Origin of the sequence: Streptomyces sp. NBC_01476 (assembly GCF_036227265.1) — a bacterium.
Lineage (GTDB): Bacteria > Actinomycetota > Actinomycetes > Streptomycetales > Streptomycetaceae > Actinacidiphila.
In genome coordinates this window covers 3,444,106-3,674,791 of sequence record NZ_CP109446.1, presented here as the reverse complement: position 1 = coordinate 3,674,791, position 230,686 = coordinate 3,444,106, and the positions used below count along the sequence as shown (strand labels likewise).

Here is a 230,686-nt window from a genome sequence, read left to right as displayed (position 1 = left end):
CTGGTCGGCGTGGTTGCCGAAGCGCTCAAGGCGGGCGATGTCGGAGACGAAGCCCAGCCGGGCGAGGTCGTTGGCTGCTTGCTCCTTGAGCACGTACTTCTCCGGGGTGGGTCCGGCTGTTCCGGTCCACTGTGCCGTGAAGTACTTGAACTCGATGGCGGTGCGGGCCGAGGTATTCGGCGCCGGGTGCGTCCGGCATGTGCTGGCGTACTTCCAGCCTGGAGTGGATCTTGGGTGCCAGTTCCCACAGCGCTCGCGCGAAGCTGTGCTGGAGGTCCGCTTCGGAGTGGAAGACCGGTCGGTCCTTCTGGAGCCGGGCGATGACCTTGGCCAGCGGTACCTCTCCGGCGATGAGAGATCCGGACGTCGTCATGGCCCCCGGACCCTGTTCCGCTGGTGGGTCCTGCATGTGGCGTCCCCCGGATCGGCAAGGGTCCAGGGCCGCTGTCGCGCAGTTAGACACTCAGCCGGCGCCGACACCGAGAGCGGAAGACGCCTCCGACGCCCGCGACCTACTTGGTCGGCTTCGCCGACGTGCTGTAAAACACCCCCCGTGTTGCAGCACTCTCTGACCGGATATCACGGATAATTGTCCCAGTCCATTAAAAACATGCAATTCAGTGGCCTAATCGGACAGTCGGACGGTTGGTGTCCCCCCGTTCCGGTGGGCTACCGCCGTGTGGGCCATCTTCTGTGACGCTAGCTTCCTCGCAGAGTGCGCTGTCCCACAGCCATGTAGGGCGAGCGTTCTCGGTGCGGATGTCCCATTCCTGCCCAAAGGGTGCGGCACCGCGCTAACATAAGCTAGTAATTATTCGCTCACACGGTAGGTAGTCAATGCTCCTTGAAGATCAAATCGCTTCCCGCGCGAAAGAGATCCACACCGATGGGTATCCGATGTCTATCGGTGAAGTGCTTTCGCTCTACCGCGATGATGTCGATGCTAGAGGATATACGAGACATGATCATGGATCACGCCCGTGCTCAGAAATATCGACGCATTTAATTGTGTCAAGACTTGCGTAGTCTATTGTTGTCCGGTGTGGTATGGAAATGACCGCTGATGAGTCTGGCGGCGACGGTCACTCGGTTGGTGTGGGCTTCTGAATTTAGGCGACTCGCGAATCTTCTATCGACCAGACGTCGATATGCCGCATATGCCTTATGTGGAACCTCTTGACTGGTCAGAATGCCTCGCCCGAGATGGATCAGGAGGCGCTGTTGGGCGCCCATCATCATGCCGAGCCGCTTCAGTGGTGTCTGCTGTCGAAGTAATCCGGTTGGCCTCACGACCTGTGATTGAAGTGCGGATGGCCTGCGTGAACAGTCTGCCAGCGTCCATGGTTGTACGGCACCGAGGCGGTTGTAACGCAATTAGACAACCCAGAGGCGGCTTCGAGGGGACTGCGTCGCGGTTCGGGATTCATTCGCCGAGAACGCGAAGGTGAGCGGCGAAATCTTCGACCAGGCTCGCCAGCACTGCCTTGCCCTACTCAGCCGTGGCGTACGGGGGGAAGCCGATGACGCCTGCCTCGGTATATGCCTTCATGCCCTCGGTGAGGAGGAACGGACGCTCGCCGTCGTCGTGGTCGGCGGTCTCGTAGCCAGCGCGTACGAGGGACGGTTCGGCGTGTAGGAGGATGGATGTTTCGATCTCGCCCGCGTGCATGTCGCCGTGCGCATCGGATACGAGGTCGGCTCGGTCACGGGCACGTTGCCATTCCCGGCCCCGCGGGAAGAGCGACATGCGCGGCTCGGTGAGGTTGGTTTCCTGGACGATGTTGGACAGGACGTAGTTCCCGCCGTGGGCGTTGACGAGCACGAGCTTGCGGATGCCCGATGCTTTGAAGTTCCCCCGTTGATCTGGACAGCTTGATACTGGGACGGTTGGGTCCCGGAGGAAGCAGTCCAGGTTAAGTGGCAAGAGCAATATGAGCAAGCGGTACACGGCGGAGTTCAAGCGGGAGGCGGTGGCACTGTTCTGGTCGTCCGGCCGAAACGTCACCGAGGTCGCCCGTGAGCTCGGCGTGATTCCGGAGAGGCTTCGCGGCCCGGATCTTCAGACGCAGATCCGCCGACGTTGGGAAGTCTGTGCCTCGGTGTTCGAGTCGCTGGAACGGCTCGGCCGGGACTCGGCGCGGGCCCGACTCGGTGTGGCGCAGGACCGGTTGGCCGCGTAGGAACAGGTCGATCCTGGGTCTTCAGCTCCCGGGCCCTGGGCCTATTTCGTCGCTACGACGTACACGCTCGCCCACTCTCGCTTCGGGTTCGCGATCTCCGGGTCGAAGGACCACGGCTCCACCCCGGCGAACCCCGCCTCCGTGAAGAGCTGAACGAGCTTTTCGAAGTCGTAGGCCCAGTAGTGGGGGTTGTACGTCGGGTCGTCGTCCTGGTCGCGGAAGACGTAGTTGATCAGGTCGAGGAACGTGTTGATTTCCTCGCGGCAGTTCCGGTTCGCATACCAGCGCTCGATCATTTCGGCCGTCTGGTCCGGAGGAGCCGGGTACTGCTTGAGGACGTGGGCTGCGTCCGGGACGCCGGTGACGAGTTGGCCGCCCGGGGCCAGGACGCGGTGGGCTTCCCGGGCGTACTGCTTGGCCGAGCGCGGGTAGTCGATGTGTTCCAGGAAGTGCTCGGAGAAGAGGAATCGCACGGTGGAATCCCGTAGCGGGATGCCTTCCCGTACGTCCCACAGAAGGTCGGCCGGCGGTACGGCGTCGATATTGAAGAAGCCGTCGATGCGATGAGCGCCCCCGCCGATCTGCACCATGGCGGGGGTCTCTTCGATCCGGCCGTCGGGCCACGCCTTCTGACTGGCCTGGTGGTGGCGTGCCAGGTCGAGTTCCTTGGCGACGGCACGGAGGGTGCGGGCGAGGCCATGCGTGGTTGTCGGATCTTTGAGAAGCGTGGTGATCTGGTCACCGAAGTGGTCGAGTTCCGGGCGTGCGGGATCGCGGTGGTTGGTCATTGTGGTTTCTCGCGTTTCTTTGGGCGCGGATGAAGAGAAGTTGGCGGGCTACCGAGGCAATGCAGCGGAGGCGGAGATCGGGACCCGGACGGGTCCAGTGCCTATACCGCTGAAGCAGCGGTCGCCGGCTCCGCCCACTTGTTGTTGCGCATGAGCGTGTACTTGATGTCCACCAGGCGCGGGGCGATGGTCAGTGCCAGCTCTTCCGCGGGGTGCAGGCGGCCGGCCCCGTCCTGCTCGGCTCGCCACACCCGGTATTGCAGGTCGGGGTAGGCCGGGTTGATACCGACCTCGCCTTTGGGGAAGGTGCCGTTGAAGGGGACCACGATGTCCATGTGGTTCCAGTAGTTCCACGCCTGCAGGGCCTTGTGCTGGTCGTAGTAGAAGTAGAAGTCGGGGTAACGGCCGAATGTGCGCAGTTCCCGGTGGATCAGATGTCCCAGGAGCGGACCGAGCTGGCTGGCGAGGCTGTCGAACTCCCAGCGCGTGTGGTGCCACGCTCGCGGGATCTGGCCCGGGGTGAACAGGCGGGCGGCTACCAGGTAGCTGATTCGGTCGGTCAGGTAGGCGTGAGCGTGCGCTGGGTCGATGCTGCCGTCGATACGAGCGAGAAACGCGTCCAGGTCTCCCGGCGGTGGACGGAACTTCGCGAGGTCGAACTTGCCGGCCATGTGGGGGAAGGAGACGAACAGCATCTCCTTGTAGAGCCAGTTGTTGAACTCGCCGACCTCGGCGTACTGCTTGGTCTGCGGAGTAGCCGAGTGCAGCATCAGGTACTCGGCCAGTGCCTCGAAGTACACGTACCCGAGGATTGGCAGGCGAGGGGTGGTCTCGTCCAGCAGCCGCAGGAAAGATTCCGGCAGCACACGGGCGCCCTCGTAGGCGATGGCGGTGGCGAGTGCGAGGAAGGCCGTCGAGTTCTTGGTCCGGCTGACGACCGTCTCGCGCAACCGGTGCCGCTCTGCCTTGGAGAGCAGGTACTCAAGACGGCTGTAGATCTGCAGGTGGATCGAGCCCAGGCGCAGGTAGTCGACTCCGGCCAGACCCCGGTACGCCTGGGCCGGAAGCTGTACCTCGAAGATCAGCGGAGTGGGGATGCGGTTCGGCGCACCCATCTTCGTGACGAAAGCCGGCGCTTCCTTGTCGAGCACGTAAGCGCCGAGGTTGTGCATACGGAAGCCGCTGCCCGTGGCGACGAGTGGAGCACAGTAAATGCTTCCGACCAGGCATCCGCCCGACGGGTAGAGAACGCCGTGCTCGCTGATCTGCTCCAATGCGTGGGTGACGTGCAGCAGGTGCAGCGTCCGGTCGCCGCTGAGCGAGTCGAAGAGAGCGTTGCTGCGGAGGAGCCCCCCGTTGGGGGTGTCCTCGGTCAGACGCCTCTCCCACGCCCGAGTCTGCTCGGCGAGCGGGTCGCGGGGGTTGCAGGCCGGGCCGGGTATCAGCGCCGTATCGAAGAACACGTGGGCGTCGGCCCATTCCTCGTATGTGTCGAGGAAGTCCATCAGGAGAGCAGCTCCCTCTGTCTTAACGCTGTGAAGACGGCATCCGCGCTGTCCAGCCCCGCCAGGTGGGCTGTTTCGGACCGTACGACCAGATCGAAGGCGGTTGCGCGGAGGCAGTCGAAGGCGTGCGCGCGGACCTGGGCCGGGTCTGGCCACCAGCTCAATTTCGGCAGGCGGTAGCGGTCGAGTGCGTCGGCGGCTTTGAGTAGATCGCAAACGTTCTCGGTGCGGGCGTGGTCCGTTCGGTCGTCCGGGCTGAAGTCGGAGTACGGCACGTCGTGCAGTCGCACCGCGGTCGCCACGCGATCGATGCGTAGGGGCGTGGCGGTGAGGTGGAAGTGTCCCCAGACCTCGTCCGCGTTCTTCGTCAGCCACAGGGCGGCGCGGGCACCATGCCGGTGATCGTCTTTGTCGTGGAGCCGGCGGCAGTCGTGCAGAGCCGCGGCCAGGACGAGATCCGCGGTCTCGTCCTTGTCCAGTCCGGCGTCCTCGGCCAGCAGCGCCGCTAACGCTGCGGTACGCATCCCGTGCCGGACCCCGTGCAGGGAATCCGTTGTCTTGGCCTCGGCCCACCAGCCAGCAGGGATGGCAGATCCGTGGAGCAGCTGTTGGGACGTGGGCCGAAGTCGCAGAACCAAGTCGTCGGTGAAGTCGGGCCGGTTCGCATCGATCCAGGTCACAGTGGCATGGTCGATGTATTGGTGGTGCGGAAGCCGCTTGCATGCAGCCAGCTCGACCAGACTCTCGGTCGGCGGGGTCGTGCTCACCTGGCCCACCCCCTCGGTGGTCAACAGCGATGAGTCGGTCAGCGGGCGTTCGCCGGCTGTGCGGCGCCGGCCTTGCGGTCGCGTTCAGCTGCCTCGAATGCCTCGGTGAAGTCGGCGAGTTCCTGCTCGCTCATCAACGAGACGTCCAGTTCTTGTGCGACGGTGCGGATACGGGCTTCGGCTTCGTCCAGCGCGGTCTGTCCCGGGGCGTCGTCGAGCAGCACCTCGAACTCGGCATGGTGCCCCCACGCCTGGCTCCACTTCACTGCGATCTCGACGCCTCGGAAGCGGAAGTTGCGGCGCTGGTTGAACGCCTCGTGCATCTCCGACTCGAAGCCGAGGGCGTTGAAGATGCGTACCGCCGCCGCGACGTCCTCCCTCGCGATGGGGATCTCGGTCTCGGGGAAGGCGGAGCCCTGGCCGATCCTGCTGGTCTTGAGCGTGATTTTGGCCGAGCCGGCGGCAGTGTTGTCCGTGACTTTCAGCAGCTTGTCCGGCAGTACGTAGAAGTAGATGCGCTTGTCGTCGCACCCGAGGTCTTCGCCGTCTCGCTCCAGGCGCGAGATCAGCCGGTCGTGTGCGTGCTGGTCGAAGCGCGCTCGCATCTCGATCTCAGTGGCCAACGGTCTCTTTCCCTTCTTGGGCGTAGCTCTTCCAGCCGAGACAGGTGAGGCAGGGCCTCGATTGGCTCGGAAGGGGTTAAGGGGGTTATAGGTGATGTCTGGGGCGTGGCGGCGCGGCCGAGGAACTGCGTAGACCGCACCGCCGCTGTGCGTGCCCCGTGGGGAAGAGCAGGTGTCAGGCGACCTGACCGAATCGGCCGCGCACGACACCCTCATGCAGGTAGTTGGGGAGCAGGACCCCGCCTACTGACACGCGAGTGGTGGCAGCTTGTTCCTCTGTCTCGCCCGGGAATCCCTCCAGAATCCGGAGGCACTGTGCGACCCACTCCCGGGACTGCTCCCAGTCGCCGGCGTCCCGGTTGCGCGTCGCGAGCGCGAACGCTGTCTCGGCCGCTGCCCAGCGGTCCGTCGCCAGTTCCCGCTGAAAACTCGTCTCCAGCTCGCCGACGGAGGCGACGCGGGTCTGGTTGGTCATGGTGCCCTCTCTCGTACGGTGGTGCTTCAACGGTGATCAACGTCCCGAAGCCCCTTCGGTGACGATGCCCCCGCTCAGTAAGTGAAGATCTCGGCGAGCGTGCGGTAGTCCTGCAACTCGTCCTTGTCGAACCACAGGTCGACCTCCTGGGCCGCCTCGTCCCGGTTGCCGGAGGCGTGCACCAGGTTCGCCACCGCCTTGCCCGAGACGACGCTCGCGGCCTTGCTGTAGTGCGAGAAGTCGCCGCGTACCGTGCCGGCCGGGGCTTCGTTGGGGTAAGTGCTTCCGACGATCTTGCGGACGGTCGCCACCGCGTCGAAGCCCTCCAGCACCAGTGCGATGACTGGACCCTGCTGCATGAACGTGGCGGTGAAGTTGTAGACCTCGGAGCCGAGGCGCTCTTCCAGGTCGAAGTAGTGGCGACGGGTGAAGTCAGCGTCCATCTGCTTCATCTTGACGCCGACGATCTTCAGCGCCGCGTCCTCGAAGCGGGTGATGATCTTCCCGGCGAAGCCGCGGACTACCGCGTCGGGCTTGAGGAGCACGAGAGTGCGCTCCACCGTCTGTTCCTGATCCTGGGCCATCGGTTCCCTTTCAACTTTCAGGCAAGCAATATGACGAACACTCAGTGCGTCATTTGCCTGAGGTTACCGGCGCCGACCGGACACCCGGTGTGCAGTACCGTCCGCCCGGGGCCGTAGCCGACGCTGGGCCCAGACATTGGTTCCCCGCAGACGTCCGCCGCGGACGGCTTCCTTGTCGCGACTCGGGCGGTGGTGCAGTTATCTTGCCGAAGGCTCTGTCCCCATTCGAGGACCTTGGTAGGCCATCAAGAGGACTCCTATGGGACAAAGTTGGCTCCAGGGGGTTGGGCAGGCGACGACGGGGGAGTGCCTGACTACGAGTCAACAGCCTGGTTCCCTTGAGCGCCATGCACCGACAGTGCAATGACGGTGCAGCCGCTGTGCAGCAGCCCTGTTCGTCGTCTCCGAAGAAGGGGGAGGCACAACATTGGACGTCGTCGAGGTCTGGAGCGGCCACAACGCCTGCGTTCTTCAGGCGGCTCTGCGCATGACCAATGAAGCCTTCGCCAACCATCTGGGCATAGCCCTGCGCACGGTCGCCACCTGGCACGCGGACCCGGAAGTCCTTCCCCGCGCAGAGATGCAGCAACTGCTTGACGAGGCTTACGAAAGGGCGGGCCCAGGGGTCCGAGCGAGGTTCCTCCTCTTATCCCGGAGCGACGGCCTCCGGGCCCGGAGCACCGGACACGGTGCACGCGAGCCGGAGGTGCTTCGAGTCGCCATAGCTGTCGTCATACGGGAGAGCGATGTGCTGATGGTCTGCCGCCGAGACGGGGACTCCTCAGTCGCTGTTGTCGTTCCGGTCTTGAGGGATGTGCGTCGAACGGGAGTCCCGATTGGGTGGTCTCGGAGGCTTGGGCGCATAGAGGTGGGGCCTCCTGAACAGCTCGTTGGTGTCGAATCACCGAGCAACACCAGGAGGCCCCGGTGCCGCAGTGTTCCGTCTCGACGGCAGCACAGTCCAGTTGGGTCGCCCGGGAGTGTGACTGTCTGGCGCACCGGTTCGGAAACGCCGCCGACAACGGGACGCGGCAGCGGTGTTATCCGTCGGACATGACGGACGCGGAGTGGGCTGCTGTCCGGCCGCTGCTGCCGGTACCGGGCTGGATGCGGGGCCGGGGCGGGCAGCCGGAGGCTTATTGCCACCGGGCGATACTGGACGCGGTCCGCTATCTGGTCGACAACGGAATCAAGTGGCGGGCGATGCCGGCTGATTTCCCGCCGTGGGACCGTGTGTATGCGTTCTTCCGCCGCTGGCGCGACCGCGCCCTGGTCAAGGAGTTCCACGACCGGCTCCGCGCGCAGGTCCGCACCCGTGCGGGCCGGGACACCGAGCCGACAGCCGGGGTGATCGACTCGCAGTCCGTCAAGGCCGACGCCATGGTCGGATCGGACAGCCGCGGCTTCGACGGCGGCAAGCTCATCAACGGCCGGAAAAGGCACCTGGTGGTCGACACGCTCGGCCTGCTCCTGGGCGTGATGGTCACCGCCGCGGATGTCGGTGACCGCACCGCCGCTCGGGTCCTGCTCCAGCGGGTGGCCGAAGCGCACCACCGTCTGGCCCTGGTCTGGGCTGATGGCGGCTACACCGGCAGCCTCGTCAAGCACTGCCTGGCCGCACTCGCTCTCGTCCTGAAGATCGTCAAACGCAGCGACGACCGCAAGGGATTCGTGGTGCTGCCCAAACGGTGGATCGTCGAGCGCACCAACGCCTGGCTGATGCGCACCCGCCGCCTGGCCCGTGACTACGAACGCCGCACCACCAGCGCCGAGGCGATGGTCTACTGGTCGATGACCCTGCTCATGACGCGCCGCCTGGCCCGGCCACACCCGCAGCGAGCGTGAACCGGCCCGAACCGGGCTCGGTCAGCCAGCCACGTGCGACCAGGCGTTTCGCCTTCGACCGCAACCCCTCCACCCGCGCCGGCACCATGTCCATCCCGAACACCGCGGCCATCTCCTGGCAGGTCAGCGGCCCTTGATGGAGCCGGGACCGGTCCGCGAGGAGCTGCACGATGCGCTGATAGTCCACCGACAGCACCGACCAGCCACAGCCCTCACGCCACACCGGCACCTGCGATCTCGGCTTCACCGCATCCGACCGCACGGACGGCACGTGCTCGCCCAGCAGATCCGGGGTGGTCTTCGTGGCGATGGTGCCCGCGCTGTCCGGTGCCAGCACCGTATCGACGCGCCTGCGGGCGATCGTCCACTCCTGCCATTCCAGCTCGGCCGCGGCCAGCTGGGCCTGGATCCGGTCGGCCTCCTCCCGCAGCCCGTCAACACGACGGCGAGCAGCGAGCTCGTGCTCTTCCAGCAGTCCGACAACCGACGGCATCCCGGCCTCCCCAGCGAGTGACAACCCGACAGACCACCACTCCCACGAAATCACCGGCCCTACGCCTGACCAGCGAAAACGCCGCCCTCAAGTTCGGAACGACAACAGCGACTCAGGTATTACCTGGCAGTTTCCGGCCGGCGTGATCAAGCCGGGAGTGCGGCCGGAAACGGTGACGGTCCGCGAGACGCTCGCGGAGACCGGCGTCCACTGTGCCGTGAGGAAGAGCCTCGGTAGTCGTCTTCACCCAGTGACCGGGGTGCAGTGCGAATATTTCCTCTGTGACTACCTGGCCGGCGAGGCGCAGAACAGCGACATCATCGAGAACGTGGACGTCATGTGGGCTCGGCGGGACTCGGTGACCCGCTTCATCCCCATCGATGTGATCTTCCCACCGATCGTGACAGCCCTGAAGGAGCAGGCATGACAGACCAAATCGGCACAGAGCGCCCCGGTATCTCGGCCGCTGTCATCATCTACGAGGGTTGCGTCCTCATGGTTCGCCGACGAGTAAAGGAAGGCGAGCTCTCCTGGCAGTTCCCAGCAGGGGAGATCGAACCGGGCGAATCCCCCGAGGAGGCAGCTGTCCGTGAAACGCGTGAGGAGACCGGACTGAAGGTCACCGCGATCAAGTCCCTTGGCGAGCGAACCCACCCGAAGACGCACCGGCTCATGTGGTACACCGCCTGCGACGTAGTGGCCGGCGCCGCCTACGTCGCGGACACGGACGAACTTGCGGAGCTGGCCTGGTGTACACACGCCGAGATCTCCACGTACGTCCCGTACGGTCTCTTCGAGCCGGTCCAGGCATACCTTGACGACATCCTGGCAAGATAAATGAGCCTTGTGGGCTCGCCGCCATTGCTGGACGGTGATCTGGCGGCTGTCGCGTGGTGCGACGTGGTTGACCAGGAAAACGGAAACCGCCGAGCCCGCCCGCTTCGCAGCACAGTGACGTCCTTCCCACGGCTACGCTGCCTCGCATGATTCGCGCTGTGGTGTTCGACGTCGGTGAGTGCCTGGTAAACGAGACACGGGAGTACGGGACCTGGGCGGACTGGCTGGGCGTGCCCCGGCATACGTTCGCCGCGGTGTTCGGGGCGGTCATTGCCCAGGGGCGGGACTACCGCGAGACGTTCCAGGTCTTCCGGCCCGGCTTTGACCTGGCTGAGGAGCGAGAGCGGCGGGCAGCGGCTGGGAAGCCTGAGTGGTTCGGGGAGGACGATCTCTACCCGGATGTGAGGCCGACGCTGTCGGCGCTGCGGGAAGCAGGTCTGTGGGTCGGAATCGCCGGCAACCAGACCGTGCGGGCGGGCGGCCTGCTGCGCGAGCTCGACTTGCCGACCGACTTGATCGCGACCAGCGACGACTGGGGCGCGTCGAAGCCGGATATTTCCTTCTTCGAGCACGTCGTCGAGGCGGCCCCGGTCGGGGCAGGAGAGATCTTGTATGTCGGGGACCGGCTGGACAACGACATCCGCCCGGCGGTGCGGGCTGGACTGCTGACAGCCCTGATCCGGCGAGGGCCCTGGGGAACCATCCAGCGACACGATCCTGACGCGGGCGCGATCACGACGATGCGTATTGACTCGCTCACGGAGCTGCTGGAGCTGATCGCGAAATTCAACGCTGGAGAGCGCTGACCGTCGTGCCCCAGTCGTAGAGCCGGTCGTCGAGGTCGCGGACGCAGGGCTCGTGCTGCCATGCAGTGAGGGCGCGTCGAACCTCGCGGACGCGCTCCATTCCCGTGGCGTACCAGGTTATGGCGAGCTGCTCCAGGGCTTGGCTGGCGTAGGAGCATGCTTCCTGCGGGTTGCCGTCAGCTGCTGCCACCGAGGCCAGATCGCCGAGCAGAACGCTGCGCTGCTTGTCCGCCTCCTGCGGTAGGTCTTCCAGGGCCTGGACCAAAGTTGTGCGCGCCTGGGGGAAGTGGCCGGCCTTGAGCTGAGTGTTGCCCTTGAAGGCGGCGAGCCGAGCGGGACTGAACCAGTCCATCCACGCCGGTGTCGGGTATTCGGAACCAGCGGCCAGAGTGTCCTCGGCGTGTGTGATGAGGCGGAGGGCAGTTCGGGTATCGCCGCACAGCGTCTCGCATTCGGCCTCGACCGCGTCAAGCCAAGCCCAGAACGCTGCTGAGGCGGGCCCGCGGCGGGCGTACGTGCGTGCAGCGACCATGCGTTCGGCGGCTGCGTCACGGTCTCCGGTCCAGCCGGGGACGAAGGCGGTGTGGGCCAGGATCGCCGAGCCGAGCAGTGGATCGTCTGCTTCACCTGCCGCTTGGAGGGCACGCAGCAGAGTCTCCCCGGCTTTGTCGGGGTGGCGGAGGTCGAAAAACTCAATGCGGCCGGCAAGGAGGTAGGACTCCGCGAGCGCTGCGGCCAGGGTACGTCGACCAGGGTTTGCGATAGCGGGCAGGAGTGTGCAGCCGAGCCCGACATGCTCCAGGACCGCCGGGTGCAGAGCCGCGGGTGGGACCGACCAGTACAGGTGACGGTGGGAGCGGGTGATGGCTTCGAAATCCCTCCCCACGCTGGCGGGTTGTGTCACAGCGGCACCTTGGGCCGGAACTGCGGCCAGGCCGGTTCCTGCAATCAGTCGGCCGGGCAGGTTACGACGTGACGGCTCGGGCGGCTGATTTCCGGGTCCCCAAGGTGGAGTGAAACCGAGTTCTTCGGCGCCTTGGCCCAAGAGGTGGGTCAGAACCTGGCGTACATCCGGCTGAGGCCAAGGCGGCGTAGCAGATTCCCACCGCCGGATCTGACGAACGCCGACAGCAAGACCACGGATGCCCAACTGCGGTGCCGCCCTGGTGATGGCGTCCGCGAGCGCCTGCTGGGAGTTGTAACCGGCCGCGACACGAGCGGATTTGAGGCGGGTGTTTCCTGCGGGACGCGACATGTCTACCTCCGGGAACTGAGCTCTGCACTGAGCCTGCCATGCAATGTCCCCGCTGCGGCGCCCGACTACCCCTTGGTGTTGAAAGAAGCCCTCTGGGCGCCCGGTTGGCGACCCATCAAAGTCCTCGAATGGCTCCTCAGGTGCCGTCACGCTGACACTTCCATTTCCCGAGGAGACGGCGAGGAGCCGGAGCCAATGACCCTTGAGTCGCAGCGAGCACCCACCCTGCAGAGCGTCGAGGGCTACCAGTTGCAGGCCGCGGGCTACGAATGGGATGCCGTCTGCGTCCCCGTCGACATCGGTATGTGGGCTCTGGCGGTCCTGGGCGAACGCACCGGTGCTGTGATCGTGGACCCCCACGGATCGGTCCTGTACTGGTTCGTGGCCCGAGGTGTCGCATCGAACTGGGATGTCCCGAAGACGCGCGCCCTCAGCCTCAACCAGCACCTTGTTGTACCGCAGCGCGGCCGCGTGCGGGGGCCGGGGCCGCACTGGCGCAGGCGTCCCTCGAACACCCCCCTGATCACCGATGCGGCGGCCTTACGTACCGCACTTGGGGCCGCCATCGCAGCCCATTGCGTGGAGCACGGCGAAGCGACTGCCACGGCACCGGTGAACCGCTGATGTCCTCCGCGGACGACGTTTTCCGCCCCGCCTACCACCGGGTGTGTCCCTACTCCCGGGGCGCGCAGGGTCTGCGGCTGTCGGAGGCGAAGGGGAGGATGCCGCTGTACGTGCGAGTGGAGGGGGAGGCCGTGGGTGGCGGCATCGGGTGGATTTTGGAGCCGTATCTCATCGACTGTGTGACCTTCGTACGAGGCGTCGAACCGGCTGAGCTCGCGGCTCGGCTGGGAGCCCGCCCGGGCCAGGAGGCGCGTCGGGGGTCTGCGGAGGATGCGGCGGGCTTGCTCGCAGGTGGGGGCGCCGCGACGGTTGCCAGGGTGGGGCGGGTGGGGGAGTGGTCCTTCGCTGTTGAGTACGGCGATGCCGTCGGTTCCACCGGGTCCGGTCTGGGAGCTGTCTCGTCGGAAGGGGCTGATGCGGTCAACTTCCTTCTGACTCCATGGCATCCGCCGTCGATGTTTGCCTACTTCCGTGATGGTGTCCGCGTCTGTTCGTTCGGCCTTGGCGAAGAAGGACGCCGATGGGGTGAGCGCCCTGATCTGTTGGTCCCGGCGCTCACCGAGACGGGTGTCCTGCCCGTACGGCCGGAACTGCGCAAGGCCGACGCCGAGCGTTCCCGCCGCCTGAGTGTGCTGACGGTTGGGGACCATTTCGGCCTGCGGCTGCCCCGGGCGGACGTACTGGACGGGGAACTGCCGCTCTTCGTCGTACGCACTGCGTGATCACCAGGGCTGGGCCGACCTGATCCGACGTGCCCAGCCGCCCGTGACGGCGAGGATCCCTTGGTGCGCACGGCACGCCGACGGATGACCGATGAGTTTTGGTTGGACGGGGAGTCGGTACTTCGAGAATGGCACTTGACCGTCCGGAGGAGACATGTCCATCAGCAACAACGCCCTGCCCCCAATCGTCGACCCTTCCGCCTGGGAGAAGGAGCTGGCCGCTCTGCGCGTGCGGGAGAAGGCCGCCACCCGCGAGCTGGATGCCATCGCGGCGCAGCGCCGCCGGCTGCCGATGGTGGAGATGCCCGACTACGTGCTGGAGGGTGAGGAGGGTCCGGTACGGCTCGCGGAGATCTTCGGTGAGCACCCGCAGCTGATCGTCTACAGCCACATGTGGCACGAGGGCGCGGAGTGGCAGTGCGGGGGCTGCACCGGTTTCACCTCGCAGTTCACCCGGCTCGCGGGCCTGGAGAAGTTCGACGCCCGGTTCGTGATCGTCACCCAGGGGCCGATCGACGAAGCGCTCGCCTACAAGCGCAAGGTGGGCAACACGATGACCTGGTACTCCACCGCGGACAGCAACTTCGGCAGCGATGTCGGTGCCCCGCCCAACGGCGGCTTCGCGGTCAACGTTTTCCTGCGCAACGGCGACACGGTCTACCGCACCTGGCACACCGACGGCCGCGGCACCGAGCAGCTCAGCCACCTCTTCCCTCTGGTCGACGTCCTGCCCTACGGCCGCCAGGAGGAGTGGCAGGACTCCCCGGAGGGCTGGCCCCAGTCCCCGACCTACAGCCGCTGGGTGTCGTCGCAGGAGATCGCGGCGGCTTACGGCGAGGGCGCCAGCTGAGGCGCCCGGCTCGGACGAGGTAGTACGCGTTAGCTTCCGTCGCCGGAGAACGAGGTGCGGGCGAACCACTTACGCGCTTCGTCCGCGGGCAGTACGCGGGTTAGTTCGGCCGTGCCCGGGAGGTGCGGGAAGAAGCGGTCGGCGTTCCAACTGCGCTGGTACGTGGGGTTGTCGAGTACGAGCAGGCGGCGGGCCTCGACGGCGGGGATGTCATCGGGCAGGCCTTCGTTCCAGATTCGTTCGCCGTCCGGGGCGAGGAATTCGAAGGAACCGGTCGCGACGATCTCGGTGCGTCCCTGGGCCGGTTCGGGATCGGTTGCCAGGCGGACGCTCTCGGCCGAAGGAGCGGTGCCAGGTATGTGGCCGCCGCCGACGAGGACGTGGGCGAGCAGGGTGTGCAACTGGAAGTTGTCGCCAATGCCGCCGATGCGGACCTCGAAGCCGGTTCTGGTCGGCTTGTGGAGCACCACGAGGGGTTCGTCGTCCAGGACGGCCAGTGCGTAAGCCAGGCACTTGAGGTCGTGCCGCTCCAGGGCGGCAACTTCGCGGCAGGCGGGGAGGATCGCGGTCGCGTACCGATGGCGCATCTCCGCGCTGCGGCACAGCACCGCCAGCGCAGGCGGCTGCCACTCCTCGATCGAGCACCACGCCAGGGCCAACCGCGTGGCCTCGTGCGGGTCGCCGCCGAGGTGTGCCAGGAGGACGTCGTCGATGATCTTCTGGTCCGGCTCGGGCAGTTCGTCCCCGGCTCCGCCCACGGCGGTCCAGCGGCGGGCGAACTCCAGGGCGTCGCGCAGGTCCTGTCGGACGCCACCGAAGATCGGCTCCGCGCAGGCCACCGGATCGGCGCCGCGTTCGACGCAGAAGCCGGCTGCCATCGCCAGCATCGGGCGCGGACCAGCGGGCGGGAATTCGGGGATCAGTGCGGCCAATCGGGGCCCTGCCGGGACGCATTCGGCCTCCGCGGCCGACTGCACGGCGTTGATGGTGGCGCTGAAGGCGCGTCCGGTGCGGTCGCCGTCGCGGGCGGCAACGGCTTGTTCCAGCTCCGACACGACAGCGGCGAGGCCAGAAGCCGTCCGCTTCCTCTTGAAGATCACCGGCACACCTTAGGGCCGAGCGCTGCCTGGCGTCACCAGGCCAAGACCGTGCGCGTCTGCCGAGTGTCCAAGGTCGCCGTCATGACGAGGATCACATTACCGTGCCCGCTCGACGTCGAGGTGTTCTTCCCGGAACTGGCCGTGTACCGGAGTACGACGACTCGGCTCCATCCGCGGCGCGGCCATGCGGATGAGGTGATCACCACCATGACGTTCGCGTTGAGCTCCGACTTCCGTAGACCTGCCGTCGGCCGCCGTACTGCAGGATGCCTCGGCCCGTAGAAAAAGTGTCTCGGACGCCTGCCGTGCATGATCGCTTCGCTCGGCGTTCGTCACCGCCTTTGGGCAGTAGGCGGTGATCACTGTGCCTCACTGTGCCTCAAGGTGTCGACGGGTCTCGACGGCGCCGGAGGCCTCCGGGCTGCCGCCTGCCCAAACTGTGCTCGCGAGTTCAGGCGACGGATGGTCGACTTGGATCGGTCGGAACGATCGCGTGCTCGTCGAAGAGCTGTTCAAGGGCTTCGTGGCCGTGCTCACGGCGGTATGCCATCTCGGCCGCGGTGACCGGTAGAACCCAGAGAATGCGGGCATGGCCGTCCGGCAGCGGACAGCGTTCCAAGTCAGGGCCGTAGAGGTAGGGAAGGCTGATCAGCAGGTGGTCGCAGTGGGACCCGGGCAGCCACGGCTCCCCGATGGGCATGCTGTGCTCAAGATCGACGTGGTGTTCCGCGTGGTAGTACGCGGTCATGGCCAGGAGATCAGCGAAGCGTTCGTCGCGGACGGGCGCGGTGAGGACGAATTCGAGACCATCGCCGTCGGTCTCAGCAGCAGACCAGCAGCCGGCGGTGATGTAACCCCAGCTGCCGGCACGTGGTCCCGGGCTGACGGTGAGGATTCTCAGGTCTGGAACTGCTTCTCTTCGCCCCGGACCCAGGTCGACATCGTTGACCGTGATCGTGTGGCCGGTGAAGAAGCCGCGAGCGTGGGCCTCGACGCCTGCTATCGCCCGCTGGCTGCGCTCGCTCTCGAACATGGTGGAGAGCATCTCACTTGAGCCGGACGAGATCGATCGCGGGCAGTGGTGGCGGCGGGTGCCCCGGCGACTGGGGGCGGAGACTTCGGGGCGCAGCGTCTACGGCTGGCCGATGGGCTGGGATGTCCCGCCCTTTCCGAGACCGGAAGCGCTGGAGATCGTCGACTGCGGACAGCGGCCGAGGCTCGTCTGGTGTCGCCGCTCTCAGCAAACCGTGACTGCCCTGCCCGCCGCGTGATCGCCCCCGGCTCGCCCGGCGCTGAACGCGCTCCTCAGAACGGGCAGCGGACCCCGCGGAAATCGGCCCGAAAATCCGGCCCCCTGGAGAGACCGGCCAAGATCTTCTCCCAGAGGCCCCCACAACGCCGTGAGGGGCGGTCTTCCTGATCGGAAGACCGCCCCTCACCTGCAGTTTCACCAGTCGGGGTGGCGGGATTTGAACCCACGGCCTCTTCGTCCCGAACGAAGCGCGCTACCAAGCTGCGCCACACCCCGGTGCAACGAGCTTTACTTTAGCGGACCGGGGGCCGGAGGCGAAATCCGGTTTTGGGTGGGGGCGGGGGTGGGGTCAGGTGAGGGTGAGGAGGGTGGCCTCGGGGGGGCAGGCGAAGCGGATGGGGGTGAAGCGGTTGGCGCCGCAGCCGGCGGAAACGTGCAGGTAGGAGGTGGCGCCGGTGGCCGTGTGGGTGGACAGGCCCTTGACCCGGTCGGTGTCCAGGTCGCAGTTGGTGACCAGCGCGCCGTAGAAGGGGATGCACACCTGGCCGCCGTGGGTGTGGCCGGCCAGGATCAGGGGGTACCGGTCGGCCGTGAAGGCGTCCAGGACCCGCAGGTAGGGCGCGTGGACCAGGGCGAGGTTGAAGTCGGCGTCCGGGTCGGGGCCGCCCGCCACGGCCGCGTACCGGTCCCGCTTGATGTGCGGGTCGTCCAGCCCGGTGAGGCCCAGAACGGGCCCGTGGTCGAGCTTCAGGCGCCCGCGGGAGTTGCTGAGGCCGACCCAGCCGGCCGCGTCGAAGGCGTCCCGCAGGTCACCCCAGGGGTTCCGGATGACGCCGTGCGCGCTGTGGCTCTTCCCGTTGAGGCCGTGCTGGCCGCGGGCCTTCTCACCGAGGTAACGGACCGGGTTCCGGAAACGCGGGCCGTAGTAGTCGTTCGAGCCGAAGACGTACGTCCCCGGGAACTGCATCAACGGGCCCAGCGCGTCCAGCACTTCGGGGACGGCGGTGGGGTCGGAGAGGTTGTCCCCGGTGTTGACGACCAGGTCAGGGCGCAGGCCGGCCAGCGACTGGATCCACCGCCGTTTCTTGGTCTGTCCGGACACCATGTGGATGTCGGAGAGCTGCAGGATCCGGATCGGCCGCATCCCCGGGGGCAGCACCGGGACCTCCACCCTGCGCAGGCGGAAGGACCGCGCTTCGAAACCGGCCGCGTAAGCCACGCAGGCCGCGCCGGCTGCCGTCACACCCAGGGGGATTCCGTATCGCGCGCGCATGCGTCCATCGTGTCAGAGTCCGCGCGGGACGGACGCGGTAGGGCGCGTGCCGGTGGTAGCTACGGCTTGTCCGGTCGTACCTCCCGCTTATTGCGACGCGCCCGGGCTCGGGGAGTGCGAAAATTCACGGCATGACCACCACCAGCCTCAAGCAGCGACTCCAGGACGACCTCACCTCCGCGATCAGGAGCCGGGACGAGCTCCGCTCGGCGACCCTGCGCCTCACGCTCACCGCCATCACCAAGCAGGAGGTGGCCGGCACCACCGCCCGGCAGCTCTCCGACGACGAGGTGCTGAAGGTGATCGGCCAGGAGGCGAAGAAGCGGCGCGAGGCGGCGGAGGCCTTCGCCCAGGGCGGTCGTACGGAGTCGGCGGAGCGGGAGAAGGCCGAGGGCGAGGTCCTGGCGGAATATCTGCCGAAGCAGCTCACGGACGAGGAGCTGGCGCAGATCGTACGGGGTGCGATCGCGGAGAGCGGGGCGGAGGGGCCGCGGGCGATGGGCGCGGTGATGAAGGTCGTCGGCCCCAAGGTCGCCGGGCTCGCGGAGGGCGGCCGCGTCGCCGCCGAGGTCAAGCGCCAGCTCGCGGGCTGACCCGCCGGGGCAGGGGCGGGGAGCCGTACGTACGTGCCCCGGCCGCACCGCAAACCCGCCGGCTCGCGGGCTCACCCGGCTAGGCCGGGGCGGGAGCGGTACGTATGTGCCCCGGCACCCACCGCAAACCCGCCGGCTCGCGGGCCCACCCAGCGGAGCGGTACGTACGTGCCCCCGCCGCCCCCACCCCAAAACGTAAGGGGCACCCCGCCACGCAGGGTGCCCCTTACCCGGTCCTCGGCCCGCCCCAGCGGGCCCCCGCTACGGCCCGCTCGTCCCGCCGCCGCCCGACGGCAGCATCACCGGCGGGATGCTCGGGCCACCGCCCGGCGTCCCGCCGCCTCCCTGCGTCGTGCCGTTCGTCGTACCGCCGGAGGTGCCGCCGGTCACGCCGCCCGCGGTGCCGACACCGCCGATCGCGCCGGTCGTCGTGCCCATCGTGGTGGCGCCGCCCGGGCCGCCGGGGGTGTTCCCGCCGTGGTGGCCGTTCTTGCCGTCGTTCCCGCCGTTGTCCCCGTTGTTCTGGCCGTCGCCGGGGTTGTCCGGGTCGTCGGGCTTCTTGTTCTCCTGAGCCTTGTCCGGGATGTTCAGCTCCACGGTGGTGAACTGCTTCACCGGCTGGCCGTCCAGGGCGCCGGAGACCGCGTCCTTCCAGATCGGCGCCGGGCCGGTCGCGCCCTCCACCTTGTCGTAGTAGCGCGGGCCGATGGTCAGGTCCACCATCGACAGGCGCTGGCCGTTCTTGCCGGCGCCGTTCGGGTCGCCCATCCACACCGCGGCGGCCAGGTTCGGCGTGTAGCCGGCGAACCAGGCGTCCAGCCGGTCGTCGGTGGTACCGGTCTTACCGGCGGTCGGCCGGCCCGGCAGGTTGGCCGCGGTACCCGTACCGTCGTCGACCACGCCTTCGAGCATGGTGTTGAGGATGTCGGCGGTCTGCGTGGACATCGCCTGCGAGCAGATCGACTTCGGCACCGCCAGGTGCTTGCCCTGCGCGTTGGTGACCGAGTTGATCACGATCGGCGTGCAGTAGACCCCGCGGTTGGCGAAGGCGGCGTACGCCGCGGAGACCGTCAGCGGGGAGAGCTCGTTGGTGCCCAGCGTCAGCGAGGCGCCCTCGTGCATCGGCGTGCCGTCGGCGCGGGCCACGCCCAGCTTGGCGGCCATGTTCAGGATCGGGCAGAGCCCGGTGTCGTGCTCCAGCGCCACGAAGTAGGTGTTGATCGACTTCTTGAGCGCCTCGGGCATCCGGTACGGGCCGACCTCGGACTTCATCTCGTTCTGGGTGGTGTCCTTGCTGCGGAGGGTCTCGCCGCTGCAGGTGGTCACGTCCGGGTAGGTGATCTTGTTGGGCGCGGGGTACTGCTGGTCCGGCTTGAAGCCGCCCTCCAGCGCCGCCGCCGCGGTGATCGGCTTGAACGTCGAGCCGTTCGCGAAGCCGCCGCCACCACCCATGTTGGCGTTGACCGAGTAGTTGATCTGCGTCTCGTTCTTGCCGAAGCCGTACGGCTTGCTCTGGCCCATCGCGAGCACCTTGCCGGTGCCGGGCTGGACCATCGTCATCGCGGACGCGATCTTGTCCGTCTTGTAGACGTGCTTGCTGATCCCCTTCAGCAGCGACTGCTGCGACCTGGGGTCGAGCGTCGTCCTGATGGTCAGGCCGCCGGTGTTCCAGACCTTGGCGCGCGCTTCCTTCGTCTTCCCGAAGGCGGTGTTCTGCAGGAAGGTTTCGCGTACGTAGTCGCAGAAGAAGCCGGCGCCGTTGACGGCGGTGATGCAGCCGTTCTTCGGGGTGCTCACCTTGAGGCCGAGTGGCGCCTTCTGGGCGGCCGTGGCCTGCGCCGGGGTGATGTCCTTCAGCTCGGCCATCCGCGTGAGCACGGTGTTGCGGCGCTCAAGCGCTTCCTGCTCGTCGTTGATCGGGTCGTAGCGGCTCGGCGACTGGACCAGACCGGCCAGCAGTGCCGCCTGGTCGAGGGTGAGGTCCTTGGCGTGGGTGCTGAAGTAGCGCTCGGAGGCGGCTTCGATGCCGTACGCCTGCTCGCCGAAGAAGGTGATGTTGAGGTAGTTCTCCAGGATCTTCTTCTTGCCGAGTTCCTTCTCGACCTGGATCGCGTACTTCATTTCCTTGATCTTGCGGCCGACGGTCTGCTGGGTGGCCTGGGCGACCTTGTCCGCGTCGTCGCCCGCCTCCTCCACGAAGACGTTCTTCACGTACTGCTGGGTGAGCGTGGAGGCACCCTGGGTGTTGCCGTCGGAGGCGTTGTTGCTCATCGCGCGCAGGATGCCCTTGACGTCGAGCGCGCCGTGCTCGTAATACCGCGCGTCCTCGATGTCCACGATGGCCTGCAGGATGTTCGGGCTCATCTGGTCGATCGGGACGACCGTACGGTCACGGGAGTAGACGGTCGCGATCAGACCGCCCTTGGCGTCGAGGATCTTGGACGCCTGGCTCAGTGGCGGTTGCTCCAGCTCCCCGGGGAGGTCGTCGAACCCTGCGGCAGTGCCCTTGGCCGACAGGCCGAGGGCACCGGCGGCGGGCAGGGCGATCCCTGCCAGGACGACACCGGCGAGCACGCTGACACCGAGGAACTTGGCGGCTTGCTGGGCCGTGGACAGCCCCCCGCCCGAACGCTTGTGAGCCATAAGGGCAGCCTACGTTGCCATTCCCCGGACATGCGCCCAACTGTTCACCTAGTCTGTAACAGACAGGACGCGATCGTCGTGCGCGTCCCTGTCTCCCTGCGTCACTCTTGTGAGTGATGAGAACTGTCCGAATTTCGGCATATGCCGCGGGAATTGAGCCTTGCGGCGGATGAACTATCACCATTCATCCCGTTAAGTCCGATTTCGGCATCACTCACTCCGGTGGGTGATCTGCCGCGCACCCATAGTCCATTCGGGCCATGCAAGATTGGGCCTGAAAGGGCTGTTGCGCCGCGCCTACCTTCCGTAACGTCCCAACTGGCAGCGGTGAATATGCCGTTTGCCGCCGTGGGGGAGCCTCGATTCGGGAGAGGACGGCGCCAGCATGAGCAGCTGGGTAACCGACTGGAGCACGCAAGCCGCGTGCAGGACGACTGATCCGGACGAACTCTTCGTCCAGGGCGCGGCCCAGAACCGGGCCAAGGCGGTGTGCACCGGATGCCCGGTGCGGACCGAGTGCCTGGCTGACGCGCTCGACAACCGCGTCGAGTTCGGTGTGTGGGGCGGGATGACGGAGCGCGAGCGCAGAGCGCTGTTGCGCCGCCGTCCCATGGTGACCTCCTGGCGGAGGCTGCTGGAGACGGCACGCACGGAGTACGAGCGCAGCACGGGACTGCTGCCGCTCGACGACGAGGAGGACTACGCGGCGGCCGGCTGACCGGCCAGCCGTACGCCGATCACGCGCAGCCCGTCGAGGTCGTGCACATCGCCGGGCAGCGCGGTCACGTCCACCATCGGGACCTCCGGGTGTACGGACACGAAGCGGTCACGCGTGCGTCGTTCACGTGCGACCACCTGCATGCGCTCGGCGTGCAACCGCAGCAGTCCGGCGGCGAGCCGTTCGATACGGGCCTGCCGGTCTCCTTCCGTACGGTCCTGGTGATCCTGGGTGCCGTCGGCGGTACCTGAATCAGCCTTCCCGGGCGGTAGATCGACAATGCGGGCGTTGTCAAGATTTTCTGCCGGCCCCGCGTCGGCCCCGCCGGAACCGGCCGCGTGCTCCTCGGCGGCCTCGGCCGCCGCGTCCTCCAGGGCCTCGGCGGCGGCCACCGCGCGCTCGGCGGTGAGCTGGGCGGCGCCGCTGCCGTGCACCCGGTTCAGCACCAGGCCGGCCAGCGGCATGTCCTCGGCGGCCAGCCGCTCCACGAAGTAGGCGGCCTCCCGCAGGGCGTCCCGCTCCGGCGCCGCGACCACCAGGAAAGCCGTGCCCGGCGCCTGGAGCAGCCGGAACGTGGCGTCCGCCCGGGTGCGGAAACCGCCGAACATGGTGTCCATGGCCGCCACGAAGGTCTGTACGTCACGCAGCAGTCCGGCGCCCATCACCTTGCTGAGGGTGCCGGTCATCATCGACATGCCGATGTTGAGCACCTTCACCCCGGCCCGGCCGCCGACCTTCGCCGGCGCCATCAGCAGCTTGATGAACTTGCCGTCGAGGAAGGACCCCAGCCGCTTGGGCGCGTCCAGGAAGTCCAGCGCGCTGCGGCTCGGCGGGGTGTCGACGATGATCAGGTCCCAGGCGTCCTGGGCCCGCAACTGGCCCAGCTTCTCCATCGCCATGTACTCCTGGGTGCCGGCGAAGCCTGCCGAGAGCGACTGGTAGAAGGGGTTCTCCAGGATCGCCCTGGCCCGTTCGGGGTCGGAGTGCTGGACCACGACCTCGTCGAACGTCCGTTTCATGTCGAGCATCATCGCGTGCAGCGAGCCACCGGCGGAGCGATCGATTCCGGCCACCTCGCGCGGGGTGTTGTCCAGCTCGGTCAGGCCCATCGACTGGGCCAGCCGGCGGGCCGGGTCGATGGTGAGCACGACCGCGGTCCTGCCGCGCTCCGCGGCCCGTACGCCCAGGGCCGCGGCGGTGGTGGTCTTCCCGACGCCGCCGGAACCGCAGCACACGATGATGCGGGTCTTGGGGTCGTCGAGCAGCGGGTCGATCTCCAGCTCGGGGCTCTCCAGGCTCACTGCACGTCCTCGCCGTCGTCGCTGGGGTCTGTGGGGGTGCCGGCGGGGCGGGTGAAGACCGCCGCCTGCTTGCGCAGGCTCTCCGCGAGCCGGTAGAGGCCGCCGAGATCCATGCCCGCGCCGAGCAGTTCCAACTCCCGGACCGGCAGGCCGAGTCCGGCGATCTCGGCGCGCTGTTCACGCTCCAGGACGACGCGCTCGGCGTGCTCGTGTGCCTGGGCGAGCAGCGGGTCGACGAGGCGTTCCGCCACCCCGCCGCGGCGGGCACCGCCGAGCCCGGCCTGGGAGAGCGCCTTGGCGAGCGCGGCACGGCGCTTGGCGGCGCTGCCGTTGGCCTTGCCGCCGGCCGCGGGGGAGTCCAGCTCGGCCAGTTCCGCGTCGGCGAGCAGCACCGGGCGCACCATGTTGACGATCACCGCGCCCACCGGCAGGCCGGCCGCCCGCAGCTCGGCGACGCCGTCCATCGTCTCCTGGACCGGCATCTCCTCCAGCAGCGTCACCAGGTGGATCGCGGTCTGCGGGGACTTCAGCACCCGCATCACGGCCTGTGCCTGGTTGTGTATGGGGCCGACCCTGGCCAGGCCCGCCACCTCGTCGTTGACGTTGAGGAACCGGGTGATCCTGCCGGTGGGCGGGGCGTCGAGCACCACCGCGTCGTACACCGGCCAGCCGGCCTTGTCCTTGCGGCGCACCGCTTCGCACACCTTGCCGGTGAGCAGCACATCGCGCAGCCCGGGGGCGACGGTGGTGGCGAAGTCGATCGCGCCGAGCTTCTTCAGGGCGCGGCCGGCCCGGCCGAGCTTGTAGAACATGTCGAGGTAGTCCAGCATCGCCAGCTCGGCGTCGATCGCCAGCGCGTGCACCTCACCGCCGCCGGACGCCGAGGCGATCCGGCGCTCGGTGTACGGCAGCGCGTCGGTCTCGAAGAGCTGGGCGATTCCCTGGCGCTCCTCCACCTCGGCCAGCAGCACCCGGCGGCCCTCGGCCGCGAGGGCGAGGGCCAGGGCGGCGGCGACCGTGGTCTTACCCGTGCCGCCCTTGCCCGTCACGATGTGGAGCCTGACGGCAGAAGACTGTTGAGGGCTCACCCTTGCGAGCCTAACCACTCGGCGGCCCGGTCGAGCGGTGGGGCGGCCGTGCGGGGCGGTTGTCGACAGGTGCGGCGGCGGGGCGCACAGGGGCCGGCGGCGAGTTGTCCACAGGTGTCGGGGTGGCCTGCCGTTGGGCCGGCGGCGGGCTGCCGGCAGGTTGTCCACAGGGTGCGGACGGGGTGCGGACGGGGCCGGGCGGGGAGGCACTACAGTCGCGGGTATGGCGAAGAAGTGGGAATACGCGACCGTGCCGCTGCTGGTGCACGCGACGAAGCAGATCCTCGACACCTGGGGCGAGGACGGCTGGGAACTGGTGCAGGTCGTGCCGGGGCCGAACAACTCCGAGCAGTTGGTGGCGTACCTCAAGCGGGAGAAGGCATGAGCGGCAAGGTCGCGGCCCGGCTCGCCGAGCTGGGCCTGACGCTGCCGGAGGTGGTCCCGCCGCTGGCCGCCTACCAGCCGGCCGTCCGCTCCGGGTCGTACGTCTTCACCTCGGGCCAGCTGCCCATGGTGGCCGGCAAGCTCCCCGCCACCGGCAAGGTCGGCGCCGAGATCACGCCCGAGCAGGCCAAGGACCTCGCCCGGACCTGTGCGCTCAACGCGCTGGCGGCGGTCCGGTCGGTCGTCGGTGACCTGGACCGCATCGCCCGCGTCGTCAAGGTGGTCGGCTTCGTCGCCTCGGCCCCCGACTTCACCGGGCAGCCGGCGGTCGTCAACGGCGCGAGCGAACTCCTCGGCGAGGTCCTGGGCGACAAGGGCGTCCACGCCCGCAGCGCGGTGGGCGTCGCCGTTCTCCCGCTGGACGCGCCGGTGGAAGTCGAACTCCAGGTGGAGCTGACCGCGGACTAGCCGCCGCGGCGCTCCTGCCGGGCGGGCCGGCGCGGTGCGGTGGTGGTGGTCTTGCCGGTGGTTCGGGGGAGCGGGTGTTCCCCCGGACCCGCCGCGGCGAAGACGGGAAGGGCGGCAAGGCGGCGCGGGCGGCGCGTGCCAGGGAACGGCCCGCCGCCGCGGCAGCCCCAGGGCCCCTCGAACAAACCGGACCGGCCCCGTAGAGTCCGCCCCATGACCTCGATGAACGGTGGCTTCCCCGCATCGTGGCCGGAGCGGATCCGCGCGCTCGACCGGGGAGACATCACCCCGGTGCCGCCGCGCCGAGCGGCCACCGTGCTGCTGCTCCGGGACACCCCGGAGGGCGACGCCCCCGCCGTCCACATGCTCCGGCGCCGTACCTCGATGGCTTTCGCCGGCGGCGCGTACGCCTACCCCGGCGGCGGCGTGGACCCGCGCGACGAGCGCCCGGTGCGGTGGGCGGGCCCCTCCCTGGACGCGTGGGCCGCCACCTTGCGGGTCGCACCGGCCATCGCCCAGGCCGTGGTCTGCGCGGCCGTCCGCGAGACCTTCGAGGAATCCGGCGTCCTGCTGGCCGGCCCCCGCCAGGAGGGCGCCACCGTCGTCGCCGACACCACCGGCGACGACTGGGAGGCCGACCGCACCGCCCTGGTCCGGCACGAACTCTCCTTCGCCGACTTCCTGGCCCGCCGCGACCTCGTCCTGCGCTCCGACCTGCTCGCCCCCTGGGCCCGCTGGATCACCCCGGAGTTCGAGGAGCGCCGCTACGACACCTGGTTCTTCCTCGCCCTGCTGCCGCCCGGCCAGCGCACCCGGGACGTCTCCGGCGAAGCCGACCGCACCGCCTGGCTGCGCCCCGCGGAGGCCGTCGCCGGGTACGCGGCGGACGAGATGGTCATGCTGCCGCCGACCATCACCACCCTGCGGGCCCTGCTCCCGTACCGCACCGCCGCCGAGGCGCTGGCCGCGGCCCCTGCCCGCGATCTCACCCCGGTCCTGGCCAGGGCGGCTCTGGACGCGGACGGCACTGTCGTGTTGAGCTGGCCCGGCCACGACGAGTTCACGCAGGTCATCCCGGCCCGGCCGGACTCGTCCCGAGGGGAGGCCCGATGACCGCGCCGAGTCCCGCCCCGCCGCCGCCCGGTGCGCCACAGCCCACCGTCGGCGGCCGTGCCACCGCCCGCGCGTACTGCGTGCTGGCGCCGAACCCGTCGCCGATGACGCTGGACGGCACCAACACCTGGATCCTCGCGGAACCCGACTCGCCGCTGGCCGTCGTCATCGACCCCGGCCCGCTGGACGAGGCACACCTGGCGCGGGTGGTGGCCACCGCCGAGGAACTCGGCAAGCGGATCGCGCTCACCCTGCTCACCCACGGTCACCCCGACCACGCCGAGGGCGCCGCCCGCTTCGGCGCACTGACCGGCACCCCGGTGCACGCCCTGGACCCGGCGCTGCGGCTCGGCGACGAGGGCCTGGCCGCGGGGGACACCCTGACCACCGGCGGCCTGGAACTCCAGGTGATCACCACCCCCGGGCACACCGCCGACTCGCTCTCCTTCCACCTGCCGGCCGACGGCGCGGTACTGACCGGCGACACCGTGCTCGGCCGCGGCACCACCGTGGTCGCCCACCCCGACGGGCGGCTCGGCGACTACCTCGACTCGCTGCGGCGGCTCCAAGCACTCACCGTGGACGCCGGCGTCGACACCGTGCTGCCGGGCCACGGCCCGGTGCTCACCGACGCCCGCGGCGCGGTGGAGTTCTATCTCGCCCACCGCGCACACCGCCTCGCCCAGGTCGAGACGGCCGTCGAGTCGGGGCTGCGGAGCGCCGCCGATGTCGTCGCCCATGTCTACGCCGACGTGGACCGCTCGCTCTGGCCCGCCGCCGAGCTGTCGGTCCTCGCCCAACTCGACTACCTGCGTGAACACGGACTCATCGAAACGCCATGACTGCCACCTCTCCCGCATCTCCCACCCCGCCCCCTCCGCCCGCTGCTCCCGGCGCCGCTTTCGACCCCTGGTCCGCCTCCTTCGTGGCCGACCCCTATCCCGCCTACGCGCACCTGCGCGCGGCCGGCCGCGCGCACTGGTTCGCGCCGACCTCCCAGTGGCTCATCCCGCACCACGACGACGTGAGCGCCCTGCTGCGCGACCGCCGCCTGGGCCGTACGTATCTGCACCGCTTCAGCCACGAGGAGTTCGGCCGCGAGGCGCCGCCGGCCGGGCACGAGCCGTTCACCACGCTCAACGGCAACGGCCTGCTCGACCTGGAGGCGCCCGCCCACTCCCGTGTCCGGCGGCTGGTCGCCAAGGCGTTCACCCCGCGCACCGTCGAGGCCCTGGCCCCGACCGTCGAGCGGCTGGCCGCCGAGCTGGTGGCGTCGCTACGGGCCGACGGCGGCGGCGACCTGCTGGCGCGGGTCGCGGAACCGCTTCCGGTCGCGGTGATCGCCGAGATGCTCGGCATCCCGGCCGGCGACCGCCCGCTGCTGCGGCCCTGGTCGGCGGCGATCACCGGCATGTTCGAGCTGAACCCCACGCCGGAGGCGGCCGCCGCGGCGGTCCGGGCCAGCCAGGAGTTCTCCGGCTACCTGCGCGAACTGATCGCCGCCCGCCGCAGCGACCCCGGCGAGGACCTGATCAGCGCGCTGATCGCGGTGCAGGACGACGGCGACGTGCTCAGCGAGCAGGAGATGGTCTCCACCGTCGTGCTGCTGCTGAACGCCGGGCACGAGGCCACCGTCAACACCACCACCGTCGGCTGGCTGACGCTCTTCCACCACCCCGAGCAGCTCCGGGCCCTCGCCGCCGACCCGGGCCTGCTGCGGAACGCGGTGGAGGAGATGCTCCGCTACGACACCCCGCTGCAGATGTTCGAACGGTGGGTGCTGGACGACATCGAGGTGGGCGGCACGGTGATCCCGCGCGGCTCCGAGGTGGCGCTGCTCTTCGGCTCCGCCAACCGCGATCCGGCCCGCTTCGAGGACCCCGACCGCTTCGACATCGCCCGCCCCGCCGACGGCAACCGCCATGTCAGCTTCGGCGCCGGCATCCACTACTGCCTGGGCGCCCCGCTGGCCCGGCTGGAACTGGCCGCGTCCTTCGGCAGCTTCCTGCGGGACGCCCCCGGCGTGCGGCTGCTCGCCGAGCCCGCCTGGCGGCCCGGCTACGTCATCCGCGGGGTGGAGGAACTCCAGGTCACCTGGTGAGACCGGTCCCGCTCCGGCACAGCCGGCCTGACCCGCGGGGACCGCTGCGGCCTACCGCGGGACGGTCAGCCGCCAGGCCGACGGCTCGACCGTCCAGGTGCGGGTACGGACCGGGCCGGTGATCGCCGAGTCGGCGCGGTAGCGGAAATCGCGGCCGGAGACGGTGATCGTGCGGGCCCGGGTGCTGACGTCGGCCGGCGCGTCCTGGCTGCGGCGGACCGAGATCTCGGCGAGGCCGGTCGGGGCGCAGCGCACCGAGACCTCGTGCACCGGCTCGTCCAGGTCGGCCAGCAGCACGCCGTCCGCCTCGACCCGCAGCCGCTGGAGCCGCGGCGGCTGGTGGCCGTTGACCGGGATCGGCGAGGTCAGGGTCCGTACCAGCGAGCGGGCCGTCTTCTCCACCGGGGTCCACCAGTGGGCCGCGGTGTGCGACGGCGGCAGCCCGCAGGGGATGCTCAGCGCGCCCAGCACGATGCCGCCGCTGTCGTCCACCAGCAGGTCCAGATCGCGCTCGATGCCCTCAAGCACCGCTCGCGCGGCGGCCGGCACCTGGGACGGGATGCCGAGCGCCCGGGCCAGCGCGGAGCGCGGACCGATCGGCACCAGCGACACCGGCGCCTCCCGCAGCGTCCGGTCACGGTGCATCAGCCGGACCGTGCGCAGTAGCGCCGCGTCGTCGCCGAGCACCACAGGGTGCCGTCTGCCGCGGTGCGTGAGCGCCCGCTCCACTTCCGCGGCGGACTCCGGGAAGACGACTTTTACGGAGGCCGCGCCCGCGCACAGCACATCCTTGGCGATCCGTACGGATTCGCCGTCGGTTGCGCGTGCCGCGGGGTCGATGACCACGAGCAGGGGATGCCCGGCCGGGGCTTGAGCCGACACCTTGGTCCTTCCTCAGGTAAAATCTCGGTGCAAGAGCCCCTTGCGCCTTTGCGTCAGGGGCTTCGTCTATTCCGGGGCAGGTTCGACGGCTCTCTGCACGTTGGACATGCCCCGCCCGGAAGGGGTGTACGCCTGTGCCCGCACTTGTGCTGCTCGGTGCTCAGTGGGGTGACGAGGGCAAGGGGAAGGCCACCGACCTGCTCGGTGGCTCTGTGGACTACGTGGTGCGTTACCAGGGTGGCAACAACGCCGGCCACACGGTGGTCGTCGGCGACCAGAAGTACGCACTGCATCTCCTCCCCTCCGGAATCCTGTCACCGGGATGTGTTCCGGTCATCGGGAACGGTGTGGTGGTCGACCCGGCCGTCCTGCTCTCCGAGCTGAGCGGGCTGAACGAGCGCGGTGTCGACACCTCCAAGCTGCTGATCAGCGGTAACGCGCACCTGATCACGCCCTATCACCAGACCATCGACAAGGTGACGGAACGCTTCCTCGGCAAGCGCCGGATCGGCACCACCGGGCGGGGCATCGGGCCGGCCTACGCGGACAAGATCAACCGCGTCGGCGTGCGGGTCCAGGACCTCTTCGACGAGTCGATCCTCCAGCAGAAGGTCGACGCGGCGCTCCAGGACAAGAACCAGATCCTGGTGAAGATCTTCAACCGGCGGGCGATCTCCACCGAGCAGATCGTCGAGGAATACCTCGGGTACGCCGAGCAGATCAAGCCCTTCGTCGCCGACACCGCGCTCGTCCTCAACAACGCGCTGGAGGAGGGGAAGGTCGTGCTCATGGAGGGCGGTCAGGGCACGCTCCTCGACGTCGACCACGGCACCTATCCCTTCGTCACCTCGTCCAACCCGACCGCGGGCGGGGCCTGCACCGGCAGTGGTATCGGCCCCACCAAGATCACCCGGGTGATCGGCATCCTCAAGGCGTACACAACGCGTGTGGGCTCCGGACCGTTCCCCACCGAACTCCTCGACGAGGACGGGGAGAAGCTGCGCACCATCGGCCACGAGTTCGGTGTCACCACCGGGCGCAACCGGCGCTGCGGCTGGTTCGACGCGGTCATCGCCCGTTACGCCACCCGGGTGAACGGGCTGACCGACTTCTTCCTCACCAAGCTGGACATCCTCACCGGCTGGGAGCAGATCCCGGTCTGCGTCGCCTATGAGATCGACGGCCGCCGGGTGGACGAACTGCCGTACAGCCAGACCGACTTCCACCATGCCAAGCCCATCTACGAGATGCTGCCGGGATGGTCGGAGGACATCACCGAGGCGAAGAGCTTCGCCGACCTGCCGAAGAACGCCCAAGGCTACGTCAAGGCGTTGGAGGAGATGGCGGGGGCGCCGATCTCGGCGATCGGCGTCGGCCCGGGACGTACCGAGACGATCGAGATCAACTCGTTCCTCTGAGCGGCTGACCGGCTGACCCCGCTGACCCCGCTGACCCGCTGAGCTCCCGTGTGGGCCCCCGCACCTGCGGGGAAGCGTTTCGCCGAGCGCCTCAGGACGCTGGGCAACCGGGTAAGCCCCGCCTGCCATGGGTGGGCGGGGCTTACCGGGCTCAGGACTTCCGGTAGGTCAGCCCGGCGAGGTCCCCGCTCACGGTGGCCCGCCGCAGATGGGTCGGGTCGAGCAGGGTCAGCGTGGTCGCCTCGCCCGAAGTGCAGGACGTGGCCGGGCCGCTGACGAGTTCCGAGGCGCTGAGCCGCACCGGCGGGCCGGCCGACTCGACCCGCATCCGCCACGCGCACTGGTAGCCGTTCCCAACGGCCCGCAGCTCCACCGATCCGTCCCGGTGGATGTCCAGCTTCCTGGTGGCCTGGGCCCCCTTGTCGTCGGTGATCGTGGTGCGCCACGTCCCGACCATGCCGGCCGGCAGATCGCCGTTCGCCGCGTCCACCTGGATGCCGGTGGGCGCCGGCCGCGGCTCCGCGCTGTCGTCCCCGCCCTCGCGGACCGCGATGTACGCCGTCGCTCCGCCGGCGATCACCACGAGCAGCGCCAGCACCGCCACCAGCGTCCCGCGCCGCCATACCGCCGCCCCCGCCGGGCCGCTGTCGTCGTCGGTGTCGGCGCCGTCGTCGGCGTCGTCGGCGGCGCCGTGGGGGTCGACGTCCGGGCCCGGCATCGGGGACGGCGCGGGCACCGCCGGCAGCGATCCGGTCTCCGCCGCCTCCAGCTCCAGCAGCCGCACCACCTCGCGCCCCAGCTCGGCCACGATCGCCCCCGGCAGCCACGGCTCGTCGTCCGCCTCCGTGAGCCTTGCCGTTCCCGCGCCCGCTTGCCTGCCCGCTTTCCCGTCCGCGCCCAGCATCCCCTGCACCTCGTCGAGCGAGGGCCGCGCTTCCGGCGCCTTGGCCAGGCACGCCGTCACCAGCTCCCGCAGCCCCTCCGGCACGGCGTCGAGGTCCGGCGGCTCCTGCACGATGCGGAACATCTGCGCGTGCACCCCGCTGGCCGCCGCACCGAAGGGCTGCAGCCCGGTGGCCGCGTACGCCAGTACGGAACCGAGGCAGAAGATGTCGCACGCCGGGGTGACCCGGTCGCCGCGGACCTGCTCGGGCGACATGAAGGCGGGGGAGCCGACCATGGCGCCGGTGTGGGTGAGGGCGCCGTCCGCGACGGTCTCCAGGGCGCGGGCGATGCCGAAGTCGATGACCTTGGGACCATCTATGGTGATCATCACATTGGACGGCTTGAGGTCACGGTGGACCAGCCCCGCCGCGTGGATGTCGGCCAGCGCGTGGGCGAGCCCCGAGGCCAGCATCCGCACCGAGCGTTCCGGCAGCGGCCCGTACCCGTGCGCGACGATCTGCTGCAGCGACGACCCGGCCACGTAACCGGTGGCGACCCAGGGCACCTCGGCCTCGGTGTCGGCGTCCAGCACCGGCGCCGTCCAGGTCCCGCCGACCCGCCGGGCAGCCAGCACCTCGCGCCGGAAGCGCCCGCGGAACTCGTCCTGCTCGGCCAGCTCCGCGCGCACCAGCTTCACCGCGACGGTACGGCCGCGGGCGGAGCGGGCGAGGTAGACCCGGCCCATGCTGCCGCTGCCCAGCCGGCCGAGCAGACGGTACGCGCCGATCCACCGCGGGTCGTCCGCTCTCAGCTCGTCCATCGCGTGCTCCGCCCCCTGCCAGCGCCCGCTCCCGGGGCGAACTCGTACCGCGAAGAATAGGCGTATCGACGCCGGTGGTCAGGTGTGGCCGCTGCCGGATGCCCATAACCGCGTACAGCCGCGCATATACGTACGGCATTCGCCTATCGTGTGCGAGGGCCAGACGTATGTACGACACGCGTACGGACGCCGACCGGCCACGAGGAGACGGCATGCCGCACGTCGGCGGAGCGCAGGTGCGCCGCAGCAGCCTGCGCCAGCAGATCGCCGACGCGCTCCGGGACGAGGTGCTCACCGGCCGGATGCAGGCCGGCCGGCACTTCACCGTCAAGGAGATCGCGGAGACCTACGGCGTCTCGGCCACCCCGGTCCGTGAGGCCCTGGTGGACCTGGCGGCCCAGGGGCTGCTGGAGGTCGAGCAGCACCGCGGCTTCCAGGTGCGCCGCTTCACCGCGGGCGACTTCCGGTCGCTGATCGAGGCGCGCGTCTTCATCGTCGAGGCGGCCTTCCGCGACATGGCCGAGCACGGCATGGGTGATCTGCCCGCCGACGCCATAGCCTCCGTCCGGCGCCGCGCAGAAGCCGCCGCCCGTGCCGCCCGGGCCGGCGTACTGGACGTCCTGATCGGCTGCGACCTGCGGTTCTGGCGGGAGCTGACCGCGATCGGCGGAAACCCGCACATCAGCGAGTTCCTCGACCGGGTGCGGATCCAGACCTGGATCTACGCCGTCCCGCACCTGCGGGGACTGCGGGACCTGGCCGGGGTCTGCTGGTCCGGCCATGTGGAGTTGGTGGAGGCGGTCGCCGACCGCGACACCGAGGCGGCCCGCCGGCTGACCCTGGAGTACAACGCGCACCTGCGTGCCCTGATCGACAAGCTCGCTCCCGCACGCTCCTGACGCGACGACCGCGGGCGAATTACGCTGTACGCCCCCGACCGGATGGAGTGTTCGTGGCCTGCGACTTGTGGCTGGTCCCGCTCGTGGACGTGCTCTGCCACAGCCCGGAAAACCCGTTCTCCGAGGAACTGGCCCGTTACGACAAGGCGTTGAGCGACGCGGGGCAGCCGCCGGTCCCCGTCTACAGCTATATGCCCGGCCTGTCCGGTGACGTCGGCCCGGTCGCCTGCTTCGACTACGACGCGCTGCACTTCCTGCGCCGCGCCTATCTGCTCACCCTCCAGGGCCTCGAAGTCACCCCGGTCGACGCGCTGGGCAGCGACTACGAGCAACTGCTGGAGATGTTCGAGGCGACCGCCCAGCACTCGCACCTGGTGTGGCACTACGACCACGCGGGCGCGTACGTCCCGCTCGACTTCCCGCACCCGGTCGTCAACGACGAACTCCTGGAGAGCGGCGGCCCGCTCGGCTCCAGCCACGGACTCCTGCGCGAGCTGGAGTTCGTCGCCCCCTCGATCGGGATCGACCCGGCGAACCCGCCGGCGCCTCCGGCCCCGCCGGACCGCCACACCACCCTCGAAGAGCCCGCGCTGCTGCCGCCCTCAGCGCTCTCGGGCAGCCCGTTCGCCCGCGAACACCACGTCTGGCTCGGCCTCCACGCGGCCGCGACCCGGTCCCTGGGCCAGGGGTCGATGATCGTCTTCAGCTGAAGCGGACACGTCTTCCCGGGGTGCCGGTGGTGTGATGCGGCGATGTCGTACCCGTCGTGCGTTGCCGGTGCCCCTTCGGGCCGTGGCCCCGGTGGTGACCGGGCGGGTCATCTGCGGAGCGCTTCGGCCGGGGTGATCAGGGAAGCACGCCAGGCGGGGTAGAGACCGGCCAGCAGGCCGCTGGCCAGGCCGAGCGCCGGGGCGGCGGCGACGGTGAGAGGATCGACGACCGGGGTCCAGTCCCGTACAGCGGAGACGGCGACCACGGTCACCGTGCCGACCGAGGTGCCGGCCAGCCCGCCGACCAGCCCCAGGGCTGTCGATTCGGCGAGGAACTGGGCGGTGACGTGCCGGCCACGGGCCCCCAGCGCGCGGCGCAGACCGATCTCACCGGTGCGTTCCAGCACCGCGACGAGCGTGGTGTTGGCGATGCCCACCGCCCCGATGACCAGGCAGATCGCGGCCAGCAGAAGGAACAGCCGGCCGAGGTCACCGTCCACGGCCGCCCGCAGCGCCCGGGGGTCGGGGGGCGGGACGACGGCGAAGTACCGCGGATGTTCCGGGCGCAGCGCGACGGCCGCCTCCTGGGCGACCTGCGGGGCCGCGCCGAGTTCCGTGGCGATCAGCATCTGCGCCCGGGTGTCCGCCGGGGGACCCCACAGGTGCTCGGCGGTGGCCCGCGGCACCAGGACCGACATCAGCAGTTCCGGCTTGCGCACCACGTCGTCGACGATGCCGATCACGGTGAACGGCAGGCTGCCGACGAACACCGCCGGGTGCGTCCGCACAGTGGTGATGCCCAGGCGCTCGGCCGTGGTCCGGCCGAGCACGGCGACCTGCTGGCGGTAACGCTCATGGAAGGCGTCATAAGCCCGCCCCTGCGAGAACCGCGGCTCGGCGGCGGCCAGCAGGCCGGGGGAGGCGGCGATCACCTGGGTCTGTGCGTCGGTGCCGCCGCCCGCCCCGAGCGGCACCGAGCGCACCGGTTGATCCGCTCCGAGCCGGACACGCCAGAACACCCCGGCGGCGCGGACCCCGTTCAGCCGGTCCACCCTCGCGTCCGCGTCGGAGGTGAACGACAGGGCCACGTCGGCGGCGTCCTGGCCCCCGGTGTCCTCGACGGTGACCTCCGTCGCCTTGAGCCGGTCGAAGCGGGCACCGATCTGAGCGGCCGCCGTCCCCGTGAGCCCGAGGACGGCGATGAACGCGCCCACGCCGAGCACGGTGCCCAGGGCGGTGAGCGCCGACCGGGCCGGACGCTGGACGACCCCGGCCGTGGCCTCGGCCACGAGGTCACGCGGGGAGAGAACCGAACGCCCCATGGCGTCCTGGCCGTTGCGCCGGGCGGCGCGCCGCGCTCTCACCCGGTCACCTGGCCGGCAGCCCGCTCGCGCAGCACCCCGTCGTGGAGGGCGAGCGTGCGGCTGCCCTGCGCCGCCACATGGGCGTCGTGGGTGATGACGAGGAGAGTCATCCCGTCGGCGTGCAGGCCGCGCAGTACGCCGAGGACGGATGCGGCCGTGTCCGAGTCGAGATTGCCGGTCGGCTCGTCGCACAGCAGCAGGGACGGGCGGGACACCAGGGCACGGGCGATGGCGACGCGCTGCCGCTCGCCGCCGGACAACTGTGCGGGCGGGGAGCCGAGCCGGTGCGCCAGCCCCACCCGGCCCAGCACGGACGCTGCCCGGTCCCGGCGCTCGCGGCGGGGAAGGCGCTGATAGACCATGGCCAACTCGACGTTCTCCTGGGCGCTGCGGTGGGGCAGCAGATGGAAGGACTGGAAGACGAAGCCGATCCGCCTGCCGCGCAGCGCCGCACGCTGTGCGTCGCCCACCGCACCGGTGTCGATCCCGTCGAGGAGGTACCTGCCCTGCGTCGGGGCGTCGAGGAGGCCCAGGACGTTCAGCAGGGTCGACTTGCCGGAGCCGGAGGGGCCCACCACGGTGACGAACTCTCCCCGGTGGACGCGTAGATCGCACGGCCGCAGCGCGGCGACCGCGGGCGGCCCGGGGTAGGTGAGGCCCACCGCGTGGAAGGCGATCACGGGCTCGTCGGCCCGCGGGGTGCGGCTCGTGACAGGGGAGGGGGCCGGCCCGCCGATGCCCGTCATGACCGGCCCGGGGCCGTGGGTGCGTCGGTGCCCAGCACCACCTGATCGCCGGGTCGGAGCCCTCCCGCGCTCAGCGGAGTCACCTGGACGTAGCCGTCGCCGGTCATCCCGACGCGTACCGCCACCTGCCGCTCGCGGTTCCCGCTGCGTACGGTGACGGTCGTGCGTCCGTCCGCCCCGGCCGAGAGTGCGGCGGACGGTACGGCCGGCACCGCCTTGCCCGAGGAGGCGGCCACGATGGTCAGCCGGACGTCCTGGCCGACGAGGCCGGCGGGAAGCTGCCGGGAGGGAGTGACCCGGATCGCGTACGTTCCGTCGTCCGCGGCGGCGTCGCCGCCCGCCCCCGCCTTGCCAGGTGCGGTGGCGACCGAGGCGACCACGCCGGTCGTGTCGTACCCGGTGGTCTCGGAGGAGATCCGGACCTGCTGCCCGGGACGGACCAGGCCCTTCTCGTCCGGTGTCACGGTCCCGGCGACCGTGAGCGGCCCGGAGTCGACCGACATCAGGGTGTCCGTCGCCTCCGCTCCCACCTGCGCCGCCACGATGTCGACCCGCGCCGCGCCGGCAGGCAGGTAGACCACTTCGGACCAGGGGACCGACGGCCCCGGCTGTTCCGCTGACCCGGACCCCGACCCGGACCCGGACCCGGACCCGGCCGGCTCGGATCCCGCTGCCCCGGAGTCGGTCCGCGCCGAACCGGCCGGTGTGTAGCCGATGGCCGCGTAGAACCGTGCCACCGCCCGCCCGGTGCCTGCGCCGTACACCCCGGGAGCGTCGGACCCCGTTCCGTACCCCAGGGACGCCAGGGCCCGCTGCAACTGGGCGACATCGTTCCCGCGCAGACCCGGGGTCAGGTCCTCGTAGGACGGGATGTCTCCCCGCAGGACGAAGACCGGCCGTCCGGAGATCTCCACCAGCACCTGTCCGGGCCGCAGCGCCTGCCCGGGTCGCACCTTCACCGCGGTGACGATGCTCCGCCCCGCACCGCCGGCCTGGCCGCCGGTGATGTCGATGTGCCGCGAGGCGCTGACGGTCCCTCGGGTCAGCACGGACTGCGCGAGCACCTTCCGGGTCACCGGGGCGGTCAGTACGTCGGGGCTCGGCGGCGCTGTCTCGGCGGCGGCCTGCGCGGGGGACTTGATGAGCAGCCCGGCCCCCATGCCCGCTCCGGTGAACACCAGGCATCCGGCGACCAGGGCGAGCAGGGCGCGGCGCCGTCGTACCGGTGCGCCCTGGGCGGTGCGCGGGTGACCGTCCGCGGTGCCGGGCGGGCGCTCCTCGGTGTCCAGTGGCCGCGTCACCGCGAACCCGCCACGATCCGGGCCGCCTCGCGGATCGCCGCGTCCAGGTCGCGGTGCTCCTGGTCCAGTTGCCCGGCGTTGTCGTCGATCGCCTTGACCTGGAGGGCCGTCTCCGCGTCGAACCAGATCTTCGCCACGCCGGTTGCCCGGCGGCACCCGATGTCGGCGGTGGCCGTGGCCCGCTCCAGTTCCGTGACCTCCGCCGATGAGAACCGCGGGTCGTCGCTGGCGTCGAGGGGTGCCGCGTAGCTGTAGCCGTGGGACTTCATACAGGCGGACCAGGCCGCGAAGGCCTTGACGACGCGGGGGTCCTGCTGCGAGGTGGCGAAGGTGGTCCTGCTGATCGTCTGGGCGGTGCGCATCTCGACGGACCGGGCGTCGATCCGCCGGTCCGCCGCTCCCGCGCAGCCGCCCGCCGGCACGGCCCTGCCGCCGATCTCGTCGGTGACGCCCTCACCCGACAGGACCTGGGAAGCCGTGCTTCCGGGGTCCTCGAGAGCCGCGCCGGCGTGCATCGCCTCGTCGTAGGCGGCCTGTTCGGCTGCCTCGGGTTTGTAGCCGCGCTCCTTCGCCAGTGCCAGGTCGTGGATGCCGTACCGCCAGTCCACGAGGGTCTTGCCGCCTATTCTCGGCAGGTCGGGGGCGGGCGACCAGGTGAATCCGAAGCCCTTCATGCAGTCCGCGATGAGCTGCTTCTGCGCCTGGGAGATCTGCGCCTTCTCGGTGTCCGACGGCAGGTAGCCCTGGATGGGAAGCGTCCAGGTGGCCGGATCGCCGGCGTCGTACGGCAGGACCGGCTGCGGGACGAGCCCGGCCGGACCGGAGTGCGCGGGCGACGACCGGTCCGAGCAGCCGGCGGCGAGGGTGAGGGTCAAGGCCGCGCAGAGCGCTGCGACGGCTGGTTTCCATGACGAGGTGTCCACGTGTGTTCTTCTCTCCCAGAACCCGGCCCACCGGCCGTGACGACAGGCGGGGGCGGCCGCCGCGCCGGCGTCCCGCGCCGCGTCCCCGCGAGGGAACCCGGCGCGGGACATGTGGCGCGGACGCGGCTGGGCCGCCCCTTGCACCCGGGGATGCTCAGAGGGACTGCCAGGCGAACGAGGCGTTCTCGTTGTAGGTGCCGGCGAGCTGGCTCCACCCGCTGTTGGGTGCGATCCAGTCGGAGTCGCCCTTGTAGCCGGAGTTGTAGTAGACGACGGAGTAGTAGGTGGGGTGCTTGTTCTTGGCCGACGCGGCGTTGTTCTTGATGCCCTGCAGGTTGCCGGCGCCGCCGTGGCAGAAGAGAAGGGGCTGCAGGCCTCCCTGGGGGGCGCCGCCGATCCGCTCGTCGGCGAAGTCGTAGACGCTGTAGCCGATGTTGCGGTAGGCCCCGCCGTAGTTCGAGTTGTAGTAGATCGCAAACTTGAAGGTCGAGGCCGCCTGCGTCTTCTGGCAGGCCTCGGGGCTTTCCTGGTTCTCCAGCCCGGTGCCGGCGTGCGCGGGGCTGACGACGCCGAGACCGAACGCGCACGCGAGGGCGGTCACCATCAGGGACTTCTTCAGCTTCATGCTTTTCCGTTCCGCTGTCTTCGGAATGAATGGTTCCGCGTCAACACGGCAATGAAGCTTCGGACAACGGCTTCATGCGGAAGTACCGACCGGAGCCATTGGCATGTATACCCGTCGGCCGTCGGGACTGTCCACAGCGACTGATGTGACGTCAATCAATCGCCGGGTGCGGCAGATTATGGAGGGCGTAATTCCGGTTTCGGAATCCGCCGTTCTGTCGGGAAGGACCTCCGCGCTGTGCGCCTGAGGTGACCGTCGTACTGCCATCGGGACAATTTCCGTTTTCGCAACGGATATGGCGGTTCCATGGGATTGCTATATACGTATAAAAGGTGACGAACATGCCTCGCCATCAGGGGTGGAGGCTGGCCGAGAGGTGGCCGGGAACTGGAAAAACCTTGCCGGGTACTTTGCGTTCGGTATAGATTCATCCGGGCCGTGGGGAGTGCCTGCAGGGGGTGTGAAGGGCGGGCGGTGAGAGGCGGCGTCCCTCAATGTATGCGGACTCCAGCATTCCACTCCACGGATTATCCGGGCCGGTCCCCATTCGGGCCGGCCGGCATTGTCGTGTGCTCCATCGCGAGAAATGGATATTCATGGCTGATGAACTGGTCAGGCGCGCGCAGCGGTTCGTGAACTCCACCTACGGGACGCTGATCGGAATGACGGTGGAGGAGAACGGGCAGACCGGGTGGAACACGATGTACGCCCTCACCCGCGCCCTGCAGTACGAGCTGGGCATCTCGGCTCTTTCGAACAGTTTCGGCCCCACCACGCTCTCGGTTCTGACGACGAAGTACCCGGTGCTGAACGCCTCCACCGTGCCGTCCGCCAACTTCTGCCGCATCATCCAGTCCGCGATGTACTGCAAGGGCTACGACGGCGGTGAGATCGACGGCACGTACAACGACCGCGTCCAGTCCGCGATGACCGAGCTCAAGGCGGACATGGGCGTGGCGGGCACCTACCCCGGCGCCGACCTGACACCGAAGGTGTTCAAGGGTCTGCTGAACATGGACGCCTACGTCACCGTCAACTCCGGTTCGGAGGCGACCCGGAGCGTGCAGCAGTGGCTCAACGGCCGGTACGTCACGCGGCAGGACTTCTTCGTCATCCCCTGCGACGGCCACAACTCGCGGGACGTCGCGAAGTCGATGCTCTTCGCGATCCAGTACGAGCTGGGCATGGCCGATGGAGTGGCCAACGGCGTGTTCGGCCCCGGCACCCAGTCCGGGCTGCACTCGCACACGGTGTCCCCGGGATCGACGGGCACCTGGGTCTCGCTGTTCTCCGGCGCGATGCTGCTCAACCAGCGCCCGGTCGCCTTCTCCAGCACCTACGGCAGCGCACTGACCTCCGCGGTCAGCACCTTCCAGTCGTTCGTGGGCCTCCCCGCCACCGGGAACGGCGACTTCCAGACCTGGGCGTCGCTGCTGGTCTCCTACGGCGACCAGTCACGCCAGGGTGCGGCGTGCGACGGCGTCACGAAGATCACCGCGGCGCGCGCGGCGGCGCTGAAGGCGGCGGGCATCACCTATGTAGGCCGCTACCTGACCAACCCCAGCGCCACCTCGCTGCCGGAGAAGGCGATCCAGCCGGGGGAACTGCAGACCATCGCCGCCGAGGGCCTGCGCTGCTTCCCGATCTACCAGACCTACGGCCGGGACGCGTCCGGCTTCAACTACCCGGCGGGCAACGCGGCCGGCTTCGCCGCCGTCAACGCGGCGGTCGACCTCGGCTTCAAGAACGGCACCCGGATCTTCTTCTCCGTCGACTTCGACGCGCTCGACGACGACGTCACCAACAACGTCCTGCCCCACTTCAAGGGCATCGAGGACGCCATGGCGATCTCCGGGAACCCGTACCAGATAGGGGTGTACGGCGCGCGCAACGTCTGCACCCGGGTCTCCGAAGCAGGGCACGCCTCCGCGAGCTTCGTGTCCGACATGTCATCCGGCTTCTCCGGCAACTACGGTTACCCGCTCCCCACCAACTGGGCGTACGACCAGATCGTCACCCGTACCGTCGGCTCCGGCAGCGGGCAGATCGAGATCGACAACAACATCACCTCCGGCCGCGACCTCGGACAGAACTCGTTCAACCCCCCGCGGGCCGTGCTCCCCGATGTCCCCTTCGACGGCGGCTTCCTGAACGCGCTGCACGACGACATCGGCACGTACATGCGGTCGATCGGCTTCCCCGACGACGGCGGCAGCAAGATCTACTCGCACACCGAGTGCTTCGGGACGATCCTTGAAGCGGACGACGCCATCACCTTGCTGTCGAATCTGTTCAATATGCGCAAGGCCCTGATCCAGACTTCCGCCTACTGGGAGATGCGGCACTACGACCTCGTCGACCAGGCTGTGGACGCTGCCGTGGCGTACTACCACACCGGCATCGGCGGCGGCGTGACCCCCATCCGGGACTCGTCCACGGGCATCGCCCAGATCAGCGGCGAGGTCGGCATCCGTGCCTGGAACTACTGCTACGAGCACGGGTATTCGACCGGCACCACGCTCGACCCGGCCAGCGACGACGACATCTGGACGATGTGGCAGGCGCTGAACCAGGACAACGTGTTCGCGCTGAAGACCGTGTCGCAGATCCACCTGTGGGACGCCGGCGGCAAGCCCGGCGGCAACAACCCGCCTGGCGGCGAGACCGTGCTGCGGACCATGCGTCTCGACTACACCGAATCCGAGATCTTCGAAGTGCTGCGCCGCTACCAGGGGTTCGGGACGGAGGCAGAGGAGCACGCGACGAAGCGGATGGCTCTCTACCAGATCTTCGAGAAGTACAACGGCATCGTCCGCAATCTCTGAAGGGTCTCCATTCCCCCGCAACCCCAGTGCCACGTCGCCGGCCACGGCACGTCATCAGCCCAGAGACGGAGAATCGATGAACCGGTCCCCCATGTCACGCCGTAGTCTCCTCAGCCGGTCCGCTGTCATCACCGGCGCCGCCCTCGCCGCTTCACTCCCCATCCCGCGGGCGCTGGCCGCTCCCGGCCCGGCATCCCGGGTGCTCGTCAACCCGGCCTATCGGAAGGGGAGTTACCGGGTCCCGCCGCACCTGCGGGATGCGCTGCGCAGGGCCAAGACCCGCCAGAAGCGCGTCATGACGGGCCAGGTGTCCCGCAACGGCTGGCCGACGGAGCGGGCCGCGGACGCCGGCGGGTCCGTCTTCACCCGCCCGGTACCGGGCGTGCCGTTGGCCGGCGTCGCGGTACGGATGGGGGACACCGAGACCGTCCTCGTCCATGTCGTACGCCGCTTCCACTACGAGATCGACACGCTCCGCAGCGGCGACGTCGTCGGCTGGCGCTCGCCCTCGGCCGTCCGCGCGAGCCGTTCCGAGTCCAACCAGGCATCCGGCACAGCCGTCCGGATACGCCCGGACCATTACCCCCCCGGTGCCAAGGGCGGCTTTTACCCCCTGCAGGTGATGGTGATCAGGGACATCCTGGCCGAACTCGAAGGCGTCGTCCGCTGGGGCGGCGACGACCGCACGGTCGACGAGTCCCTCTTCTACCTGGACGTCCCGCCGGGCAGTCCGCTGCTGACCGGGGTGGCGCGGAAGATCTGGACCTGGGGCGACCACCCGGGCCAGGGCGCCGGCTCCCCTGTCGACGTGATGTCACCCTCCCGCCGCAGGGCGGCGGACGCGCTGGCAGCCCGCCGGCGCTGAACTGCTCCTACCTCGGGCCCTCCGGGGGCCTTTGGCGGGGCATGTTCGGGCGGGTGCCCGGGTGCGGCAGGCGCGGGGGCGCTCCCGGGTCCGTGCGGCTCGGCCACCACGCGGTGGACTGGGTGCGCAAGGGGCCGCCCGCCGCGCCGCCGCCGAAGTCCACCATCCAGTCGGCGGTCTCCATCCGGACCAGGTCCGCGATGTCGTCGCAGAAGCGCCGCAGGATCACCAGGCAGCGCTCCGCGGCCTCGGCGGCGGTGCCCTCGGTGGGGCCCAGGACCTCGCGGACACTCTCCGAGGCCCAGTCGAACCGCAGGTCCTCCAGGCGCCGCTGGACCGCCTGGGCGGTGGCGACGTCCCGCATCCAGCCCGCGGTCAGCCCCAGCACCCGGTCGAAGCAGACGCAGACACCCGCGCCCAGCAGCGCCGGGAAACCCCAGACCGCGACGGAGTCGGCCGCGCCGGTGAGCTGGACCAGCGGGAGCGCGGCGCCCGCCGCGGCCAGCACCGACGCGGCGATCCGCAGCGCCCGCGCGCCGCGCCGCTTGCGGACCCGGTCCGCCAGATACCAGTCGGTGGTCTGCAGCGCGCCCGTCTCCGCCCAGTGGTACAGCTCCTCCAGCCGCTCGGCCGGCTCACCCCAGTCACCCAGCGGGAACGGCAGCGCCCGCAGATCCTCGTGCTGGTGGTGCAGCGCCCGCCGCTGAGGCTCCTCCCGAGGTGCCTCCTCGGGAAACATGTCCGGCTGGCTCACTCCACACTCCTCGCACGACCTTCGTCGACTGCGCACCCGCCCGGTGCGAAGTTCCCTTCTTACCGCCGAACGGCTGAGCGCGGATGGCAGATCGAAGGATTACCGCCCGTATGGGCAGCGTGATCAGGTATAGACCGTAGCCGCGGTCGCTCAAAAGAGTGAGCGCGGCCCCGCCCGCCCGCACCGGAGCGCTCCACCCCGCGCCCACTACCCTGGTGCCCGTGAAGGTCCTTGTCATCGGCGGCGGCGCCCGCGAACACGCCCTGTGCCGCTCCCTGTCCCTCGACCCCGAGGTCACCTCGCTGCACTGCGCTCCCGGCAACGCCGGCATCGCGGACGTGGCCGAGCTGCATCCGGTCGACGTCCTGGACGGCGCGGCCGTCGCCGAGCTCGCCGTCTCCCTCGGCGCGGACTTCGTGATCGTGGGGCCCGAGGCGCCGCTGGTCGCGGGGGTCGCCGACGCGGTACGGGCCCGCGGCATCGACTGCTTCGGCCCGAGCCGGGAGGCCGCCGCGCTGGAGGGCTCCAAGGCCTTCGCGAAGGACGTGATGGCGACCGCGGGCGTGCCCACCGCCAGGTCGTACGTCTGCACCACCGCCGAGGAGGTCGACCGCGCGCTGGACGCCTTCGGGGCGCCCTATGTCGTCAAGGACGACGGGCTCGCGGCCGGCAAGGGCGTCGTCGTCACCGGTGATCTCGCCGCCGCCCGGGCGCACGCGCTGGCCTGCGACCGGGTCGTCATCGAGGAGTTCCTCGACGGGCCCGAGGTGTCGCTCTTCGCGGTGACCGACGGCGAGACGGTCGTACCGCTGCAGCCCGCGCAGGACTTCAAGCGGGCGCTGGACGGCGACGAGGGCCCCAACACCGGTGGAATGGGCGCCTATTCGCCGCTGCCGTGGGCGGATCCCGAGCTGGTCGCCGAGGTCGAGCGGACCGTGCTCCAGCCGACCGTGGACGAACTGCGGCGCCGCGGCACGCCCTTCGCCGGGCTGCTCTACGCGGGCCTGGCCATCACCTCCCGCGGGGTGCGGGTGATCGAGTTCAACGCGCGCTTCGGCGACCCGGAGACCCAGGTGGTGCTGGCCCGGCTGCGCACCCCGCTCGCCGGGCTGCTGCGGGCCGCCGCCACCGGGCAGCTCGCTCCTTTCCCGCCACTGCGCTGGAGCGACGGAGCGGCGGTGACCGTGGTCATCGCCTCGTACAACTACCCCGACACCCCCCGCACCGGTGACGCGATCACCGGCCTGGCCGATGTCGCCGAGAAGGACGAGCACGCCTACGTCCTGCACGCCGGCACCCGCCTGGAGCCGGACGGCCGGATCGTCTCGGCGGGCGGCCGGGTGCTGTCGGTCACCGCCACCGGCTCCGACCTGGCCAAGGCCCGCGACCGCGCCTACCGGGCGGTGGACCGGATCGCCCTGGACGGCGCCCACCACCGCACCGACATCGCGGCGAAGGCGGCGGACGAGGCGGCAGCGGCAGCGCGGTAGGCAGCGGGGACGAGGCACCGGCGGCACGGGTGCAGGCCGGCACCGGTGAAGGCAACCGTGAAGGCGCCGGTGAGGGCCGGCGCCGGGCCACGGCCGGTGCGCGTCCCCGGATGCGTCCCCCTACAACCCGGCCCAACGCCGCCGTTCTCTCCCCAAAGCCACTCCAAGGAGTGATGCCTAGCCCATATGGCTGACTCCTCGGCGGAGCCCAACTATGGTGCCCGGAAGGCGCACCGCGGGACATTGCGGCAATCAGCCGTACGGCATTGCGATGTCGGTGGGCGGTGCGACAGTGGGGAGAGGCCGTCGTGAGGGCGGCCCACCGCTAGCGCTGGGGGTGAGCCGCCGATGGCCGGAGAAGCAGGTGAGGGCGTTGCGCGAGCCCGCGCACTGGCGGTGCTGCGGGTCCGCTCGACCGCACTGTCCGCAGCGCTGCTGCCTGCCGCCGCCGCGGTGGTGCTGCACATGGGCCGCCTCACCGGCCGGCTCGGCCCCGGCTGGGACGCGGCCCGCTGGGCGGTGACGGGCGTGGCGCTGGCCGTGCTGGCGCTGTCCGCCGCGGTGGCGGCGGTGATCGTACGGGCCAGGCCCGCGGTGAGCCCCGCGGTCCCGGTCGCTGAGAAGTCCGCCCCCGATTTCTACCGGCTGGTCAGAGAGCTGGCGGAGCGCCTGGACGTGCCCGCCCCCGCGGCGATAGAGCTGACCCCGGACTGCGACAGCTGGCTGGAGGAGCGCCGTCCGGCCGCCAGGACCCGCGGTGCGGCCCGCCCCGCGCCGGTGCTGGTGGTGGGCTCGCCGTTCCTGTGGTGGATGCGGGTGGCCGAACTGCGGGCGCTGCTCGCCCCGGTGGTGGCCGGCACCGCGCCGGCCGCCGTCCCCGAGATATCCGCCGCCCGCCGCTTCGTCCGCGGGCTCGACGCGGCCGCCGGGGTGGCGGCCGACGGCGCCCGCGGCCCGGTGCCGCTGCGTCCGGTGTTCGCCGCTCTCGGCGGGGTGGTGCGGCTGCTGCTGCACGGCTGCCGGATACACGCCGCCGAGATGGAGCGCGGGGTCGCCGCATCCGCCTCCGAGCGCGCGCTGGCGGTCGACTACGGCATGCGGACCGTCGCCCAGGAGCAGGTCGGGCTCGCCTACGCGGGCTGGGACCGGCTGCTCACCCGGGTCGCGCTGCCCGCCTGGCGGATGGGCCGCTGGCCGTCGCGGCTGGACGCGGGCGTGGTCGCCGCGCTCACCGAGCTCTCCCGGCGGGACCGGCTCGCGGACGGCTTCGAGTCCCGGCTGGGCGAACGCCCCGCGTGCGATCTGCTGGAGGAGCCCGGCCTGATGGACGAGGCCGTCTCCCTGCTGGCGGCCCGGATCTTCCACGGTGCCCCGCCCAGGCCAGGACCCGGCTGGGCGCCGGTGAGCTGGGCCCGCTACCCGGACGAGGTCGTCGGCGGCATCTGGCGGACCGAGGCCGGCCGCCTGCTACGGCTGCTGGACGAGGTACGGCCGGCGCCGGTGCGCGGACGCGTGCTCGTCGGGCGGCGGACGGAGGAGGAGCCGGGCGCCACCGAGGGCGCGACCCTCGGGCGGGTCATCGACCGGCTGGCGGGCGGCGGCGGCGAGGAGCTGGCCGCACGGCTCAGCGCGGAGGCGGAAGCGGGGGTGAGGCCGGTGGCGGAGGAGGACTTCACGGTGTGCCCGCTGCTGCCGCCGCGCACCGGCCGCGAGCTGCTCACCGACCATGTCACCGCTCTTGTCTGCTGCGCCGCGATCGACTCGGCCGGCGCCGCGGCGGGCCTCGACTGGCTCGACGGCCCCACCCTCCTGGTGGCCGGCGCCCGCCGCACCGACCTCGCCTCCCCCGTCCTCCGCCTCGTCGAAAACGGCGACCCCGCCCCCCTCCGCGCCTGGCTCACCGCGATCGGCATCCGCCCCGACAAGGTAGTCCGCGTCGCCTGACAAGCCACGACCCGACCGTCACTGAGCCACCCACCGGACGGGGCAGGACCTCAAGGGGCGCGAGGAACTACGCGAGCAACCCACCACCGTCGGACGTATGGCGACGACCGGCCCCCGTCAGGGGCGCGAGGAACTGCGCGACAAGCCACGACGCCACCGCCACCCGCCCACCGGCCGAAAGGGGCACCCCCCACCCCCGCAACCCCCCGGAGGGCCATGGCTGAAAGGGCACCCCAAACCACCCCGCGCAGAAAAAAAGCGCCACGAACCGTAACCACCACACCGCTTTCTGTGATGTGCTGGTCGCAGGAATCCGCATTGTTGCACCGCGGTTCCAGGGGGCGGGGCGGGTGCGGAGGAAGAGGGCGGGGATAGGCGTGGGGCAGATTCGGCGTTGGGAGTCGGGCGCACTCGCACACGGCGTCTCGGACCCGTTCGGCCAGGGACCACTGCCCTGGCTGCGGGGCGAGTCGCAGTATCTGGACGACGAGGGCCAGGTCGTCCCGTGGTACGTCGACCTGGCCGTGAGCAGCGGAAAGGCCCCGCGCCGCCCCCACTTGCCGGGCCCGCGGACCGCCGACGACGTACGCCGCCAGATCAAAGGTTTCGCCACCGAGAGCTCCGTTTCCCCCGGCGGCGCCATCGACTTCCGGATCACCGTGGACCCCCCGCAGGAGTTCACCGTGGACGTCTACCGGATCGGTCACTACGGCGGTGACGGCGCCGCACAGGTCACCGCGAGCCCGCGTCTGTCCGGGATCGTGCAGCCCGCTCCGCTCACCGCGGGCAGGACGGTTTCCTGCCACCACTGGTGGCAGTCCTGGCGGCTCCAGGTCCCGCCGTACTGGAAGACCGGCGCCTATGTGGCCGTGCTGACCACCGCCGACGGCTACCGCAGCCACATCCCGTTCACCGTCAGGGACGCCGACGCTCACCAGGCCGACCTGCTCCTGCTGCTGCCGGACGTCACCTGGCAGGCGTACAACCTCTACCCCGAGGACGGCAGGACCGGCGCCAGCCTCTACCACGCCTGGGACGGCGAGGGCCGGCTGCTCGGCGAGCGGGAGGCGGCCACCACGGTCTCCTTCGACCGCCCCTACGCCGGCGCGGGACTGCCGCTGCACATCGGCCACGCCTACGACTTCGTCCGCTTCGCCGAGCGCTACGGCTACGACCTCGCGTACGCCGACGCCCGTGATCTGCACGCCGGCCGGGTGGACCCGACCCGGTACCGGGGCCTGGTCTTCCCCGGCCACGACGAGTACTGGTCGGTGCCGATGCGCCGCGCCGCCGAGCGGGCCAGGGAGGCCGGCACCTCGCTGGTCTTCCTCTCCGCCAACACCATGTACTGGCAGGTGGAGCTGGCGCCCTCGGCGGCCGGCGACCCGGACCGGCTGCTGACCTGCCGCAAGCGCCGCGGCGACAGCAGGGGCCGCAGCGCGCTCTGGCGGGACATGGGGGAGCCCGAGCAGTTGCTGCTCGGTGTGCAGTACGCCGGCCGGGTGCCGCAGCCCTCCCCGCTGGTGGTGCGGAACGCCGGGCACTGGCTGTGGGAGGCCACCGGCGCCGGCGAGGGCGACGAGATCGCCGGCCTGGTGGCGGGTGAGGCGGACCACTACTTCCCGCGCACCCCGCTGCCGGAGTCCACCGAGCGCATCCTGCTGGCCCATTCGCCGTACGAAACCGCCGACGGCCGCCGCTGCCACCAGGAGACCTCGCTGTACCGGGCGCCCAGCGGCGCGTACGTCTTCGCGGCCGGCACGTTCGCCTGGTCGCCCGCGCTGGACCGCCCCGGCCATGTCGATCCGCGGATCCAGCGTGCCACCGCCAATCTGCTGGACCGTATCTGCAAGCACGACTGACGCCCGCGGTGAGGGCTCGCGGGCCGGACCCGTGCGCGCCGCCGGGGGCGAGGTACGGGAGAATCGGTGGTCGAACCACCGAACGGGAGGACCCCCATGCCCGGATTCGTCCACAAACCCGAAGCCGTCCAGGTGCCGGGCCTCGTGCATCTGCACACCGGCAAGGTGCGCGAGCTCTACCAGAACACGGCCGGCGAGCTGGTGATGGTGGCCAGTGACCGTACCTCCGCGTTCGACTGGGTGCTGCCCACCGAGATCCCGGACAAGGGCCGGATCCTCACCCAGCTCTCGCTGTGGTGGTTCGACCTGCTGGCCGACCTGGTGCCGAACCACCTGATCTCCACCGAGGTCCCCGAGGGCGCCCCGGCGGACTGGGCCGGCCGCGTCATGGTGTGCCGCTCGCTGCGGATGATCCCGGTGGAGGCCGTGGCCCGCGGCTATCTGACCGGCTCGGGGCTGGCCGAGTACGCCGAGTCCCAGACGGTCTGCGGCGTCGCGCTGCCGCCGGGCCTGGTCGACGGCTCGGAGCTGCCGGGGCCGGTCTTCACCCCGGCCACCAAGGCCGCGGTCGGCGAGCACGACGAGAACGTGACGTACGAGGAGGTGGCCCGCGAGGTCGGCGTGGAGACCGCCGCCCAGCTGCGCCAGGCGACGCTCGCGGTCTACACCCGGGGCCGTGACATCGCCCGGCAGCGCGGGCTGATCCTGGCCGACACCAAGTTCGAGTTCGGCTACGACGACCAGGAGAACCTGGTCATCGCCGACGAGGTGCTGACCCCGGACTCGTCCCGCTACTGGCCGGCCGACCAGTGGGAGCCGGGCCACCCGCAGCCGTCCTTCGACAAGCAGTTCATCCGCGACTGGCTCACCTCGGACGCCTCCGGCTGGGACCGGTCGAGCGACGAGCCGCCGCCCCCGCTGCCCGAGGAGATCGTGGCGCAGTCCCGGGCCCGGTACGTGGAGGCGTACGAGCGGCTGACCGGCAATACCTGGAGCTGAGCCCGCCGTTCGGGTGATCCCGGACAGCGCGAAGGCCCCGGTCGGTTCGACCGGGGCCTTCGTCGTGCTGGAGCGGACGACGAGATTCGAACTCGCGACCCTCACCTTGGCAAGGTGATGCTCTACCAACTGAGCCACGTCCGCAGGGCGTGCGAACACTGTACCCGATCCGCCGGGCAGGGCAGAAACGGATTCACCGGGGATACGAGCGGGGCCGTACGGGTGACGGGGACGGACGGGAAGCGGCGTCCGGTGACCTGGTGACTCGGTGACTCGTACGACAAAGGCCCCGGTCGGTTCGACCGGGGCCTTTGTCCTGCTGGAGCGGACGACGAGATTCGAACTCGCGACCCTCACCTTGGCAAGGTGATGCTCTACCAACTGAGCCACGTCCGCAGGGCTCGACCACTCTACCCGGTCCACCGGAAACCGCTGGACCGGGGTTGAGCGATCAGAGCGGGCGACAGGAATTGCACACTGCGCCTCCCCCCTGGAAGGGGGGCGCTCTACTACTGAGCTACGCCCGCATGACCTCCGTTGACCTGGCCTTTCGGCCCTGCCCTCGGCGTGGTCCCCACACTAGCCCAAAGATGGGGGGCGCTGTCCAATCGACCGGCCGGTGTCCCGGCCGGTCCTTCGTTCGGTCAACGGGCGGATCAGCTCGCCTTGTTGAAGGCTTCGTAGACCTTCTTGGGGATGCGGCCGCGGGCCGGCACCTCGAAGCCGTTGGACTGGGCCCAGGCGCGCACGGTGGCGGGCGTCGGGGCGATGGGGGTGCGCTTGTAAGCGCGGCCGGAAAGGGTGCGCCGGCGGCCGGCCTCCACGTAGGGGGCGAGTTCCTTGCGCAACCGGTCCGCGTTCTTGGACGAGAGATCGATCTCGTACCACTGACCGTCGACACCGAATGCGATGGTTTCCGCGGCTTCGCCGCCGTCCAGGTCGTCGGCGAGGGTGACCAGTACGCGTTGCGCCATAGGGATCGGTCCTTTCTTGCGCCATCGGCCCGCGGGCGACGACGGCGGTGCGGGGCGCGGCGGGCACCGCGGGCCCTACCGCCGGGCCGCGGGCGAGCCGACCGGTCGGTCTCGACACGTTTCATTTTGTGCGATGTGGCACGTGCGCTGTACGAAAAGGGGCAGCGGAGATACCCGATGTCGGAGTTAATTCCCATCGCAGGGCCGCCGCAAGCCTTCTCGCACGGGGGACCCTATGTTTTCGGCCCCTGTTTTCCCATGCATTTCGTCAGCCGATACATAAACGTGATCCTGTGATCCTGGTGTGATGGCTGGGGCGGGTGGCCATATCTACCCGCGTAGATTTTCCTACCCGGTAGGCTGGGAGAACCTCACGCACCACACCACCGGGAGTGCCAGTGGCACGCGTCGTAGTCGACGTCATGCTCAAGCCGGAGATCCTCGACCCCCAGGGCCAGGCGGTGCAGCGCGCACTGCCGCGGCTGGGCTTCGACGGGATCTCCGACGTACGACAGGGAAAGCGCTTTGAACTGGAGGTCGACGGTCCGGTCGACGACACAGCGCTGGCCCGCATTCGGGAGATGGCGGAAACGTTTCTCGCCAACACCGTGATCGAGGACTTCACAGTAAAGGTGGAGTCGTGACTGCACGCATTGGTGTCGTCACATTCCCCGGGACCCTGGACGACCGCGACACCCAGCGGGCCGTGCGGGTGGCCGGCGCCGAAGCCGTACCGCTGTGGCACCGCGACAAGGACCTCAAGCAGGTCGACGCGGTGGTTCTGCCGGGCGGGTTCAGTTACGGCGACTATCTGCGGGCCGGGGCCATCTCCCGTTTCTCGCCGGTCATGGAAACGATCATCGCCCAGGCCAACGCCGGAATGCCTGTCCTTGGCATCTGCAACGGGTTCCAGGTGCTGACCGAGGCGCATCTGCTGCCGGGCGGCATGCTCCGCAACAACGAGCTGCACTTCGTCTGCCGGGACCAGAAACTGCGGGTGGAATCCAGCGGAACCGCCTGGACCGCCGACTTCGCGGCCGGGCAGGAGATCTCGATCCCGCTGAAGAACATCGATGGCCGCTACACCGCCGACGAGCGCACCCTGGACGAGCTGGAGGCCGAGGGCCGGATCGTCTTCCGCTACCTCACCGGCGGCCCGGCCGCCGACGGGTACGGCAACCCGAACGGCTCGCTGCGCGACATCGCCGGCATCAGCAACGCGGCCGGCAACGTCGTCGGCCTGATGCCGCACCCCGAGCACGCGGTCGAGCCGCTGATCGGCACCGGCCGCACCGACGGCCTGGGTTTCTTCACCTCGGTACTCAAGAAGCTGGTCAACGCGTGAGGAGCGACCGAGCGTGACCCTCGACGCCGGAACGGCCGAGGACGCGAGTGAGCGCCTTGGCCTGCGATATCTGAACCGCATCGCGCGAAGGAGCGACCGAGCGTGACCCTCGACGCCGGAACGGCCGAGGACGCGAGTGAGCGCCTTGGCCTGCGATATCTGAACCGCATCGCGCGAAGGAGCGACCGAGCGTGACCCTCGACACTGTCAAGAACGCCGAACAGACGCCCGAGGCGCCTCAGCCGTGGAAGGAGCTCGGCCTCAAGGAGGACGAGTACCTGCGGGTCCGGGAGATCCTGGGCCGCCGGCCGACCGGCGCCGAGCTGGCGATGTACTCCGTGATGTGGTCCGAGCACTGCTCGTACAAGTCGAGCAAGGTGCACCTCAAGCAGTTCGGCGAGAAGGCCCCGCAGAGCGACGCGATGCTCGTCGGCATCGGCGAGAACGCGGGCGTGGTCGACGTCGGCCAGGGCTACGCGGTCACCTTCAAGGTCGAGTCGCACAACCACCCCTCCTTCGTGGAGCCCTACCAGGGCGCGGCCACCGGCGTCGGCGGCATCGTCCGCGACATCATCGCGATGGGCGCCCGGCCGGTCGCGGTCGTGGACCCGCTGCGGATGGGCGCGGCCGACCACGCCGACACCAAGCGGGTGCTGCCCGGTGTGGTGGCCGGCATCGGCGGCTACGGCAACTGCCTCGGCCTGCCGAACATCGGCGGCGAGCTGGTCTTCGACGCCTGCTATCAGGGCAACCCGCTGGTCAACGCGGGCGCCATCGGGGTGATGCGGCACGAGGACATCCACCTCGCCAAGGCATCCGGCACCGGCAACAAGGTCATCCTCTACGGTGCGCGGACCGGCGGCGACGGCATCGGCGGCGCCTCGATCCTGGCCTCCGAGACCTTTGACGCGACCAAGCCGTCGAAGCGCCCCGCGGTCCAGGTCGGCGACCCGTTCCAGGAGAAGCTGCTCATTGAGTGCACCCTGGAGGCGTTCGCCGAGAAACTGGTCGTCGGCATCCAGGACCTCGGCGCCGCGGGCCTGTCCTGCGCGACGAGCGAACTGGCCTCCAACGGCTCCGGCGGCATGCGGGTCGCACTGGACGACGTACCGCTGCGCGACTCCACGCTCTCGCCCGAGGAGATCCTCATGAGCGAGTCGCAGGAGCGGATGTGCGCCGTCGTCGAGCCGGCGAAGGTCGAGCGGTTCCTGGAGATCTGTGAGAAGTGGGACGTCATCGCCACCGTCGTCGGTGAGGTCACCGACGGGGACCGGCTGGAGATCTTCTGGCACGGCGAGATGATCGTGGACGTCGACCCGCGGACCGTGGCACACGAGGGGCCGACCTACCAGCGCCCCTACGCCCGCCCGTCGTGGCAGGACGCGCTGCAGGCCGACGACGCGGGCAGGCTGGCCCGGCCGGCCGGCGCCGCCGAGCTGCGGGCGCAGGCGCTCGCGGTGCTGTCGTCGCCGAATCTGGCCTCGAAGGCGTGGGTCACCGACCAGTACGACCGCTTCGTGCAGGGCAACACCGTGCTGGCGCAGCCCGAGGACGCGGGCATGATCCGGGTCAACGAGGAGACCGGGCTCGGGGTGGCCATCGCCACCGACGGCAACGGCCGGTACACCAAGCTCGACCCGTACACCGGGGCACAGCTCGCGCTGGCCGAGGCGTACCGCAATGTCGCCGCCACCGGGGCGAAGCCGCTGGCGATCTCGGACTGCCTGAACTTCGGTTCGCCCGAGGACCCGGACGTCATGTGGCAGTTCGTGGAGGCGATCCGCGGGCTCGCCGACGGCTGCCTGGCGCTCGGCACCCCGGTCACCGGCGGCAATGTCTCGCTCTACAACCAGACCGGTGAGGCGGCGATCCACCCGACGCCCGTCGTCGCCGTGCTCGGTGTGATCGACGACGTCGCCCGCCGGACCCCGATGGCCTTCACGGACGAGGGCCAGCTGCTCTATCTGCTCGGTGACACCCGTGAGGAGTTCGGCGGCTCGGTCTGGTCCCAGATCGTGCACGACCACCTCGGCGGGCTGCCGCCGGCGGTGGACCTGGACCGGGAGAAGCTGCTCGGCGAGATCCTGATCTCCGCCTCCAGGGACGGCATGATCGACGCCGCCCACGACCTGTCGGACGGCGGCCTGCTCCAGGCGGTCGCCGAGTCCTGCCTGCGCGGCGGGCTCGGCGCGCGGCTGGTGGTGCCGGACGGTCTGGACGCCTTCACCTTCCTCTTCTCCGAGTCCGCGGGCCGGGCGATCGTCGCCGTCCCGCGCTCCGAGGAGCTCCGCTTCACCGACATGTGCGGTGCGCGGGGCCTGCCGGCCACCCGGATCGGTGTGATCGACGGTGACGCGGTGGAGGTCCAGGGCGAGTTCACGCTGCCGCTGGCGGAGGTGCGGGCCGCGCACGAGGAGACGATCCCGGCGCTGCTGGCCTGAGTCCCGCCCGTACGAACGGAAGGGCGTCCCCGGTGACCGTTCGGGGGCGCCCTTCCGACGGCTTTGTACCGCCGTAACCAGTGGCGGCGAGCCCCCCGTCCCCGCCGATGCGAGGGGTGTGGGCAAACCGCCGTCCCGCCGCGGCGGCCTGTGGCACGATCCGGTACAACTCCGCCTCGCGGGCGGCGTACTCGACACGGGTGGGGGCCGGATGAGGCTGCAGATCCGGGCGGTCGGTGCCGATGGCCAGGACGAGATCGCCGATTTCCACCGCTGGCTGCGGCAGGACGAGGACGGTCCCGAGGAGATGCGGTTAGTCTCCCGGACCTCGGGTGGGTCGATGGGAGCCGTCGCCGTCATCGACCTCGTGCTCACCCACGCGGTGGCCCTCACCAACCTCGGCATGCTGTACGCCAATTGGCGTCGCGCCCGGAACTCCTCCGGAGGTGCCAGGTTCACCTTCACCCGCCCCTCGGACGGGCTGTCCGTCGCGGTGGACGACGGCTCGGAGGAGTCCGTACGCCGGCTGATGGCCTTCCTGTCGGCCCCGGAGCCGGCCCCGGACGCCGCTCCCGGGCCCACCGCGGGCGCCGCGCCGGATCAACTCCCGCCGCCCGAAGAGCCGTAGCCGTGGAAACAGCCAGGGAACTCGCCGACCCGGCCCGCTCCTGTGCCGTCCTGATCGGTGTCTCGGCCTACACCGACCCCGGCCTCGACGACCTGCCGGCGGTCACCAACAACCTCGCCCGGCTGGGGGAGTTGCTGACCGACCCCTCGGTGTGGGGGCTCCCGGCCGGCCACTGCGTCCAGGTGCCCGAGCCGGCGTCCCCCACCGAGGTGCTGGACGCGATCCACGAGGCGGCCGGGCGGGCACAGGACACGCTGCTCGTCTACTACGCCGGGCACGGGCTGACCGACGGGGACGACCTGCTGCTGTCGCTGCCCGGTACGGATCTGCGCCGCCCCTACACCTCGGTGGACTTCACCTCGGTGCGGCGGGAGGTGCTCAGCGGCGCCCGGCAGGCGAACCGGGTGATGATCCTCGACTGCTGCTACAGCGGCCGGGCGATGACCGGCGGGATGAGCGGAACGCTGGAACTCGCCGAGCAGGCCAGGATCGCCGGGTCGTACCTGCTGACCGCGAGTGCGGCGACCCGGCAGGCACTGGCCCCGCCGGGGGAGCCGTACACCGCGTTCACCGGGGAGCTGATCCGGCTGCTGGAGGACGGCGTACCCGGCGGCGGCCCGCTCATCGAGGTGACCGGCATCTACGACCGGCTGCACTCCGAACTGCGCGCCAAGGGAAGGCCGTTGCCGCAGCAGCGGCTCAGCAACTCGGGCCGCACACTGGCCTTCGCACGGAACCGTCACCAGGCCCCGGCACGTCCCGTGACCGCACCCGGCGCTCCGCAGGTGCCAGGGGAGCTGCGGCCGATGCTCTGGGGCCGGCCGCGGGAGGTCGTGGCCCACGCCGAACGGCTGCGTGCCGCCGGCAGGTCCGACTCCGCCCGGGTACTCCTGACCGCGGTCGGCCGGCAGCGGCCCGCCCAGGAAGTCGCCGCCGTCATCGCCCGGTTGAGCGCGGAGGAGCACGGGGACGACGCCGTCCTCGTGCTCGCCTCGATGGTCACGCGGGGACCACGGACGATCGCCGCCTGCGTCGAGGCGCTGTACTCGCTGGACGGCACCGAGGCGATCACCGACGACCTGCTGGCGCACGTCGTCCGTGGCGATCCGCACGAAGTGGCCCACACCATCGCGGCGTTGCGGGCGATCGGCCACGACGACGAGGCGGTCCGGCTGATCGGTGCCGCGGAGGCCGCGGCGCGGGGGACCGAGGAGATCCTGGCCCTGGTCGGAGCGCTGCGGTCGGCCGGCCTCGACGAGGACGCCGACCTCGCCGTCCTGCGCGCCGCGGGGTCTGGGCCGGAGACCGTGCGGCTGGCGGACGCGCTGCTGGCGATGGGCTGGCGGGACAAGGCGCTCGACCTGTACGTACAGGCCGCGGACCACGTCGTACGGCGGCCTGCTGGTGAACTGGTCCGTGTGGTGCGGGCGTTCGAGGAGGCCGGGTCGGACGGCGCGGACCTGATCATGACCGCCGCGGTGCGGGAGGCGGTGGCACCGCGGGACCTGGCCGCGCTCTGCGGGGCGCTGTGGGCCGCGGGGATGGACGGGCGCGCGCTGACGGTGCTGCGGGTGGCCGCCGGGACGCTGTCCCCCGACGGGGTGACCGAACTGGCCGATCTCCTGCGGGAGACGGGCCGCGACAGCGCGGTGCCCGACCTGGTGCGGGCCGCCGCCCTCGCGGCCCCGGTCGGGACGACACCCCGGCTGATGGCGGCGCTGCGGGACATGGGCCGCCCGGTCGACGCGGGCCGGCTGGTCACCGACGCCGCCGGCCGGTCCACCACGGACGTCGCCCGGCTGGTGCGGTGGTTCGAGGAACACCGGTGGAACCGGGACGCGAAGGCACTGCTGGCCGCGGTCGCGCAGCGCTCGGTCGGCGCGCGGCTGGCGATCCTGGACTCCGTACCCGGCCACGGTGACGGCGAGGCGTTCTTCAGCGCGCTGCCGGCCCTCGACAGCGACGAGGACTTCGTCGCGGCCCTGCGGGAACTGCGCCTCGCCGACACCCCGAAGAGCCTGGCCGTCCTCCTCGCCCATCTGGTGCGGACCGACCGGACCCGGGCCGTCGGCCGGGTCGCCGTGCTCAGGGAGCACCTCCCCGCGGAAGGCGCCGTCCTGGCGGCCTTGCTGGCGGCCACCGGCAGGGAGGACGGGGAGGCCACGGCCACCGCACCGACGGCCACCGAGGTGCGCGGCCTGCTGAGCGCCGGGTCCGGGGACATCGGGTCGGCCGCGTACACCGCGGCCGCCCTGTGCGCGGCCGGCTGCCAGGCCCAGGTCGGGCGGGCGCTGCGGAGGATGGCCGGCCGGCTGACCTTCGCCGGCACGGTCGCGTGGCTGGCCGCCCTGCGCGGGCACGACCTGGACGACCCGGCGCGCGAACTGATCCATGGCATCCCTGACCAGTTCCCGGACTCCGTCGCCACCGTGATCACGATGATCCACGAAGCGGGCCTGGAGGAGTACGCCGCTTACGCGGTAGGCCACTTCACGTCTCTCGGCCCGGAGCGCAGGGCACGGCTGACCCGGCTGTCCGGGGCGCGGCAGCCGGCCTCCCCCGACCGCTGACCGCCGCCGGGCCAAACATGGTTGGCTGTCCCCGGACGCTCACCGGACAAGCCGAGAAGCGGATCAGCGGATCAGCGGATCAGCGGACCTGTGGGCCGGCGGACAACCGTAGGAACACGCAAAGCGAGGGACTTCACGCATGTACGAGTACAAGGTCGTCACTTTCCGGGAAGCGCTGATCGGCGATGCCCTGGACAGCGGCAAGCTGGAGAAGACGCTCAACAAGCACGCCGAGGACGGCTGGCAGCTGAAGGAGATCACCGGGGGCGACGTGAAGGGCCGGATCGGTCCCGGCGCCGTCGAGGGTCTGCTGCTGACCTTCGAGCGCCCGCGCCAGGCCTGACGCACCGGCCGCGGGGGCCGTATCGCGTTGCGGCCCCCCGGCTGCCCGGCGGGATAGGCTCCGGCGCATGCCCGCAGGAAACCGCCGCCCCCGTACCTACGATCCCGCCAGGACCTGGGCCGCGCTCGGCGCACAGGTCGGGCATCTGCAGGCCGCGGTGCGGGAGTTGACGCCCGAGCAGTGGGCCGCGTCCAGCGGGCTGCCGGGGTGGGACGTGCGGACGCTGGTGGTGCACCTGGTACGGCAGGTCGGCGCGCTGCGCTCGGCCCTCGCGGAGGAGCCCGCGCCGCCCGGCACGAAGGTCACCGACCTGGACACCTGGGTGCGGTCCACCGCCCAGATCGCCGACCGGCTGGACGCCGCCACCCGGGAGCAGGCCGGGCGGACCGCGGACCCGGTCGACGCCCTGGACACCGAGGCCGCGCTGCTGCCGGCCCAGCAGGAGGAGGCGCTGCGGCCCGACCGGATCGTCGTCCACCCGTTCGACGGCATGCGGGCCCTGGACTTCACGGTGACCCGGCTGGTGGAACTGGTGGTGCACAGCGACGACCTGTCCCGGGCGACCGGCGTGGACGTACCCCTGGACCGGCAGGCGCTCGCCGCGGTCGTCCGGCTGCTGGCGGACGCGCTCGCGGCCGGCGCGCCGGGGAACAGCGTGGAGGTCCGGATCCCGCCGTACGCGGCCGTGCAGTGCGTGGCCGGGCCCCGGCACACCCGGGGCACCCCGCCCAATGTGGTGGAGACCGACCCGCTGACCTGGATCCGGCTGGCCACCGGGCGCGTCTCGTGGAGTGCGGCGGTGGCCACCGCGAAGGTGGCGGCGAGCGGTGAGCGGGCGGACCTCGGGCCGTACCTGCCGGTGATGGGGTGAGGGCGCGCGGAGAAGCCCGGGACCCGCGCCGAGGACCCGGCGGCCGGTGACGCAGGGTTTCCGCCACCCCCGGCGCACGGCCGCGGAAAGCGCCGCCGCGACCCGGAATCCGCCCCCGCGGCCGGCCGCCGGCCGGCCGGCGGCGTACATCACACGGCCTTGTCCCCCAAGGGGCTACGCGCATAGAGCCATCCGTGTCCCGTGTCCCTCGTTCGGCCGATGGACGAACCTGCCCTAGACTCGACAACGTGCCTCGTGGTGACGGACGACTCAGCCACGACCTGCTCCCCGGTGAGAAGGGCCCCCAGGACGCGTGTGGCGTCTTCGGTGTCTGGGCCCCCGGTGAAGAGGTCGCCAAGCTCACCTATTTCGGGCTGTACGCACTGCAGCACCGTGGACAGGAGTCCGCGGGCATAGCAGTGAGCAACGGCTCCCAGATCCTGGTCTTCAAGGACATGGGCCTGGTTTCCCAGGTCTTCGACGAGACCTCCCTCGGCTCCCTGACCGGCCACATCGCCGTCGGGCACGCCCGCTACTCCACCACCGGAGCCTCGGTGTGGGAGAACGCGCAGCCCACCTTCCGCGCCACCGCCAACGGCTCCATCGCCCTCGGCCACAACGGCAACCTGGTGAACACCACCGAGCTCGCCGAGATGGTCGCCGAAATGCCGCAGGCCCCGGGCCGGGCCACCAAGGTCGCGGCCACCAATGACACCGACCTGATCACCGCCCTGCTGGCCGGCCAGGTCGCCGCCGACGGCTCCCCGCTCTCCGTCGAAGCCGCCGCCATGAAGATCCTCCCGCTGGTCAAGGGCGCCTTCAGCCTCGTCTACATGGACGAGCACACCCTCTACGCCGCCCGTGACCCGCAGGGCATCCGCCCGCTGGTGCTCGGCCGCCTGGAGCGCGGCTGGGTGGTCGCCTCGGAGACCGCCGCCCTGGACATCTGCGGTGCCAGCTTCGTCCGCGAGATCGAGCCGGGCGAACTGGTCGCCATCGACGAGCACGGCCTGCGTACCAGCCGCTTCGCCGAGGCCCGCCCCAAGGGCTGCGTCTTCGAGTACGTCTACCTGGCCCGCCCCGACACCGACATCGCGGGCCGCAACGTCTACCTCTCCCGGGTCGAGATGGGCCGCCGGCTGGCCAAGGAGGCCCCGGTCGAGGCCGATCTGGTGATACCGACCCCGGAGTCCGGCACCCCGGCCGCGGTCGGCTACGCCGAGGCCAGCGGCATCCCGTACGGCTCGGGCCTGGTGAAGAACTCCTACGTCGGCCGGACCTTCATCCAGCCCTCGCAGACCATCCGGCAGCTCGGCATCCGGCTCAAGCTCAATCCGCTCAAGGAAGTCATCCGCGGCAAGCGCCTGGTCGTGGTGGACGACTCCATCGTCCGCGGCAACACCCAGCGTGCCCTGGTCCGGATGCTCCGCGAGGCGGGCGCGGCCGAGGTGCACGTACGGATCTCCTCACCGCCGGTGAAGTGGCCGTGCTTCTTCGGCATAGATTTCGCCACCCGCGCCGAGCTGATCGCCAACGGCATGACCGTGGAGGAGATCGGCATCTCGATGGGCGCCGACTCGCTGGCGTACATCTCGCTGGACGCCATGGTCGAGGCGACGACCATCGCCAAGCCGGACCTGTGCCGGGCCTGCTTCGACGGCGAGTACCCGATGGACCTGCCCGACCCCGAGCTGCTGGGCAAGCAGCTGCTGGAGACCGAGCTGGCCGGCGGCGCCGATGCCGCGGACGCGCTGCGCAGGCCGTGAGCCGCGCCCAGGTCCCGTACGCCGTGCCGATCCGACCCGAGATCCGACCCGAAAGTGCCAGTCATGCCTGAGAGAACCGGTGCCAGTTACGCCGCCGCCGGCGTCGACATCGAGGCGGGCGACCGCGCCGTCACCCTGATGAAGGAGTGGGTGCGCAAGGCCACCCGCCCCGAGGTCGTGGGCGGCATCGGCGGCTTCGCCGGGCTCTTCGACGCCTCCGCCCTCAAGCGCTACGAACGCCCGCTACTGGCCTCGGCCACCGACGGGGTCGGCACCAAGGTGGACATCGCCCGCCGGATGGGCGTGTACGACACCATCGGCCACGACCTGGTCGGCATGGTCGTGGACGACCTGGTGGTCTGCGGCGCGGAACCGCTGTTCATGACCGACTACATCTGCGTCGGCAAGGTCTACCCCGAGCGGGTCGCGGCCATCGTCAAGGGCATCGCCGAGGGCTGTGTGCTGGCCGGCTGTGCGCTGGTCGGCGGCGAGACCGCGGAGCACCCGGGGCTGCTGGGCGCCGACGACTTCGACGTGGCGGGCGCCGGCACCGGAGTGGTGGAGGCGGACGAGCTGCTGGGCGCCGACCGGATCCGGGAGGGTGACGTGGTGGTGGCCATCGCCTCCTCCGGACTTCACTCGAACGGGTACAGCCTGGTCCGGCATGTCTTCTTCGACCGGGCCCAATGGGCGCTGGACCGGGACGTGCCGGAGTTCGGCCGGACCCTGGGCGAGGAGCTGCTGGAGCCCACCAGGATCTACTCGCTCGACTGCCTGGCGCTGACCCGTACCGCCGAGGTGCACGCCTTCTCGCACATCACCGGCGGCGGCCTGGCGAACAACCTGGCGCGGGTCGTGCCGGACGGGCTGCACGCCCGCGTCGACCGCGGCACCTGGACGCCCGACCCGGTCTTCACCACGGTGGGGGAGCTGGGCGGCGTCGAGCGCCTTGAGCTGGAGAAGACGCTGAACATGGGCGTGGGAATGATCGCCGTGGTGCCGCCGCAGTCGGTGGACGTGGTGCTGAGCGTCCTCGCCGACCGGGGCACGGAAGCCTGGGTCGCCGGGGACATCGGCGCACGCCACAGCGGCACACCGGCCGTGGAGCTGACCGGTGACTATGGGAGCTGACGCGAAACCCGGTCCGAGCGAGCCCCGGGCCGGGTCAGCGTGATGGCGGCGGCGTCAAGCGCGACGGCGCTGCGGCGATGACTGCTGGGACTCGTCCTCGTCCTCTTCGTCATCGTCGTCGTTGTAGAGATCCGCGTACTGAGCGTACGGGTCGTCTTCGTTCTCTTCGTCATCGTCCTCGACAGGAGCCGGATTAACCGGCCTCGACGGCGATGCGCCCAGCTCTTCGGCCAGACGTGAGAGATCCGTGCCGCCGCTGTTGTACTTCAGCTGGCGGGCGACCTTCGTCTGCTTGGCCTTGGCCCGGCCGCGCCCCATGGCTCGACCCCCTCAACGGCGGGGCTCAACGGCCCCGAGTCTTGACACGCGTTCATGAATCGGAGCGGTCTCCCGGGGGGAGACCGGTCCTTAGGGCCTCAACGGTACCTGCTTCCGACGCCGCACGGTACGCCGCCCGCACGAGACGCGTCGGAACAGGCCCTATTCACAGCCCTGTCCTGCCTGGTCAGGCCCGATTTTACCTTCTTCTAGCGCGAACTTGCTATCGGGTCGTGCTATCGGTCACGCCGGGGGCCGGAAGGGGCCCCCGGACGGTGCCGGACAGCAGTCAGTCGGCGACCGGACGCAACCAGTGAGCGGCCGGGGTGCGCTCGGCGATCCGCTGCTCCGCGAGGCGGTCGGCGGCCACCGCCGGCGGTACGCCGTCGGCCGCGGCGCGGTCGAAGATGGCCGCGGTCGTGTCGAAGATCTTCGTCGCCTTCGCCTTGGCCCGGTCGAAATCGAAACCGTGCAGTTCGTCCGCGACCTGGATGACGCCGCCCGCGTTCACCACGTAGTCGGGCGCGTACAGGATGCCGCGGTCGGCGAGGTCCTTCTCGACGCCCGGGTGGGCGAGCTGGTTGTTGGCCGCGCCGCAGACCACGGTGGCGGTCAGCGCCGCCACGGTGGTGTCGTCCAGGGCCCCGCCGAGCGCGCAGGGGGCGTAGACGTCCAGCGGGGTACGGACCAGCACGTCGGCGTCGGAGACCGCGGTGACGCCCGGGTGGCGGGCGGTGATCCGGTCGACGGCCTCGCGCCGGACGTCGGTGATCACCACCTCGGCGCCGTCGTCCAGCAGGTGCTCCACCAGGTGGTGCCCGACCTTGCCCACCCCGGCCACGCCGACCCGCCGGCCGCGCAGCGACGGCTCGCCCCACTGGGCCCGGGCGGCGGCGCGCATGCCCTGGAAGACACCGAAGGCGGTCAGCACCGAGGAGTCGCCCGCGCCGCCCTGCTCGGGGGAGCGGCCGGTGGTCCAGCGGTTCTCCCGGGCGACCACGTCCATGTCGGCGACGTAGGTGCCGACGTCGCACGCGGTGACGTAGGCGCCGCCGAGGGAGGCCGCGAAGCGGCCGTAGGCGAGCAGCAGCTCGTCGGACTTGAGGGTGTCCGGGTCCCCGATGATCACGGCCTTGCCGCCGCCGTGGTCGAGTCCGGCCAGCGCGTTCTTGTACGACATGCCGCGCGCGAGGTTGAGCGCGTCCTCCACGGCCTCGTCGTCGGAGGCGTAGGCGTGGAAGCGGGTGCCGCCCAGGGCCGGGCCCAGGGCGGTGGAGTGGATCGCGATGACGGCCTTGAGGCCCGAGGCGCGGTCCTGGCAGAGAACGACCTGCTCGTGCCCGCCCTGTTCCGATCGGAACAGCTTGGCGAGGACACCTTCGGCCACGACGCCTTCGTCGGGCCGGACGGTCTGTCGTACGTCGGTCACTGTGGTGACTCCCATAGTCCAGTGGTCCCAGTGGGTTTCATGGGCTCTCGCCCCCCGTACGGGTGGCGGAGGGGTTGATGGCCTCAGCGTAGGCCCTGCGGGACCGATCATGGAGGCGGATCATGAGGGCGGATCATGGTGCTGACCCGATCGCCGGGGCAGTGGCCGGGATCACCTCCGGGGGGCCTGGCCGCGTGGGACGATCGGGGAGTCGGGACGGCGGCGAGGGAGCAGGTGTGGGCGGTTCTCCGGGAGTGGTGCCGTACGCGGCGTATCTGCGGGTCTACGAGCCCCTGGCGGCCTTCCCCGAGCCCGAACGCACGCACTGGTACCGATATGCGGCGGCGGGCACTGTTCGTACCGCACAGGACGAACTACGGCAGTCGCTGGCCGATCTCGTGCCGGTGCCGCCCATCGCGGTCCCGGTGCACGAGAGCCGGGACGCCTTCGTGGCGGTGATCGGCGGGGTGACCCACATCTGCCCGTGGCGCACCCGGCTGCGCGGCTGGCTCGCCCTGGAGCGGGCCGGCGCGCTGGTGCCGGACTCGGTCCTCGACGCGATGCTGCCGCCGGTCGTACGGCGCCAGGCGGCCGCCGACCACGAGGCGTGGCGCGAGCGCAACCCCGACGCCCGGCCGTGGATCCGCTCGGCGACCTGGCACGTGCCGGTGCGCTGGTTCGCGCTGGTCGGTGACGACGAGCGGGAGTACGAGCCGGCCGGGGCGGGGGAGTCCAAGGAGCCGCTGCTGCGGTACCGGACCCCGATGGTGCAGGCGCGGCGGCGGGTGGCCCGGTCGCTGCGGGTGCTCAAGGACGCCCTGGAGGAAGGCCCGTTGATCGACGGGCTGATCGATGTCGGCCGCTGGCTGGAGGAGTTCCACCCGCGGTCGATGGTCGAACTCGACTACGGCGGCCTGGTGCACGTGGTGGATCCCGAGAAGCTGGCCGAGGACCACTCGGCGGCGGACGTGGCCGAGGGACTGGCCGCGCTGCGCGAGGGCGACTCGGCCGCCGCGGGGGTGGCGTACGAACGCCTGACCGACCGCTGGCGGGCCGTACGCGAACTCCAGTTCTCCAGCTGAGCCCGGGCCGGCCGGGACCGGCCGGGAGGCCGTGGTGGATCGGTCTGGACCAACTGGCGGCCGGTCGGCCGCGGGCCGGTGTGACGCGGACGGGGTTCATGGGCCAAGATTGGCCCAAGCGTGACACAGAGCACATGACTTGACCCTTGCCTGCATCACCATGTGTCATGCCAAAATGGGACATCGGGTCCACCTCGGACTCGATTCAAAGGTGGGGATGTTGCAGGTGATCGCGCTGTGACTGATTGTCGCGTTGGTGTGACTGTCCGTTATGGCATGGTCCATCGGCTTCCGTCGAGGTTGAACACCTGAGAGGGCAAATCCATCGGTTTGGCCGACGTGGCTGGACGGATGGTGTAGTTGTAGTGCCGAGGACAAGCCGTTCGTCCTATTACCGACTCGGCCCGCGTCCGCCATTTCGGGCAACGCGGGTCAAGGTGCAGAATTTAGAGGAAAGAACCGCGTTGGTTCGGTTCTCTCGAGGAGGCCGCTCATGACCGCTCGCACCCCTGATGCCGAGCCGTTGCTCACCCCTGCTGAGGTTGCGACCATGTTCCGCGTCGACCCGAAGACGGTCACGCGCTGGGCCAAGGCCGGCAAGCTCACGTCCATCCGCACGCTCGGCGGTCACCGCCGGTACCGCGAGGCGGAGGTCCGCGCACTTCTGGCGGGCATTCCGCAGCAGCGGACCGAGGCCTGACAGCCCTTCTGGGCGGTTTGGGGCCCCCACCCCAGTTCGCCGCCCGCCCCGACGGCAGGTCTGCCCCCATCAGGGTTGCCGGCGGGTAGTTCCATCGTTTTACGGCTTGTACGCAGCTTCACACAGCTTCACGGGATCGCATCGGACTCCGCCGGGTCCGGTGCGATCCCTTTTTTGCGGGTTCGGGGGCCCTGTCCGGGCGGGAGGGGCGGGGTCTGTGGGGTCTTGGGGGCTCCTGCTCGCCAACGCCCAAGTCGTCCCCCTGGTCGGTACCATTGCACATATTCTATCGACGCCCTTCCGAAGGGCCTCGGATTCCCCCGTTTTCGAACGACTTTCAGTGACTCCCGTCACATCTCCGGGTGCTTGTGGATCTTCCCGCCCGTACGGTAATGAACTCCCCCTGCCCGCATGCTCCGTCGACCTGCGGCGCCGTCAACTCCCGCGCCCCTCAAGGGACTTGCCCCGCCACGAAGCTCTTACGCCGCCGGCCCGCCGATCCGCACACGACGAAGGCCGGCCGCCATCCGCACACGACGAAGGCCCGCTTCCTCGGGGGAAGCGGGCCTTTCGGGGTTGTGCGGTCCTGACGGGATTTCCTGCGTCTGTCGCGCGGCTGGCGCCGCGGGGCGCGGCCTCAGCAGGGCCTTGAACGCGTCGAAGGCCCGCTGCCGTTGCCGGGGCGGGCCTTTCGGGGTTGTGCGGTCCTGACGGGATTTGAACCCGCGGCCTCCACCTTGACAGGGTGGCGAGCACTCCAAACTGCTCCACAGGACCTCGCTGCGAGACAGACTGTACAGCAGGTCAGGGGGCGGGGTCGAACCGGAATCAGGTCAGGGCCCGGCGAGGGCCCACGCCTCGTCCAGCGCCTTGAAGATCCGCTTGTCGGAGACCGGGAACGCGGTGCCCAGGGCGTGCGCGAAGTAGCTGACCCGGAGTTCCTCGATCATCCACCGGATGTCCCGGACCGCGGCCGGCCACGGCCGGCCCGCAGGCATCGCGGCGAGCAGTTCCGCGTACTCCGCCTGGATCTCCCGCACCTTCTCCATCCGGGTGGTGTCCCGCGCCGCCCCGGACGGCATCTGCTGGAGCCTGCGGTCGATCCCCACCAGGTACCGCATCAGGTCGGGCAGCCGGGCGAGCCCGGTGTCCGTCACAAAACCGGGGTGTACGAGGGCCGCCAGCTGCTCCCTGACGTCCTGGAGGTTCGGCACGAGGACCAGGCTCGTGGTGTCCTTCAGGCGCCGTTCACAGGAGTGCCAGGCGGCCAGCACCTGCTGGACCCGCTCCACGCTGCGTACCGTCTGCTCGACCAGTTCCGCCCGTACCGCCTCGTAGAGCTTGCGGTAGCTCCTCTCGTCCCACGCCGGGCCCCCGTGCGCGGCGATCAGCCGGTCCGCCGAGGCGGTCGCGCAGTCCTCGAAGAGCGCCTGTACGGAGCCGTGCGGGTTCCGGGACAGGGCCAGCTTCTGCTGGTTGGACATCCGGTCGGCGACGAACTTCGCCGGATTCACCGGCACGTTGAGCAGGATCAGCCGCCGGGTGCCCCGCCACATCGCCTCGGCCTGCTCCGGCTCGGTGTCGAAGAGCCGCACCGCCACCGAGCCGCCCTCGTCCACCAGCGCCGGGTAGGCCTTCACCGGCTGGCCCGCGCGCCGCGTCTCGAAGGTGCGCGGCAGCGTGCCGACGGTCCAGTCCTTCAGGCCGGTGCGCTGCTCCATGGTGGCCAGCGCGGGGTCGGAGGCCCGCTCGAAGGCGCGGGTGATGGCCTCCCGGGTCTTCGGCTTGAGCCGCAGCCGCAGCGCGTCCAGATCCTTGTCCTCGGCGTCGCCGGCGATCTTGCGGCGCCGCTCGTCGACCACCCGGAAGGTGATCTTCAGATGGTCCGGCACCCGGGACAGGTCGAAGTCCTCCGCGCTGACCGGCACGCCGACCATCCGCTGCAACTCCCGGGCCAGCACCACCGGCAGCGGGTCGGGACCTGCCACCACGCGCTCCAGGAACTTCTTCGCGTAGTTCGGCGCGGGGACGTAGTGCCGGCGGATCGGCTTGGGCAGCGAGCGGATCAGCTCGGTGACGACTTCCTCGCGCAGGCCCGGGATCTGCCAGTCGAACCCGTCCGCGGTCACCTGGTTGAGCACCTGCAGCGGGATGTGGACGGTGACGCCGTCCGCGTCGGCCCCCGGCTCGAACTGGTACGTCACCCGGAACTTCAGCGCGCCCTGCCGCCAGGAGTCGGGGTAGTCGGCCTTGGTGACCGCCTCCGCGTTCTCGTTGATCAGCATGGACTGCTCGAAGTTGAGCAACTCCGGTTCCTCGCGGCGCCGCTGCTTCCACCAGGAGTCGAAGTGGGCGCCGGAGACCACGTCTTCGGGCAGCCGGGAGTCGTAGAAGTCGAAGAGCGTCTCGTCGTCCACCAGGATGTCGCGGCGCCGGGCGCGGTGCTCCAACTCCTCGACCTCGCCGAGGAGTTTGCGGTTGTCGTGGAAGAACTGGTGGTGGGTGCGCCAGTCGCCCTCGACCAGGGCGTTGCGGATGAACAGCTCGCGGGAGACCTCGGGGTCGATCCGCCCGTAGTTCACCTTGCGCTGGGCGATCAGCGGGACGCCGTAGAGGGTGACCTTCTCGTACGCCATCACCGCCGCCTGGTCCTTCTCCCAGTGCGGCTCGCTGTAGGTCCGCTTGACCAGGTGCTGGGCCAGCGGTTCGACCCACTCCGGTTCGATCCTGGCGTTGACCCGCGCCCACAGCCGGGAGGTCTCCACCAGTTCGGCGGACATGATCCAGCGCGGCGGCTTCTTGAAGAGCGCGGAGCCCGGGAAGACGGCGAACTTCGCGCTGCGGGCGCCCAGGTACTCGTTCTTGTCGGTGTCCTTCAGCCCGAGGTGCGAGAGGAGACCGGCCAGCAGCGACACATGGATCCGCTGCGGGTCGACCGCCTGCTCGGTGCGGCCGGGCTCGCGCATCTCGATGCCGAGCTGCCTGGCCACGGTGCGCAACTGGCTGTAGATGTCCTGCCATTCGCGGATCCGCAGATAGTTCAGGTACTCGTTGCGGCACATCCGGCGGAAGGCCGAGGAGGACAACTCCTTCTGCCGGTCCCGGATGTAGCCCCACAGGTTGAGGAAGGCGAGGAAGTCGCTGGTCTCCTCGCGGAACCGGGCGTGCTGCTGGTCGGCCTGCGCCTGCTTCTCCGCAGGGCGTTCGCGCGGGTCCTGGATGGAGAGCGCGGCGGCGATCACCATCACCTCGCTGACGCACCCGTTGCGGTCGGCCTCCAGCACCATGCGCGCCAGCCGCGGGTCCACCGGCAGCTGGGAGAGCTTCCTGCCAGTGGCGGTGAGGCGCTTGCCGGGGTCCTTCTGCTGCGGGTCGAGCGCGCCGAGCTCCTCCAGCAGCTGGATGCCGTCCTTGATGTTGCGGCTGTCCGGCGGGTCGATGAAGGGGAACTTCGCGATGTCCCCGAGGCCGGCCGCGGTCATCTGCAGGATCACCGAGGCGAGGTTGGTGCGCAGGATCTCCGGGTCGGTGAACTCCGGGCGGGTGAGGAAGTCGTCCTCGTCGTAGAGCCGGATGCAGATGCCGTCGGAGGTACGGCCGCAGCGGCCCTTGCGCTGATTGGCGCTGGCCTGGCTGATCGGCTCGATCGGCAGCCGCTGCACCTTGGTGCGGTGGCTGTAGCGGGAGATCCGGGCGGTGCCCGGGTCGATGACGTAGCGGATGCCGGGGACGGTCAGCGAGGTCTCGGCGACGTTGGTGGCCAGCACCACCCGGCGGCCGGAGTGCTGCTGGAAGACGCGGTGCTGCTCGGCCGAGGACAGGCGCGCGTACAGCGGCAGGATCTCGGTGCCGGAGCGCACCGCGTTGCCGCCGCGGGTCAGGTGCTTGTCCAGGGCGTCGGCGGTGTCGCGGATCTCCCGCTCGCCGGAGAGGAAGACCAGGATGTCACCCGGCCCCTCGGCCTGCAGCTCGTCCACCGCGTCACAGATCGCGCTGACCTGGTCCCGGTCCGCGTCCGCGGTGCCCTCGGCGTCCCCGGTGACCTCCTCGAGCAGCGGGCGGTACCGCACCTCCACCGGATACGTACGCCCGCTGACCTCCACGATCGGCGCGTCGCCGAAGTGCCGGGAGAAGCGCTCCGGGTCGATGGTCGCCGAGGTGATGACGACCTTCAGGTCCGGGCGGCGGGGCAGCAGCTGGGCGAGGTAGCCGAGGATGAAGTCGATGTTGAGGCTGCGCTCGTGCGCCTCGTCGATGATGATCGTGTCGTACGCGCGCAGCTCGCGGTCGGTCTGGATCTCGGCCAGCATGATGCCGTCGGTCATCAGCTTGACCAGGGTGGAGTCGCCGACCTGGTCGGTGAAGCGGACCTTCCAGCCGACCGCGCCGCCCAGCGGCGTCCGCAGTTCTTCCGCGACCCGCTCGGCCACCGTGCGGGCGGCGATCCGGCGCGGCTGGGTGTGGCCGATCAGGCCGCGCACCCCGCGGCCCAGCTCCAGGCAGATCTTCGGGATCTGGGTGGTCTTGCCCGATCCGGTCTCACCGGCGACGATCACCACCTGGTGGTCGCGGATCGCGGCCAGGATGTCGTCCTTCTTCTGGCTGACCGGCAGCTGCTCGGGGTACGTGACGGCCGGCACCGCGGCCCGGCGCGCCTCGACCCGCAGCTCGCCCTTGTCGATCTCCGCGGCGATCTCGGCGAGCACCTTGTCACGGGCCTCGGGCTTGCGGATCCGCCGGGCGCCGTCGAGCCGTCGGCCGAGCCGCTGCTCGTCGCGCAGGGTCAGCGCGGACAGCCGTCGGGCCAGCTCAGCGGAGGAGGGTTGGGTAGACATACGCCGTCAAGCATCGCACCCGCCGGCCTGCCGCGGCGAACCCATTTCCGGTGACCTGCGCCCCACCCCGGGCGGCGCTGTGATCCGGGCGGCCCAGTGTGACGGGTGGGTCCGGCGGGCACGGCTTAGCGTGAGGCCATGGAGGAGGCTGCGGGGGCCGGCGCCGGACCGGGGAAGTGGCGCACACGCTGGGCGGCGTTCCGGACCTCGCCGTTCTACCCGGCCTGTGTGCTGGTGCTGCTGATCGCCGCCGTGGCCGGCCTCTTCGCCGGCTCGTACACGTACACCATGGCCAACCCCACCCCGCGGCACATCCCCACCGCCGTCACCGGCGTCCCCGGCTCGCAGGTGAAGCGGGCGGAGTTCGTGGCGGGCATGGAGAAGGCGCTGGGCGCGTCGCTGGAGCTGCACCACTACGACGACTTCGCGTCCGCCCGCGAGGCGGTGGAGGCGCAGAAGGTCTTCGCGATCCTCCAGGAGCCGGGCCCGGAGCCACGTCCGGGTCCGGAGCCGCGGTCGGGGCCGCACCCGCGGCTGTACCTCTCCTCGGCCTCGGGGGCGGCCGTCGCCCAGCTGCTCGCCGGGGCGGCGCCACGGGTGGGCGCGTCGCTGGGCGTACGGGTCACGGTCCGGGACATCAACCCGCTGCAGAAGGGCGACCCGCGGGGCCTGACGATCTTCTACATCTCGCTGGCGGCGGTGATCATCGGCTTCGTCGGGGCGATCCAGCTCAGCGTCAACGCCCGCGAGCTGCGTCCGCAGGAGCGGATCGGCTTCATCGTCGCCTACGCGCTGCTCGGCGGCTTCGCGATCTGCGCGGTGGTGGACTGGGGCCTTGGCGCCCTGCGGCTGCCGTTCGCCGAGTCCTGGCTGATCCTGGCACTGACGATGTTCACGTCCGGCATGGTCTTCTCGATGTTCAACACCCTCGTCGGCCGCTGGGCGATGCTCCCCACCTGGGGCCTGATGGTCGTGCTCGGCAACCCCTCGTCGGGCGGGGCGGTGTCCTGGCCGCTGCTGCCCTCGCTGCTCGGCACGATCGGGCGCTGGCTGCCGCCGGGAGCTTCGGTCAACGCCCAGCACACCGCGGTGTACTTCGGCGGGCATCAGCACGCCTTCCCGTTCGTGGTGCTGGGGGCGTGGGCGGGGGTCTCCACCGCGGTGTTCTGGTTCTGGCGGCACCGGCACCCGGGCGGGCGCTGACGGCGCCGCGGGCCGGAGCCCGCGGGCACACGTTGGGGGGTGCGGGCGCGCCGGAACGACAGAGGGCCCGTCCGGAGACGGGCCCTCTGTCGTGCGGTGGCTGGGGCCGGGGTCGAACCGGCGACCTACCGCTTTTCAGGCGGTCGCTCGTACCAACTGAGCTACCCAGCCGCAGCGGTCCTGACGGGATTTGAACCCGCGGCCTCCACCTTGACAGGGTGGCGAGCACTCCAAACTGCTCCACAGGACCTTGCTTGGTGCTTGGTGCGAGACAATTCTTGCACAGGATCTCGCGTGCTCCGTACCGCTTATCCGCTGCCGCTGAGTGACCGGATGATCACGCTGGGGCAGCCCGACGTCGCTGAATCAGCGTATCAGAGTGGGGGCCGGGGCCCCGACGCGTCACAGGGCGCGATGGGCCCGGCGGCCGGCCGGCAAGGCCCGCAGCGTCCCAGGCGCCGCGGCGGCCGGCCGCACCGCTGACCGGGGCGGGGCCCGGGCGCCGGCCGGCGCCCGGGCTGCCGGTCAACGCGCGGCTTCCTGCGCCGCGTCCGGCTCGTCGGCGTAGGGGAGGTCCTGCGGGAGGAGCAGGGTGAGGGCTTCCAGGTCGGGGCTGGCGACGGAGCCGAGCCGGCCGGCCTGCCGGGTCATCATCGACTCGACGAGCTGGCGGGCGAGCCGCGCGTTGCCGAAGGAACGGGTACGGGGGATCGCGTCGAGATAGTCGTGCAGGGCCGCCAGCGTGGGCGGGGCGCACTTGTAGCCCGCGGTGGCGGTCATCTCCTTGATGATCTCGATGAGTTCGGCGGTGGTGTAGTCCTCGAAGTGCACATGGCGGGAGAACCGCGAGGCCAGGCCAGGGTTGGCGTCGAGGAAGCGGGCCATCTCACCGGTGTAGCCGGCCACGATGACCACCGTCTCGTCCCGGTGGTCCTCCATCAGCTTCAGCAGGGTGTCGACCGCCTCCCGGCCGAAGTCCTGCGGGGAGTTCTCCGGGGTCAGCGCGTACGCCTCGTCGATGAAGAGCACCCCGCCCATGGCCTTCTCGAACGCCTCGGTGGTGAGCTGCGCGGTGTGGCCGATGTACCGGCCGACCAGGTCGGCGCGGGCCACCTCGATCAGCTGGCCGCGCGGGACCACGCCGAAGGAGCGCAGCAGATCGGCGTAGAGCCGGGCGACGGTGGTCTTGCCGGTGCCCGGCGGCCCGGAGAAGACCAGGTGGTGGCTGACCTTGGGGGTGGGCAGGCCGACCGCCTGGCGCTGGCGGGCGGTGGTGAGCAGGTCGAGGATGCCGCCGACCTCGCGCTTGACCGCGCCGAGGCCGATCATGCCGCGCAGCCGGGCCAGGACGTCGGAGTCCCCGGGGGCGGCGGGGTCGCCGCCGCGGAGCTCCGCGGCCTCCTCCTCGCCGACGTCCTCGGGCAGGATCTGCAGCAGGTCCGCCTCGGTCGCCTCGGGCAGTGAGGCCAGCCGGAAGGACTGCCGGTCGACCATCTCCTCGAAGACCCGGCGGGCGGCGCGGCCGTTGCCGAAGGTGGCGTCGCGCTTCATCCGGGTGAAGTGCAGGTTGAGCGCCTGCAGGGCCAGCGGGTCCAGGACGTAGCGGTGGGCGGCGCACATGTTCTCGGTGATGGTGACGAGTTCGTCCACCGAGTAGTTGTCGAACTCGATGGTGCGGGTGAAGCGCGAGGCCAGGCCCGGGTTGGCGGCGAGGAAGTCCTGCATTTCGCGGGAGTAGCCGGCCACGATGACCACCACCTCGTCGCGGTAGTCCTCCACCAGCTTCACCAGGGTGTCGATGGCCTCCTGGCCGAAGTCGGCGCCCGAACCCTTGCTGTCCGACAGCAGGGTGTACGCCTCGTCGATGAAGAGCACGCCGCCCAGGGCCCGTTCGAAGACCTCGGTGGTCTTGATGGCGGTGCCGCCGATGACTTGGGCGACCAGGTCGGAGCGGGAGACCTCCACGATGTGCCCGGACGGCAGCAGGCCCAGTTCGGCGAGGATGCTGCCGTAGAGCCGGGCGACGGTGGTCTTGCCGGTGCCGGGCGGGCCGGCGAAGACCAGGTGGCGGCTCATCGGCGGCGCGGGTATGCCCAGCTGGGCGCGCCGCTGGGCGAGCCGGCCGAGGTTCACCAGCGTGTTGACCTGGTGCTTGACGCCGGCCAGGCCGACCAGGGCGTCGAGTTCGGCGAACGGCCCCTGCGGGGCCGCCGGTTCGGCCTCGGCGCCGGGGATACTCTCGCCGCTTGAGGTGCCGTGGTCGCCCGGCGCGGCCGGTTCCGCGCCCGGCCACGCATCGGGGTTGCGGTTGTCGGTGCTGGTCAGGTCGGTGAGCGTGAAGCGGGGGCCGGCGCCCTTGGCGACCCGCAGACCCGCGCCCTTGTTGCCGCGGGCGGTGCACGAGGCCACCGTGACCTGCTCGGTGCTGTCCACCCGGATGCCGTCGCCGCCGTTGTCGACCACCTCGCAGCCGGTGAGCGTCGCCCGGCCGCCGGCCGCGAGCAGCGCACCGTGCTTGGCGGCCGAGGTGAAACGGATCCGGACCAGCGACACCTCGCCGCCGTCCTCCACCGTCACGCCGTTGTCCGCGGCCCCGGTCACCTCGCAGTCCCGCAGCGAGCCGAGGCCGCGGGCGCCGATCGACACCCCGGACTTGCCCGCCCCGCGGATCACGCTGTTGCCGACGTGCGGATTGCCGTGCCCCTCGATCCGCAGCCCGTGCGCCTTGGTGTCCTCGATGGTGCAGTCCTCCAGGCGGCCCCGCCCGTCCTCGGCGACCAGCACACCGGGGCCCCGGCTGCCGGTCACCCGCACCCGGCGCAGCAGCGGGTTGGCGCCGGAGCGCACCGAGATGCCGATGCCGCCGGTGTCCGCGACGGTCAGCCGGTCGAACTCGGCCGCCGACTCCTCGATCAGCAGCACGCCGATGCCCTCGCTGTCCGCGACCCGCACCCCGGTGAGCACCGGCGCGCTCGACTCGGCGACATGCACGCCGGGGCCGCCGGCGCCGGTGAACTCGCAGTCGGCGTACGTCCCGCGCGACCGGCCGGTGACGACCAGGCCGCCGCCGCGGGTGCGGGCGGTCGAGCAGGCCCGCACCTGCGGGTCGCAGCCGGCCGCGACCACGATGCCGTGGCCGCCGGTGTCGCTGATCCGCACCTCGTCCAGGCTGGTCCGCACCGAGGTGGCGAGATACGCGCCGACCGCCGCGCCGTGCACGGAGGTACGGGCCACCGTCACCGCGGTGGAACCTTCAAGCGCCAGCGCCGGCTTGTCCGTCGAGGAGATCTCGCAGTCCTCCACCGAACCGCGCGACGTGCCGTTCGCCAGCACGCCGTTGCCACGCGCGTCCCGCAGGGTGCAGCCGCGTACGGTGGCCCGGCCCTGCTCGCTGATCACGATCGCCGAGGTGCCCAGGTGCTCCAGCACGCAGTCCTCGATGACGCTGCCGGCCGCCGCGGTCTCCACGATGCCGGCGCCGATCGGGTTGGTGATCCGGCAGTTGCGCATCGCCAGCGAACCGCCGGAGCGGCTCAGCACCGCGGTCCAGCCGGAACCGACCACCTCGCAGCCCTCCAGCGCGACCTGGCCGCGTACCGCGTCGACCACCGGCAGGTCGCCCTCGCCGCCGCGCAGCACGAGTTCGGTCAGGAGCACGGCGTCGGCGGCCAGCGTGATCGCGGTGCCGCGGACCGGCTCGATCCGTACGCTGCCGGGCGGACCGTCGGCGACGATCGACACCCTGGTCCGTACGGTCAGCGCCTCGGGGTAACCGCCCGGCCGCACGCTGATCACCGCGCCGGAGCGGGCCCGCGTCAGCGCCTCCGCGATCGTCCGGAACTCGCCCTCGCCGTCCGGGCCGACGGTCAGAAGCTGACGTGCCACGGCCGGTCCTCCTCAAGTCCAGTCACTGGTGGTGCGGTTCTGCGGGTACTGCGAAGGTGCTGCTCTGCACGATACGGGCCTGAGGTGCCGCCTGACTTCACCGTCCGCCGACCGAATCGAGCGGGACCGGGGTGAATGGGGCCGCGGTGAGGCTCGTGGCGTCCTCGCCCATCAGGATCGCGGTGATCTGGTCGGCGATCGAGGGGCCGCCGACCGGCGGCCGTGGCGGGTAGAGCGGTGACGGCTCGGCCGGGGTGCTGGGCGGCGCCGCCGGCACCGGCTGGCGGAACATCTCCGGGTGCTTGAGCAGGATGTCGCCGACCAGCGTGCCGTCCTCGTTGACCGGGAACATCGCGATCAGTCCCTCCGGCACCTCCACGGTCAGCTGGCGGTCCGGCCGGTGCCCGGGTGTGGCGACCACCGTCACCTTGAACTTGTAGTAGCGGAAGGTCCGGGTGCCCTCCCGGTTGTGCTCGTCGGTCTCGGCTGCCGCGGACCCGTGCTTCTCGGTGCTGAGCACCGTCCGCTCGAACGGCAGCCGGCCGAGCAGCGCCCGGTCCTCGGGGATGCCGCCGCCGCCCTCCGGGCCGGCGCCGTAGTAGAAGCCCTTGGTGTGCTCGGAGTGGCTTTCCTTGTCGGTGTCCTCCTGCGCGTAGCGGCGGGCTTTGTGGGTGACCTCCTCGGTGCCCGGGGTGAACTCCACGCCGTCGGAGAGCTCGAAGCCCACCGTCACCTTCCGCCCGCCGACCTCCACCTCGTAATTGTGCTTGAGCAGGTCGGTGATGTGCGGGCGGAGCATGCCGTGGCTGGTGCGGTGCTGGTAGCCGAGGCCGGCGCGGGTGGTGAAGTCGATACCCGGGATCTCCCACGGCCGCCCCTGGTCCAGCCGGGGTTCGCGGACCGCCTTGATCGCGGCGACCTTCGCCCACCGCTGCACGGCGGGGGCCGCCGACACGTCCCAGGGGTGCAGGTCCTGCAGCAGCTCCGGGCTGGTCGCCGGCGGATCCTGCGCGGGCCGCCAGCGCGGCTGTTCGCCGTAGGAGCGGCTGAAGACCGGCTGCGGGGCGGCCGGCGGGGTCTGCGGGACCGGCGTGGTCAGGTACTGCGGCACCAGCAGCCGTACTTCGCCCTTCACCAGCCGGCTCGCGCCGTCGTCGTGCCACACCCAGGGGCGCATGGTGTGCCAGAACTGCTCGTACTCGTCCTTGCTGTCGAACACCCCCGCGATGGCGCCCATGCCGAGGTCGACCGCCCGGCCGGGGACGCTGAGCAGCTTGAACATCTCCGGCATCTCCCGGGTGGTGCCCAGCTCGATCCGGAAGTGCACGTCGTGCTCGAACTCCTCGCTGGCGCCCTTGGTGTTGGCGCGGTAGATGGCGATCTCCTTCTTGACCGTCTCGTCGCCGCGGGTGAGCTTGTCGATGTAGCCGGCCACGATGTCCCCGCCGCCGTGGCCCTGTTCGTTGGTGCCCTCGGTGTGCGTTCCGCCGCGGCCGGTGACGGTGACACCGGCGCCCAGCACCCGGCTGCTCTTGTCGACGTGCTTGTCCTCGGAGGTCGACTCTCCGCGCAGGGTGAGGTCGACGTCATCGCGGGTGCGGTTGGTGTGGGCGGCGTCGACCCGTTCTGCGGTGACGTTCACCCACAGGTACTGGGTGCCGCCGCCGAAGGCGCGGATCGGCACCCAGGTCCACAGGCCGCTGTCGAAGAGCGCCCCGCTCTGGGTCTTCATCGCCTCGGAGCGGTAGACGGCCCGCAGCACCCGGGAGAGCCGGTCGGGGGAGACCACCGGGTCGCCGGCCCGGGTGGTACGGGCCGGCAGGATGCCGCGCTCGCGCAGGCGCTGCTCGATGCCATCCAGGACGTCGTCGGCGCGCAGACGTTCGGCGTGCGCGCTGGTCAGCGGGATACGGCCGCTGGCGTACGTGCGTTCCTCGCGCTTGGCGTCGGGCTTGGGCGCTTCCTCGTCCTCCCCGTCGCCGGCCGGCTCCTTGACAGCGGCGGACTGTTCGGCCGCCACCTTCTCCACCAGTTCGTTCCCCCGCCGGACCGCCGCGTCGCCCGGCAGGATGTCCTCAAGGCGGCGCTCGGGCACCAGCAGGTCCAGCGCGCCGTCGGCCTGGAAGAAGCTGCTCCGCTCCTCGATCCGGCCGCCGCGCTCGCGGGTCATGGTGAGCTTGAAGACCGCGTTGGAGCGGTAGATCAGCGGGGAGCCGCCGTAGGTGGCGCGGGTGATCTCGATGGAACCCTCGTCGAGTTCGTCGGAGGTGCCCCACTCGCGTTCGGCCTCGGCGTGGCCGAGGATCGCGAACCGGCCGCCGGGGACCTTGTCGTGCGGGGGTTCGCCGCCCTGGTCGTCGGCGCTGATCTCGGCCTCGCCGCCCTGGTCGGAGCCGAAGCGTGCCTGCGGTCCGAAGACGCCCTGCACGCCGAGGCCCTTGGTGACGTTCTTGCCGACCGCGTGCCGCGAAATGCCCTGCGAGTACTGCTCGATCTCGATCTGCTGGTCGTTCTCGGGCAGTTGCTCCGGCGCGTAGCTGTGCAGCTGGAGGGTGAGCGTGGTCTTCCAGCCGTCGTGGTCGGGCATCGCCACATCGCGGCCCCACTTGTCGGTCAGCATGCCGAAGTACGCGGCGAGCTGGTCCGGGCGGGTCGCGTTGAGGATCTCCCGGGGCAGATTGGCGAAGTTGTCGGCCCACGCGTCGGGCATGCCGTGGATACGGGCGTAGGCGAGCGCCGCGGACCTGGCCAGCCCCGGCATCACATGGAAGGCCGGGTAGAGGCCGGAGGTGCCGCCGGAGAAGTCCATCCGCTTGCCCACCGGCAGCGCCGCCGGGGTGCTGGTCCGGCCGGCCGCCTTCACTTCGGCGTCGGTCGGCGGGGTGGCCGGCACGTGCTCCTCGGGGACCACGACCTGCGCGACCAGGTCGCCGCTCTTGCGCACGTACCAGGTCTCGGCGCGCGCGTTCTCCTCGTCCAGCGGCTTCAGCGTCAGCTCGTAGACGATGTTGTAGACGTGCTCGTGCACGCCCTTGACCGTCTCGGTGCGGCGGTAGGACTTGGCGGTGCCGGTGAACGTCTCGCCACTGCCCCGGCCGTACTTGCCCAGCAGCCGGAAGCCGCCGATCTGCAGCCGCACGATGTCGCCGAGGCTCAGCCGCAGGCCGGCGCCGGCGCCGAGCGCCACCGACCACTTGCTGTCCCGGCCACCGGCCACCGACTCGCCCACCACCGCGCGGCCGTTGACCTTCATCTTGTACTGCGAGTGCTGCACATGGTCGGTCAAGTGGCCGCGTACGCCCAGCTCGTAGCGGCGGCCGCCGTAGGTCACCTCGTGCTTGATGCCGGCCAGGACCGCGCTCAGGTCGCCTTCGAGGGCGGGCCGGCCGAAGTTGGTCGCCAGCTGGTTGTCGGCGGTGGACTTGCCGCGGCTCGGGTCGTGCGCGCCGGTCAGCTTGTCGAAGAAGCCGGAGAAGAGGCCGTTGCGCGGGCCCGACAGCTCGCCGAGGCGCCAGCGGAAGTGGTCCTCGACCATCTCGGCGCCGGGCAGGGCGGCGGCCACCGCGTAACCGAGCCCCTTGCGGGACATCAGCCACAGCGGCTCCTTGGCATGCCGGTTGGCCGCGTCGGGCAGCCGGTCCAGGCCGGCCGGCCGCCGCAGACGCCGGGTCGGCGCGGCGTTGGCCTGCGCCATCAGCGCCCGCACATGCGGCTGGGCCTCCACCGGCGCCGGCCACACCTTCGGCCCGGCCGGGTCGTCCGGGTCGGTCGGCTTCTTCTTCGGCAGCGGAGTGCCGGTGATCTCCCCGGTGAGCACCTTGCGGACGTAGTCGGAGTGCACCGAGCCCAGCACCCGGCGCTCGAAGTCCCTGGCCCCCTCACCGCCCCGCCACGGCACCCCGAGGTCGGCCTCCGCGGTGCTCTCCACGGTGCCGAGATTCCGGTGGGTGCGCGAGTTCCAGTCCACCGAGATCCGCAGCACCGCGCGGTAACGGGCCTGGTCCTCCTCGGCGTTGAGGATGTTGTGGCCGAGCGCCTGGGAGGTGAGCAGATAGTCCCAGTCACGGCCGAAGCTCACGGTGCCGCCGGCCAGCGGCGCCAGGCCCTTGGCCTCGACCGGGTGGTGGGCCGCGGCCACCGACGGGTCGATCAGGCCGGTCATGTTCATCCCGCCGGTGATCGACATGGCGCTCTCGCCGCCCTTGCCGGAGATCGCCGACACACCGCCGCCCATGTCCTCGCGGGTCTTCACCGCGGTGGCCACCTGCAGGAACTGCAGGCTGTCCACCGAGACCCGGACCCTGGGGTGGCCGCGGAAGGGGCGGAAGCCGGGCAGGTCCCGGCCCGCCTTGATCTTGGTGCCGGGGTCGCCGCTGGTCAGCCACCAGCGGCTCCGGTTACGGGCGGTGCGCTCGTTGAGCAGGGTCTGGGCCTGCTCGACCACGCCCTTGGCGGTCTCGGGGTCCACGTCGAGCCGGCGGCGCAGGTCGCGCTGGAGGTTGGCAAGCGCCGGCGTCAGATCGATCGCGTTGAGCACCTCGCCTGCCCGCCGCGGGCGCTGCGGGCCGAGCTTGAAGATCGCCCGCAGCGCCGGCCGGACCATGGAGGGGCGCGGCTCGGACGGGCCCGAGTACTCCTTGGGGAACTTCACCTGCAGTCCGCGGTCGACCACCGGCGGCAGGTTCTCGTCGGCGGGGCGCTGCTCGACACCGTCCACGAAGACCCGGAAGCGCAGTCCGGTGCTGAACGGGTTGGTCTTGTCCACGAAGAGCTTCCGGCCGCTGATCACGTTCCGCCGGTCGCCGGTGGTCTCGCTCGCGCCGGAGTCCGCCTTGATCTGCGGTACGCCCATCACGGCGGCGGACGCGGCGGCCGAGCCGAGGTTGAAGGCGGTGAAGAGGATCGCGTCGCCCGCGTGGGAGACCGCCTTCGTCTTCGACTGCGCCGACGCGGTCGAGTTGAACGACACACCGTATGTACGCACCGGGTCCGGCGGGGCGTCCGGGAGCGCCTGGGCGGTGGTGTGGTCGAGCACCGGGCGCAGCCAGACGAGCCGGCCCTCGGACTCGAACATCTGGCCGCGCAGCAGGAGTTCGTTCCAGGTCTCGGTGTCCTTGCCCGGCTTGTCGCCCTGCTTCAGCAGCAGGTCCCGGATGCCGCGCTCGACCGCCACCTCGGTTGCGGCGGGGACGCCGGCGTCGTAGGAGATCCGGGCGACGGCATCGGCGGCGGCGCGGTTGGCCTGGGCGGCGGTCCAGCGCGGCACGCTGGTGATCTCGGTCTCGCCGAGCATGCCCTGGCGGACGTACCAGGGGACCTGGTTGGTCGTGGGCGGCGGAGGCGTCTCGTCCTCCTCCGGTGGGCCCTTGGGCTTCGGGGGGCCCTCGTGCTTGGTGAGGTCGGTCTCGGCCGGCTTGCTCTCGGTCGGTTTGGTCTCCGCCTTGATCTCACGTTCGGTCTCGGGCTTGGTGTCCTTCGACGTGTCCTTGGCCGTGTCCTCGGACGTGTCTTTCTTCGACGTGTCCTTCGGGGTTTCCTTCGGCGGGTCCTTGGGCGGGTCCTTCGGGGTTTCCGGGGGCGGGTCCTTGGGTGTCTCGGTCTCGGTCTCCGTCTCCGTGCTCGCCGCGGCGAGCTGCTGGGCGACAGCGGCGCGGTACTCCTGGAAGAGCGACTCGGGATCGGTGACGCCCCAGCCCCTGATGCCGTTGGTGGCCGCGATCAGCCGTACGTCGGCGTCGACCAGGCCCAGCGGCACCGGGCCGTGCTGGGCCGGATCGTGGGCGGCGCGGATGGCCTCGTGCACCTCCTTGGCGGCGGCGTACTCGGCCCACGCGATGGTCCGGCTCTCCGGCAGCCGGCGCTCCGGGTCCACCGTCGACGCGGCGTTCTTGCCCTTGCCGAGGTTCGGGGTGAAGGCCGATGCCTGGTGGAGCCGCTCGCCCCAGCCGGGCGGCAGCACGGGCTCGTCCTGGCGGTGGCTGTCGGTCAGGTCCTGCTGGGCGCCGAGGCTCTCCAGCCTGGCGTCGAGCCGGCCCCGCAGTTCGGGGAAGAACGTCTCGTCGGTGCTCTGCAGGCGGCCGGTGCGGTCCAGGACGACCGAGCTGAGGGTGGTCTCGTGGGCGGGCGGCTCGACGAACTCGTTGGTCCTGGCGTCGAACCAGGAGATCGCCCCCCGGTTGTTCACCGCGTACAGCGGCGCCCCCTGCCCACCGTCCTGGTCCAGCGGTACGACCAGCGCCCCGGACCGGTGGCCCGCGGTGACCAGGTCCGTGGCGATCTGCTCGGTGAGGTCCTCGGGGCGTCCGGTCGCGGGCTGCATCCGCGACATGAGGCGGACCTCCTCGGAGACGACGGCCGGGCGCTGGGGCGGCGCGCTGGAGGAACTCGACACGGTCGTCATGGGCGGCTGCTGCGTGGAGCCGGAGGAGTTCTGCATACCGCCGGACATCTTCAGCGGTTTGCCGTCGTTGGCGATCACCCCGGCGATGGTGAAGGCGATCTTCTTCGGCGGCTCGGCCTTGCGGTGCGACGGCAGGGCGTCGTACAGCTTCCGTACGTCGTTCGGGCCTGCCGTGACGTCGTCCGGCACGCGGAGCACCCGCAACTCGGAGTTGACGCCGGCGACCAGCTCGGAGAACGGGCCGGGAGCGAGGATCGGGTCCTGCGCGGGAGCGGTCTCCTGCGCGGCAGCGGTCTCCTGCGCGGGAGCGGTTTCCTGCGCCGGTACGTTCTGCCGCTGGTCCGCGGGCGGTTGCTGCGTGGCCGGTTGCTGCGTAATGGTCTGCTGCTGCGGGTCCTGCGGGTCCTGCGGGTCCTGGCGTTTCGGAGCCGGCGGCGGGGGCGGGGCCTGCTGCTTCGGCGGTTCCGGGGGGGCCGGCGCCGCGGGCGCCGCGGGCGGTGCGTCGGCGGTCTTGAGCCGGTCCGGCAGTACGGGTACGCCGGTCCGCTCGCTGAACCTCTTGGCCACGTTGCCCAGCCAGCGGTCCGCCTGCTCCGGGGTCAGGTCCGGGCGTACGTCCTTGTTGGTGCTCATGTAGCGGCCGGACTTGTCGTTCACCGTCCAGGAGTTGAGCTTCTCGCTCCAGCGGAACTCGCCGGAGACCCGGGCCCTTCCCTGCACGGTGTCGCCCGCCTGGTTGAACTGCACGGCGAGCCCGGTGTGCCCGAGTCCGTCGATCCGGGTGCGCAACACGGCGCCGGTCAGGCCGGGTTCGGTCCGCTGCAGACCGGTGAGGAGCTGGTCGAACTCCTCCTGGCTGAGGATGTCCGAGACGTGCTCGCTGCCCAGCACGAACTGGCCGTCCTCCCGGACGGTGTAGAGCCACACGGCCTTCTTGTCGGAGGTCAGCCGTGCCCCGCTGATCTCTTCGAGCAGGAAGCGGAGGGGGTTCGGGCGGATCGTCCGGCTGATCGGAAAGAGTTCCTCGTCCTTGATCCGCTTCGGGGCGACGGGCCGGCCGAAGGCGTGGTCCATGGCGGCTTCCCACTCGGCGCGGCGCGCTTCCTCGTCCTGCTCCTCGTCCTGCTCCTCGGCCTGCTCCTCCGCGGTCCTGACGGGCGCCCTGGGGGGCTCTTCGGCGGGCTCTTCGACGGGCTTTTCACCCTCGCGCGCGGGCTCTTCCGCTGCCTTGGCCGCGGGCTCGGCCTTCGGTACGTCGAGGGGGTCCTTGACCGCGGTGGCGGGCTCGGGTTCCGCCGCCGCCTTCTCCGGGACGATCTCCGGGGCCTTCTCGGGCTCGTCGAGGGGTGCCGTGGCCTTGGTGGTGGGCAGGGGTTCTTGGAGTTTGGGGTCCTGTTCGGGCTTGGGCTCGTCGAGGGGTGCCGTGGCCTTGGTGGTGGGCAGGGGTTCTTGGAGTTTGGGGTCCTGTTCGGGCTTGGGCTCGTCGAGGGGTGCCGTGGCCTTGGTGGTGGGCAGGGGTTCTTGGAGTTTGGGGTCCTGTTCGGGCTTGGGCTCGTCGAGGGGTGCCGTGGCCTTGGTGGTGGGCAGGGGTTCTTGGAGTTTGGGGTCCTGTTCGGGCTTGGGCTCGTCGAGGGGTGCCGTGGCCTTGGTGGTGGGCAGGGGTTCTTGGAGTTTGGGGTCCTGTTCGGGCTTGGGCTCGTCGAGGGGTGCCGTGGCCTTGGTGGTGGGCAGGGGTTCTTGGAGCTTGGGGGCCTGCTCGTCCTTGGGCTCGTCCAAGGGTGCCGTGGCCTCGATGGTCGGCACGGGGACTTCCGGCGTGGGGTCCGGCTTGTCCTTCGGCTCCTCCAGGGGGCGTTCGACCTCGGGGGCGGGTGCGGATTCCGCCACCGTCGGGGCCGGTCCGGTCTTCGGGGTCTCGGGGGCGGTCTTCGCCGTCTCGACCTCGGCGGGCGCGGTCTCGGACCGCTTCGCGCCGGGGTCCGGGTCCTTGACCTGGGTGGTGGGTTCGGGCTCGGCCTCCTTGGAGGTGGTCTCCTCCTTCACCCCGGTCGTGGGGTCCGGCTCGGTCTTCGGCTCCTCGGAGGTGGACGCCACGACGGGCTCATCGGTGACCACCGGCTTCGGCTTCGGCTCGGGCGTCTTCACCTCCTCCGGTGCCTTGGCCTTCGGTTCCGGCGTGACGGCCGGTTCCTCCAGCGGGTCGTTCTCGGTATGGGTGACCGCGGGTGCGGGGTCCGGTTCCAGCACCGTCGCCGGGTCCTGTTCCGGCGCCACCGTGTCGGCCGGCGTCTCGAAGATCTCCGGGTGGAGGGTGAGGATGCCGCCCTCCAGCTCCGTACCGTCCGCGTTGAGCGGGAACATCGCGATCAGGCCGCCCGGCACGTCCACCCGGAGCTGGCGGCCCGGCTTGTGGGCCGGCGTGGCGACGATCGTGGTGTTGAAGCGGTAGTAGCGGAAGGTGCGCGTGCCCTCCTTGTTGTGCTCGTCCGTCTCGGAGAGCGACGACACGTGCTTGTCCGAGTCGAGCCCCACCGTGTCGAAAGGCGTCCGCGCCAGGAACGCCTCGTCGCCGGTGCCGCCGCCGCCCTCGGGCCCGCCGCCGTGGTACCAGCCCTTCGCGTGCACCGCGTGCGTCTCTTCGTCGCTGTCGTCCTGGCGGTAACGCCGGGCCTTGTGCCGGACGTCGCTCGTGTCGGGGCTGTACACCTTCCCCTCGGACAGCTCCAGGCCGAGCAGCACCTTCCGGCCGCCGACCGAAACCTCGTACGTGTGGTCCAGCAGGTCCTCGATGTTCGGCCGGATCACCGCGTGGCTGGTCCTGCGGTTGTACGCCAGCCCGTGGGTGGTGGTGAAGTCGACCCCGGGGATCTCCCACGGCCGTCCCTCGTCGAGCGCCGGCTCGCGGCTCGCCTTCATCGCGGCGACCTTCGCCCAGCGGTTGATCGCGGACGCCGCCGGGACGTCCCACGGGTGCAGGTTGTCGCGCAGCTGCTGGGTCGCCGGGTGGGCCGGGGGCGCGGCGTCCGCCCACCGGGGGTTCTGGCCGTACTGGCGGACGAAGAAGGAGGGCGGCGGAGCGGGCGTCGGAGCCGGGTCCGGAACCGGGTCCGGAGCCGGGTCCGGCGGCCGGTCGGTCGTCCGGTCGGCCGGTGCCGGGCTGACCACCTGCTGGACCGGGTCCTCCGTCACGTTCTCGGCCGGCTCCCGCACGGTGACCGGAGCGGGGTCCTGTGCCGGCTCCCGCACGGTGACCGTTGCCGGGTCCTGTGCCGGGTCTTCCAGGGGGTCCGGTTCCGGGGTCTTCGACGTGAGGTACTGCGGCACGATCAGCCGGATGTCGCCCTGGACCTCCTGCGTGGCGTCGCTGCCGTCGTCGTGCCAGATCCACGGCCGGTGGGCGTTCCAGAACTCGTCCAGTGCCTCTTGCCGGTGGAACCGCTTGGCGATGGCACTGGTGAGGGCGTACACCCCGGCGCCGGGCAGGGTGACGAGCTTCAGGATCTCCGGCATCTCGCGCACCGTGCCCAGCTCGATCCGGAAGAAGACGTCGTGCTCGAACTCCTCCGACGGGCCTTTGGTGTTGGCGCGGTAGATGGTGATGTCCTTGTCGACCTTCTCCTCTTCGCGGGTGAGCTTGTCGATGTAGCCGAAGCTGTAGTCGCCGCCGGCGTGCCCCTGTTCGTTGGTCTCCTCGTTGTGCGTGCCGCCGCGGCCGGTGAAGGTGGCGCCCACGTTGAAGGTCCTGGTGGTCTTCTTGACGTCCTTGTGCTCGCCGGTCGCCTCGCCGCGCAGCGTCAACTCGACGTCCGGGCGCGTCTTGTTGCTGTGCGGGGCGGACATCCGCTCGGCCACCACGTTCACGTACAAATACTGGGTCGAGCCGCCGAACGTACGGATCGGGACCCAGGTCCACAGGCCGGTGTCGAAGAGCGAGCCGGTCTGGGTCTTCATCGCCTCCGAGCGGTAGATGGCCCGCAGCGCCCGGGTGAGCCGGTCCGGGACCTCGACCACGTTCCCGTCGCTGCCGCGCCGGGTCGGGATGATGCCCTTGGTCTTCAGCCGGCTGGTGATCTGGTCCAGTACGTCGTCCGCGCGCAGCCGTTCGGCGTGGGCGGCGGTCAGCGGCAACTGGCCGCCCGCGTACTGCCGGTCCAGCCGTGGCGGTGGCGTGGTGGTGGGGTCCGGCGGGGGCGCGGTGTGGTCGGTGGCGGTGGTGTCGTTCGGGTCCGGCGTGTCCTGCGTGAGGTGCTCGGGCGGCGCGGGGACCTTGCTGACCGACGTCTCGGCGACCGTCTTGGGCGCCGTCTCCGGCTGGATGGCCGGCTCGGTCGCGGGCTCGATCGCGGGGTGGGTCGCCGGCTCGGTCGTGGGGTGGGTCGCCGGCTCGCTCGTGGGCGCCGGCTTCGACTCCGGCAGCGGCTTCGGGATGGAGGAGTGGCCGGCGCTCTCCGTGACGGGCCGCACCGGGGCGGTGGGGTCGTCCTTCTGCCTGACGGTTGTGGACGCCGGGTCCTGCGTGGTGTCCGTGGTGCCCGTACGCTCCTGCCGCGCGGCCTCCTCGACCGCGGGCGTGAGGATGTCCTCGATCCGGCGCTCGGGCACGAGGAGGTCCATCGCGTCCTTGCCCCGCAGGTAGATGAAGTCCTGGCGGACCTCGTCGCCCTTCTGCCGGGTGACGGTGAGCTTGAAGACCGGGTCGGAGCGGAAGGTCACCGGCTTGCCGCCGTACGTGGCCCTGGTGATCTCGATCGCGCCGCTGTCGTCCTCCTCCGAGCGGCCCCAGTCCCGGCCGACGTCGGCGTGTGCGAGCGCCATGAACCGGCCGCCGGGCTCGGACTGGGCGTGGTGGTCCTCGCTGTCCGGGCCGTGCTCACTGACCTCGACGTCGCCGCCCTGGTCGGAGCCGAACTTGAAGGTCGGGCCGATGCTGGCCTGACCGTCCACACCCATCGTCCAGTTCTTCTCGTTGGCGTGCCGGCCGACCGCCTGCGAGTACTGCTCGATCTCGGTGTCGCCCTCGGTCTCCTCCAGCCGGTGCGGCGCGTACCCCTCCAGCTGGAGGTTGAGGGTGTTCTTCCAGCCGTCGTGGTCGGGCAGCGCGACGTCGTTGCCCCACTTGTCGGTGAGCGGCCCGAAGTACGCGGCCAGCTGGTCCGGCCGGGTCGCGTTGAGGATTTCCTTCGGCAGCTTCGCGAAGTCGTTGGCGTCCGTCTCGGGCAGGTTGTTGAGCCGGAAGTACAGCCGGGCCGCGGACCGCGCCAGGTCGGGCATCACATGGAACGCCGGATAGAGGCCGGAAGCGCCGCCCTTGAGGTCGAAGTGCGCGCCGGTGGGCGGCTGTTTGGTCACCGCGACGGCGCCGGCCTGCTTCAGGTCGTCGGCGGTGACCGGCTGTGCCGGGACGTGCTGCTCGGGCACGACGATCTGCGCGACGACGTTGTTGGGGTCCCGGATCCACCAGTGCTCGGCGGGCGCGTCCGGGCCCTTGTCGAGGGGGCGCAGGGTCAGCTCGTACGTCATGTTGTAGACGTGCTCGTGCACGTCGTCGACGTTCTCCATCCGGCGGTAGGACTTCGCGGTGCCGGTGAAGCTCTCGCCCTGGCCGCGGGCGTACCGGCCCTGCAGCCGGAAGCCGCCGATCTGCAGCCGGGCCAGATGACCGAGGTCGATCCGCAGGCCCGCGCCGCCGCCGAGGGTGACCGACCACTTGGTGTCCCGGCCGCTGGCGACCGTCTCGCCCAGTGCCGCCCGGGCGTTGACCTTCATGGCGTACTTCTTGTGGTCGAGGTGGTCGCCCAAGTGGCCGCGTACGCCCAGCTCGTAGCGGACCCCGCCGTAGGTGACCTCCTCCTTGTAGCCGGAGAGCACGCCGCTGACGTCGCCTTCGAGCGCCGGGCGGCCGAAGTTGGTGGCGAGCTGCCGGTCGGCGACGGAGCGGCCGCGCAGCGGGTTCCGGCCGCCGGTGATCTTGTCGACGACGCCGCGGAAGCCGCGCCGCGGGCCGGACAGGGTCTGCAGCCGCCGGCGGAAGTGGTCCTCCACCATCTCGGCGCCGGGCAGCGCGGCGGCCACCGCGTACCCCACGCCCTTGCGGGCGGCCAGCGGCAGTGACTCGTACTGGTTGGGGTGGGCCGGCGGGGTGTACATCCCGGGCGGCCGGTGGTTCGTGTGCGGGGCCGGCGGCAGATCGGCGGCGTCCAGCAGGGCCCGTACGTGCGGCTGGGCCTGTAGGGGCGTCGGCCACACGCGCGGCACCGCCTCGTCGCCGTCCGGGTGGGCGGCGGCGATGTCCCCTACGAGCGAGCCGCTGACGTACGGCGAGTGGACGTCGCCGAGCACCCGCCGCTCGAAGTCCTCCGCGCCCTGGCCGCCCCGCCACGGCACGCCCAGGTCGCCGGAGACCACGCTGGAGATGGTCCGCAGGCTCTTGTGGGTACGGGAGTTCCACTCGACGTCGAGCTTGAGCGTGGCCCGGTAACGGGCCTGGTCCTCGGCGGTGTTGAGGATGGTGTGGCCCAACCCCTGCGAGGTGAGGGCGTAGTTCCAGCCGCGGGACTGGCTGAAGGTGCCGCCGAGCAGCGGCGCGATGCCCTTGGCGGTGGCGAACTGGTGCGGGTGCAGGGTGGCCGGGTCGACGAGGCCGGTCGTGTTGTAGCCGGCGGTGAGCGAGGCGCCGCTCTCGCCGCCCTTCCCGGTGACCGCGGAGAGGCCGCCGCCCAGGTCCTCGCGGGTCTTGATGCCCTTGCCGTCGCTGCCCTGGGCCACGTGCAGGAACTGCAGGCTCTGCACCGAGACCCGGATCCGGGGGTGGCCGCGGAACGGCCTGAAACCGGGCAGGTCCTTGCCGAGCCGGATCTTGCCGCCGGGGTCACCGCTGGTGAACCACCAGCGGCTGCGGTTGCGGGCGGTCCGCTCGTTCAGCATCACCTGTGCCTGCCGGGTGATCCGCACCGTCTCGGCGGCGCCGACGCCCTGCGCCCGCAGCTGCTGCTGCAGATCGGCCAGCGGGCGGGTCAGGTCGATGGCGTTGAGCACCTCGCCGCCCCGGCGGGGCTGCTGCCCGCCCCGTGCCGGGTCCGGCGTGCCGTCCGGCTGGTCGTCGTCCCGGCGCGGGCCGTCCGCCATGTCGGGCCGCGGCTCGTTCGACTTGGAGTAGTCGGCGGGGAACTTCAGGTCGATCCCACGGTTCACCGTGGCGGGGTCGTCGGCCCGGTGCGGGGGCAGTTCTGCACCGTCCACGAAGATCTTGAAGCGCAGGCCCGCGGTGAACTCGTTGTTGTCGGTGACGAAGAGCTTGCGGCCGTTGATGACGTTGCGGCGTGCGCCGACCTTCTTCGTCTGCGTCGACTCGGCCTTGAACTGCGGCACGCCGAACACCGCGGCCGAGGCGGCGGCGGAGGCGATGTTGAACGCGCTGAAGAGGATGCCGTCGACGGAGCGTGAGGTCGACTTCTCCTTCACGTTCTCCGAGGCGGTGCCGTTGAAGGAGACGTTGTACCTGCGGACCGGGTCGGCGGGGCCGGGCGGCGGGGTCTTGGGGGTGGCCTCGTCGATCACCGGGCGCAGCCAGACGACCTTGCCGTCGGCGTCCAGCAGCTTGCCGTTGAGGAGTTGGGCGAGCCACTTGTCCGGGGTCTTCTCCGGATGCCCCGCGTCCCGCTCCAGCAGCATCTCCTTGATGCCGTTCCGGATCGCGCCGAGCGTCTCCGTCGACAGGTCCCGGCCGAAGTTGATCCGCCACATGATGTGGGCGGCGGCGGTGTCGGCCTGCTGTTCCGTCCAGTCCGGGACGTGCGTGACCTCTGTCTCGCCGAGCATGCCCTCCCGTACGTACCAGGGCGCCCGCGGGGAGCCGGGCTCGTTCGTCGCCGGGGTGAGGACGATCATCGGCGGCGGCGGGGTGGGAGCGGGAGGCGCGACCGGCTTCGCCGGCTCCACCGGGTCGGTGGACTTGGAGGTCCCGGGGTCCTGGTCGGTCGAGGACAGGCCGTGCTTCGGGGCCGGCGTGATCCCGGTGTCCTGCGGGTCCTTGACCAGCGGATCGGGCGCGGTCGTGACCTCGGCTGCGGGGTCCTTGGGCTTGGTGGTGACGTCGGCCGTGACCTCGGTGGTGACCTTCGGCGTGACCTCGGTCTTGGGGTCCCTGACCTCGGGGGCGGACTCGGTGGTGACCTTGGGCGTGACATCCGGCTTGGGGTCTTCGACCGCGGGGGCCGATTCGGTGGTGACCTTGGGCGTGACGTCCGTCGTGACGTCCGGCTCGGGGTCCTTGACCGTCGGTGCGACCTCGGGCTCGGGGTCTTTGACCTCGGGGCCCTTGACCGCGGGGGCCGATTCGGTGGTGACCTTGGGCGTGACGTCCGGGGCGGGGGGCTTGATCTCCGGGGGAGGGGTCGGGGTGGTGCGGGTCCGGTAGTCGGTGACCAGGGCGTTGGGGTCGGTGAGCCCCCACCGCTGGAGGCCGTTCCTGGCGTCGTCCAGCGCGGTGCGGGTCTCGGCGGTGCCCTGCGCCTGGTGGTTGTTGTACGCGACCACGTACCGGTCCCACGCGCCGACCCGGCTGGCGACGACGCCCTCCGGCAGCTTCGCCGGGTTGGGGTCCGGGCCCTCCGCGAGCTGGTCCAGGTCCCGGGCCCACGCCTCCTTCTGCTCGTCGGCCAGCGGCTCCAACGGCCGTACCGGAGGCGCCTCTTCGGTCGTGGTCGTGGTCGTGGCAGGCTCCCGCTGCGGCACCTTCTGGTCCGCCGGCAGGTCCTGCGACTCGGTGACCGGCCGCTCGGCCGGCGGCCCGACCGGCGGCCCGACCGGCTCCGGCGTCGTGGGCTCCGGTGCCCGCGAGGTGCTCGACGACGTCCCGGGCGGCACGACCAGCGGCCGGAAGCGGGTGAGGTCCGCTTCCTGGGCCAGCTCGCGCAGGTCGTCGCGGGTGTTGAGGAAGTCCAGCGCGGAACGCCACACCACGTCGGGCCGCGGGTGCCGGGCGACGGACGCGGCGATCTGCTCGAAGTGCCCGGGGCCGGCCTGCGTGTGCAGCCCGCTGACCAGGCCGTGGACGACCCGGGCGGTGAAGGCCACCGTGTCGTCGGAGTTCCGGATCAGCGGCGCCGGGTCGTGCGGCTGCGGCGGCCGGTCGCGGTCGGTGGTGGGGTGGACCCCGGGCGCCTTCGGCAGCTCGCCGGCGTGCGCGTAGCCGAAGTACGCGGGCAGGTCGTTGCCCACGGTGGCCGGCCGGTGCTGCGCGCCGCCTTCCTGGGCGCGGCCGGCCGCCGGCGACTGATACCCGTCCCGGACGAACGCCTTCGCCTGGACCGCGAAGGGGTGGTGCGGCGGCGTGATCATCGCGGAGTGCCCGGAGCCGTCCTCCAGCGGATTGACCGCGAAGCCCTCCTTGCTGCCCACCGTGGTCCGGAAGCCGTCCAGGTTCTCGATGCGGTTGTCGCCGTGGCTGAGCAGCCCGCCGAACCGGTCGGCGATCTCCAGGCCGGCGATCTGGCGGGCCGCCGCCCAGCCATCGCCGGACTGCCTGGCCGTCTCGGTGGAGAACTCTTCGTGCAGGTCCATCGGATGCTCGGCGTTGAAGACCTCGTGCACGTTGACCAGCCGGATCCCGTTCTGGTCCGCCCACTTGGTCATCCGCCACACGTCCGCCTGGTACGGGTCGGGCGGCGGCCGGTCGAGGCCGCGTACCTCCGCGACGTCGGCCCGCGGTACGTCGGTCCAGAGCGTGAAGGTGGCCTGATCGCCGAACGTCCCCGCCGCCTCGGCGAAGTTCTGCCACAGCCCCGCGCTCGGCCCGGTCTCCTGCGGCGGGCCGCCCAGCCATACCGAGTGCACCGCGGCCGGTATCCGGATCTCCCCGGCGGGCAGCGGCGGCGCGTTCCTGGCCGGCGCCCACTCTCCGGTGGTCCGCTGATGGCTGAAGCCGCTGCCCTCGGCCGGCTGCCAGTGCGCCGGGTTCAGGGCGGCCGGGTCCGGGTCGTGGCGCATGTCCAGCTGGTCCAGGTACACGCGCGTCTGATCGGGCGTCAGGTGGCTGTAGTCGTACGGGTTCCCGTCGGCGGGGTTGTGCAGGAAGTCGGCGGCCGGCTGCGGGGTGTCGAGCCCGAAAATGCTGGGGCCGGGCGGACCGGGCGGGCGGGCGAGTTGCCGGATGTCCGGCACGTTCTGGTTCGCCAGCTGATGCAGCTGGGTGACGATCTGGCTCGACGCGATGTCGTCGAGCCCGGCCGGCGCGCCGCCGCGCATCACCAGCGGCTGACCGTTGTTGGCGATCAGCCCGGCGATGTGGAACGCCTGCGGCCCGAGCGGCGCGTTCGGCGGGTTCACCAGGTGCGTCGGCAACTGGTCGTAGTGCTGCCGTACGTCATCGCCGTCGATGTGCAGGTCGGGCCGTCCGAGCCGGTCGAGTTCGGAGTTGACGCCGTGCACCAGCTCCGACTCCTTGCCCGCGTCGAGCGGCGGCGGTACGTGCACCGGCGCGGGGGTGTGGAGGGGCGGCGTCGTGATCGCCGGGAGGTGCAGGTCCGTCGCCGCCGGGAGGTGCAGGTCCGGCGTGGTCACCGTCGGTACGTGCACGTCCACCGGGGTGACCGGGGGCACATGGACGTCGGTGCCGTCGCCGTCGGCCGGCACGTGCACGTCCGGGCCGCCGCTGGTGACCGGCACCCGTACCTGCGGGCCCGTGGCCGCAGGGGTGTGCACCGGCGCCGATCCGACCGGGGTGGGGTGCGGCGTACCGCTGCCTTCGGTGGAGGTGGTGGGCAGCGGGGCCGGCACCTCGGAGGTCGCCGCCGGGGGCAGGTTGAGCTGTTCCGGGTCAGCCAGGACGTGCGGGAAGGTCATGTTCTTCAGCGAGCCGAAGCCGCTCTTGAGCCCGGAGCCGATGAAGTCCGCGTTGATGTGCAGCGCGTGCCCGAGCCGGCCGCCGACCGCGCCGGAGAGACCGGTGATGAAGGTGGTGGTGAACTTCCCGGTGGTGAAGAGGTTGTACAGGCCCTCGGAGACGTTCTGGTGGGCGGCTTCGACCACGGCGAAGGAGGAGTGGTAGGCGAACTTCCGCCCCCAGTCGGTGGTCAGCGTGTCGGCGACGCCGTGCGAGAGTCCCCGCTGGAAGCCCTCAAGGCCCTTGGGCAGGCCGGAGAGCGCGGTGTCGAGCTCCTTCCCGAGATTCCGGCTGCCGAGGTTCTTCATGAAGGTGTCGGCCCAGTTGTGGCCGAGGTCACGGGCCAGGCCGGCGTCCATCGAGCGGCTCAGGTCACGGGCGAAGAGGTCGCCGATGTCGTTGCGGAAGGCCAGCCGGGCGGCGTCGCTCATGCCGCCGAAGGCCGCGTCGTCCACGAACTTCCCGGTGATGTCCGAGAAGTCCCGGCTGAAGCCGGCGCCGACCGGGCCGATGTCCTTGATGTCGTCGAAGTTCCCCAGCTTCCCCGGGCCGGGCCCGGGGCCGCCGAACTCGTCGAACTTGCCGGGCGCCGGACCGCCGGGGCCGTCGGGTCCGAGATTCCGGCCGGGGCCGGGCAGCGGCGGTCCGCTGAGGTCGTCGGCGCCCTCCTTGCCGATGTCCCGCGCGCCGGTGCCGCCCACGTCGTTCGCCAGGTCCTTGCCGATGGTCTTCGGGACCGGGGTGGGGGTGGGGATGTCGTGGTCGAGGTTCTTGAACAGGTCCTTGGCGGTGTTGCGGCCGATGCCGCTGCCGACGCCCTTGGCGAAGAAGCTGCCCAGGAACGGCACGAACGGCGAGATCGCGCCCTGGATCGCGCCGAAGCCGACCGCCTGCTTGAGGAAGTCGTTGCCGTGCGAGGTGTGGAAGCCGTTCAGCGACATCGACCAGCGGACCAGGATGTCCATCGCCGCGCCGAGGCCGATGTTGAGTGCCTCGTGCTCGGCGATGAGCATGATCAGCCGGAGGATGACGCTGCGCAGGATGGCCCGGTAGAGCGCCCGCAGGAAGGTCTGCTCGATGAGCGCTTCGATCGGGTTGAAGATCGCCAGGATGAGGGTGATCGCCCACTCGATCAGGAACTCCACGACCTGGGCGATGATCATCCGGTTCATGTAGTCGACCTGGTAGGCCGACTCGTGCCCGAAGTCCGCCATGTTGGCGGCGGTGTCCTTGAGGTTCTTGATGGCGTCGGCGCCGTCCCCGGACGCGAAGGTGGACATCGCGTCGATGTACGCCTTGCTCCACTTGCCGTCGACCGAACTGCCCACCGACTTGGCGATCTGCCCGATCTCCGACTGGAGGTCGGAAAGGGCGCTCACCAGTGCGGCGTTGGGCTGTTCGACGGCAGCACGGATCGCCGACGCCTTGGCACGCGGGATGTGCATGCCGGTGAGCGCCGCGACGATTCCGTCCAGGAACGGGTCAACAGCCACGGGTCAGTGCCGCCCTCCGCCTTCGTGGTGGAGTGCGTCGATGGCGTCGTCCTGTGCGCCCTGGAAGTCCTTGCCGGAGAAGAGCGTCTTGGCGCCCGCGGTGGTGATCGCGTCGGCCAGGGAGTGCAGCGCGTCCCGCAGGTCGGCGTGCGGCTGGACGTACTTCGCCTTGAACGTCTCCGCGGTCTCGTCGCCCTCGCCCCACGGCGGGTCGTTGAGGTCGTAGTGGGTGGCGTCGTCGTAGTTCTGGGCCAGGATCTTGGCGTGCTGGCCCACTTGGTCGGTGATGCCGCCGCCGCGCTGGACCTCCACGGGGAGGGCGGCGAAGACGTTGTCGTCAGCCACGGTCCTTCGCTCCTTCGGGGTTGAGCGGGCCGCCGGGGGCCCGCAGCGGGTCGAGCAGCCGGTCAAGGCCCAGGCCGTCGAGCCGGTCGGCGGTGGTCTGGCCGGCGTGGCTGGCGCCGCGGGTGGTGCCGACGACGTCGTCGAAGCCGGCCCGTACCCGTACCGCCAACTCCTCCCGGGCCACCCGCATGGCCTCCAGCACGCTGGCGGCCAGCTCCTTCCCGGACATGGTCTTGTGCTTGTTGTCGATGAAGCGCAGCGCCTTCGGGCCCCCGTCGGCGCCCAGCGTCAGCTCGACCACCCGGTCACGGGACCTGACCGTCACCTCGACGGTGGCGATCTCGTCCCTGGCCTTGATCAGGGCTTGCCGCTGCTGCTCGAACTCGGCCATGGCCTGGTCGAGTTGTTGCTGCAGTTCGTCCTTCACGGTGGCCTCCTGGTGTGCGACTGGCTTGTGCGGGTTTCGGCCGGTCCGCGGTGTACGGGCCCGGCTGGTTTCCGTCTGTCTCAGCGGCCGATGGAGGAGGGGAGTCCTTCTTCGCCGGTGCCCCAGACGTCTTCGTGGCTGTCGGACCAGTGGGAGCTCTGGGTGGTGGGGCGGTGGGGGCCGGTGCGGCGGCCCTGGCCGGTGGTCGGGGTCCGGCTGGGCAGTTCCTGAGGGTCTTCTTCCTCTTCCTCGAAGTCCTCGAACGCGTCTTCCGGCGGGGGCTGCTGCTGATACCCGCCACCATGGATGAACGCCCCGTCGGAGTCGTTCTGCTGATACGTCTCCCGGACCCGCTCCCCGCCCTGCTGACCCCCCTGCTGCCCCATCCGGGACATTCCCATCATCATCATCATCGGCGACATCATCGCGCTGAGCCCCGCGTCACCGGCCGCCGACGGCACCGCAGCGACCCCGCCCAGACCCTGCAACTCCCCGCCCAGACCCGCGGCAGCCGCCGTCGCGGGACTCGGCACCGCCTGGAACTGCCCCCCCGGCCCGGAAATCGTGCTGCTCCCATCAGGGAACCTCGTCGTGGTGAACCCGTTCCCATCGGTCGTCGCCGACGCACCCGACGGGAAATGCGTCGTCATCGTCCCGTCACCGTTGTGCAGATCCAAACCCCCCGAACTCCCGCCGAACGACGAGGAGGTCGCCGGGACATGCACCCCCGACAGCCCACTGCCGCCCCCGACCGTCACCGGCGGCTGATCCCCGCCCAGACCGTCCAGACCCCCCAGCCCGCCCAGACCCGTCCCCGTCCCCGTGGCGTTGGTGGTGGTCACCGTCCCGTCCGGGTTGACCGTCACCGAACTCCCGTCCGGGTAATGCGTCGTGATCCCCCCGTTGTCCCCGATCGTGGTCGTCGACCCGTCCGGGTTGGCCAGCGACTGCCCGTCCCCCAGATGCGTCGTCACCGTGTGCCCGTCCGGCGTCGTCGTCGTCACCGTCCCGTCCGGACTCAGCGACGTACTGCTCCCGTCGGGGAAGTCCGACGTCAGACTCCCGTCGGCGTTCTGCGTCATCGTCGTCCCGTCCGGCGCCGTCAGATGCGTGATCCCGTCCGTGCCGGTGTTCTCCACCACCCCGTTGGGGAAATGCGTCGTACTCGACCCGTCAGGGAAGTCCGTCGTCAGACTCCCGTCCCCGTGCTGCGTGACCGTACTGCCGTCCGGGAAGTGCGTCCCGATGTCCCCGTTGTCCCCGATCGTGGTCGTCGACCCGTCCGGGTTCGTCAGCGACTGCCCGTCCCCCAGATGACTGGTCAGCGACGTCCCGTCGCCGTGCTGGGTCACCACCGTCCCGTCCGGATCCACCGTGGTGGAACTCCCGTCCGGGAAGTGCGTGGTGACACTCCCGTCACCGTTCTGCGTGACCGTGCTGCCATCCGGCGCGGTCACCTGCGTCGACCCGTCCGCCCCGGTCGTCTCCACCGTCCCGTTGGGGAAATGCGTACTGCTCGACCCGTCCGCGCCCGTCGTCGTCAGACTCCCGTCACCATGCTGCGTGACCGTACTGCCGTCCGGGAAATGCGTCGAGATGTCCCCGTTCTGCCCGATCGTCGTCGTCGACCCGTCCGGATTCGTCAGCGACTGACCCGTCCCCAGCTGACTCGTCAGCGACGTCCCGTCACCATGCTCGGTCACCACCGTCCCGTCCGGATGCACCGTCGTCGAACTCCCGTCCGGGAACGTCGTCGTGACACTCCCGTCCCCGTTCTGCGTGGTGACACTCCCGTCCGCGTTCCGCACCCCCGTCGGACCCGGACCCGAACTCGTGAACACCGGCGCCGACCCACCCGGCACCAGACCATTCGGCGTCAACCACGTCCCATCCCCCGTCTGCGTCGAGATCGGACCCCCACCATCCACACCCGACGGACCACCCAGACCGTTCAACGCGCCTGGATCGCCGAGGCCGTTGAAGTTGTCCCCGAGGCCGTTCGGGCCGCCGAGGCCGTTGGGATCGCCGAGACCGTTGAAGCTGTCGCCGAAGCTGTCCGGGCCGCCGGCCCCGTTGGGTCCGCCGAGGGCGTTGAGGTTGTTGCCGAAGCCGCTGAGGCCGCTGTTGATGTTGTCGCCCAGGCCGTTGAGGTTGTCCCCGAGCCCGTTGAGACCGCTGTTGAAGTTGTCCCCGAAACCGTTCAGGCCGCTGTTGATGTTGTCGCCGAGGCCATTGAGGTTGTCGCCCAGCCCGTTGAGGCCGCTGTTGATGTCGTCGCCGAAGCCCTTGAAGTTGTCGCCGAAGCTGTTCAGGCCGTCGTTGATGTTGTCGCCGAGCCCGTTGAGGTTGTCCCCCAGGCCGTTCAGGTTGTCGCCCAGGCCATTGAGGTTGTCCCCGAGCCCGTTGATGTTGTTGCCCAGGTTGTTGAGCTCGTTGTTCAGGTCTTCCTGGGCCTTGTCGGCCTTCTCCTGCGCGAGCTCCTGCTTCTCCTCCTGGAGTTCCTCGGAGAGCGAGGTGGAGCCGGTGTCCTCGAAGGCGAACGTCGTGTCCCAGTTGGGGTCGAGCACCCGGCTCCAGGCCTGCTGGAGGTTGGTCACCGTGGTACGGGCGGGCGTGTCGAGATTCGTCTCGATGTTGGTCTGCCACCGCTTCACCGCCTCGTTGGCAGCCGCCGACCACGTACTGGTGTCATGGAGATTGCCCCAGGTCGTGGTGTCGGAGTAGCCGGCGTCGGTGGTGTAACCCGTGATGGGGGCACCCGGATTGCCCATGTAACCCCCGTAGGGGTTGTACTTCGAGTAGTGCGCCACGTGCCGGGCGTTGTGGGTGGTGATCCAGTCGGAGATCTCCACCATGACCTGTGCCAGGACCTCGCGGGTGTCGCCGCTGACCGGGTCGGAGCTGGTGCTGCCGTCCGGGTGGGTCACCGGGATGGTGCTGCCGGTCTTGTTGAGGAACTTGCCCAGGTGGTCGTTGAGGTCGACCAGCGCCTTGTGCAGGCTCACCTGCGCGCCGATCACCGAGTCGCCGTGCAGGGTCTTCGACTGGTAGTTCGAGTCCGTCACCGAGGTGTTGGTCGGCGCGAACCCCGGCGGCATCAGCTCGGAGCGGTAGTTGTCGTACTTGTCGTGCAGGTCGTTGATCAAGTGCCAGAAGACGCCCGCCGCCTGGCCCCTCCACGCCGCGTTCTCGTCACCCAGACTCTCGACCCACTGCTTGAGCGTCTCGGTGTGATGGGTGAAGAACGTCCCCGCGTTGTCGAACGCCTTCGCCAGCAGGTTGAAGGAGTTCAGGTCCACCCCGTTGTCGGGGGAGGGCGTGCCGCCGGCGTCGGAGGTGGCGCCCGCCGTCTTCCACGGTGAGTTGACCAGGTCGTTGAGCGCCGCCTGACTGCGCTGCCAGTACTGTCTGCCGTCCGTCTGGTCCTTGATCGTCACCGTGGCCCGGTACTTGCCGACATCGTCACCCGTGCCGGAGTAGAACTCGATGTCGAAGCCCATCCCGTCACCGTGCGGAGTGCTCTTGGCGAGCAGATCCATGGTGATGCCCTTGATCTCCACGTCCATCCACGGAATGCCGCCGGCGCCCTTGCTGCCGGTGATGGTGGCGCGGTCGGCCAGCGTGAAGCCGGTCATCAAGTTGAGGATGTTTTCCCAGTTGTCAGCGGCCATGGCGGGCGCCCTCCGGTGGTGTGCTCAGGGAGTGCAGGTGGCGACAGGGTCCGGGACCGGCTCAGGTGGTCGCCGGGGGGCCCTGCTGGGAGCTGCCGCTGAGGTCGAAGTCGTAGTCCTTGATCGCGGTCAGGAACTTCTGGCCGTCGACGGTGGCCAGGCTGTCGCCCTGGGTCTTCAGCATGGTGGTGATGACGTTCTCCAGCTCGCGCTTGAGATCGTCCATGGCGCTCTTGTGCTTGTTGAACACCTGGTCGATGGCCTTGGCGGCGGCCTGCGCGTTGGCGATCACCGCCTTGCCGCCGGTGGCGTCGTCGCCCCCCATCTGGCCCATCACGACCGGGTGCGGGGAGGTGCTGTAGTCGTAGAGCGCCGGCGGGGTCTGCCCGGCCTTGCGGATCGCGACCAGGTCGTTGATGAAGGTGGTCACGTCGTTGTTGATGAACGCGTGCAGGGCGTCCGCGTCGAGCTTCGTCAGATCGGCCATGCCGGGTTGCCTCCTCGCTGGGGGAGCCTGGTGGAACGCGGGGGGTGCGGCCGAGGGCCCGCCCCGGGAGCTGCTCGCGGGGCGGGGCCTCGGCCGCGGTGGTGCGGGCGACGGTCAGAACTTGATCTCTTCGAAGCCCTGCGCGTTGCGGTAGACGGTCTGCTTGTAGTTGTCCGAGATGCCGTCCAGCGTCTGGGCGTGGCTGCTCAGGATCGTGCTGAGCGCCGAGACCTCGGAGTTCCAGGCCGGCTGGACCTTGTTGTAGTAGATGTCGCGGTCCGGGCCGAGCCAGGAGCCGACGATGGTGGCGAGGTTGCTCTGCAGTTCACTGACGATCGACGCGATGCGCTTCGTCTGGTCCTGCATCTCCTGGGAGAAGGTCAGTGCCTGGCCGTGATCGATGTAGATGCCGTCCTCGGCGGACATGGGAACTCCAGATCTCGAGGGGGTGGGGGGTGGTCTGCTGTGGAAGCCTCAGCTGGTCAGGCTGGAGTAGACGCCGTCGGAGACCGAGCCGTGACTGATCGACAGGTGGCCGGCCTGCTGCACCGCGCCGGAGTTGTCGCTCTGGGTCTTGTTGGATGCCATGAGGCTGTTGTCGAGCTGGTTCTCCATCGCCTCACAGGTCGCCTTGATCCGGTCGACCTCGGCCGACCAGTTCGCCATCACCTGCGCGTAGGCGTGACCGTCGGGGCCCTGGTAGTGGGCGCTCAGGGTGGCTGCCGCGTCGGCGACCTGTCCCTGGACCGCGGCCATCTGGGAACGGGCGCCCTCCAGATACTGAACCGCGGTGGCATAGGTGGCGGTCGATGACTGCTGAAGATTGCCTGACGGGGTGCTCATACCGATGTCCTTCCCCAAATGCAGGCGGCACCGGTCCCGTGCCGTCCGGTACGCAGCGCCGGTGGGCGCCGACTCCGTACCGGGGGGACAACGGTTGGTGACGCGCTCGAATTGCAATCGCGCGTCAGCGTAAGTCCGCTGTCAACGCGCTCGCAAGGGAACAAATGTGACGGTGTATCAGTTCCGGTCGGTACGGATGTGCCGACCGAAGTGAGAATGCTGCCGGGAGATTTCCGCGAAATGAGAACCATCTGTACTCAACTTTTCGGGAGAGCGGCAGTCGGGGCGGCCGGGGACGAGCAGCCGGGGGTCCCGGTGCTGTCGGCCCGGCCCTGTACGGCGTTCGCAGGTGAGAGGTCCGGCCCGGTCGGGACCATCGCCAGCAGCGGCGAGGGCAGGCCGCGGGCGGCGTCGAGGTCGTAACCGAGCGCCTTCGCCGCGGTCGCGGACGGGATCAGGTACTTCACCCCGGCGTCGGTGACCAGATACGTGGTGGCGCCGACCGGGGTGCCGCCCGCGTCGAGCGCCCGGACCAGGCTGCCGCCGTCCGGCGGCACCACCACCGCGTCCACCGGCAGGCACGCGGGCGACGCCGGGGCCTTCGCGGTGGCGGACGCCGGGTCGATGACATCGGCCGCGGGCATCAGCGCGATGCTGATCAGACCGCCGTCCGAGGATGCGTCGCCGTCCGTGCCGGCACCGCTGGTGTCCAGTCGTATACAGGCAGCCTGTCCGTCGGAAACGGGCAGCACGGTCGGCGGGGTGGCCGGCAGTGCGGTGTCGGCGCCGGACGTTCCGCGCACCAGGCGGCCGTTGAGCGCGTCGGCGGCGATCGGCACCGCGACCGGCGGGGAACCGGCATACGACTTCGACCGCTCGTCGGGAGCACTGAGCGCCAGCGCCGCCTGCGTGGTGCTGATCGGGACCAGGCCGGCCCGCTGGAGCAGGTAGTACTGCTTCGCCGAGCCCGGCGCCTCCACCGCGAACACCTGGCCCACCCGGGTCGGCCGGCCGTCCAGCACCGGGCCCGGCTCGCCCTGCCCGGGCATGTCCGGCGGCGCCAGGTCGGTGCTGGCCGGCAGCGCGTCCAGGAACGGCGCGGACACCGGCAGCGGCGTGACGGTGCCGTAGCCGAGCGCGTCGGCGGTCGCGGTGCCGGACGCCAGCTTGAAGCGGTTGCCGTGCCACAGCAGGTAGTACGTGCCGTCCGGGCCGCTGACCAGCAGTGCCTGCCCGCCGCCGAGGCCGGCCCCGGGCTTGTCGCCGTCCACCACCAGGGAGGTGGCCGGCGCGCTGCCCCCGGTCTCGGTGGCCCGGGTCGACGCGCACACCTCCCACGGGCCGGTGTCCAGGTCGCGGGCCGGCGGCAGCGCGTCGGGCGCGCCGTCGATGCCCACCGCACTGCCGTGCACCGTGCCGTTGAGCGACTTCGCCGGCACCGTACGGGGCTTGAGGTCGGCGCCCACGATCAGCCGGGCCGAGGAGTAGTTGCGGATCGGCCGCAGCGTGCCGTCGTACAAGTACCGGTTGCCGGTGCCCGATTCGACGATCAGCGTCTTCGGGTCCTGCCAGGCGGTCGAGCCGCCCGGCGAGATGAAGCCGAACACCAGGAAGCCCACCGCGACCACCACCCCGAGGGCACTGCCGAGCACCATCCCGCGGTTGGTGCGGCTGTTCGGGCTCTCCGGGGCGTCCGGATCGGTGCGCAGCAGTCCCGTGGTCAGCCGGGAGACGACGAAGCGGTGTGCCTGGACCTGATCGCGTCTGGTCTGCACGGCCGCTCAGCCCTTGATCCCGCGCAGGTCCGCGTACACGTCCAGCACCCACAGCACCGACGGCAGCAGCCCGATGGCCGCCGCGGACTGCAGCAGGTCACCGGCCCGGCCCCAGTACGGCAGCAGCCGCCGGCCCGGCACCGTCCAGGACACGACGGTCACCCCGACACCGACCGCGAGCAGTGCCGCGACCGCGCCGAACTGTCCGTCCGCGCCGTGCTGCCGGGCCGCGCACACGGTCAGCAGCACCGCGCCCAGCGCGCCCGGCAGGACCAGCGCGAGCCGCTGCCAGGCATTGCCGAGGTTCCGGCCGTGCAGCAGCAGGACCAGCGCCAGCAGCCCGCCGGCCAGCAGCTGCGGGGTGCGCGGCTGGTGGGCGAGCCCGGCCAGGCAGGCCGCGCAGATCACCCCGACCGCCGCGTACAGACCGGTCATCCAGTGGTCGGTGGCCTTGGTGCGGGCGGTCACCTCCTCGCTGGGGTACGGGTCGATGCCCTCCTGCAGCTGCTCCGCGTTGGTGGGCAGCGGCGGCAGCTTCAGCCCGGACAGCGAGAACGACAGCATCGGTACGAACGCCCCGAAGATCACCGCGGGCACCGCGACCGCCGCACCGGCCTCGTCCAGGCCCGCCGACATCGCGAGCATCAGCACCGAGCCGATCACCCCGGCCAGCGCCACCACGATGCTCGGCACGAACGCCACCGGGTAGGCGGCCACCACCGTCAGCGCCAGCGCGGTCGCGATCCCCCAGGCGGCGGAGGCGGCGAGCCAGCGGGCACCGACCAGATGGGCGCCGGTCGCGCCGTCCGCCCCGCCCACCGCGAGCGCCCCGCACAGCGCGGCGAACGGCCCGGTGACCAGGCCGAGCAGCACCGCGCCCGGCAGGTCGTCCAGCACCCGGGCGGCGGCGCCCGCCCCGGCAAGCGCCAGCAGCGCCGCGCCCGCGGCCAGCGCGGCCCGCGACGGCCGGTCGCCGCCGGACAGCGCCAGCAGCACCAGGGCCGCGGTCAGCACCGCGAGCAGCACCGCCCGCAGCGACCAGCGGCTCACCGCGGGCGACCAGGAGTGCGGCAGGCCGCGGATGGTGGACGACACCCCGTCCACCAGGTTGTCGAAGCGCACCGGCGGCAGCGTCTCGGAGAGCGGCCGCAGCAGCAGCACCTCGCCGTCGCGCAACTCCAGCGACTGCGGGGTGCCTTCGGGGTCGAGCGGCGGACCGCCGATGCGCTGCAGCGCCCAGCCGCCGTGTTCCAGACCGGCTTCCGGCAGCTCGTCCCCGGCGTGCCCGACGATGACCGGCAGCAGGTCGGCCACCGGGATGTCGGACGGGACCGCGAGATCGAGGGTCGTGGCCGGGGCCCGTACCGTCAGCCGGCACAGCCCGGACAGTCCAGCGGCCCCTGGCAGACTCGCAACCGACCCTTCACTCATCAGATGCCTGGCCTTCCGCTACGCGCGTTTCCGTCGTCCTTCGGTTCCCGCCCCACAGTGCGATTGAATGCGCAACTTACCTCGTGGTTGTGACGAGTGGGCTAAGAATCGGCCAACGGGGCGTTCCACTCGCGGTGTTGACAGGACACCGATCCGTGGTGTGATGCGATCGCGCGCTCTGCACGCGGTGTCACAGCGGCCGCCGCGGGTACCGCGTTCACAGCTGTTCCGCCTGACACGTCCCGAGGTGAACTTCCGTTGAGCGTGGTGTTCTTCCGCCGGCCGGCCCGCCGCAACGGCCCCGACATGCCCGAAGGTGACCTGGCTCTCCAGGAACCGCCGGTGATGTCGGAGCCCGCCACCAGCGGCAACGCGCTGATGACCTACCTGCCGATGGCGGTGATGTCCGGTGCGATCGTGCTGCTCTACACCCGGCCGGGCACCGCTTCGAGCCCGATCACCTATCTGGTCGTCGGCATGATGGTGATCGCCATGGGCACCATGCTGGTGGGCCAGTTGATGCGCTCCGGCACCGAGCGGAAGACCAAGCTCAAAGGCGCCCGCCGGGACTATCTGCGCTACCTCGGCGGCGTACGGCGCCGGGTGCGGCGGGCGGTGGCCGACCAGCAGCGCGCGCTGGCCTGGCGGCACCCCGAGCCGAGTGCCCTGTGGTCCTTCGCCGGCACTTCCCGGCTGTGGGAACGCCGCCCGTCCGACGACGACTTCGCCGAGGTCCGGCTGGCCGTCGGCGACCAGCGGCTCGGACTGCGGCTGAGCACCACCGCCGCCAAGCCGGTCGACGACCTCGACCCGCTGACCGCGCACGCGCTGCGCGCCTTCATCAACGCCTACTCCACGGTGCCCGACCAGCCCATCGCGATCTTCCTGCGCACCTGGGCCCGGGTACTGCTGCGCGGCGACCGCGAGCAGGTGGCCGCCGCCGCCCGCGCCCTGGTCGCCCAGCTCGCCGTCATGCACGCCCCGCAGGACCTGATGATCGCCTTCTGCGTCGCACCGGAGCGGCGCGCGGAGTGGGACTGGGTCAAGTGGCTGCCGCACACCCTGCACCCGCACGAGGCCGACGGCGCGGGGCCGGCCCGGCTGATCACCGGCACCGCCAACGAGCTGGAGGACCTGCTCGGCGAGGAGTTCACCGAACGCCCGGCGTTCGACCTGGCCGCGGTCCCCGCCAAGGACGAGCCGTTCACCGTCGTGGTCATCGACGGCGGCCAGCTGCCCTCCGGGCACCGCTTCGACCGGGCCGGCTTCCGGAACACCGTGGTCATCGACCTGTCCGGCGCACTGAGCTGGCGGCCGGGGCGTACCGTGCTGCGGCTCGAACTCAAGGACGGCGACGTGGGGTTGGTGCGTACCGACCGCAACCGCAAGGAGACCGTCACCCCGCTCGGCCGCGCCGACGCCCTCGGCCCGGCCGCCGCCCGCGCGCTGGCCGCGCTGCTCGCCCCGATGCGGACCGGCGACAGCGCCGAGACCGCCCGTCCGCTCGACGCCGACATCCAGCTCACCAGTCTGCTCGGCATCCCCGACCTGCACCGCCACGACCCGAACGTGTACTGGCAGCGCCGCGCCTCCTCCGAGGCGGGCCGGCTGCGGGTGCCGATCGCGATGGGCGCCGACGGCCGGCCGGTCGAACTCGACATCAAGGAGTCCGCGCAGGGCGGCATGGGCCCGCACGGCATGCTGATCGGCGCCACCGGCTCCGGCAAGAGCGAACTGCTGCGCACCCTCGTCCTGGGCCTGGCGCTCACCCACTCCTCGGAGACCCTCAACTTCGTCCTGGTCGACTTCAAGGGCGGCGCGACCTTCCTCGGCCTGGACGAACTCCCGCACACCTCGGCGGTGATCACCAACCTCGCCGACGAGGCCGCGCTGGTCTCCCGGATGCAGGACGCCCTGCACGGCGAACTGATCCGCCGGCAGGAGCTGCTGCGGGCGGCGGGCAACTACACCTCGGCGCTTGAGTACGAGCGGGCCCGCGCGTCCGGCACCCCGCTCGCCCCGCTGCCCAGCCTCTTCGTGGTCGTCGACGAGTTCAGCGAACTGCTCGCCGCCCACCGCGAGTTCATGGACCTGTTCGTGATGATCGGCCGGCTCGGCCGGTCGCTGGGCGTGCATCTGCTGCTGGCCTCCCAGCGGCTGGACGAAGGCCGCATGCACCAGCTGGAGAGCCACCTGTCCTACCGGGTGGGCCTGCGGACCTTCTCCGCGATGGAGAGCCGCGGCGTGCTCGGCGTGCCGGACGCCTACGAACTCCCGTCCCAGCCCGGCAGCGGCTTCCTCAAGAGCGGTATCGAGGCCCTCACCCGCTTCCGGGCCGCCTACGTCTCCGGCGTCTACCGGCAGCGGTCCGGCGCCCTGGCCCAGGCGCAGGTGGCCAGCCAGGTCGTGCCCTGGACCGGGGAGTGGGTGGCTTCCCGGCAGCCCGCGCCCGACCCGGAACCCGAACCGGTCCGCGACCCCGCGATGTCCGAGCCGGACGCGGGGGCCGACTCGCTGCTGTCGGTGGCCATCGACCGGCTGCGGGACGCCGGCCCGCCCGCCCACCAGGTGTGGCTGCCGCCGCTGGACCTGCCGCCGACCCTCGACCGGCTGCTGCCGCCGCTCTCGCCCGACCCGCAGTACGGGCTCACCACCGCGGACTGGCCGCAGCGCGGCAAGCTCACCGTCCCGGTCGGCATCATCGACCGGCCCTTCGAGCAGCAGCGCGACCTGCTCACCGTGGACCTGTCCGGCGCCGGCGGCCACGTTGCGGTGGCCGGCGGTCCGCAGAGCGGCAAGTCCACCGTGGTGCGTACCCTGATCGCGGCGCTCTGCCTCACCCACACCCCGCGCGAAGTGCAGTTCTACTGCCTGGACTTCGGCGGCGGCACGCTCTCCAGCCTGGCCGGGCTGCCTCATGTCGGCGGGGTGGCGGGCCGGTTGGACCACGAGCGGATCGGCCGCACCCTCGCCGAGATCACCTCGCTGCTCGCCCGCCGCGAACGGCTCTTCCTGGACAACGGCATCGACTCCATGGCGACGCTGCGCAGGCGGCGGGCGGCCGGGGAGTTCACCGACGAGCCGCACGGCGACGTCTTCCTGGTCATCGACGGCTGGTCCACCGTCCGGCAGGACTTCCAGGACCACGTCCCGGTGATCAACCAGCTCGCCGCCCGCGGCCTCAGCTACGGCATCCACCTGATCACCACCAGCAATCGCTGGGTGGAACTCTCCTCCCAGATCCGCGACCAGTCCGCGACCCGCCTCGAACTGCGGATGGGCGACCCGCTGGACTCCATGGTGGACATCCGGCGGGCCGGGAGCGTGCCGCGGATCCCCGGGCGCGGCCTGACGATCGACAGCAAACTCCACTTCCTGATGGCGCTGCCACGCATCGACGGGATCGAGAGCGCGACGGAACTGGCCGACGGGGTCAGCGACTTGGTCTCGGCAGTGGCGGAGAGCTGGACCGGGCCCGCGGCGCCGCCGGTACGGATGCTGCCGACGATGCTGCCGGCCGGGGAACTGCCCGGGCTCGAACTCAGCGCGGTCGGCGTCAGGCCCGGCGCGGGCAAGGCGGAGACGGCCCGCCGCTTCCGGATGCCGATCGGCGTCGAGGAGACGGAACTCGGGGCCGCGTGGCACGACTTCGCGGAGACCCCGCACCTGGTGGCCTTCGGCGACACGGAGAGCGGCAAGACGAATCTGCTGCGGCTGTTCGCCAAGAACATCAGCGAACGGTTCACGCCCGCCGAGGCGCGCATCCTCGTGGTGGACTTCCGGCGGGAACTGGTGGAGGCGGTGCCCGAGCCGTACCGGCTGGGACACGCGGTCTCGGTCGACCAGCTCAGGGAGCTGGTCGACGGGGTCGCCCGCGCGCTCAAGACCCGTGCGCCCGGACCGGAGATCACCCCGGCGCGGATGCGGCTGGCCGACTGGTGGCGCGGTCCCCGCCTGTTCGTCCTGATCGACGACTACGACCTCGTCGCCAACCCCATGCGCAATCCCTTCGAACCCCTGCTGGAGCACTTGCCGCTGGGCTACGAGGTGGGCTTCCACATGGTGGTCTCCCGCGCGGCGGCGGGGGCGATGCGCGGCATCAACGACCCGCTGATCCGCCGCCTGCTGGAGGTCAACGCCCCCGGCCTGCTCCTGTCCTGCCCCCCGTCCGAGGGCTACCTCTTCAACAACACCAAGCCCCGTCTGCTCCCGCCCGGCCGCGGTATGTACATCACCCGCCGCAGCACGGTCCAGATCCAGACGGCGATGGTCGTGGAGGACGTGGAGGACAGGGTCCCGGACCTCCTCTGACGCGGTCCTGGTCCCGGCCGGCGGACCGGCCCGCGTCAGGTGGTGCGGTTGCGGCGCCGGCGCCGGTTGAGCAGGGCGAGGGCGGTGAGCGTGAGGGCGGCCAGGAGGGAGGCCGCGAGGATGAGGAAGGCGCGGTGGGCGGGGGTCGGGTCCTCGTCGTTGAGGACGAGCTTGATCACATGGGTCTGCTGGGCGGGGAGCACCGCCCCGGTGCCCGGGTCGGTCGGCAGGACCGCGGAGAGCGCCGCGTACGGGTCGAGCCGCGGGATCGGGGCCGGGTAGGCGGCGGTGGTGAGCCGGGTCGCCACCTCGGGCGCGGTCAGCGCGGGATCGTACGCCCGTACCAGCGCCGCGGCCCCCGCCGTGAACGCCGCCGCGATGGAGGGCCCGTTGCCCAGGAAGTGCCCCCGGCCGCCCGGGCCGATCCCGGTGATCCCCTGCCCGGGGGCCGCGAGGTCCGCGCGGGCCGGGTCGACCGTCGCCGTGCTCCGCCCGCCGTTGATGTCGATGTCCACCACCGAGAGCACCCCGCTCTGCGTGGCCGGCCAGAACGGGATCTGCGGAGGCCCCTGGTCGGTGTCGCTGTCCACCCGGATGTTGTCCGGCACCCCCGCGGCCACGATCAGCACATCGTGCCCGGCCGCGTAATCCACCGCCGAGGTCAGCGCCTGGCTCTGCGTGGCGAAGGCCAGTGACACGTCGATCACCTTCGCCCCGGCGTCGGTCGCGTGCCGGATCCCCGCCGCCACCTTCGCCTCGTCGGGGTTGCCGTCCGCGCCCACGCCCTGCACCGCCAGGATCCGTGCGGCCGGCGCCACCCCGCTGAAACCGCTGCCGGCGGCCGGCGCCGCCGCGATGATGCCGGCGACGAAGGTGCCGTGCCCCACGCAGTCGTGCCCCGCGGCGCCCGGCGCCGTGACACGTCCCCGCAACGCGGGCGCGGCGGCGGACACTCCGGTGTCGATCACCGCCACCGTGACCCCCGCGCCGCTGGTCAACTGGTGTGCCCGGGTGAGGTCAAGACTCTGCTGGGCCCACGGCACCGCCTTCATCACCGTGCTGGACGGCTTGGTGCAGGAGGACTGCGTCGGGTCCAGGAAGGGCGGCATCACCGGCAGCCGAAGGGCCGGTGCGGTCGCGTCGGTCGAGGGCAGGGGCGTCGGACCGTCGTCGGCCGCGGCCGGGACCGCAGGCACCGCGGCGCCCACCGCGCACAGCAGCGCCAAGCCGGCCGCCAGGGCCCCGCACCGGTTGCCTCGGCCGTCGCCGCTGGTCGCCATGCCGTCTCCGTCCGTACCGCCGTGCCATCGGAAGTGGGGCTGCGGGAACGGCCAGTATCGTACGTCCGGCCGGCCGGTTCCCGGGAAACCGGAGGCAGTGGGAACGCGCCAAGCGGCCGAAATTCACTGGTCGTTCACCGTATCCCGGCGAAATGTCCGACGCGACTGGTTTTTCGTTCAACGTCCCGAAGTATGCGTTTGCCTGACGATACGTCAGGTGAATTGGAGCGGTATTGCAAAAGCGGTTCGGCCAACGAAATGGAGAAGTCACACACTTCACTGCCGTTGATCACTCCCACACGGTATCTTTTCGCGGGTGAGATCACGAGCGGTGTCCGTGCGGTGGCCCTCCCGGGCCCCGGCCAAAGCTGCCGTGCCGCGCCCTGGCTGCACCGGTTCAGTGCGGGGCCCGCGGTGAGCCCGCGCTCGACGCGCCGGAAGAGCCCCGCCGCGCTCCAGGTCTCCGGCGGCGGGTCCGTATACGTCGTGCACGCGCCCGGCCCGCTGCCGGACCAACTCGCCGACGCGGCAGGCTCGTTGATCGGCGCCGCCGCGGTGACCGGCCAGGCGACCGTGCTGGTCGGCGCGGGCTTCGACGACCCCGACCTCTTCTGCGACGAACTCGCCCCCACCCTGGATGAGTTGACCACCTCCGGGGTCAGCCTGCTCCGGCTGGTGATGTCCGGCGGGGCCCTGGAACTCCCCGACCGGGCGGCCCCCGCCCGCCGTATCACCGAGCGCTGGGACTTCGACGTCCTCGCCCCGGCCGGTGCGGCCGTGGTGGTGCCCGGCGGCACCCTGTTCGCCCCCGACCTGCCCGGCGCCCCCGGCGCCTGGTGGCACTTCTCCCGCGGCCTGCTCCCGCGCCGACTCGGCGCCCGCCACCCCGAACCCAGCTGGCACACCGCGCTTGACCGGGTCGCCGCGGACACCGCCGAGGGCTGCGTGGTCCACCACGTCCCGGCCGGCCTGCTGATCCTGCCGTCCGGCGTACCGCCCGAGGGCGTGGACGCGATCCGCTTCGCGCTGCCCGTCGACCCCGCGGGACCGGTCCTGCTGGTCGGCGCGGCCGGCGCCCCGCCCGTCCCGGCGGACGCCCTCGCCGATGTCGTCGCGGCCCTGCCCGCCCAGGTCCGCGGCACCGTGCGGCTCCTGCCCGGCGACAGCCGCGACCTGCTGCTCACCGGCCAGGAAGTCGCCGACCTGCTCGGCATCGAGGTCCAGGTGGCCAACGGACTCCCGGTCCTGCTGGACGACGGGGCCGCCCGCCCCGGCTCCCCCTGGGACCACCCCACCCGCGGCGCCACCCCGCGCACGATGCTGCTCGACGCCGACGGCAACCCCTCCTGGCGCCCGTATGTCGAGGCGGTCACCTGCATGCCCGCGACTCCCGCTCCCCGCCTGGCCAGTTGGCGCCCCCCGATCGGCGGCCTGCGCCCCGGCCCGGAACCCGGCACCCTGCTCCTCGACCGCAACTGGCAGGTCGCGGTCACCCGCGCGGGCCTGTGGATCGGCCCCCGCACCACCCGCATCCCGGACGAGGCCGCGAGCCGCCCGGTCGAGCCCGACGTGATGGCCATCGACCTCGGCCACCCCGACGAGGTCCTCGACGAAGCCACCCTGCTGCCGCCGCTGCAACGCCTCTTCGCCGCGCTCCAGGACGACGTACGCGAGCGGACGATGATCCAGGTGCACGGGGAGGCATCGCCTGAGGCGCTGCGGGCCCTGCGACGGCTCGCGGTCCACCACGGCCTGGCGGTCTCGCCGCGCGGCTGGCGGGCGATGGGGGTCGGGGTCGCCCCGGCCGGGCCCGCGGCTCTGTCGGCGGTACCCGACCCGGTCGCACCCGCACCCGCGGCGATACGGCCCCCGGCGGAGGCGAGCGCCCCTGAGCGTCCGGCCGCACCTGCCCGGCCCGTGGCCACCGGGGCGGCGCCGGACCTGAGGATCGCGGGCGAACCGGCCCGCCGGACGACCCCGGCCGCCGCACCCGATCCGGCGCCGCCGCGCCCGCCGGTCACCGAGTCGGGCGGCCGGCCCGCGGAGCCGCCGGCAGCTGCGGGCGGTTCTGCGGCGGGCGTACGGTCGTCGGTCACCGAGTCCGGTGGGTCTTCGGACGCCGGGTCGCCGGCCGCCGGGAGCAGCTCTGCGGCGGGTGTACGGCCGTCGGTCACCGGGCCGGGCGGCAGTGTCGGGGCGGAGCCGCCGGTCGGCGTACGGTCATCGGTCACCGAGTCCGGTGGGTCTTCGGACGCCGGGAGCGGTTCCCTGGTCAGCGAGGGCCGGCCGACCGCGCCCGGGACTCCGCGTCCGCCGGTCACCGAGTCGGGCGGCGCGCGTACGACCCGGCCGGAAGCCGAGAGCGCGGGGGAAAAGTCCGGTGCCGGGGCCGAAGCGGCAGGTTCGCCGGCCGCGGCGACGTCCGGGGGGCGGGCGGCCGAGAGCTCGCCTGCCTGGCCGGTACGGGAGTGGGCGTCGCCCGCCCGGACCCCGGACGAAGCGGAAGCGCCCGTGCGCCCTGCCGAACCGAGCCCGCCCACGGGGCTGAGCGGACCGAAGGCGCCCGAGGGCGAAGAGGAGCCGTCGGCAACCGCTGCCGTACCCCCGTCCGAAGCGCCCGGCCGGGACGCCGCCGGGGACGGCGCCGAGGACACTGCCGGGGCGTCCGCCGAGGACACCGCCGAGGACACTGCACCCGCCACCGCCGAGGACACGGCCGAGGACACCGCCGAGGAAGCCACGGCGGCCGGACCGTCCGGGTCCCAGGCCGGGCCCGAGTCCGAGGCCGGCATACCCGCCGCGGAAGAGGAGTTGCCCGAGCCCCCGCGGCCGGTGCCCTCCGTGTCGGCGGCCGGCGGCCTCGGCCCGGAGCCGGTCACCCCGGAGCCCGACGACGCCGAACTCCCCGAGCTCCCGCCCGCCGCCGTGGTCACCTCCGGCGGCCCGGGGCCCGAGGCGTGGGAAGGAGCGGCACCGGCCGGGCCCGCGGAACCGTCGGCGGCGCCCCCGCTGCTGCGGGGCGTCTCGTGGGTCCCCGTCACCCCCGGCCACCACAGCTCCGACGCCGAACGCGACGCCGTACGCGCGTACTTGGGCCCGCGATGGGACCACCACAGCGCGGCCGTCACCCGCGCGCTGACCCGGGTCCCCGCACTGCGCAGCAGCGCACACCCCGAAGAGGTCGCCGCCGACCTCGCCGCGCTGCACGCCTACATGACCGCGGTGGACGACGAGACCCACCGCGACCTGCGCGAGTCGCTGGCCGGCGGCCGGAGCGAACTCGTACCGGTCCTCGCCTGCCTCGCCTCCGGGCTGCGGCGCCTCCCGTCTTACCGCGGCGCGGCGGTCCGCCCGGCCGGCGGCGTACTCGGTGAGGCCGCCGAACTCCTGCTGCCAGGAGAGGAGTTGGGCGAGGCCCTGCCCGTGAGCGGGGTCGCCGTCGACAAGGGCTACCCGACCGTGGCCGCCGACCACTACCTGATCTGGTCGATGACCGGCCGCCGGGCCAGTTCGCTGCTCGGCGACGCCGAAACCGCGGCCGGCGGCGACACCGCCCCGCATCCCGACGAGGTGCTGTTCGCCCCCGGTACCCGTTTCCGCCTGCTGGCCGTCGACAGCCGGTCCGGTGCGACCGTGATCCTGCTGCGTGAACTCCCGGAATCCGCGCCGTCGTCGGCGGCAACACCGGGTCAACTGGACGACGCCGACACAGCCGCGCTCAAGCGGCTCCAAGCCATCAAGGACCAGCCCGCCGCGGTGGGTTCGGCCCATCAAGCGCCCGAAAGGTGCGCCGGACCACTCGGCGTGCTGGGCGTACCGGAAACGCCCGTCCCGGGCAGCACCACCCCGTAGTCCCAGCGCAACTCCCGCTCAACTCCCCCCGCCAGCACAGTCGATAGAGGAGGACGGATGGCCCTGGATCATCCGGTCGGCGGTCCGCCGCCCACCGTCGGGACGGCCACGCCGACCGCATCGCCGCGCATCCGCCGCGCGATAGCCCTGCCGCTGACCGAAGGCGACCACAGCGGCGCCGCCGCTTCGGCCGCCATCGCCGCCGCCCAAATGGTCGCGACCAGCGGCGGTACGGCGACCGCCACCGCTGTGGCGACCGGCCGCCGTACCGCTCCGGCCCGGGCCGGACGGGCAGCGGCGACTCCGGCCGCGGCGAGCGCGGTCCAGCCCGGAAGCACGCTCGCAGGACGCCTCTTCCGCCCGGATTCCTGGCGCCAGCAGCAGACCGCGGCGACCGGTGCGGAGCCGGCCGCGGCCACCGCGGCCCAGACCGAGGCCGCCGAAGCGACTCTCACCGGCGCCCTGGCGGCGGCCCTCGCCGAGGGCCACCCCGGCCGGCCGGCAAGGACCGCGGCGGCGGGCGGCACCAAGCACGGCCGGTGGCCGCTGATGACCGCGGCGGCTTTCGCCGGCGCGGTGCTGGTCTCCGTGCCGTTCCTGCACAACAACCGTGACACCACGACCAATTACGAGGGCGCGGGGCACCCGCTCCCGATCGCCAGCCTGGACGGCCCGGACGACGAGGGCGACCACGGGAGCGCGGCCGGTCCCGACGGCTATGCCAGCCAGATGCCCCGGGACTCGGCGAAGGACTCGGCGAGCCCGCTGGTCCCCGAGCCGGAGCCCGGCACCGGGGTCAGGGCAGCCGTCCCGGCACCGGGGAAGGCGCACAGCGACACCGCGGTGGTGCCGAGCACCGGCCCGTTCGCGACGCAGCCGGCACCCGGCCCGTTGCTCCCGGGCGGAACCCAGAACGACCTGCAGATCCCGTCCGCCGGCGGCCCGTACGCGCCGCAGCCGCTCGTCGGCATCGGCAAGCCGCAGACCCTCGTCGACGGCTTCCCCTTCGCCCCTGCCTTCCCGGTCATTCCGGGGACCTCGGACGACGACGCCACCCCGGCGACACCGGCGAAGCCCAAGGCGTCGCCGCACAAGGACACGGACAAGGTCACCAAGCCGAAGCTCCCCATCCTGAAGTTCGTCGCCCCGGCGACCACGGCGCACACGGACCTCGCCCCGGCGAAGACCGAACCGAAGTCGGAGCCGAAGACGGCGGCGAAGCCCGTGAACAAGCCGGCGGCTACCACCACGACCTCGCAGGAACCCAAGAAGGACGTGGTCAAGGCCGCGGTGAAGTCGTCCACGGACACGAAGTCCGCGGACACGAAGACGGACACGAAGACCACGTCCACGGACACCAAGGGCTCCACGGAGGAGCAGGCCAAGCCGACGACGACCGCGTCGAAGCCGGCGGCCACCGATGCTCCGGTCAAGCACCCGGTGACGAGCCTGGTGGTGGCGAAGCCGGAGACGGCCAAGCCGGACGCGTCGAAGCCGGACGCGTCGAAGCCGGCGGACTCCACGAAGACCACCGGTTCGACCACGACCGCGGACCCCGCCAAGACCACGACCGGCACCACGGTCACGGACCCGGCGGTCACCACGCCCGACGCCGACAAGCCGGCGACGGACGGGCCGGGTTCGGAGCAGCCGGAGATCGCGGAGAAGCCGGGTACGGACCCGACCGGCGCGGACACCCCCGACTCGCCGGACACCCCGGACTCGCCCGACACCCCGGACGTGAAGACGCCCGACACGGTGCGAACCGTCACCGGCCAGCCGTCGGCCGACAAGCCGACCGCCGACAAGCCGTCGGCAGACAAGCCCGCCGCCGACAAGCCGAGCGCGGACAAGCCCGCCGCCGACAAGCCGGTCATCCACCAGCACACCACCCACCGGCCGACGCACGTCAAGTCCGTGCACGCCAAGCCCGATCCGGCCAAGGCGGACCCGGCGCCGGCCGCCCCCGCGACGCCGCACTGGCACTCGAAGAGCATCAGCTCCACCTACGTCCTCCACACCGGTGACTCCGTGGCCACCAACCGCATGCGTATCTCGATGCGGCCCAGCGGCAGCCTGGTGATCTCCGACGAGGACGGGGTGATCCGCTGGTCGTCGCACACCCAGGGGCAGAACAACCGCGCGGTCTTCCAGGATGACGGCCACCTCGTGGTCTACAACGACGCCAACCAGACGCTCTGGTCCTCCGGGACCGCGGGCAACCCCGGCGCCCACCTGAACATCCAGAAGGACGGCAACGTCACCATCACCTCCCCGTCCGGCTCGCCCCTCTGGGCTGCCGGCACCCAGCACTGACCCGCACCACCCCTGAGTGCCCCCGCACGGAACCCACCGTGCGGGGGCACTCTGCGTCCGGGTCCGGCCGGCCCGCAAACCCGCCCGCAGGGAAGCCGCCGACGGACGAGTCCACCGTCCGCGCCGTGCCCGCCTCGGCCGCCGAGCAGGAGAACCTGCGCCCCGCCGCCGGGAGGGCGACCCCCTCGGCACCACCCGGGCCGAGCCGGCGGCCCGGGTCAATGACTTCCGGGGGCCGACGCCTTCACCCACGGCCCCGCCCTGACGACGACCCGGCCCGGCCCCTGACGGCCGTCCGCGGCAGCGGCCCGACCGGATAGCTTGGGCGGATGGACGTACTGCGTTACGTGGCCTTCGCCACCGATCCCGCCGGAGGGAATCCCGCCGGGGTCGTCCTCGACGCCGCCGGGGCGGACGACGCCGCGATGCTGGCGGTCGCCGCCGAAGTGGGCTTTTCCGAGACGGCGTTCGTGGTGCCGCGGCCCGACGGGGAGCTGGACGTCAGGTACTTCAGCCCGCTGGCCGAGGTGCCGTTCTGCGGGCACGCGACGATCGCGACCGCGGTGGCGTACGCGGAGCGGTACGGCGTGGGGGAGTTGGCGTTCCACACGCGCGCGGGAGTGGTCCGGGTCGGTACGTCGGCCGACGGCACCGGACTCGTCACCGCGGAGCTGGTGAGCGTACCGCCGCGTACCGCACCGCTCGACTCCGCCGGCCTCACGGCGCTGCTGGCCGCGCTCGGCTGGTCGGCGGCCGAACTGGACCCGGCGCTGCCGCCCCGGGTCGCGTACGCCGGTGCCTGGCACCCGGTGATCGCCGCGGCCCGACGCGACCGGCTGGCCCGGCTCGACTACGACATGGCCGCGCTGGGCGCGCTGATGAGCGACCGCGGCTGGACGACGGTCGATCTCGTCCACCGCGTGTCACCCACCGTCTTCCACGCCCGGAACCCGTTCCCGCCGGGCGGGGTGGTCGAGGACCCCGCCACCGGCGCCGCCGCGGCCGCCTTCGGCGGCTACCTGCGGGAACTCGGCCTGGTGCCTCTGCCCGCGACCCTCACCGTCCACCAGGGCGACGACATGGGGCGCCCCAGCCTGCTGATGGTCACCGTCCCGGAAGCGCCCGGCAGCGGCATCGCCGTCCGCGGTACGGCGGTCGCTCTCACCTGAGCGGACCCCCGGCCCGCGGCGGGCGCGCCCGGGACCGGCGCCGGAACCGGGCGGGCTTCCGGTCCGCGCCGCACCCCGGGGGCCCGCCGCCCCGGGTCAGGCGCCCGGCTTCGCGATCAGCAGCTCCGTGTTGTGGTCCGCCGTTCCGCCGAGCTTGGCGGCCGGTGTCGCGAATGGGTCGTTGTAGGACAACTCCCGGTAGAGCGCGGCCAGTCCGGCGTCCGAGGTGCTGCCGAAGTCGGTGACGTAGGGCGCCGCCGACTCCACCAGCGTCGTGAACAAGGAGAGCGTGCCGTCCGCGTTGTCGGCGATCTCGATGATCCGGGCGTGCTGCGGGAAGTCGATGTGCGAGGCGGTGTTGATCTCCCAGAAGGCGCGCTCGGGGACGGCGTGGCCGTGCGGGGTGATCAGATTCGCGTGGGTGTGGCCGTTCACCCAGGCCAGCACGTTGGGGTAGCGCTGGAGGAGCGTGACGAGTTCGTCGCCGCTGTGCCGGCCGTCGAAGAGGTTGTACGGGTCGGGGAGCAGGTTGCCCATGGTGGTGCTGGTGTGGTGGCTGAAGATCAGGATCAGCTGGTCCTGGGAGCCGCGGCGTACCACGTGCCCGTCCTTGTCGTACCAGTGCGTGCTGTACGACTGCAGCACCGACTCCAGCCACTTCAGCTGCGCGCCGCCGATCGAACCGTCCGCGAAACCGGCCCGGTTGGTGGTGTCGAGGCTGATGCCGAGGACGCCTTCGGCGACCGGGAAGGTGTAGTAGAGCTTGCCGCTGGAGGCCGCCGCCGAGGTGAAGCCGTGACCGGCCGGACCGGCCCCGGTGTACGCCGGGTTGAGGTGCGCCTGCGCGAACTGCTGGGGCGTGAAGGGTGCCCGGCGCGCGTCGGGCGTGATCTGCCGGACCGGGCCGCCGCCTTCGAGCAGTTGCAGGAAGAGGAGGACGGCGGAGGCCGGGTCGTGCTGGATGGCGTCCGCCAGTTTGGCGGCGGTGGCGTCGTCCACACCTTCGATCTTGCCGTCGCCGGTGTAGAGGGAGTTGAGCAGGCCGAGGTCGGGCAGCGTGCCCTCGATGCTGTCGTCGTGGTTGCCGACCGTGGTGTACCAGGGCGTCCGCAGGCCCGGCGCGGTGAACGGGCGCCCGGCGGCGGCCAGATACCCCGGCACGTGGGGGAAGCCGGCCTTCTTGTAGTCGTCGAGGAAGGACGACTCGGGGTTCCAGTAGGCCGTGGAGCCGGAGTTCTGCACGCCTTCGTAGCGGCCCGGGTCACCGGTGTTCGGCGTGATCCGGCCGCCGCTCATCACCTGGAGGTACCAGTCGAGTTCGACCTGTTCGTGGTTGTCGGTGTTGTCGCCGGTCGCCATCACCAGCGAGAAGGGGGCGCCCGTGTAGGGGCCGCCCGGCAGCGAGTTGACCCGCTCCACCAGTGACGACGCACCCCGTACGGTCAGGGCCTCGTGCGGGCGGTGCGCGGAGTCGATGTACCGCGCCAGGTACTCGAACCTGACCGGCGACTCGGTGTCGGCCAGGTGCAGGTCGGTGAACTGCACGAAGGAGGCGAGCGCGGTGCGGCGGTCGTCCCGCCCGGCCGCCGCGGCGGCGAGTTCGCCGCGCACCACGACCGGCCACCCGGGTCCACCGCTCAGCCGGAAGTACGGGCCGGCGCCGCCCGGCGTCGCGACCTGCTCCAGCGTCGTGCCCTCGACCCGTACGGCCCGGGCGGCGGACGCGGCCAGCGCGCGGTCCCTTTCGGCGGCGGACGCGTACCGCCCGTCGGCGAGGGTCAGCGCGGCCGCGGCGGCCATCGCCGAGGCTCCGGTGAGGAATTGCCGTCTGCTCTGTGGACGCATGCCGGTGTCTCCTGGGGTGAGGTGGGCGTGCGGGCTCGGTACGTATTACCAGCCGGTAACGGCCAACCGCCAGGGTGACGACACCCGTTGGCCACCACATGAACCCTCCGTGACACCCGGGCCACCGCCGCTGGGACACTCGCCCGCGGCCGGTGGGGACGGCGAAGAGGCCGGGCGTGGTCGGCGCCCGGCCCCCTGCGTACCAGCCGTGTTCAGCGGTGCTGAGCCGCGCTCAGCCGCAGTGGCCCTGCGCCGAGACGAACTGGTCCGCGATCATGCCCCGCCAGCTCACGCACTGCGCCCGGGCCGGAAGGTAGACCGGGCCCGCGTAGGTCGTGTACGCCCCCGAGTCCGACGCCCCGATCTCCGTGTTGCCGGTCAGGAAGATCCCCGCCAGCATGTAGACCGCAGGACCCGGCTTGGTCCGCACGGTCACCACGCAGTTCTCGCCGGTACGGTCGTTCCAGGTCAGGTAGACCGTGCCCGCCCTGCCGACGTTGACGTGGTCGACGACGCCGTAGCCCGCCCCGCACGCCTTGTTGTAGGCGACGTTGGCGGGAGCCGTGGCCGCGGTCGCGGTCTTTGCCGAGGCCGTGACCGCCGATGCCGTGGTCACCGGAGCCGTCGCCGGCGCCGTGGCGGTGGAAGCCGGCGCGGATGTGGCGGCCGCTCCCGCCGAGGCCGGGATCGCGAACGTGCCGAGCAGACCAGCGGCGGCCAGCCCCGTCACGACGGCACCCGTACGGATACGCTTCATGTGATTCCCCCATGTGATGTCGGTGGGCGCTTCCCGCACCCGACAAGTGAGACCAGTGGGGCCGGCGGTCAGTTGTGGTGGAGAACGTCACCGTTCTGTCACCGTACCGTCCCGGGGAGTAACCGGGGGGAACGGCGGGGAGCATTCAGAGAGTGACCGGTGACGTATCGGCGGCCGGGCTCGGACAGGAGCCTTGGCTTCCGCTTTACGGAGAACGTGCAACCGCCCGCGGTGGGGTAAGCGTTCTATATACGGAGGCGTCACGTGAAGGCAGATGAGCGGAGCACACGCATGAGTCGGGTCAGGACCAGCATTGGCATCGCACTGTTGGCCGGTGCGGTGCTAGCCGGCACCACCGCCTGCGGCGGGAAGGACAAGACCACGTCGTCCTCGGCCGCGGCCGACGACGGGAAGGCGCCCGCGACCAGTACCGCCACGCCAAGCCCGAAACCGACCAAGCCCAAGCCCAAGGGCCCGGCGATGCTGCTGGACACCATCACTCCGCAGACCGGGACGACGGTCGGCGTGGCGATGCCCGTCTCCGTGGTCTTCAGCAACCCCGTGGCGACCTCGGCCCGCGCCGGGATCGAGCAGCACCTGAAGATATCCACCTCGGTGCCGACCACCGGCGCCTGGCACTGGTTCAGCAGCACCCGGGTGGACTTCCGGCCGCAGGCGTACTGGAAGTCCGGTACGAAGGTCACCGTCGACGCCGATCTGACGAACGTGCCCAACGGCAACGGCCGCTACGGCACCCACAGTTACCACCACTCCTTCACCATCGGCGACGACAACGAGACCAAGGTCGACGTCAAGAAGCACAGCCTGAAGGTCTTCCACAACGGACAGGTCGTCAAGACGTTCCCGATCGACGCGGGCAGCCCGACCTGGCCGTCCTGGGACGGGACGATGGCCGTCATCGACAAGGCCACCAAGGTCCACATGACCTCGTGCAGCGTCGGGATCAGCTGCAACAAGAGCGACCCGGACTACTACGACCTCACCCTGCCGTGGGACGTGCACCTGACCACCTCGGGCACGTACATCCACTACTCGACCGGTGACCCGCAGCCGGGCCACAGCTTCGGCTCGCACGGCTGCGTCCACCTCTCGCTGGCCGACGCCAAGTGGTTCTACAACTACGTCAAGCAGGGCGACCCGGTCACCATCACCGGCTCGCCGCGCGGCAAGGCCCCCGGCGGCAACGGCTACGCCGACTACAACCTGTCCTGGTCGCAGTGGCTCAAGGACAGCGGCGCCGGCGAGATCACCACGACCACCGTCTGACCCCGGCGGGCCGGCCAGGGCGGTCCGGCCCCGCCCCGGCGGTCCCGTCCGGCGGGTGGGACACGACCGGCCGGGCGGGGATGTTGCGGCAGCGGGCGGGGGCGAAGGAGACTCAGGCCATGTCAGACATGTATGCCGCCAAAGTTTCCGACGTCCCCGACAAGGGCATCCGGCTGATCCCGACGCCGGACGCGACCGTGCCGGAACTGCCGAACGAGGTGAACCTGCTCGGCATGGCCGTCGCCCTGGCCCTGGGGGCCGCCTCCTACGAGCACCACCCGGCGCCCCGGGACCCCGAGGTGCAGACCCTCGACGCGCTGCTCGCGGGGGAGGCCGTCATGCCGTGGCGCCCGGAGGCGGCGGTCGCCGGGGACGGCGAGCCGTACGTGGTGTGCGAGCGGACGGAGAACGGGGCCTACCGCTGCGTCGTGGAGTACCGGGCCTGAGAGCTCCTTACGCCGGCGCATGCGGACAGAAGCTGACCGCGTCGGTTCGTAGCGTGGAGCCGTAAGGACAGCGGCGAACGAACCGACGAGAGGTGGCCGGCATGCCGGAGCTGGTGAAGGCGGAGACCGACGAGCGCGATGCCCTGCTGGCGTTTCTGGACGCGCAGCGGGGCGGGCTGCGGCGGGCGGTGCGCGGGCTGACCGACGAGCAGGCCGCTGCACACCCCTCCGCGAGCGCGATGGCGCTGGGCGGCCTGGTCAAGCACGCGGCGCGCTGCGAGAGCAACTGGATCCAGGTGATCCTGATGGGCCGTCCGGAGCCCGCCGGGCGGCGGACCACCGAGGCGGACTGGCAGGGTCAGTTCCAGCTGCTGCCCGGTGAGACGCTGGCCGGAGTGCTGGCCGAACTGGAGGCGGTGGGGCGGGAGACCCGGGCGGCGGTCGCCACGCTGCCCGATCTCGACGTGGCGGTGGCGCTGCCGGAGGCGCCGTGGTTCCCGCAGGACGGCAAGCGCAGCGCCCGCTGGATCCTGCTGCACCTCATCGAGGAGCAGGCGCGGCACGCGGGCCACGCCGACCTCATCCGGGAGTCGCTGGACGGCGCGGTGGCGTTCGACCTGCTCGCCCAGGAGCAGGCGGCGCGGTAGCCGGTGACGCCCAGCATCGCCGGCAGCGGTGCCTTACCAGGGGCGCGGGGAACTGCGCGCTCAGCCACGATGGGGCCGCATTCCGTCACCGGCCGTTAGGGGCTGTTGCTGTCGTGTCCGGGCCACTGGCCGGTGGTGGGTTGCTCGCGCAGTTCCTCGCGCCCCCTGCGGGGCGGGGTGCCTTACCAGGGGCGCGGGGAACTGCGCGCTCAGCCACGATGGGGCCGCGCTCCGTCACCGGCCCAAAGGGGCTGTTGCTGTCGTGTCCGGGCCACTGGCCGGTGGTGGGTTGCTCGCGCAGTTCCTCGCGCCCCCTGCGGGGGCGGGCACTCCGCGATCCGTGGCCCCCCGCCCCCGGCGGGCACCGCACCGTATTCCGCGAACCGCCGGGGGCGCCGGCTCACGTTTGGGGCGGGTCGTACGTTTACCAGGTGTGAGCAAGCCCCCGTTCGAACAGATCGTGTCGCAGCACGGCCCGATGGTGCTCCGCGTGGTGCGGGCCGTGCTGGGCCCGCATGACGCGGAGGACGCCTGGTCGGAGGCATTCCTGGCCGCGCTGCGGGCTTATCCCGGCCTGCCGGACGACGCGAACGTCGAGGCGTGGCTGGTGACCATCGCGCACCGCAAGGCCATCGACGCCGCCCGGGCCGCCGGCCGCCGGGCCGTACCCGTCGGGGAGCCGCCCGAGCGGCCGGCGCGGACCAGGGAGTACGACCCTGACCTGTGGCGCGCACTGAAGGCCCTGCCCGAGCGGCAGCGGCACGCGGTCGCGTACCACTACCTCGCCGGCCTGCCCTACGGAGAGATCGCCGCGCTCACCGGCGGCAGCACCGACGCCGCCCGCAGAGCCGCCGCCGACGGCATGAAGACGCTGCGCCGCACGTACCCGATGGAGGCCTGACCATGACCGATCCCGAGACCGTCTTCGCCGGCCTGGCGGAACACGACACCGAGGCGATGGCCCGGCTGCACGCCCGGCTGACCCGCGACGCGCAGGCCGACGGCGTGCTCGACATCGCGTACCGCACGCTGGACACCCCCGCCGGGCAGCTGCTGCTGGCCACCACCGAGCAGGGCCTGGTCAAGATCGCCTACGCCGTGCAGGGCCACGAGGCCGTGCTCCAGCAGCTTGCCGACCGGATCAGCCCCCGCATCCTGCGGGCCCCCGCCCGGCTCGACGAGGCCGCCCGCCAGATCGACGGGTACTTCGCCGGCCGCCGCACGGAGTTCCGGCTCCCGCTGGACTGGCGGCTCTCCCAGGGCTTCCGCCGCGAGGTCCTGGCCCACCTCCCGGAGATCGGCTACGGCCGTACCGAGAGCTACGCCCAGGTCGCCCTCGCGGCCGGCAGCCCCCGCGCGGTCCGGGCGGTGGGCACCGCCTGCGCCACCAACCCGCTGCCGGTGGTCGTGCCCTGCCACCGGGTGGTCCGCTCCGACGGCACCCCCGGCCAGTACGCGGGCGGCGCCGCCGCCAAACGGCTGCTGCTCGACCTGGAGGCCGCCGCGTGACCGTTCGGCGCCGCCGCAGTTCCTCCCCGGCCAGGGGTGACCCGACCGGCGGCCCGGGGCCGTTGTCAGTGGGCGCCTCTACAGTGAGGGGGCTCGGTGGAGGAGCCAGGCGGAAGGGGGCCGGGTCAGGTGGACACAGGCACGAAGAGCACGGCCGGGGGACCTCCCGTCACCCGGTGGGACGGCCAGCGCGTCGACACCCGCGACGCCGCCGCCCTGCCCGGTCTCGCCCGCCTGTCGAACTTCGTCCGCAGCGTCCGCACCCCGGAGTTCCAGGGCATCACCTTCCACGAGATCCTCGCGAAGAGCGCCCTCAACCACGTGCCGGACGACGCGCGCATGCTGCCCGGCGAGTGGACGCTCAATCCGTACCGCGGCTGCACCCACGCCTGCCGCTACTGCTTCGCCCGCCCCACCCACACCCGGCTCCAGCTGAATCCGGCCGAGGACTTCGACCGCGAGATCATCGTCAAGGTCAACATCGCCGAGGTGCTGCGCGACGAACTCGCCCGCAAGCGCAGGCTCCCGCCGCGGGTCGCCTTCGGCACCAACACCGACGTCTACCAGCGGGCCGAAGGCCGTTACGCGCTGATGCCCGGCATCATCGACGCCCTCACCGCCGCCCGGGTGCCGTTCTCGATCCTCACCAAGGGCACCTTGATCCGGCGTGACCTGGACCGGCTCGCCAAGGCCAGTGCGGTCACCACCGTGCACCTGGGCGTCTCGGTCTCGCTGCTGGACGACACGCTCCAGCAGTCCGTCGAGCCCGGCACCGCCACCACGGCCGCGCGGCTGGCCACCGTCCGGGCGATCCGTGACGCCGGCCTGGACTGCACCGTCTTCATGTCGCCGATCCTGCCGCTGCTCACCGACCGGCCGGCCCAACTGGAGGAGCTGGTCAGGGCGGTCGCCGGGGCCGGAGCCACCAGCGTCCTCTACACGCCGCTCTATCTGGCGGCCGGCGTCAAGGACGTCTTCTTCGGCTGGCTCCGCGACCACCACCCGGCGCTGCTGCCCGCCTACGCCGACCTCTACGCTCGCGGCTCGGAAACCCCGCGCGCGTACCGGGACCGCCTCAGCGGCCTGATACGCCCGCTGATCGCCGCGTACGGCCTGCCCGACCCGGACGCGGCGGTCGAGGACAAATTCGCCCTCAACGGCCGCACCGAAACCGGACCCGACCTGCTCCAGGACACGCTCTTCTGACCCTCACCGCGGGCTGCCGGCGACGGCCGGCGGCGCCATCGGCTTCTCCCGGGCCGGGGGCCCGCCCCGGCGGACGAGGCGGCGGACCCCGGCGAGGGAGAACAGGCCGGCCGCCAGCAGGACGACCAGCGCCAGGCCACTCGCCCACAGCCCGGGGGCCAGCCCCGGGGTGACATAGGAGCAGGAGAGGCGGGAGCCGCCGCGGAGACCCACCGCGATCAGGCCGCCGAGGGTGTGCGGGGCGCCGGCCCTGCCGCCGTTCACCGAGCACCGCCATCCGGTCACGGCCGGGACGGAGACCACCGCGGTCCCCCTGGTGCCGGGCCGGAAGGTCGCCCGGATCGTATGACCGCCGGCCGTGACCCGGACCGGTCCGGTGGCCTTCAGCCGCGCGATCGCGGCGGCGAGCGCGTGCGGGTCGAGGCAGCCGACCGGGAAGCGCGGTACGGCCTCGGCCCGGTGCGTGCCCAGCGCCACGGTGAACCTGCCGCCGGCCGGCACCGCGCCCAGGGGCAGGATCCCGTCGGCGGTGGTGGGGAAGACCGCGTGCCGCCGGTAGGTGACACCGTTCGCCTGGAGGGTGCCGTCGAACCAGGGCAGGTACGCGTACACCGAACGGCCGGGCGCGCAGGTCGCGGTGAAGGACGTGAACGCCGCCCCCGCGGCGTTGCCGGGCAGCCGCCAGGTGCCGCCCGGGCCGGTGCGCGGCCGCGGTCCGGCCGCGTAGGAGAGCGCCGGGACGGTGTACACCCGGGCGCCGAGCACCCGTTCCTGCCGGGCGAAGACCGAGGTGTCCGGCGCCCCGCCGTCCAGGGTGGCGGCCGGCCGCAGGGTGACGACCGGGGGAGCCGCCACGGTGCGCCGCACGAAGCCGTTGTGGGCGCTGCCGGGCGCGTGGGCCAGATAGCTGCGCACCCCCATGATCGCCCGGCCCACCGGGTCGTCGACGCTGAGCAGGTGGCGGCCGTGCATGAACCAGCCCGCGCCCAGGCCCCGCAGCGTCACCGCGCTCTGCTCGGGCACGTAACTGCTGTAGTAGGCGCCGCCCTCGCCGCCCAGCAGCAGCGGATCGTTGTCCGCGAAGGCGTGCGGCCCGGGGTCGGAGCGGCCGGCCGGCCAGCTGTCGGCACCGCGGACGGCGGTGCCCGCGGCCAGCGTCGCCGCGTCGATGGTCCGCTTCGGCTGCCACCAGGGACTCTGGTCGCGGATGACGGTGACGAAGAAGGCGTTGTACGCGGTGGCGATGAAGACCGAGCAGGTCAGCGCGGCGGTGATGGCGATCCGCACCCGCCGGTCGCCCCGGTGGCGGTGGAGCAGCAGCAGAAGCCCCAGCGCGAGGACGGCGTCGGGGACGGTCAACAGCCAGGCGGCGGGCCGGAGATACCCGCTGCCCAGCACGGCGAGCAGCAGTACCGCCAGCGCGCCCGCCCCGGCCAGCAGTTCGCCGGGGCGCGGCCCGCGGGCGAGGGCAAGCCAGGCGACCGCGACGAGCATGGCGGTCAGCGCGATGGACGCCCGGTAGGGACTGCCGTTGGGCATCGCCAGACCGTGCCAGAGCAGGATGGTCGGCTGCCAGACGTACGAGAGGGCGACGACCAGCAACAGGGCGACCCACAGGGCGCGTTCACGGCCCGGCACGCGGCGCATGAAGGGGAAGGCGAGGACCAGCAGCAGGGCGAGCAGCCCGACCGAGATCTGCGGGGCGCTGGGGTACAGCCCGCCGGGCAGCAGGTGCGCGAGGTAGTCGCGGAGTGCGGGCGGCCCCGGGTAGGTGATGACGGGCGGTGGCTGGGAGGCCCGGCTTGCCTTGTAGGTCACGGTGAGCACCGGCGCGGCGAGCAGGATGCCGGTCGCGGTCATGGCGACGGCGCGCAGCAGGATCCGTCCCCGGTCCCGCCGCGGGCGTTCGTCGAGGGCGAGCCGGACCAGCAGTACCAGCCCCATCCCGAGGGTGGCCATCGCCGCGGTGTAGAAGTTGCCGGCCCAGGCGACGGTGACGAGCAGCGCGCCGCCCACCCAGCGGCGCCGGCGCAGGCACCAGTCGGCGGCGATGCCGAGCAGCGGGAAGGAGACCAGGCCCCAGGTCCACATGGGGTCGGAGAAGCCGTTGGAGATGCTCCAGGCGCTGACGCCGTAGCCGACCGCGAGCAGCGCCCGCAGCCAGGGCGAACCCGGGCGCAGCAGGCCGAGCCAGACGGTCATCATGGCCGCGCCGAGGCCCATGCTCAGCAGGGTCACCAGGAAGACCGGCGCCTGCACCGCGTCGCGCGGGAAGAGCACGGTCAGCCAGGAGAACGGGTCCATGAGGTAGGTGAGGAAATCGGCCAGGAACGGGACGCCGTAGCCGCTGCCCCAGTTGAAGAGCAGGTCGCCGGTGGACCGGCCGTGGGCCAGGTCCCACAGGTGCTCGTGGAAGGGCACGAACTGGTTGCCGAGGTCGTTCACCGCCCGTGATCTGGGCCCGAACGGATAGGTGCCGTGCACGGCGAGCGCCAGGCAGTAGGCCGCCATCGCGACCGCCGAGGAGAGCAGGGCGGCCGCGGCCTCGGCCCCGGGCCGGCCCGGTCGGCGTACGCGGTGCCGCTCGGGCGTCGGGGCGCCCGGTTCGATGGTCACGTGGGTCAGCACCGTCTGTATCGCCCCTCGTATGCTCGGCTCGTACCGGCACCCTACTACTACACTGTTTGTAGTAGCGTAACTGGAGATGAGACACGATGGCCCCACCACGCCGGACCCGCGGCAGCCTGGAACGGGACATCCTGGCCGTACTCGCGGCGGGCGAACGGCCCATGACGCCCGCTCAGGTCCGCGAGGCGCTGGGCGGCGAACTCGCCTACACCACGGTGATGACGGTGCTCGCCCGGCTGCACGCCAAGGGTGAGGCGGCCCGGCAGCCGAGCGGACGCGGGTACGCGTACGCGGCGCCGCGGAACTCCACGGAGGTGACGGCGGAGCGGATGCAGCGGCTGCTGGACGCGGACGTCGACCGGGCCGGGGTGCTGGCCCGCTTCGTCGGGACGCTGGGCGCGGCGGACGAACGCCTGCTGCGGAGTCTGCTGGAACCGGGGGGTGCCGGGGTTCCGGGGGGCGCCGGGGGCGCCGTGGGTCTGGGATCTGGTGAGGATGCGGGAAGCGCCGAGGACACGGGTGCGGGAGGGGCCGCGGAGGCGGGTGCGGACGGCGGCGCGGGGGGTGCCGCGGACGCCGGCGATTCCGCCCCTTCGGGGGATGCGGGCGGGACCGGGGTGGTTGACGGATGACGGACGCGCTCTGGGCGACCTTGGTCGCCTGCCTGCTGTTCATACTCACCGCGCCCTCGCTGGGCCGCCGGCTCCCGCCGTCCACCGCCACCCGGCTGCTCGTGCCCGCGAGCCTCGCCATCGCCGCCTCCACCCTGCTCCTGCTGGGCGTGCTCGCCCTCACCTGGCTGGGGCAACTGCCCGCGGTCGCCGCCCTCGGCCCCTGGTCCACCTCCCGCCTGCAGGCGATCGACCCGGTTCCCGATCCGCTCGCCGCCGTGAGCCTGCTGCTGCTCACCGCGGCCGCCGTACGGACCGCGGTGACCGTCACCCGGCGGCTGCGCGCGCTGGCCGTCGTCTACCAGGCGGCGCGCGGCCCCCGGTCCGCCGACCCGGTGATCGTCCTCGACAGCGCGTGGCCGGACGCGTTCACCACCCCCGCCCCGGCCGCCCGCATCGTCGTCACCTCGGGCCTGCTCCAGGCGCTCACCCCGGCGGAACGCCGAGTCGTCCTCGCCCACGAGCACTCGCATCTGGTGCACCGGCACGTCTGGTGGACCCTGGCGGCCGAACTCGCGGCCGGTGTCAACCCGTTCCTGCGTCCGACGGCCACCGCGGCGGGCCACGCGGTGGAGCGCTGGGCCGACGAGGACGCCGCCCGCAGCGTCGGCGACCGGCAGTTGGTCGCCAGGACCATCGCGCGTACGGCCCTGCTCCAGCACGATGCGCCGCGGTGGGCGGGGCCCTCGGCGCTCGCCGCCACCGGCGGGGACGTGTCCGGCCGGGTGCACGCGCTGCTCGCCCGCCCGCCCCGGCGCCGCCCGTTCGCCCTCGCGGCGCTCACCGCCCTGCTGATCGCCAGCGCCCTGGCCACGTACGCCCTCGAACGCTCCGGTGAGCAGCTCTTCGACGTCGCCGCGCTGCCGGCCCACACCCGCACCGTCGGCCCCGCCGCGCACCACTTCCACCGGCACGTCACCTCCCCCGCCGCCCACGTGACCGGCGCCACCACCCACCCCCGCCGTCCGGCCCACCACGCCACGCGCCACATCAAGGTGGCGTCCCACGAGGCCGCGTGACGGAGCCTGCTGGAGCGGCTTCCCTGGCGGAGCCCGCGGGTGGCGCTCCCGTCTTACGGGCGGGGGCGGTGGGTGAGGGTCCCGCCTTGCGGGCGGGGGGCGGCGGGAGCCGCGGTACGTGCGGGTCCGTTCCGTGGGTGGGGATGCCCGGTGACGGGCCGGAGGCGGCTTACGGGCGGGGCAGCAGGGCCAGGGCGGTGTCGGCGATGGCGCGCAGGGACTCGGGGCTGCTGCCGCCCTTGCCGAGCGCTTCGATGCCGCGGAGAACGGCGAGGACGAGTCCCGCGAGCCGGGCGGGGTCCATGTCCGGGGTGATGTCACCCGCCCGCTGGGCGCCGGCGACGCACGAGGTGAGCGAGCCTTCGATGGCCGCGAAGGTCCGGCGGGCGGTCGCCACCACGGCCGGATCCCGCTCGGAGAGCTCCGCCGTGCCCTTGGCGAGCAGGCAGCCGCGCAGCCAGACGTCCGAGGCCGTGGCGTCGGTCACCGCCAGGATGTGTGCGCGCAGCCGCTCGTAGGCGCCGTCGTCGGGCCCGTCGAGCGCCCGCCCCACCGCCTCGATCAGCCCGGCGCAATAGGCCTCGAAGGCGCGCAGGAAGAGCTGGTGCTTGTCGCCGAAGGCGCCGTAGAGGCTGCCCTTGCCCAGTCCGGTGGCGGTGAGGATGTCGTCCACGCTCGTCGCCGCGTAACCGGTCGTCCAGAACTGGTCCCTGGCGATGCGCAGCACCTCGTCCTGATCGAAGCTCCGCGGTCGTGCCATGCCCCCAGCCTACCCATTCTTGACCGCCTCGTCCAGAATGGGCTACGTTCTGGACGAGGCGGTCAAGAACCCTCCTGGCCACCTCGGCCACCCCGGCTGCGGGGCCCTCCGCACCAGGTCACGTGCGCCCACCGCGGCACGCGGCAGCGCGGGACGACGCACCCGGGACCGGCCAACTCCGCCTCCTCCCGGGCGCGTTCACCGGCCCACCGGACGCCCGGGTGAGCCACCGGAAGCGCGCCGCCCTCCGGCAGCGGACGGCCGAGGCACCCGGGCGGGACCGCAGCACCTCGGCCCACCCCGTCACGCCCCACCGAAAGGACCCCGCCATGAACGCCACAACTGCAACAGCCGCCACAACCTCCATGCACGGAAAAACCGCCCTCGTCACCGGCGCCTCCAGCGGCATCGGCCGGGCCATCGCCCGCCGCTTCGCCGACGACGGCGCCCGCGTCTACCTCACCGGACGCCGCGAGGACGAGCTCGAAGCCGCAGCCGCGGAGGCAGGACCGGACGCGGTCGCCGTCCCCTGCGACGTCTCCCGGGCGGCCGACCTCGACCGTGTCATCGACCGGATCCGTGCGGACGGGCGGGAGTTGGACGTCGTCGTGGCCAACGCGGGCCTGGGCACCGTGTCCAGCCTGGCGGACGCCACCGAGGAGCAGTTCGACCTGGTCTTCGGCGTCAACACCAAGGGCACCCTGCTGACCGTGCAGAAATCGCTGCCGCTGCTCACCCCGACCGCGTCGGTGATCCTGCTCGGCTCCTCCACGATCTACCAGGGCACCACCGGCATGGGTGTCTACGCGGCCTCCAAGGCCGCCATCCGCAGCCTGGGCCGCACCTGGGCCGCCGAGCTGGCGCCCCGCGGTGTGCGCGTCAACGTGATCACCCCCGGCCCGGTCGCCACCCCCGCGATCGTCGGGCTGGCCGCGCTGAACGGGATGAGCACCGAGGACTTCCATGCCGCACTGGAGTCCCAGACCCCCCTGAACCGTATGGGCCGCCCCGAGGAGGTCGCGGCGCTCGCGGCATTCCTCGCTGGCCCGGAGAGTTCGTTCGTCACCGGCGCCGAGTACGTCGTCGACGGCGGACAGGTCCAGGTCTGACGGACTCGGGGGAGGGAACCGGGCGTTGGCCGTCCGCGCGGATCCGGCCGCCGCAGGGCCGGGCGCCCGGGCCTGCCGGATGTGTGGTGCCCCCAACGGGATTCGAACCCGTGCTACCGCCTTGAAAGGGCGGCGTCCTGGGCCACTAGACGATGAGGGCGAGATGGCCGTCCGTGGGCGCCGTCGGCGCACTTCGGGGACGCGTGCAGCATATGGGATCCGCTGGGGGAACGGCAAAACGCTTTCGCGGTGGGCCGGGCGGGCCGGCCGCCGGCCCGGGAGAATGAAGGCGTGCTGGAGATGACCCGCGAGGAGTTCGAGGAACTGGTCGGCGAGGCGCTCGACCGGATCCCGGCCGAGCTGACCCGCCTGATGGACAACGTGGCCGTATTCGTGGAGGACGAGCCCGCGCCCGGGCAGCCCGAGCTGCTGGGGCTGTACGAGGGGACGCCGCTGACCGAACGGGGGGAGTGGTACGCCGGGGTGCTGCCGGACCGGATCACCATCTTCCGCGGCCCGACGCTGCGGATGGTCGCGAGCCGGGAGGAGGCCGTCGAGGAGACGGAGATCACGGTGGTGCACGAGATCGCCCACCACTTCGGGATCGACGACGAACGGCTGCACGCGCTCGGGTACGGGTGAGCCGGGCGCCGGGCCCTGGGGGGCGCGGTGGGCGGGTGCGGGTGGCGGCCCCTCGGGCAGGGGTACGGCCGTACGGGTGCGGGCGGGCGTGTCCGCTGGGGCGCCCCCGCGTTGGACACCGCGAGACCGGCCGCGTACGCCCCGCGTAGGCGCCCCCCACCGAGCCGCCCGAGGTCCCCGTATGCCCGCACCGCACCGTCCCCGCACCCGGGCCCGTATCGCCGGGATCCGCTCCGCCGTCCTCGTCACGCTGGTGGCCGCCGGTGTCGCCGCCTGCGTCAGCGCGGGCAGCGAGCCCGGTCCCAAGGCGAGCAGCCACGCGCCGGCCAGCGCCGACAGCGTCGCGGACGGGCCGCGCGGCGGGCAGTTGGCGCCGGGCCCGGGCCGCCCGGCAGGAAAGAACGGGATGTCGCCGTCGCCCACCGCCTCCGGTGCCTCGCCGTCCGCCGGCGCGGCCTCGCCGGCGGGCACCCGCTCCTCGGGGAAGCCCGGCGGCCGGGCCCTGCCGCCTTCCGCCGACGGCGGTACGGTCCCGCAGCCCACCGCCCAGGTGTCGCCGACCCAGGACCCGCCGCCCCCCACCACCCCGCCGGCCGACCCGACCACCACCCCGCCCGCCGATCCGCCCAGCCAGACCCCGACCTCCGACCCCGGTTCGCCCGACCCGGGCTCCGAGGACTGAAGCCCCAGGTCAGGGCCGGTCTCCGGAGGTGATTGGCAAAAGCGACGTCCGATGCGTATGCTGGTAGATCGTTTGATCCCACTTCCCCTGTGTCCTGGCGCCTGAACCGATACGCGCCCCGTGGCGCGTTCCTTTTCTCCTGTGGCTGACCGCATCGAGGCGGTTGTAAGCAACCTGCGGAGCTGGCGCGTGCCGTAAGTCTCCGAGAGGTTTTGCTTTCGCATGTCCCTTGACAGTGCCGACCGTTCCGTCATGCCCGAGAACGTCATCACCGAGGCCGTCACGGCTCCGGTGAACGCCGACACCACCACCACCACGGTCACCGTCGACCCCGCCGCGGCCCTGCTCGACAACGCCCCCGACGCCCCGGGGGTGACCTTCGCGGACCTCGGCCTTGCCGACGACATCGTCCGCAAGCTCACCCAGAACGGCGTGGTCAGCCCGTTCCCGATCCAGGCCGCCACCATCCCGGACGCGCTGTCCGGGCGGGACATCCTGGGCCGCGGCCGGACCGGCTCCGGCAAGACCCTGGCCTTCGGCCTCCCGCTGCTGACCCTGCTGGCCGGCGGCCACACCGAGCGCAAGCGCCCGCGCGGCGTCATCCTCACCCCGACCCGCGAGCTGGCCATGCAGGTCGCCGACGCGCTCCAGCCGTACGGCGACGTGCTCGGCCTGAAGATGAAGGTCGTCTGCGGGGGCACCTCGATGCAGAACCAGATCTACGCCCTGGAACGCGGCGTGGACGTGCTGGTCGCCACCCCCGGCCGGCTGCGTGACCTGATCAACCGGGGCTCCGCCTCGCTCGACCAGGTGCAGATCGCGGTCCTCGACGAGGCCGACCAGATGGCCGACATGGGCTTCCTGCCCGAGGTCACCGAGATCCTCGACCTGATCCCGGCCGGCGGCCAGCGGCTGCTCTTCTCCGCCACGCTGGAGAACGAGATCGACACCCTGGTCCGGCGTTACCTGGTCAAGCCGGTCACCCACGAGGTCGACGCGGCCCAGGGCGCGGTGACCACCATGAGCCACCACGTGCTGATCGTGAAGCCGAAGGACAAGGCGCCGGTCACCGCGGCCATCGCCGCCCGCAAGGGCCGCACGATCATCTTCGTCCGCACCCAGATGGGCGCCGACCGTGTCGCCGAGCAGCTCATCGAGTCCGGTGTACGGGCCGACGCGCTGCACGGCGGTATGACCCAGGGCGCCCGCACCCGCACCCTTGAGGACTTCAAGGCCGGCCGGGTGAACGTGCTGGTCGCCACCGACGTCGCCGCCCGCGGCATCCACGTCGACGGCATCGGTCTGGTGCTCAACGTCGACCCGGCCGCCGACCACAAGGACTACCTGCACCGCTCCGGCCGCACCGCCCGCGCGGGCGAGTCCGGCACGGTGGTCTCGCTGGCGCTGCCGCACCAGCGCAAGCAGATCTTCCGGCTGATGGAGGACGCGGGCGTGGACGCCTCGCGCCACATCATCGGCGGCGCCGGCGTCTTCGACGAGGACGTCGCCCGGATCACCGGCGCGCGTTCGCTGACCGATGTCCAGGCCGACGCGCTGCAGAACGCGGCCGTCCAGGCCGAGCGGGAAGTGGCCGAAGTCACCCGCCAGTTGGAGCGGCTCCAGCGCCGTGCCGCCGAACTCCGCGAGGAGGCGGACCGGTTGACGGCCCGCTCGGCGCGCGAGCGCGGGGAGGACCCGGAGGAGGCGGTGGCCGCGAAGGCCGCCGAACTCGCCGCGGAGGCGGCCGCCGCTGCCGCGGTGGTGACCGTACCGGAGCCCCGCGAGGAGCAACGGCGCGACGACCGGGGCAACTTCGACCGGCGCCGCGACGACCGGCCGTCCTACAACAACCGCGACCGTGACGACCGCCGCCCGTCCTACGGCAACCGGAGCGAGAGCCGGGACGCGCGACCCGCGTACAACCGGGACCGTGACGACCGCCGCCCGTCGTACGGCAACCGCGACGAGCGCCGTCCTTCCACTTTCAACCGGGACGACCGTCGCCCGTCGTACGGGAACCGGAGCGAGAGCCGGGACGCGCGTCCGGCGTACAACCGTGACGACCGCCGTCCGTCGTACGGCGACCGGAGCGAGAGCCGGGACGCGCGTCCGGCGTACAACCGGGATGACCGGCGTCCTTCCGGCCCGTCCTCGTACAACCGTGACGACCGCCGTCCGTCGTACGGCGACCGGACCGACAGCCGGGACGCACGTCCGGCGTACAACCGTGACGACCGCCGCCCCTCTGGCTCGTCCTCGTACAACCGCGACGACCGCCGCCCGGCGGGTCCCTCGTCGTACAACCGCGACGACCGGCGTCCTTCCGGCCCGTCCTCGTACAACCGTGACGACCGCCGCCCTTCCGGTCCCTCGTCGTACAACCGCGACGACCGCCGCCCCTCCGGCCCGTCCTCGTACGGCACCCCCAGCGCCGACCGCAAGCCCCGCTGGAAGCGCAACGGCTGACCGCCGGACCGCCTGCGCGACCGGGCCCGTGGCACCCGCCACGGGCCCGTTCCGCCCTCCACCCCCGCCCCACCGCGAATGGGCTCGGCCCCACCCCCGGGCTCCGGCTATGCTGCGGTGTGCGGGCCGTTAGCTCAATTGGCAGAGCAGTGGACTTTTAATCCATTGGTTGTGGGTTCGAGTCCCACACGGCCTACGGGGTCGATCCCTCTCCGGGGTCTCCGACCCGCGGTTCCCGTGCCCCGGCTGTCCACGGACGGCCGGGGCACAGCCATGCCGGGCGCCGTGCGTGAGCGAGGCGTGAGCGGTTGTGCGACTGACGGGGGACCCCGACTTCCGACAGAGATATCGACGCTTGTCATGGATTGGGTGCTGCTGCCGGTCCGTTGCCACAGGGACGCCCTATGGTGCGTGTGGCAACGGGGGTACGGCGACTTGGGGGTTATTCATGGGAACCAGCTACGAGGGCGTACTCGTCGTGGCCGGAGTCGAGCAGGTGCGCACGGCCCTGATTCAGGCCGAGGTGACGGCGATCGTTGTTCCTGTCGCTCTGGAACGCACCGCGCTACTGCCGCGTGAGGGTGCGTACAACGTCGCGGATGTACACGACTTGGGGCGTTACCTCAGCGGCACCTGCGGGTTCGGCGTGCTCGCCCACAGCCTGTACGACTCCGACCTGCTGAGCTTGTACGTCTACCGGGATGGGGAGTGCGTTCACGAGTACCAGTCGGAGATGGCCCATCTGGGAACCCCCTTTGAGGACGACGACGGTGAGATGAAGGTCGAGTTGGGCGGCGTACTTTATGACCCCGACGACAAGTCCTTGCCAAGCGGTCCGTGTGGTGCCGACGCGGAGGTGTTCGTGCCTTTTGGATCTGGGGACGTGGACCTTGACCGGCTCGGCGCGCTCCTCAGAGGCGATGGCCTGGACGAGGACGAGCAGATGTTTGCCGAGAGCCGGCATTGGGCTGTCGCACAGGCGTTGAACCTGCAACCCGCCCCGCTGACTGGGGCCTACCGCTATGCCAAGGTCTCTGATTACCCGGGGGCTGTGCTGGTCGGCCCTTCGCGGGACGAACCGTCTGCCGGCGCCGCCCTGCGGTAAACCACCAGCAGATCCGTATCGCGGTTCGACTTACGTGAGCGCCGACGCCTGACCGGCGGCTCCCCGTGCATGAGCCATGCTCGCTCCCACTACCGGCAATCAGTCGCGAAAAGCCGTCGCGGAGGCTCCGCCCTTCATTTGGCTGGAGCCCCCATCGCCTATCCCCTCTGGCTCCTGTCCTTTGCACGGGGACTCTCCGTGGCAGAGTGCGCCTCGCCCGCCGGCGGGTGCGTACTGCGCGGGGCTGGCCCGTCGGACAGGAGTATTGCCTGCCAGATCCGTTCCTGGAGTTCGTTGATGTAGGGACCGCATGCGTACATCGGTGCCTGGGCTCCGGCGACGTTGGCCGGACCGATCCACAGGACGCGGGTCCACTGCTGGCGGCAGAACAGCCAGCAGTAGCCGTCGGTCCAGGAGTTGCTGTCGTCCGTTATCGGTGGCTCCGGGAGGCCGCCGCGGGCGAAGGCGGCGATCCCGGGGATGACGCGATGCTGGAGGGAGGGTTCAGTCGGCACAGCTGCGCTCCGGCCATCACTGACGTTGCGAGGCAGTCGCGGGCTCCGCGCTCTTGCGCGCGTCGGCGAACAGGAGAGTCGGTTCGGCGAGGATGTCGCGGTCGGCCTCGCTCTTGTAGATGGCGTCGACGCTGCCGAAGCGGGCCTGCGAGTAATCGAGGCCGAGGCGGGCTGCGGCGTCGCGGACGGATGGTTCGTCGAGGCCTTCGATTTCCAGAAAGGTGGGGAGGTCGGGCCAGGTGTCGAAGTCGAATGCGACGTCGCCGAGTTGCCACTCCTCGCGGAAGTTCTCCTGGTAGCGGACCTCTCGCAGGCCGAGGTTGGTGAGGATCTCGGCCATGGCGTGGAGGTCGCCGACCTCGGTCTCGATCTCGGTCGTCCCGTGGATGGATGTGGCGTCGGTGACCTGCTTCAGGGTCAGGGTAGTGCGGGTGCCTTCGTTGCGCAGGCGGACCCACTGGGAGCAGTCGAGGACGTCGCTCTCGAAGATCTTCCGGGTGAGCAGGGTCCGGGGGAACGCCTGGACCGCGCCGAGGGCTGCCAGCTTGGCTTGGAGCCCGACGACGTCGACGGCGAGGAACTTCGCTTCGTACTCGTGCTTCATGATCGCTTCATGCCCTTTCAGAGGTCATGGGAGAGGTGCGGGTCGCCAGAAACAGGCCCATGCGATGGGTGTGCGGGTGGGGCTGTCCGATGTGCGGACGCTCGACGTACTGGCCGGATCGCAAGGTCAGTTGGACATTCCATCCGTCGGAGAAGAGCGGGCTGAGCCGTTCCGGGGACGTGTAATGCTCACTCAGGTGGTGCCGGGCCGTCACGGGCATCATGAACTCGGCTCCGAACAGGCCGCGGACGCGCACGAGGTCTTGCATGCGGGTGACGAAGTCGGCCAGGGGCCGGTGGTGGTTGGCACTGTAATGCCACGAACAGCTCGTCCAGACGGCGTCGTATTGCACGTCGGCGGGTAGGCCGACGTTCAGGAAGTCTCCATCCACGATGTCCACGCGGTCGGTCAGTCCTTCCTGCTGAAGCCGTTCGACCAGCCCGGCTGCGTGGGCCTCGGTGCCGTCGGGCAGGCGGACGAGTCCACCCTGAAGGGCGATCGGGTCTCGTTCGATCGCAGTGACACGGTGGCCGGCTGCGGTCAACGGCAGGACCAGTCTGCCGTCGCTCGCTCCGATCACCAGCACGGTGGCGTCAGAGCCAATGTGTTCCTCCAGGGCCGCGCGGAACTGGGGGAAGAAGGTGAGGGCGTGCTCCCACCGGCTCAGGGTCTGCATCACTGCCTCCTTGGGCAGTGAAGTTCAGGATGGTGTGGACGACATCTTCGGGCGTGCGGCCCGTGGTGTTCACGCGATGCATCGGAAAGGGGGCGTAGGCGTGGGTGATCTGCTCGGCGACCTCTTCGGCCAGCCCGTCCCAGCGTGAAGTCGGCTTGTGGCGGGCGGCGAGTCTGCGTCGGCGTTCGCTCTCATCGCACACGAGGCTGTACGTGACCGGCTCCGGCAGGTCCGGCGGCAGGGTGATGCCGAGGCGGGAGCCGAAGGCGCGGTGGTTGGCCAGGCAGCGGGCGAAGTAGCTGTCCACGACGACCGGGGTGCCGGCGGACAGATGCTGACGGATGTCGGCGGTGGCGGTGAACAGCGCGGAGAGGTAGAACGCCATCCGGGCCTCGACGTTGTCCCGTGCGTCGATCTCCCGGCGCAGCGACTGGTAGAGCGCGGGAACGGTGGGGATGAGGACGGCACCGCGGGCCGCGGCGAGCAAAGGCGCAACCGTGGACTTCCCGGTGCCGCGTAATCCCTCAAGGCTCTCGAAGAGCGGCTGGTCAGGCACGGGCGTAGACCACGCCGGGTACGGCGAGGGCGAGTTCGTTGGTGGCGGAGGGCCGGTGGACGATGTGCCCGGCTTCCTTGTCATACCAGAAGGCGTGCGCGTCCTTCCCCACAGCCTTGCACGACATCGTGAGTGCGCCGCGCGGGTCGGCCTCGATCCGGGGGATGGCGGCAGTGCCGCTGAGCGGCTCGCAGACCTCGGGCGCGCTGTCCTCCGACAGGTCCTCGTCCACGATGACCTCGATCATGAGGTCGTCGGCCGTACGGAGTTGCTCGCGCAGGCGGCCGTACGCGGCGGGATCGCTGATGAGGAGGTCGGGGTGGTGGGCGGCGTTGCCGACCGGCCGCAGGTGGTGGAGCTTCAACTGCTGTACGCCGTAGTGCTGGAGGGTGCGGGCGAGTGGGAGGACCTCGGCGATATTACGGGCGTTGACCGTCATGGTGGCGCCGGTGGGGATGCCGAGGTCGCGGGCGTGGGCCAAGGCGGACAGGGCTCCCTGGTAGCTGCCGAACTTGCGGATGGCGTCATTGGTGGCGCCGTTGCCTTCCAGCGAGATCCGCAGCAGGTCGAGGTACGGGGCGATCTCGGCGAGGCGGCGTTCGATGCGGTACCCGTTGGTGCAGATCTCCACGTGCAGGCCCAGTTCCTGCTTGGCGTAACGGACGACTTCGGGCAGGTCCTTGTAGACGAAGGGCTCGCCACCGAGGAGGTTGACTGCCTCGGTGCCGTACTCCTTGTGCATCAGCCGCATCAGCGTGATGGACTCTTCGAGCGTGAACGCGTCGGCGTGCTGGAGGCGTTCACCGTGGAAGCAATGCTGACAGGCGAAGTTGCAGCGGTAGAGCAATTGCAGGTAGAGCATCCGGATCGTCTTGACGCCGGTGATCTCTGTGATCATGGTGACCTCCCTGGGCGTGGTGCCTGGCTGAGGCCCTGATCGTGGCCGGGCGATGCGGGACCGCGTCACCGCGTAAAGGGACGTGCCCAGGACGTCCTGGGACGTTTTCAGCCCCGCGCGAAGTCCTCCAAAAGTCCGAGTACGCGATCGGTGTCTGCGAGGTCGGGCAGGACGACGGGGGCTCCTGCGGCTTCGAGTACGGCTGGGCTGTCCACTCCGGTGGCCACGGCGATGATGTGCGCATCCGAGATCACGGCGGCCTCGACGTCCCGGGGCGTGTCGCCCACCAGGACCACGGGGGAGCCGGTGGGAAGGCCGCGGTCACGTTGAACGCGACGGCGGGCGACGTCCACCAGGTGCGGACGCTCCTCGGCGTCGGCGCCGTACGCTCCGACGGGCAGGTCCAGGAGGGCGTCCAGGCCGAAGGCCGAGAGCTTCACCCGGGCGTTGGCGGCGATGTTGCCCGTCAGCACCGAGGAGACCCAACCGGGTTGTGCGGCGGAGGCCTTGAGTACGTCCTGCACTCCGGGCAGCGCTGTCCCACGAGCTTGGAGCGCTCCAAGTCGTTCCGCGCCCGCCTGGACCAGTGCGGCTTCGACGTCCGGCCACGCAGGCTCGGCCACACTGTTCCGGCCGAACATGTCCCGCATGATCAGACGGTCCGTACGCCCCTCGGTGACCGCCGCTCGGGCCGGGCGGCTTCCCGTCACCGCCTCGTACGCGGCAGCGTAAATCTCCTTGCTCACACCGGCGTTGTCGATGAGCGTGTGGTCGATGTCCCACAGGACGATGAGCGCCATACGGCCAGCGTATGCGTCCCTCGGGAACGACCGGTTCCGCTGACGTTCGACCAATCGGGCTTGCTCCCATGCCGCGCCCTGCACTTGTATGGCTTCTGTGAACGAGCGACTTCACTCCGTACTCGCCCAGCGTGGCGTCACGCCCGAGTTGCTCGCCGAAGCGTGCGAAGTGGACCCCAAGACCGTCGGCCGCTGGCTCGGCGGGCGCATCCCCCACCCCCGCCACCGCCATCGCGTCGCCCAACACCTGCGCGTGGAGGAGACCTTCCTCTGGCCCGCCCCGCAGGCTCTGAGCAGGCCGGCGGCCGGCACCCAGGGCACGGAACTGCTCGGCACCTTCCCGAACCGGGCCAGTGTCCCGCGCGAGACCTGGCTCGGCCTGCTCCAACAAGCCCAGGAACAGATCGACGTCCTCGTCTTCTCCGGAACCTTCTTCGCCCAGAGCAACCCGCACGTCGCCCGTATGCTCGCCGCCCGCGCCGCCGACGGCGTCCGCGTACGGCTGTGCTTCGGCGACCCGAGCGGCCAAGCCGTCACCATCCGGGGCCGCGAGGAAGGCATCGGCGACACCCTGGCCGCCAAGATCCGCGCCTCCCTCACCTACTACCGCTCGCTGCTGACCGTGGCCGGCTGCGAGGTGCGGCTGCACAACACCACTCTCTACACCTCGCTCTTCCGCTACGACGACACCCTGCTGGCCAACCCGCACATCTACGGCCAGCCCGCCAGCGCCAACCCCGTCCTCCACCTCAAGTGGGCAGAGAACAACGGCTGGTTCGACACGTACGCTCACAGCTTCGACGCCGTCTGGGCCGGCGCACGCCCCTGGACGCCCGACCGGGAAGAGGCCACCACACATGGGCAGGACTGAGTACTACAACGACCCGAACGCCCCCAAGGCGAACACCCTCATCCCCGCCAGCAACCTTCTGGTCGTCGACGAGTCCGGCGCGATCCTCCTCCAACGCCGCCGCGACACAGGCCAATGGGCCCTGCCCGGCGGAGCCCAGGACATCGGCGAGACCGCCGCCCAGTGCGCGGTGCGCGAATGCCTCGAAGAGACCGGCATCATCGCCGAGATCACCGGCTTCCTCGGCGTCTACACCAACCCCAAGCACATCGTCGCCTATACCGACGGCGAGATCCGCCAGCAGTATGAGAACACCTACATCGGCCGCCCGGTCGGCGGCGAGCCGACCATCAACGACGAGGCCGACGGCGTCCGCTGGATCCAGCCCGACGACCTCGACGCGTACGACATCCACGCCAGCATGCGCCAGCAGATCGGCGACTACCTCGCGGGCACCTACCCCTACCTCGGCTGAGCGTTCCCCATCGCCGTCTCCACCCGTCCCACAGCCGCGTAAATCTCCGGCTCAGCCCGCCGAATGAACCGCCCCACAATGCTGTCGTCCCCGTACCGGCCCACGATCTCCGCCACCCGCTCCCGTGCGGTCGTCGGCTCTCCGTCAGGCGTCGTCGTCATGTCGCAGTACACGAGCGCGTCCACGAGGAACTGGTCCTCCAGCAGCGGAAACTCCGACTCCAGAATCTCCCGCAACCCCCGCTCCTCCGCCTCCAACAACGCGAACGAATGATTCGCCACGAGACGCGTCACCCGCTCATCCGCACCGTGCTCGTCCCGCAGAAACCGCGCCCCATCGAGTGGATGAAACCCGGTGACAGCCAGCCGAGGCGCGTACCCCACATCGTGCAGAACCGCGGCGGATGCCAGTAGCTCAGTGTCAGGGCCGACCCACGTGCCGAGCCCAGCCGCACGATCCGCGACTCCCCGTGAGTGCTTCCACCGCCGCGGGATCGTAGGAGCCAGCTCCTTCTCGGCGATTTTCCATGCCCAGTCCAAGGGGGCCTCCGCTCTCTGTACGAAGTGTCCTTACTTCGCTTCGGGATTATTGCTCTGCTGCTGCCGGTCCGTCCGAGGACGATGCGGTTCGGGACGGGTGCGTGTGACGTCCGGCGCTGCTGCTGTGCGCCAACGCGCGCCCAGTGCACGCTCGCATGCACCCTCCAAGCGTGTACCGACCTGGCGTCGGCTGGATCCGCCTGCCATGGGGATGGGGGCGGCACAGTTCCGTTCAAGCGGCAATACGGAAACGGAATTCTGCGCACGGCGTGTTTTGGGGTGCTCGTACTACGGTTCTCTGGCACGGGGAATGGGCCTGTGCCGACAATTGGTCGGGAAATTCCTTGGGGGGTTCGGCGTACGATCGGCTGGTGGTCCATCGTCTGTCGGGAGTTGATCGGTGTGACAACGTACCGGGTCGGCTCGCGGGCGAGTGACCTGGCGAAAACCCAGGTACGGGAATATCTCGCCCCCCTTCGTGAGGGATTTCCCGGTGTGACGTTCACGCATCGGGTAATTCTCGAAGGTGGTGACAAGGACCGACGCTCGCGCACGTCCGAGGTCTCGGCCGTAAGTGGCGGAAGTGCGTTCAGTTCGGAGCAGGAAGCGGCACTTGCCCGCGGTGACGTGGACGTGGTGATCCACTCGCTGAAGGATCTGCCGACGGCGAATCCGCCGGGCCTGATGTTGTTGCCTCCGCCGGGGCGCGAGGACGTACGGGATGCCCTCTGCGGATCCACGCTGGCCGGGCTGCGGAAGGGCGCGCGAGTCGGCACCGGTGCCCCTCGGCGCATCGCCCAGCTGCTGGCGGTCCGCCCCGACCTCGAGGTGGTTCCGATCCGGGGGAACGTTCCGCCCCGGCTGAAGAAGATCGAGACCATGGGCCTTGATGCCGTGGTCCTGGCGGTCGCCGGTCTTCGTCGTCTCGGCCTCGACCGGGCAATCGGCGAACTGCTGCCCCTGGACTTGTTCCCGCCGTCGCCCGGGCAGGGCGCCTTGGGGATCCAGGTCCGCGAGGACGACAAGCCGATCCGGGAGATCCTTTCCACGCTGGCGGACCACGCCGTCGATGCCCAGGTACGGGCGGAACGGGCCCTCCTCGCGGAACTGCACGGGGGGTGCAGTGTGCCGGTGGGCGCCTGCGCGGAGACCGGGCCGGACGGCTCTCTCACACTCCACGCGCAGGTCACGTCGCGGGACGGGGTCCAGCGGGTGTCGGGGTCGATGCCGGGCCGGACCGCCGGGCCGGAGAAGCTGGGTGCGGACCTGGCCGGAGAACTCATCGGCCAGGGCGCGCGGTCGATCCTCGCGGGCATCCGCGGCGGCGCCGAGCTCTAGCCGGGAGGCGGCAGCCGTTCCGCGCCTGGCACGGGCGAACCTGCGGAGTGGAGTGGCCCACGGGCCCGTACCCCGGCCGCTTCCGGTGGCCCGGGTACGTCTGTGCCGGGACGGAACCCCGGCCAACCGCGTCGGGCGGCCCGGGCCCGGAGCGCCCGGAGCACCCATAGGTGGTGACCGGACGCGGGCCGCCCGACGAACAGGGAGGGCCAGGCAGAGATCAGGGAAGGTGCCTGGCCAGGTCGGCGACAATCGCGTCGAACGCGTTGAGCATCAACGACAAGTGGCCCTCGGTGGCCTTGAGGTGAGCCGTCGCGGTGGGCAGCCGGTCGGCCAGCCAGCGGCCGTGGGCGTACGGGACCATGCGGTCCTCGGCGCCCTGCCAGACCGAGACCGGGGTCTTGAGGGCGCCGAGGTCGAAGCCCCAGTCGCCGATGAAGGCCAGGTCGTCGTCGCGCCAGCCGGCGACGCCGCCTGCGACGGCCTCGCGGAAGAGCGCCGCCGTGTACTCGGCGAACTCGTCGGTGAGCGCGTCGCGGTCCACCTGGGACACGAGATCGCCCAGCGCGGCGGCGATCTCGTCGGCCCGCACGGCGGCGAGGCCGGGGACCTGGGCGGTCAGGAACGCGGTCAGCGGTGCCTCCCCGGCGACGGCCGCGCCGAACTCCTCGATGTTCTCCGCGCCCATGCCGTCCAGCCAGTCGAGGCCGTCGGCGGCGTACGGGGCGACGCCGGCCACGGTGGCGGCGGCGACGCAGCGGCCGGGCAGCAGCGCGGCGCAGGCCAGCGCGTGCGGGCCGCCGCCGGACCAGCCGACGGTGAGGAAACGGTCGGCGCCCAGCTCGTCCAGGACGGCGGTGACGTCCGCCGCCACGGAGGCGACCGTACGGCCGGGCCGCGGCGACGAGTCCCCGTACCCGGGCCGGCTGTGCACCACGACCCGCAGGCCGTGCCGTGCCGCTGTCGCGACCATCGGCTCGAAGAACTTCGCCCCGGACGGTGTGCCGTTGTGCAGGACCAGGGGTATCCCGTCTGCGGGGCCGGCCACCAGGTATTCCAGGGTCCGGCCATCGGCGAGGTGGAGTTTTCTCATGGGGAGAACCTACGTCAGGGGCTCCGGCGACCGACGGGGTACGGTCCCGGCCGCGGCCCTCCGCGGCCCTCCGCGGCCCTCCGCGGCCCCCCGGACCACGGGGTACGGAGGCCGGCGACCTCCGCCGCCCCCCGCGCAAGGCCCGCCGTGACCCCACCCCCGTCCGAAAACCGTCGGTGTGCCGACGCGGCCGGTGCCCCGCACGCCGAACCCGCCGCGTCCCCCCGGGCAGCCCCGTAGCCCCGTCGCCCCGCCCGGGAGCGGAAGTGCCGTCCCCCGCAACGGAGTTGGCCCACCGCCCCGGCCGGCCGCCCACCACCCCCTGTGATCAACCAACCCCCTCACGTTGGCAGAAGCCGCACCCGACCCGGTCGGATTCGCGAACCGCTCCGTCAAGGAACCCGCATCGCCACTCCGCCCGCGCGCCCGCCCGCGGGGGGAACCTAGAATTCCGGGGCGCGGCCGACGCGTCCCGGCAAGGGGCGGGAGCCGGCGTGGGCAGTGGGTACAGGGGGCGCTGGGCAGGCGCGAGTTCGGGGTGAGTGGCCGGAAACGGCCCCCCACGCGCGCCTGCGCTCCGGCGAACGGGTGATTACCGTACATATGCCTTGTGTTGTTGTCGTCCTGCTGGGCTAATGAAGTCATCCAAACCGGTGGGCCGCCCATCCTTCTCCGGGGGAAGCGCGGCAATCGGCCTGAGCGTCAAGTGTCCTTGTGCCGCAAGGACTTCGACAGCGCATAGCGCCGTCCCTGTCGCGATGGGCACCCCCGTGGAGGGTCCTTGGATCGTCAGCCGGTGTCGTACTGACACCGGTTGGCGAGGCCACCGCCGCCGCCTATCGGCGGTGCGCGTGACGACGCGTACTTCGGATACCTCTCGTGACCCCGACCGTGGTCACACTCCAGGGCGCTGCCCGGCATCAGGACCGCGACGGGCCGGCCGCATTCGCCACCCCCTGCCCGCAGTTGGCGTGGGGTGGGGGCGCCGGCCTTGAGCCGCCGACCGCGCCCAGCAGCACATCTCCAGAACGGCGACAGCATCAGACCAGTCCACGCGGGACAAGCAGGAGGACGACCATGCCTATCAGCCCGAACCAGGGATCCACCGGTGGCGGAACCCTCGTCACCGTAACCGGCACGAACCTCGGCGGCACCACCGCCGTGACGTTCGGCGGGAGGCCCGGCACCGCGGTGACCAACGTCTCCCCGACTCAGGTCACGGCGGTCTCGCCGTCCGGCTCCGGCACGGTCGGCGTGACCGTGACCACCCCCGGCGGCACCAGCAACCCGGTCCCGTTCTTCTACGTCGGGGCCCCGTTCAAGTCCAGCCTGAGCGAGAACTCGGGGGCGACCGCCGGCGGCAACACCATCACCATCAACGGCACCGGCCTCTCCACGGCCACCGGGGTGGCCTTCGGTGCCAACACGGTCGCACCGACCGTGGTGTCGGACAGTGTGCTCAGCGTCGTGGTGCCCGCGGGCGCCGCGGCCGGACCTGTCGGGGTCAGCGTGACCACCGCGGGCGGCACCAACAACGGGCTGTCGTACACGTACATCGACGACCCGACCGTCGCCACGGTCGCCCCGGCCGGCGGTCCCACCTCCGGTGGCACCGCGGTGACCATCACCGGCACCAACCTGGCCTCGACCGACCAGGTCACCTTCGACGGAGCCCCGGCACCGTTCTCGGTCATCAACGCGACCACGGTGTCGGCAGTGACGCCGCCCGGAGTCGCCGGACCGGTGGACGTCGCCGTCAGCAACCCGGCGGGGACCGACACGGCCGTGGGTGCCTTCACCTACGCGGCAGGCCCCGGCATCTGATCCTGACCGGGCGCACGTCGTACACCGCATGAAGGGCCGGCCGGCCGGGGAAGTACACGACCCCGGCCGGCCGGCTCCCCCCTTACCCCGTCACGAAAGCAGCACCGTACGACCGAGGAGAACAGCCATGGAGACTCCGCACAGCTCACCGCCCGCCGGCCCAGCGGCACTGGCAGCCCTGGTCGCCCCCACGATCAACGTCAGCACTCCGGTCTCGGGGGTGGCCGGCACCTCGGTCACCCTGACCGGCACCGGGTTCACCGATGTGACGGCGGTGACCTTCGGCGGCGTCCCGAGTTCGTACACCGTGAACTCCGCGACCAAGATCACCGCGATCGCGCCGCCCGGATCGGGATCGGTGCAGATCGTCGTCACCACCACCGGTGGCACCAGCAACGGCATCGGTTTCGTGTACACGATCGCGACCCCCGTGATCACCTCCCTGGTGCCGAATCAGGGCCCGGTGACCGGCGGCAACACCGTCACGCTGAACGGCAGCGGCTTCAACGGCGCCACGGCGGTCCGCTTCGGAACCACCCTCGCCGCCTTCGCCGTTGTGTCGTCGACCCAGGTCACCGCGGTCGCCCCGGCCGGCGTGCTGGGTACGGTCAACGTCACGATCACCACGCCGGGCGGTACGAGCGCGGGTGTCCCCTACTCCTACGTGGGGGTGCCGACGCTGACCGCGGTGACACCGAACCAGGGGGGCCTGCCCGGCGGCAACACCGTCACCCTGACCGGCAGCAATCTCGGTGCGGCGAGCGCGGTCAACTTCGGCGGGCGCCCGGCGATTTCGTTCACCGTGGTGTCGTCGACCCAGATCACCGCCGTCGTGCCCACCGGTTCCGCGGGGGCTGTGCCCGTCACCGTGGTCACCCCGGGCGGCACGACCTCCGGTGATGTCTCCTACTACTACCTCGCCGCGCCCGTGCTCACCGACCGCGCCCCCGCCTCCGGACCCACCGCCGGCGGCAACACGGTGGTGCTCACCGGCACCGGCCTGGTCGCGGCGAGCGCGGTGCGGTTCGGCGCCGCCATGGCGGGGTTCACGGTCGTCTCCGACGTACAGATCAACGCCGTCGCACCCCCCGGGGCGGCGGGAGCGGTCGCCATCACCGTCGTCGCCCCGGGGGGTACGAGCAACGGCCTGGCGTACACCTATCTGGTGGCCCCCGTGCTGACCGCGGTGACGCCGAACCAGGGGAGTTCGGCCGCGGGCACGGTGGTGACGCTCACCGGGACGGGCCTGACAAGTGCCACCGCGGTGCTCTTCGGCGCTGTGCCGGCGGCTTTCACCGTCATCTCGGACGGCGTGCTCACCGCGGCGGTGCCGCCCGGTCCGAGCGGGACGGTCAGCGTCACCGTGGTCACCCCGGCCGGCACCAGCAACGGGGTCGTCTTCACCCGGCCGGCGCCGCCCGAGATCTGAGGGGGGCGGTGCGGTCGGGCGGGGCGAGGGAGGCGGGCGAGGCAGGGAGTGACGGCGGCGGTGCGGTCGGGCGGGGCGAGGGAAGCAGGCGGGGCGGGGGAGTGACGGCGGCGGGCGAGGCGCGGGATGAGCCCTCCGGGTGCTTTACGTGAGGCGGTGGACGCGGAGCGTAGTGACCGGGGCTAGCGTGGCGAGAACTCGTCCGTGCTGACCGGGCCGCTTCCAGCAGTTCCTTCGCTCAGGGGCGGGCCGTCCTGGCTGAAAAGGGTTCGCCGATGCACTTCCCCGCCCGCCGCAGTCGCCTCAGCAGGTCCGTCCTGGCGGCCTCCGGCCTCGCCGCGCTCCTCGCCTCTTCGGCGCTCGCCGGCTCCGGCCCGGCGTCCGCCGAGCCCCATGCCCCGGCGGGCGGCACCCCCGCCCGGGGCTCCGTCATCACGGTGACCACGGCCAAGGTCGGCGCACCCGGCAACCCCGCGGTGGGCGTGGTCCCGTTCACGGACGCCGTCTACCAGTCGTGCGCCGACGCCCCCGCCTCCTCGTCCGGCTGCCAGATGGTCGGCGGCGTCAGCCGCCCCTACGAGATCGGGCAGCTCGAAGTCACGGTCGGTCAGTGGGTGGCGTTCCTGAACACCGCCGACCCCGGGGGCAGCGACCCGCACGACCTCTACGACGGGACCGAGAGCTCGACGGCGTGGCCCAAGTACGGCCAGATCAACTTCTCGGCGGGCGCCCGCCGGGGCAGTCACTACACGGTGGCGTATCCCGAATGGGCCGACAAGCCGTACGGTTTCGCCAACTTCCTGCGGGCCGCGCGCTTTGTCAACTCCCTCTACAACGGGCGGGTGTTGTCGAAGCAGGCGACCAGCAGCGGCGATTTCGACTACGTCACCTACAAGGTCGGTCTCTCGGCGGACACCGAGCGGGGGATGTACGACCTCGCCCGGCCGGACGCGACCCGGGCGCACCGGTCCGGCTTCGTCGTGCCGAGCCAGGACGAGTGGATCAAGGCGGCGTACTACGACCCGCACGGCGGGGGCACGTACTCGTACTGGAAGTACCCGACCAACGCCGGTGTCTTCGGTGACGGCGACGCGACCGCCCCGGCCCCCACCGTGCTCAACCCCACCACCGGCGACGTCACCAACGCGGCGACCCAGCCGCTGGCCTCCTACCACGCCTCCGGTCTCCCGGCGCCGAGCTGGTGCCCGGGCGAGGTGCGGCCCGCGGCCTGCTCCACCGTCAATCCGCTGGGCCTCGACCCGACCACCTACGGGCAGCTCTACCAGGGCAGCCTCGGCACGGTCGGCCAGGCCGCGGCCACTTCACCGTGGGGCACCCTCGACCAGGGCGGCAACGCGGTCGAGTGGACCGACACCATCACCCCGCCGCCGTCCGGGGAGAGCCTCGGCCGCGTCTGGCGGCGTCTGCACGGCGGCATCTCCAACGCGCCGGCCTTCCAGATGTGGCCGTCCGCGATCGGTCTCCAGCCGCAGGACAACGTCCTGTTCGACCACATCTACCCCTGGCTCGGCATCCGCATCGGTGTCATCGGCGACCTGAAGCCGGTCACCACCCGTCCCTGACCGCGGACGTGATCGGCATACGCTCCGGCGGCCGGCCGGGGCCGACACCCGAGTGACCCGGCGGGGCCGTACCGCCGGCTCCGCTCAGTCGATCGCGCCGCCCGCGCCGTCCGACCGCCACAGCACCCCGGGGGTCACTTCCTCCGGCACCTCGTACCACCCCTCCGGCTGCTGCGGGCGCGGTATCTCGCCGCCCCTGCGCAGCATCCGCCCGTCGCGGACGTGGCGGCCCAGCAGGGCGCCGCCGAAGACCACGAAGCCGACGCCGACCAGCCAGGTCACCACGGTCAGGACGGTGCCGACCGGGCCGTAGGTGACCGCGTTGCTGACGACCAGCGGTGCGAAGAACAGGTGTGAGAAGACCCGCAGGCCGGCCAGGCCGAGCATGGTGAAGACGGCGCCGGGCAGCGCGGTGCGTACGTTGACCCCGCCGCCGAGCAGGAACCGCTGGCCCCAGGCGAAGAAGACGACGCCGAGCACGAAGGTGAGGGCCGCGCGGATCACGGTCGGCACGGCGCCGCTGCCCATCACGGTGGCGCTCTGCGACTCGCAGAAGAGGTAGGCGGTGAGCACCGCCAGCCAGATCGCCCGGCGCCAGTCGCGGTGCCACGGCCCGGACGGCAGGTCCCAGATCTTCCGGTAGCCGGTCTCCACGCTGGCCACGAAGGTGAGGCCGAAGTACGCCAGCGACGCCAGGCTCCACGCGCTGGTCGCGCTCAGTACGTTGCCGGGCGCCGCGAACATGCTCCGTACGCTGTGCGTCCCGTCGGAGTCCAGGCCCATGCCGTCGACCACCCACTGCGCGAAGCCCGGGCGGTTCTCCCACGGGGTCGCGGCGGCGACCACCACCAGCAGCGGCATCAAGGTGACGAAGCCGAGCGCGGCGAATCCCATCGAGCGGTGCATCAACTCGATGTGGGCGGCCTGCTTCCACAACCTTCCGGGTGCGGACCGGTTCCAGGCGCCGGTGAGACTGGCCATGGCGTCACCTTCCTGCAGCTCTACCGCTGTGGATACCGGCCGGAGTCCCCCGTGCGCAACTCGGGCCCCAAAAGCCGTGGTTGCGGGCGGTCGCCGACAACGTCGAGGCACAGCCTGCCGGTTGCCGCATCGGTGGTCGTCACCGCCCCCGGTGACGGGGGCGGAGGCCGGCGCGGGGGAGCGGTCCTTCCGGCCGTCCCGGCCGGAAGGCGGGCACGGGACGGCGGGGAAGGGGACGCCGTGCGGGGCTGGTTCAGGAAGGTGGTTCAGCGAGCTGTTTCAAGCGGCCGGTTCACGCAGCTGGTTCAGGCGGCTGGTTCAGGCAACTGCTTCACGCAGTTGCTTCAGGCCGTCCTCACGCGGCCTTGGCGGCTGTCGCCGGGCGGGCAGTGGTGACGGCCGCGGCGGGGACCTTCGCGGTCACCTGGGTGCGGGTCCACATGGCCACGACCGCTGCCGTCAGGCTGAGGACGGTGGACTGCTGCTCGGGGGTCCAGTGCAGGCCGAAGCCGGCCGCGAGCGCCAGTCCTGCCTGGACCAGGCCGAGGATCGCGGCGTTGATGCCGTCGTGGACGCTGAACGCGACGAGCACACCGACCACCGCCGCGGCCACCGCGTTGATCACGGCCTGCTGGTCGTTGGTGAGGTCGAGCCCGAAGGCCGTCGCGAGCTTGACGGCGACGGCGACAAGCGCCAGCCAGAGTGCGGGTTCCCTGCCGAAGATCTTCATGCGCGTCCGTTTCTCCCGGTTCGGTGCGGCTCGCGGATACGTCATTGGCCGCCCGTCGTCAAGCAGACTGCCCCGGCGAAAGGATCGTAGGCCGCGCGGAGTTGACGGAGTCCGGACAGGGATGCGCCCCGGCCGGTACGGCGTACCGGCCGGGGCGCACCGCGCGGGTCAGCCGGCGCTGGCGGTGAGTTCGCTGATGCGCTGAGCGCCCGCCGCGGTGTCGGGGGCGGCACTGGTCAGGTCCAGCCGCAGGCTCGCGGTGTGGACGGGGGAGAAGGTGATGACGGTCGGGGCGTCGGTGGCGGTCGCCCAGGTGATGGCGGGGTGCTTCACCGGGACCCAGCGGTCGCGGTCCCAGAAGGAGACCGTGACCGTGGCGGGGAGCGAATGGGTGGCGTCCACGGTGAAGTTGACCGAGACGGCGCCGATGTTCCGGGCGGTGTCCCAGGTGACCGAGACCCAGTCCTCGGGGCGCGCGCCGCTGAAGGCGGGCAGCAGCGCGGTGGCGCTCTTCTTGAAGGCGTTGGACCAGCCGGTGGCGGGGTTGCCGTCGAGCATCGCCGCCGGCAGCGAGGAGGTGGCGCCCGAGTAACTGGCGTCGGCCAGCGGGTAGACGGGTGCGGCGGGGCCGGGGTCCGGGGCGAACCGGGCCGGGGGAGTGGTGACCACCGCGCCGTTCGCACGGGTGGTACGGACCGAGGCGGTGGCGCTGTGCAGGCCGGGCGCGCTCGCGGTCACCGTGAGGTGTCCCGCGCCGGTGCCCGACCGGACGATGGCGAGGGCCTTCCCGTGGAAGGCGGTGCGGGTGGTGGCCTGGTAGCGCTCGGCGCTCTCCTGCCGGCCGTTGTCGAGGCCGGCCAGCGAGCCGCCGGTCACCTTGAAGGTGATCAGGTGGCCGGCGCCGGGCACCACGACACCGCGGGAGTCGATCACCTCGGCGGTGACGTAGACCAGCGATTTCCCGTCCGCGACGGCGGAGTCGCGGTCCGGGGTGAGCCGGATGGCGTGCGGGTCGCCGGCGGTGCGCAGGATGTCGGTGGCCACCGTCCGCCCGTGCCTGCGGGCGACGGCTTTGAGCTCGCCGGCCGCGAAGGGCACCTGCCAGGTGAGGTGGAGCTTGCCCGCGCTGCCGTTCGGGCTGGTGTAACTGCCCGGGTAGGGGCCGGTGGTGACCGTCTTGTCGTCGCCGGTCGCCTCGGTGGTCTCCAGGTAGGTCCGCCCGTCGAGGGTCTTCTTGGTGTCGAAGCGGCGCACGCCCAGCGAGCGGCCGTTGAGGTAGAGCTCGACGGTGTCGACGTTGGAGTACGCCCACACCTCGACGGTCTCGCCCGGCTTGTGGCCGGTCCAGTCCATCGGCAGCAGGTGGACCATCGGGTCCGAGGTCCACTGGCTCTGGAAGAGGTAGTACATGTCCTTCGGGAAGCCGGCCGTGTCGACCGCGCCGAAGAAGGACGCCTTCACCGGGAAGACGCCGTACGGGGTCGGCTCGCCGATGTAGTCGGTGCCGGACCAGAGGAACTCGCCGGCGAAGAACTCCCGGTCGCGGTCCTTCTTCAGGCCGTACTCGCCGCTCATCGTCCAGGACGCGAGGTTGTTGTCGTAGGACGAGGTGGCCCGCTTGCCCGGGGTGTAGTTCTCCCCGGTGTTGAGGTGCTGCGGCTCCTGGTAGGTGCCGCGGGTCGAGGTCTCCGAGGACGACTCGGACTCGAAGAGGAACAGGTGCGGGTAGCGGGCGTGCAGCGCGTCCACCGAGGCGGCGGTGTTGTAGTTGAGGCCGAGGCCGTCGAGCTTGGCGAGCATCAGGTCGGCGGCCGAGCCGACCGCGGGCAGCCCGCGGTACTTGTCGGAGCCGATGACGATCGGGCGGCTGGTGTCGAGCGCGCGGATCGCGCTGATCAGCCCGTCCGCCATGGCGAGTCCCGCGGTGCTGGTGGAGTCGGGGATCTCGTTGCCGATCGACCACATCATCACCGCGGGCGAGTTGCGGGCCGCGTTCACCATCTCCGCGATGTCGGAGGCGCTGTTGGCGTCGAAGAAGCGGCCGTAGTCGTACGTGTTCTTGCCGTTGTGCCAGCAGTCGAAGGCCTCGACCATCATCACGATGCCGAGCTCCTCGCAGACCTGGATCATCTCCGGCGAGGGCGGGTTGTGGGAGGTCCGGAAGGCGTTGACGCCCATGGACTTCATGATGGTCATCTGGCGCAGCACCGCGTCGTAGTTGATCGCGGAGCCGAGCGCGCCCTGGTCGTGGTGGAGGTCGACGCCCTGGATCTTGGTGTGCTCGCCGTTGACGAACAGCCCGTGGTCCGGGTCGAGGGTGAGGTACCGCAGGCCGAAGGGGGTGGTGTACGTGTCCACCGTCCTGCCGTGGACCTGGACTTCGGTCTCCAGGGTGTAGCGGTTCTGGGGGGTGGCGTGCGACCACAGCTCGGGCCGGTCGACCCGCAGTTCGACGGTGATGTCCTGGGCGCCGGTGGCGACCGGCAGCCGGAGCGGTGAAGTCGCCCGCGCCACTTGGTGGTTGTCGCGGTCCCGGACGGTGTTGACCACGGTGGCGGAGACGGCGGCGGCCGATGCGTTGACGACGCCGATCTGGGCGCGGACGGTGGCGTAGCCGTGTCCGTGCGCCGGGTTGACGGTGTCGGCGAGGCCGGGCGTGGTGACGTAGGTGCCGTGGCGGGCGACGTGCACCGGGTCGGTGATGACGAGGCGGGCGTTGCGGTAGATGCCGCTGCCGGAGTACCAGCGGCTGCTGGGGAGCTTGTTGCGCACCTCGACCGCGATCACATTGGCGGTGCGGCCGTCGGTGTGCAGCAGATCGGTGAGGTCGAAGGCGAATCCGGTGTAGCCGTAGGGGTGGTTGCCGACGAGCGTGCCGTTGCAGTAGACGTAGGAGTCCATGTAGACGCCGTCGAACTCGACCGAGACGCGGCGGCCCTTGACGGTGGCCGGCAGGGTGAACGACCTGCGGTACCAGCCGAGTCCGCCGGGCAGGTAACCGGTGCCGCCGGAAGTGCCGCCCGCGGTGCTGGGTGTCTGCTCGATGCTCCAGTCGTGCGGGATGTGGACGGCCCGCCAGCGCGAGTCGTCGAAGTCCGGGGCGGCGGCGTCGGCGTAGGCGCCGGTCGGGTCGGTGATGTCGGCCGGGTTGACGAGTGCGAAGCGCCACCCGTCGGCGAGGTCCACGGTTCTGGGGACGGCGGTTCTCGCGGGGTCCGTGCGGCCCGGGCCCGAGTGGGCGCTCGCCGTCCCGGTGAGGCCGGGGAGGGCGGGAACTGCGGCTCCGGCCGCTCCTGCGATCAGGAACGACCTGCGGTTGACCGGCATGGCGGGATCCTCCTCATTGAGGCATGCGCATGGCGGCGCCCCTGGGCGAAGGGCGCCATAACTGACCAGCATTGAACAGAATCAACCAATCGCACACGGATTCTTGCAGTGCCGTACTGCCGGGGGTCAAGGGTCGCGTTGCAGGTTTCGCACCGCGCTGACCGGCGGTCAGCCGCGCCTGTCCGATCCCGGACGCCGGCCCGGGCCGCTGGATGACGGGCCGCCACCCGGCGGCACAGTGCACAGAAACAGACACCCGTAACAGGGCGCGGGGGGCAGGGGAGCGGCCGGGCACCGCGGAGCGCACCGCGGGGCGCCGGCTGGTCAGGGCTTTCCCGGCGGGCCGGAGTTACGGTTACGGGCAGGGCGGCGCGGGTAATCCAGTGGTCTCACCAACCCCCGGGGCGCGGGGCGATCGGGGGTGGCCGGTGGAGCGGAAGCCGAGCGGCGTGCAGTCCCTCGACCGGGCCCTCCAACTGCTGGAACTGCTGGCCGAGGCGCCGGGCGCGCTGCGGCTGGCCGAGCTGGAGGCGGCCAGCGGGCTGCCGCTGCCGACCGTGCACCGGCTGGTGCGGGCGCTGGTCGACAACGGCTACGTACGCCAGGACCCCTCCCGGCGGTACGCGCTCGGCGCCCGGCTGATCCGGCTCGGTGAGTCGGCCGGCCGCTCGCTCGGCTCGGAGGCGGGACGCCGGCACCTGGCCGAACTCGCCGCCCGGGTCGGGGAGACCGCCAACATGGCCGTGCTGGAGGGCGACGCGGTGGTCTACGTCGCCCAGGTGCCGTCCGCACACGCGATGCGGATGTTCACCGAGGTGGGCCGGCGGGTGTACGCGCACAGCACCGGCGTCGGCAAGGCGCTGCTCTCCCAACTCCCGGACGAGCGCGTGCTGGCGCTGCTGCGCCGTACCGGCATGCCGGCCAGGACACCGCGGACCCGCACCCATCCGGCCGCGCTGCTCGCCGAACTCGCCGAGGTCCGGGCCCAGGGATGGGCGATCGACAACGCCGAGCAGGAGAACGGGGTGTGCTGCCTCGCGGTGCCGGTCCCCGGCGCCCCGATGCTCGCGGCCGTCTCGGTCTCCGGGCCCTCGGGCCGCGTCACCACCACCCGTATCCCGGAGATCGTCCCCCGACTCCGCGCCGCGGCAGCCGGTTTGTGCGCGGATCTGCACGGTGACGCACCGCTGATCACGCCGGAGGACTGACCCGGCAGTCGCTCCGTTGCAGGGGCATCCGCGGGGCCGGCCGGCGGTCGCCGCGCACGTCCGGGGCGTCCGCCCCGATCAGCCCCCGGCCGCCGCGGGCCCTGACGGCGGCGCCTGAAATCGGATGTGACCCACCTCACCCCGGAGCCTTGACACGCCCACGCCACGGGCGCATTCTTCCACCATTCGGTAGGCGCCTATCGAGTGGTGGAATCCTTGTCGTCAACGCCTTGGAGAGCACCCCCATGAGACACCGCACCAGAACCCGTATCGCCCTGGTCGCCACCTCCCTCGCCCTGGTGGGCGCCAGCGTGGCCGCGACCCCGGTCTTCGCGCAGGCCGGGAGCAGTTCGAAGGCCGCCAAGACCGACTACGACGCCAAGATCCTGGCTGCCCAGCAGGGCGCCAAGACGGCCGCCGGGCTCGAACACCTCGGCACACTCAACCGGTTGTGCTTCCTGCCGCCGGTCAACGGCGCCCCCAGCACCGCCGACACCACCCCCGCCTACATCGACGACCCGTCGAAGGCCCCCGCCAAGTCCACCTGGTACGCGGACTCCGCCCAGGTCTTCGACAACCTGTACTTCGTCGGCGGCTCGGTCCACAGCGCCTGGATCCTCAAGACCAGCAAGGGTCTGATCCTCATCGACTCGGGCTACCAGTACAGCGCCAAGACGCTGATCCTCGACGGGATGAAGCGCTTCGGGTTCGACCCGAAGGACATCAAGTACATCGTCATCTCGCACGCACACGCCGACCATGTCGGCGGCGTCCAGGTGGTCCAGGAGGCCACCGCGGGCGCGCGGGTGGTGATGGGTTCGGCGGACTGGGACGCCATCGCCTCCCACCCGAAGACCTTCAAGGGCCAGACACCGGACTTCACGACCGGCATCCGGGTGAGCAAGAAGACCAATCTGAAGCTCGGCGACACCACGCTCCAGATCATCCCGACCCCCGGCCACACCCCCGGCACGCTGTCGTTCCTCTTCACGGCCTACGACCACGGGACACCGCAGGAGGTCGCCTACTCCGGCGGCACCGCCTTCGGCTTCCAGAACGACAAGCCCAACCCCGGTCTGACCAACTACGAGACCTACATCAACTCCGCCAAGACCATGCAGAAAGCAGCGGTCAAGGCGGGCGCGACCGTACTGATCTCCAACCACTCGGAGTTCGACAACGCGGTCACCAAGACCCGGGAACTGCCCAGCCGCGGCTTCGGGCCGAACCCCTTCGTGAACGGCGCCACCTCGGTCAACGACTACTTCAACGTCGTCGTCGACTGCGCCAAGGCCGCGGAACTCGGCCTGGAGAAGCAGGCAGCGGGCCAGTGACCCGCCCGTAACACGGCCCCACCGCAGAATCCCGGGCGGCGGCCGGCGGATGGCCGCCGCCCGGATTTCTCCTCTCATACCCGTCCCGTACGAGGAGACACCATGAGTGACGCGCGAGTCAGCGCGCTCGCCGACCAGCTCCGTGCCCGTATCGGCGCCGAGAAGATCCTCACCGACCCCGCCCAGTTGCGCACCTACGAGTGCGACGGGCTCACCAACTACCGCGTACGGCCCGCCGTGGTGGTCCTCGCCGCCGACCGCGACGACGTGGTGCGGACGGTACGGCTCTGCGCCGCGGCCGGCGTCCCCTTCGTCGCCCGCGGCTCCGGCACCGGCCTGTCCGGCGGCGCCGTGCCGGTCGCCGAGGGGGTGCTGATCGTGCTCTCCCGGCTGCGCGCCATCGTCTCGGTCGACCCCGACAACGCCCGGGTGGTGGTCGAACCCGGCGTCATCAATCTGTCAGTGACACGCGAGGCGGCGCCGTTCGGCCAGGCATACGCGCCGGACCCGTCCTCCCAGCAGGTCTGCTCCATCGGCGGCAACGTCGCGGAGAACGCCGGCGGCGCGCACTGCCTGAAGTACGGCTTCACCGTCAACCACGTCATGGGCGCCGAAGTGGTGCTGCCCGACGGCGAGTTGGTGCACCTCGGCGGCAGCGCGCCCGAACACCCCGGCTTCGACCTGCTCGGCGCCTTCGTCGGCAGCGAAGGCACCCTCGGCGTCGCCACCAGCATCACCGTGCGCACCATCCAGGCGCCCGAGTCCGTCCGGACCATGCTGGTCGGCTTCCACAGCGTCGCCGACGCGGCCGGCACCGTCAGCGACATCATCGCCGGCGGCATCCTGCCCGCGGCCATCGAGATGATGGACGCCCTCGCCATCGAAGCGGCCGAAGCCGCGGTCAACTGCGGTTACCCCGAAGGCGCGGTGGCGGTCCTGGTCATCGAACTCGACGGCCCCGGAGTGGAGGTGGCCGAGCAGTTCCGGCAGGTCGAAGAACTCGCCCTGGCCCGGCACGCCTTCGAGACCCGGATCGCCGCCGACGACGCCGAACGGGCCCTGATGTGGAAGGGCCGCAAGTCGGCCTTCGCCGCGGTCGGCCGGATCAGCCCCGCCTACTACGTGCAGGACGGCGTCATCCCGCGCACCAAACTCCCCGAAATCCTCACCGAGATAGGGCGGTTGGCAGACGACGCCGGCATCCGGGTGGCCAATGTCTTCCACGCAGGCGACGGCAATCTGCACCCGCTGATCCTCTTCGACGACACCGTCGAGGGCGCCGCGCACGCCGCCGAGGAACTCGGCTTCCGGATCCTCGACCTGTGCGTCGACTCCGGCGGCTCGATCACCGGGGAGCACGGCGTGGGCATCGAGAAGAAGTCCAGGATGGCCCGCCAGTTCACCGACGACGACCTCGACACCATGCACCGGCTGCGCTGCTCCTTCGACCCGGCCGGCATCGCCAACCCCGGCAAGCAGTTCCCCACCCCGCGGCTGTGCGGGGAGCGGCCCGGCGTACGGACCGCGGCGGACACGCACGACCCGGCACTGGGCGAGGTGTTCTGAGATGCCCGGCATCACCGCGGCGCAGACCGCGACACCCGCCACCCACAAGGAAGTCGCCGACCTGCTCAGGTCCACCGACCCCCGCAGCACCGTCGTCCCGGCCGGCGCCGGCACCAAGACCGGCTGGGCGGCCCCGCCCACCTCCTGCGACCTGCTGCTGCGGACCACCGGCCTCGACCGGATCACCGAGTACGCCCCCGGCGACCTCGTGGTGGTCGCCGAAGCCGGTGTGCCCCTGGCGGCGCTCCAGCGGGAACTGGCCGGCCACGGCCAGATGCTCGCCCTCGACCCGCCCGAGCCCGGCGCCACCCTCGGCGGCATCGTCGGTGCCAACGCCTCCGGCCCCCGGCGGCTGCGCTACGGCACCGTCCGCGACCTGCTCATCGGCGTCACCGTGGTGCTCGCCGACGGCACGGTGGCCCGCGCGGGCGGCAAAGTGGTGAAGAACGTCGCCGGTTACGACCTCGGCAAGCTCTACACCGGCGCGCACGGCGGACTCGGCGTCGTCACCTCCACCACCTGGCGGCTGCACCCGCTGCCCCCAGCGGCGGGCGCGGTCACCGTCCCCGTACCCGACCACGCGACCGCCGGGCGGTACGCGGCACTGCTGGCCCGCTCCACCCTGACCCCGACCGCGGTCGAACTCCGCTTCGGGCCGGGGAAGCCGGAGCTCGTCGCGCTCTTCGAGAGCATCCCCGCGTCGGTCGGGCACCAGACCGAGGCGGCAGTGGGCCTGCTGGGCGGCGGGACGGTGACCGACGCTCCGCCCGCCTGGTTCGGCGCCCGTCCCGCCGGACCGCTCGTGCTGCGGCTCGCGTACGAGCCCTTCGCGCTGCCGCACGTGCTGGACGCCCTCCCGGCCGGCGCGGCCGGCACCGCCTCGGCCTGCACCGGTGTCGCCTACGCGACCGTACCGGCCGGCACCGACCTCGCCGCGCTGCGGACCGCCATCGCGCCCTACGACGGCTCGGCCGTCGTCCTCGCCGCCCCCGACGGAGCGGACCTCGACCACTGGGGCCCACCGGGCGACTCCTTCGCCCTGATGACCCGCGTCAAGGACCGCTTCGACCCGACGCGCCGGCTCTCCCCCGGCCGACTGCTCGGAGGACTCTGATGCCAGAACCCACCCCCGCGAATCCGGCGGCCGCGAATCCGGCGGCCACGAACCCCGGTGCGACCACCCCGCTCCCCGCCGACCCGGCCGGATGGGCCGCCCCCGCGCCCGTCCCGCGCCGCCCCGCGCCCCTGGGCACACCCGTCGCCCCCAGCGCGGCCGGCGCCACCGTCGGACTCGGCATGCCCGCCTACGGCCCGCCCCCGCCGGGCAGCGCCTTCGACGCCCACCAGCCCCCCGACGCCGCCCTGGTGGGCGACTGCGTGCACTGCGGATTCTGCCTGCCGACCTGCCCCACCTACGTCCTGTGGGGCGAGGAGATGGACAGCCCCCGCGGCCGGATCGACATCATCAAGGCGGGGCTCGAAGGCGACGCCTTCGACGCGTCGAGCGTGCGCCACCTCGACCAGTGCCTGGGCTGCATGGCCTGCGTCACGGCCTGCCCGTCCGGGGTGCAGTACGACAAGCTGATCGAGAGCACCCGCGCCCAGCTGGAACGCCGCACCGCCCGCCCGCGCGCCGAACGCCTGCTGCGCGCCCTGGTCTACGGCCTCTTCCCCTACCCCCGCCGCCTGCGCCTCCTGCGCGGTCCGCTGCGCCTCTACCAGGCGTCCGGCCTCGGCCGGCCGATCGCCCGCAGCGGCCTGCTGCGCCGGCTGCCCGCGACGCTCCAGGCCATGGAGGCGCTCGCACCGAAGCTCGGCCCGGCGCCCGCACTTCCCGAGCGGACCCCGGCCCGGGGCACCAGGCGCCGTACCGTCGGCCTGCTCACCGGCTGCGTACAGGGCACCTTCTTCCCCGATGTGAACGCCGCGACCGTACGCGTGCTGGCCGCCGAAGGCTGCGACGTGGTCGTACCGCGCCGCCAGGGCTGCTGCGGGGCGCTGTCCGCGCACGCCGGCCGGGCCCCGGAGGCCATCGGCTTCGCCCGGCACGTCATCGAGACCTTCGAACGGTCCGGGGTCGACACGATCGTGGTGAACGCGGCCGGCTGCGGCTCCAACCTCAAGGAGTACGGCCACCAGTTGCGCGACGAACCCGGCGACTGGGCCCGCAGAGCCGAGCAGTTGGCCGCCAAGGTGCGCGACATCACCGAACTCCTCGACGAGATGGGCCCGGTGGCGCCCCGCCACCCCCTTCCAGTGAGCATCGCCTACCAGGACGCCTGCCACCTCGCCCACGCCCAGGCCGTCCGCGACCAGCCCCGCCGGCTGCTGCGCGGCATCCCCGGGGTGACCCTGCGCGAACTGCCCGAGGCCGAGATCTGCTGCGGCAGTGCCGGCACGTACAACCTGCTGCACCCGGAACCCGCCGCGGAACTCGGCGAACGCAAGGCGAAAGCGGTCCTGGGCACCGGCGCCGGGCTCATGGTCACCGCCAACCCTGGCTGCTGGATGCAGGTCGCCACCACCCTCGCCCGGATGGGCGAACGGATGCCCGTCGCGCACACCGTCCAGGTGCTCGACGCCGCCATCCGGGGCGTCCCCGTCGAACGGCTGCTCGCGCAGGCCCTCGACGGCCCCGGCACCGCCCTCACCACCTCCCCCGCCGACCGGAGAGCCGTACAGACAAAGGGGTCAAGATGACACACACCGTCGGTCACCAACTCGCCAGCTATCAACAGGACTACAGCCCGATCGGCAGCTCCCTCGGGCTGTCGTCCCTGGTCGCGATCCTCCCGCTGCTCGTGCTCTTCGTCCTGCTCGGCGTGCTGCGGATGAGAGCGTGGCTCGCCTCGCTGATCGCGCTCGCGGTCGCCGTACTGATCGCCTGCGCCGGGTACTCGATGCCGTTCGCCGACGCCCTCAACAGCGGTGCGCTGGGAGCGGCGTTCGGCTTCTTCCCGATCATGTGGATCGTCATCAACGCGATCTGGGTCTACAACCTCACCGTCGAGACCGGCCACTTCGACGTCCTGCGCAGGTCGTTCGCGTCCATCAGCGACGACCGGCGGGTGCAGGCCATCATCATCGCGTTCTGTTTCGGCGCGCTGATGGAGGCCCTGGCCGGCTTCGGCACCCCCGTCGCGATGACCTCGGTGATGCTGATCGCCCTGGGATTCCGGCCGTTGAAGGCGGCGATCGTGGCCCTGGTCGCCAACACCGCGCCGGTCGCCTTCGGCGCCATCGCGGCACCCATCACCACCCTGGCCGGCGTCACCAGCCTGCCGGTGGACGACCTCGGCGCGATGGTCGGCCGGCAGACCCCGGTCCTGGCGCTCTTCGTGCCGCTGGCCCTGGTGTTCATCGTGGACGGCAAGCGCGGCCTGCGGCAGACCTGGCAGCCGGCTGTGCTGTGCGGTGTGGTCTTCGCGGTCTTCCAGTACCTCGCGTCGAACTTCTGGTCCGTACAGCTCGCCGACATCGTCGCCGCTCTCGTCTCGGCTCTCGCGCTGCTCGCTTTCACCCGGGTGTGGCAGGCGGCCGAGCCGTACACCGAGACCGAGGAGGACGACGGCTTCGAGACCGGCGGCGCCGGCGGCGGCACCGGACGGCCGCTCGCACCGGCCGGCGGCGGCGACGGTGCCCCCGCCGGGCACACCGACTCCCTCGTCCTGACCCGGGTCGACTCCGAGGCCGAACCGGCCCCGCGCGACACCCCGCTGGACGTCTTCAAGGCGTACGCGCCCTACCTGGCGATCATCGTGGTGTTCGTACTGGCCACCCGCGTCCCGGCGATCACCGGGAAGCCACCGGCCAAGGCCGGCCAGACCGGCACCGGCATCGAGTCGGTCACCCACATCGTCAACTGGCCCGGACTGCACATCATCAACGCGGCCGGCAACCCGGTCGCCACCACCTTCAAGCTCAACTACCTCTCCGCGGCGGGCAGTCTGCTGCTCATCTCCGGGGTCATCAGCATGGCGCTGCTCGGCGTGGGCCTGCGCCGCGGCCTGGTCGCGTACGGACGCACCCTGGACCAGCTGAAGTTCGCGATCCTCACCGTGATGCTGGTGCTCGGGCTCGGCTACATCATGAACGAGTCCGGCCAGACCACCACGCTGGGCCTGTGGGTGGCCGGCGCGGGCGCCGCCTTCGCCTTCCTCTCCCCGATACTCGGCTGGCTCGGCGTCGCCGTCACCGGCTCCGACACCTCCTCCAACTCGCTCTTCGGCGCGCTCCAGATCACCGCGGCCCACCAGGCCGGACTGTCACCGACACTCATGGCCGCGGCGAACTCCTCCGGCGGTGTGCTCGGCAAGATGGTCTCCCCGCAGAACCTGGCGATCGCCGCGGCGGCGGTCGGCTTCGAGGGACGCGAGGGCATCCTCTTCCGGCGGGTCATCCTGTGGAGCGTGGTGTTCCTGGCGTTCATGTGCGTGCTCGTCTATCTGCAGAGCACGCCGGTGCTCGACTGGATGGTGGTGAAGACGCAGGCGGTGCCGGCGCCGTAATCGGCGTGGCCGGCGTCGTGGCCGGCGTCATGGCCGGCGTCCGTCGCCGTCCGTCGCCGTCCGTCGTTGTCACGGACCGGGACGTACGGCCGCCTCTCCCGCACGGGACCGGGAGGGGCGGCCGTACTCGGCCGGTGGCGGGGTCCCTCGCGGGTTTCCGGCATGGGCCCTCCCCGCCTTTCCGGCTTCCCCTCGGGTCCTGTCCCGCCTCTCCCGCTTCCGTGGTGCCGCCCCCGCCAGGTACCGGACACGCCGCCCCGCTGACCGCCAACTCCGCGTCCATCAGCTGGAATTGGGGGTACTTTGTCGCAGGCCCCTGGCATAGTCGCTGGTATGGAGACGGACCAATTCTGGACTCTCATCGCGGACTGCAGACGCCAGGGGCTCAGCGGCGACAAGCGGGACGCATGGCTCCGCGACGCGCTCCTCCTTCTCCCCCCACCGGACGTCATCGCCTTCCAGGCGTGTCTCGACAGCGTCACCGGCGAGGCCTTCACCTGGAACCTGTGGGCCGCCGCCGACCGCATCCTCGGCGGCTGGTGCTCCGACGACGCGTTCTGCTCCTTCCAGCAGTGGATGGTCAGCCTCGGCCGCCCGGTCTTCGAGGCGGCCCTCACCGACGCCGACGTCCTCGCCTACGCCCCGGAGGTCCTGCGCCTGTCCAGCCTGCCGCGCGCTGCCTGGCCCGCCGACGCCTGGCCCCAGTGGGAAACGCTCTCCCACCTCGCCCCCGCGGCCTACGAACAGCTCACCGGCACCTTCGACGACTGCGGGGACGCCTTCCACGCCGCCGCCCGCACCCTCCTCGCCGCCGACTCCACCACCCGCACCCCGCCCGGCCTCACCCCCTCCGGCACCCGCTGGTCCGTCCTCGACGAGCCCGAATCCACCCGCCGCCTCCCCCGCCTGACCGCGATGTTCCCCCTCCCCTGACCGGCTCAGCCCCCGTTGAGCAGGCGGAGGTAGCGGGGCCAGTCCCAGTTGGGGCCGGGGTCGGTGTGGTCGGTGCCGGGGACCTCGACGTGGCCGATGATGTGCTCGCGGTCCTTGGGGATGCCGTACGTGTCGCAGATGGCGCCGGTCAGGAGGGCCGAGGCGTGGTACATCGCGTCGGTGAAGTAGGAGGGGTCGTCGACCCAGCCCTCGTGTTCGATGCCGATGCTGCGGGTGTTGTAGTCCCAGTTGCCGGCGTGCCAGGCGACGTCGTGTTCGCGGACGCACTGGTCGACGGCGCCGTCGGCGGAGCGGACGACGTAGTGGGCCGTGGCGGCGTGGGCGGGGTCCTGGAAGAGGGAGATGGTGTCGGCGAACGTCTCCTGGGTCACGTGGATCACCACGAGGTCGATCGGGTACGTCGAAGGGCGGTCCGAGGCCGTGTAGTTGGCGGGGCTGGCCGGCGCCCAGGTGGCGCCGGGGTAGTCGACGCCGGCCGCGTGCGCACCGCCCGCGCCGCCCCAGAGCTGGCCGGCGGCGACCGCGCCGGCCGCCGCGCCCAGGGCGAGGCCGCCGCGCAGCAGCGAGCGGCGGGTGGGGGTGTCCGGTGGGGCGGACCGGCTGGAGGCGTAAGGGAGTTGGGGGCGGCTGGGTCGTACCATGGCGGGCTCCCTGGGGTGTGCGGTCGCAGGGCTGAATTGAGCGGGTCCATGACAACAGCGAGACCATCGTGCGGCCCTTGCGTCCGGCCTCACAAGCGATTCGCCCCTTGGCACAGGACCAGACCACTGGCACTCGTCCGTCGTGGGGACCTCCGTCGTCTCGTTTCGTTCACGATTGATCACCGACGGTAGCCAGTCCGACCGCTCCGGATAACGACTGACACACGCTCACATCACCACCCGGCCACGCCAGGTGCCTGTTTTGCCCGGATGGACCTGCGCATGTCCTCTTGCTGACCACCCCCAACTCTCCGATTCGGCTTGGAAAACGTCTCCGGCTCTATTAACGTTCGATAACGCAGCGCGGTCGTCAACACCGTCGTAAGAGGCGGCACCGTGCGCTTGCCGAATCCCGTCCGCGGGAACCGGGGACCCAACATCTGGGGTGAATCGGGCAGCGACCAGGCCCGTAGGAGACCTTCCTGCTCCGAACCCGTCAGCTAACCCGGTAGGCGAGAGGGAAGGAAAGGAGTGCGCCCGCGGTGGCGTCGAACCAGCCTGCCTACGCACCTGCCCGGCCCGAGAACGAGGCGGCCGGGGAGCGGGACGAGTTCCGTACCGACTTCCGTGGCGACTTCGGCGCCGGTTCGGGCACCGGTTCCGGCACCGCCGGCGTCCGTACCGAACGGGGCACCGACTTCGGAACCGAGCCGGGCACTTACTTCGGCGCCGGTTCCGGGACCGGTTACGGCACCGGTTCCGGCACCGGTTCCGGCACTGACGACGCGACCGGGCGAGGCTCACTCCCCGCTGAGATATCCGCCTCGATGCCGGCGCAGCTTCCCGCACCGCTCCCCGCCTCAGAGCCGGTCCGGGAGCCGGTCCGGGAGCCGCTCCCGGATTCTGCCCCGGTGCCGCTTCCGCGCCAGCGGACCCTGGCGCGCGGCTCGGCGGTCCTCGGCATAGCGGCGATGGCGGCGGTCGGGGCGAGCGGGGTGGCCACCGCGGCCGGCACCGCAACGGCTCCGGCACCGGTGCCCGTCTCCGTACCGGATGCGCCCGACGTACCTGACGTACCCGGCGCGGCTGAGGTCCCCGGCGCCGCCGCCGTGCCCGCGGCGCCGGCCGTGTCTGTCGCGCCCGCCGTGCCTGTCGCGCTGCCCGAGGCGTCCGTCGCGCTGCCGGCGCCGTCCGGTGCGGTCCCCCTGCCGCCGGAAGCCGCCCGCACACCGCTCGCGGACCCGGGCGAGGCGCTCCTCACCCGCATCGTCACGCACGCCACCGAGGCCCGCGAGGCCGTCGCCCGCGCCGAGCGCGAAGCCGCCGCGAAGGCCGCCGCCGACCAGGCGGCCCGGGCCGCGGCCGCGCAGAAGGTACGGGAGCAGGCCGCCGCCGCGAAGGCCGCCGCCGAGGCGAAGGAGAAGGCCGAGACGGAAGCCGCCGCGAAAGCCGAGGCCGAACGCCTCGCCCGCCTCGCGGCCTCGTACATCAAGCCCGTCTCCTGCTACACCCTCACCGCGGGCTTCGGCGAGGCCGACCTGTGGGGCAACATCCACGCGGGCCAGGACTTCGACGCACCCACCGGCACGCCGGTGCATGCCGTGCACGGCGGTACGGTCACCTCGGCCGGCTGGGCGGGGGCGTCCGGCTACCGGGTCGTGGTCACGCTCGACGACGGCACCGAGCTCTGGTACTGCCACCTCTCGACGATGGTCGTCACCTCGGGGCGGGTCACGACCGGCGACACGATCGGCCGGGTCGGCGCGACCGGCAACGTCCCGGCGCCGCACCTCCACCTCGAAGTCCGCCCGGGCGGCGCGGACGCGGTGGACCCCCTGCCGTGGCTCACCGCCCACGACGTACACGTCTGACCCCCGCCCTGCCCCCTGAACCCCGGCGGCCCTGGCTACTCCCCCCCAGCCAGGGCCGCCGGTCTGCTTACGGCCCGGGGGCAGTACGGAATGAGGCCGGGGCCCGGCGTCACGAGCCCGCGTACGGGGTAGGGGCCGTCGCGGCTTGCCCTGCGTACGGTTCCGGGGCCGACGCTACGGGACCGTCATACGCGGCGCGGGCAGGGTTACGGCCCTCCCCGTAAGCGACCAGGAGGACTACTCGCCGCGCCCCGACAGCGCCCAGGACGCCACCGCCACCCCGCCCGCAACGGCGAACACCGCCGGCCACGCGCCGACCTTCTTCGCCAGCGGATGGGCCCCGGCGAACGCGGCCAGATACGCGCCGGTCATCCCCACGGCGACCCCCGTCCCGGCCCGCCGCTTCCACTCCCGCGCCGCCACCGCGCCGGCCGCGGCCAGCGCCACGCCCCCCAACTCCCGCCGCTTCGTCCACCGCGCGACCCCGTACCCACCGATCAGCCCACCCGCAGCCGCCGCACTCCCCAACACCCCAGCCATCCGACCTGCCTCCTCCCACCTCACCACCAGATCCCCCGAGGCTAACCCCGACCCCGGGCCGCCGACGCGGCAGGTCAGACGCGGAAGCCCACTTCTCCGGCCCGGACCGCCCTGATGAATGCCGCCCAGCCCGCCCGCGAAAAGGTCAGCACGGACCCGTGCGCCCCAGGAGGCGCTGAATGTCGCGGGCACAACCCCAGGAGAGGGTGACGCCGGCGCCACCGTGGCCGTAGTTGTGAAGGACAGTTCGGCCGCTGGGGCGCTCCTCGACTTCGACGCGGACGACTGCGCGAGTCGGGCGGACGCCGACGCGGTGTGCAAGTACGCGGGCGCCGGCGAGGCGGGGTTCGACAGCCGTGCATCGGCTCAGGATGGCGTCGGCTGCTGCTGGGTCGGGGTTCAGGTCTTCGCGGCCGTCGACGGCGGTGCCGCCCAGGACGACGGTGTCGCCGTGGGGGTAGATGCACAGCAGGTCGGGGGAGGTGCCGGTGTCCTCGGAGAAGAACTCGGTGATCCCGGGGTTGGTGACGATGACGTGCTGGCCGCGAATGGGGCGGAGGGTGCTGTCGTTCGCGAGTTGGCGTGAGCCGAGACCGGCACAGTTGACCACGACGGGGCCGAGCCTGGGATCGTCCAGGTCTGTCACCTTGCCCTTGGCGATCGTGGCGCCGGTGGCGATCAGGCGAGTATGGAGGTGAGCGAGGTAGACGGGCATGTCGACAAGGGGGACCTCGAACCGGTAGCCAGTCGTGAAGCTCGGGGGTAGTGCGGCAGGGGTGCAGGGCAGGAAGCCGGGCAGCGTCGTCGCCCAGTCAGGCGGGGTGCCAGTGTGCCGGGAGGCTTCGATGCCGGGGGTGATACGGACCCCAGCGCTCGGATCGTCAGCCAGCGTGCGGAAGATCCCCAAGGACTGCCGGCTCCACTCGTCGACCTTCTCCTCGGGCTCGACCAGGTAGGGCCCCCCACATGGCGCCGGCTGCCAGCGAGGTCCGGCCAGGCCACTCCGCAGCAATCACGTGGACGCGTACCCCGGCCTCCGCGAGGACGACGGCAGTGGTCAGGCCGGACACGCCGGCCCCAATGACGCTTACCTGCTCTGCCTCGGCCACAGGACGGACCCTAGCGTGTGGCTGCGGGCTGGGCGCGGTGCTTGGCGAGGCCGCGTTCCAGTTCCGGCAGGAAGCTGCGGACGTGCGGGTTGCGCTGGCGGCACCGCAGGTCAACGGCCGGTGGTGAGCAGTGACGTTCCCTTGGCGGTAAGGCGGCCACCTTCCGCCGTGACATCTTCACTTCGGCGCGCGCGGCTCAGAGACGCGGAAGCCCACTTCTCCGGCCCGGACGGCCCTGATGAATGCCGCCCAGCCCGCCCGCGAAAAGGTCAGCACGGGCCCTTCGGGGTTCTTCGCGTCGCGGACGTCCACACCACGATCGCGGAGTGCCGTTTCGACGCATTCGGTGTTGGCGCCACCGCTGTAAGAGGACTTGAACCACTCGCGTCGGTCGCTCACTGCATCTCCTTACGCGCTCGATGGATGGCTGCCAGGGATTCAGCCGGACTCAGCGCCCGGGCACGCAGGTAGTCGAAGGCCCCCCGGTAGGTGGCGAGCTCCTCTTCTGTCTCCAGGAACAGAGCCCCTGTGTGGAAGTCCACGTAGACCACGTCCATGGAAGCTTCGGGCCCACCGAGAATGACGAAACTACCCATCGCTGTGGCGTGCGCGCCGGTTGCGAACGGGAAGATCTGGATGGTGATGTTCGGCGACTCGGTGCAATCTGCCAGGTGGGTGAGTTGGGCGCGCATGACGTCGGGCCCGCCAACAACCCGCCGGACGACCGACTCATCGAGAACGGCCCACAGGTGCGGGGGCTGCGCGCGATGGAGGATTTCCTGCCGCTTCATGCGGATGGCGACTTGGCGGTCCACCTCATCAGCTGAGTACCGCGTCTCCGAGGCCTGAATAACCGCTTTGATGTACCCAGGGGTCTGCAGCAACCCCGGAACGTAGATGGTGGCGAAGTGGTCTTCGCGGGCGGCTTCGTCTTCCAGGGTGAGCAAGAAGTTCAGCGTCTCGGGAAGCGGCCCGCCGAACGAAGTCCACCAGCCCTGTTCCCTCGCCGCCTTCGCCCAGCTCACAACTGCTGCGCGCTCTGCCTCAGTTGCCTCGTACTCACGGCACAGTGCATCGACGACGGGCCACCTGACCGGGCCATCTTTTGTCTCGTAGCGACTGATGGTCGCCTTCGAGACGCCGACGAGCTTCCCTGCCTCTTCGAGCGTCATGCCCTTGCGCTCCCGCAGTTTGCGCAGGGTCGCTCCCAGTTGGCGACGGCGAGTGGTGGGACCGGTCTTCACGCGGCGGCGCTCCTTCCTGAGCTCAAAGCCAGGACGAGGCTATGTGGTGGGGGACTTGGTGCTCCAGCGATCCTTCGAGCCCCAGTCCATGAGAAGTTTCATGGTGAGACTTCTCAGTGGCATAATCATTCTCAGACTGCCACGGTGTGCATACGCCATGTGACGGCCGCCGGCCGTGAGAGGGGTTGCCCGATGTACCCATACGTGTCCGCCGACCGGACCTGTGGCGCAACGGTGGGCCCCTTATGACCGCCCTGGAGAAGCAACTCCCGCAGATACTCGATGAGTTCGGGGGCTCGGGGGACGTATGGTGCGACTCGTTCCGATTGGAGGCACTTCTCCTCGCCGCGCACGAGCATGGAGTCCTGTCCGATGTTGCGATCTACCAGGTCTTGGACGATGAACGGGATGTCCTTCTGGTGTCCGTTGAGGTCTGCCCCGAGGTGTACGTCCACTCAGTGCTCACCGACTGGACGGAGATCCAACCAGGCCCAGATGTTGCCGCCGAGGATGCGGTGTGCCATGTTCTGAGACGGTTGGAGGCAATTGCCACCGCTGTCCGGGTCCGTTTTCTCGGCCAGGTTGCGGAGATCGTCTCCTCGGCGGTGCTGCCCGTCCGGGAAGAGGGCGCTGGCCCGGAGCGAAATTGACCGGCGTGGTCGGCGAGTCGTATCTATCGTGGACGCATGAACATCCGGGACTTCCTTGCTGATGTTGGCGCCACCTACGACCACGCCTTGGGCACCCGCAAAGGGGTGCACGCACAGGATCTCCTACGTGCTGCACCCACCCATTTTGCACCGTATGTTCCAGCGGGCTGGGTGGTCACTGGCAACGGTGGGAACGGAGGCGGCGGACTCACCCCCTGGGTTGGCGTTTTCTCGCCCCGCGCGACCCTGGATGCGAAGAAGGGCCTCTACATCGTCTACCTCTTCGCCGCGGACTTGAAGACGGTGACCTTGGCGTTGAATCAAGGGGTCACGGTGCTTCAGGAGCAATTGGGGCGAGCCGGTGCGAGAACGGCCCTGGAGAAGGAGGTTGAGCGCCTCGTTGGTGAGCTTCCTCCCTTGCAGGACGGGCGTTGGCGGGAGCCGATGGATCTCGCCTGTTCGGAGTATCGCCAGCGTGCGTACGAAGCTGGCGCCGTAGCAACGCGCCGCTACGTACTTGCTGATCTGCCGTCGGAGGCCGAACTCCGATCGGATCTCTCGCACATGACCGAGTTGCTGGATCTCTCCACGCTCAACCAAGCGAAACACCTGCGGGCAACCCGGTCGGAGAGCGAAGAGCGAGACTTCGCTGCAGCTGAGCGCATCATGCAGGCAGGGGATCCCGTCGAGCGGTTCAAGCCCAAAGATGCCAGTGACTACGTGGCGCACATCGCCGGGAAGACCCTGACCAAGCGCCGCGATCATGAGGCGCTGGTCAAGGAGTTCGGCCTCGCGGCACAGGAGCGCGGCTTCACCGCCAACACGAATGTGCACCCACGAGACCTCACCTTGCGGAAAGACAGCACGGAGTGGCTAGTCGAGGTAAAGACGGTTTACTCGGGGAACGCGACGCAAGCCGTTCGCGAGGCCACCGGTCAACTACTCACCTACCGGCACTTCCTCTACCTGGCCAAAGCCAAGCCGGCTCCGCATCTTCTCGGTGTCTTCACCGAGTCGATCGGCGACGGTTACGCCCAGTTCCTGGAGACGATCAACATCGGATCCGTCTGGTGGACGCCCTTTGGCTGGGAGGGCAGCGCACTGGCCAGCGAGTGGGGCCTGGCGTGAGGGCGGATGGGTGGGTCGCTTGGGTGAGGTTTCCGTGAGCGACGAGGTCCGGGCATGATTTGTGGCATCTTCCCATCACGTGACTTTCCGTGGGGGAGCTCGCCTTATGCGAATGCCCGAGTCCCGGCTGTCCCTCTCATTCATCGGATGCTCCTGCCCCTGCCGGGATACCAAACCGGGGGTTGGGCTGCGGAAGGCGACGTCCGGCGGGGGTGGGAGTTTAATTAGCGGCACGGGCCCAGGAATCTCTCCCTGCGCGAATACCTAGTGGCCGACGAATTGGGTGTGATTCTTCTGCCAGTCGTCGCGGGCATCAATCAGCGCTGGTCGTACCGTGTCATCGAAAAGTTCGGCTTGAGCGCGCAATTGTGCGGCCACCTCGCCGACTTGCTCCGGGTCGAGGCCGAGTAGCCAGTAGTCAGGGTAGAGTTGGATGTTGAAGACCGGCACCCGTGCCCGGGGGTCGTCGGCATAGGGATTGCAGTCGATACTACCGCGGAGGACGTGCTCCTCCTCCGCCACCCCCTTCGCATCCGGAGCAACGACAAGCATCTTCTTACCCTCAAAGAACCGACGGTGACTGATGTCGGCTATTCGGGTCGTCAGCAGTTTCAGAGGCAGATTGGCGTCACTGGGATCGTTTTCCGCCCACGAGGGAAGATATCCCGTCGCGGTATAGCCGCTAGTGGTGGAAATGGTCCATGTGTGGACCGAGCGCGCACGCACGGTGGTGCGGCGCTGCTCCTCACCAGTGGATAAATCGGGGGCAATAGCCGTCCCGCTAGTGGCTGTTGCTGTCATGCGCACGAGAACTCCTGCCGAATTCCGCATCCAAGCGTGTGGTCGAGGGGGCTTCTATAAGGGACGGTTGACCGATGCAGCCTGACTGGAAGTCGCTGGTCGCCGGGCGATCTCTCGATCGATGACCGCGTCTGCGGCACGTGACGGCTCGTCATCGTCCGCGTCCGGCGGCGCGAGACGTCGGCCCCGGCTCTCCGCCACACGGATGACGTCCCGCAGCGAACTGCTCAGCGCCGCGATCACGTTGAGCAGCACCGTCTCGGACAAGGCATCGGCTGCGAGGATCTCCGTAATGTCGTTCAACAGGTCCTCGGCCATCCCCATCTGGACGGACTCCAAGTTGTCCGCCAGTCGGGAAATAAAGGAGTCCGCCTGGCCCGTATCTGGATAGTAGGAGGGCTTGCCATCCTCGCCGGTCCAGGGAAGCAGTCGCAGGTTCACCGGGGTAGCTCGCCGAAAGAGCTCAGTCCAGCTCCGGACGGCCTTACGGCCGTTCCGTCCACGGCCCCCGCCCGGTCGAACCAAGGCCCAATAATCTCCTGCATGTCCGCCCGCCTTCGTCAGGTTGGTCCGGCCACCCAGACCGGCATGCGGTCGCGAGGGGGCTTCTTGACCAATGACGTTACGAGCAGTCAGCGCCTAACAGGGGCACAGATTGTGCCCCCTCGTTCACGCCGCCAGCAGACCCATCTTTTCGGCGAGTTCGGACGCCCGGCGCCTGCGAGCGGGGATCTTCGACTCGGCCTCCTCCAGGACGATCCGCTTCGCATATCCGTTGTACTTGATCGTCTCCGGCGCAGCCTCATGTGCCTTATCTAGGGTGGCCAGGGCCGCATCCGGTTGGCCATCCAGTTGGTAGCCGCGTGCTTCCTCGATGCGGTGGCGAGCACGACGTGGCCGGGACGGGATCGTCACCGCATCGGCGGCGGCGGCCTGTCGTACGGATTCGCCGCCGGCGTGCAACTCGACAGCCACGGTGACGGCGTGAGCCCCCATGATTGCCCGCGAGAATGAAGTGACCGGGTCATAGAAGTCGGCAGGCAAGCGCTCAGCTATGGCGCGAGCTTGGTCCCAGTATCGCCACGCAGTTCCGGTTTCGCCTCGCCGTGCCGCTGTATATCCGGCCTCAAAGGTCAACGCGCCGGCGATGGCGAGAACCTGGTTGGGGGCATCCGGCAGGAGGGGCGTCAGGTGCGCGAGTGTTGCCAAGTTCACCGCATCGGCGGCGTCGAAGTGGGCATAGCCAGAGTCCCGGTGAGCCTGAGTGGCCAGCCAGGCAGCCACGCCGATAGCCCGTGGATCTTCGCTCTCTTGGGCTGAGATCAGGCCGCGTTCCGCCACTCGCCACAGCAACGGCGCGTCGGGCTGGTAAGCGACGAAGAACTGGCACAACGCATACGACTCACTCAGGATGGCCTGAGCTGCACGGCGTTCTCCGGCCCGGTCAGCCTGTCGGACAGCGGTCTGCGCGTCCCGGATCAGATCTGGCAGGAGAGCTCCCACCACATCGCGGTGGTTGGGCGACTTGTGCCGTGCGGCCCAGGCGCGGTCAAGCCGTGCCCGTAGGTGTGCAGTCGGCGGCGCCTCGTGGGGGGTGGAGACGGGGAAGGCATCGACCGCGGCCTTCACGGCAGGGAGCCGGGGATGCCCTGGGCCGGCAAACAGATCCACGTGAACGGTCTGACTGCCCGTCAGTTCGGCTAGATCGCGTACGCGTAGGATTTCGGCGATGCCGAGGATCAGTTCGAGCTTCGGTGTCTTCAACCGACCGCTCTCGACACCCTTGACCCACGATGCGGAGCGTCCCAGCAGGCCGCCCAACTGATCGCGGGTGAGGCCCCTCCGATTCCGGAGGATCTGGAGGCGCTGACCGAAGACCAGTGGGTCGGCGTACGGGTCCGGTGTATCGCTTGAAGGCGTCACGGCCTTGCCTCTCCTTGCAGCTTCGTCACTGTCAGGGTAGGGCGCAGGACGGTTCTCCGCTGATGCGATTGGATATTCATCGGGGCGGTACGTTACGCTAAGTTCTCCCCCGAACACGTACAGGTGACCCCGGCGGTGCTACCAACACCCCGGGGTCCGACACCGAAGCGAGACCTTCGATGCGCATCAACCTTAGCGCGCGCACGCGTGCCTTTACCGTGCTGGGCAACGAGGTCCTACGGGACCGCCGGCTCAGCTTCACCGCGCGAGGCATCCTGGCTTACCTGTTGTCCCTGCCGGACGGTGCCCGCGAGGACGTACGCTCCCTCGCCGACAAGAATCCCGGGCTCGGCCGTCGGGGCGTTGCCAAGGCGGTGGATGAGCTGATCGCGCTCGGCTACTACGTGCGCCGCACAGTGCGGGACGAGAGCAGCGGCCAGGTCCGCACGGAGACACTCGTTTTCGATACGCCGAAGGCCGGTGGGGCGCCGCTTCCCGCATCGGCGGGAACCGGTGGTCCGGCGGTCGGGAAGGCGGGAGCGAAACCCAAGAAGAACCCGGGGGAAGAACCCACCCTCCCCCGGCAGCGGCCAGGCCGCGGGGCCCAGGCGATCGAAGCGGCGGCAGTTGCCCACACGACGCCGGAGGCGTTGGCCCGCGGTGCCTCCCTGCTCGCGCGCTTGACCCGCGCCGAACCCAGACTCGCCCTCAACGCGGCCGATACGCTCGCCCTCGCTCCGCTCGCCGCCCAGTGGGTTGAGGAAGGCGTGCCCGAACGGGACGCCCGCTCCCTGCTGACCAGCGGACTTCCGCCCGTCATCCACAGCGCACGAGCGATCCTCGCCAACCGGCTCGTCCGCAAACGCCCCACACTCCGTAAGCGCCAGGGCTCCCCATTGGCCGCAGCTCTTGCTGAGTGCGGGACTTGCCGGGACCCTCTGCCACGCGGCCACGACCAGGGCACTTGCCCCACCTGCTCCGGTTCGCCCGCAACCCCCAAGCCGGCACCCCTGCCGCCGGAAACGGTTGCCGAACATGCCGCAGGGATCCGAGCGCTGCTCCGCAACCGGGCACGAGGAGTCGCGGCTCCTGCCTGACCGGGATACCAGCGCCCGCGGCCTCGGCAGCCCCCAGCGTGACTCCGAAGTCCCTCGACCCGGAGGGGTATCAGGCCGGATTTGGGTACGGCCGGAGCTCGGTGGTGGCGAGGACCCAGGGGCCGACAGTGATGGGGTCACCGAAGGCGTAGTCGTGCTGCGCGCGGTAGCGGGGCCCCTCAGGGCCTGACCCGGGGTCGGTGAAGACGGTGATGGTGCTCTTGCGAGGGTCGACCAGGAGATAGCTCTCGATGCCCATCGCCGAGTAGTCCTGGACCTTTTCGACGTAGTCGTTGGAGTGATTCGAAGGCGACACCACCTCCACGACCAGAGCCACGTCCTGGGGGTGGAAGGGATCCATGGTGTCTTCGTTGAAGGCCGCGTAGGGGACGACGATCACATCGGGACGGCGCAGCCGGCCGAGCGACGGGTCCTCCACTTCCCCTCCGGTGTGGGCGACGAGAGAAGGGTCGAGTTGCTGGTCGAGCTGCTGACGGATGCGCAACGCGTTCAGCTCGTGTGGCCTTGACGGCGACATCATCATGACGATTTCGTCGCCGCGGATTTCGTAGCCGCGAACGCCGTCCGGCGCGTGTACGGCCAGTTCCTCGGCGATGGCGCGGAGACGCTCGTAGTCCATGGATCCATCTTCCTACAAGTGCTTGCCGCCCACCGGCGGCGGGAGCCAGGGGGTGTAGGGGGGTGGTGGGGGCCAGGGGCGGGGTGGGGGGAGGAGGTAGGGGGGTGGTGGGGAGGCGGCGGCGAGGAGGGCCGGTTGGGCCCAGGGTTTGCGGGTCCACAGGTGGTGGAGGAGTTCGGACTCGCGTGCCGTGAAGTCGGGGGGCGGGGCGCCGCGGGTCGCGGCGGCGCGGAGGAAGGCGAGGTGGGTCGCGAAGGCGATGTAGTCCCGTACGGTGCGGGCCGCCGCCTCGCCCTGGAGGCGGCGGGCCTCGCGGCGGGCGGTGCCCCGCGCGGCCATCGAGCCCAGGGCGGCGGGTTCGCCGCGGGCCAGCCAGCCGGCGGCGGCATAGACGGCCAGGTGCGTGCGGACGGTACGCAGCTCGTTGGAACGGGCCCAGAAGGCCAGCCCGACCAGGAGGCCGAAGGCGGGGAGCATCACCGCGAAGTAGACGGTGAGGAAGACCGTCGGGGAGGTCAGCGACGTGGCGTTCCACGTGCCGTGCAGCGCCATCGCCAGCACCCAGCCGGCCAGCGGCGGGACCCAGCGCCAGCGCCAGTGGCGGCCGGGCCGTACCGTCGCCGCGAGCGCGAAGCCGATCCCGGTCATGGACGTGAAGAGCGGGTGCGCGAACGGCGTCATCAGCACCCGCACCACGAAGGTGCCGGCCGTCGTGGAGCCCAGGATCGACGACCCGAGGTCCCGGTCCTCGTTGACCGCCGTGCCCAGGTAGAGGATGTTCTCGGTGAACGCGAAGCCCGTAGCCGCCACCCCCGCCAGCACGATGCCGTCCACGATCGACTCGAAGCTGCGGCGGCGGAAGAGGAAGAGCAGCAGGACGGCGGCGCCCTTCGCGGACTCCTCCACCAGTGGCGCGACGAAGGTCGCGCCCCAGCGGTCGGACTGCGAGGGCGTACCGGAGAAGGTGGAGGTGACGAGCTTCTGCCCGTACTCGTTGGCGAAGATCGCCACCAGCGTCGCCGCGCACGCGCCCCACGCGATGGCGAAGACGATGTTCTGCCAGGGGCTCGGCGCCACCCGGTCCAGCCAGAGGTACGCCCACAGCAGCAGCGGCACCGGCAGGATCGCCAGGCCCAGGCCGATCAGGAACGGCCCGGTGCCTATGTGCTGCCGCACCAGCGCGAGGATGACCACGCCGCAGACCGCGAGCCCGGTGAAGAGCGCGCCGGTCCGAACGCCCTTGCTCTCCCAGAAGGAGCGGCGGGGTACGTAGTGCACGCCGGGTGTGCCGCCGGGCGTGCCCGCGGGCGAGCCGGTGGGGGCGTCAGCGGGCGTCGCGCCGGGTACGTCGCCGGGAACCCCGGCCGGCGGCCCGGTGAGTGCTCCGGCCGGCGGTCCGGTGGGTGACCCGGTCGGCGGTCCGGTGGGCGCTTCCGTGGGTGGCCCAGTCGGCGGCCCAGTCGGCGGGCCGGTCGGCGGCCCGGTGAGTGACCCGGTGAATGACCCGGCGGCCGGCTCGGTTCCGGTCGCGGCCTCCGGTTCGCCCGTTACGGAAACGGAGGTCGAATCGGACGAGGACGAGTACGTGGACACCTGTCGACAGTACGGGCACGCACCGACACCGCGCGAGGGTGCGTAGGGATCAGGAACGGCCTCCGGAACGGGCCCGGTGGCCCCGCCGGGAAGCGCCGCCCGGGCACGGCGTCGAGAGCCCCGCCGGGTACGGCGTCAACGACCCCGCCACGCACGGCCGTTGGGACCAGCCCCCGGGCTCACCCGTCACACCCGCCGGAACACCAGGTCCCGTACGACGTGCCCCTTCGCCAGCCCCTGCCGCTCGAACTTCGTCTCCGGCCGGAAGTCCGGCCGCGGCGCGAACCCCCCGTACGCGTTGGTCAGCCCGGGCGTCGCGGTCAGCACCTCCAGCATCTGCTCCGCGTACGGTTCCCAGTCCGTCGCGCAGTGCACGAGCGAGCCCGGGCGCAGCAGCGGGAGCACCAGCGCGAGGAACTCCGGCTGGATCAGGCGGCGTTTGTGGTGCTTGGCCTTGGGCCACGGGTCGGGGAAGTAAACGCGTAGGCCGGACAGCGAGGCCGGCGGCAGCATGTCCCGCAGCAGCACGATCGCGTCGCCGTTCGCCACCCGTACGTTCGTCAGGCCGGCCCGGTCGGCGAGCGCGAGCAGGTTGCCCTGGCCGGGGGTGTGCACGTCGACCGCGAGGATTCCGGTGCCGGGGTCGGCGGCGGCCATCGCGGCGGTGGCGTCACCCATCCCGAAGCCGATCTCCAGTACGACCGGCAGGTCGGGGGAGCCGAAGAGCGCGGCCAGGTCGAGCGGGCGGCCGTCCAGTTCCACCCCCCACCGTGGCCAGTGCCGCTCGATCGCCGCGGCCTGGGCCTGGGTGATCCGCCCGCGGCGGGCGTGGAAGGAACGAATGCGGTGCTCATCGCGCGACCCGGCCGGATCAGGGGCCGGACCCGCGGGGAACTTCACGGTGACGGGAGCGCTGGACACAATGGGATCGATTCTACGGGGCCGCCGCCGCGGGCCCGCCCCGGCATACGGCCGCCGCCCGCCCGCGCGCGGGGGCCCGGTGGCGTCCGGCGGGAGGGGCTCCGCCCAGGCCCGCGAACGGTCCACCCGCCTGCGAGGGCGCCGCCCAGGGCCCGAACGAGGGACCGCAGCCGCTGCCCGGACGGTCCCCGCGCGGAGGGCCCGGGTCAGGGCGGCCGAGGTCGCGTGCCGGGGGAACGTACCGCGTGAGCAGCGCTCAGGGAACGATCCGCCCGCACCCAGGGCCCGGCGGCCTCCGGCGGGAAGGGCGCCGTCCAGGGCCCGGACGGAAGGACCGCGCCCGCGTCAGCCGCGCGACTGGCACCCCATACGGTCCCCGCGTCCCCGACGCTCCCCCGAGACGCGTCGCTCACGCCGCCGGCGGCCCCGCTCCCTCCAGCGCCTCCAGCGCCCGGCGGGCGACCTCGCGGCCGATCGGGAGCGCGGCGGTGGCCGCGGGGGAGGGGGCGTTGAGGACGTGAACGAAGGGGCCGGAGCCGCCGAAGAGGAAGTCGTCGACCAGCGTGCCGTCGGGGAGCACCGCCTGGGCCCGCACCCCCGCGGGCGCCGGCACCAGGTCGGCGGGGCGCAGCGCCGGCAGCAGGCGGCGGGCGTCGGCGGTGAAGGCGCGCTTGGAGAAGGAGCGCCGCAGCTCACCGACCTCGTGCCGCCAGTGGCGGCGGGCGATCCGCCAGGTGCCGGGGAAGGCCGCGGTGCCGGCCAGGTCGCGCAGCCGGACCGTACCGCGGTGGTATCCCTCGCGGGCGAGCGCGGGCACCGCGTTGGGGCCGAGGTGGACCCCGCCGTGGACGTCCCGGGTGAGGTGGACGCCGAGGAACGGGAAGTCCGGGTCCGGCACCGGGTACACCAGGCCGCGCACCAGCCCGCGGCGCTCCGGGACCAGCTCGTAGAACTCCCCGCGGAAGGGGACGATCCGCATGCCCGGGTCGGTGCCGGCCAGCCGGGCGACGCGGTCGCTGTGCAGGCCGGCGCAGTTGACCAGCACCCGGGTGCGGTGCGGGGCGCCGCCCGCGACCCGGACGGTGACCCCGGCGTCCGTGTCCCGCTCGATCGCGGTGACCCGCCGCCCGTAGTGGATCGTGCCGCCCGCCTCCGTGACCAGCCGGGCCAGTACGGCGGTGATCGCGGCGAAGTCGACGACGCCGGTGGAGCCGACGTGGATCGCGGCCAGGCCCGCCACCTCGGGCTCGTACGCGGCGATCTGCGCCGGACCGAGCTCGCGTACGGTCAGGCCGTGCTCCCGGCCGCGCTGGACCAGGGCGTGCAGGCGGGGGAGTTCGGGGGGCGTGGTGGCGACGATGAGCTTGCCGGTGATCTCGTACGGGACGCCGTGGCTCGCGGCGAACGCGGCGGTCTCCGCGTTGCCGGCCAGCGCGTACCGCGCCTTGAGGGTGCCGGGGCGGTAGTAGATGCCGCTGTGGATGACGCCGCTGTTCCGCCCGGTCTGGTGGCGGGCCGGGGCGGACTCCTTCTCCAGCACCGTGACGGAGGCGCGCGGGGCGGCGCGGGTGAGCGCGTAGGCCGTCGCCAGGCCCACGATGCCGGCGCCGATCACCGTGAGATCCGTGGTCACGTCGGTGCGGCTCCTCCGTAGTGCGCTGCTGCCCTCGTACCCCCCGGGAGGGACCCAGGGAGGCCCCCGGGACCTCGGGACCCCCGGGGGCCCGGAGCCGGGCGGGCTCAGCAGGACGCGGCGTCGCCCCTGCCGTCGGGGACGATCATGCCGGAGCGGCCAGCAGCGGGCGAGCCCTTTCGCGCAGTTCGAGCACGCGGGGTTCGTCGTTGTACGGCTCCAGGCGGTGCAGGAGGTCGCGGACGTACTCCGTGGTGCGGGCCGAGGAGATGCGGCCGGCCACCTCCACCGCCTTGACGCCGGCCGCGCAGCACGCGTCGAGGTTGCCCGACTCCAGCTCCGCGACGGCCGAGACCACCAGCCGCAGGCCGTGCGAGCGGACGAACTCCTCGGTGGGCCGGGCCAGCGCCTGCTCGGTGAAGCGCTGGACCTGGCGGGGGATGCGCAGGTCGCGGTAGCACTCGGCGGCGTCGGCGGCCAGGCGGTCGTAGGAGTAGAAGCCGAGCCAGCTGGGGTCGGCGTCGCCCTCCCGGGCGCGTTCCAGCAGCGCCTCGGCGGCGGCCAGTGAGGCGCCGCAGGCCGCGGCCTCGCCGGCCTTGGCGTGGGCGCGGGCCTCGACGAGGTGGAAGAAGCTCATGGTGCGGGCGGTGGCGAGACCGCGGTTGCGCTCCAGGGCCGCCTGGGCGAGGTCGACGCCCTCGTCGGCGAAGTTGCGGTAGGTGGCCTGGAGCGACATGGAGGCGAGAACGTAACCGCCGAGCGGTACGTCCGCGGCGGCCCGGGCGAGCCGGAGCGCCTGGATGTAATAGCGCTGGGCGGCTTCCTGCTGGCCGGTGTCGAAGGCCATCCACCCGGCCAGCCGGGTGAGTTCGGCGGTGGCGCCGAAGAGCGAACGGCCCACGTCGTCGCTGTAGGAGCCGAGCAGCAGCGGCGCCGCCTCGACCCGCAGGCACTCCGGGACCATGCCCGAACGCCAGTCGCCGCCACCGTACTTGGAGTCCCAGCGGCGGGCGTCCTCGGCCGCCTCGCGGAGCTTGGTGACATCGGTGTGGCCGACATGCGCCATGCCGGGGGCCGGGGCGTCGCGGGCCACCGTGGCGTCGGCCGGGGTGATCAGCCAGCGGGACGCCGGAGTGACGTAAGCGCTGACTGCGAAAGATCCGGCCAAGCTCTGCCAGATGCCGCCACCGCCCGGGCCACGGCGCCCGGCGAGATCCAACCGCCACAGATCGGTGGCCGATTTCACCGCCTCGCCGACATCGCGCGGGAAGGCGAGGCCGACCTCGGGCGCCGGGTCGGCGTCGGCCAGACCTATCTCGTGGAGCGGGACCGGTCTGCCGAGCTTGCCGGCGATGGCCGCGGCGATCAGATGGGGGGCCGCACCTTGCGGGACCATGCCCTTGGTGACCCAGCGGGCCACCGACGTCTTGTCATAACGCAGGGTCAGACCACGTTGCGCGCCCAGGTCGTTGACCCGTCGGGCGAGTCCGGCGTTGCTGATACCCGCCAGAGCGAGAAGGGCGCCGAGTTTCTCGTTCGGCCCGCGGTGTTCTCTGTTCACTGCGGTTCACCTCGTGATGCCGCTGGGGGCAGGCCGGCCGGCCTGGTGATGTCGTGGGGTACGGGGGTCGCCCTCCCCTGGAGCCCGATTCAGCCACCGCGAACGCCCTTTCCCGGCGGGCGCGGTGCATGCGCCGGACACCCGAGCCGCGCGTACGTGTGCGAACCGGGTACACCCAGCGTAGTTCGCCGCATCCCGACCGTTAAGAGCCTTGTGCCGGATGGCCGGAAAGCAGTCCCTTACCGGCCAATGTACGGGCGGTGCGCGGGGGTTGCCAGGGGCGGCCGGGGGCCGCGCGGGGGTCGCGGAGCCGGGGTGCGCGAGCGGGCGGCGGGACGGACGCGGCACGCGCGCGTTCTGGCGTGTGCTCCCGGTATATGTGGCCGTGCGCCCGGCCGTGCGCTCTGTGCCGGTCGGAGCTGCGGCGCTTGCATGGTGGCCGTGGATCGGCCCGCAGCCCCGGCAGGCGGCATGACGGGGTGGGCGGGTCGGGGGGTTCCGCTGCCACAATCCCCGCGGGTGGCGGACCGGCCCGGGAGGATGGGACATGCCTCCCGGGCCGTCGCACCCCGCCGCCGTGGACCGCACCCGCTCCCGCCGTCGCCCAACGCACCGCCGTCCAGGGCCTGTTGACCCCGGTCGCCGCCCCGCCATCCGTCCGGCATATCAACTGCGGCAAGTGCCGCAGACTTTGGCGCGAATCAGACGTTTCGTCTCCCGCGCGTTTCCCGCCCGCTTCTGGCGTGCGACCCGTCGCTCCTTGGTGCACCCATGCGCCTCTTTGCGCGCTTGCACGTGGCAGCATGGTCTTCCGGACATCAGACGTGGCGACGAGGCGGGGCGAGCGGCGATGGCGCCCGCGCACCGGCTGTCCACAGCCTGTGGAGGCGGCGATGCGGTGGTTGGTGGGGTGGAGCAGTACCACCGCGGGTCCCGTTCCCGGGTCCGCCCAGGCGCGCAACCGCACGCTCCAGCCGGTCGGCGCCCAACTCCTGTGGGGTGAACCCGATCCGCTCTGGGCGGTGGGCGACTGGCGGCCGGACGAGATCAGGGTGGTCACCGCGGACCCGGCCTGGGCCGGCGGCAACGGCCGCAGCACCAACGGCGGTACGTCCTACGGGTCCGCCTACGACGGCAGCGCGTACGGCGGTCCGTACGCCAACGGGCGGCCCTACCAGCGGCCTTACGGCGAACGCGGCCCGGAGCACGGCGGCGGCCCCACCGGCAACGGCCCCAACGGCTACGCCGGCATCGCCCGGCTCGCGGTGCTCGGCCGGTGCGGCGCCAGCGACTCCGAACTGCGCCTCGGCCTGGTGGCGGCCCGCGGCGGCGCGCTGCGCCATGTGACCGCCTGGCCCGGCAGTTACACCGCCGTCCTCCAACTCGGCCGCCGCATCACGGTGCTGGGCGACCTGGCCGGCGCCCGCCCGGTCTTCCACACCCGCTGGTCCGGCGGTACGGCCTACGCCACCGCCGCGCTGCCGCTCGCCGACCTGATCGAGGCCGGGCTCGACGTCACCCACCTCGCCGCCACCCTGGCCTGCCCCGACGCCCCCGAGGCGCTGCTGGACGGCACCCCCTACCTCGGCGTACGCCGGGTGCCGCCGGGCCACGCGCTGATCCTGCGGGACGGGGCGCCCGAGATCACCGGGTACGAACCGACGGCCTCGCTCGCCGTGGGCCACCAGCAGGCCAGCTCCGCGGACACCGAAGCGGCGGTCGAGGGCGTACGGGACGCGCTCGTCGACGCCGTACGGGCCCGGCTGGCGCAACCCCGCTTCGTCCCCGACGGCGACGAGGCACCGGCGCCCGGCATCGGCGCGGACCTCTCCGGCGGCAGCGCCTCCGCGACGCTCGCCCTGCTCGCCGCCGGACTGCCCGGCATGCCGGGCACCCTGCCGGGGACCCCGGGGTCACTGGCCGGGGAACGGCTGCTCGCGGTCACCTTCAACGACCTCGTGGGCGGCGGCTCGGCCGCCCCCCGCGAGGCCGAGCTGGAACGGGCCCGCGCGATGGGCACCGACCCGCGGCTGCGGCACATCGTCGTGCCCGGCGGCGCGGAAGCGCTCCCCTACGCCGACCTGGCCGGCGGCGCGCTCGGCCCGCTCACCGACGAACCCGGCCCCTCGCTGATCCTCGCCGAACGCCACCGCCGCCGGCTCGCCGCGGGCGGCGCCGACCACCTGATCGGCTACGGCGCCCGGCAGGTGCTCGACGCGCACCCGGCCCGCCTGGCCGACCTGCTGATGGACCGCCGCCGCCGGCATCTGCTGCGTCCGATGGCCGCGCTGACCAGGGCGGACGGCGCGGCGACCGGGCACTCGGCGCTGGTGCCCTTCACCGTGCCTGTCACCGTCTACCGGGCCGCCAGGCGGCTGGCCCGCATGCCGTATCAACAGGGTGTGGAGGACGCGGCGATGCGGCTGATGCGCCGCGAGTTCGCCGACGCGGGCGGGGGCGCGCGAGGCGGGCCGCTCGCCGCGTCGCTGGCCGCGATGGCGTGGGTGCGGCCCGGGCCGGCCGCCCGCTGGCTCACCGGCGAGGCGCTCGCCGAGGTGTCGGTACGGCTCCAGGACGCGGCCCGCCGCCCCTGGCCGCTGGAACGCCCCGGCGAACGGCGCGCCCGCGCGGCGCTGGCCCGGCACGCGGCCGACTACCGGGTGCTGGAACAGGCGGCGGCGGTGCCGTCCCAGCGGCTGCACGCGCCCTTCCTCGACAACCAGGTGGTACGCGCCTGCCGGGCACTGCCCAGCGCGGTACGGGTACGGCCCGGGGCCCGCGCCGAGGTGCTGCGCGAGGTGCTGGAGGGCGCCGGGGTCCGCGAGCTGCCGGCCGGCTGGGGCGCCTCGTCGGTCTCGTCGGTGGCCGGCGGGGCCGTACGGCAGGGACTGCGGGCCGCGATCGACCCGCTGCTCGACCTCTTCGAGGCGCCGCTGCTCGCCGACGCGGGGCTGATCGAGGCGGGCACGATCCGGGAGGCGCTGGAGTCGGCGGCCCGCGGTGAGCCGGTCGGCCTGGACGGGCTCGGCGAACTCGTCGCGGTCGAGCTGTGGCTGCGGCGGCTGCTGGCCCGCCGGGGCTCGTGCTGGACCGGCGGGGCGGGGGAGTCGGAGCAGCGGGCGGTGGCGTCGGGGGTGCAGCGGCTTTCGCTGTGACTGAGGGTGGGGTCGCTTTTCTTTTCGGGTCTTCTCGGGTCTTCTCGGGGTGCGGTCGCTTCTGGGGGTGCGGGGGCTTTGGGGGGCGGGGGCCGGGCGTGTGCGGGCTTCCCGGGCCTTCGGGGTGCGGGGGCCCTGGGCTGTGAGCGGACCCTGACCCACCGGGTGCGCTTCTTCGATGCCTCCGGGCCGGGGCTGTCGGTGGTGTGCCGCAGAATGAGGAGTGCGGTCGGCGGACGAAGCAAGGCGAGAAGGCGAGGGTGACGGATGACGGTATGGGACGACGTGGTCGGGCAGGCCCGTACCGTGGCCGAGCTGACCACTGCCGCGAGCCACGCGGCCGAGCTGGTGGACGGTGCGGTGACCGGGGCGGGGGCGGAGGGCGCCGCCGGGCCGGCCGTACGGGCGGGGTCGTCCATGACGCACGCGTGGCTCTTCACCGGTCCGCCCGGCAGCGGCCGGTCCACCGCGGCCAGGGCGTTCGCGGCGGCGCTGCAGTGCGTCAGCCCTGACAAGGCGCTCGGGGCGGCGCCCGGGTGCGGGTTCTGCGACGGCTGCCACACCACGCTCGTCGGCACCCACGCCGATGTGGAGGCGGTCCGTACCGACGTGCTCTCCATTGGCGTCAAGGAGACCCGGGACCTGGTGCGGCGCGCCTCGATGTCCCCGGCCGGCGGGCGCTGGCAGGTGATCCTGCTGGAGGACGCCGACCGGCTCACCGAAGGCGCCGCCAACGTGCTGCTCAAGGCGATCGAGGAGCCCGCTCCCCGTACGGTGTGGCTGCTGTGCGCCCCCTCGGTCGAGGACGCGCTGCCCACCATCAGGTCCCGCTGCCGGCTGCTGACCCTGCGCACGCCCTCGGTAGCGGACGTCGCCGACGTGCTGACCCGGCGGGACGGCATCGACCCGGGGCTGGCTGCGACGGTCGCGCGGGCCACGCAGGGTCACATCGGCCGGGCCCGGCGGCTCGCCTCCGACGAGTCCGCCCGCAGCCGGCGGGCGACCGTCCTGCGCCTTCCGCTGCGGGTCGCCGACATCGGCGGCTGCCTGCGCGCCGCTCAGGAACTCGTCGACTCCGCCACGGAGGACGCCAAGGCGGTCGCCGAGGGCGTGGACGCGAAGGAGACCGAGGAGATGCGGGCGGCGCTCGGCGCGGCGGCGGGCCTGGGCAGCCGTATGCCGCGCGGTACGGCGGGCGCGATGAAGGATCTCGCGGACCGGCAGAAGCGCCGCTCGACCCGTACCCAGCGCGACACCCTCGACCTCGCGCTGACCGATCTGGCCGGCTTCTACCGCGACGTGCTCGCCCTCCAGCTCGGCCGCTCCCCGGAGACCGTCGCCAACGCCGAGGCGATGGACGGCATCCGCCAGATCGCCGGCGCCTCCCACCCCGAGCAGAGCCTGCGCCGGATAGAGGCGGTGCTCGCCTGCCGCGACGCCCTCGACCACAACGTGGCGCCCCTTCTGGCAGTTGAAGCCATGACCCTCGCCCTCCGCGCCGGCTAACCGCCCGGGGCTTCAGCGGCGGAGAGGGCGGGCCAATTCGTTTCCCCGGAGCCCGGTCGCTGGCGCGCCTCTCCGGTTGTGCCCCGCGGCCTCCCCGCGAGCCGCCCCGCCCGGCGGCCCGGGCTCTCGGTTTCCGGGGTCCCAGGCCCCTGGGCGGCCGGCTCTCCTCCTCGGTGCGTGGCGGCCGGGCCGTCGGGTTTGCGGCTGGTTGCCGTTGCCGGCCGCGGGTCCCTTCCGGTGGGGGCCCCGCCCGAGGGTCTTCGGGGTCGGCCCGCGCAGCGGGGTAGTGCCTTCGGGTGATCGGTGGGGCCGTGCCGTGACGGTGTGGCCGGGTGGCGCGGTCACCGATGCAAGGTGCAGGGAGCGCCCTCGTTCCGTACCGCGTCCCCGCGGGGGCGCAGTCGTGCCGAGAGGGTCCCGCCGTGCTCACGTTGCTGTTCCTGCTGGCGGCCGTCGCCGCTACCGCGCTGCTCACCCTGCGCGCGGTACGCCACTGGCACGCGGAACGGCTCGGCCTGGCGTACGAGTTGCCCGTCGACCAGCGGGGTACGGCGCTGCGGGCCGCGGCAGCCGGGGCCGCCGCGCTGGTGGCGGTGGGCCTGACCGTACCCCTGCTGACCGCCTCCGGCGGGGCACCCGCGTCGACCGCGTCACCCGCGCCGGTCGCGTTCTCGCCGACCGCCGTCCCCGTACCGTCGCCGCCGCCCCGTACCCCGGCGCCCGCGCCCCCGCCGCCCGAGGTCCGTACCCTCTCCCACCCGGCCGGCGGCACGCTGCAGATGCTGCGGGACGGCACCCGGGTGTGGCTGCCGCCGCGGTACGACGGGCAGCGCGCGGCCGGCATCGCCTTCCCGGTGGTGCTGGTGCACGGGGACGGCAGCGCCGACGGTGATCTCTTCGCCGGTTTCGCGAAGGCCGTGCGGCAGGGCCGGGCGGACCCGTTCCTGCTGGTCATGCCGGACAGCTGCGACCGCGACTCGGCCACCGTGCTCTCCGAGGTGGCCCGCCGCTACCGGTCGCTGACCGCCGTGAGCGCCCGCGGCGTGCTCGGGATCGGCCCGCAGGCGCCCTGCGCGGTACGGGAGGCGCTGGCCAACCCGGACCGCTACCGCGCGGGAGCCGGCGTTTCCGGCACGTACCCGCCGTTCGCCCCGACCACCGGCCCCCACCCGTCGCTGCTGCTGGCCGCGGCCAGCGGGGAGAGCGCGCCGCGGGCGTCGGCGCGGCGGCTGCGGCAGGAACTCCACCCCAGCGGGGACGCGGTGCGGCTGCTGGACGGCGTGGCCAAGCGGGGGGAGCTGATGGGGCTGGTGGCGGCGTATCTGACCGAGAAGCTGGACGGGCCGGCGCGGACGGCGGCCCCCAGGGCAGCGCGGACCCCGGCCGCTACGGCGACCCGGTCCCCTGCGTCCGGGCCGGTGCGGAACCCGGCCCCCGGGGCAACACGGTCCCCGGCCCCCGGAGCAATCCGGACCCCAACCCCCGGAGCGGCCCGGTCCCCAGCCCCCGGGGCGACCCACCCACCCGCGCCCCCGCACGCGGCGACGTCCGGGCCTCCCGCGTAAATCACTCAAAAGGCGACAGGTCGCGCGTCCGCCGGGCTGGCACGGCCGATACGCTCGCTGTCACCCGACGGGAGGACCGAGCCGCCGATGCCCACCACGCGCCTGCTCCGCATCCCGGCCACCGCATTCGCGGTGACCGGACTGCTGCTGTCCGCATGCTCATCCGGAGGAGCGGGCCACAACGCCGCGGCGTCGTCGCCCGTGCCGACCGCCACGGCCGCCGCCGCCTCCTCCTCGCTGAAACCGCTGCCCACGCGGAGCCCGGCGGACCTGGACCCGTACTACGGCCAGAAGTTGAGCTGGCACGACTGCGGCGTCCCCGGCTTCGACTGCACCACCATGAAGGTGCCGCTCGACTACGACCACCCCGACTCCTCCGACGACCTGAAGCTCGCGGTCGCCCGGAAGAAGGCGGCCGGCCCCGGCAAGAAGCTCGGCTCCCTGCTGGTCAACCCCGGCGGACCCGGCGGCTCGGCGATCGACTACCTCCAGTACGCGGCCCTCGGCTACCCCGCGCAGGTGACCTCCCGGTACGACATGGTCGCCGTCGACCCGCGCGGTGTCGCCCGCAGCGCGCCGGTCGAGTGCCTGACGGACAAGCAGATGGACGCGTTCACCGCGGTCGACAACACGCCCGACACCACCGCCGAGGTCAACAAACTCACCACCGCGGACAAGAACTTCGCGGCCGGCTGCGAGAAGCGCTCCGCGAAGCTGCTCGGCCATGTCTCGACCGTCGACTCGGCCCGCGACATGGACGTCCTGCGGAATCTGCTCGGTGACCAGAAGCTCACCTACGTCGGCAAGTCGTACGGCACCTTCCTCGGTGCCACCTACGCCGGGCTCTTCCCGCAGCGCGTCGGCCGGCTGGTCCTGGACGGCGCGATGGACCCCTCCGTCGACGCGCTGGAGAGCAGCCGCGCCCAGGCCGGCGGCTTCGAGGTCGCGTTCGACGCGTTCGCGGCGGACTGCGTCAAGCAGGCGGCCTGCCCGCTGGGCACCACCTCGGTGGCCGACGCCGGCAAGCGGCTCGACGCCTTCTTCAGGTCGCTGGACGCCCACCCGCTGTCCACCGGGGACTCGGCCCGTCCGCTCACCGAGGAGCTCGGCACGATCGGGGTCATCTCGGCGATGTACGACCAGTCCGACTGGCCCTCCCTGCGCGACGCCCTGACCAGCGCGGAAAAGGGCTCGGGCGATCCGCTGCTGAAGCTCTCCGACAGCTACTTCGAACGGGACGCGGCGGGCAAGTACAGCAACCTGATGTACGCCAACGCCGCCGTCAACTGCCTCGACCTGCCGCCGGCCCTGTCCTCCCCGGCGGACGTCACCCGCGCGCTGCCCGCCTTCAGGAAGGCGTCACCGCACTTCGGTACGTCGCTGGCGTGGGCCTCCCTGACCTGCGGCTACTGGCCCGTGCGGGCCACCGGCCACGCGCAGCGGATCGAGGCGAAGGGGGCGGCGCCGATCCTGGTCGTCGGCACCATCCGCGACCCCGCGACGCCGTACGCCTGGGCCGTCTCCCTGGCCTCCCAGCTCTCCTCCGGCCACCTCCTCACCTACGACGGCGACGGCCACACCGCGTACGCCCGCGGGTCCAGCTGCATCGACACGGCGGTGAACGCGTATCTCCTCCAGGGCAAGGTGCCGGCCAAGGACAAGAAGTGCGGCTAGCCCTTTTCCCCGGCCCCCGCGCCCTTCCCCCGCCCGACCCCGCTGACCGGCCCTTCCCCCGCGCGGTGTCGTCCCACTGGGGGCCTTCCCCCGCCCGACATGATCCCGCCGACGAGCCCTGCTCCCGCCCGCCGCGGTCCCACCTCACCGCGCTGACCAGCCCTTCCCCATGATCCCGGGGCTGTCCCGACCACCCCCGGGAACCCTGTAGACTTTCCCCGCTGCTGCTGCCACGCTGTGCCAGCACCCCAGCAAGCCGCCTTAGCTCAGTTGGCCAGAGCAACGCACTCGTAATGCGTAGGTCTCGGGTTCGAATCCCGAAGGCGGCTCCACGAAACCCCAGGTCAGGTACCCGCTGACCTGGGCTTTCTGCTTCTCGATGACCTTCCAATGCTTCACGGGGGGAGCCAGTCGAGGCGGCTGAGGGCGTTGTGCGGCCGAGGTGCGGCCATTTCTGCAGTGAGGCAGCACAGGTGAGGCCAACACGGCGTAGCTCAGGAGGTTTCCGGGCTGAGGGGGCTTGTCGGGTATCCACAAGCGGAGGCATTGCCCTCCGGGGGTGCGTTCCTGTGAATGGGGCCAGTGGATCACCTTGGCGTGGGAGGATCCCGGTATGTGGTTTAGGAGGCGCCCGGACACTGCGCTGTCGCAGACGGCAATATCCGGCACGTCGGGCGCGTCCTTCCCCGCGTCATCGATGCTCTCGGATTCGCCGCTCGTGGACTCGGGCCTGGATCGTTTGGGCCGCGGTGAGTTCGCGCTGCGGCTGGCGCGGACACTTGCCGAGCGGAGTAGCGATCACGGTTACGTTGTCGGCCTGTACGGGCAGTGGGGGGAAGGCAAAACGACTGTCTTGAACTTCGTCCGGACGGGACTGGGAGAGTATCCGGCTGACCAGGTGACGGTGGTGGAGTTCAACCCCTGGTTCGACTCAGACGAGACCCATCTGTATGCCGAGTTCCTCCACTCGGTTGCCAGTGCGGTCGGGGTCCGGCTGGAGCGCCGTCGCGAGACGGTGATCCGCCATGCGCGTAGCGCGCAAGGTTTCGTCGGGAGCGTTCCGCTGCCGAGCAGTGTGAACAGCATCGTAAAGGTCTCCGAGTTGCTCGGCACGGTCGGGGGGCTCGGGCAGCCGACTCTGCGAGACTTCCACGACCGGTTGGGTGAGATCTTTGGGTCTTCCGGTAGCCCCGTGTCGTTGCGCCGGGTTGTCGTGCTCATGGATGATATCGACCGCTTGGACAACGCACAGATCGCCGCAGTGTTCCGTATGGTCAAGCTAGCCGCGGACTTTTCCAACTTGTCCTTTGTCCTGGCCTTTGATCAGAATGTTGTTGCCGAAGCTTTAGGCGCGCGCTACCGCTCGGGGGGAGTCGGGGCAGGGCAGGAATTCCTGGAGAAGATTATCAATGCGCCGCTTTATCTCCCCAGGACAGATCCTTCGGCAGTGGCCCAGGCGCTGCGTGAGCTGCTGGAACAGGTACTTTCCTCTCATGGAATCTCTCTGCTGGACCCAGGTGAACGCATACGCCTGCACGATGCGCTGGATGAGACGGTCTGGCCGTGTGTGACGTCACTGCGCCAGGGAAAGCGGCTGCTGGGAAAAATCGACTTCGCTCTTCCGATCATGATGGGCGAGGTTAACCCGGTCGACCAGGTCCTGATGGAATCCTTGCAGCTCTTTTTCCCCAGCCTCTATTCCTTTGTTGCGGCGAACAAGCCGCTCCTGGTGAGCGGTCAGATCGGTGAACAGGAGCAGACGGATCTTCGGCAGAAACTGGACGACGTCTGCCAACCCATCCGGCAGGAAGCCCTTGAACTGCTGAAGCGCCTCTTCCCGCAGACCCAGGCCGTCTACGGCAACCGCCGGTTCGCCGCCGATGAGCAGGAGCAATGGGTCCGCGCTCGGCGCGTGTGCGCGCCCAGCTACTTCGACCGCTACTTCGCCTATGGGCTGCCTTCGGGCGACGTCCTCGACAGCGAGATCACGGCTGTCATCCAGGCGGCCCCACCACGCAACGCCGCCCTGCTACGAGACCTGCTGAACAATCACCACCCGGGACTGGTCGTCGAAAAACTTGTCGAGAGCGCTCTCCACATCCCGCCCGACGCTGTCTTGCGCCTTCCCCAGGCCCTGGCTGACTCCCTCGGAGCCGCCACTGCGGAAGTGCTGTACCGCGCAGGCGGCCTGATCAGACGACTGCTGGCGGCAGTCGAACCCGCAGCCGCTCGCCTTGAGGCAGCGCAGGACCTCTTGAACGATGCCCCCGTCCATCTGGCGGCTGCCGTGTTCGCCTGGCTCGAAGCTCCGCATCATGACCCAGAGGAAGGTCAGCCGCCGCTCGGTTTCGAGGAAACTCAGCGACTCGGGAAACAGTTCGTCGAGCGGGTGCTCGCCCTGCCACCAGATCAACTGATCGCCCCGGGAGGCCAGACCGGCCTCCTGGCCTACATGCTGTGCTTGCGCCACGAGCCCGAGCGTGCCCGGCAGCACCTTAAAGCGGCCATACAGGCCGATAAGAACCTCCTACAGCACCTTCTCGCCCTATTCTTAAATCACCGGGCCTCCTACATCAGCGCGCTCACCCGCACTGGCTACCAGCAACTCGTGGGGCTCCTACCCGCCGAGGTCTGGCTGGACCTGGTACGCCAACATTTCCCAGCGGCCGAAGCCACCCTGGCCGGCCTGCCCCAGAACGTTGACGGGCAACCCACGCTCCCAATCGACTCCTCCGATTTCCCGGTCTTGGCTTTCCTCGCGGCCTTCCGGACTCTTGACACGCAAGAGCCGCCAACGCCAGCAGGTGTCTTCGAGCCCACCACCGAGGCGCCTTCACAGTTCCTCAACTACTCTCCGCACCATCTCGCCCAGCCGGAGCGAGAGGCCCTGACATTCGTAATCCGAAGCGCCGTGGTCCTCCCCCGCCAACTGACCAACGGCCCAGGCGCAGCCACCTCCACGGCCACAGATCAGACCCGCATCAAGATCCTGAGAAGCGTCGCCGACCGGGTTGGCCTCCGCGGGACACTCATCCAACTCCTCGGCACGCCACCGTGGCAGCTGAGCAGTTTCTCTGACTGGACGGAGGAGGGAGGAGCAGGCCGTGAGGCTGCAAAGCTCCTCTTTGCCTCTTCGGACGATGCCACCCCTGGGTTCTCCATGACCCTGCAACTGGAGACCGGCCGCGCCACGCCACGGGGTGACGCCCCGAGGGAGCCCGGGATCACAGCCATGCTCGACCTTGTCCTGCGGCTCCCGAACGATGAACGGCGCCTGACTCTGGAGGAACTACGGGACCTGCTTATCGACACCCTGCAGCTCCATCGAGCGATGAAACTCGCTGCCACTGAACTCCTGCCTTTTCAACCGGAGACAGGTGAGGGCCTGCTGTACCTCGCCAGCTCGGCGGATCTTGGGCAGCTCATCGATATGGATGCCTACGGCCCAAGCCGCCGCGCCCGGAACGACATCCCCTTGTACTATCGCCTTCCACTCCTGCCGCCTCATCAGCCACCATTCCAGTTCGCAACCACCGCCCCAAGTCCCGAGGCGCAACTCGCCATCGAACTCATCAAACGCAGCCTCCAATGGACGGGACGGCGGAACTTCGCCCCATCGCTCAACCAGCTGCTTCGCACCGCGCCTCACTGAGGTTTTCTCAGCGAAGATCATTTCCAGATTCCGTTGAGGACGAGTGCGGCGCGGGCGATATCGCCGATCCGGCTGGGGCTGAGGGAGACGTGCTTGAGCGTGCGCCAGCGTTCCTTGAGTTCGGCGGCAGCGCGTTCGCCGAGAGCGCGCAGGTCTCTGATCAGGGTGTTCGTGGTGCGGGTGTCGGCGTGGAAGGCTTTTTCGGACTTGCCCTCGGGGCGGCGGACCGGGACGTGGATGCCGATGCCGGCGCCGATGTAGCCCTTGTCCGCGAGTGTCGGTAGGCCGTTGGCGGCGGCCTTGTAGAGGGCAGGCAGGGCGTGGATGCGGGCGGCGGTGATGTCCGGGGTGGAGCCGGGCTCGACGTCGGAGACCCACAGCGGGGTGCCGTCCGGGGAGGACAGGAACTGCACGTTGCCGCCGAACGCCTTGTGCTTCTGGCTGAACCAGAGGTCGTTGCCGTTCTCGCGGACGCCGGCCAGGCGGTCGGATCCGATGAGGGTGCCGTCGAGGATGACGTGTGTCATTCCTTCCCGTCGGCAGCGGTTGAGGACGTCGTGCAACTCGGGGGCCCGGTCGGCGAGGACGTCGATGCCTTCGTGGAGGTAGCGGTAGCCGGTGGCCTGGGAGATGCCGGCGTCGCGGGCCAGGCAGTGCACGCACGCCTGCTCGCGGAACCAGCGCAGGACCAGCACGGCCTGGCGGAACGGGCCCAGGGCCCGTGAGCCCCGCGGAGTGCGCAATCGTCGGCGGTGGGCGGCCAGCAGTCGTGAAAGGTGGTCCACGACGTGGCGTGGGACATCGAGCGTGGCAACATGGGTGACCAACGTGAAGCCTCTGGTGGTTCGGACGAGATCTTGTGGTGAGACCTGTCCTACCAGGGGCTTTACGTCTGCCTACAACCAGGATGAGTCCGCCCGATACGTCCAGGGGCGAGCGGTTCACAACGTTTCGCGAAGATCATTTCGCTGAGAAAACCTCACTGAACAGTGCTTCCGTAGAGCATAAGAATTCTAGATACCGAACCGTGCCGGATGCTGGAAGGTTCCTGCAGTGCAGAGAAAATCGCTAGCCCGAACTGGGCTGCGGGATTTTTCACAATCGGACGGCAAGGACTTCGGCCCCGTGCGGCGGCGGCCAAAGCATAGAGGGGACGCAGCCCGATGCTATACGCGGTCAAATTCAGAGCTGGCTGTAGTGTTGGGGCATGACGCGGCGGAGCCATTTCGGATCGGATCTAGCGTGGAGCAGATCCTGGTAGGTTTCTCGTGAATCGCACCATGTGCCACCCTCGATTCGTCTGTGGCCTGATCGGTCTGGCTGGTTCGACGGCTTGCCCTGTTTGTCCCGCTGGTCGGTGCGGGGGGCCTTCGCGTGACGCCGCGGGTGCGCCGGCTTCCACGGGGCCGGAATCCTGCTGGTCTGCTCCTTCCTGGTCCTTGTCGGGGTGGTGGCCGGCCGTCAGCTGAGGGCCGGAAGCTGATGGGCTCGCTGCCAGGCGGTGGTGAAGGCTGTCGCCCAGGGCCAGGTCCGGTCCAGGTGGAGGGTGCGCCTGCGGACGTGGGAGGTGAGTCGGGCGGGCAGGTGGTACAGCTTCATGCGGATCGTCTCCGGCTCGGCGGCGGCGAGTTCGGGCTCGTCGTGCGGGAGGAGGAGCCGGGTCCAGGCGTCGAGGTCGGCGGCGATCGTGGCGGCCAGTACCCAGGCGGCGTTGAACTGCCAGGACTTCGAGGGCAGCAGCCCGAGGCCGACCCGTTTGATCGCTTTGACGCGGTCCTCGACCTCGGCGTGATCGCGGTAGAGGGCGTCGACGAACCACACCTGCCCGGAGCCCGGCACGCTGGACAACCCCTGGTGGGCGGGGATGTTCGTGGCAGTGATCTGGTAGCGCCAGCCGGTGCGTTTCTCGAAGGCGGTCAGCTTCTTCGCGTCCCGGCGTGAGGGCTTGACCCGGCGCACGATCAGCCGCATCCCGGTCGGCCAGCCGGTCAGGTCACGGATCCCGGTCAGCTCGGCGACCTGGTAGGAGACCATGTCGCCGTCGGGTCCCTTGATCTTGTGGACCTCGCCGTCCTGCCGCAGTGCGGCCGTCCATACCTTATCGGGCAGCAGCGCGATGGCCTGCTCGTCGGTGGCGTTGATGGCCCAGCCGGTCACCCAGCGCACCCGGCGCCGGCTGGTGGTCAGACTCTGGAGATGGTCGAGGATCTCGTGGCTGAAGGCCGCGCCGTCGATCCGGATCAGCAGTTTCGACCACAGCGGCAGCGGGAGCTGCCGCAACGCGGCGGCCAGGACCGTCTTGTGGTCAGCGACATCGTTGGGCGGCGCGTTGCCGGGCCGCAGCAGCATGGCGACGCACTCACGGGTGTTGGCCACCCACGCCCCCAGCGGCATGTGCCCGAAGCTGCCCTTGAAGGTACCCTCCGCCCCTTCCTTGGCGCTGGTGCAGGTCACGATGGTCGCGTCCAGGTCCAGGACGTACCAGCCGGTCAGCTCCCGGCCGCACACCGAGATCCAGGGGAAGCCGCCGGGGCGCAGGGCCAGCAGCGTCCACACCACGTGGCGTATCGCGGCGCGGACGCGTTCCACCCGGGCCAGGACCGGGCCGTCGATCGCCTCCAAGGCGCGGCGCAGGGTGCTGTCCGAGACCGGGCGGGGGAACAGCGCACGCCAGTGGTACTGCAGATGCTCGGCCTGAAGGATGTTCGTCGCGCCGAGCACGATCGCGCAGGCCAGCTGGACCAGCGCCACACCGCGGTCCCGCCAACCCGGCCCAGTACCCTTCGGCAACGCCGCACTCAGCGCGGTGGCCAGGCCGACGCGGTCGACGACCTTCCGCAGCAGCACCACTCCCGCGTGGCCGATCAGGTTCTTGCCGTCGGCCCGCACGGCAAGCCGGTGATCTCATTCGATAGCCTGCACCTGTTGGGTGCCTCTTCTCTGCGACGGTTTTGATCTCAGCAATCAGATCATCGCAGGTGGGAGGCACCCTTCTCCTGTTGTTGCGTCAGATCGCCGTCGCAGCTGAATTCATGAGGTCAGCGGGTGCGGGAGAACGCCACGCGCGGGTCCACCGGTCGGGAGGCCGGAGCGGAGGCGGGTGCGGGGACCGGGGGCGTGGCGGGCAGGCCGGCACGGGCGGGGCTGGCGGCGAGCGCGGCGGCATTCAGGGCGGGGAACCTGCGCGCGGCGGTGTCCGGACTGCGCTCCCGGGGCGCCGACCTGGCCGGTGCGGGCGAGCGGCGCGCGGTGACGTCCCGGGCGAGATCGGGCTGGACGGCGACCTGCAGGTCCGCGCGGTTTATCGCTAGCGTCGTCCGGGCGACCGCGGCGAGCCCGTCTGCCCGGCCCGTGGCGGGCGGCAGCGTGTAGATGTCCAGGCGCGGGTGACGCTGCCAGCCCTGCTCGCTGAGCAGTTGCTTGGCGAGGTGGACGCCGTCGGTGGTGGCGGCGACTATGCCGAGCTGGGGGTGTTCGGCGAAGGCGACGTCCGGCGCGATACGGACCGGCGCCACACGAGCCGGGCGGTCGGGGGTGGCGGAGTTGGCAAGTGAAGGGTCGAGGGCCGCGTCGGCGTCGACGTGGTACCTGGCCTTGCGGAGCAGGGCGACGGCCCGGGTGGCACGGCCCAGGCCGTCGCGTTCCTGGTCGCTGAGCGCGTACAGGTCGCGGTGGCCGGGGACGGGGTGGAAGTCAAGGCCGCGGAGCATCCAGGCGCCGGCGGCGAGGCGCTTGGGGTTGGAGGCGACAATGCCGAAGTCGGGGTGGTGGCCGACCGTGATGTCGGGAAGGGGATGGTCGGGAGTGGGCATGGCGGATCCGTTCGGGAAGGACGGTAGCGGGGGAGAACGTGGTGGCGTGGGCGGATCTGCGGGTCGGGTACATCGGTTCTCCAGGGCGGGTTGCGGTCAGGGCCGGATGGGTGGCGCGGGGTGGTTCGTCGTGGGCCCGCTGGCGGCGCGGATCTCGCGGGTGCTGGCCCCGTTGGTTCCCGGGTGCGGACGGCCGATTCAGCGGTGGTGCACGGACGCGGGAGCAGCGTTCGGCGGGGCCGGAGTCTCGGCCGGGGTGACTGTGGGTGTGCCATGGCGTTGTGCGGCGGGGGATACCGCCTGAGCCGCGGCGTGGCGATCACCGGACTCGACCGGTACGGCCGTCGCGGACGCGGCGAACATCAAGCCGGCGGCACGAGCGGGGTCGCGGGTGGCGTCTGCCTCCAGCCAGTCCAGGCGCTGTTCCAGATCGCGGGCGTGGTCGTCCCGGGTCGTGATGCCAGCTTCCAGAGCGGTGAGGGCCTCGTCGATGGTGCTCACCAACGGGCCGTCGACATACCAGCGGCCGTCGGCCAGCGTGTTGATGCGCACGCGATGGAAGAGGCAGACGGTCTCTGCGTCGATCAGCCCGAGGTGACTGCTGTTCAACTCGCGCAGGGCGGGATCGGCTTGCGGCTGGTCCGCGAGCGCCCGGAGCTGGTCAAGATCGCCGGCGAGTGCTTCGACGCGGGCGTCGAAAGCGGTGAGCACAGTCCTGGCGGGCGGCGTGTGTGTGCCGGATTCGGCATCGTCATCAATCGGGGGAGGGGCTTTTTCCGTGGTGCGAATGGTTCCCGGCGCGGGAGTCAGGTGCCAGTGGGGGTCGAACATCTTGCCGTGTTCGGTCGGGGGTGCGGTGAGGCCGAGCTGCATTTCAAGGGTGAGGGCGGTGTCCTCGCGCAGTGCGATCAGCACGTACATGTCGTCGATTACCACGTCGAGCTTGGCGGCGAGCCCGGTATCGGGGTAACTGCCGGGGGCGGTGAGCATCCACACGCGGGAGCGCAACTGCACCAGTTCCGTCTCGGTCTCGGCGAGCCGGACGTAGTCAAGGGCGGGGCCCCACTCTGCGGGGTCGGGCGAGTGGCGCCGGGCGCGGAAGGCGTCGATGCTGCCGAAGCGCTCGATGAGCTGGGCGTCGTAGCGGGTGGCGTGAGCAGGCATGGCAATCCGTTCGGAACAGGGTGCGGGAGCAGGCGGCAAAAGCGACAGGGTTCTGCTGGTCCCGGTCAAGGCGGGCATCCGGGAGGTTCTCCGGTCAGCGGCCGGGGGCGGACGAGGGCCGCTCAGTCGGCGGTGCAGCGGAGGCCGGGGCCGAGGGCGTCGGCGCGGGATGCGTTCGCCGGGCGGTGAGAATGCCAGCGCGGCAGCGACGCGGGGCTCCTGGGAGGTGATCGGGCCGGATCGGGCCCGTAGGGGGTGCTCGGCGTGCCGGTCGGCCAGGGTGTTGCGCAGGTTGTAAATCTCCTGGGTGGAGACGCCCATCTGCCTGTTGATGCGGCGAAGGCTGGTGGCGTAGAGGGGATCGGCTGTCTCGCCGAGTCCTTCCCACCAGTCGGCCGTGGCGTCGAGGACTTCGGTAAGCCGGTCCAGGACGCCGTCACCGGGCGCGGTCAGCTCGCTGAGCACCGCGACCGCCTGGCTGGTGTGACCGGCCCGGGACAGGGACTGGGTGAGATGGTCGAGACGGTCGCCGAGGCTCAGCCCGTTATCGGTACGGACCAGGAGGCTGTGGTCGAGCAGGTCGGCATCGACGGCGTAGGCGAAGCCCTCGGCGCCCAGCATGTCGACGGTCCGGGTCACCGTGTGGCGCTGTTCGACCGGGTCGGTCATTCCGGCGGGCAGGTGGTGGAAGCGTCCACGGTGGGTCACTTCGGAGACGAAGCCGGCGCGGTGGAGAACGGCGTCTGCCGCGTTGAAGGGTTCAAGCCTGGAGGAAGGTGCCCGTGGCGGTAGGCCGATCTGGTCCAGGCGGGCGTTGATGGCGGCCAGAAGTGGGGCGGTGCTGCCGCCGTTCAGGGCGTGCGGGCCTCCGGGCTCGGAGTTGTAGAGCACTTCGTGCACCGTGGAGTCGTACGGACCGCTCCGGGTGACCAGCCAGCTTTCGACCATCAGGGTGTCGATCATCTCGTCCAGGCGTGCGTCTCAGTCGGGCACCGCATAGTCGGGCCGCAGCGCTTTGCCGCGCCCGACCCCGGCTCGGCTGCTCTGGCAGACCTGACGGCCGCTATCGGGGCGAGGCGCCTCCTTGTCGATGTCTCCGGACCGGAAACCCCACCCGGAGGCGCAGTGCTGATCGGCGCAGCGCGCGCCGCCGGTACGCCCACTGCCGCCTACGCCTGTCGACCCGGTTTCACACACGCCACGGGCCGTGAGCCGAACTGGCGGAACCTCATGATCCAGTACGCCGTGCAGGCCCGGCTCGACACCGCGGAGGCCGTCACCGCCTGGCTGTCCGCATGAGCGTCGAACAGATCGCCGCAGGCCACCGGACCCTGGTCCTCGAAGGGTGCGACGGCGTCGGGAAGACCACCCTGGCCCGACACCTGTCCGCCGACTACGGCTTCACGGTCGTGCACTCCCCGCGAATCCCCGACCACCTCGATCTCGCCGGCCGGTACCGCGCGATCCTGGCCGGGGAGGGCCACCTCCTGTTCGACCGCTGCTTCCTCAGCGAACTGGTCTACGGCCCTCTCACCCGGGGCCGCTCACGCATCACGTGGAGCGAGGCGATCGACCTCGCCGAAACCGTCATCGCCCGAGATGGCCTGCTCGTCCACCTCACCGCCCCGCCGGCCGTCGTCCACCAACGGCTCCTCGCCCGCGACGGCGAGGCCATCAGCCTGGACGACGTCACGGCTCTGATCACGGCCCACCGACGTGTCTTCGACGCTTTGGCGGACTACGCGCCTGTGCTGACGATCGACACCAGCACGCTGGATATCCCTCCTGCAGAGTGAACTTCCCTGGCCCCTCCTCTGGCGCGCTCCTCACCTCGCTAGGCTGCGACCGACCTGCTGCCCCACTCGTCGGAGGAGCCATGGACATCCGGTCCGCCCAGAAGCTCGCCGGGGAGAACAAGACCGCCAAGGGCTTCAACACCACCGATGTGCCCCTAGAGTTCGGCCTCCTGACCGCCGAGATCGGCGAAGCCTTCACCGCCTGGCGCAAGGGCCTGCCCGACTTCGGCGAGGAGCTGGCCGACGTCTTCCTGTACCTGGTGGCCCTGGCCGAGATGAACGGCATCGACCTCAACGACGAGGTGGCCAACAAGATCGACAGGAACACCCGCCGTGTGTACGAGCGCAACGAGCATGGAGCGCCGATCAGGATCAGCGAAGGCTAACCACGCATCTCGTAACGGCTCGCAGAGAGATCAGGGCGATCCGTCTGCTGGATTGGGCGGTTCCCAGCCCGCCGCCTATGTTCCTCGTCGTGCAGGCTTGGGCCGCCGCTTACACGCCGACGCCCCTGCGCGGGGCCACCTTGCCCCTCTTGTGACGTAGCAACCCTTGCGGAAAGTCTTTCCCTAGGTGGTTCATTACCTACTAGGTAATACTCTGCTACGCTCGGGGGTATGAGGGTGGACTTCGCCAATGCGCGACTTCGCGACACCTGCGCCACGGACAAGGCGATGGTCCGGGCGTTCGGCCCTGTGCGTGCTCGCCGCCTGCAATTGCGACTGCAGCATCTGCGTGTGGCCGAGAGCCTGGCCGAACTGCGCGAGTTGGGTGGGCATCCGCATGAGTTGACCGGCGACCGCAAAGGGGCGATCGCGGTCAACCTGGATGGCCCGTATCGGTTGATCATGCGCCCTCTGGACGCAAGCGGTGATGTGATCGCCCCCCCGATCGACTGGGGTGCCGTGGAAGCCGTCGTGATCGACGATGTGGTCGACTACCACTAGCGGTGACTGGAAGAGATGAGGAGGTGTCGATGATGACGCACAGTAATGGAGGCTTCCACGGTTTCGTGGGCGCTTTGGAACCTGACTACGCCGTACCGCCGGGTGAAACGCTCAGGGAGCGCTTGGAGGAACTGGGGATGACTCAGGCCGAACTGGCCACCCGGACGGGACTGACACCGAAGCACATCAACCAGGTCTTGCAAGGCGTCGTGCCGCTCAGCGGTGAGGTCTCGCAGCGTCTGGAGTTCGCGGTGGGGGTTCCTGCCCGGCTTTGGAATCGGCTTGAGGCGGACTACCGCACTCAGCAACTGCGCTTGATCCAGGAGCGGGCTCAAGCGGAGGACCCTGAGGCGGCGCCCTGGCTAGCGAGCCTGCCGGTAGCGGCACTAGCCTCAGAAGGAGCGATCCCTGCGCATCCGATGGACACGGCCAGTCGGGTCCGGCAGCTGCTGGAGTTCTTCGGAGTTGCCAACATCGCAGCCTGGTACGAGGTGTGGCGCAAGCCCGCTGCCGCGTTCCGACAGTCCTACGCCTACGAGGCCCTGCCCGGAGCGTTGGCTGCTTGGCTGCGCTTGGGGGAACTCGCTGCACGCGAGGAGAATCCTGGTCCCTTCAACTCTGCGGGCGTCCATCGATTGCTGCCGGACCTGGCTCAGTTGACGAGGAGGTCGCCGGGCGAGGCTCTCTCTGTGGCAAGGCAGAAGCTGGCTGCGCTCGGAGTCGTTGTTGTCCTGGTCCCTGACGTCCCAGGGGCCCGCGCCTACGGCGCTACCCGATGGCTCGGCCCGTTCGCTTTGATCCAGCTCAGCATGCGGGGCAAAACGGAGGACGTGCTATGGGTGACGTTGTTCCACGAAATTGGGCATGTCCTGCTGCACGGGCGCAAGGGTCTGTTCATCGAGCAGGACGACGCAGACACTCCTGATGGCCAGCCCCAGGTCGCCCCTGCAACCGACGAGGCAATCGCACAGGAACGGGAGGCCCAGGAGTTCGCTCTGGATACACTTTTCGGCGAGAGGGGTTTGACTCGCCTTGATCAAATCTCCAGTACAACTGAGGCGTTGGACCTGGCTGACGAGCTCGGCGTCGGCGTCGCGATCGTGGCGAGTCAACTCCAGGCACGGGGCGTGTGGACCCACGCCCACGGCGCCAATCACCGCCGAACGCTGCCAAGTCTTGATGAGTTGCGCAACCCTGCACCCGCCCCGCGACCCAGGCCAACCAAACAAGAACGGGGAGGCGGAGCTCCGCGTCAGCGTTGAATCAGAAAGTGCAACACCATGGCAGGCGACGAGGTTCTGCCTGTAAACGGGTCAAGGAGGGGTGCACGATCATGAACACGTACGGCGGGGGGCCCTCGGAAGAGGACTACGCACGGCTTCCGGAGGACTTGCTGGCTGACCTGCTGTCGGCGGCACCCGCTGTGGCGGATACGGTCGAAAATCTTCTTGGCCCTGCCCTAGAGATGCGCGACCAGCTTCGCGAGGCGGCACTGGACTTGGGCCTCATCGAGCAATGGCAGGGCGGCCGGCCGCTCACGCTGGCAGCCGTCGATGGCGGGTTCGCTGTCGAACGCACCGTGGCCGTTGACATCGCGTTGTCGGTCGCCGTTGGCGTCGAGGGCTTCGCGCCCGAGGGGCGCGGTTGGCAGTGGGACGACAACCAGCACTCCTTCGCCCAGCACGTACTCGTGCACGACGTGCACAACGAGCGCTTGGCCCGAGCCGGCATGGTGATCCAGGAGTTGGACGTGATCGCGGACACGCCGCACGAGTTGCGGATCTTCGACGGCAGTCATCTGACCCCAGTCATCCAGCTCAACTCTGCCCTGGCCTCCCGCAGCTCGGACGTTCGCTCCCGGGTTCTCGAGCTTGCCAACCAACATTCCCTGGTCGACGCATTCGCTGCCTTCACCAGCGAATCCAGGATCATCGCCATGCCGAAGTACAACTCGTCTCGCACTATCTGCGAGGCCTTGGCAGATGAAGTTGGTAAGCCGATACCCGGCGACGACAGGTACTTGACCTCCCTCATCCTGAACGGAGGCGAATACGTCGTCCCCGAGCGCGTTCCTGCCGACCCTTGGCGCCAGCTGCACATCAAGCACCATGACGACGCCACTGACGAGGAGAAGGCTCTGGCGAACAAGCTCCACGAGGCGCTGGAGCCGCTCCAGTCCCGCGAGCTCTACGTCATCTACTTCCGCCCCACAGACTCGTCCACCGCCTACCGGATTGAGGTCAAACCCGGTCGCGCTGAGGACTCGGACCGTGTGAACGATCTCCTTGCCAGCATCGCATTCCAGCTGACGACGCCATTCGTACAGGAGCCCTACCCGCAGTATCTCGCCGACGTAATGGCAAAGTCCGTGGGGCTGGGCATCAAGGCACTCCAGAACGCCGCCCAGTTGCACCTAACCCGCCAGTCTCCACAGTTGGCTCAGTCCGTCGTCCACTCCTACCGCACGGAAGGCAAGTGAGACCCGTGCCTGGCCCCTCGATTCCGCCGCCCGCCACAGGCCAAGCCGCCCAGACCCTGTCGGGGCAAATCATTGGCACGGTCGGCTCCCCCAGCACGACCAGCGAGGTTACCGTCGACATCTTGGAGGATGCCTCCGCGACCACGTTGCTGGGCGACCTGGTAGCCCTCACTCATCAGTTGGAGCCTCGGCGTCATCTACTGGCTGTGGGGACTGTCGCCGAGATCGAGACGCGCAACCGGTGGCATGAGGACTTGAACATGCGCGGCGTCGTCAAGATGCACGGCCGCCTGCCCCACCTTTCCACGGTCGGCGATACACGCACCGCGAAGGTTGTGATCCAGGCTGTCTACGAAACCGACAGTCCGCACCCTCCATTTCAAACGTCGCCTCACGAGTCAAGTGGTGCCTTGGGCATGAGTCCCAGCACTGGCATGCCAGTCCGTCGCGTCGACGACGAAACCGTGGGAGCACTCATTTCCAGCCATGCGCCCGAGGTGGTTTACCTTGGGCGCATCTATCGCTCCAGCGTGCAACTGCCCCTCTACGTGCGTGACTTCGCTGGTGACCAGACCGACGGCGCTTTCCATGTGGGGGTGTTCGGACGCAATGGTTCCGGGAAGACTGCGCTCGCGGTGTACTGGCTCGCCGCACAGATGCGGCACCTGTCCCTTGGTGTTCTGGCGTTCGATCCCCAGGGCCAGTTCTCTTCCCAGAATGGTTTTCCCTTCGACTTGAAGGCCTGGGCACGGAATCTGGGCCGGGAGGTCCGGGGCCTGTCGATCGCCGAGGACGTGCGGTTGCCGCCGTGGGCCACGACATTCGTCGAACTCCTCGACGGGGCGAGGTTTTTCCACCAGCTCACGATCAAACACGCCGCCAACCGGGAGGCGGCGCTGGACGAGTTCGTGCGACTCCTCCACAATGCAGCCAACTGGGATGATCGCCAACCCGATGAGGTGTTGCGCGCACTGCTGACCTCCCTGCAAGGCGACGTGCCCGCCCTCACCCGCGTCTACAACTCCAAAGGCCCGCGGGACCGCGTCATCGGCACCCTCGACCGGATCCTCACCAGCCCGTCGGAATTCCAACAACTCGCCAGCATTTTCAGGCCCGTTCACAATCTCTTCGCGCCCACTAATCTCGCAGGTCGTCCCCGCATCAAGCTAGAGCGGCTGATCCACGACGTCGTGGACGGGCGCAGCGGTGGACAAGCTGCCCCGTACGTGATCATCGATCTGTCGGCGCGGTCAGGGCTGACCTGGCTTGATGACCCGGAGACGAAGGCCCGGCTTATCAAGGACATCGCGAGCAACCTGCGCCGGGTGGCCGAGGAGCGGTGGCACGGGACGGAGCGCCCCATTAACTGCTGTGTAGTGTTCGACGAAGCCCACCGCTTCGCCTCGTCGCAGCCCGCTGGCGAGCAGACCGCCCGGCTTGCAGCCAGCCTCACCGAGTACGTACGCACCACGCGCAAGTACGGGCTCGGTTGGATGTTCATCACCCAGGAGGTCTCTGCCCTGTCCCCTGGCATCTACACCCAGTTGCGGATCAAGGCGTTCGGGTACGGGCTGACCACGGGTAGCGACCTGAACCGGCTCACCGACGAAGTCGGGCGTGGGCCTGCGCTGGAGTTGTACAAGTCGTTCGCAGACCCACGTGCCTTGACTCGGAAGACCTACCCGTTCATGCTGACCGGTCCGGTCAGCCCGCTGTCGTTCACCTCCGCTCCCATCTTCTTGGAAGTCCACACTGAAGTCACCGACTTCCTGAACGCTAACCAGCATCTCTTCGCTGGTCTGCCAGTGCCGAGGTTGCCCGACCAGCGTCAGTGACCCTGAGTCACGTATATAGGCGCCAAGAGGTGGGATCGAAGGAACGCCATTCGGAAGTGGACTGCGCGCGGGCGAAGGCCCACCTCTCCTGCCACCACCGCCCCAACTCCGCAGTGGAGCGGGTGGACCAGTGAAGCTGCTGGTCCTCCTCGCGGAGCCAGCGGTCGAAGTTGACCGCGAGTGGGGCGAGGAAGATCTGGCGCCGCACTCCGTGCAGGCGCATCTTTTTCGGGTTCAGCCCAAGCCCCGTGAAAGCGCGGCTGAGGACTTCGCGCCTATTGCGGAACGACCCGCTACTACCCCAGTTGGCGTGCCGGTGCGATTTCTCGCCTGGCGTGCTGGCGGCGGCGAACGCGGCGAGGTCCTCGTAGATGTCCCCGGAGAAGTGGAAGTCACCGCTGCCAGCGGTGAAGCCGACAGGACTGAACGCGAGTGCGCCGTCGGGCGTGCGCAGCCGGTTATACAGAGAGGAACGACCCAGCGCGGATGCCGTGGTAACCAGCGCCAATTGTGCATCCGGGTCACGTCCGGCGATGCGGGTTGTCTTGTGCCCGTACCGTTCAGCGAAGGTGTCACGGACCTCCCGGCTGGTGGTCAGCAAGGCCGTAAGCTTCCCCGCTAGCAGGTGGCTGTACGGCGGTACCGCGCCCAGGACGAAGGCGTCCATCACGCACGCCAGCCGTTCCTGACGCTGCTGTGGCGACCAGCCGATGACCGCGTCACGTGCCTTGAGCGCGAAGACCGGGTCCGCGAGCCCAATCAACCCCATGACTCGATCCTCGTGGCCTTCATCGACGACGAGAAATCGCAGCCGGCGCCCGTATCCGCTGGACACGGGAACAGACCAGTGCAATGCACACCAGCGCCACATGGCGCTGTCCTGGCTGCGATAGTCGTCCACGTGTACCAGCGCCGGGCGGATCTTGCGCGGGTCGATGTCCTTCCCGGCCGCCAGACGGGACACCAACGCGTCCTCGTGTCCCGCTAGCGCCTTCCTCGCCCGCTCCCGGCTAGCCCCGACTGCTTCACTGTGCAGGCGCCGCAAATGGTCCTTGTCGTCCTGTACCGGTGCCAGAACGGCCCCGTCCTTGACGTGGAAGCCCTGGTTCCTCAGGTGCGCGAAGACCCGTTCACGCAACACCGCGGCGCGCTGCTCTGGGCCGTCTACCGTGCCTTCTCCCTCCGCCTCCAGAGCGCGCAACAGGCGCAGCAGTATGTCCGCACGTGGAATCCGCTCACCGCGTTCGTACTTGCAGATCGAGCTCTGTGGCACTCCGGACTCTTGAGCCAGTCGAGACTGACTCCAACCCACGGCCGCACGCGCACGGCGCACCACAGCGGCAGGCGAATCCGGTTCCCCGGCCACGGCAAAGAGTGCATTGGTCATCGCCCTACTATGGCGGATACGACATAGTGCCGGCCACCCCTCGTAGGCTCAGTATCGACCCATCCAAGCCTGTCACAGGTGTGCACTAGCCAACGTAGGCGAATGTTCGGAGTCGGCCGGCGCGTCGGCGCGATGAAGGCTGCATCATAAGACAGCCAAATGATCACCATGGCGCGGCACCTACGCCCTCGATCCGGTCACGTCGCAGTGCCCAAGGACCTGTCAGTCACTCGGTCGGACTCAAAGCCGTGAGCGCCCGACATCGTCCGATCTAAACAGCGTCCCTGGCTACGCGATGGTCCAGTTTGGGGAGGAGATAGTTCAGCGGCGAAGTGTCAGCGGGCGCGGCCACGTCTGCCTGTCACGAATGGCTGGCCCCCGGCAGCCGCTGTCCGGCCTCACCGTCCACGGCGTCCCCGCTGGACTGCCCGCCCACGTCACCCCTGTCCGCCACAGCGCCGGAGAAGGAAGTGCCTGCCGAATGCGCCCGTCGGGGTATCGGCCTGCGCGACCTCCGGCACCGCCATGGCGATCAGCAGGCATTCTCGTCGGATCCGCCTCATCGGCTGGACACGCGTACCCAGCCACGCTCGACGCCTGTACCGAAGTCCTGAAGCCGTCTGCTTCCGTTGCCCGGTAGCGGTGTCTGCGTGAGCCTTGCGTGAGCGGACGACTCAGCATCTAGCCCCCGCCACCGCACCCAGCCTCAGACCGAAAGTCGCTGAGCAGCGAAAACCGGATCTCGGGGCATGACTACCCACCGTATGTCACGATCCCGCCAGCCCTCGTCATGCATGGGTCTCGGGTTCGAATCCCGCAGGCGGCTCCGGAAAACCCCAGGACTCACTCGCCGTGACCTGGGGTTTTTCCTTTTCCTCCGCGTTCTGTGGCATCGCTGGTTCGGGCACGGGGGCCGTCGGCGGCCAGGGGAGCGCCAGGGGACCGCATCGGGACAGTCGGAGGACAACGGGCCGTTCCTGCGCGGGTTCCGGTGCGGGACCGCACAATGTGGCACAGGACGGCTGCCGAGAACCGTGGGCCCGAGGACGGAGCGGCTGTACGCGGTGCCTTGAAGCGACGTCGGTGGGTTCAGGGGTGACTGGGGTTTCCCGCGTCGCCATCAGGCCAGTTTGTTGATCTGCGCTGTGATGACCTGCTGGGGTATGCGCGCAGGGGTGCCGGCTTGGGGCGGCATGGAGAAGAAGGTGGCCACGGTCGTTCCGGACCGGATGACGGTGTAGGCGAACTGGGTTGCCGCGGCTGGTCCTTCGTCGTCTGCGGGAAGGTTCTGTGTCATGACGTACGAGATCGCCAGGTCGCCGAGATGTGGGGCCGGGGAGCGGGCTTCCTCGATGACCCGTGCGACCGGCTGGTAGCCGCCGATGTACTGGGTCATGTCATAGAGCGGCCGGCACGGCGCCGGGACGGGCCGGGGCCGTTGGCTGACGTCCTTCACCCCGGACGGGAGGCCCTTCCCGGCCAGGAAGTTGAAGGTGAACCCTTTCAGGTCCGCCACCCCTATCTCCGCGACGCGGCTGGCGGCAACTGTCCGTGGGCGTCGGCGCGAAAGGCCCGCGCCGACTGGGTCGTCGTCGGCCTGATCCCCGAACGGCCGACGCGACCATGGCCTGCACGGGTCCCTACGGAGTCGTCGACACCAGGCCCGCGCCCGCGACTGCCCGCTTCCGCCGACGCGAGGCCACAACATGGAGATCCACAACTGCGGGCGGAGTATTGACTGACTGAGCTCAGAGGCAGTCGGCCGAAGTCAGTGCGGCCCGAGTGGGCCCCTCACGCCGTCGTCAGCGCCGCCAGCGCGCGGTCCATCGCGTCGTTGAATTCTTCCGGCGTCAGCGGCAGCCGGGCCTTGACGTCCCGGCTCCACTGGTCGGCGAGGACCTCGGCGGAGCCCGCCTCGACACCGTCGAGTGCCGCGTCGGCCAGGTCCGACGGTGCGATCTTGGCCACCGGCCAGCCCGCGGCCATGTCGGTGTCGGCCAGGCCGAGGTGCACCGCCGTCACGAGCGTGCCCTGCTCGGCGAGTTCCAGGCGGACGCCGTTGGTCATGGCCCAGGCGGCGGCCTTGGTCAGGTGGTAGGCATTGGCCCCCTTGCCTCCGAACCACGACATGGCGGAGAGGACGTTGACGATCGCGCCCCCGCCGTTCCTGGCGAGCGCCGGCGCGAACTCCCGGATCATTGCCAAGTGGCCGAACATGTTGGTCTCCAGCTCGTGCCGTACCGCGTCCAGCGAACCGTTCACCAGATCGGTCCCCGTCTGGATCCCCGCGTTGTTGATGAGCAGCGAGACGTCCGGGGCGGCCTCGCCCGCGGCCCTCACGGATGCGGGATCGGTGATGTCGAGGGGCAGCACGTCGACCCCGGGCAGATCCACGGTCTCGGGCCGGCGAGCCGTCGCGTAGACCTTGCGGGCACCCCGTTCGAGCAGGCGCTGGGCGAAGGCGCGGCCCAGGCCGCGGTTGGCTCCGGTGACAAGGGCAACTGAGTTGTTGATGTCCATGCCCGGTACGCTAAAACCTGACGCTAACGTCAGAGGCAAGTATGGGTCATCAGGGCCGGGTGAGAGGAATCGCCATGACCGTCACAGAGGCCGCGGCCGAGCGGCTGATCCGCATCGGCGAGGTGGCGCGGGGTGCCGGCGTGTCGGTACGCGCTGTGCGTTACTACGAGCAGCAGGGGCTGCTCATCGCGCAGCGCAGCCCCTCCGGCCAGCGCCTCTACCGGCAGGAGGCCGTCACCCTGGTCCGTTTCTTCCAGCAGATGTTCGCCGCCGGCCTGACCAGCCGCAGGATCACGGAACTCCTTCCGTGCTGGGACTCCGGGCACACCGACGCCAGGCAACGAGCCATGCTGCGCGCCGAGCGGGACCGTATCAAGGCCAAGATCGACGACTTGCAGGCTGCCCTGGACCGCCTCGACGAGGTCATCGCGATCACGGACACGCACCCGTAGGCGCGGTCGGCTCGACGGCATGCGGCGTCAGCTGGAGGCCGATGGCTTCGATGATGTCCGGCGTTCCGGATGACGGTGGCGCGGGGCGGCGGAGGTTCTCGATGTGGTGCGTCAGGGGATCAGGGCGGCCAACGAGGTGGCCGATGAGGCGGCGCCGGACTCCGTCTGGGGGGCCTGGCTGACGGCAGGCCTCGCGGGTGTCTCGGCGAAGCTGACGAAGTCGGAGAGTCGGGAGGCGCTTGAAACCTGGCTGGAGGCGTTCGGTGGACAGGTGCGAGCGGGCGGGCCGTCGGGTGGGCTGCGTGCCACGAAGGTCATCCGGCTACCGGCCTGGGCCGCGGTTCGGGTGGCCGTCGCGTGCTCATGCCGGGGTGGCGGCCGCCCCGTGATCGTGATGCGGCGGCAGGTGTAGGTGCGCCGCGGTCGTGGGAGGTCAGTCCAGCGTCCTGGTGGCCGTGCGGAGTTCCTCCAGGGCGGCGAGTGCGTGCGGGGCGAGGCCTGTCGGTTCGTCGGGGCCGGCTTCGGACCACCGGGCGTAGCCCCGCTTGAAGGCCAGGACGCCCAACTCGGCTGCGAGGTGCGCGGTCGGATCGGGGACGCCGCGGGCGAGGAGCGCGCCTGTCATGGCCGACGCGAGGCCGATGCTCTTCAGCGCGTCCCGTTCCTGAAGCTCGGTGCTCGCCGCCACGGCCGCTTTCAGGCGGGGGCCGAGGTCGCGGTTCACCGGTCCCATCTCGCTCGACGCGCGCTCAAGACCGGCGGCGACCGCTTCGAGCGGGCCGGCGCTCGCCGGCGCCTGCGCGATGCCCTCGGCGAGGAGCCGGCTCAAGGTGGCCTGCCCGGCCACCAGGACCTCGCGTTTGTCGGAGAAGTGCCGGAAGAAGGTGCTCCTGGTGACACCGGCCCGCGCCGCGATCTCCGCCACGGTGGTGGCGTCGTACCCCTGCTCGGTGAAGAGGTCCACGGCCGCGACGACCAGCCGCTCTCGTGCCCCCGGTTCCCATCGAGCCATGCCGTCAGCCTAACAGAGCGATGCGACACCTGTCCCGTCGCTCTGTTACGGTGATGGGACAGTAGTCCCGTCACTCGTCAGGAGAGCCCTCATGCATGTCTTCGTCACCGGCGGTACCGGCACCATCGGCTCCGCGGTCGTCGCCGAACTGCTGGCCAACGGCCACACCGTCCTCGCGCTGGCCCGCTCGGACGCCTCCGCGCGGACCCTCAAGGACGCCGGGGCCGAACCCCTGCGGGGAGAGATCGCGGACCTCGACGTCCTGCGCGCCGGGGCCGCGCGGTCCGACGGCGTGATCAGCCTGGCGTTCAGCCGCGACTACGGCGACCCGGACGGGCTGGCACGCGCCGTCGCCCAGGAGAGTGCCGCCGTCGCCGCTCTGGGCAACGAACTCATCGGCAGCGACCGGCCGATCGTCACCGTCTCGGGTACGCCCTGGGTGGCGGGCCGTCCCTCCACCGAGACCGATCCGCTGCCGACCGACGGACCTGTCGGCGGCCGGGGCCGTTCCGTCAACGCGCTGCTGGAACTGGCCGCGCGCGGGGTGCGGGCCACGGCTGTCCGGATGCCGCGTACGGTCCACAACGAGGGCAAGGGCGGATTCGCCGGCCTGCTGACCGAGCAGGCGCGCCGTACCGGAGTGGCCGGCTACCCGGGTGACGGCACCCAGCGCTGGCCTGCCGTGCACGCCCTCGACGCGGCGGTCCTGTTCCGGCTGGCCCTCGAATCGGCGCCGGCCGGTACCGCCTGGCACGCTGTGGCCGACGAGGGCGACGCGGTACGTGACATCGCGGCGGTCGTCGGCCGGCGCCTGAACCTGCCGGTCGAGGCGGTACCGGAGGAGACGTTCGGGCCGTTCGGCCCGATCTTCGCGATGGACCAGCCGGCGTCCAGCGCTCACACCCGCGATGCCCTCGGGTGGCAGCCGACGCACCCCAGCCTTCTTGAGGACCTGGAGAACGTCCGGCCCTGATGCCGGCCCCTGGGCCCCAGGACCCCGGCTTGGTCCCGGCCCCCGCCCCCTTCGCCGAGTCGAGTCGAGTCGAGTCGGTCCGTGTCGAGCCCAACCGGCGGCCGGGCAGCGGCTGTTCACCGTCGCGGGGGCGCGGGCCGGGGCGGGCCGTTGTGTGAGGTACGCGGCGGTACGGGGCCGTCCTGTACGTTCCCTGGCCTCCGGCCGTACGGCCCGCAGCGCCGTCAGGCGCACGGCAACCGATGTCGCGCCGCCTCAGCCGTGGGCCCCCTGGGCGTGCCGCGGCAGCAGGCCCACCAGCAGCAGCGTCAGGACGTTCAGGCCCGCGGCGATGGCGAAGACCAGTTCCGCGGCGGCGAGGGAGGAGTGGATGGAGGGGTGCCCGACCCGGGCGAAGAACACCGTGCCGAGGGCGGCGACGCCGATGGCGCCGGCGAACTGCTGGACCGCGTTGAGCAGGCCCGCGCCCGTACCGACTTCTTCGGCGGTGGCGTCGCCGATGATGAAATCGACCAGCGGGACGAAGACCAGCCCGGAGCCGAAGCCGGTGAGCAGCAGCGCGGGCGCCAGCTTCCAGAGGGTGATGCCGGCCCCCCAGTGCGCGGTGGACCACCACAGGGCCAGCAGGCCGACGACCGCGATGGACAGCCCCAGGTGCAGAGTGGCGCGTCCGAGCTTCTCGGCGAGTACGGCGCCCGCGAGCAGCACGGCCACCGCGGTGCCGACGGCCCAGGGGATCAGTGTGAGCCCCGTGTGCAGCGGCGTCCAGTGCATGCCCTGCTGCAGCAGCAGGTTGATGACCAGGACGAACGCGCTGAGTGAGGCGTAGAACCCGGCCACGATCATCAGCCCGACGACGAAGCTGCGCTTGCGGAACAGCGACGGTGTGATGACCGGGTGCTCGCTGTGCCGTTGGGAGACGACGAACAGCGCGAGCAGCACGACCGCGGCGGCCATCATCGCGTAGGTCCAGGCGGGCCAGCCGAGGTCGCGTCCCTGGATGAGCGGGACGATGAGCAGGGCCGAGGCCGCGGTGAGCAGGCCGACGCCGGTGAGGTCGAGGCGGGCGGCCGGGTCCTCGCCGCCGCGCCGGGGCAGGACGCGCAGGCCGAGTACGCCGGCGATGACGCCGAACGGGATGTTGATCAGGAAGATGGAGCGCCACTGGCTGCCGAACAGGTCCAGGTGGAGCAGCCAGCCGGCCAGGATGGGCCCGCCCACCATGGTCAGCCCCATCAGCGGGCCGACCGGGGTCAGTGCCTTGCGCAGGTGCTGGGGCGGGAAGACGACCTTCATCAGGGCCAGACCCTGCGGGATCATGACCGACCCGCACAGGCCCTGCAGCGTGCGGGCGACGATCAGGAAGAGCGCGTTGGGGGCGAGACCGCAGGCCAGCGAGGCCAGGGTGAAGCCGGTCATGCCGAGCAGGAACAGCCGCCGGCGCCCGAGCAGGTCCCCGAGCCGTCCCGAGGTGACCAGGCCGAGGGCGAAGGCCGCGGTGTACGCGCTGAGCACCCACTGCACCGTCACCTGGCCGCCGCCGAGGTCGGCGCGGATGGAGGGGCCGGCGAGGTTGGCGACGCTGGAGTCGATCAGATCCATGATGTCGGCCATGACCACGACGACCAGGACGAGCCAGGCGGTACGCAGCGGCAGGGGGCTGGTGGTGGGGGGTAGGGGTGGGAGCTGGGTAGTAGACACGAACGCCGTTCTATAACGGATCGTCGTTCGGATCAATACGAACGATGTTATCTGTGATGTGGAACACCGTTCGACGGCCGGGGTCGGGCGGTCCGTACGGCACCCGCGCCGAGCGAGGTAGGAAGGACACGGCGGGCGCCGCCTCGGAGGAGGGGGCCCGCCGTGCTGAGGGTTCAGCCGGTGGGGCCGATCGCCGGCGGTGACAGTTCAGCCGGTGGGGTCGATAGTGACCGTTCGGGCCCATTCGGGTGGGGCGTCGGGGACGTAGTCGGGGTCGTTCTCGTTCCACGAGGCGCGCTCGCGGGGGAAGAGGCCCACCACCGTGCGGCAGGGAGGTCGCGTGGCGGGCCAGGGGGTCTGGCCGTCGGTCAGGGCGACGATGACGTCGGGGCGCGGCTGGGTGCGCAGCGCCCTGGCGAAACCCGTACGGAGGTCGGTGCCCCCGCCGCCCAGCAGCGGGATTCCCTCAGCGCTGCAGAGCGGGTGCACCACCTGGGCGGCCGCGTCGCACGGCAGTACGGTGACCAGGTCGCGGCGGCCCCCCACGGCCCGGGAGATCGCGGCGACCTCCAGCAGCGCGCTGCCCAGTTCCGTGTCACTGACCGATCCGGACGTGTCGATGACCACGCAGACCCGCGGCGGCCGGCGCCGCAGGCTCGGCAGCACAACCCCCGGCAGCCCGGCCGACCGGCGCGACGGACGACCGTAGGTGTAGTCCTCGCCCACACCGGGACCGGACGCCGCCGAGCGCACCGCCGCTCCCAGCAACTCCCGCCACGGCTGCGGCGGATGGAACGCCGCCTGCGCCCACCGCTGCCATCCCCGCGGGCTGTTCCCCGGCCGGCCCCTGATGCCCTCCGCCACCCGGAACCGGACCGCGTCCCGTTCCTGCGGGGTGAGGCCGTGCGCGCCCTCAGGGCCCAGGTCCCACCCCCGCTCCAGCCCGTCGGCGCCGCTGCCGCAGTCCAGCCAGGCCAGATGTGCGGTGTGCGGCCCGAGCCGGAACCTGAGCAGGTACTCCTCCATCAGCTTCCCCTCCGGCAGCCTCAACAGCCCCGGCTCGACGGCTCCTTCGGGGCGGGCCAGACCGTCACCGAAGGTGTCGTCGTTGATCTCGCAGTCCGCGGCGATGTTCATCCGCAGCCGTTCGGCGGCACCGGTCAGCCCGTGCTCCCGAGCGAACCGGTCGCTGCGCCCGTGGTGGTCGCGCAGCAGGTGGGAGACCTCGTGCACCCAGACACCGGCGAGTTCCTCCACCGGGGTCCGGTCCACGAACACCGGGGAGACGTAGCACCGCCAGTAACGGTCGACGGCCATCGTCGGCACCGTCCGTGACTCCACGGTGTGCAGGGCGAAGAGCGCGGTCGCCAGGTAGGGACGGACCCGGGCGGCGTGCAGCCGCGCGGCGAAGAGCTTGTCGAGGTCGAGCCTTCGCGGGACGTCCGGCCTTACCGGCACCTCCGGCCTGCCTGGCACCTCCGGCCTTCGCGGTACGTCCGGCCTGTCCGGCCTGCCCGGCACCTCCGGGCTGCCCGTCGTCATCGGTCCGCCTTCGCCGAGGCGGCGACCGCCACCCGCGCCGCCGCCCGGTCCGCCCGCCGCGACAGGGACACCGCTCCGGCAAGCCGCTCGATCGACTCCGGAACGTCCCAGTCCGCGCGGCGCAGTGCGGCGAGTGTGGTCGCGGGGACGACCACCAGGTCCGGGGCACCGGTCTCCATCGCCCGTACCAGGAGCTCCCACGCCGCGTCCCAGCGGGACTTCTCCAGGCGCTTGCGGACCGCGTCCACCACACCGTCGAGCACCGCCTGGCGCAGGTCCCCCCGCTCGGGCAGCTCCGCCCCGGCCGGGTCGGCGAGCAGCGTCTCGGGGTCCGGGAGGTCCAACCGGTCAAGGCTCGCCAGGAGTTCCAGCCCGGGACCGTCCCCCACCGTGCCCCTGACCAGTAGCGAAAGGACCTCCTGTGAGGAGCCCGCGGCCGTTGCGAAGGCGATCAGCCGCAACGTCATCTCCCAGCTCCTCGGCGACGGCCAGGGACCGCCGCGGCGGGTTTCGCTACTCGGCAGCCGGTGTACGAGCCCGGGGCGGGCGGACAGGAACGCGCACACCGCGCGGCGGGCGAAGGCGACGGCGTCCGGCAGCCGCCGCGCGTCGAGTTGCGGCAGGGCCGCCCGCGGCCAGATCCCGCCCAGACCTCGTACGACGACGTCGTGGTCATGCGTCCACTGCAGGTGGACGAAGCGGTTGGCCAGCGGCGGGCTCAGCTCCCAGCCGTCGGCCGCCGAGGAACGGGGGTTCGCGGCGGCCACGATCCGGACGCCGGGCGGCAACTGCAGTGCGCCGATGCGCCGTTCGAGTACGAGGCGCAGCAGGGCGGCCTGCACGGCCGGCGGGGCGGTGGACAACTCGTCCAGGAAGAGCAGCCCGCGGCCGGTCCTGGCCAGCCGGACCGCCCAGTCCGGCGGGGCCATCGGCACACCGTGCGCCGCGGGGTCGTCGCCGACGACGGGCAGCCCGGAGAAGTCGGACGGCTCGTGCACGCTGGCGATCACCGTGGTCAGCGGGAGGTCGAGGGCCGCGGCGAGTTGCGTCAGGGCTGCCGTCTTGCCGATGCCGGGCTCACCCCACAGGAGTACGGGCAGGTCGGCGGCAACGGCCAGTGTCAGGGCCTCCAGCTGTACGTCGGGGCGCGGTTCGGTGGTGGTCTCGCGGAGCAGGGTGAGCAACTCACCTGCGACGTCGAGTCGGGAGGAGGGGCGGGGCGGGTCGGCGAGGGTGGTGGGCGTGGCGGACGGGGTGTCTGTGGGCAAGTTCGATCACCTTTGGGTTCGTGGTGGGCGAGCGGGCGGGCGGAGCAGGTGGGTTGCGCACGTGGGTCGAGCAAGTGGGCGGAGTGTGCGGGCCTTTGCGGGCGCGGGGCGCGGGGCGCGGGGCGCGGGGTACGGAGGTCTGCGGTCAGCCGGGGTGAGGACGTGGCCCAAGTGGGCTGGACCGAGGGGGAGTTGGAGACAGGGACCCGGTCAACCGGGTCGATCGCATGGGCGCGGGCGGCCCTTGGCGGGTTACGGGAACGTCCCAGGTCAGCGGAAGGTCGCGTGGCGCGGGTGCGGGGAGCCGTCAGCGGTACGGGCACGGACACGGGTACGGACACGGCGACGATCCGAGGCGCGACCCGGTGCGGGGACGGGTCCCCGGGGCCCGATCAGGTCCGCCCTGAACAGCCCGTGGGTGATCCGCCGCCGCGCGGCCTCCTCCAGCTCGTCCCGCAGATCCCCGCTGCGCAGCAGGGCACCGGGGCCGAGCAGCCCCTCGACGACAGCCAGCGCGCCTGCCGTGTCGCCGTGGTCCAGGCGGGCACGGACGTCGGGGAGGCACTCGGGATGACGGTGGGCCTCGTCGATCACCCGCAGGCAGGGCAGCGGAGTGCCGGTCAGCGCGGCCAGCAGTTCTTCCCGGCGGAGCTCGGCCGGGTCGTGGTCCAGCGGGCTGAGTACCCCGTTGACCAGGCCGATCCGGTGCGTGGCTCCCCGGCACTCCACGAGGCGCGGGGCTCCGGACCGGTCCGGGCCGCGGTACGAATTGGGTGGCGCCTGTCCCGGTGCCAGCGCCGACGCGACCAGCGGGTGCAGCTCACCGGGTGCGATCAACCCGGCGCGGAGCAGCTCCAGGTCGGGCGGCACCCAGGTCGCCGCGTCGGGCAGCACCGGGTACGGGCCACCGCCCGGGGCGGCCCGTACCGCGGCCCGTATCGCGGGCGGCCCGGCCGGGTCCGTGTCCAGGGCGACGTCCAACGCCAGTTGGAGCCGGGTCGCGAGCCGTACGGTGACGGTGCCGGTGGAACGTCCCCCGGCCCGGAGCACGATCCCCGCCTCGGCCGCCCACCGGTCCACCGCGCAGCCGCGACCCTGCGGCACCAGCCCCAGCGGATCCGCGACGGCAGCGGAACGGGCGTCGGCGCGCGGCTGACCGGCCCCCGACCGTATCCGCAGCTCGTCCGTCCTGCGGGCGTCCCACAGGTGGCGGTGCAGGTCGAGCCGGAACCGCCGGCCGGGATGGGGATGGGGGTGACGGCGGTCGCCGGGCGCGGCACGGGATCCGTCCCACAGCGCGAGGCTGATCCGCTGACCGGCGTCCGCCCACGCGGGCGGAGTACGGGCGACGAGGTGTACCGGGTGCCCGCCGTCCGCGGTCGCGTACCGGGCCAGCGCGACGGTCAGGTCCGGACGCAGCAATCCGTCGGGCGCGATCCTCGGCATGTGCCAGCGCATCAGGTCAGGAGCGAGATGGCGGAGATCGGCGCGGATCCGCGCGGCGAGTTCCGGGCCGTGGGTACGTGCCAGGGAACGCAGGTTCAGGTCGACGTCGATGCCCGCGGCGGCACATGCCCCCGCCCAGTCGCCGGCGTGGCGGCGGGCGGTCGCGGTCTCGATCATGGAGGGCGGCACGGCGAACCGGCGCACGCGCAGCCACAGGGAAAGGCGGGAACCCCCACTCGCGTTCTGAGAGCGCATCAGCACTCACCTTGCGCGGACGGGACCCCCGATCTGTGCAGAGGAGGAGTTGTCATCGGCGGGAGCATAGCGCTGCTCGCGCCGATCTGTCAGCCGCGGAAACGGGCCTCGCCGGGCTCGGCGGGGGCGACGGCGGAGGTGGCGGCGGCGGGGCGCGCGCGGGGACGCCCGGGGCGGGGACGCCTGGGGCGCGGGCAGCCGGGCGGTCCGTACGGCACCTGGCTGCCGCACGGCAACGGGCGCGCGGCACCGGCCCGGTCGGCACGACGAACGTGACCTGCTCCGGCCGTACGGCACCGTCCGCGCGGCACCGGCCGTACGGCACCGGCCGCGCGGCCCGGCGCCGGCCCCGGACGAGCCCGCGGCCCGGCTCGGGGGAGTGCGCCCGAGGCCGCTCTTCCCGTGCCGTGAAGCACAATCCCCCTCCCCGCGTGGTGATTTCGCCCGATCCGCCGCGATACCCCGCGCGCGCTGGGTAGCGTGCGTCCTCCACCGGGCCGGGACCGCCGGCCGGACAGAGGAGGCACGTGATGGCGGACCGTCCTTCAAGCCAGAACCGTCCGGCGGCCGCGGACACGCCCCCGGGCGCGGACCGGGAAAACGGCATGTCGCGGCGCCGGATGCTGGCCTCCTCGGCCGCGCTCGGCGGAACCGCCTGGCTGCTGCGGGGCCTCGCCCGGCCGGACAGCGCCTACGCCACCTCGCCCGCTCCGCCCGGTTTCCCCGGCGGCCTCGACCTGTACCAGGGGATCTACGAGAACTGGGCCGGTGAGATCCGTACCGACGCGCTGTGGACCTGCGCGCCGCGCACCGCGCAGGAAGTACTCACCGTCGTCAACTGGGCGTACGCCGCCGGCTGGACGGTCCGGGCGCAGGGCCACCGGCACGGCTGGTCTCCGCTCACCGTGGCCGACGCGACGCCGGCCGCCGCCCAGGTGATCCTGCTGGACACCACCGCCCACCTCACCGCGCTGTCCTTCGCGTCGCAGGACGCTGACGGCACGGCCCAGGTCCGGGCGCAGGCCGGCGCCTCACTGGAAGATCTGCTCGCCTTCGCGGGCGGCAGCGGCTACGGCGTGACCTCCGCCCCCGCGCCCGGCGACCTGTCGGTGGGCGGCGCCCTGGCGATCGGCGCGCACGGCACCGCGGTCAGGGCGATCGGCGAGACCCGGGTGGCCGGTCACGGGTACGGATCGCTCAGCGACCTCGTCACCGAACTCACCGCCGTCGTCTGGGACACGGGCGCGAACGGTTACGTGCTGCGGACCTTCGGCCGCGCCGACCCGGACTGCGGCGCCCTGCTGACCCACCTCGGCCGCGCGTTCGTCACCGAGGCGGTGCTGCGGGTCGGTCCCGACAGCAACCTGCGCTGCGTCTCCCGGCTGGACGTCCCCGCGACCGAACTGTTCGCGGCTCCCGGCGCTTCCGGCTCGGCGCGTACGCTGGCCGGCTTCGTGGACGCCACCGGCCGGGCGGAGGCGATCTGGTTCGCCTTCACCGACAAGCCGTGGCTGAAGACCTGGAGCGTCACACCGCACCGGCCGTTCGCCTCCCGCGAGGTCACGGAACCGTACAACTACCCCTTCTCGGACAGCATCCCCGAGCCGGTGGCCCGGCTGGCAGGTGATCTGGTCGCCGGGTCGTGGGCGAGCGCCCCGCTGTTCGGACAGGTCCAGTACCTGCTGGCCAAGGTCGCACTGACCGGCGACATCACCGACGTGCTGCTCTCCGGCACCCTCGTCCGCGACATTCTGACCGGCGACGTCCTCACCCATCTGCTCGCCGGCGGTCTGCGGTCGGACCTGTGGGGCGCGTCGCGGAACCTGCTGGAGTACATCCGGCCGACGACACTGCGCGAGACCGCCAACGGATACGCGGTGCTCACCGGCCGGGCCGATCTCCAGTGGGTGGTCAGCCGGTTCGCGGCCTTCTACGCCGATCTGCTGGCCACGTACGCGGCCCGCGGTGAGTTTCCGGTCAACGGTCAGGTCGAGATCCGGGTGACCGGTCTGGAGGACCCGGCGGTCAGCGGGGTGCCAGGGGCGCGGGCTCCGCTGCTGTCCGCGCTGCGTCCGCGGCCCGACCGGCCCGACTTCGACACCGCGGTGTGGATCGACATCCTGTCCCTGCCGACGACTCCCGCGCTGCACCGCTTCTACCGGGACATCGAGCGGTTCCTGCTGACGGACGTGGACGGGCCGCGCGCGGCGGTCCGGGTCGAGTGGTCCAAGGGCTGGGCGTACACCGCGACGGCGGCGTGGGCGGACCCGGACGTGCTCGGCACGGTCATCCCCGGCACCCAGCGGGCCGGCGGCGGTCCCGGCTGGGACGAGGCGGTCGCCACGCTGGACCGGCTGGACCCGCACCGGGTGTTCAGCAACGCCTTCCTGGACGGCCTGCTGCGCTGACGCCCCCACCGCGGGGTTGCCCTCCGGGCCCCGGCTCCAGCGTCGGCGGGCGCCCGGCCCCGGTCCTGGGCCACCCCGACCCGTCGGCACCGCCGGGGCACCGCCGGGGCGCCGCCGGTCCGGTGCGCGTCGGACACCGCCTCGCCGTCGGTCGCCGGCCCGCCGTTGATGCCCGTGGCACACGCCGAACGCCCGGTCTGCGCCGTTGTGCGCCATATGGCGTAGACGGGCTCCGGGCCGTGCCGTAGGACATGAGGACCGGAGATCGACCGGTGATCGTGGGAGGGGTTCGATGACATCCGAAGCGCTGCACTACTGGGTCCTGGTGCTGGACATGGAGAGTTTCAGCACCAGGACCGACCCCATCCAGCGGTCCCTGCGCGATGCCATGTACGAGGTCGTGGACGGCGCCTTCGCGCAGGCGGGCATCGACCGCGCGGAGGTCGTCACCGAGGACCGCGGCGACGGCATCCTGATGCTCGTGCCGCCCACGATCTCGCCGGTACGGCTGGCGGGACCGCTGGTCCGCGCGCTCGACGACGGCCTGCGCGAGAAGGCCCAGGTCTTCAACGCGGCGCATTCCCTGCGGATGAGGCTGGCGCTGCACCAGGGGCTCGCGGTGCGGGACCTTCGCGGCTGGTCCGGCGACGCGGTGAACACCGCGTCCCGCCTGGTGGACGCGCAGCCGCTGCGGGACACACTGCGTGCCGCCGACTCCGCCCACTTGGCGTTCATCGTCTCGGACCAGGTGTACGACGGCGTCATCCGGCACGCCCACCGCGGGATCGACCCGGCCGCGTACCTGCCGCTGCGGTTCACCACCAAACACGGCGAGGTGGTGCGCAGCTGGGTCACCGTACCGGGGTTCAGCGCGCCGCCAGGGCTCCCGCCGCAGTCGGCGCCCGCCCCGCCGCCCTCCGCGATCCCGGCCACCGCCGAAGCGGACGGCGGGAAGGGCGCGAGCGGCATACAGGTCGGCGTTGTCCACGGTGATGTCGTCGGCCGGGACAAGGTCGTCCACCAGCAGGGACCGGCCCGCTGGTGACGCAGACCATACCGACGGGGGGCCCGGGGGGAAATGCCGCCGGTCCGGGAGCGGTGGGGGGCGCTCCCGGACCGGCACCGGCCGTGGACCCGTCCGCCGGTGCCGATGCCGCGCCTGCCGGTGACAGCCAGGAGAGCGCGTCCGGTCCCGACCCCGCCGCGCACGGCGACGACGGGACCGGCGCGGAAGACGACGCCTCCACCGGCCGCCTCGGCGCGGGCTCCCAGCGCCACGGCCACCTGCGCAACGCGTACGCCAATGTGGACGGCGACGTGGTGGGCCGCGACAAGTACGTCTTCCTGCTCGGCGGCGCACGGGAACGGCTACGGCCGCTTTCCCCGGTACTCCGCGAGCGCGTCCAGAACGCGTACGAGGAGGCACCGGGGTACGACGAGGCCCGGGCGGAGCTGGCCAAGCAGGGCATCGCGGTCCTGCGCGGAGCTGACGGCCTCGGCAAGACGGCTACCGCCGTGCGGCTGCTCCTGCCGTGCCGGGGGCCGGTCTACCACCTCGACAGCGGGGTGGACTTCGCGTCTCTCGCCGACCGGCTGGACTCCCCGGCCGGCGACGGTTCCGGCATGGGGATCGAATCCGGCGCCGGCTTCCTGCTGGACCGGCCGGCCGACGCGGCGAACCTGCGGGGTGAGATCTACGACCGCCTGCAGACCGCCCTGCTGGCCGCCGGCGCCGTCATGGTGGTCACGGTCGCCGACACCGACGTCGCCGACAGCGATCTGCTCTCCGGAGTGGTGGACCTGACCGGTCCGCCGGTGCTCCGCGGCATCGTACGGCGCTATCTGCGCTGGCGGTTCGGGGTGCCGGAGGCGGAGCGGCTGCTCGCCGACAGCGACGTGGAGGCGCTGCTCACCGAGCAGTTGGGTGCCCACGCGGCCTGCAGGAGCGCCGCGGACCTCGCCACCGCGCTGCACGAGGAGTTCCGGTCCGGCGAACCCGACCTGGAGCGGGTCCGTGCCCGGATGGCGCGCAAGGGCGTGGAGACCTTCGAGATCTGGGCCGACAGCCTGACCGAGCCCTTCGTCCGCTGCTTCTCGCTGGCACTCGCGGTGCTCAACGGCCTGCCCCAGGAGGACATCGCCGAGGCCGCGCGGCGCCTCGCGCGCAGGCTCGACGAGGCCCGTGCCCCGGCCGGACCGCGGGAATCCACCGCCCGTTACGCACCACTGCCCGCCCGTGACCCGCTGGCGATGCCGCTGCGGAAGCTGCTGGCACGGCTGCGGGCCCGTCGGGTGGACGCGCCCGGCGCGAGCGGCTGCCTGGAGTACCAGGACCCGGACTACCCGCGGCAGGTGATCGCGCATGCGTGGTCCGAGTACCCGATCCAGGATCTGCTGCTCGGCTGGCTGGGCGAACTGGTCACGGACTCGGACGAGGTGCGGGTCTACGCGGCGGTGGCCCTCGGCGGGCTGCTGCCGGCCGCGTTCCCGTACCTGAGCCGCCGGACGCTGGCGGGCTGGGCCTTCCACCGGGACCACCGCTTCCGCGAGGCGGTCGGATACGCCCTGGCGACCGGCAGCCGCGACCCCGGACTGCGCCCGCAGATCGAGGCGCTGGCCGCCGAATGGTTCGCCGACCGGAGCCGGCCGCTCGGCCAGGCCACCGCCGCCCGGGTGTACGGGCTCACGTCGCCGTCCGCCGACCCGCGGCAGAGCATCGCACGGCTGGCACGGCTGTCGGCGGTGGACAACGCCAAGGTCGCGGTGGCCGTCGGCAACGGCTACACCGATCTGCTCGCCGACGACTACGCGCTGGCCCCGCTGGTGCTCGGGGCGCTGCGGTCGGGGCTGCTGTCGGCGCAGACCCGGCGGACCTGCCTGCTGGCCTTCCTGATCGTGGCGACCGCACTGGTCGTCGACGGCACGCAGGGGGAGTTCGACGGCCGCGACGGGTGGCCGGCGCTGCTCTTCCTGAGCGAGGTCCGGGCCGAGGTGCGCGAACCGCTGGTGGTGCTGTGGCGCGAGGCACTCGGGGAGCCCTTCTTCCACCGGCAGGCACAGCAGGTTCTGCGGACCTGGGCGGCCCTCGCCGAGGCGGACAGCCGGCTGCGGGAGACCTTCCGGAACATGGTGGCCGCCATCGCGTACGGCGACGCCCGCTCCGGCCACATCATCCGCCGGTACGCCGCGGAGTGGACCGACCGGGACGAACTCGCCCCGCTGCCGCTCACCGCGTGGGCCGTGAACAGACTGCTCGACCGAGAGAAGGAATGACCATGACGCCGACGCTGCCACTGATCACCAGCGTGGACTCGGTGCCGAACGACCAGCACAAGGAATGGTGGGACCGGCACCGCAACGTGGCGATCGTCCACATAGCCGCCGACGGCAGGCTCACCGTCGGCACCGGCGCCACTCCGTCGTTCTGGGCGAAAGTGCTCGGCAAGGCCGGTACGCGGCTCGCGGTCGACGTGGGCGACCACCGGCGCCAGGCGGCGGTGCGCAGCACCCCGCTGCCGTGCAGCGACCAGGCGCACCGCTTCGAGGCCACCGTGGACATCGGCTTCCGCGTCCACGACCCGGAACAGGTGGTGCGCCGCAGCATCCCCGACGCGCTCCCCATCATCTACGGGCACGTCATCCACCTGATCCGCACCACCGCGCGCCGCTTCGCGATCGACGAGGCGGACCGGGCGGAGGAGGAGGTCAACAAGGCGTTCCAGCAGCCGGTGCAGCTCCCCGAAGGCCTGACCATCTACCTGTGCCGGGTGCACATCGAGCCGGACGAGGACGCCAGGCAGTACATCAAGGCGCTGGCCCGGGCACGCCGGGACCGGGCCCTGGGGCAGCGGGCCCATGAGAAGCGAGTGGCGGAAGTCTCGTCGGACGAGGCCGTCGAAGACCTCAGGCTCACCGGCGAACTGGAACGCGAGAAGCGGCGTGGAGCGGCACTGGCTGGGATGAGCTGGGACATCGAAGGGCTGATCCGGCAGCACCTGGTCAAGCATCCCGAGGACACCGAGCGGGCGCTGCAGCTGCGGCTGGAGTGGGAGTCCACCCAGGCCGCACGCTGGGAGCTGGGGACCGAGCGCAACGACCAGATGTTCAAGTTCCTGGTCGAGAAGGACTTCTTCCGCGCCCCGGACCTGATGTCGGGGTTCGGCGGCCAGGCGCTGGGCGCGGTCCCGGCTTACGGGCCGCCGGCCGGTCTCCCCCAGGGTGCGCCGACGGGACCGGGGCCGACCGCGCCGGTGATGTGGGGCGGCGTGGCTGCGGGCCCGGCGCAGAGCGCGCCGCCGGCCGCCGGGGCGACGACACCGGTCTACGTGGTGCTGGACTCCTCGCAGTCGGCCGCCCCGTTCACCGCAGGGCTCAACGACGCGCTGCGCTCCCTGCACACCGCGCTGACCCAGAGCCCCGACGTGTCCGCGGCGCTGCGGCTGTCCGTGCTCGGATTTGCCGAACACCCGGACATGCGGCTGCCGTTGACCCAGATCGGCTGGGGCACCGATGTGCCGCACCTGTCGGCCGGCGGCGGACTCCACCTCGCCGCTGCCTTCGACGGGCTCCTCGACGTACTGCCGGGCGACGTCGACCGGCTCAAGCAGGGCGGCGGCCGGGTGAACCGGCCGGTGGTGTTCCTGGTGACCACCGCCCCGCCGCAGGACAGCACGCGGTGGCCAGAGGCCCGGCAGGCTCTCGTGGCGCACCGGTACGCGCCCAACGTGGTGGCCTGCGGCCTGGGTACGGCCGAGGCCCGCGGCGTGCTGCGGACCGCCTCAAGCCCGGAGCTCGCCTTCGTCACCGACCCGGCGGTGCCCGCCGCGGACCAGGTGGCCCTGGTCTCGGTCCTCATCCAGAACACGCTGCTGCATCTGGGCCGCAGCGTCCTCGCCGGGCACCCGGACCTGGTCGTCGAGTGCCCGAAGGGGCTGCTGCCCGCGACCGCCGCGGAGTGAACCGCAGCAGCCCGGACCGACCGCAAGACCGAGCACCTTCCGCAGATACGACAGACACCACAGACAAAGGATCACCGCAGTGTCCGAAAACCGCGGCTCTCTGCTGCCCGTCTACGTACTCGCCGACGAGTCCGGATCGATGACGAAACACCTCGGCGAACTCAACCAGGGTCTCCAGTCGCTGCACGGCACCCTGCTGGGCGAACCGATGGCCGCCGCCAAGGTGCGCTTCACCGTGCTGGGCTTCTCCGACGACGTCGTGACCCGGGTGGAACTGGCCGACCTGCGCCGGGAGAACCAGCTCCCGGAGCTGGCCACCCGGGGGACCACCAGCTACGCGGCGGTGTTCACCGCGCTGCTGGACCGGCTGCCGAACGACATCGGCCGGCTGAAGTCCGAGGGATACAAGGTGCACCGCCCGGCCGTGTTCTTCCTCAGCGACGGCATGCCCAACTCCGGCGAGGACTGGCAGACCCCGCACCGGCGGCTGACCGACCGGGCGGTGACACCCGCGGCACCGAACGTGGTCGCCTGCGGGATCGGCCAGGCCGCCCCGGCGATGATGCTGGAGGTCGCGACCAAGAAGGAGTTCGCCCTGATATCCGTGCCGGGCGCCGACCTCGGCAAGGCCATCTCGTCCTTCTTCCTCGCTCTCACCAAGAGCATGGTGGAGTCGGGCCGGAGCCTGGCGAACGGCAACGCCGAACTGATCGTCACGAAGCCCGAAGGCTTCCACATGGCGATCGACGAGGTCTGACATGGACCATCCGAACTCCGCCGACCCGGCGGGCGAAGACGCCTGGGTCGACGAGTACGAGCGGTCGGACGGATGGCGCGGGGACTTCGAACGGCCTGGTGTCCCGGTGTACCGGCCGTCGGCCGCGCGGCCTCCTGCGTACCCCGCCGCCCCGCTGCCGCCGCCCGGGCAACCCGCTGCGTACCCCGCGCCCCAGCCACCGGACGAGCCGCCTCCCGCATACCCCGCGCCGCTGCCGCCCGCGCAGCCCACCGCGTACTTGGCGCCGCTGCCGCCGCCCGAGTGGCCGGCGAAGCCGCCGGCCACCCCCGCCACCGAGGCACCGCGGGCCACGCTCCCGTCGGGTCCGTCGGGTCCGTCGGGTCCGTCGGGTCCGTCGGGTCCGTCGGGTCCGTCCGGTCCGTCGCGGCCGGAGCCGTACGCGTACCCGTATCCGCGTACGACCCGGGACTGGTCGGTGGTCACCGTGGGCGAACCCGGGTACGAGTTCGAGCCCAGACCGCCCGGTACGCCGTCGTACCGCCCGGACACCGTCCATGACGGCTGGTCCACCGACCGGTTGACGGTGCGGCTGGCCTCCGTTCGCGGCTACGCCCACCGCTACGAAGGCAGGCCGCGCGAGGACGATGTGGCGGTCGCGGTGCACGGGCCCACCCAGAGTGTCGTGTTCGCCGTGGCCGACGGTGTCTCCGGAGCCGAGCAGTCCTCGATCGGCTCGGCGCTCGCATGCCGCGGCGCCGTCAGCAACCTGCTGCAGCAACTCGATTCCGGGGTCCCCGCCGTCGACTGGCCGCACATGGTGCGGACGGCCGCGTGGCAGCTCGTCGCCCGGGCGGCGGCGGGCCGGGAACCCGAGGGCGCCTACAGCGAGGAGGCCGAGCGCAAGTTCGCGACAACTCTGGTGGCAGGCGTCGTCCGGGTGGACGAGATCGGTGTGCCGGAGGTCAGCCTCGTCCAAGTGGGCGACTCGGGAGCCTGGTTGCTCGACGGCAGCCGGGGCCACTATCAGCGCCTGCTGACGACGAAGGACTCCCGCGGAGCCGCCGTGCTCTCCTCGGCGGTGACCCCGCTGCCCCGCGTGCCCTCCCCGCTCCCGGTGCAGCAGGCGCAGCTCGGGCCCGCCTCGGTGCTCCTCGTCGGTACGGACGGATTCGGCGACGCGCTGGGTGACGGGACCGGCGCGGTGGGAGAACTGTTCCGCCGGCACCTGCGTACGCCCGTGCCCGCCCGCGGCCTCGCTCACCTGCTGGACTTCTCCCGGGAGACCTTCGACGACGACCGCACCCTGCTCGCGGTGTGGCCGCGGCACCTGCTGCGGGAGCCACGGCGGTGAGCGGGCGTACACCCCATGTCGACCTGCACTCCTTCGTCAAGGAGCGGCACCTCGGCAAGGGCGGTCAGGGCGAGGTGTGGGCGATCAAGGAGCGCAGGATCAACAAGGAATGGCCGATCGCCTACAAGGAGTACTCGCCCGCCTCACTGCGGGAAGCGGACTTCGCGGCGCTGGAGGCGATGGTCGCCTTCATCCCGTCGCTCGACCCGCCCGTGGGGCGATGGCTGGCCGAGCGCAGCGCGTGGCCGGCGGCGATCGTCGACGAGTCGGGACAGCCGCGCGGATTCCTGATGCGCCAGGTACCGGACGAGTTCATGATGGAACTGGCCATCGCGCCGGGCGAACGGCGCATCGCCGGTTTCCAGTTCCTGCTCAACGAGCAGCAGTACATCCAGCGGATCGGCATCACGATCAGCGACCGGCAGCGTCTGCTGCTGCTCAAGGACCTGGCGGACCTGCTCGACCGGCTGCACGCACTGGACGTGGCGGTCGGTGATCTGTCCGCCAACAATCTGCTGTTCACCCTCGCGCCTCGGCCGGCCTGCTTCTTCATCGACTGCGACGCGATGCGGCTGCGCGGGCGCAGTGTGCTGGACCAGGCGGAGACCGCGGGCTGGAAGGTGCCCGACGGGGAGCGGCAGGCGACCGCGGAGAGCGATCGGTACAAGTTCACGCTGCTGGCGATCCGGCTGTTCCTCGGTGAGCAGGAGGGCACCGACACCGGACAACTCGCCCTGATCTCCAATGAACTGGCGGCACTCGCCAGCTGGGGTCTGTCGGCGGACCCGGCGAAACGGCCCACCATGCGGGACTGGGGCGGGGCGCTGGAGCGGGCGATCGCCGAGCCGCAGCGGAACCGGCCGGCCCGCACCGCACCCGGACCCGCTCCCACAGCCGTCGCGCAGCCGCCGCCGGCCGCACAGGCGCAGTACCCGACGCAGACCTCTCCGCTGCCGGGAGTGCGGCAGATGCCGCCGGCCGCGGCACCCTCCTGGCCGGGGCAGCGGCCGGTGCCCCAGGCGGCGGCGTCGACGTCGCGCGCCAAGGGGGCCGGAATCGCCGTCCTGGTACTGCTCGTACTGTTCTTCGTCGGCTTCGGGGTGCACCTCGGCTCCGGCTCGGGCTCCGACGCGCCGGCCTCGCGCAGCGAAGCGGTCTCCGGCGGGACCGACGGATCGGACGGATCCAACGATGAGGGGGAGACACCTGCGGAGGGCACCGACGAGGCGGGGCAGGACCAGGCCGCCGCGGTCGACGCGCTGCTGCAGGAGAACGCGGGCACCCGCAGCGGAGTGGGCGACGCGGTCGTATCCGTCCAGCACTGCGACGCCCTGATCGACGACGCCGGTGTCTTCTCCCGGGCCGCGACCGCCCGCCGCGACCTGGTGGACCGGCTGGACGCGCTGGACCTGAGCGCGGTCACCGGCGGGGACCAGGCTGTCGCCGATCTGCGGGCGGCCTGGTCCGCGTCGGCGGAGGCCGACGACGCCTACGAGCAGTGGGCCGAGAGCCTGAGTGCGGGGGACTGCTCACCCGACAGTACGGGGGACGCGCCGGAGTTCCGGGACGCGGCCGAGGCGAGCGGCCGGGCCACAGCGGCGAAGAAGACGTTCGTCGAGGAGTGGGACGCCATCGCCGGCCAGTACGGGCTGACTCACTACTCCTGGGACGACGTCTGAGGCACCGGGGCCGCCCGTTCGCGCCGCCTGGGTCTTCCCGCGCGGCGCGGTGGCCGGGGCCCACCGGGGCGGTGCGCGGGTTCCCCGGGGAGGCGGCGGTCGGGGTCAGCCCCGGGGCGTGGTGTGCGGTGCCCGGAGGCCGTTCCGGCCGGGCAGCCGGCCGGGAAGGCCGCCCTCAGCCGGGCGGGTTTCCTGGCCGGAGGCCTCGGCGCGGTGGCGCAGCGCGTGCAGCCCGGCCAGTTCCAGCGCCTGGCGGCCGGTGGTCAGCAGCTTCTCGCGGCGCCACTCCTCCAGGATCCGGCTGATTGTCCGCCGGGAACTGACCACAAGTCCGGCCAGGTCGTCCTGGGAAAGCGGCAGGTCGATCCGCACCGCGCCGTCGGCGGTCCGCCTGCCGTACCGCTCGCCGAGATCGAGCACCAGGGCAGCCAGCCGCGCCTCGACCGGCACCGAGCCGATCGCGGCCCGGTGCTGGTCGGCCTCGCGCAGTCGCCGCGACAGCACCTGCTGCACCGCGTGCGCCACCGCCGGCAGCGACCGCAGAAGGACACCGAACCGGCTCGCGGGGACGACCAGCGCCTCGACCGCCATCAGCGCGTAGACCGACGCCGAGCGCGGCTGCCGGTCCAGGCCGGCCTGCTCGCCGAGCAGGTCGCCGCCGTTGCGCAGGGCCAGGACCACCTGGTAGCCGGTGCTCGTCTCGGCGTACACCTTCACGCAGCCGCTGCGCAGGACGAGGACGTGGTCGGAGAGTTCATCCTGCCTCAGCAGATGCGTCCTGACCGGGTACGTGTGCACGTGGCCCGCCTTGGTGAGACGGTCGCGGGCCGTGTCGTCCAGGAGGGACCAGAAGGTCTCGTCCGCGGCCCGCCGTCCGTCCTGCGGCGGCCGCTCCTCGTAAGGTGCCATCGTCAGCCGGACACCACGGCCGGTGCGGTCACGCCGGCGGTCGCCCGTGCCGTTAGCCGCCGTCCGCGGTGCCGCGCTCCCGGGGGCGCCCCGCCCGGAGTCGTGAACCGTCCGGTCCGGTGCTTGGACAGGGCAGGTAATCGCCGTGCCGTCGCCACTGTGCCGTCGTGCGCCATCGCAGACCTCTTCCCCCAGTCCCTGCGGACACCCGACATCGTAGCCGCGCGGGTGGTGCCCGATATGAGGATTCCTCAGTCGTCCACGGTTCGCCGGGCGGGCCCGTCACGGCGGCGACTCCCGCCAGGTCCACGCGGACGGACGCCCCTTCGGCCGGGTGGCCGATCGCGGGGGAGGGAGACGGCCGCCGCGAGCGGAGCCGCTGTCACCGCCCGGGAGGTGCTCGCTGGACGCCGGGTGTTGGGTGGCACCGGCAGTTCGCCGATCAGCGGCACGATCACGGCCTGCGGGAGCGAGGCGGCGATGCCGGCGGCTGTGGACGACGATGGCCTCCACGTCGCCACCGGCCTCGCCGCGGGGTGTGGTCGGCATGCTGAAGGCGTATCCCACCCGGTGGACGAGGCTGCGCGTTCTACGGGGTGGGTCAGAAGTGGGGGGTCACGCGGCCGTCCGTGCGGGTGTCGGCGGCGGTCTGCCACGCCTGCATGCCTGCCCGGGAGGCCTCCTTGGCCTGTTGCCACTTGGCCGCTGCCTGCTCGCTGGGCGGTACGTCCATCCGCTGGATCATCCGGCGGCCGGCCGCGAAGACGGCGGAGCTCGCCAGGGCCATCCCGGCGCACGCGACGGTCAGGCCGGCCGCGGTGAGCACCGCGCCGATCCGGACGAGGCGGGTGTCGATCTCAAGTGTCCGCTGCTGCGGCTGACGGTGAGGGGTCATGCCCCCACCATGGAACGCGGCGGCCCGGCCCGCATCCGGGCGGGGCCATGCGCGGGACACCGGCCGCGCCGTACGGGAAACGGGAACGGGAAACGGGAACGGGGAGCGGGCGGCGGACACGGCACTGCCCCGGTCCGCCGGAGTGCGGCGGGCCGGGGCAGGGGTGGTGCGGTGCTACGGGTTGTGCGCCGGGGTCAGTGCATGACCGCCGGGATGTGCGCCGCGTCCTCGCTGTCGTCCTCGGCGCTGGAGGCGACCTTCGTGCTGCCGGGGCGGCCGGCGTTGATGAAGGTCAGCGCGATGAGCGCGGCGACGGCCTCGATACCGACCGCCCACCAGATGGCGTGCGTGTAGCCGTGTACCAGGCTCTGTGCCTGGAGCAGCTTCTGGCCGCCCGCCGCGGTGGCGTGCGAGGCGAGGTACGAGGTGGTGGCGGAGGCGGCGACGGTGTTCAGCAGTGCCGTACCGATCGCGCCGCCGACCTGCTGCGAGGTGTTGACCATCGCCGAGGCGACGCCCGCGTCCCGCGGCTGGATGCCGTGGGTGCCCAGCGACATGGCCGGCATGAAGGCCGTGCCCATGCCCAGGCCCAGCAGCACCAGACCCGGCAGGATCACGCCCGGGTAGGACGAGCCGACCTGCAGCCGCGTGAGCAGCAGCATCGCGATGGCGGCCACCGCGAAACCGGGCGCCATCAGCAGGCGGGCCGGGATACGGGTCACCAGCCGGGTGCCGATCTGCGTCGAGCCGACCACGAAGGCCGCGACCATCGGCAGGAACGCGAAGCCGGTCCTGATCGCCGAGTACCCCTGGACGACCTGCAGGTAGTAGGTCAGGAAGAGGAAGACGCCGAAGAGTCCGATGATGGCCAGACCCAGCGAGAGGTACGTGCCGACGCGGTTGCGTTCGGTGACCACCCGCAGCGGCAGCAGCGGGGCCTTCACCTTCCGCTCCACCAGGCCGAACGAGGCCAGCAGAACGACGGAGGCGACGAAGACACCGATCGTGGACGGGGCGGACCAGCCGCTGGTCTCGGCACGGGTGAAGCCGTACACCAGCGCGACCAGGCCCAGCGTGGACAGGACGACGCCGGGGATGTCCAGCGGCGAACGGTTCCGGCCGCCCTCGGGCTCACGGATCACGAAGTACGCGCCGAGCGCCGCGATGATCGCGAACGGGATGTTGGCGAAGAAGGTCCAGCGCCAGTTGAGGTATTCGGTGAGGACACCGCCGAGCAGCAGCCCGACCGCGCCACCGCCGCCGGCGATGGCACCGAAGATGCCGAAGGCCTTGGCCCGCTCCCTGGCATCGGTGAAGGTCACCGCGAGCAGCGACAGGGCGGCCGGCGCGAGCAGCGCGCCGAACAGACCCTGGGCCGCGCGGGAGCCGAGCAGCATCGCCTGGTTGCCGGCGGCGCCGCCGATCGCGGAGGCGAGGGCGAAGCCGGCCAGGCCTACGACGAAGGTGCGCTTACGGCCCCACAGGTCGGCGATACGGCCGCCGAAGAGCAGCAGACCGCCGAAGGCGAGGGCGTAGGCGGTGATGACCCACTGCTTGTTGGCATCGGAAATACCGAGGGCGTGCTGGGCGCTCGGCAGCGCGATATTCACGATCGTCGAGTCGAGCACGACCATCAGCTGGGCCAGCGAAATGAAGACCAGCGCTTTCCAGCGCCTGGGGTCGGCGACCCGGGTATCGACTGTTTGAGACATGGAGGTATCCACCTAGGAGGTTCGTGAAAAGCGAAGGCGTCCGCGGGCGCGGCAATGCGGCTGCGGGGCCCT

173 protein-coding genes, 10 tRNA genes, 1 pseudogene and 1 riboswitch (1 of these 185 cut by a window edge) are annotated in these 230,686 nt (G+C 71.1%); of the genes and pseudogenes, 93 read left to right on the top strand and 91 right to left on the bottom strand.

Translation table 11 applies throughout. From position 1 onward, the window contains the following. Positions 1–93, bottom strand: partial view of a hypothetical protein gene (locus OG552_RS16105; protein ID WP_329133494.1) — the 5' end (the start) only. Its footprint begins 267 nt before the window's first position; 93 of the gene's 360 nt are visible here — the first part of the coding sequence; it begins with the start codon at positions 91–93; the stop codon falls past the left edge of the window. Between the two features lie 1,396 nt (positions 94–1,489). Beyond that, positions 1,490–1,822, bottom strand: coding sequence for a creatininase family protein (locus OG552_RS16100; RefSeq protein WP_329133493.1), 333 nt, complete (start codon positions 1,820–1,822; stop codon positions 1,490–1,492). Between the two features lie 109 nt (positions 1,823–1,931). Here OG552_RS16100 and OG552_RS16095 point away from each other — a divergent pair, with 109 nt between their 5' ends. Continuing rightward, a complete protein-coding gene (locus OG552_RS16095) occupies positions 1,932–2,180 on the top strand; it encodes a transposase (protein WP_329133492.1) in 249 nt (82 codons plus the stop codon). A 41-nt stretch (positions 2,181–2,221) separates the two neighbouring features. Here the strand turns inward: OG552_RS16095 and OG552_RS16090 are convergent, their stop codons facing one another. The 6 genes from OG552_RS16090 to OG552_RS16065 form a co-directional block, all read right to left on the bottom strand. Continuing rightward, the gene (locus OG552_RS16090; protein WP_329133490.1) at positions 2,222–2,968 is read right to left on the bottom strand and encodes a class I SAM-dependent methyltransferase; all 747 of its coding nucleotides are present in this window, start codon (positions 2,966–2,968) and stop codon (positions 2,222–2,224) included. A 101-nt stretch (positions 2,969–3,069) separates the two neighbouring features. Continuing rightward, positions 3,070–4,473 carry a hypothetical protein gene (locus OG552_RS16085; RefSeq protein WP_329133488.1) on the bottom strand — a complete coding sequence of 468 codons (1,404 nt, stop codon included), beginning with the start codon at positions 4,471–4,473 and terminating at the stop codon, positions 3,070–3,072. Then, positions 4,473–5,240, bottom strand: coding sequence for a hypothetical protein (locus tag OG552_RS16080; RefSeq protein ID WP_329133486.1), 768 nt, complete (start codon positions 5,238–5,240; stop codon positions 4,473–4,475). Before OG552_RS16080 ends, OG552_RS16085 begins: the two co-directional genes overlap by 1 nt. Before the next feature lie 38 nt (positions 5,241–5,278). Next, positions 5,279–5,863: a hypothetical protein gene (locus OG552_RS16075; protein ID WP_329133484.1), complete on the bottom strand. Its 585-nt coding sequence runs from the start codon at positions 5,861–5,863 to the stop codon at positions 5,279–5,281. A 175-nt stretch (positions 5,864–6,038) separates the two neighbouring features. Next, a complete protein-coding gene (locus OG552_RS16070) occupies positions 6,039–6,338 on the bottom strand; it encodes a hypothetical protein (protein WP_329133482.1) in 300 nt (99 codons plus the stop codon). A gap of 74 nt (positions 6,339–6,412) precedes the next feature. Further along, positions 6,413–6,922 (bottom strand): nucleoside-diphosphate kinase, encoded by a 510-nt coding sequence (locus tag OG552_RS16065; protein ID WP_329133480.1) that lies wholly within the window; start codon positions 6,920–6,922, stop codon positions 6,413–6,415. A gap of 1,053 nt (positions 6,923–7,975) precedes the next feature. On the opposite strand from OG552_RS16065, the gene OG552_RS16060 reads away from it, so the two are divergent. Beyond that, positions 7,976–8,767, top strand: coding sequence for an IS5 family transposase (locus tag OG552_RS16060; RefSeq protein ID WP_329133479.1), 792 nt, complete (start codon positions 7,976–7,978; stop codon positions 8,765–8,767). On the opposite strand, the gene OG552_RS16055 is transcribed toward OG552_RS16060, so the two are convergent. After that, positions 8,724–9,260, bottom strand: a complete 537-nt coding sequence (locus OG552_RS16055; protein ID WP_329133477.1) for a hypothetical protein — start codon at positions 9,258–9,260, stop codon at positions 8,724–8,726. The two genes, OG552_RS16060 and OG552_RS16055, sit on opposite strands and share 44 nt — an antisense overlap. A gap of 94 nt (positions 9,261–9,354) precedes the next feature. Here OG552_RS16055 and OG552_RS16050 point away from each other — a divergent pair. From OG552_RS16050 to OG552_RS16040, 3 genes and pseudogenes are all read left to right on the top strand, one after another. Next, positions 9,355–9,687: pseudogene (locus OG552_RS16050) on the top strand (NUDIX hydrolase); the annotation flags it as partial. After that, complete coding sequence (locus tag OG552_RS16045) at positions 9,684–10,097, top strand: NUDIX hydrolase (protein ID WP_329133476.1); 414 nt, start codon at positions 9,684–9,686, stop codon at positions 10,095–10,097. The pseudogene OG552_RS16050 and the gene OG552_RS16045, both read left to right, overlap by 4 nt. A 146-nt stretch (positions 10,098–10,243) precedes the next feature. Further along, on the top strand, positions 10,244–10,903 hold the full coding sequence (locus OG552_RS16040) for an HAD family hydrolase (RefSeq protein WP_329133474.1): 660 nt from the start codon (positions 10,244–10,246) through the stop codon (positions 10,901–10,903). Here the strand turns inward: OG552_RS16040 and OG552_RS16035 are convergent. Beyond that, complete coding sequence (locus tag OG552_RS16035; protein WP_329133472.1) at positions 10,884–12,158, bottom strand: transcriptional regulator; 1,275 nt, start codon at positions 12,156–12,158, stop codon at positions 10,884–10,886. The genes OG552_RS16040 and OG552_RS16035 overlap by 20 nt on opposite strands. A 195-nt stretch (positions 12,159–12,353) precedes the next feature. Between OG552_RS16035 and OG552_RS16030 the strand changes: the two genes are divergently transcribed. From OG552_RS16030 to OG552_RS16020, 3 genes are all read left to right on the top strand, one after another. Continuing rightward, a complete protein-coding gene (locus tag OG552_RS16030; RefSeq protein WP_329133470.1) occupies positions 12,354–12,782 on the top strand; it encodes a hypothetical protein in 429 nt (142 codons plus the stop codon). A gap of 98 nt (positions 12,783–12,880) precedes the next feature. Then, positions 12,881–13,504, top strand: coding sequence for a DUF6461 domain-containing protein (locus OG552_RS16025; RefSeq protein ID WP_329133468.1), 624 nt, complete (start codon positions 12,881–12,883; stop codon positions 13,502–13,504). A 160-nt stretch (positions 13,505–13,664) separates the two neighbouring features. Beyond that, positions 13,665–14,354, top strand: coding sequence for a DUF899 domain-containing protein (locus OG552_RS16020; RefSeq protein WP_329140854.1), 690 nt, complete (start codon positions 13,665–13,667; stop codon positions 14,352–14,354). Between the two features lie 29 nt (positions 14,355–14,383). Here OG552_RS16020 and OG552_RS16015 read toward each other — a convergent pair whose 3' ends face one another. The 4 genes from OG552_RS16015 to OG552_RS16000 form a co-directional block, all read right to left on the bottom strand. Then, on the bottom strand, positions 14,384–15,454 hold the full coding sequence (locus tag OG552_RS16015; protein ID WP_329133466.1) for a hypothetical protein: 1,071 nt from the start codon (positions 15,452–15,454) through the stop codon (positions 14,384–14,386). A 451-nt stretch (positions 15,455–15,905) separates the two neighbouring features. Beyond that, positions 15,906–16,487, bottom strand: coding sequence for a suppressor of fused domain protein (locus tag OG552_RS16010; RefSeq protein WP_329133464.1), 582 nt, complete (start codon positions 16,485–16,487; stop codon positions 15,906–15,908). 421 nt (positions 16,488–16,908) lie between these two features. Further along, positions 16,909–16,982 (bottom strand) — tRNA-Pro (locus tag OG552_RS16005). A 73-nt stretch (positions 16,983–17,055) separates the two neighbouring features. Continuing rightward, the gene (locus OG552_RS16000; protein WP_329133462.1) at positions 17,056–17,979 is read right to left on the bottom strand and encodes a metallophosphoesterase; all 924 of its coding nucleotides are present in this window, start codon (positions 17,977–17,979) and stop codon (positions 17,056–17,058) included. Positions 17,980–18,110: 131 nt separating this feature from the next. Between OG552_RS16000 and OG552_RS15995 the strand changes: the two genes are divergently transcribed. Then, positions 18,111–18,572, top strand: coding sequence for a GatB/YqeY domain-containing protein (locus OG552_RS15995; RefSeq protein WP_329133460.1), 462 nt, complete (start codon positions 18,111–18,113; stop codon positions 18,570–18,572). A 261-nt stretch (positions 18,573–18,833) separates the two neighbouring features. Here the strand turns inward: OG552_RS15995 and OG552_RS15990 are convergent, their stop codons facing one another. Next, on the bottom strand, positions 18,834–21,215 hold the full coding sequence (locus OG552_RS15990; protein WP_329133458.1) for a transglycosylase domain-containing protein: 2,382 nt from the start codon (positions 21,213–21,215) through the stop codon (positions 18,834–18,836). Positions 21,216–21,600: 385 nt separating this feature from the next. Between OG552_RS15990 and OG552_RS15985 the strand changes: the two genes are divergently transcribed. Continuing rightward, positions 21,601–21,933: a WhiB family transcriptional regulator gene (locus OG552_RS15985; protein WP_329133456.1), complete on the top strand. Its 333-nt coding sequence runs from the start codon at positions 21,601–21,603 to the stop codon at positions 21,931–21,933. On the opposite strand, the gene OG552_RS15980 is transcribed toward OG552_RS15985, so the two are convergent. Together OG552_RS15980 and OG552_RS15975 are read right to left on the bottom strand one after the other, a co-directional pair. Next, positions 21,915–23,234, bottom strand: coding sequence for an ArsA family ATPase (locus OG552_RS15980; protein WP_329133454.1), 1,320 nt, complete (start codon positions 23,232–23,234; stop codon positions 21,915–21,917). The two genes, OG552_RS15985 and OG552_RS15980, sit on opposite strands and share 19 nt — an antisense overlap. Then, positions 23,231–24,286 carry an ArsA-related P-loop ATPase gene (locus OG552_RS15975; protein WP_329140852.1) on the bottom strand — a complete coding sequence of 352 codons (1,056 nt, stop codon included), beginning with the start codon at positions 24,284–24,286 and terminating at the stop codon, positions 23,231–23,233. The genes OG552_RS15980 and OG552_RS15975 overlap by 4 nt, the downstream gene beginning before the upstream one ends. A 259-nt stretch (positions 24,287–24,545) precedes the next feature. Here OG552_RS15975 and OG552_RS15970 point away from each other — a divergent pair, with 259 nt between their 5' ends. The 5 genes from OG552_RS15970 (at position 24,546) to OG552_RS15950 (ending at position 28,388) form a co-directional block, all read left to right on the top strand. Further along, positions 24,546–24,707: a DUF4177 domain-containing protein gene (locus OG552_RS15970; RefSeq protein WP_329133452.1), complete on the top strand. Its 162-nt coding sequence runs from the start codon at positions 24,546–24,548 to the stop codon at positions 24,705–24,707. Next, the gene (locus OG552_RS15965) at positions 24,704–25,174 is read left to right on the top strand and encodes a RidA family protein (protein WP_329133450.1); all 471 of its coding nucleotides are present in this window, start codon (positions 24,704–24,706) and stop codon (positions 25,172–25,174) included. Before OG552_RS15970 ends, OG552_RS15965 begins: the two co-directional genes overlap by 4 nt. A gap of 213 nt (positions 25,175–25,387) precedes the next feature. Beyond that, positions 25,388–26,287, top strand: a complete 900-nt coding sequence (locus OG552_RS15960) for an NUDIX hydrolase (RefSeq protein WP_329133449.1) — start codon at positions 25,388–25,390, stop codon at positions 26,285–26,287. Continuing rightward, a complete protein-coding gene (locus OG552_RS15955) occupies positions 26,284–27,129 on the top strand; it encodes an MBL fold metallo-hydrolase (protein WP_329133446.1) in 846 nt (281 codons plus the stop codon). Before OG552_RS15960 ends, OG552_RS15955 begins: the two co-directional genes overlap by 4 nt. After that, positions 27,126–28,388, top strand: coding sequence for a cytochrome P450 (locus tag OG552_RS15950; protein ID WP_329133444.1), 1,263 nt, complete (start codon positions 27,126–27,128; stop codon positions 28,386–28,388). The genes OG552_RS15955 and OG552_RS15950 overlap by 4 nt, the downstream gene beginning before the upstream one ends. Positions 28,389–28,439: 51 nt before the next feature. Here OG552_RS15950 and OG552_RS15945 read toward each other — a convergent pair whose 3' ends face one another. Beyond that, positions 28,440–29,270, bottom strand: a complete 831-nt coding sequence (locus OG552_RS15945; RefSeq protein ID WP_329133442.1) for a diacylglycerol kinase — start codon at positions 29,268–29,270, stop codon at positions 28,440–28,442. Between the two features lie 134 nt (positions 29,271–29,404). On the opposite strand from OG552_RS15945, the gene OG552_RS15940 reads away from it, so the two are divergent. After that, the gene (locus tag OG552_RS15940; RefSeq protein ID WP_329133439.1) at positions 29,405–30,688 is read left to right on the top strand and encodes an adenylosuccinate synthase; all 1,284 of its coding nucleotides are present in this window, start codon (positions 29,405–29,407) and stop codon (positions 30,686–30,688) included. A gap of 151 nt (positions 30,689–30,839) precedes the next feature. Here OG552_RS15940 and OG552_RS15935 read toward each other — a convergent pair whose 3' ends face one another. Next, positions 30,840–32,393 carry a serine/threonine-protein kinase gene (locus OG552_RS15935; RefSeq protein ID WP_329133437.1) on the bottom strand — a complete coding sequence of 518 codons (1,554 nt, stop codon included), beginning with the start codon at positions 32,391–32,393 and terminating at the stop codon, positions 30,840–30,842. Positions 32,394–32,605: 212 nt separating this feature from the next. Here OG552_RS15935 and OG552_RS15930 point away from each other — a divergent pair, with 212 nt between their 5' ends. Next, the gene (locus tag OG552_RS15930; RefSeq protein WP_329133435.1) at positions 32,606–33,292 is read left to right on the top strand and encodes a GntR family transcriptional regulator; all 687 of its coding nucleotides are present in this window, start codon (positions 32,606–32,608) and stop codon (positions 33,290–33,292) included. Between the two features lie 53 nt (positions 33,293–33,345). Then, complete coding sequence (locus OG552_RS15925; protein WP_329133432.1) at positions 33,346–34,002, top strand: hypothetical protein; 657 nt, start codon at positions 33,346–33,348, stop codon at positions 34,000–34,002. A 107-nt stretch (positions 34,003–34,109) separates the two neighbouring features. Here OG552_RS15925 and OG552_RS15920 read toward each other — a convergent pair whose 3' ends face one another. The 5 genes from OG552_RS15920 to OG552_RS15900 all read right to left on the bottom strand — a co-directional run bounded on the left by OG552_RS15920 (position 34,110) and on the right by OG552_RS15900 (position 38,961). Then, positions 34,110–35,324, bottom strand: coding sequence for an ABC transporter permease (locus OG552_RS15920; protein WP_329140850.1), 1,215 nt, complete (start codon positions 35,322–35,324; stop codon positions 34,110–34,112). Positions 35,325–35,362: 38 nt separating this feature from the next. After that, the gene (locus OG552_RS15915) at positions 35,363–36,112 is read right to left on the bottom strand and encodes an ABC transporter ATP-binding protein (RefSeq protein ID WP_329133430.1); all 750 of its coding nucleotides are present in this window, start codon (positions 36,110–36,112) and stop codon (positions 35,363–35,365) included. Continuing rightward, positions 36,109–37,413 carry a peptidoglycan-binding protein gene (locus tag OG552_RS15910; RefSeq protein ID WP_329133428.1) on the bottom strand — a complete coding sequence of 435 codons (1,305 nt, stop codon included), beginning with the start codon at positions 37,411–37,413 and terminating at the stop codon, positions 36,109–36,111. The genes OG552_RS15915 and OG552_RS15910 overlap by 4 nt, the downstream gene beginning before the upstream one ends. Then, positions 37,410–38,336, bottom strand: a complete 927-nt coding sequence (locus OG552_RS15905; protein WP_329133426.1) for a hypothetical protein — start codon at positions 38,334–38,336, stop codon at positions 37,410–37,412. Before OG552_RS15905 ends, OG552_RS15910 begins: the two co-directional genes overlap by 4 nt. A gap of 154 nt (positions 38,337–38,490) precedes the next feature. Continuing rightward, positions 38,491–38,961 (bottom strand): hypothetical protein, encoded by a 471-nt coding sequence (locus tag OG552_RS15900; RefSeq protein WP_329133424.1) that lies wholly within the window; start codon positions 38,959–38,961, stop codon positions 38,491–38,493. A gap of 596 nt (positions 38,962–39,557) precedes the next feature. Between OG552_RS15900 and OG552_RS15895 the strand changes: the two genes are divergently transcribed. Both OG552_RS15895 and OG552_RS15890 read left to right on the top strand, forming a co-directional pair. Beyond that, positions 39,558–41,786: a glycoside hydrolase domain-containing protein gene (locus OG552_RS15895; RefSeq protein ID WP_329133422.1), complete on the top strand. Its 2,229-nt coding sequence runs from the start codon at positions 39,558–39,560 to the stop codon at positions 41,784–41,786. A 91-nt stretch (positions 41,787–41,877) separates the two neighbouring features. Beyond that, the gene (locus OG552_RS15890) at positions 41,878–42,651 is read left to right on the top strand and encodes a hypothetical protein (protein WP_329133420.1); all 774 of its coding nucleotides are present in this window, start codon (positions 41,878–41,880) and stop codon (positions 42,649–42,651) included. Between the two features lie 7 nt (positions 42,652–42,658). Here the strand turns inward: OG552_RS15890 and OG552_RS15885 are convergent, their stop codons facing one another. Next, positions 42,659–43,390: an SLATT domain-containing protein gene (locus OG552_RS15885; RefSeq protein ID WP_443071167.1), complete on the bottom strand. Its 732-nt coding sequence runs from the start codon at positions 43,388–43,390 to the stop codon at positions 42,659–42,661. A gap of 236 nt (positions 43,391–43,626) precedes the next feature. Between OG552_RS15885 and purD the strand changes: the two genes are divergently transcribed. From purD to OG552_RS15865, 4 genes are all read left to right on the top strand, one after another. Next, the gene (purD, locus tag OG552_RS15880; RefSeq protein ID WP_329133417.1) at positions 43,627–44,895 is read left to right on the top strand and encodes a phosphoribosylamine--glycine ligase; all 1,269 of its coding nucleotides are present in this window, start codon (positions 43,627–43,629) and stop codon (positions 44,893–44,895) included. A gap of 348 nt (positions 44,896–45,243) precedes the next feature. After that, positions 45,244–46,839, top strand: a complete 1,596-nt coding sequence (locus OG552_RS15875) for a hypothetical protein (protein WP_329133415.1) — start codon at positions 45,244–45,246, stop codon at positions 46,837–46,839. 371 nt (positions 46,840–47,210) lie between these two features. Further along, positions 47,211–48,701, top strand: a complete 1,491-nt coding sequence (locus tag OG552_RS15870; RefSeq protein ID WP_329140848.1) for a N,N-dimethylformamidase beta subunit family domain-containing protein — start codon at positions 47,211–47,213, stop codon at positions 48,699–48,701. Between the two features lie 96 nt (positions 48,702–48,797). Next, positions 48,798–49,700, top strand: a complete 903-nt coding sequence (locus OG552_RS15865; protein WP_329133414.1) for a phosphoribosylaminoimidazolesuccinocarboxamide synthase — start codon at positions 48,798–48,800, stop codon at positions 49,698–49,700. 68 nt (positions 49,701–49,768) lie between these two features. Here the strand turns inward: OG552_RS15865 and OG552_RS15860 are convergent. The 4 genes from OG552_RS15860 to OG552_RS15845 all read right to left on the bottom strand — a co-directional run bounded on the left by OG552_RS15860 (position 49,769) and on the right by OG552_RS15845 (position 50,674). After that, positions 49,769–49,844: transfer RNA gene (locus tag OG552_RS15860), tRNA-Gly, on the bottom strand. A 176-nt stretch (positions 49,845–50,020) separates the two neighbouring features. Continuing rightward, positions 50,021–50,096: transfer RNA gene (locus OG552_RS15855), tRNA-Gly, on the bottom strand. A 59-nt stretch (positions 50,097–50,155) separates the two neighbouring features. Beyond that, a tRNA-Gly gene (locus OG552_RS15850) sits at positions 50,156–50,227 on the bottom strand. Positions 50,228–50,356: 129 nt separating this feature from the next. After that, positions 50,357–50,674 carry a histone-like nucleoid-structuring protein Lsr2 gene (locus OG552_RS15845; RefSeq protein ID WP_329133412.1) on the bottom strand — a complete coding sequence of 106 codons (318 nt, stop codon included), beginning with the start codon at positions 50,672–50,674 and terminating at the stop codon, positions 50,357–50,359. A 392-nt stretch (positions 50,675–51,066) separates the two neighbouring features. Here OG552_RS15845 and purS point away from each other — a divergent pair, with 392 nt between their 5' ends. The 9 genes from purS (at position 51,067) to purM (ending at position 61,769) form a co-directional block, all read left to right on the top strand. Further along, positions 51,067–51,318 carry a phosphoribosylformylglycinamidine synthase subunit PurS gene (gene purS / locus OG552_RS15840; RefSeq protein WP_329133410.1) on the top strand — a complete coding sequence of 84 codons (252 nt, stop codon included), beginning with the start codon at positions 51,067–51,069 and terminating at the stop codon, positions 51,316–51,318. Next, a complete protein-coding gene (purQ, locus tag OG552_RS15835) occupies positions 51,315–52,019 on the top strand; it encodes a phosphoribosylformylglycinamidine synthase subunit PurQ (RefSeq protein ID WP_329133408.1) in 705 nt (234 codons plus the stop codon). The genes purS and purQ overlap by 4 nt, the downstream gene beginning before the upstream one ends. A gap of 191 nt (positions 52,020–52,210) precedes the next feature. Next, positions 52,211–54,460, top strand: coding sequence for a phosphoribosylformylglycinamidine synthase subunit PurL (gene purL, locus OG552_RS15830; RefSeq protein WP_329133406.1), 2,250 nt, complete (start codon positions 52,211–52,213; stop codon positions 54,458–54,460). 211 nt (positions 54,461–54,671) lie between these two features. Beyond that, on the top strand, positions 54,672–55,088 hold the full coding sequence (locus OG552_RS15825) for an effector-associated constant component EACC1 (RefSeq protein ID WP_329133404.1): 417 nt from the start codon (positions 54,672–54,674) through the stop codon (positions 55,086–55,088). Between the two features lie 2 nt (positions 55,089–55,090). Further along, positions 55,091–57,658, top strand: a complete 2,568-nt coding sequence (locus OG552_RS15820; protein WP_329133402.1) for a caspase, EACC1-associated type — start codon at positions 55,091–55,093, stop codon at positions 57,656–57,658. A gap of 139 nt (positions 57,659–57,797) precedes the next feature. Then, positions 57,798–58,001 carry a DUF4177 domain-containing protein gene (locus OG552_RS15815; RefSeq protein WP_329133400.1) on the top strand — a complete coding sequence of 68 codons (204 nt, stop codon included), beginning with the start codon at positions 57,798–57,800 and terminating at the stop codon, positions 57,999–58,001. Positions 58,002–58,068: 67 nt separating this feature from the next. Continuing rightward, on the top strand, positions 58,069–58,872 hold the full coding sequence (locus OG552_RS15810; protein WP_329133398.1) for a maleylpyruvate isomerase family mycothiol-dependent enzyme: 804 nt from the start codon (positions 58,069–58,071) through the stop codon (positions 58,870–58,872). Positions 58,873–59,120: 248 nt separating this feature from the next. Further along, the gene (purF, locus tag OG552_RS15805) at positions 59,121–60,638 is read left to right on the top strand and encodes an amidophosphoribosyltransferase (protein WP_329133396.1); all 1,518 of its coding nucleotides are present in this window, start codon (positions 59,121–59,123) and stop codon (positions 60,636–60,638) included. 63 nt (positions 60,639–60,701) lie between these two features. Next, on the top strand, positions 60,702–61,769 hold the full coding sequence (purM, locus tag OG552_RS15800) for a phosphoribosylformylglycinamidine cyclo-ligase (RefSeq protein ID WP_329133394.1): 1,068 nt from the start codon (positions 60,702–60,704) through the stop codon (positions 61,767–61,769). Between the two features lie 54 nt (positions 61,770–61,823). On the opposite strand, the gene OG552_RS15795 is transcribed toward purM, so the two are convergent. Continuing rightward, entirely contained in the window at positions 61,824–62,087 is a 264-nt protein-coding gene (locus OG552_RS15795) for a DUF3073 domain-containing protein (RefSeq protein WP_329133392.1), read from the bottom strand. Positions 62,088–62,376: 289 nt separating this feature from the next. Continuing rightward, on the bottom strand, positions 62,377–63,531 hold the full coding sequence (locus tag OG552_RS15790; RefSeq protein WP_329133390.1) for a Leu/Phe/Val dehydrogenase: 1,155 nt from the start codon (positions 63,529–63,531) through the stop codon (positions 62,377–62,379). A gap of 221 nt (positions 63,532–63,752) precedes the next feature. Here OG552_RS15790 and OG552_RS15785 point away from each other — a divergent pair, with 221 nt between their 5' ends. Both OG552_RS15785 and bldC read left to right on the top strand, forming a co-directional pair. Further along, complete coding sequence (locus OG552_RS15785; RefSeq protein ID WP_329133388.1) at positions 63,753–64,598, top strand: hypothetical protein; 846 nt, start codon at positions 63,753–63,755, stop codon at positions 64,596–64,598. A 493-nt stretch (positions 64,599–65,091) separates the two neighbouring features. After that, entirely contained in the window at positions 65,092–65,298 is a 207-nt protein-coding gene (gene bldC, locus OG552_RS15780; RefSeq protein WP_033321412.1) for a developmental transcriptional regulator BldC, read from the top strand. A 702-nt stretch (positions 65,299–66,000) separates the two neighbouring features. Here the strand turns inward: bldC and OG552_RS15775 are convergent. Together OG552_RS15775 and hrpA are read right to left on the bottom strand one after the other, a co-directional pair. After that, a tRNA-Asp gene (locus tag OG552_RS15775) sits at positions 66,001–66,075 on the bottom strand. Positions 66,076–66,131: 56 nt separating this feature from the next. Beyond that, positions 66,132–70,133, bottom strand: coding sequence for an ATP-dependent RNA helicase HrpA (hrpA, locus tag OG552_RS15770; RefSeq protein WP_329133386.1), 4,002 nt, complete (start codon positions 70,131–70,133; stop codon positions 66,132–66,134). A gap of 138 nt (positions 70,134–70,271) precedes the next feature. Between hrpA and OG552_RS15765 the strand changes: the two genes are divergently transcribed. Continuing rightward, positions 70,272–71,336 carry an ABC transporter permease gene (locus OG552_RS15765; protein ID WP_329133384.1) on the top strand — a complete coding sequence of 355 codons (1,065 nt, stop codon included), beginning with the start codon at positions 70,272–70,274 and terminating at the stop codon, positions 71,334–71,336. A 97-nt stretch (positions 71,337–71,433) separates the two neighbouring features. On the opposite strand, the gene OG552_RS15760 is transcribed toward OG552_RS15765, so the two are convergent. The 12 genes from OG552_RS15760 to eccD all read right to left on the bottom strand — a co-directional run bounded on the left by OG552_RS15760 (position 71,434) and on the right by eccD (position 102,975). After that, positions 71,434–71,507: transfer RNA gene (locus OG552_RS15760), tRNA-Phe, on the bottom strand. A 4-nt stretch (positions 71,508–71,511) separates the two neighbouring features. Beyond that, positions 71,512–71,586, bottom strand: a tRNA-Asp gene (locus OG552_RS15755). A gap of 275 nt (positions 71,587–71,861) precedes the next feature. Continuing rightward, positions 71,862–75,221: a right-handed parallel beta-helix repeat-containing protein gene (locus tag OG552_RS15750; protein WP_329133382.1), complete on the bottom strand. Its 3,360-nt coding sequence runs from the start codon at positions 75,219–75,221 to the stop codon at positions 71,862–71,864. A 97-nt stretch (positions 75,222–75,318) separates the two neighbouring features. Next, the gene (locus OG552_RS15745) at positions 75,319–93,996 is read right to left on the bottom strand and encodes a hypothetical protein (protein ID WP_329133380.1); all 18,678 of its coding nucleotides are present in this window, start codon (positions 93,994–93,996) and stop codon (positions 75,319–75,321) included. A 3-nt stretch (positions 93,997–93,999) separates the two neighbouring features. Then, positions 94,000–94,341, bottom strand: a complete 342-nt coding sequence (locus tag OG552_RS15740) for a hypothetical protein (RefSeq protein WP_329133378.1) — start codon at positions 94,339–94,341, stop codon at positions 94,000–94,002. Continuing rightward, complete coding sequence (locus OG552_RS15735) at positions 94,334–94,768, bottom strand: YbaB/EbfC family nucleoid-associated protein (protein WP_329133376.1); 435 nt, start codon at positions 94,766–94,768, stop codon at positions 94,334–94,336. The genes OG552_RS15740 and OG552_RS15735 overlap by 8 nt, the downstream gene beginning before the upstream one ends. Before the next feature lie 80 nt (positions 94,769–94,848). Next, positions 94,849–98,439 carry an AAWKG family protein gene (locus OG552_RS15730; RefSeq protein WP_329133374.1) on the bottom strand — a complete coding sequence of 1,197 codons (3,591 nt, stop codon included), beginning with the start codon at positions 98,437–98,439 and terminating at the stop codon, positions 94,849–94,851. Positions 98,440–98,500: 61 nt separating this feature from the next. Continuing rightward, positions 98,501–98,926 carry a type VII secretion system-associated protein gene (locus tag OG552_RS15725; RefSeq protein WP_329133373.1) on the bottom strand — a complete coding sequence of 142 codons (426 nt, stop codon included), beginning with the start codon at positions 98,924–98,926 and terminating at the stop codon, positions 98,501–98,503. A gap of 114 nt (positions 98,927–99,040) precedes the next feature. After that, positions 99,041–99,352: a WXG100 family type VII secretion target gene (locus OG552_RS15720; RefSeq protein WP_329133371.1), complete on the bottom strand. Its 312-nt coding sequence runs from the start codon at positions 99,350–99,352 to the stop codon at positions 99,041–99,043. A 48-nt stretch (positions 99,353–99,400) separates the two neighbouring features. Beyond that, positions 99,401–99,769, bottom strand: coding sequence for a hypothetical protein (locus tag OG552_RS15715; RefSeq protein ID WP_329133369.1), 369 nt, complete (start codon positions 99,767–99,769; stop codon positions 99,401–99,403). 257 nt (positions 99,770–100,026) lie between these two features. Then, positions 100,027–101,544: a type VII secretion protein EccB gene (eccB, locus tag OG552_RS15710; protein ID WP_329133367.1), complete on the bottom strand. Its 1,518-nt coding sequence runs from the start codon at positions 101,542–101,544 to the stop codon at positions 100,027–100,029. A gap of 6 nt (positions 101,545–101,550) precedes the next feature. Continuing rightward, positions 101,551–102,975 carry a type VII secretion integral membrane protein EccD gene (eccD, locus tag OG552_RS15705; RefSeq protein WP_329133365.1) on the bottom strand — a complete coding sequence of 475 codons (1,425 nt, stop codon included), beginning with the start codon at positions 102,973–102,975 and terminating at the stop codon, positions 101,551–101,553. Between the two features lie 264 nt (positions 102,976–103,239). Between eccD and eccCa the strand changes: the two genes are divergently transcribed. Next, positions 103,240–107,286 carry a type VII secretion protein EccCa gene (gene eccCa, locus OG552_RS15700; RefSeq protein WP_329140846.1) on the top strand — a complete coding sequence of 1,349 codons (4,047 nt, stop codon included), beginning with the start codon at positions 103,240–103,242 and terminating at the stop codon, positions 107,284–107,286. Positions 107,287–107,321: 35 nt separating this feature from the next. Here eccCa and OG552_RS15695 read toward each other — a convergent pair whose 3' ends face one another. Beyond that, on the bottom strand, positions 107,322–108,566 hold the full coding sequence (locus OG552_RS15695) for a S8 family serine peptidase (protein ID WP_329133363.1): 1,245 nt from the start codon (positions 108,564–108,566) through the stop codon (positions 107,322–107,324). A gap of 414 nt (positions 108,567–108,980) precedes the next feature. On the opposite strand from OG552_RS15695, the gene OG552_RS15690 reads away from it, so the two are divergent. The 3 genes from OG552_RS15690 (at position 108,981) to OG552_RS15680 (ending at position 115,903) form a co-directional block, all read left to right on the top strand. Continuing rightward, positions 108,981–112,418: a hypothetical protein gene (locus tag OG552_RS15690; protein ID WP_329133361.1), complete on the top strand. Its 3,438-nt coding sequence runs from the start codon at positions 108,981–108,983 to the stop codon at positions 112,416–112,418. Between the two features lie 57 nt (positions 112,419–112,475). Next, positions 112,476–114,734, top strand: coding sequence for a hypothetical protein (locus OG552_RS15685; RefSeq protein ID WP_329133359.1), 2,259 nt, complete (start codon positions 112,476–112,478; stop codon positions 114,732–114,734). A 329-nt stretch (positions 114,735–115,063) separates the two neighbouring features. Further along, on the top strand, positions 115,064–115,903 hold the full coding sequence (locus tag OG552_RS15680; RefSeq protein ID WP_329133358.1) for a PhzF family phenazine biosynthesis isomerase: 840 nt from the start codon (positions 115,064–115,066) through the stop codon (positions 115,901–115,903). A gap of 96 nt (positions 115,904–115,999) precedes the next feature. Here OG552_RS15680 and OG552_RS15675 read toward each other — a convergent pair whose 3' ends face one another. Continuing rightward, positions 116,000–117,748, bottom strand: a complete 1,749-nt coding sequence (locus OG552_RS15675; RefSeq protein ID WP_329133356.1) for a TIGR03767 family metallophosphoesterase — start codon at positions 117,746–117,748, stop codon at positions 116,000–116,002. Between the two features lie 232 nt (positions 117,749–117,980). Next, on the bottom strand, positions 117,981–118,505 hold the full coding sequence (locus tag OG552_RS15670; RefSeq protein ID WP_329133354.1) for a spore-associated protein A: 525 nt from the start codon (positions 118,503–118,505) through the stop codon (positions 117,981–117,983). 291 nt (positions 118,506–118,796) lie between these two features. Here OG552_RS15670 and OG552_RS15665 point away from each other — a divergent pair, with 291 nt between their 5' ends. The 6 genes from OG552_RS15665 to OG552_RS15640 all read left to right on the top strand — a co-directional run bounded on the left by OG552_RS15665 (position 118,797) and on the right by OG552_RS15640 (position 123,600). Continuing rightward, positions 118,797–119,792: a L,D-transpeptidase gene (locus OG552_RS15665; protein ID WP_329133352.1), complete on the top strand. Its 996-nt coding sequence runs from the start codon at positions 118,797–118,799 to the stop codon at positions 119,790–119,792. A 119-nt stretch (positions 119,793–119,911) separates the two neighbouring features. After that, entirely contained in the window at positions 119,912–120,238 is a 327-nt protein-coding gene (locus OG552_RS15660; RefSeq protein ID WP_329133350.1) for a hypothetical protein, read from the top strand. A gap of 101 nt (positions 120,239–120,339) precedes the next feature. Beyond that, positions 120,340–120,885: a DinB family protein gene (locus OG552_RS15655; RefSeq protein ID WP_329133348.1), complete on the top strand. Its 546-nt coding sequence runs from the start codon at positions 120,340–120,342 to the stop codon at positions 120,883–120,885. A gap of 433 nt (positions 120,886–121,318) precedes the next feature. After that, entirely contained in the window at positions 121,319–121,786 is a 468-nt protein-coding gene (locus OG552_RS15650; RefSeq protein ID WP_329133345.1) for an RNA polymerase sigma factor, read from the top strand. Positions 121,787–121,788: 2 nt separating this feature from the next. Then, positions 121,789–122,394, top strand: coding sequence for a methylated-DNA--[protein]-cysteine S-methyltransferase (locus OG552_RS15645; protein WP_329133343.1), 606 nt, complete (start codon positions 121,789–121,791; stop codon positions 122,392–122,394). Positions 122,395–122,523: 129 nt separating this feature from the next. After that, positions 122,524–123,600, top strand: a complete 1,077-nt coding sequence (locus OG552_RS15640; RefSeq protein ID WP_329133341.1) for a radical SAM protein — start codon at positions 122,524–122,526, stop codon at positions 123,598–123,600. A 3-nt stretch (positions 123,601–123,603) separates the two neighbouring features. Here the strand turns inward: OG552_RS15640 and OG552_RS15635 are convergent, their stop codons facing one another. Next, positions 123,604–126,216 carry a YfhO family protein gene (locus tag OG552_RS15635; RefSeq protein ID WP_329133339.1) on the bottom strand — a complete coding sequence of 871 codons (2,613 nt, stop codon included), beginning with the start codon at positions 126,214–126,216 and terminating at the stop codon, positions 123,604–123,606. A 98-nt stretch (positions 126,217–126,314) separates the two neighbouring features. Between OG552_RS15635 and OG552_RS15630 the strand changes: the two genes are divergently transcribed. After that, on the top strand, positions 126,315–126,860 hold the full coding sequence (locus OG552_RS15630) for a BlaI/MecI/CopY family transcriptional regulator (protein ID WP_329133337.1): 546 nt from the start codon (positions 126,315–126,317) through the stop codon (positions 126,858–126,860). After that, a complete protein-coding gene (locus OG552_RS15625) occupies positions 126,857–127,918 on the top strand; it encodes a M56 family metallopeptidase (RefSeq protein ID WP_329133335.1) in 1,062 nt (353 codons plus the stop codon). The genes OG552_RS15630 and OG552_RS15625 overlap by 4 nt, the downstream gene beginning before the upstream one ends. Before the next feature lie 169 nt (positions 127,919–128,087). On the opposite strand, the gene OG552_RS15620 is transcribed toward OG552_RS15625, so the two are convergent. After that, positions 128,088–128,678, bottom strand: a complete 591-nt coding sequence (locus OG552_RS15620; protein WP_329133333.1) for a TetR/AcrR family transcriptional regulator — start codon at positions 128,676–128,678, stop codon at positions 128,088–128,090. A gap of 329 nt (positions 128,679–129,007) precedes the next feature. Here OG552_RS15620 and OG552_RS15615 point away from each other — a divergent pair, with 329 nt between their 5' ends. Next, positions 129,008–129,787, top strand: a complete 780-nt coding sequence (locus OG552_RS15615) for an SDR family NAD(P)-dependent oxidoreductase (RefSeq protein WP_329133331.1) — start codon at positions 129,008–129,010, stop codon at positions 129,785–129,787. An 84-nt stretch (positions 129,788–129,871) separates the two neighbouring features. On the opposite strand, the gene OG552_RS15610 is transcribed toward OG552_RS15615, so the two are convergent. Then, positions 129,872–129,947: transfer RNA gene (locus tag OG552_RS15610), tRNA-Glu, on the bottom strand. 131 nt (positions 129,948–130,078) lie between these two features. Here OG552_RS15610 and OG552_RS15605 point away from each other — a divergent pair. From OG552_RS15605 to OG552_RS15585, 5 genes are all read left to right on the top strand, one after another. After that, positions 130,079–130,429 (top strand): metallopeptidase family protein, encoded by a 351-nt coding sequence (locus OG552_RS15605; protein ID WP_329133329.1) that lies wholly within the window; start codon positions 130,079–130,081, stop codon positions 130,427–130,429. Between the two features lie 181 nt (positions 130,430–130,610). Next, complete coding sequence (locus OG552_RS15600; RefSeq protein ID WP_329133328.1) at positions 130,611–131,111, top strand: hypothetical protein; 501 nt, start codon at positions 130,611–130,613, stop codon at positions 131,109–131,111. 222 nt (positions 131,112–131,333) lie between these two features. After that, positions 131,334–133,577, top strand: coding sequence for a DEAD/DEAH box helicase (locus tag OG552_RS15595; RefSeq protein WP_329133326.1), 2,244 nt, complete (start codon positions 131,334–131,336; stop codon positions 133,575–133,577). Between the two features lie 123 nt (positions 133,578–133,700). Continuing rightward, positions 133,701–133,773, top strand: a tRNA-Lys gene (locus OG552_RS15590). 252 nt (positions 133,774–134,025) lie between these two features. Beyond that, positions 134,026–134,682, top strand: a complete 657-nt coding sequence (locus tag OG552_RS15585; protein ID WP_329133324.1) for a hypothetical protein — start codon at positions 134,026–134,028, stop codon at positions 134,680–134,682. A gap of 158 nt (positions 134,683–134,840) precedes the next feature. On the opposite strand, the gene OG552_RS15580 is transcribed toward OG552_RS15585, so the two are convergent. From OG552_RS15580 to OG552_RS15555, 6 genes are all read right to left on the bottom strand, one after another. After that, positions 134,841–135,197 (bottom strand): hypothetical protein, encoded by a 357-nt coding sequence (locus OG552_RS15580; protein ID WP_329133322.1) that lies wholly within the window; start codon positions 135,195–135,197, stop codon positions 134,841–134,843. 16 nt (positions 135,198–135,213) lie between these two features. Continuing rightward, positions 135,214–135,801 carry a class IV adenylate cyclase gene (locus OG552_RS15575; protein ID WP_329133320.1) on the bottom strand — a complete coding sequence of 196 codons (588 nt, stop codon included), beginning with the start codon at positions 135,799–135,801 and terminating at the stop codon, positions 135,214–135,216. Between the two features lie 7 nt (positions 135,802–135,808). After that, a complete protein-coding gene (locus OG552_RS15570) occupies positions 135,809–136,477 on the bottom strand; it encodes a class I SAM-dependent methyltransferase (RefSeq protein WP_329133318.1) in 669 nt (222 codons plus the stop codon). Further along, positions 136,395–137,033 (bottom strand): AAA family ATPase, encoded by a 639-nt coding sequence (locus OG552_RS15565; protein WP_329133316.1) that lies wholly within the window; start codon positions 137,031–137,033, stop codon positions 136,395–136,397. Before OG552_RS15565 ends, OG552_RS15570 begins: the two co-directional genes overlap by 83 nt. Beyond that, entirely contained in the window at positions 137,026–137,931 is a 906-nt protein-coding gene (locus tag OG552_RS15560; RefSeq protein WP_329133315.1) for a radical SAM protein, read from the bottom strand. Before OG552_RS15560 ends, OG552_RS15565 begins: the two co-directional genes overlap by 8 nt. Positions 137,932–138,038: 107 nt before the next feature. Next, complete coding sequence (locus OG552_RS15555) at positions 138,039–138,731, bottom strand: HAD family hydrolase (protein ID WP_329133313.1); 693 nt, start codon at positions 138,729–138,731, stop codon at positions 138,039–138,041. A gap of 97 nt (positions 138,732–138,828) precedes the next feature. Between OG552_RS15555 and OG552_RS15550 the strand changes: the two genes are divergently transcribed. Continuing rightward, positions 138,829–139,602, top strand: a complete 774-nt coding sequence (locus OG552_RS15550; protein ID WP_329133312.1) for an XRE family transcriptional regulator — start codon at positions 138,829–138,831, stop codon at positions 139,600–139,602. After that, the gene (locus OG552_RS15545; protein ID WP_329133311.1) at positions 139,589–140,056 is read left to right on the top strand and encodes an NUDIX hydrolase; all 468 of its coding nucleotides are present in this window, start codon (positions 139,589–139,591) and stop codon (positions 140,054–140,056) included. Before OG552_RS15550 ends, OG552_RS15545 begins: the two co-directional genes overlap by 14 nt. Here OG552_RS15545 and OG552_RS15540 read toward each other — a convergent pair. Then, positions 140,044–140,595, bottom strand: coding sequence for an HD domain-containing protein (locus OG552_RS15540; protein ID WP_329133309.1), 552 nt, complete (start codon positions 140,593–140,595; stop codon positions 140,044–140,046). The two genes, OG552_RS15545 and OG552_RS15540, sit on opposite strands and share 13 nt — an antisense overlap. A gap of 402 nt (positions 140,596–140,997) precedes the next feature. Here OG552_RS15540 and hemC point away from each other — a divergent pair, with 402 nt between their 5' ends. After that, the gene (gene hemC, locus OG552_RS15535) at positions 140,998–141,933 is read left to right on the top strand and encodes a hydroxymethylbilane synthase (RefSeq protein WP_329133307.1); all 936 of its coding nucleotides are present in this window, start codon (positions 140,998–141,000) and stop codon (positions 141,931–141,933) included. Positions 141,934–142,153: 220 nt separating this feature from the next. Here hemC and OG552_RS15530 read toward each other — a convergent pair whose 3' ends face one another. Continuing rightward, positions 142,154–143,026, bottom strand: a complete 873-nt coding sequence (locus OG552_RS15530; RefSeq protein WP_329133306.1) for an alpha/beta fold hydrolase — start codon at positions 143,024–143,026, stop codon at positions 142,154–142,156. A gap of 1,077 nt (positions 143,027–144,103) precedes the next feature. Between OG552_RS15530 and OG552_RS15525 the strand changes: the two genes are divergently transcribed. From OG552_RS15525 to OG552_RS15515, 3 genes are all read left to right on the top strand, one after another. Continuing rightward, the gene (locus OG552_RS15525) at positions 144,104–144,850 is read left to right on the top strand and encodes an IPT/TIG domain-containing protein (RefSeq protein ID WP_329133305.1); all 747 of its coding nucleotides are present in this window, start codon (positions 144,104–144,106) and stop codon (positions 144,848–144,850) included. Between the two features lie 127 nt (positions 144,851–144,977). Continuing rightward, complete coding sequence (locus tag OG552_RS15520) at positions 144,978–146,279, top strand: IPT/TIG domain-containing protein (protein ID WP_329133303.1); 1,302 nt, start codon at positions 144,978–144,980, stop codon at positions 146,277–146,279. A 275-nt stretch (positions 146,280–146,554) separates the two neighbouring features. Continuing rightward, the gene (locus OG552_RS15515) at positions 146,555–147,862 is read left to right on the top strand and encodes a hypothetical protein (protein ID WP_329133300.1); all 1,308 of its coding nucleotides are present in this window, start codon (positions 146,555–146,557) and stop codon (positions 147,860–147,862) included. An 84-nt stretch (positions 147,863–147,946) separates the two neighbouring features. On the opposite strand, the gene OG552_RS15510 is transcribed toward OG552_RS15515, so the two are convergent. The 3 genes from OG552_RS15510 to OG552_RS15500 form a co-directional block, all read right to left on the bottom strand. Further along, on the bottom strand, positions 147,947–148,843 hold the full coding sequence (locus OG552_RS15510; protein ID WP_329133298.1) for a YhjD/YihY/BrkB family envelope integrity protein: 897 nt from the start codon (positions 148,841–148,843) through the stop codon (positions 147,947–147,949). 355 nt (positions 148,844–149,198) lie between these two features. Then, positions 149,199–149,573 carry a hypothetical protein gene (locus OG552_RS15505; RefSeq protein ID WP_329133296.1) on the bottom strand — a complete coding sequence of 125 codons (375 nt, stop codon included), beginning with the start codon at positions 149,571–149,573 and terminating at the stop codon, positions 149,199–149,201. 168 nt (positions 149,574–149,741) lie between these two features. Further along, a complete protein-coding gene (locus OG552_RS15500; RefSeq protein WP_329133294.1) occupies positions 149,742–152,900 on the bottom strand; it encodes a glycoside hydrolase family 2 TIM barrel-domain containing protein in 3,159 nt (1,052 codons plus the stop codon). A gap of 428 nt (positions 152,901–153,328) precedes the next feature. Here OG552_RS15500 and OG552_RS15495 point away from each other — a divergent pair, with 428 nt between their 5' ends. From OG552_RS15495 to OG552_RS15465, 7 genes are all read left to right on the top strand, one after another. Further along, on the top strand, positions 153,329–154,108 hold the full coding sequence (locus OG552_RS15495) for an IclR family transcriptional regulator (protein WP_329133292.1): 780 nt from the start codon (positions 153,329–153,331) through the stop codon (positions 154,106–154,108). Positions 154,109–154,353: 245 nt separating this feature from the next. Continuing rightward, positions 154,354–155,442: an MBL fold metallo-hydrolase gene (locus OG552_RS15490; RefSeq protein WP_329133290.1), complete on the top strand. Its 1,089-nt coding sequence runs from the start codon at positions 154,354–154,356 to the stop codon at positions 155,440–155,442. A 102-nt stretch (positions 155,443–155,544) separates the two neighbouring features. After that, positions 155,545–157,008 carry an FAD-linked oxidase C-terminal domain-containing protein gene (locus OG552_RS15485; RefSeq protein ID WP_329133287.1) on the top strand — a complete coding sequence of 488 codons (1,464 nt, stop codon included), beginning with the start codon at positions 155,545–155,547 and terminating at the stop codon, positions 157,006–157,008. 1 nt (position 157,009) lies between these two features. Continuing rightward, complete coding sequence (locus OG552_RS15480; RefSeq protein WP_329133285.1) at positions 157,010–158,122, top strand: FAD-binding oxidoreductase; 1,113 nt, start codon at positions 157,010–157,012, stop codon at positions 158,120–158,122. Further along, positions 158,122–159,708, top strand: coding sequence for a (Fe-S)-binding protein (locus tag OG552_RS15475; RefSeq protein WP_329133283.1), 1,587 nt, complete (start codon positions 158,122–158,124; stop codon positions 159,706–159,708). The genes OG552_RS15480 and OG552_RS15475 overlap by 1 nt, the downstream gene beginning before the upstream one ends. Further along, complete coding sequence (locus OG552_RS15470) at positions 159,705–161,516, top strand: L-lactate permease (protein ID WP_329133282.1); 1,812 nt, start codon at positions 159,705–159,707, stop codon at positions 161,514–161,516. Before OG552_RS15475 ends, OG552_RS15470 begins: the two co-directional genes overlap by 4 nt. Positions 161,517–161,849: 333 nt before the next feature. Then, entirely contained in the window at positions 161,850–162,449 is a 600-nt protein-coding gene (locus OG552_RS15465) for a DUF4240 domain-containing protein (RefSeq protein WP_329133280.1), read from the top strand. Between the two features lie 5 nt (positions 162,450–162,454). On the opposite strand, the gene OG552_RS15460 is transcribed toward OG552_RS15465, so the two are convergent. Continuing rightward, positions 162,455–163,111 carry an N-acetylmuramoyl-L-alanine amidase gene (locus tag OG552_RS15460; protein WP_329133278.1) on the bottom strand — a complete coding sequence of 219 codons (657 nt, stop codon included), beginning with the start codon at positions 163,109–163,111 and terminating at the stop codon, positions 162,455–162,457. A gap of 393 nt (positions 163,112–163,504) precedes the next feature. Further along, positions 163,505–163,641: riboswitch (cyclic di-AMP (ydaO/yuaA leader) on the top strand. Positions 163,642–163,653: 12 nt separating this feature from the next. On the opposite strand from OG552_RS15460, the gene OG552_RS15455 reads away from it, so the two are divergent. Beyond that, positions 163,654–164,982, top strand: coding sequence for a M23 family metallopeptidase (locus OG552_RS15455; protein ID WP_329133276.1), 1,329 nt, complete (start codon positions 163,654–163,656; stop codon positions 164,980–164,982). A gap of 237 nt (positions 164,983–165,219) precedes the next feature. On the opposite strand, the gene OG552_RS15450 is transcribed toward OG552_RS15455, so the two are convergent. The 5 genes from OG552_RS15450 to OG552_RS15430 form a co-directional block, all read right to left on the bottom strand. Then, a complete protein-coding gene (locus OG552_RS15450; protein WP_329133274.1) occupies positions 165,220–165,522 on the bottom strand; it encodes a hypothetical protein in 303 nt (100 codons plus the stop codon). 145 nt (positions 165,523–165,667) lie between these two features. Beyond that, positions 165,668–166,429, bottom strand: a complete 762-nt coding sequence (locus OG552_RS15445) for an FAD-dependent oxidoreductase (protein ID WP_329133272.1) — start codon at positions 166,427–166,429, stop codon at positions 165,668–165,670. Next, a complete protein-coding gene (locus OG552_RS15440) occupies positions 166,404–166,592 on the bottom strand; it encodes a hypothetical protein (RefSeq protein WP_329140843.1) in 189 nt (62 codons plus the stop codon). Before OG552_RS15440 ends, OG552_RS15445 begins: the two co-directional genes overlap by 26 nt. A 216-nt stretch (positions 166,593–166,808) precedes the next feature. Then, the gene (locus OG552_RS15435) at positions 166,809–167,030 is read right to left on the bottom strand and encodes a DUF397 domain-containing protein (RefSeq protein ID WP_329133270.1); all 222 of its coding nucleotides are present in this window, start codon (positions 167,028–167,030) and stop codon (positions 166,809–166,811) included. Beyond that, positions 167,027–167,875, bottom strand: coding sequence for a helix-turn-helix domain-containing protein (locus tag OG552_RS15430; protein WP_329133268.1), 849 nt, complete (start codon positions 167,873–167,875; stop codon positions 167,027–167,029). The genes OG552_RS15435 and OG552_RS15430 overlap by 4 nt, the downstream gene beginning before the upstream one ends. Positions 167,876–168,120: 245 nt before the next feature. Here OG552_RS15430 and OG552_RS15425 point away from each other — a divergent pair, with 245 nt between their 5' ends. After that, on the top strand, positions 168,121–168,525 hold the full coding sequence (locus OG552_RS15425) for a hypothetical protein (protein ID WP_329133266.1): 405 nt from the start codon (positions 168,121–168,123) through the stop codon (positions 168,523–168,525). A 36-nt stretch (positions 168,526–168,561) separates the two neighbouring features. Further along, a complete protein-coding gene (locus tag OG552_RS15420; RefSeq protein ID WP_329133264.1) occupies positions 168,562–169,653 on the top strand; it encodes an MrcB family domain-containing protein in 1,092 nt (363 codons plus the stop codon). Positions 169,654–169,917: 264 nt separating this feature from the next. Here OG552_RS15420 and OG552_RS15415 read toward each other — a convergent pair whose 3' ends face one another. From OG552_RS15415 to OG552_RS15405, 3 genes are all read right to left on the bottom strand, one after another. After that, positions 169,918–170,454 (bottom strand): DUF6907 domain-containing protein, encoded by a 537-nt coding sequence (locus tag OG552_RS15415; RefSeq protein WP_329133262.1) that lies wholly within the window; start codon positions 170,452–170,454, stop codon positions 169,918–169,920. Positions 170,455–170,508: 54 nt separating this feature from the next. After that, positions 170,509–170,895, bottom strand: a complete 387-nt coding sequence (locus OG552_RS15410) for a hypothetical protein (protein WP_329133260.1) — start codon at positions 170,893–170,895, stop codon at positions 170,509–170,511. A gap of 228 nt (positions 170,896–171,123) precedes the next feature. Beyond that, positions 171,124–172,377 (bottom strand): helix-turn-helix domain-containing protein, encoded by a 1,254-nt coding sequence (locus tag OG552_RS15405; RefSeq protein ID WP_329133259.1) that lies wholly within the window; start codon positions 172,375–172,377, stop codon positions 171,124–171,126. A 179-nt stretch (positions 172,378–172,556) separates the two neighbouring features. Between OG552_RS15405 and OG552_RS15400 the strand changes: the two genes are divergently transcribed. Beyond that, the gene (locus tag OG552_RS15400; RefSeq protein ID WP_329133257.1) at positions 172,557–173,474 is read left to right on the top strand and encodes a hypothetical protein; all 918 of its coding nucleotides are present in this window, start codon (positions 172,557–172,559) and stop codon (positions 173,472–173,474) included. 70 nt (positions 173,475–173,544) lie between these two features. On the opposite strand, the gene OG552_RS15395 is transcribed toward OG552_RS15400, so the two are convergent. From OG552_RS15395 to OG552_RS15375, 5 genes are all read right to left on the bottom strand, one after another. After that, positions 173,545–174,114, bottom strand: coding sequence for a Uma2 family endonuclease (locus OG552_RS15395; protein WP_329133255.1), 570 nt, complete (start codon positions 174,112–174,114; stop codon positions 173,545–173,547). A 12-nt stretch (positions 174,115–174,126) separates the two neighbouring features. Beyond that, complete coding sequence (locus OG552_RS15390; RefSeq protein ID WP_329133253.1) at positions 174,127–175,392, bottom strand: PrsW family intramembrane metalloprotease; 1,266 nt, start codon at positions 175,390–175,392, stop codon at positions 174,127–174,129. 501 nt (positions 175,393–175,893) lie between these two features. Continuing rightward, the gene (gene trmB / locus OG552_RS15385) at positions 175,894–176,640 is read right to left on the bottom strand and encodes a tRNA (guanosine(46)-N7)-methyltransferase TrmB (protein WP_443071166.1); all 747 of its coding nucleotides are present in this window, start codon (positions 176,638–176,640) and stop codon (positions 175,894–175,896) included. 397 nt (positions 176,641–177,037) lie between these two features. Further along, positions 177,038–178,261 carry an L-2-hydroxyglutarate oxidase gene (gene lhgO, locus OG552_RS15380; protein WP_329133249.1) on the bottom strand — a complete coding sequence of 408 codons (1,224 nt, stop codon included), beginning with the start codon at positions 178,259–178,261 and terminating at the stop codon, positions 177,038–177,040. 145 nt (positions 178,262–178,406) lie between these two features. Then, complete coding sequence (locus OG552_RS15375; protein ID WP_329133247.1) at positions 178,407–179,822, bottom strand: MFS transporter; 1,416 nt, start codon at positions 179,820–179,822, stop codon at positions 178,407–178,409. 893 nt (positions 179,823–180,715) lie between these two features. On the opposite strand from OG552_RS15375, the gene OG552_RS15370 reads away from it, so the two are divergent. From OG552_RS15370 to OG552_RS15345, 6 genes are all read left to right on the top strand, one after another. Next, positions 180,716–182,977, top strand: coding sequence for an asparagine synthase-related protein (locus OG552_RS15370; protein ID WP_329133245.1), 2,262 nt, complete (start codon positions 180,716–180,718; stop codon positions 182,975–182,977). Between the two features lie 267 nt (positions 182,978–183,244). Continuing rightward, positions 183,245–184,483: a DNA polymerase III subunit delta' gene (locus OG552_RS15365; protein ID WP_329133243.1), complete on the top strand. Its 1,239-nt coding sequence runs from the start codon at positions 183,245–183,247 to the stop codon at positions 184,481–184,483. 422 nt (positions 184,484–184,905) lie between these two features. Next, positions 184,906–186,048, top strand: coding sequence for a hypothetical protein (locus OG552_RS15360; RefSeq protein ID WP_329133241.1), 1,143 nt, complete (start codon positions 184,906–184,908; stop codon positions 186,046–186,048). A gap of 87 nt (positions 186,049–186,135) precedes the next feature. Next, positions 186,136–187,722, top strand: coding sequence for an alpha/beta hydrolase (locus tag OG552_RS15355; RefSeq protein WP_329133240.1), 1,587 nt, complete (start codon positions 186,136–186,138; stop codon positions 187,720–187,722). 255 nt (positions 187,723–187,977) lie between these two features. Next, a tRNA-Thr gene (locus tag OG552_RS15350) sits at positions 187,978–188,054 on the top strand. Between the two features lie 386 nt (positions 188,055–188,440). Next, a complete protein-coding gene (locus OG552_RS15345; protein WP_329133238.1) occupies positions 188,441–191,374 on the top strand; it encodes a KAP family P-loop NTPase fold protein in 2,934 nt (977 codons plus the stop codon). A 17-nt stretch (positions 191,375–191,391) separates the two neighbouring features. Here the strand turns inward: OG552_RS15345 and OG552_RS15340 are convergent, their stop codons facing one another. The 4 genes from OG552_RS15340 to OG552_RS15325 all read right to left on the bottom strand — a co-directional run bounded on the left by OG552_RS15340 (position 191,392) and on the right by OG552_RS15325 (position 197,313). Beyond that, positions 191,392–192,201 carry a transposase family protein gene (locus tag OG552_RS15340; protein WP_329133236.1) on the bottom strand — a complete coding sequence of 270 codons (810 nt, stop codon included), beginning with the start codon at positions 192,199–192,201 and terminating at the stop codon, positions 191,392–191,394. A 634-nt stretch (positions 192,202–192,835) separates the two neighbouring features. After that, positions 192,836–194,263 carry an IS1380 family transposase gene (locus OG552_RS15335; RefSeq protein ID WP_329133234.1) on the bottom strand — a complete coding sequence of 476 codons (1,428 nt, stop codon included), beginning with the start codon at positions 194,261–194,263 and terminating at the stop codon, positions 192,836–192,838. A gap of 149 nt (positions 194,264–194,412) precedes the next feature. Next, positions 194,413–195,186, bottom strand: coding sequence for a hypothetical protein (locus tag OG552_RS15330; protein ID WP_329133232.1), 774 nt, complete (start codon positions 195,184–195,186; stop codon positions 194,413–194,415). A gap of 198 nt (positions 195,187–195,384) precedes the next feature. Further along, positions 195,385–197,313, bottom strand: coding sequence for a hypothetical protein (locus OG552_RS15325; protein ID WP_329133230.1), 1,929 nt, complete (start codon positions 197,311–197,313; stop codon positions 195,385–195,387). A gap of 162 nt (positions 197,314–197,475) precedes the next feature. Here OG552_RS15325 and OG552_RS15320 point away from each other — a divergent pair, with 162 nt between their 5' ends. The 7 genes from OG552_RS15320 to OG552_RS15290 all read left to right on the top strand — a co-directional run bounded on the left by OG552_RS15320 (position 197,476) and on the right by OG552_RS15290 (position 203,407). Continuing rightward, positions 197,476–197,649, top strand: a complete 174-nt coding sequence (locus OG552_RS15320) for a hypothetical protein (RefSeq protein WP_329133228.1) — start codon at positions 197,476–197,478, stop codon at positions 197,647–197,649. After that, positions 197,646–198,146: a hypothetical protein gene (locus OG552_RS15315; protein ID WP_329133226.1), complete on the top strand. Its 501-nt coding sequence runs from the start codon at positions 197,646–197,648 to the stop codon at positions 198,144–198,146. Before OG552_RS15320 ends, OG552_RS15315 begins: the two co-directional genes overlap by 4 nt. 80 nt (positions 198,147–198,226) lie before the next feature. Continuing rightward, positions 198,227–198,532, top strand: coding sequence for a MazG-like family protein (locus OG552_RS15310; RefSeq protein WP_329133225.1), 306 nt, complete (start codon positions 198,227–198,229; stop codon positions 198,530–198,532). Between the two features lie 231 nt (positions 198,533–198,763). Further along, the gene (locus OG552_RS15305) at positions 198,764–199,093 is read left to right on the top strand and encodes a type II toxin-antitoxin system RelE/ParE family toxin (protein WP_329133223.1); all 330 of its coding nucleotides are present in this window, start codon (positions 198,764–198,766) and stop codon (positions 199,091–199,093) included. A gap of 29 nt (positions 199,094–199,122) precedes the next feature. After that, the gene (locus OG552_RS15300; RefSeq protein WP_329133220.1) at positions 199,123–200,355 is read left to right on the top strand and encodes a helix-turn-helix domain-containing protein; all 1,233 of its coding nucleotides are present in this window, start codon (positions 199,123–199,125) and stop codon (positions 200,353–200,355) included. Between the two features lie 71 nt (positions 200,356–200,426). Continuing rightward, positions 200,427–201,572, top strand: coding sequence for a DNA double-strand break repair nuclease NurA (locus OG552_RS15295; protein ID WP_329133218.1), 1,146 nt, complete (start codon positions 200,427–200,429; stop codon positions 201,570–201,572). A 122-nt stretch (positions 201,573–201,694) separates the two neighbouring features. Next, positions 201,695–203,407, top strand: a complete 1,713-nt coding sequence (locus tag OG552_RS15290) for an ATP-binding protein (RefSeq protein ID WP_329133217.1) — start codon at positions 201,695–201,697, stop codon at positions 203,405–203,407. Between the two features lie 7 nt (positions 203,408–203,414). On the opposite strand, the gene OG552_RS15285 is transcribed toward OG552_RS15290, so the two are convergent. The 3 genes from OG552_RS15285 to OG552_RS15275 form a co-directional block, all read right to left on the bottom strand. Beyond that, positions 203,415–204,794, bottom strand: coding sequence for a Druantia anti-phage system protein DruA (locus OG552_RS15285; protein WP_329133216.1), 1,380 nt, complete (start codon positions 204,792–204,794; stop codon positions 203,415–203,417). Between the two features lie 1,120 nt (positions 204,795–205,914). Continuing rightward, the gene (locus tag OG552_RS15280; RefSeq protein ID WP_329133214.1) at positions 205,915–206,310 is read right to left on the bottom strand and encodes a hypothetical protein; all 396 of its coding nucleotides are present in this window, start codon (positions 206,308–206,310) and stop codon (positions 205,915–205,917) included. A gap of 275 nt (positions 206,311–206,585) precedes the next feature. Beyond that, positions 206,586–207,314 carry an SDR family oxidoreductase gene (locus tag OG552_RS15275; protein ID WP_329133212.1) on the bottom strand — a complete coding sequence of 243 codons (729 nt, stop codon included), beginning with the start codon at positions 207,312–207,314 and terminating at the stop codon, positions 206,586–206,588. Positions 207,315–207,388: 74 nt separating this feature from the next. Here OG552_RS15275 and OG552_RS15270 point away from each other — a divergent pair, with 74 nt between their 5' ends. After that, complete coding sequence (locus tag OG552_RS15270; RefSeq protein ID WP_329133210.1) at positions 207,389–207,766, top strand: MerR family transcriptional regulator; 378 nt, start codon at positions 207,389–207,391, stop codon at positions 207,764–207,766. A 433-nt stretch (positions 207,767–208,199) separates the two neighbouring features. Here the strand turns inward: OG552_RS15270 and OG552_RS15265 are convergent, their stop codons facing one another. Continuing rightward, entirely contained in the window at positions 208,200–208,778 is a 579-nt protein-coding gene (locus OG552_RS15265; protein ID WP_329133208.1) for a TetR/AcrR family transcriptional regulator, read from the bottom strand. Positions 208,779–208,869: 91 nt separating this feature from the next. On the opposite strand from OG552_RS15265, the gene OG552_RS15260 reads away from it, so the two are divergent. Beyond that, the gene (locus tag OG552_RS15260) at positions 208,870–209,751 is read left to right on the top strand and encodes an SDR family oxidoreductase (protein ID WP_329133206.1); all 882 of its coding nucleotides are present in this window, start codon (positions 208,870–208,872) and stop codon (positions 209,749–209,751) included. A gap of 255 nt (positions 209,752–210,006) precedes the next feature. Here the strand turns inward: OG552_RS15260 and OG552_RS15255 are convergent, their stop codons facing one another. From OG552_RS15255 to OG552_RS15240, 4 genes are all read right to left on the bottom strand, one after another. Then, positions 210,007–211,452 carry a DHA2 family efflux MFS transporter permease subunit gene (locus tag OG552_RS15255; protein ID WP_329133204.1) on the bottom strand — a complete coding sequence of 482 codons (1,446 nt, stop codon included), beginning with the start codon at positions 211,450–211,452 and terminating at the stop codon, positions 210,007–210,009. Between the two features lie 207 nt (positions 211,453–211,659). After that, positions 211,660–212,994, bottom strand: coding sequence for a vWA domain-containing protein (locus OG552_RS15250; protein ID WP_329133202.1), 1,335 nt, complete (start codon positions 212,992–212,994; stop codon positions 211,660–211,662). After that, positions 212,991–214,262 carry an AAA family ATPase gene (locus OG552_RS15245; RefSeq protein ID WP_329133201.1) on the bottom strand — a complete coding sequence of 424 codons (1,272 nt, stop codon included), beginning with the start codon at positions 214,260–214,262 and terminating at the stop codon, positions 212,991–212,993. The genes OG552_RS15250 and OG552_RS15245 overlap by 4 nt, the downstream gene beginning before the upstream one ends. Positions 214,263–214,532: 270 nt before the next feature. Beyond that, positions 214,533–215,963, bottom strand: coding sequence for a hypothetical protein (locus OG552_RS15240; RefSeq protein WP_329133199.1), 1,431 nt, complete (start codon positions 215,961–215,963; stop codon positions 214,533–214,535). Positions 215,964–216,568: 605 nt separating this feature from the next. On the opposite strand from OG552_RS15240, the gene OG552_RS15235 reads away from it, so the two are divergent. From OG552_RS15235 to OG552_RS15205, 7 genes are all read left to right on the top strand, one after another. Beyond that, positions 216,569–218,371, top strand: a complete 1,803-nt coding sequence (locus OG552_RS15235) for a cholesterol oxidase substrate-binding domain-containing protein (RefSeq protein WP_443071165.1) — start codon at positions 216,569–216,571, stop codon at positions 218,369–218,371. Between the two features lie 292 nt (positions 218,372–218,663). Continuing rightward, complete coding sequence (locus OG552_RS15230; RefSeq protein ID WP_329133193.1) at positions 218,664–219,416, top strand: hypothetical protein; 753 nt, start codon at positions 218,664–218,666, stop codon at positions 219,414–219,416. 83 nt (positions 219,417–219,499) lie between these two features. Continuing rightward, on the top strand, positions 219,500–221,644 hold the full coding sequence (locus OG552_RS15225; RefSeq protein ID WP_329133192.1) for a hypothetical protein: 2,145 nt from the start codon (positions 219,500–219,502) through the stop codon (positions 221,642–221,644). A 2-nt stretch (positions 221,645–221,646) separates the two neighbouring features. Then, the gene (locus OG552_RS15220) at positions 221,647–223,329 is read left to right on the top strand and encodes a vWA domain-containing protein (protein ID WP_329133190.1); all 1,683 of its coding nucleotides are present in this window, start codon (positions 221,647–221,649) and stop codon (positions 223,327–223,329) included. 79 nt (positions 223,330–223,408) lie between these two features. Beyond that, a complete protein-coding gene (locus OG552_RS15215) occupies positions 223,409–224,086 on the top strand; it encodes a vWA domain-containing protein (protein ID WP_329133188.1) in 678 nt (225 codons plus the stop codon). 1 nt (position 224,087) lies between these two features. After that, positions 224,088–225,419, top strand: a complete 1,332-nt coding sequence (locus OG552_RS15210) for a protein phosphatase 2C domain-containing protein (RefSeq protein ID WP_329133186.1) — start codon at positions 224,088–224,090, stop codon at positions 225,417–225,419. Further along, the gene (locus OG552_RS15205; protein ID WP_329133185.1) at positions 225,416–227,098 is read left to right on the top strand and encodes a hypothetical protein; all 1,683 of its coding nucleotides are present in this window, start codon (positions 225,416–225,418) and stop codon (positions 227,096–227,098) included. The genes OG552_RS15210 and OG552_RS15205 overlap by 4 nt, the downstream gene beginning before the upstream one ends. 105 nt (positions 227,099–227,203) lie before the next feature. Here OG552_RS15205 and OG552_RS15200 read toward each other — a convergent pair whose 3' ends face one another. From OG552_RS15200 to OG552_RS15190, 3 genes are all read right to left on the bottom strand, one after another. Further along, a complete protein-coding gene (locus OG552_RS15200; RefSeq protein WP_329133183.1) occupies positions 227,204–228,007 on the bottom strand; it encodes a Crp/Fnr family transcriptional regulator in 804 nt (267 codons plus the stop codon). A gap of 601 nt (positions 228,008–228,608) precedes the next feature. Continuing rightward, positions 228,609–228,902 carry a hypothetical protein gene (locus tag OG552_RS15195; RefSeq protein WP_329133181.1) on the bottom strand — a complete coding sequence of 98 codons (294 nt, stop codon included), beginning with the start codon at positions 228,900–228,902 and terminating at the stop codon, positions 228,609–228,611. Between the two features lie 194 nt (positions 228,903–229,096). Beyond that, the gene (locus OG552_RS15190) at positions 229,097–230,614 is read right to left on the bottom strand and encodes an MFS transporter (RefSeq protein WP_329133179.1); all 1,518 of its coding nucleotides are present in this window, start codon (positions 230,612–230,614) and stop codon (positions 229,097–229,099) included. Between the last annotated feature and the right edge of the window lie 72 nt (positions 230,615–230,686).

What these genes read in the sequence shown, in the direction of transcription:
- OG552_RS16095 (WP_329133492.1), top strand. Translation starts at nt 1,932, where the DNA reads ATGAGCAAGCGGTACACGGCGGAGTTCAAGCGGGAGGCGGTGGCACTG.
- OG552_RS16090 (WP_329133490.1), bottom strand. Translation starts at nt 2,968, where the DNA reads ATGACCAACCACCGCGATCCCGCACGCCCGGAACTCGACCACTTCGGT.
- OG552_RS16085 (WP_329133488.1), bottom strand. Translation starts at nt 4,473, where the DNA reads ATGGACTTCCTCGACACATACGAGGAATGGGCCGACGCCCACGTGTTC.
- OG552_RS16070 (WP_329133482.1), bottom strand. Translation starts at nt 6,338, where the DNA reads ATGACCAACCAGACCCGCGTCGCCTCCGTCGGCGAGCTGGAGACGAGT.
- OG552_RS16065 (WP_329133480.1), bottom strand. Translation starts at nt 6,922, where the DNA reads ATGGCCCAGGATCAGGAACAGACGGTGGAGCGCACTCTCGTGCTCCTC.
- OG552_RS16060 (WP_329133479.1), top strand. Translation starts at nt 7,976, where the DNA reads ATGACGGACGCGGAGTGGGCTGCTGTCCGGCCGCTGCTGCCGGTACCG.
- OG552_RS16055 (WP_329133477.1), bottom strand. Translation starts at nt 9,260, where the DNA reads ATGCCGTCGGTTGTCGGACTGCTGGAAGAGCACGAGCTCGCTGCTCGC.
- OG552_RS16045 (WP_329133476.1), top strand. Translation starts at nt 9,684, where the DNA reads ATGACAGACCAAATCGGCACAGAGCGCCCCGGTATCTCGGCCGCTGTC.
- OG552_RS16040 (WP_329133474.1), top strand. Translation starts at nt 10,244, where the DNA reads ATGATTCGCGCTGTGGTGTTCGACGTCGGTGAGTGCCTGGTAAACGAG.
- OG552_RS16035 (WP_329133472.1), bottom strand. Translation starts at nt 12,158, where the DNA reads ATGTCGCGTCCCGCAGGAAACACCCGCCTCAAATCCGCTCGTGTCGCG.
- OG552_RS16030 (WP_329133470.1), top strand. Translation starts at nt 12,354, where the DNA reads ATGACCCTTGAGTCGCAGCGAGCACCCACCCTGCAGAGCGTCGAGGGC.
- OG552_RS16025 (WP_329133468.1), top strand. Translation starts at nt 12,881, where the DNA reads ATGCCGCTGTACGTGCGAGTGGAGGGGGAGGCCGTGGGTGGCGGCATC.
- OG552_RS16010 (WP_329133464.1), bottom strand. Translation starts at nt 16,487, where the DNA reads ATGTTCGAGAGCGAGCGCAGCCAGCGGGCGATAGCAGGCGTCGAGGCC.
- OG552_RS16000 (WP_329133462.1), bottom strand. Translation starts at nt 17,979, where the DNA reads ATGCGCGCGCGATACGGAATCCCCCTGGGTGTGACGGCAGCCGGCGCG.
- OG552_RS15995 (WP_329133460.1), top strand. Translation starts at nt 18,111, where the DNA reads ATGACCACCACCAGCCTCAAGCAGCGACTCCAGGACGACCTCACCTCC.
- OG552_RS15990 (WP_329133458.1), bottom strand. Translation starts at nt 21,215, where the DNA reads ATGGCTCACAAGCGTTCGGGCGGGGGGCTGTCCACGGCCCAGCAAGCC.
- OG552_RS15985 (WP_329133456.1), top strand. Translation starts at nt 21,601, where the DNA reads ATGAGCAGCTGGGTAACCGACTGGAGCACGCAAGCCGCGTGCAGGACG.
- OG552_RS15970 (WP_329133452.1), top strand. Translation starts at nt 24,546, where the DNA reads ATGGCGAAGAAGTGGGAATACGCGACCGTGCCGCTGCTGGTGCACGCG.
- OG552_RS15965 (WP_329133450.1), top strand. Translation starts at nt 24,704, where the DNA reads ATGAGCGGCAAGGTCGCGGCCCGGCTCGCCGAGCTGGGCCTGACGCTG.
- OG552_RS15960 (WP_329133449.1), top strand. Translation starts at nt 25,388, where the DNA reads ATGACCTCGATGAACGGTGGCTTCCCCGCATCGTGGCCGGAGCGGATC.
- OG552_RS15955 (WP_329133446.1), top strand. Translation starts at nt 26,284, where the DNA reads ATGACCGCGCCGAGTCCCGCCCCGCCGCCGCCCGGTGCGCCACAGCCC.
- OG552_RS15950 (WP_329133444.1), top strand. Translation starts at nt 27,126, where the DNA reads ATGACTGCCACCTCTCCCGCATCTCCCACCCCGCCCCCTCCGCCCGCT.
- OG552_RS15935 (WP_329133437.1), bottom strand. Translation starts at nt 32,393, where the DNA reads ATGGACGAGCTGAGAGCGGACGACCCGCGGTGGATCGGCGCGTACCGT.
- OG552_RS15930 (WP_329133435.1), top strand. Translation starts at nt 32,606, where the DNA reads ATGCCGCACGTCGGCGGAGCGCAGGTGCGCCGCAGCAGCCTGCGCCAG.
- OG552_RS15920 (WP_329140850.1), bottom strand. Translation starts at nt 35,324, where the DNA reads ATGGGGCGTTCGGTTCTCTCCCCGCGTGACCTCGTGGCCGAGGCCACG.
- OG552_RS15915 (WP_329133430.1), bottom strand. Translation starts at nt 36,112, where the DNA reads ATGACGGGCATCGGCGGGCCGGCCCCCTCCCCTGTCACGAGCCGCACC.
- OG552_RS15900 (WP_329133424.1), bottom strand. Translation starts at nt 38,961, where the DNA reads ATGAAGCTGAAGAAGTCCCTGATGGTGACCGCCCTCGCGTGCGCGTTC.
- OG552_RS15895 (WP_329133422.1), top strand. Translation starts at nt 39,558, where the DNA reads ATGGCTGATGAACTGGTCAGGCGCGCGCAGCGGTTCGTGAACTCCACC.
- OG552_RS15890 (WP_329133420.1), top strand. Translation starts at nt 41,878, where the DNA reads ATGTCACGCCGTAGTCTCCTCAGCCGGTCCGCTGTCATCACCGGCGCC.
- OG552_RS15885 (WP_443071167.1), bottom strand. Translation starts at nt 43,390, where the DNA reads ATGTTTCCCGAGGAGGCACCTCGGGAGGAGCCTCAGCGGCGGGCGCTG.
- OG552_RS15875 (WP_329133415.1), top strand. Translation starts at nt 45,244, where the DNA reads ATGGCCGGAGAAGCAGGTGAGGGCGTTGCGCGAGCCCGCGCACTGGCG.
- OG552_RS15865 (WP_329133414.1), top strand. Translation starts at nt 48,798, where the DNA reads ATGCCCGGATTCGTCCACAAACCCGAAGCCGTCCAGGTGCCGGGCCTC.
- OG552_RS15845 (WP_329133412.1), bottom strand. Translation starts at nt 50,674, where the DNA reads ATGGCGCAACGCGTACTGGTCACCCTCGCCGACGACCTGGACGGCGGC.
- OG552_RS15825 (WP_329133404.1), top strand. Translation starts at nt 54,672, where the DNA reads ATGAGGCTGCAGATCCGGGCGGTCGGTGCCGATGGCCAGGACGAGATC.
- OG552_RS15815 (WP_329133400.1), top strand. Translation starts at nt 57,798, where the DNA reads ATGTACGAGTACAAGGTCGTCACTTTCCGGGAAGCGCTGATCGGCGAT.
- OG552_RS15810 (WP_329133398.1), top strand. Translation starts at nt 58,069, where the DNA reads ATGCCCGCAGGAAACCGCCGCCCCCGTACCTACGATCCCGCCAGGACC.
- purM (WP_329133394.1), top strand. Translation starts at nt 60,702, where the DNA reads ATGCCTGAGAGAACCGGTGCCAGTTACGCCGCCGCCGGCGTCGACATC.
- OG552_RS15795 (WP_329133392.1), bottom strand. Translation starts at nt 62,087, where the DNA reads ATGGGGCGCGGCCGGGCCAAGGCCAAGCAGACGAAGGTCGCCCGCCAG.
- OG552_RS15790 (WP_329133390.1), bottom strand. Translation starts at nt 63,531, where the DNA reads ATGGGAGTCACCACAGTGACCGACGTACGACAGACCGTCCGGCCCGAC.
- bldC (WP_033321412.1), top strand. Translation starts at nt 65,092, where the DNA reads ATGACCGCTCGCACCCCTGATGCCGAGCCGTTGCTCACCCCTGCTGAG.
- hrpA (WP_329133386.1), bottom strand. Translation starts at nt 70,133, where the DNA reads ATGTCTACCCAACCCTCCTCCGCTGAGCTGGCCCGACGGCTGTCCGCG.
- OG552_RS15765 (WP_329133384.1), top strand. Translation starts at nt 70,272, where the DNA reads ATGGAGGAGGCTGCGGGGGCCGGCGCCGGACCGGGGAAGTGGCGCACA.
- OG552_RS15730 (WP_329133374.1), bottom strand. Translation starts at nt 98,439, where the DNA reads ATGGCCGCTGACAACTGGGAAAACATCCTCAACTTGATGACCGGCTTC.
- OG552_RS15725 (WP_329133373.1), bottom strand. Translation starts at nt 98,926, where the DNA reads ATGGCCGATCTGACGAAGCTCGACGCGGACGCCCTGCACGCGTTCATC.
- OG552_RS15720 (WP_329133371.1), bottom strand. Translation starts at nt 99,352, where the DNA reads ATGTCCGCCGAGGACGGCATCTACATCGATCACGGCCAGGCACTGACC.
- OG552_RS15715 (WP_329133369.1), bottom strand. Translation starts at nt 99,769, where the DNA reads ATGAGCACCCCGTCAGGCAATCTTCAGCAGTCATCGACCGCCACCTAT.
- eccD (WP_329133365.1), bottom strand. Translation starts at nt 102,975, where the DNA reads ATGAGTGAAGGGTCGGTTGCGAGTCTGCCAGGGGCCGCTGGACTGTCC.
- OG552_RS15695 (WP_329133363.1), bottom strand. Translation starts at nt 108,566, where the DNA reads ATGGCGACCAGCGGCGACGGCCGAGGCAACCGGTGCGGGGCCCTGGCG.
- OG552_RS15685 (WP_329133359.1), top strand. Translation starts at nt 112,476, where the DNA reads ATGGCCCTGGATCATCCGGTCGGCGGTCCGCCGCCCACCGTCGGGACG.
- OG552_RS15680 (WP_329133358.1), top strand. Translation starts at nt 115,064, where the DNA reads ATGGACGTACTGCGTTACGTGGCCTTCGCCACCGATCCCGCCGGAGGG.
- OG552_RS15675 (WP_329133356.1), bottom strand. Translation starts at nt 117,748, where the DNA reads ATGCGTCCACAGAGCAGACGGCAATTCCTCACCGGAGCCTCGGCGATG.
- OG552_RS15670 (WP_329133354.1), bottom strand. Translation starts at nt 118,505, where the DNA reads ATGAAGCGTATCCGTACGGGTGCCGTCGTGACGGGGCTGGCCGCCGCT.
- OG552_RS15665 (WP_329133352.1), top strand. Translation starts at nt 118,797, where the DNA reads ATGAGTCGGGTCAGGACCAGCATTGGCATCGCACTGTTGGCCGGTGCG.
- OG552_RS15660 (WP_329133350.1), top strand. Translation starts at nt 119,912, where the DNA reads ATGTCAGACATGTATGCCGCCAAAGTTTCCGACGTCCCCGACAAGGGC.
- OG552_RS15655 (WP_329133348.1), top strand. Translation starts at nt 120,340, where the DNA reads ATGCCGGAGCTGGTGAAGGCGGAGACCGACGAGCGCGATGCCCTGCTG.
- OG552_RS15645 (WP_329133343.1), top strand. Translation starts at nt 121,789, where the DNA reads ATGACCGATCCCGAGACCGTCTTCGCCGGCCTGGCGGAACACGACACC.
- OG552_RS15630 (WP_329133337.1), top strand. Translation starts at nt 126,315, where the DNA reads ATGGCCCCACCACGCCGGACCCGCGGCAGCCTGGAACGGGACATCCTG.
- OG552_RS15625 (WP_329133335.1), top strand. Translation starts at nt 126,857, where the DNA reads ATGACGGACGCGCTCTGGGCGACCTTGGTCGCCTGCCTGCTGTTCATA.
- OG552_RS15620 (WP_329133333.1), bottom strand. Translation starts at nt 128,678, where the DNA reads ATGGCACGACCGCGGAGCTTCGATCAGGACGAGGTGCTGCGCATCGCC.
- OG552_RS15615 (WP_329133331.1), top strand. Translation starts at nt 129,008, where the DNA reads ATGAACGCCACAACTGCAACAGCCGCCACAACCTCCATGCACGGAAAA.
- OG552_RS15600 (WP_329133328.1), top strand. Translation starts at nt 130,611, where the DNA reads ATGCCCGCACCGCACCGTCCCCGCACCCGGGCCCGTATCGCCGGGATC.
- OG552_RS15595 (WP_329133326.1), top strand. Translation starts at nt 131,334, where the DNA reads ATGTCCCTTGACAGTGCCGACCGTTCCGTCATGCCCGAGAACGTCATC.
- OG552_RS15585 (WP_329133324.1), top strand. Translation starts at nt 134,026, where the DNA reads ATGGGAACCAGCTACGAGGGCGTACTCGTCGTGGCCGGAGTCGAGCAG.
- OG552_RS15575 (WP_329133320.1), bottom strand. Translation starts at nt 135,801, where the DNA reads ATGAAGCACGAGTACGAAGCGAAGTTCCTCGCCGTCGACGTCGTCGGG.
- OG552_RS15570 (WP_329133318.1), bottom strand. Translation starts at nt 136,477, where the DNA reads ATGCAGACCCTGAGCCGGTGGGAGCACGCCCTCACCTTCTTCCCCCAG.
- OG552_RS15560 (WP_329133315.1), bottom strand. Translation starts at nt 137,931, where the DNA reads ATGATCACAGAGATCACCGGCGTCAAGACGATCCGGATGCTCTACCTG.
- OG552_RS15555 (WP_329133313.1), bottom strand. Translation starts at nt 138,731, where the DNA reads ATGGCGCTCATCGTCCTGTGGGACATCGACCACACGCTCATCGACAAC.
- OG552_RS15545 (WP_329133311.1), top strand. Translation starts at nt 139,589, where the DNA reads ATGGGCAGGACTGAGTACTACAACGACCCGAACGCCCCCAAGGCGAAC.
- OG552_RS15530 (WP_329133306.1), bottom strand. Translation starts at nt 143,026, where the DNA reads ATGAGAAAACTCCACCTCGCCGATGGCCGGACCCTGGAATACCTGGTG.
- OG552_RS15525 (WP_329133305.1), top strand. Translation starts at nt 144,104, where the DNA reads ATGCCTATCAGCCCGAACCAGGGATCCACCGGTGGCGGAACCCTCGTC.
- OG552_RS15520 (WP_329133303.1), top strand. Translation starts at nt 144,978, where the DNA reads ATGGAGACTCCGCACAGCTCACCGCCCGCCGGCCCAGCGGCACTGGCA.
- OG552_RS15515 (WP_329133300.1), top strand. Translation starts at nt 146,555, where the DNA reads ATGCACTTCCCCGCCCGCCGCAGTCGCCTCAGCAGGTCCGTCCTGGCG.
- OG552_RS15510 (WP_329133298.1), bottom strand. Translation starts at nt 148,843, where the DNA reads ATGGCCAGTCTCACCGGCGCCTGGAACCGGTCCGCACCCGGAAGGTTG.
- OG552_RS15505 (WP_329133296.1), bottom strand. Translation starts at nt 149,573, where the DNA reads ATGAAGATCTTCGGCAGGGAACCCGCACTCTGGCTGGCGCTTGTCGCC.
- OG552_RS15500 (WP_329133294.1), bottom strand. Translation starts at nt 152,900, where the DNA reads ATGCCGGTCAACCGCAGGTCGTTCCTGATCGCAGGAGCGGCCGGAGCC.
- OG552_RS15490 (WP_329133290.1), top strand. Translation starts at nt 154,354, where the DNA reads ATGAGACACCGCACCAGAACCCGTATCGCCCTGGTCGCCACCTCCCTC.
- OG552_RS15485 (WP_329133287.1), top strand. Translation starts at nt 155,545, where the DNA reads ATGAGTGACGCGCGAGTCAGCGCGCTCGCCGACCAGCTCCGTGCCCGT.
- OG552_RS15480 (WP_329133285.1), top strand. Translation starts at nt 157,010, where the DNA reads ATGCCCGGCATCACCGCGGCGCAGACCGCGACACCCGCCACCCACAAG.
- OG552_RS15475 (WP_329133283.1), top strand. Translation starts at nt 158,122, where the DNA reads ATGCCAGAACCCACCCCCGCGAATCCGGCGGCCGCGAATCCGGCGGCC.
- OG552_RS15470 (WP_329133282.1), top strand. Translation starts at nt 159,705, where the DNA reads ATGACACACACCGTCGGTCACCAACTCGCCAGCTATCAACAGGACTAC.
- OG552_RS15465 (WP_329133280.1), top strand. Translation starts at nt 161,850, where the DNA reads ATGGAGACGGACCAATTCTGGACTCTCATCGCGGACTGCAGACGCCAG.
- OG552_RS15460 (WP_329133278.1), bottom strand. Translation starts at nt 163,111, where the DNA reads ATGGTACGACCCAGCCGCCCCCAACTCCCTTACGCCTCCAGCCGGTCC.
- OG552_RS15450 (WP_329133274.1), bottom strand. Translation starts at nt 165,522, where the DNA reads ATGGCTGGGGTGTTGGGGAGTGCGGCGGCTGCGGGTGGGCTGATCGGT.
- OG552_RS15425 (WP_329133266.1), top strand. Translation starts at nt 168,121, where the DNA reads ATGACCGCCCTGGAGAAGCAACTCCCGCAGATACTCGATGAGTTCGGG.
- OG552_RS15420 (WP_329133264.1), top strand. Translation starts at nt 168,562, where the DNA reads ATGAACATCCGGGACTTCCTTGCTGATGTTGGCGCCACCTACGACCAC.
- OG552_RS15415 (WP_329133262.1), bottom strand. Translation starts at nt 170,454, where the DNA reads ATGACAGCAACAGCCACTAGCGGGACGGCTATTGCCCCCGATTTATCC.
- OG552_RS15400 (WP_329133257.1), top strand. Translation starts at nt 172,557, where the DNA reads ATGCGCATCAACCTTAGCGCGCGCACGCGTGCCTTTACCGTGCTGGGC.
- OG552_RS15395 (WP_329133255.1), bottom strand. Translation starts at nt 174,114, where the DNA reads ATGGACTACGAGCGTCTCCGCGCCATCGCCGAGGAACTGGCCGTACAC.
- OG552_RS15370 (WP_329133245.1), top strand. Translation starts at nt 180,716, where the DNA reads ATGCGGTGGTTGGTGGGGTGGAGCAGTACCACCGCGGGTCCCGTTCCC.
- OG552_RS15365 (WP_329133243.1), top strand. Translation starts at nt 183,245, where the DNA reads ATGACGGTATGGGACGACGTGGTCGGGCAGGCCCGTACCGTGGCCGAG.
- OG552_RS15355 (WP_329133240.1), top strand. Translation starts at nt 186,136, where the DNA reads ATGCCCACCACGCGCCTGCTCCGCATCCCGGCCACCGCATTCGCGGTG.
- OG552_RS15330 (WP_329133232.1), bottom strand. Translation starts at nt 195,186, where the DNA reads ATGCCCACTCCCGACCATCCCCTTCCCGACATCACGGTCGGCCACCAC.
- OG552_RS15325 (WP_329133230.1), bottom strand. Translation starts at nt 197,313, where the DNA reads ATGATCGACACCCTGATGGTCGAAAGCTGGCTGGTCACCCGGAGCGGT.
- OG552_RS15315 (WP_329133226.1), top strand. Translation starts at nt 197,646, where the DNA reads ATGAGCGTCGAACAGATCGCCGCAGGCCACCGGACCCTGGTCCTCGAA.
- OG552_RS15310 (WP_329133225.1), top strand. Translation starts at nt 198,227, where the DNA reads ATGGACATCCGGTCCGCCCAGAAGCTCGCCGGGGAGAACAAGACCGCC.
- OG552_RS15305 (WP_329133223.1), top strand. Translation starts at nt 198,764, where the DNA reads ATGAGGGTGGACTTCGCCAATGCGCGACTTCGCGACACCTGCGCCACG.
- OG552_RS15300 (WP_329133220.1), top strand. Translation starts at nt 199,123, where the DNA reads ATGATGACGCACAGTAATGGAGGCTTCCACGGTTTCGTGGGCGCTTTG.
- OG552_RS15295 (WP_329133218.1), top strand. Translation starts at nt 200,427, where the DNA reads ATGAACACGTACGGCGGGGGGCCCTCGGAAGAGGACTACGCACGGCTT.
- OG552_RS15285 (WP_329133216.1), bottom strand. Translation starts at nt 204,794, where the DNA reads ATGACCAATGCACTCTTTGCCGTGGCCGGGGAACCGGATTCGCCTGCC.
- OG552_RS15275 (WP_329133212.1), bottom strand. Translation starts at nt 207,314, where the DNA reads ATGGACATCAACAACTCAGTTGCCCTTGTCACCGGAGCCAACCGCGGC.
- OG552_RS15270 (WP_329133210.1), top strand. Translation starts at nt 207,389, where the DNA reads ATGACCGTCACAGAGGCCGCGGCCGAGCGGCTGATCCGCATCGGCGAG.
- OG552_RS15265 (WP_329133208.1), bottom strand. Translation starts at nt 208,778, where the DNA reads ATGGCTCGATGGGAACCGGGGGCACGAGAGCGGCTGGTCGTCGCGGCC.
- OG552_RS15260 (WP_329133206.1), top strand. Translation starts at nt 208,870, where the DNA reads ATGCATGTCTTCGTCACCGGCGGTACCGGCACCATCGGCTCCGCGGTC.
- OG552_RS15250 (WP_329133202.1), bottom strand. Translation starts at nt 212,994, where the DNA reads ATGACGACGGGCAGCCCGGAGGTGCCGGGCAGGCCGGACAGGCCGGAC.
- OG552_RS15240 (WP_329133199.1), bottom strand. Translation starts at nt 215,963, where the DNA reads ATGCGCTCTCAGAACGCGAGTGGGGGTTCCCGCCTTTCCCTGTGGCTG.
- OG552_RS15235 (WP_443071165.1), top strand. Translation starts at nt 216,569, where the DNA reads ATGTCGCGGCGCCGGATGCTGGCCTCCTCGGCCGCGCTCGGCGGAACC.
- OG552_RS15230 (WP_329133193.1), top strand. Translation starts at nt 218,664, where the DNA reads ATGACATCCGAAGCGCTGCACTACTGGGTCCTGGTGCTGGACATGGAG.
- OG552_RS15220 (WP_329133190.1), top strand. Translation starts at nt 221,647, where the DNA reads ATGACGCCGACGCTGCCACTGATCACCAGCGTGGACTCGGTGCCGAAC.
- OG552_RS15210 (WP_329133186.1), top strand. Translation starts at nt 224,088, where the DNA reads ATGGACCATCCGAACTCCGCCGACCCGGCGGGCGAAGACGCCTGGGTC.
- OG552_RS15200 (WP_329133183.1), bottom strand. Translation starts at nt 228,007, where the DNA reads ATGGCACCTTACGAGGAGCGGCCGCCGCAGGACGGACGGCGGGCCGCG.
- OG552_RS15195 (WP_329133181.1), bottom strand. Translation starts at nt 228,902, where the DNA reads ATGACCCCTCACCGTCAGCCGCAGCAGCGGACACTTGAGATCGACACC.
- OG552_RS15190 (WP_329133179.1), bottom strand. Translation starts at nt 230,614, where the DNA reads ATGTCTCAAACAGTCGATACCCGGGTCGCCGACCCCAGGCGCTGGAAA.